At 49.6% G+C, this 230,686-nt stretch carries 213 protein-coding genes, 1 tRNA gene, 2 pseudogenes, 1 CRISPR repeat array, 1 riboswitch and 1 other annotated feature (2 of these 219 cut by a window edge); of the genes and pseudogenes, 45 read left to right on the plus strand and 171 right to left on the minus strand.

Annotated elements, in window-relative coordinates:
- From LAJLEIBI_RS10650 to spoVT, 8 genes are all read right to left on the minus strand, one after another.
- Positions 1-214 carry the start of a RelA/SpoT family protein gene (locus LAJLEIBI_RS10650; RefSeq protein ID WP_040434714.1) on the minus strand. 2,129 nt of this gene lie to the left of the window's left edge, so the window shows 214 of its 2,343 coding nt (coding positions 1-214); its start codon is at positions 212-214; the stop codon falls past the left edge of the window.
- A 35-nt stretch (positions 215-249) separates the two neighbouring features.
- Positions 250-774 carry an adenine phosphoribosyltransferase gene (locus LAJLEIBI_RS10655; protein WP_006442049.1) on the minus strand — a complete coding sequence of 175 codons (525 nt, stop codon included), beginning with the start codon at positions 772-774 and terminating at the stop codon, positions 250-252.
- A gap of 89 nt (positions 775-863) precedes the next feature.
- Positions 864-2,624 carry a single-stranded-DNA-specific exonuclease RecJ gene (recJ, locus tag LAJLEIBI_RS10660; RefSeq protein WP_006442050.1) on the minus strand — a complete coding sequence of 587 codons (1,761 nt, stop codon included), beginning with the start codon at positions 2,622-2,624 and terminating at the stop codon, positions 864-866.
- A 71-nt stretch (positions 2,625-2,695) separates the two neighbouring features.
- Entirely contained in the window at positions 2,696-4,861 is a 2,166-nt protein-coding gene (locus LAJLEIBI_RS10665) for a protein translocase subunit SecDF (protein WP_006442051.1), read from the minus strand.
- Between the two features lie 17 nt (positions 4,862-4,878).
- Positions 4,879-6,285 carry a thioether cross-link-forming SCIFF peptide maturase gene (gene scfB / locus LAJLEIBI_RS10670; RefSeq protein WP_006442052.1) on the minus strand — a complete coding sequence of 469 codons (1,407 nt, stop codon included), beginning with the start codon at positions 6,283-6,285 and terminating at the stop codon, positions 4,879-4,881.
- An 80-nt stretch (positions 6,286-6,365) separates the two neighbouring features.
- On the minus strand, positions 6,366-6,509 hold the full coding sequence (scfA, locus tag LAJLEIBI_RS10675; protein WP_006442053.1) for a six-cysteine ranthipeptide SCIFF: 144 nt from the start codon (positions 6,507-6,509) through the stop codon (positions 6,366-6,368).
- Between the two features lie 83 nt (positions 6,510-6,592).
- Positions 6,593-6,967, minus strand: coding sequence for a TIGR04086 family membrane protein (locus LAJLEIBI_RS10680; protein ID WP_006442054.1), 375 nt, complete (start codon positions 6,965-6,967; stop codon positions 6,593-6,595).
- 53 nt (positions 6,968-7,020) lie between these two features.
- Complete coding sequence (gene spoVT / locus LAJLEIBI_RS10685) at positions 7,021-7,569, minus strand: stage V sporulation protein T (protein ID WP_040434715.1); 549 nt, start codon at positions 7,567-7,569, stop codon at positions 7,021-7,023.
- A 195-nt stretch (positions 7,570-7,764) separates the two neighbouring features.
- On the opposite strand from spoVT, the gene LAJLEIBI_RS10690 reads away from it, so the two are divergent.
- Complete coding sequence (locus LAJLEIBI_RS10690; protein WP_006442056.1) at positions 7,765-8,211, plus strand: GatB/YqeY domain-containing protein; 447 nt, start codon at positions 7,765-7,767, stop codon at positions 8,209-8,211.
- An 80-nt stretch (positions 8,212-8,291) separates the two neighbouring features.
- On the opposite strand, the gene LAJLEIBI_RS10695 is transcribed toward LAJLEIBI_RS10690, so the two are convergent.
- Genes LAJLEIBI_RS10695 through pth form a run of 3 tightly spaced genes read right to left on the minus strand, consistent with a single transcriptional unit; the run spans position 8,292 to position 13,324 of the window.
- Positions 8,292-9,344, minus strand: coding sequence for a peptidylprolyl isomerase (locus LAJLEIBI_RS10695; protein ID WP_006442057.1), 1,053 nt, complete (start codon positions 9,342-9,344; stop codon positions 8,292-8,294).
- A gap of 51 nt (positions 9,345-9,395) precedes the next feature.
- The gene (gene mfd, locus LAJLEIBI_RS10700; protein WP_006442058.1) at positions 9,396-12,737 is read right to left on the minus strand and encodes a transcription-repair coupling factor; all 3,342 of its coding nucleotides are present in this window, start codon (positions 12,735-12,737) and stop codon (positions 9,396-9,398) included.
- A gap of 2 nt (positions 12,738-12,739) precedes the next feature.
- Positions 12,740-13,324 (minus strand): aminoacyl-tRNA hydrolase, encoded by a 585-nt coding sequence (gene pth, locus LAJLEIBI_RS10705; RefSeq protein WP_006442059.1) that lies wholly within the window; start codon positions 13,322-13,324, stop codon positions 12,740-12,742.
- Between the two features lie 138 nt (positions 13,325-13,462).
- Between pth and LAJLEIBI_RS10710 the strand changes: the two genes are divergently transcribed.
- A complete protein-coding gene (locus tag LAJLEIBI_RS10710) occupies positions 13,463-13,897 on the plus strand; it encodes an FMN-binding protein (protein ID WP_006442060.1) in 435 nt (144 codons plus the stop codon).
- Between the two features lie 33 nt (positions 13,898-13,930).
- Here the strand turns inward: LAJLEIBI_RS10710 and LAJLEIBI_RS10715 are convergent, their stop codons facing one another.
- The 20 genes from LAJLEIBI_RS10715 to LAJLEIBI_RS10810 form a co-directional block, all read right to left on the minus strand.
- Entirely contained in the window at positions 13,931-14,194 is a 264-nt protein-coding gene (locus LAJLEIBI_RS10715; protein ID WP_006442061.1) for a hypothetical protein, read from the minus strand.
- 37 nt (positions 14,195-14,231) lie between these two features.
- A complete protein-coding gene (locus LAJLEIBI_RS10720) occupies positions 14,232-14,879 on the minus strand; it encodes an HAD family hydrolase (protein ID WP_006442062.1) in 648 nt (215 codons plus the stop codon).
- 160 nt (positions 14,880-15,039) lie between these two features.
- Entirely contained in the window at positions 15,040-15,819 is a 780-nt protein-coding gene (gene sigG / locus LAJLEIBI_RS10725) for an RNA polymerase sporulation sigma factor SigG (RefSeq protein WP_006442063.1), read from the minus strand.
- 187 nt (positions 15,820-16,006) lie between these two features.
- Positions 16,007-17,617, minus strand: coding sequence for an MBL fold metallo-hydrolase RNA specificity domain-containing protein (locus LAJLEIBI_RS10730; RefSeq protein ID WP_006442064.1), 1,611 nt, complete (start codon positions 17,615-17,617; stop codon positions 16,007-16,009).
- Positions 17,618-17,667: 50 nt separating this feature from the next.
- Positions 17,668-18,408, minus strand: a complete 741-nt coding sequence (sigE, locus tag LAJLEIBI_RS10735; RefSeq protein ID WP_006442065.1) for an RNA polymerase sporulation sigma factor SigE — start codon at positions 18,406-18,408, stop codon at positions 17,668-17,670.
- Positions 18,409-18,420: 12 nt separating this feature from the next.
- A complete protein-coding gene (locus LAJLEIBI_RS10740; protein WP_006442066.1) occupies positions 18,421-19,203 on the minus strand; it encodes a sigma-E processing peptidase SpoIIGA in 783 nt (260 codons plus the stop codon).
- 375 nt (positions 19,204-19,578) lie between these two features.
- Positions 19,579-20,814, minus strand: coding sequence for a cell division protein FtsZ (gene ftsZ / locus LAJLEIBI_RS10745; protein ID WP_040434716.1), 1,236 nt, complete (start codon positions 20,812-20,814; stop codon positions 19,579-19,581).
- Between the two features lie 156 nt (positions 20,815-20,970).
- Entirely contained in the window at positions 20,971-21,747 is a 777-nt protein-coding gene (locus tag LAJLEIBI_RS10750) for a cell division protein FtsQ/DivIB (protein WP_006442068.1), read from the minus strand.
- A 35-nt stretch (positions 21,748-21,782) separates the two neighbouring features.
- Positions 21,783-22,829, minus strand: a complete 1,047-nt coding sequence (locus LAJLEIBI_RS10755; RefSeq protein ID WP_006442069.1) for an FtsW/RodA/SpoVE family cell cycle protein — start codon at positions 22,827-22,829, stop codon at positions 21,783-21,785.
- 50 nt (positions 22,830-22,879) lie between these two features.
- A complete protein-coding gene (murD, locus tag LAJLEIBI_RS10760; RefSeq protein WP_006442070.1) occupies positions 22,880-24,229 on the minus strand; it encodes a UDP-N-acetylmuramoyl-L-alanine--D-glutamate ligase in 1,350 nt (449 codons plus the stop codon).
- A gap of 9 nt (positions 24,230-24,238) precedes the next feature.
- Positions 24,239-25,195 carry a phospho-N-acetylmuramoyl-pentapeptide-transferase gene (gene mraY / locus LAJLEIBI_RS10765; RefSeq protein ID WP_006442071.1) on the minus strand — a complete coding sequence of 319 codons (957 nt, stop codon included), beginning with the start codon at positions 25,193-25,195 and terminating at the stop codon, positions 24,239-24,241.
- Between the two features lie 57 nt (positions 25,196-25,252).
- Complete coding sequence (locus LAJLEIBI_RS10770; protein ID WP_006442072.1) at positions 25,253-26,977, minus strand: peptidoglycan D,D-transpeptidase FtsI family protein; 1,725 nt, start codon at positions 26,975-26,977, stop codon at positions 25,253-25,255.
- Positions 26,978-27,047: 70 nt separating this feature from the next.
- Complete coding sequence (locus LAJLEIBI_RS10775; RefSeq protein WP_006442073.1) at positions 27,048-28,886, minus strand: peptidoglycan D,D-transpeptidase FtsI family protein; 1,839 nt, start codon at positions 28,884-28,886, stop codon at positions 27,048-27,050.
- 15 nt (positions 28,887-28,901) lie between these two features.
- Entirely contained in the window at positions 28,902-29,438 is a 537-nt protein-coding gene (locus LAJLEIBI_RS10780) for a hypothetical protein (RefSeq protein WP_040434718.1), read from the minus strand.
- Positions 29,439-29,457: 19 nt separating this feature from the next.
- A complete protein-coding gene (gene rsmH, locus LAJLEIBI_RS10785; protein WP_006442075.1) occupies positions 29,458-30,393 on the minus strand; it encodes a 16S rRNA (cytosine(1402)-N(4))-methyltransferase RsmH in 936 nt (311 codons plus the stop codon).
- An 11-nt stretch (positions 30,394-30,404) separates the two neighbouring features.
- On the minus strand, positions 30,405-30,845 hold the full coding sequence (gene mraZ / locus LAJLEIBI_RS10790) for a division/cell wall cluster transcriptional repressor MraZ (RefSeq protein ID WP_006442076.1): 441 nt from the start codon (positions 30,843-30,845) through the stop codon (positions 30,405-30,407).
- A 296-nt stretch (positions 30,846-31,141) separates the two neighbouring features.
- On the minus strand, positions 31,142-31,399 hold the full coding sequence (locus tag LAJLEIBI_RS10795; RefSeq protein ID WP_006442077.1) for a hypothetical protein: 258 nt from the start codon (positions 31,397-31,399) through the stop codon (positions 31,142-31,144).
- 59 nt (positions 31,400-31,458) lie between these two features.
- Positions 31,459-32,298, minus strand: a complete 840-nt coding sequence (locus LAJLEIBI_RS10800; protein ID WP_006442078.1) for a DegV family protein — start codon at positions 32,296-32,298, stop codon at positions 31,459-31,461.
- 143 nt (positions 32,299-32,441) lie between these two features.
- On the minus strand, positions 32,442-33,599 hold the full coding sequence (locus LAJLEIBI_RS10805) for an FtsW/RodA/SpoVE family cell cycle protein (RefSeq protein ID WP_149301920.1): 1,158 nt from the start codon (positions 33,597-33,599) through the stop codon (positions 32,442-32,444).
- Positions 33,600-33,725: 126 nt separating this feature from the next.
- Positions 33,726-34,610, minus strand: a complete 885-nt coding sequence (locus tag LAJLEIBI_RS10810) for a DUF2806 domain-containing protein (protein WP_006442081.1) — start codon at positions 34,608-34,610, stop codon at positions 33,726-33,728.
- 133 nt (positions 34,611-34,743) lie between these two features.
- Here LAJLEIBI_RS10810 and LAJLEIBI_RS10815 point away from each other — a divergent pair, with 133 nt between their 5' ends.
- Positions 34,744-34,905 carry a hypothetical protein gene (locus LAJLEIBI_RS10815; protein ID WP_006442082.1) on the plus strand — a complete coding sequence of 54 codons (162 nt, stop codon included), beginning with the start codon at positions 34,744-34,746 and terminating at the stop codon, positions 34,903-34,905.
- Positions 34,906-34,987: 82 nt separating this feature from the next.
- Here LAJLEIBI_RS10815 and pflA read toward each other — a convergent pair whose 3' ends face one another.
- The 14 genes and pseudogenes from pflA to argS all read right to left on the minus strand — a co-directional run bounded on the left by pflA (position 34,988) and on the right by argS (position 50,730).
- Positions 34,988-35,707: a pyruvate formate-lyase-activating protein gene (pflA, locus tag LAJLEIBI_RS10820; protein WP_040434719.1), complete on the minus strand. Its 720-nt coding sequence runs from the start codon at positions 35,705-35,707 to the stop codon at positions 34,988-34,990.
- Positions 35,694-37,925, minus strand: a complete 2,232-nt coding sequence (gene pflB, locus LAJLEIBI_RS10825) for a formate C-acetyltransferase (RefSeq protein ID WP_006442084.1) — start codon at positions 37,923-37,925, stop codon at positions 35,694-35,696. The genes pflA and pflB overlap by 14 nt, the downstream gene beginning before the upstream one ends.
- Positions 37,926-38,045: 120 nt before the next feature.
- A riboswitch (ZMP/ZTP riboswitch) is annotated at positions 38,046-38,128 on the minus strand.
- 113 nt (positions 38,129-38,241) lie between these two features.
- Positions 38,242-38,844, minus strand: coding sequence for a manganese catalase family protein (locus LAJLEIBI_RS10830; RefSeq protein WP_006442085.1), 603 nt, complete (start codon positions 38,842-38,844; stop codon positions 38,242-38,244).
- Positions 38,845-38,847: 3 nt separating this feature from the next.
- Positions 38,848-39,117 (minus strand): spore coat protein CotJB, encoded by a 270-nt coding sequence (locus LAJLEIBI_RS10835; protein ID WP_006442086.1) that lies wholly within the window; start codon positions 39,115-39,117, stop codon positions 38,848-38,850.
- Positions 39,114-39,395 carry a spore coat associated protein CotJA gene (locus LAJLEIBI_RS10840; protein WP_040434720.1) on the minus strand — a complete coding sequence of 94 codons (282 nt, stop codon included), beginning with the start codon at positions 39,393-39,395 and terminating at the stop codon, positions 39,114-39,116. The genes LAJLEIBI_RS10835 and LAJLEIBI_RS10840 overlap by 4 nt, the downstream gene beginning before the upstream one ends.
- Before the next feature lie 242 nt (positions 39,396-39,637).
- A pseudogene (locus tag LAJLEIBI_RS10845) lies at positions 39,638-41,393 on the minus strand (IS1182 family transposase).
- Between the two features lie 158 nt (positions 41,394-41,551).
- Positions 41,552-41,932: a zf-TFIIB domain-containing protein gene (locus LAJLEIBI_RS10850; RefSeq protein ID WP_138262649.1), complete on the minus strand. Its 381-nt coding sequence runs from the start codon at positions 41,930-41,932 to the stop codon at positions 41,552-41,554.
- 138 nt (positions 41,933-42,070) lie between these two features.
- Positions 42,071-42,262, minus strand: a complete 192-nt coding sequence (locus LAJLEIBI_RS10855; protein ID WP_006442089.1) for a heavy-metal-associated domain-containing protein — start codon at positions 42,260-42,262, stop codon at positions 42,071-42,073.
- Positions 42,263-42,275: 13 nt separating this feature from the next.
- A complete protein-coding gene (locus LAJLEIBI_RS10860; protein WP_006442090.1) occupies positions 42,276-42,578 on the minus strand; it encodes a metal-sensing transcriptional repressor in 303 nt (100 codons plus the stop codon).
- A gap of 28 nt (positions 42,579-42,606) precedes the next feature.
- A complete protein-coding gene (locus tag LAJLEIBI_RS10865; RefSeq protein ID WP_006442091.1) occupies positions 42,607-44,880 on the minus strand; it encodes a heavy metal translocating P-type ATPase in 2,274 nt (757 codons plus the stop codon).
- 160 nt (positions 44,881-45,040) lie between these two features.
- A complete protein-coding gene (gene glyA, locus LAJLEIBI_RS10870; RefSeq protein ID WP_006442092.1) occupies positions 45,041-46,279 on the minus strand; it encodes a serine hydroxymethyltransferase in 1,239 nt (412 codons plus the stop codon).
- A gap of 58 nt (positions 46,280-46,337) precedes the next feature.
- The gene (locus tag LAJLEIBI_RS10875) at positions 46,338-47,600 is read right to left on the minus strand and encodes a S1C family serine protease (RefSeq protein ID WP_040434721.1); all 1,263 of its coding nucleotides are present in this window, start codon (positions 47,598-47,600) and stop codon (positions 46,338-46,340) included.
- A 190-nt stretch (positions 47,601-47,790) separates the two neighbouring features.
- Entirely contained in the window at positions 47,791-48,948 is a 1,158-nt protein-coding gene (locus LAJLEIBI_RS10880; RefSeq protein ID WP_006442095.1) for an alanyl-tRNA editing protein, read from the minus strand.
- Positions 48,949-48,963: 15 nt separating this feature from the next.
- Complete coding sequence (argS, locus tag LAJLEIBI_RS10885) at positions 48,964-50,730, minus strand: arginine--tRNA ligase (RefSeq protein WP_040434722.1); 1,767 nt, start codon at positions 50,728-50,730, stop codon at positions 48,964-48,966.
- Between the two features lie 187 nt (positions 50,731-50,917).
- Here argS and LAJLEIBI_RS10890 point away from each other — a divergent pair, with 187 nt between their 5' ends.
- The 5 genes from LAJLEIBI_RS10890 to LAJLEIBI_RS10910 all read left to right on the plus strand — a co-directional run bounded on the left by LAJLEIBI_RS10890 (position 50,918) and on the right by LAJLEIBI_RS10910 (position 54,571).
- Positions 50,918-51,565, plus strand: a complete 648-nt coding sequence (locus LAJLEIBI_RS10890; protein ID WP_006442097.1) for a flavin reductase — start codon at positions 50,918-50,920, stop codon at positions 51,563-51,565.
- A 29-nt stretch (positions 51,566-51,594) separates the two neighbouring features.
- Entirely contained in the window at positions 51,595-52,512 is a 918-nt protein-coding gene (locus LAJLEIBI_RS10895; protein ID WP_040435358.1) for a deoxyribonuclease IV, read from the plus strand.
- 169 nt (positions 52,513-52,681) lie between these two features.
- Positions 52,682-53,050 (plus strand): GntR family transcriptional regulator, encoded by a 369-nt coding sequence (locus LAJLEIBI_RS10900; protein WP_006442100.1) that lies wholly within the window; start codon positions 52,682-52,684, stop codon positions 53,048-53,050.
- Position 53,051: 1 nt separating this feature from the next.
- On the plus strand, positions 53,052-53,753 hold the full coding sequence (locus LAJLEIBI_RS10905) for an ABC transporter ATP-binding protein (RefSeq protein WP_006442101.1): 702 nt from the start codon (positions 53,052-53,054) through the stop codon (positions 53,751-53,753).
- A complete protein-coding gene (locus LAJLEIBI_RS10910; RefSeq protein ID WP_006442102.1) occupies positions 53,747-54,571 on the plus strand; it encodes a hypothetical protein in 825 nt (274 codons plus the stop codon). The genes LAJLEIBI_RS10905 and LAJLEIBI_RS10910 overlap by 7 nt, the downstream gene beginning before the upstream one ends.
- An 89-nt stretch (positions 54,572-54,660) precedes the next feature.
- On the opposite strand, the gene LAJLEIBI_RS10915 is transcribed toward LAJLEIBI_RS10910, so the two are convergent.
- From LAJLEIBI_RS10915 to LAJLEIBI_RS10965, 11 genes are all read right to left on the minus strand, one after another.
- Complete coding sequence (locus tag LAJLEIBI_RS10915; RefSeq protein WP_006442103.1) at positions 54,661-54,993, minus strand: branched-chain amino acid transporter permease; 333 nt, start codon at positions 54,991-54,993, stop codon at positions 54,661-54,663.
- A complete protein-coding gene (locus tag LAJLEIBI_RS10920) occupies positions 54,984-55,691 on the minus strand; it encodes an AzlC family ABC transporter permease (protein WP_006442104.1) in 708 nt (235 codons plus the stop codon). The genes LAJLEIBI_RS10915 and LAJLEIBI_RS10920 overlap by 10 nt, the downstream gene beginning before the upstream one ends.
- 74 nt (positions 55,692-55,765) lie before the next feature.
- A complete protein-coding gene (locus LAJLEIBI_RS10925; protein WP_006442105.1) occupies positions 55,766-56,410 on the minus strand; it encodes a hypothetical protein in 645 nt (214 codons plus the stop codon).
- Between the two features lie 34 nt (positions 56,411-56,444).
- A tRNA-Arg gene (locus tag LAJLEIBI_RS10930) sits at positions 56,445-56,516 on the minus strand.
- Positions 56,517-56,603: 87 nt separating this feature from the next.
- The gene (locus LAJLEIBI_RS10935; protein ID WP_006442106.1) at positions 56,604-57,089 is read right to left on the minus strand and encodes a cytidylate kinase-like family protein; all 486 of its coding nucleotides are present in this window, start codon (positions 57,087-57,089) and stop codon (positions 56,604-56,606) included.
- Between the two features lie 83 nt (positions 57,090-57,172).
- On the minus strand, positions 57,173-57,775 hold the full coding sequence (locus tag LAJLEIBI_RS10940; RefSeq protein WP_006442107.1) for a DUF3841 domain-containing protein: 603 nt from the start codon (positions 57,773-57,775) through the stop codon (positions 57,173-57,175).
- Positions 57,776-57,838: 63 nt separating this feature from the next.
- Positions 57,839-58,714: a DUF5688 family protein gene (locus tag LAJLEIBI_RS10945; protein ID WP_040435359.1), complete on the minus strand. Its 876-nt coding sequence runs from the start codon at positions 58,712-58,714 to the stop codon at positions 57,839-57,841.
- Positions 58,715-58,994: 280 nt separating this feature from the next.
- A complete protein-coding gene (gene efp / locus LAJLEIBI_RS10950; protein ID WP_006442109.1) occupies positions 58,995-59,552 on the minus strand; it encodes an elongation factor P in 558 nt (185 codons plus the stop codon).
- 95 nt (positions 59,553-59,647) lie between these two features.
- Complete coding sequence (locus LAJLEIBI_RS10955) at positions 59,648-60,148, minus strand: YqeG family HAD IIIA-type phosphatase (RefSeq protein ID WP_006442110.1); 501 nt, start codon at positions 60,146-60,148, stop codon at positions 59,648-59,650.
- The gene (locus tag LAJLEIBI_RS10960; RefSeq protein WP_006442111.1) at positions 60,148-60,933 is read right to left on the minus strand and encodes a shikimate kinase; all 786 of its coding nucleotides are present in this window, start codon (positions 60,931-60,933) and stop codon (positions 60,148-60,150) included. The genes LAJLEIBI_RS10955 and LAJLEIBI_RS10960 overlap by 1 nt, the downstream gene beginning before the upstream one ends.
- Positions 60,934-61,020: 87 nt before the next feature.
- Complete coding sequence (locus LAJLEIBI_RS10965) at positions 61,021-61,911, minus strand: LysR family transcriptional regulator (protein ID WP_040434723.1); 891 nt, start codon at positions 61,909-61,911, stop codon at positions 61,021-61,023.
- Positions 61,912-62,071: 160 nt separating this feature from the next.
- Between LAJLEIBI_RS10965 and LAJLEIBI_RS10970 the strand changes: the two genes are divergently transcribed.
- Positions 62,072-64,072, plus strand: a complete 2,001-nt coding sequence (locus tag LAJLEIBI_RS10970) for an NAD(P)/FAD-dependent oxidoreductase (RefSeq protein ID WP_040434724.1) — start codon at positions 62,072-62,074, stop codon at positions 64,070-64,072.
- Positions 64,073-64,177: 105 nt separating this feature from the next.
- Here the strand turns inward: LAJLEIBI_RS10970 and thrS are convergent, their stop codons facing one another.
- The 14 genes from thrS to sigK form a co-directional block, all read right to left on the minus strand.
- The gene (gene thrS / locus LAJLEIBI_RS10975) at positions 64,178-65,929 is read right to left on the minus strand and encodes a threonine--tRNA ligase (RefSeq protein WP_006442114.1); all 1,752 of its coding nucleotides are present in this window, start codon (positions 65,927-65,929) and stop codon (positions 64,178-64,180) included.
- 97 nt (positions 65,930-66,026) lie between these two features.
- Positions 66,027-66,247: a binding site (T-box leader), on the minus strand.
- Positions 66,248-66,318: 71 nt separating this feature from the next.
- Positions 66,319-66,987, minus strand: a complete 669-nt coding sequence (locus tag LAJLEIBI_RS10980) for a peptidoglycan recognition protein family protein (protein ID WP_006442116.1) — start codon at positions 66,985-66,987, stop codon at positions 66,319-66,321.
- Positions 66,988-67,069: 82 nt separating this feature from the next.
- Positions 67,070-68,098, minus strand: a complete 1,029-nt coding sequence (locus LAJLEIBI_RS10985; RefSeq protein WP_006442118.1) for an aldose epimerase family protein — start codon at positions 68,096-68,098, stop codon at positions 67,070-67,072.
- A gap of 39 nt (positions 68,099-68,137) precedes the next feature.
- Positions 68,138-71,182: a beta-galactosidase, LacZ type gene (lacZ, locus tag LAJLEIBI_RS10990; protein WP_040434726.1), complete on the minus strand. Its 3,045-nt coding sequence runs from the start codon at positions 71,180-71,182 to the stop codon at positions 68,138-68,140.
- A gap of 127 nt (positions 71,183-71,309) precedes the next feature.
- The gene (gene guaB, locus LAJLEIBI_RS10995) at positions 71,310-72,764 is read right to left on the minus strand and encodes an IMP dehydrogenase (protein WP_006442120.1); all 1,455 of its coding nucleotides are present in this window, start codon (positions 72,762-72,764) and stop codon (positions 71,310-71,312) included.
- Between the two features lie 109 nt (positions 72,765-72,873).
- A complete protein-coding gene (locus LAJLEIBI_RS11000; protein WP_040434727.1) occupies positions 72,874-73,362 on the minus strand; it encodes a DUF6106 family protein in 489 nt (162 codons plus the stop codon).
- A gap of 113 nt (positions 73,363-73,475) precedes the next feature.
- Positions 73,476-75,101, minus strand: a complete 1,626-nt coding sequence (groL, locus tag LAJLEIBI_RS11005) for a chaperonin GroEL (protein WP_006442122.1) — start codon at positions 75,099-75,101, stop codon at positions 73,476-73,478.
- Positions 75,102-75,149: 48 nt separating this feature from the next.
- Positions 75,150-75,434 carry a co-chaperone GroES gene (locus LAJLEIBI_RS11010; RefSeq protein ID WP_006442123.1) on the minus strand — a complete coding sequence of 95 codons (285 nt, stop codon included), beginning with the start codon at positions 75,432-75,434 and terminating at the stop codon, positions 75,150-75,152.
- A 111-nt stretch (positions 75,435-75,545) separates the two neighbouring features.
- Positions 75,546-75,851: a hypothetical protein gene (locus LAJLEIBI_RS11015; protein WP_006442124.1), complete on the minus strand. Its 306-nt coding sequence runs from the start codon at positions 75,849-75,851 to the stop codon at positions 75,546-75,548.
- Between the two features lie 59 nt (positions 75,852-75,910).
- Positions 75,911-76,693, minus strand: coding sequence for a GTP-sensing pleiotropic transcriptional regulator CodY (gene codY, locus LAJLEIBI_RS11020; RefSeq protein WP_006442125.1), 783 nt, complete (start codon positions 76,691-76,693; stop codon positions 75,911-75,913).
- A 67-nt stretch (positions 76,694-76,760) separates the two neighbouring features.
- On the minus strand, positions 76,761-78,839 hold the full coding sequence (gene topA / locus LAJLEIBI_RS11025) for a type I DNA topoisomerase (RefSeq protein ID WP_006442126.1): 2,079 nt from the start codon (positions 78,837-78,839) through the stop codon (positions 76,761-76,763).
- 42 nt (positions 78,840-78,881) lie between these two features.
- Positions 78,882-79,970, minus strand: a complete 1,089-nt coding sequence (dprA, locus tag LAJLEIBI_RS11030) for a DNA-processing protein DprA (RefSeq protein WP_006442127.1) — start codon at positions 79,968-79,970, stop codon at positions 78,882-78,884.
- 4 nt (positions 79,971-79,974) lie between these two features.
- Entirely contained in the window at positions 79,975-81,513 is a 1,539-nt protein-coding gene (locus LAJLEIBI_RS11035; protein ID WP_006442128.1) for a YifB family Mg chelatase-like AAA ATPase, read from the minus strand.
- A gap of 169 nt (positions 81,514-81,682) precedes the next feature.
- On the minus strand, positions 81,683-82,252 hold the full coding sequence (sigK, locus tag LAJLEIBI_RS11040; RefSeq protein ID WP_006442129.1) for an RNA polymerase sporulation sigma factor SigK: 570 nt from the start codon (positions 82,250-82,252) through the stop codon (positions 81,683-81,685).
- 174 nt (positions 82,253-82,426) lie between these two features.
- Between sigK and LAJLEIBI_RS11045 the strand changes: the two genes are divergently transcribed.
- The 3 genes from LAJLEIBI_RS11045 to LAJLEIBI_RS11055 all read left to right on the plus strand — a co-directional run bounded on the left by LAJLEIBI_RS11045 (position 82,427) and on the right by LAJLEIBI_RS11055 (position 85,798).
- On the plus strand, positions 82,427-83,695 hold the full coding sequence (locus LAJLEIBI_RS11045; protein WP_006442130.1) for an ATP-binding protein: 1,269 nt from the start codon (positions 82,427-82,429) through the stop codon (positions 83,693-83,695).
- The gene (locus tag LAJLEIBI_RS11050) at positions 83,696-84,553 is read left to right on the plus strand and encodes a response regulator (protein WP_006442131.1); all 858 of its coding nucleotides are present in this window, start codon (positions 83,696-83,698) and stop codon (positions 84,551-84,553) included.
- Positions 84,554-84,748: 195 nt separating this feature from the next.
- A complete protein-coding gene (locus LAJLEIBI_RS11055; RefSeq protein WP_006442132.1) occupies positions 84,749-85,798 on the plus strand; it encodes a PTS sugar transporter subunit IIC in 1,050 nt (349 codons plus the stop codon).
- 83 nt (positions 85,799-85,881) lie between these two features.
- Here LAJLEIBI_RS11055 and LAJLEIBI_RS11060 read toward each other — a convergent pair whose 3' ends face one another.
- The 9 genes from LAJLEIBI_RS11060 to mtaB form a co-directional block, all read right to left on the minus strand.
- Positions 85,882-87,033 (minus strand): double-cubane-cluster-containing anaerobic reductase, encoded by a 1,152-nt coding sequence (locus LAJLEIBI_RS11060; RefSeq protein WP_040434728.1) that lies wholly within the window; start codon positions 87,031-87,033, stop codon positions 85,882-85,884.
- Positions 87,034-87,182: 149 nt separating this feature from the next.
- On the minus strand, positions 87,183-88,421 hold the full coding sequence (locus tag LAJLEIBI_RS11065) for a peptidase U32 family protein (RefSeq protein WP_006442134.1): 1,239 nt from the start codon (positions 88,419-88,421) through the stop codon (positions 87,183-87,185).
- Positions 88,405-89,073 (minus strand): O-methyltransferase, encoded by a 669-nt coding sequence (locus tag LAJLEIBI_RS11070; protein ID WP_006442135.1) that lies wholly within the window; start codon positions 89,071-89,073, stop codon positions 88,405-88,407. The genes LAJLEIBI_RS11065 and LAJLEIBI_RS11070 overlap by 17 nt, the downstream gene beginning before the upstream one ends.
- Positions 89,074-89,162: 89 nt before the next feature.
- Positions 89,163-90,830: a ribonuclease J gene (locus LAJLEIBI_RS11075; RefSeq protein WP_006442136.1), complete on the minus strand. Its 1,668-nt coding sequence runs from the start codon at positions 90,828-90,830 to the stop codon at positions 89,163-89,165.
- A 2-nt stretch (positions 90,831-90,832) separates the two neighbouring features.
- Positions 90,833-91,312 carry a Fur family transcriptional regulator gene (locus LAJLEIBI_RS11080; RefSeq protein ID WP_006442137.1) on the minus strand — a complete coding sequence of 160 codons (480 nt, stop codon included), beginning with the start codon at positions 91,310-91,312 and terminating at the stop codon, positions 90,833-90,835.
- Between the two features lie 6 nt (positions 91,313-91,318).
- On the minus strand, positions 91,319-91,579 hold the full coding sequence (locus LAJLEIBI_RS11085; RefSeq protein ID WP_006442138.1) for a DUF1292 domain-containing protein: 261 nt from the start codon (positions 91,577-91,579) through the stop codon (positions 91,319-91,321).
- Positions 91,580-91,597: 18 nt separating this feature from the next.
- A complete protein-coding gene (ruvX, locus tag LAJLEIBI_RS11090; protein ID WP_040435362.1) occupies positions 91,598-92,029 on the minus strand; it encodes a Holliday junction resolvase RuvX in 432 nt (143 codons plus the stop codon).
- Positions 92,030-92,034: 5 nt separating this feature from the next.
- Positions 92,035-92,298: an IreB family regulatory phosphoprotein gene (locus tag LAJLEIBI_RS11095; protein ID WP_006442140.1), complete on the minus strand. Its 264-nt coding sequence runs from the start codon at positions 92,296-92,298 to the stop codon at positions 92,035-92,037.
- A 57-nt stretch (positions 92,299-92,355) separates the two neighbouring features.
- On the minus strand, positions 92,356-93,639 hold the full coding sequence (mtaB, locus tag LAJLEIBI_RS11100) for a tRNA (N(6)-L-threonylcarbamoyladenosine(37)-C(2))-methylthiotransferase MtaB (RefSeq protein WP_006442141.1): 1,284 nt from the start codon (positions 93,637-93,639) through the stop codon (positions 92,356-92,358).
- Between the two features lie 197 nt (positions 93,640-93,836).
- Here mtaB and LAJLEIBI_RS11105 point away from each other — a divergent pair, with 197 nt between their 5' ends.
- On the plus strand, positions 93,837-94,070 hold the full coding sequence (locus tag LAJLEIBI_RS11105; protein ID WP_006442143.1) for an HPr family phosphocarrier protein: 234 nt from the start codon (positions 93,837-93,839) through the stop codon (positions 94,068-94,070).
- A 70-nt stretch (positions 94,071-94,140) separates the two neighbouring features.
- Here the strand turns inward: LAJLEIBI_RS11105 and thiI are convergent, their stop codons facing one another.
- The 13 genes from thiI to LAJLEIBI_RS11170 all read right to left on the minus strand — a co-directional run bounded on the left by thiI (position 94,141) and on the right by LAJLEIBI_RS11170 (position 108,500).
- Complete coding sequence (thiI, locus tag LAJLEIBI_RS11110; RefSeq protein ID WP_006442144.1) at positions 94,141-95,322, minus strand: tRNA uracil 4-sulfurtransferase ThiI; 1,182 nt, start codon at positions 95,320-95,322, stop codon at positions 94,141-94,143.
- 82 nt (positions 95,323-95,404) lie between these two features.
- A complete protein-coding gene (locus tag LAJLEIBI_RS11115; RefSeq protein WP_006442145.1) occupies positions 95,405-96,565 on the minus strand; it encodes a cysteine desulfurase family protein in 1,161 nt (386 codons plus the stop codon).
- A gap of 43 nt (positions 96,566-96,608) precedes the next feature.
- Entirely contained in the window at positions 96,609-97,346 is a 738-nt protein-coding gene (locus LAJLEIBI_RS11120) for a 16S rRNA (uracil(1498)-N(3))-methyltransferase (protein ID WP_006442146.1), read from the minus strand.
- Between the two features lies 1 nt (position 97,347).
- Entirely contained in the window at positions 97,348-98,310 is a 963-nt protein-coding gene (gene prmA / locus LAJLEIBI_RS11125; protein ID WP_040434729.1) for a 50S ribosomal protein L11 methyltransferase, read from the minus strand.
- Positions 98,311-98,320: 10 nt separating this feature from the next.
- On the minus strand, positions 98,321-98,887 hold the full coding sequence (locus LAJLEIBI_RS11130; RefSeq protein WP_040434730.1) for a manganese efflux pump MntP: 567 nt from the start codon (positions 98,885-98,887) through the stop codon (positions 98,321-98,323).
- A gap of 352 nt (positions 98,888-99,239) precedes the next feature.
- A complete protein-coding gene (locus LAJLEIBI_RS11135) occupies positions 99,240-100,145 on the minus strand; it encodes a glycoside hydrolase family 25 protein (RefSeq protein ID WP_006442149.1) in 906 nt (301 codons plus the stop codon).
- Positions 100,146-100,154: 9 nt separating this feature from the next.
- A complete protein-coding gene (locus LAJLEIBI_RS11140; protein ID WP_040434731.1) occupies positions 100,155-102,221 on the minus strand; it encodes a GGDEF/HDGYP domain-containing response regulator in 2,067 nt (688 codons plus the stop codon).
- 71 nt (positions 102,222-102,292) lie between these two features.
- Entirely contained in the window at positions 102,293-103,789 is a 1,497-nt protein-coding gene (locus LAJLEIBI_RS11145) for an AAA family ATPase (protein ID WP_006442151.1), read from the minus strand.
- Entirely contained in the window at positions 103,786-105,126 is a 1,341-nt protein-coding gene (locus LAJLEIBI_RS11150; protein ID WP_006442152.1) for a vWA domain-containing protein, read from the minus strand. The genes LAJLEIBI_RS11145 and LAJLEIBI_RS11150 overlap by 4 nt, the downstream gene beginning before the upstream one ends.
- Positions 105,123-106,109 (minus strand): leucine-rich repeat protein, encoded by a 987-nt coding sequence (locus LAJLEIBI_RS11155; protein ID WP_006442153.1) that lies wholly within the window; start codon positions 106,107-106,109, stop codon positions 105,123-105,125. Before LAJLEIBI_RS11155 ends, LAJLEIBI_RS11150 begins: the two co-directional genes overlap by 4 nt.
- A gap of 85 nt (positions 106,110-106,194) precedes the next feature.
- Positions 106,195-107,010: an alpha/beta fold hydrolase gene (locus LAJLEIBI_RS11160; protein WP_006442154.1), complete on the minus strand. Its 816-nt coding sequence runs from the start codon at positions 107,008-107,010 to the stop codon at positions 106,195-106,197.
- A gap of 70 nt (positions 107,011-107,080) precedes the next feature.
- Positions 107,081-107,686, minus strand: a complete 606-nt coding sequence (locus tag LAJLEIBI_RS11165; RefSeq protein WP_006442155.1) for a YdcF family protein — start codon at positions 107,684-107,686, stop codon at positions 107,081-107,083.
- Entirely contained in the window at positions 107,673-108,500 is an 828-nt protein-coding gene (locus tag LAJLEIBI_RS11170; RefSeq protein ID WP_319637186.1) for an HAD family hydrolase, read from the minus strand. Before LAJLEIBI_RS11170 ends, LAJLEIBI_RS11165 begins: the two co-directional genes overlap by 14 nt.
- A gap of 143 nt (positions 108,501-108,643) precedes the next feature.
- Between LAJLEIBI_RS11170 and LAJLEIBI_RS11175 the strand changes: the two genes are divergently transcribed.
- Positions 108,644-109,276 (plus strand): DedA family protein, encoded by a 633-nt coding sequence (locus LAJLEIBI_RS11175; RefSeq protein ID WP_006442157.1) that lies wholly within the window; start codon positions 108,644-108,646, stop codon positions 109,274-109,276.
- On the opposite strand, the gene LAJLEIBI_RS11180 is transcribed toward LAJLEIBI_RS11175, so the two are convergent.
- A complete protein-coding gene (locus LAJLEIBI_RS11180) occupies positions 109,273-109,890 on the minus strand; it encodes a TetR/AcrR family transcriptional regulator (RefSeq protein ID WP_006442158.1) in 618 nt (205 codons plus the stop codon). The genes LAJLEIBI_RS11175 and LAJLEIBI_RS11180 overlap by 4 nt on opposite strands.
- A gap of 158 nt (positions 109,891-110,048) precedes the next feature.
- Here LAJLEIBI_RS11180 and LAJLEIBI_RS11185 point away from each other — a divergent pair, with 158 nt between their 5' ends.
- On the plus strand, positions 110,049-111,056 hold the full coding sequence (locus LAJLEIBI_RS11185) for an NAD-dependent epimerase/dehydratase family protein (RefSeq protein ID WP_006442160.1): 1,008 nt from the start codon (positions 110,049-110,051) through the stop codon (positions 111,054-111,056).
- Here the strand turns inward: LAJLEIBI_RS11185 and LAJLEIBI_RS11190 are convergent.
- The 7 genes from LAJLEIBI_RS11190 to LAJLEIBI_RS11220 form a co-directional block, all read right to left on the minus strand.
- Positions 110,998-112,368, minus strand: coding sequence for a sensor histidine kinase (locus LAJLEIBI_RS11190; RefSeq protein WP_006442161.1), 1,371 nt, complete (start codon positions 112,366-112,368; stop codon positions 110,998-111,000). The genes LAJLEIBI_RS11185 and LAJLEIBI_RS11190 overlap by 59 nt on opposite strands.
- A 15-nt stretch (positions 112,369-112,383) precedes the next feature.
- Positions 112,384-115,098 (minus strand): sensor domain-containing phosphodiesterase, encoded by a 2,715-nt coding sequence (locus LAJLEIBI_RS11195; protein ID WP_040434732.1) that lies wholly within the window; start codon positions 115,096-115,098, stop codon positions 112,384-112,386.
- Positions 115,099-115,228: 130 nt separating this feature from the next.
- The gene (locus tag LAJLEIBI_RS11200) at positions 115,229-116,362 is read right to left on the minus strand and encodes a glycosyl hydrolase family 18 protein (protein ID WP_040434733.1); all 1,134 of its coding nucleotides are present in this window, start codon (positions 116,360-116,362) and stop codon (positions 115,229-115,231) included.
- 135 nt (positions 116,363-116,497) lie between these two features.
- Positions 116,498-117,805, minus strand: a complete 1,308-nt coding sequence (locus tag LAJLEIBI_RS11205; protein WP_006442164.1) for a glycoside hydrolase family 32 protein — start codon at positions 117,803-117,805, stop codon at positions 116,498-116,500.
- 18 nt (positions 117,806-117,823) lie between these two features.
- The gene (locus LAJLEIBI_RS11210; protein WP_006442165.1) at positions 117,824-118,684 is read right to left on the minus strand and encodes a carbohydrate ABC transporter permease; all 861 of its coding nucleotides are present in this window, start codon (positions 118,682-118,684) and stop codon (positions 117,824-117,826) included.
- The gene (locus LAJLEIBI_RS11215) at positions 118,684-119,556 is read right to left on the minus strand and encodes a carbohydrate ABC transporter permease (protein WP_006442166.1); all 873 of its coding nucleotides are present in this window, start codon (positions 119,554-119,556) and stop codon (positions 118,684-118,686) included. The genes LAJLEIBI_RS11210 and LAJLEIBI_RS11215 overlap by 1 nt, the downstream gene beginning before the upstream one ends.
- Positions 119,557-119,572: 16 nt before the next feature.
- A complete protein-coding gene (locus tag LAJLEIBI_RS11220; protein WP_006442167.1) occupies positions 119,573-120,949 on the minus strand; it encodes an ABC transporter substrate-binding protein in 1,377 nt (458 codons plus the stop codon).
- A gap of 299 nt (positions 120,950-121,248) precedes the next feature.
- On the opposite strand from LAJLEIBI_RS11220, the gene LAJLEIBI_RS11225 reads away from it, so the two are divergent.
- Entirely contained in the window at positions 121,249-122,286 is a 1,038-nt protein-coding gene (locus LAJLEIBI_RS11225; RefSeq protein ID WP_040434735.1) for a LacI family DNA-binding transcriptional regulator, read from the plus strand.
- A gap of 56 nt (positions 122,287-122,342) precedes the next feature.
- On the opposite strand, the gene LAJLEIBI_RS11230 is transcribed toward LAJLEIBI_RS11225, so the two are convergent.
- The 7 genes from LAJLEIBI_RS11230 to LAJLEIBI_RS11260 all read right to left on the minus strand — a co-directional run bounded on the left by LAJLEIBI_RS11230 (position 122,343) and on the right by LAJLEIBI_RS11260 (position 132,666).
- Positions 122,343-122,924 (minus strand): helix-turn-helix domain-containing protein, encoded by a 582-nt coding sequence (locus LAJLEIBI_RS11230; RefSeq protein WP_040434736.1) that lies wholly within the window; start codon positions 122,922-122,924, stop codon positions 122,343-122,345.
- Between the two features lie 114 nt (positions 122,925-123,038).
- Positions 123,039-126,380, minus strand: coding sequence for a PAS domain-containing protein (locus LAJLEIBI_RS11235; RefSeq protein ID WP_006442170.1), 3,342 nt, complete (start codon positions 126,378-126,380; stop codon positions 123,039-123,041).
- Positions 126,381-126,397: 17 nt separating this feature from the next.
- Positions 126,398-128,818: an ATP-binding protein gene (locus LAJLEIBI_RS11240; protein ID WP_006442171.1), complete on the minus strand. Its 2,421-nt coding sequence runs from the start codon at positions 128,816-128,818 to the stop codon at positions 126,398-126,400.
- 90 nt (positions 128,819-128,908) lie between these two features.
- On the minus strand, positions 128,909-129,649 hold the full coding sequence (locus LAJLEIBI_RS11245; RefSeq protein ID WP_006442172.1) for an ATP-binding cassette domain-containing protein: 741 nt from the start codon (positions 129,647-129,649) through the stop codon (positions 128,909-128,911).
- Positions 129,650-129,658: 9 nt separating this feature from the next.
- Entirely contained in the window at positions 129,659-131,194 is a 1,536-nt protein-coding gene (locus tag LAJLEIBI_RS11250) for an ABC transporter permease/substrate-binding protein (RefSeq protein ID WP_006442173.1), read from the minus strand.
- Between the two features lie 3 nt (positions 131,195-131,197).
- The gene (locus LAJLEIBI_RS11255) at positions 131,198-131,809 is read right to left on the minus strand and encodes a pyridoxamine 5'-phosphate oxidase family protein (protein ID WP_006442174.1); all 612 of its coding nucleotides are present in this window, start codon (positions 131,807-131,809) and stop codon (positions 131,198-131,200) included.
- A complete protein-coding gene (locus tag LAJLEIBI_RS11260; protein ID WP_006442175.1) occupies positions 131,806-132,666 on the minus strand; it encodes an SIR2 family NAD-dependent protein deacylase in 861 nt (286 codons plus the stop codon). The genes LAJLEIBI_RS11255 and LAJLEIBI_RS11260 overlap by 4 nt, the downstream gene beginning before the upstream one ends.
- A 205-nt stretch (positions 132,667-132,871) precedes the next feature.
- Between LAJLEIBI_RS11260 and LAJLEIBI_RS11265 the strand changes: the two genes are divergently transcribed.
- Positions 132,872-133,204 carry a winged helix-turn-helix transcriptional regulator gene (locus LAJLEIBI_RS11265; protein WP_006442176.1) on the plus strand — a complete coding sequence of 111 codons (333 nt, stop codon included), beginning with the start codon at positions 132,872-132,874 and terminating at the stop codon, positions 133,202-133,204.
- A 100-nt stretch (positions 133,205-133,304) separates the two neighbouring features.
- On the opposite strand, the gene LAJLEIBI_RS11270 is transcribed toward LAJLEIBI_RS11265, so the two are convergent.
- Complete coding sequence (locus LAJLEIBI_RS11270) at positions 133,305-133,892, minus strand: NAD(P)H-dependent oxidoreductase (RefSeq protein ID WP_050765470.1); 588 nt, start codon at positions 133,890-133,892, stop codon at positions 133,305-133,307.
- A gap of 171 nt (positions 133,893-134,063) precedes the next feature.
- On the opposite strand from LAJLEIBI_RS11270, the gene LAJLEIBI_RS11275 reads away from it, so the two are divergent.
- The 6 genes from LAJLEIBI_RS11275 (at position 134,064) to LAJLEIBI_RS11300 (ending at position 138,532) form a co-directional block, all read left to right on the plus strand.
- Complete coding sequence (locus LAJLEIBI_RS11275) at positions 134,064-134,450, plus strand: BlaI/MecI/CopY family transcriptional regulator (RefSeq protein WP_006442178.1); 387 nt, start codon at positions 134,064-134,066, stop codon at positions 134,448-134,450.
- 1 nt (position 134,451) lies between these two features.
- Positions 134,452-136,236, plus strand: a complete 1,785-nt coding sequence (locus LAJLEIBI_RS11280) for a BlaR1 family beta-lactam sensor/signal transducer (protein WP_006442179.1) — start codon at positions 134,452-134,454, stop codon at positions 136,234-136,236.
- 121 nt (positions 136,237-136,357) lie between these two features.
- Complete coding sequence (locus LAJLEIBI_RS11285) at positions 136,358-136,915, plus strand: TetR/AcrR family transcriptional regulator (RefSeq protein ID WP_006442180.1); 558 nt, start codon at positions 136,358-136,360, stop codon at positions 136,913-136,915.
- 72 nt (positions 136,916-136,987) lie between these two features.
- A complete protein-coding gene (locus LAJLEIBI_RS11290) occupies positions 136,988-137,455 on the plus strand; it encodes a hypothetical protein (RefSeq protein ID WP_006442181.1) in 468 nt (155 codons plus the stop codon).
- Positions 137,427-138,107, plus strand: coding sequence for a hypothetical protein (locus LAJLEIBI_RS11295; protein ID WP_040434738.1), 681 nt, complete (start codon positions 137,427-137,429; stop codon positions 138,105-138,107). The genes LAJLEIBI_RS11290 and LAJLEIBI_RS11295 overlap by 29 nt, the downstream gene beginning before the upstream one ends.
- Positions 138,104-138,532: a DUF2871 domain-containing protein gene (locus LAJLEIBI_RS11300; RefSeq protein ID WP_006442183.1), complete on the plus strand. Its 429-nt coding sequence runs from the start codon at positions 138,104-138,106 to the stop codon at positions 138,530-138,532. The genes LAJLEIBI_RS11295 and LAJLEIBI_RS11300 overlap by 4 nt, the downstream gene beginning before the upstream one ends.
- A 10-nt stretch (positions 138,533-138,542) precedes the next feature.
- Here LAJLEIBI_RS11300 and LAJLEIBI_RS11305 read toward each other — a convergent pair whose 3' ends face one another.
- Together LAJLEIBI_RS11305 and LAJLEIBI_RS11310 are read right to left on the minus strand one after the other, a co-directional pair.
- Positions 138,543-139,775 carry a DUF6070 family protein gene (locus LAJLEIBI_RS11305; RefSeq protein WP_006442184.1) on the minus strand — a complete coding sequence of 411 codons (1,233 nt, stop codon included), beginning with the start codon at positions 139,773-139,775 and terminating at the stop codon, positions 138,543-138,545.
- Between the two features lie 18 nt (positions 139,776-139,793).
- The gene (locus LAJLEIBI_RS11310; RefSeq protein WP_006442185.1) at positions 139,794-141,899 is read right to left on the minus strand and encodes a penicillin-binding transpeptidase domain-containing protein; all 2,106 of its coding nucleotides are present in this window, start codon (positions 141,897-141,899) and stop codon (positions 139,794-139,796) included.
- Between the two features lie 172 nt (positions 141,900-142,071).
- Here LAJLEIBI_RS11310 and LAJLEIBI_RS11315 point away from each other — a divergent pair, with 172 nt between their 5' ends.
- The 5 genes from LAJLEIBI_RS11315 to LAJLEIBI_RS11335 all read left to right on the plus strand — a co-directional run bounded on the left by LAJLEIBI_RS11315 (position 142,072) and on the right by LAJLEIBI_RS11335 (position 147,128).
- A complete protein-coding gene (locus LAJLEIBI_RS11315) occupies positions 142,072-143,163 on the plus strand; it encodes a GGDEF domain-containing protein (protein ID WP_006442186.1) in 1,092 nt (363 codons plus the stop codon).
- Positions 143,164-143,249: 86 nt separating this feature from the next.
- Positions 143,250-144,296 (plus strand): iron-siderophore ABC transporter substrate-binding protein, encoded by a 1,047-nt coding sequence (locus LAJLEIBI_RS11320; protein WP_006442187.1) that lies wholly within the window; start codon positions 143,250-143,252, stop codon positions 144,294-144,296.
- Positions 144,293-145,285 carry a FecCD family ABC transporter permease gene (locus tag LAJLEIBI_RS11325; protein WP_006442188.1) on the plus strand — a complete coding sequence of 331 codons (993 nt, stop codon included), beginning with the start codon at positions 144,293-144,295 and terminating at the stop codon, positions 145,283-145,285. The genes LAJLEIBI_RS11320 and LAJLEIBI_RS11325 overlap by 4 nt, the downstream gene beginning before the upstream one ends.
- The gene (locus tag LAJLEIBI_RS11330) at positions 145,282-146,319 is read left to right on the plus strand and encodes a FecCD family ABC transporter permease (protein WP_006442189.1); all 1,038 of its coding nucleotides are present in this window, start codon (positions 145,282-145,284) and stop codon (positions 146,317-146,319) included. The genes LAJLEIBI_RS11325 and LAJLEIBI_RS11330 overlap by 4 nt, the downstream gene beginning before the upstream one ends.
- Entirely contained in the window at positions 146,316-147,128 is an 813-nt protein-coding gene (locus LAJLEIBI_RS11335) for an ABC transporter ATP-binding protein (RefSeq protein ID WP_006442190.1), read from the plus strand. The genes LAJLEIBI_RS11330 and LAJLEIBI_RS11335 overlap by 4 nt, the downstream gene beginning before the upstream one ends.
- Here the strand turns inward: LAJLEIBI_RS11335 and LAJLEIBI_RS11340 are convergent.
- From LAJLEIBI_RS11340 to LAJLEIBI_RS11375, 8 genes are all read right to left on the minus strand, one after another.
- A complete protein-coding gene (locus tag LAJLEIBI_RS11340; protein WP_006442191.1) occupies positions 147,120-148,136 on the minus strand; it encodes a helix-turn-helix domain-containing protein in 1,017 nt (338 codons plus the stop codon). The genes LAJLEIBI_RS11335 and LAJLEIBI_RS11340 overlap by 9 nt on opposite strands.
- Entirely contained in the window at positions 148,117-149,505 is a 1,389-nt protein-coding gene (locus tag LAJLEIBI_RS11345; protein WP_006442192.1) for an MATE family efflux transporter, read from the minus strand. Before LAJLEIBI_RS11345 ends, LAJLEIBI_RS11340 begins: the two co-directional genes overlap by 20 nt.
- Positions 149,506-149,613: 108 nt before the next feature.
- On the minus strand, positions 149,614-150,174 hold the full coding sequence (locus LAJLEIBI_RS11350; protein ID WP_006442193.1) for a TetR/AcrR family transcriptional regulator: 561 nt from the start codon (positions 150,172-150,174) through the stop codon (positions 149,614-149,616).
- A gap of 90 nt (positions 150,175-150,264) precedes the next feature.
- Positions 150,265-151,266, minus strand: coding sequence for a DnaJ C-terminal domain-containing protein (locus LAJLEIBI_RS11355; protein ID WP_006442194.1), 1,002 nt, complete (start codon positions 151,264-151,266; stop codon positions 150,265-150,267).
- A gap of 171 nt (positions 151,267-151,437) precedes the next feature.
- The gene (locus tag LAJLEIBI_RS11360) at positions 151,438-151,797 is read right to left on the minus strand and encodes a hypothetical protein (RefSeq protein ID WP_006442196.1); all 360 of its coding nucleotides are present in this window, start codon (positions 151,795-151,797) and stop codon (positions 151,438-151,440) included.
- A 174-nt stretch (positions 151,798-151,971) separates the two neighbouring features.
- Positions 151,972-152,571: a DNA-3-methyladenine glycosylase I gene (locus tag LAJLEIBI_RS11365; RefSeq protein WP_040435378.1), complete on the minus strand. Its 600-nt coding sequence runs from the start codon at positions 152,569-152,571 to the stop codon at positions 151,972-151,974.
- Positions 152,572-152,605: 34 nt separating this feature from the next.
- Complete coding sequence (gene rsmH, locus LAJLEIBI_RS11370; RefSeq protein ID WP_006442199.1) at positions 152,606-153,661, minus strand: 16S rRNA (cytosine(1402)-N(4))-methyltransferase RsmH; 1,056 nt, start codon at positions 153,659-153,661, stop codon at positions 152,606-152,608.
- 199 nt (positions 153,662-153,860) lie between these two features.
- Positions 153,861-154,148, minus strand: a complete 288-nt coding sequence (locus LAJLEIBI_RS11375; RefSeq protein ID WP_006442200.1) for a hypothetical protein — start codon at positions 154,146-154,148, stop codon at positions 153,861-153,863.
- Between the two features lie 231 nt (positions 154,149-154,379).
- Here LAJLEIBI_RS11375 and LAJLEIBI_RS18095 point away from each other — a divergent pair, with 231 nt between their 5' ends.
- Positions 154,380-154,550: a hypothetical protein gene (locus LAJLEIBI_RS18095; RefSeq protein WP_006442202.1), complete on the plus strand. Its 171-nt coding sequence runs from the start codon at positions 154,380-154,382 to the stop codon at positions 154,548-154,550.
- 166 nt (positions 154,551-154,716) lie between these two features.
- Complete coding sequence (locus LAJLEIBI_RS11380; protein ID WP_006442204.1) at positions 154,717-155,712, plus strand: SPL family radical SAM protein; 996 nt, start codon at positions 154,717-154,719, stop codon at positions 155,710-155,712.
- A gap of 233 nt (positions 155,713-155,945) precedes the next feature.
- On the opposite strand, the gene LAJLEIBI_RS11385 is transcribed toward LAJLEIBI_RS11380, so the two are convergent.
- The 9 genes from LAJLEIBI_RS11385 to LAJLEIBI_RS11425 all read right to left on the minus strand — a co-directional run bounded on the left by LAJLEIBI_RS11385 (position 155,946) and on the right by LAJLEIBI_RS11425 (position 162,032).
- Positions 155,946-156,368, minus strand: coding sequence for a cupin domain-containing protein (locus LAJLEIBI_RS11385; RefSeq protein ID WP_006442206.1), 423 nt, complete (start codon positions 156,366-156,368; stop codon positions 155,946-155,948).
- A 200-nt stretch (positions 156,369-156,568) separates the two neighbouring features.
- Positions 156,569-157,684, minus strand: a complete 1,116-nt coding sequence (locus LAJLEIBI_RS11390) for a metallophosphoesterase (RefSeq protein WP_147570436.1) — start codon at positions 157,682-157,684, stop codon at positions 156,569-156,571.
- A 66-nt stretch (positions 157,685-157,750) separates the two neighbouring features.
- Positions 157,751-158,152: a GNAT family N-acetyltransferase gene (locus tag LAJLEIBI_RS11395; RefSeq protein WP_167534341.1), complete on the minus strand. Its 402-nt coding sequence runs from the start codon at positions 158,150-158,152 to the stop codon at positions 157,751-157,753.
- A 174-nt stretch (positions 158,153-158,326) separates the two neighbouring features.
- Complete coding sequence (locus LAJLEIBI_RS11400) at positions 158,327-158,881, minus strand: nitroreductase (RefSeq protein ID WP_006442209.1); 555 nt, start codon at positions 158,879-158,881, stop codon at positions 158,327-158,329.
- Positions 158,882-158,948: 67 nt separating this feature from the next.
- Positions 158,949-159,485, minus strand: coding sequence for a TetR/AcrR family transcriptional regulator (locus LAJLEIBI_RS11405; protein ID WP_050765473.1), 537 nt, complete (start codon positions 159,483-159,485; stop codon positions 158,949-158,951).
- Positions 159,486-159,603: 118 nt separating this feature from the next.
- Positions 159,604-159,783, minus strand: a complete 180-nt coding sequence (locus LAJLEIBI_RS11410) for a hypothetical protein (protein WP_147570437.1) — start codon at positions 159,781-159,783, stop codon at positions 159,604-159,606.
- A 32-nt stretch (positions 159,784-159,815) separates the two neighbouring features.
- Positions 159,816-160,595 (minus strand): DUF5677 domain-containing protein, encoded by a 780-nt coding sequence (locus LAJLEIBI_RS11415; RefSeq protein WP_006442211.1) that lies wholly within the window; start codon positions 160,593-160,595, stop codon positions 159,816-159,818.
- A 114-nt stretch (positions 160,596-160,709) separates the two neighbouring features.
- On the minus strand, positions 160,710-161,603 hold the full coding sequence (locus LAJLEIBI_RS11420; RefSeq protein WP_040435384.1) for a Fic family protein: 894 nt from the start codon (positions 161,601-161,603) through the stop codon (positions 160,710-160,712).
- 78 nt (positions 161,604-161,681) lie between these two features.
- Positions 161,682-162,032: a hypothetical protein gene (locus LAJLEIBI_RS11425; protein ID WP_147570438.1), complete on the minus strand. Its 351-nt coding sequence runs from the start codon at positions 162,030-162,032 to the stop codon at positions 161,682-161,684.
- 95 nt (positions 162,033-162,127) lie between these two features.
- Here LAJLEIBI_RS11425 and LAJLEIBI_RS11430 point away from each other — a divergent pair, with 95 nt between their 5' ends.
- On the plus strand, positions 162,128-163,690 hold the full coding sequence (locus tag LAJLEIBI_RS11430) for a hypothetical protein (protein WP_006442214.1): 1,563 nt from the start codon (positions 162,128-162,130) through the stop codon (positions 163,688-163,690).
- 257 nt (positions 163,691-163,947) lie between these two features.
- Here LAJLEIBI_RS11430 and LAJLEIBI_RS11435 read toward each other — a convergent pair whose 3' ends face one another.
- From LAJLEIBI_RS11435 to LAJLEIBI_RS11470, 7 genes and pseudogenes are all read right to left on the minus strand, one after another.
- Positions 163,948-164,496 carry a hypothetical protein gene (locus tag LAJLEIBI_RS11435; RefSeq protein WP_205689554.1) on the minus strand — a complete coding sequence of 183 codons (549 nt, stop codon included), beginning with the start codon at positions 164,494-164,496 and terminating at the stop codon, positions 163,948-163,950.
- Between the two features lie 23 nt (positions 164,497-164,519).
- Positions 164,520-165,374: pseudogene (locus tag LAJLEIBI_RS11440) on the minus strand (KilA-N domain-containing protein).
- Between the two features lie 469 nt (positions 165,375-165,843).
- A complete protein-coding gene (rlmD, locus tag LAJLEIBI_RS11450; RefSeq protein ID WP_006442220.1) occupies positions 165,844-167,226 on the minus strand; it encodes a 23S rRNA (uracil(1939)-C(5))-methyltransferase RlmD in 1,383 nt (460 codons plus the stop codon).
- Positions 167,227-167,251: 25 nt separating this feature from the next.
- Positions 167,252-168,193 carry an NYN domain-containing protein gene (locus LAJLEIBI_RS11455; RefSeq protein ID WP_006442221.1) on the minus strand — a complete coding sequence of 314 codons (942 nt, stop codon included), beginning with the start codon at positions 168,191-168,193 and terminating at the stop codon, positions 167,252-167,254.
- 142 nt (positions 168,194-168,335) lie between these two features.
- Positions 168,336-168,578: a hypothetical protein gene (locus tag LAJLEIBI_RS11460; protein WP_006442223.1), complete on the minus strand. Its 243-nt coding sequence runs from the start codon at positions 168,576-168,578 to the stop codon at positions 168,336-168,338.
- Between the two features lie 114 nt (positions 168,579-168,692).
- Entirely contained in the window at positions 168,693-170,924 is a 2,232-nt protein-coding gene (pcrA, locus tag LAJLEIBI_RS11465; protein WP_006442224.1) for a DNA helicase PcrA, read from the minus strand.
- On the minus strand, positions 170,921-171,313 hold the full coding sequence (locus tag LAJLEIBI_RS11470; protein ID WP_006442225.1) for a DUF3783 domain-containing protein: 393 nt from the start codon (positions 171,311-171,313) through the stop codon (positions 170,921-170,923). Before LAJLEIBI_RS11470 ends, pcrA begins: the two co-directional genes overlap by 4 nt.
- 175 nt (positions 171,314-171,488) lie before the next feature.
- On the opposite strand from LAJLEIBI_RS11470, the gene LAJLEIBI_RS11475 reads away from it, so the two are divergent.
- Positions 171,489-172,775, plus strand: coding sequence for a polysaccharide deacetylase family protein (locus LAJLEIBI_RS11475; protein WP_006442226.1), 1,287 nt, complete (start codon positions 171,489-171,491; stop codon positions 172,773-172,775).
- Here the strand turns inward: LAJLEIBI_RS11475 and LAJLEIBI_RS11480 are convergent.
- The 7 genes from LAJLEIBI_RS11480 to LAJLEIBI_RS11510 form a co-directional block, all read right to left on the minus strand.
- Positions 172,740-174,155 carry an MATE family efflux transporter gene (locus LAJLEIBI_RS11480; protein WP_006442227.1) on the minus strand — a complete coding sequence of 472 codons (1,416 nt, stop codon included), beginning with the start codon at positions 174,153-174,155 and terminating at the stop codon, positions 172,740-172,742. The genes LAJLEIBI_RS11475 and LAJLEIBI_RS11480 overlap by 36 nt on opposite strands.
- A 216-nt stretch (positions 174,156-174,371) precedes the next feature.
- Entirely contained in the window at positions 174,372-175,331 is a 960-nt protein-coding gene (locus LAJLEIBI_RS11485) for an alpha/beta hydrolase (RefSeq protein WP_006442229.1), read from the minus strand.
- A complete protein-coding gene (locus tag LAJLEIBI_RS11490; RefSeq protein WP_006442230.1) occupies positions 175,312-175,956 on the minus strand; it encodes a TetR/AcrR family transcriptional regulator in 645 nt (214 codons plus the stop codon). Before LAJLEIBI_RS11490 ends, LAJLEIBI_RS11485 begins: the two co-directional genes overlap by 20 nt.
- A 10-nt stretch (positions 175,957-175,966) precedes the next feature.
- Positions 175,967-177,049 carry a radical SAM/SPASM domain-containing protein gene (locus LAJLEIBI_RS11495; RefSeq protein WP_006442231.1) on the minus strand — a complete coding sequence of 361 codons (1,083 nt, stop codon included), beginning with the start codon at positions 177,047-177,049 and terminating at the stop codon, positions 175,967-175,969.
- 91 nt (positions 177,050-177,140) lie between these two features.
- Positions 177,141-177,461, minus strand: a complete 321-nt coding sequence (locus LAJLEIBI_RS11500; RefSeq protein ID WP_006442232.1) for a hypothetical protein — start codon at positions 177,459-177,461, stop codon at positions 177,141-177,143.
- Positions 177,462-177,472: 11 nt separating this feature from the next.
- Positions 177,473-178,741: a DNA polymerase Y family protein gene (locus LAJLEIBI_RS11505; protein WP_006442233.1), complete on the minus strand. Its 1,269-nt coding sequence runs from the start codon at positions 178,739-178,741 to the stop codon at positions 177,473-177,475.
- An 87-nt stretch (positions 178,742-178,828) separates the two neighbouring features.
- Positions 178,829-179,407 (minus strand): SOS response-associated peptidase, encoded by a 579-nt coding sequence (locus tag LAJLEIBI_RS11510; RefSeq protein ID WP_006442234.1) that lies wholly within the window; start codon positions 179,405-179,407, stop codon positions 178,829-178,831.
- A gap of 127 nt (positions 179,408-179,534) precedes the next feature.
- On the opposite strand from LAJLEIBI_RS11510, the gene LAJLEIBI_RS11515 reads away from it, so the two are divergent.
- Positions 179,535-180,146 carry a DUF1836 domain-containing protein gene (locus tag LAJLEIBI_RS11515; protein ID WP_006442235.1) on the plus strand — a complete coding sequence of 204 codons (612 nt, stop codon included), beginning with the start codon at positions 179,535-179,537 and terminating at the stop codon, positions 180,144-180,146.
- A gap of 21 nt (positions 180,147-180,167) precedes the next feature.
- On the opposite strand, the gene LAJLEIBI_RS11520 is transcribed toward LAJLEIBI_RS11515, so the two are convergent.
- On the minus strand, positions 180,168-180,461 hold the full coding sequence (locus LAJLEIBI_RS11520; protein ID WP_006442236.1) for a YerC/YecD family TrpR-related protein: 294 nt from the start codon (positions 180,459-180,461) through the stop codon (positions 180,168-180,170).
- 64 nt (positions 180,462-180,525) lie between these two features.
- Positions 180,526-181,251 carry a phosphatase gene (locus LAJLEIBI_RS11525; RefSeq protein WP_040435387.1) on the minus strand — a complete coding sequence of 242 codons (726 nt, stop codon included), beginning with the start codon at positions 181,249-181,251 and terminating at the stop codon, positions 180,526-180,528.
- A 224-nt stretch (positions 181,252-181,475) separates the two neighbouring features.
- Between LAJLEIBI_RS11525 and LAJLEIBI_RS11530 the strand changes: the two genes are divergently transcribed.
- The 7 genes from LAJLEIBI_RS11530 (at position 181,476) to LAJLEIBI_RS11560 (ending at position 187,481) form a co-directional block, all read left to right on the plus strand.
- Positions 181,476-181,691, plus strand: a complete 216-nt coding sequence (locus LAJLEIBI_RS11530) for a hypothetical protein (protein WP_040434740.1) — start codon at positions 181,476-181,478, stop codon at positions 181,689-181,691.
- Positions 181,692-181,727: 36 nt separating this feature from the next.
- Positions 181,728-182,204 carry a hypothetical protein gene (locus tag LAJLEIBI_RS11535; RefSeq protein ID WP_040434741.1) on the plus strand — a complete coding sequence of 159 codons (477 nt, stop codon included), beginning with the start codon at positions 181,728-181,730 and terminating at the stop codon, positions 182,202-182,204.
- Between the two features lie 73 nt (positions 182,205-182,277).
- On the plus strand, positions 182,278-183,273 hold the full coding sequence (locus tag LAJLEIBI_RS11540) for an asparaginase (protein ID WP_006442240.1): 996 nt from the start codon (positions 182,278-182,280) through the stop codon (positions 183,271-183,273).
- Positions 183,274-183,420: 147 nt separating this feature from the next.
- Entirely contained in the window at positions 183,421-184,116 is a 696-nt protein-coding gene (gene vanR / locus LAJLEIBI_RS11545) for a VanR-ABDEGLN family response regulator transcription factor (RefSeq protein ID WP_006442241.1), read from the plus strand.
- Positions 184,094-185,248 carry a sensor histidine kinase gene (locus tag LAJLEIBI_RS11550; protein WP_006442242.1) on the plus strand — a complete coding sequence of 385 codons (1,155 nt, stop codon included), beginning with the start codon at positions 184,094-184,096 and terminating at the stop codon, positions 185,246-185,248. Before vanR ends, LAJLEIBI_RS11550 begins: the two co-directional genes overlap by 23 nt.
- Before the next feature lie 272 nt (positions 185,249-185,520).
- On the plus strand, positions 185,521-186,381 hold the full coding sequence (locus tag LAJLEIBI_RS11555) for a D-alanyl-D-alanine carboxypeptidase family protein (RefSeq protein ID WP_227054964.1): 861 nt from the start codon (positions 185,521-185,523) through the stop codon (positions 186,379-186,381).
- 53 nt (positions 186,382-186,434) lie between these two features.
- On the plus strand, positions 186,435-187,481 hold the full coding sequence (locus tag LAJLEIBI_RS11560) for an ABC transporter substrate-binding protein (RefSeq protein ID WP_006442244.1): 1,047 nt from the start codon (positions 186,435-186,437) through the stop codon (positions 187,479-187,481).
- 246 nt (positions 187,482-187,727) lie between these two features.
- Positions 187,728-188,495: a CRISPR direct-repeat array (repeat unit 33 nt; unit sequence ATTTCAATCCACTCCTTCCATGCGGAAGGAGAC).
- A gap of 232 nt (positions 188,496-188,727) precedes the next feature.
- Here the strand turns inward: LAJLEIBI_RS11560 and LAJLEIBI_RS11565 are convergent.
- Positions 188,728-191,424, minus strand: coding sequence for a translation factor GTPase family protein (locus tag LAJLEIBI_RS11565; protein WP_006442249.1), 2,697 nt, complete (start codon positions 191,422-191,424; stop codon positions 188,728-188,730).
- 150 nt (positions 191,425-191,574) lie between these two features.
- On the opposite strand from LAJLEIBI_RS11565, the gene carB reads away from it, so the two are divergent.
- The gene (carB, locus tag LAJLEIBI_RS11570) at positions 191,575-194,799 is read left to right on the plus strand and encodes a carbamoyl-phosphate synthase large subunit (protein ID WP_006442250.1); all 3,225 of its coding nucleotides are present in this window, start codon (positions 191,575-191,577) and stop codon (positions 194,797-194,799) included.
- Between the two features lie 47 nt (positions 194,800-194,846).
- Here the strand turns inward: carB and LAJLEIBI_RS11575 are convergent, their stop codons facing one another.
- Positions 194,847-196,715 carry an alpha-amylase family protein gene (locus LAJLEIBI_RS11575; RefSeq protein WP_006442251.1) on the minus strand — a complete coding sequence of 623 codons (1,869 nt, stop codon included), beginning with the start codon at positions 196,713-196,715 and terminating at the stop codon, positions 194,847-194,849.
- An 11-nt stretch (positions 196,716-196,726) separates the two neighbouring features.
- Positions 196,727-198,907: an alpha-galactosidase gene (locus tag LAJLEIBI_RS11580; protein ID WP_040434743.1), complete on the minus strand. Its 2,181-nt coding sequence runs from the start codon at positions 198,905-198,907 to the stop codon at positions 196,727-196,729.
- 205 nt (positions 198,908-199,112) lie between these two features.
- Here LAJLEIBI_RS11580 and LAJLEIBI_RS11585 point away from each other — a divergent pair, with 205 nt between their 5' ends.
- A complete protein-coding gene (locus LAJLEIBI_RS11585) occupies positions 199,113-199,964 on the plus strand; it encodes an AraC family transcriptional regulator (RefSeq protein ID WP_040434744.1) in 852 nt (283 codons plus the stop codon).
- Between the two features lie 27 nt (positions 199,965-199,991).
- On the opposite strand, the gene LAJLEIBI_RS11590 is transcribed toward LAJLEIBI_RS11585, so the two are convergent.
- Complete coding sequence (locus LAJLEIBI_RS11590; RefSeq protein WP_006442254.1) at positions 199,992-200,819, minus strand: MerR family transcriptional regulator; 828 nt, start codon at positions 200,817-200,819, stop codon at positions 199,992-199,994.
- A 114-nt stretch (positions 200,820-200,933) separates the two neighbouring features.
- Here LAJLEIBI_RS11590 and LAJLEIBI_RS11595 point away from each other — a divergent pair, with 114 nt between their 5' ends.
- Entirely contained in the window at positions 200,934-202,262 is a 1,329-nt protein-coding gene (locus LAJLEIBI_RS11595) for an MATE family efflux transporter (RefSeq protein ID WP_006442255.1), read from the plus strand.
- A 45-nt stretch (positions 202,263-202,307) separates the two neighbouring features.
- On the opposite strand, the gene ytvI is transcribed toward LAJLEIBI_RS11595, so the two are convergent.
- The 8 genes from ytvI to LAJLEIBI_RS11635 all read right to left on the minus strand — a co-directional run bounded on the left by ytvI (position 202,308) and on the right by LAJLEIBI_RS11635 (position 211,071).
- Complete coding sequence (gene ytvI / locus LAJLEIBI_RS11600; protein ID WP_006442256.1) at positions 202,308-203,453, minus strand: sporulation integral membrane protein YtvI; 1,146 nt, start codon at positions 203,451-203,453, stop codon at positions 202,308-202,310.
- Positions 203,454-203,456: 3 nt separating this feature from the next.
- The gene (gene yihA, locus LAJLEIBI_RS11605) at positions 203,457-204,059 is read right to left on the minus strand and encodes a ribosome biogenesis GTP-binding protein YihA/YsxC (protein WP_006442257.1); all 603 of its coding nucleotides are present in this window, start codon (positions 204,057-204,059) and stop codon (positions 203,457-203,459) included.
- 28 nt (positions 204,060-204,087) lie between these two features.
- Positions 204,088-206,421, minus strand: coding sequence for an endopeptidase La (gene lon / locus LAJLEIBI_RS11610; RefSeq protein WP_006442258.1), 2,334 nt, complete (start codon positions 206,419-206,421; stop codon positions 204,088-204,090).
- Between the two features lie 110 nt (positions 206,422-206,531).
- The gene (clpX, locus tag LAJLEIBI_RS11615; protein ID WP_040434745.1) at positions 206,532-207,791 is read right to left on the minus strand and encodes an ATP-dependent Clp protease ATP-binding subunit ClpX; all 1,260 of its coding nucleotides are present in this window, start codon (positions 207,789-207,791) and stop codon (positions 206,532-206,534) included.
- 32 nt (positions 207,792-207,823) lie between these two features.
- On the minus strand, positions 207,824-208,405 hold the full coding sequence (gene clpP, locus LAJLEIBI_RS11620; RefSeq protein WP_006442260.1) for an ATP-dependent Clp endopeptidase proteolytic subunit ClpP: 582 nt from the start codon (positions 208,403-208,405) through the stop codon (positions 207,824-207,826).
- A 32-nt stretch (positions 208,406-208,437) separates the two neighbouring features.
- Positions 208,438-209,724, minus strand: a complete 1,287-nt coding sequence (gene tig, locus LAJLEIBI_RS11625; RefSeq protein ID WP_006442261.1) for a trigger factor — start codon at positions 209,722-209,724, stop codon at positions 208,438-208,440.
- Positions 209,725-209,828: 104 nt separating this feature from the next.
- A complete protein-coding gene (locus LAJLEIBI_RS11630; protein WP_040435390.1) occupies positions 209,829-210,503 on the minus strand; it encodes a hypothetical protein in 675 nt (224 codons plus the stop codon).
- A 19-nt stretch (positions 210,504-210,522) separates the two neighbouring features.
- Positions 210,523-211,071: a DJ-1 family glyoxalase III gene (locus LAJLEIBI_RS11635; RefSeq protein WP_006442264.1), complete on the minus strand. Its 549-nt coding sequence runs from the start codon at positions 211,069-211,071 to the stop codon at positions 210,523-210,525.
- 164 nt (positions 211,072-211,235) lie between these two features.
- Between LAJLEIBI_RS11635 and LAJLEIBI_RS11640 the strand changes: the two genes are divergently transcribed.
- Both LAJLEIBI_RS11640 and LAJLEIBI_RS11645 read left to right on the plus strand, forming a co-directional pair.
- The gene (locus LAJLEIBI_RS11640) at positions 211,236-211,679 is read left to right on the plus strand and encodes a CYTH domain-containing protein (RefSeq protein WP_040434747.1); all 444 of its coding nucleotides are present in this window, start codon (positions 211,236-211,238) and stop codon (positions 211,677-211,679) included.
- Positions 211,680-211,789: 110 nt separating this feature from the next.
- On the plus strand, positions 211,790-212,206 hold the full coding sequence (locus tag LAJLEIBI_RS11645; protein WP_006442266.1) for a helix-turn-helix domain-containing protein: 417 nt from the start codon (positions 211,790-211,792) through the stop codon (positions 212,204-212,206).
- On the opposite strand, the gene LAJLEIBI_RS11650 is transcribed toward LAJLEIBI_RS11645, so the two are convergent.
- From LAJLEIBI_RS11650 to LAJLEIBI_RS11725, 16 genes are all read right to left on the minus strand, one after another.
- Positions 212,203-213,411, minus strand: coding sequence for an aspartate kinase (locus tag LAJLEIBI_RS11650; protein ID WP_040435392.1), 1,209 nt, complete (start codon positions 213,409-213,411; stop codon positions 212,203-212,205). The two genes, LAJLEIBI_RS11645 and LAJLEIBI_RS11650, sit on opposite strands and share 4 nt — an antisense overlap.
- Positions 213,412-213,433: 22 nt before the next feature.
- Positions 213,434-214,645, minus strand: a complete 1,212-nt coding sequence (locus LAJLEIBI_RS11655) for a cofactor-independent phosphoglycerate mutase (protein ID WP_006442268.1) — start codon at positions 214,643-214,645, stop codon at positions 213,434-213,436.
- Between the two features lie 18 nt (positions 214,646-214,663).
- Positions 214,664-215,884, minus strand: coding sequence for a homoserine dehydrogenase (locus LAJLEIBI_RS11660; protein ID WP_006442269.1), 1,221 nt, complete (start codon positions 215,882-215,884; stop codon positions 214,664-214,666).
- 12 nt (positions 215,885-215,896) lie between these two features.
- A protein-coding gene (prfB, locus tag LAJLEIBI_RS11665) for a peptide chain release factor 2 (protein WP_187120279.1) occupies positions 215,897-217,004 on the minus strand; the annotation gives its coding sequence in 2 pieces (ribosomal slippage) (positions 215,897-216,940 and positions 216,942-217,004; 1,107 coding nt in all).
- 20 nt (positions 217,005-217,024) lie between these two features.
- Positions 217,025-219,589, minus strand: coding sequence for a preprotein translocase subunit SecA (gene secA, locus LAJLEIBI_RS11670; protein WP_006442271.1), 2,565 nt, complete (start codon positions 219,587-219,589; stop codon positions 217,025-217,027).
- Positions 219,590-219,698: 109 nt separating this feature from the next.
- A complete protein-coding gene (gene hisA, locus LAJLEIBI_RS11675; RefSeq protein WP_006442272.1) occupies positions 219,699-220,469 on the minus strand; it encodes a phosphoribosylformimino-5-aminoimidazole carboxamide ribotide isomerase in 771 nt (256 codons plus the stop codon).
- A gap of 9 nt (positions 220,470-220,478) precedes the next feature.
- Positions 220,479-221,711 (minus strand): phenylacetate--CoA ligase family protein, encoded by a 1,233-nt coding sequence (locus LAJLEIBI_RS11680; protein WP_006442273.1) that lies wholly within the window; start codon positions 221,709-221,711, stop codon positions 220,479-220,481.
- Between the two features lie 45 nt (positions 221,712-221,756).
- A complete protein-coding gene (locus tag LAJLEIBI_RS11685; RefSeq protein ID WP_006442274.1) occupies positions 221,757-222,341 on the minus strand; it encodes an indolepyruvate oxidoreductase subunit beta in 585 nt (194 codons plus the stop codon).
- Position 222,342: 1 nt separating this feature from the next.
- Complete coding sequence (gene iorA / locus LAJLEIBI_RS11690; protein ID WP_006442275.1) at positions 222,343-224,148, minus strand: indolepyruvate ferredoxin oxidoreductase subunit alpha; 1,806 nt, start codon at positions 224,146-224,148, stop codon at positions 222,343-222,345.
- A 199-nt stretch (positions 224,149-224,347) separates the two neighbouring features.
- Positions 224,348-224,701, minus strand: a complete 354-nt coding sequence (locus tag LAJLEIBI_RS11695) for a hypothetical protein (protein WP_006442276.1) — start codon at positions 224,699-224,701, stop codon at positions 224,348-224,350.
- Positions 224,702-224,807: 106 nt separating this feature from the next.
- Positions 224,808-226,760: a fructose-bisphosphatase class III gene (locus LAJLEIBI_RS11700; protein WP_040434749.1), complete on the minus strand. Its 1,953-nt coding sequence runs from the start codon at positions 226,758-226,760 to the stop codon at positions 224,808-224,810.
- A 22-nt stretch (positions 226,761-226,782) separates the two neighbouring features.
- Positions 226,783-227,541, minus strand: coding sequence for a 4-hydroxy-tetrahydrodipicolinate reductase (gene dapB, locus LAJLEIBI_RS11705; RefSeq protein ID WP_006442278.1), 759 nt, complete (start codon positions 227,539-227,541; stop codon positions 226,783-226,785).
- 138 nt (positions 227,542-227,679) lie between these two features.
- Positions 227,680-228,573: a 4-hydroxy-tetrahydrodipicolinate synthase gene (dapA, locus tag LAJLEIBI_RS11710; RefSeq protein ID WP_006442280.1), complete on the minus strand. Its 894-nt coding sequence runs from the start codon at positions 228,571-228,573 to the stop codon at positions 227,680-227,682.
- A gap of 106 nt (positions 228,574-228,679) precedes the next feature.
- The gene (locus LAJLEIBI_RS11715; RefSeq protein WP_006442281.1) at positions 228,680-229,309 is read right to left on the minus strand and encodes a single-stranded DNA-binding protein; all 630 of its coding nucleotides are present in this window, start codon (positions 229,307-229,309) and stop codon (positions 228,680-228,682) included.
- 84 nt (positions 229,310-229,393) lie between these two features.
- Positions 229,394-230,131 carry a DUF169 domain-containing protein gene (locus LAJLEIBI_RS11720; RefSeq protein WP_167534342.1) on the minus strand — a complete coding sequence of 246 codons (738 nt, stop codon included), beginning with the start codon at positions 230,129-230,131 and terminating at the stop codon, positions 229,394-229,396.
- Positions 230,132-230,145: 14 nt separating this feature from the next.
- Positions 230,146-230,686: the 3' portion of an energy-coupling factor transporter transmembrane component T family protein gene (locus LAJLEIBI_RS11725; protein ID WP_006442283.1), read on the minus strand. It continues 266 nt past the right edge of the window; the window shows 541 of its 807 coding nt (coding positions 267-807); its start codon lies off the right edge, out of view — the gene reads right to left on this strand; the stop codon is at positions 230,146-230,148.

The raw sequence follows: 230,686 nt of genomic DNA on the forward strand, positions 1-230,686 counted from the left end.
TCTCATACGCCTTCTCTATCATGGATACATCCGTTGAAGGATGGTACTTCCGGATACGGGCAATTAACATGTCATAAAGCTGGTCCGGATCTTCATAATCTCCGGGAGCCTTCACGGCGTGCCCGTCCACAATTTCCAGTCCCTTTGAGATCTCATCCGCAATGGATTCCGGTGCTATGCGGTTTTCTGACTCATATATCATTTTCTCTGACATATTAATGCCTCCTTCCTTTTCAAATTTTAATTCTGTCATTTGCCTGGATAAGCTATCACGGATTCCACATCATATCCCTTCAGCCGCTTTCTTCCTTCCAGACCGGATAATTCCATAAGGAATACTGCCTTCACCACTTTGCCGCCCAGCCCTTCAACGAGCTTAATCATAGCCTCATTCGTCCCGCCTGTGGCGATCAGGTCATCGATGATGACGACCTTCTGCCCTTCCTTGACCGCATCTCTGTGTATCTCAAGCTCCGCGGTCCCGTACTCCAGCTCATATTGGATAGAGACTGTCTCACATGGCAGCTTTCCTTTCTTTCTGATCGGAATAAACGGTTTATGCAGATTATATGCAATAGGGACACCAAAGATAAACCCTCTCGACTCCGGACCCACGACCACGTCAAATTCCACACCGTCAAGCTTTTCCTGCATCAGGTCAACGGCAAGATGCAGGCCGTCCGCATCCTGGAGCACGCTCGTGACATCCCTGAAAATGATACCCTGCTCCGGGAAGTCCGGAATACTCCTTACATACTCTTCTATTGGTTTCATGACACCCTCTCCATTCTCTCATATAAATACAAAAATAGTATAACATTAGTTTATGTAATTTTCAAACAATTCTATACATCTCCGACAGTTTACTGGTAATGCGTGATAACGATCTGCATTGTCCGGCTCCCCATATACTCATTTACTTCCGGATAATACGTCACAGACAGTGTCATTTTGCTTCTTCGCCGGCCCAGGAACTGTTTCAGCGCCTCTTTGCCGTATTGTTCCTCCAGATAGGAGCAGAACCGGCCGGTATCACCGAAATAAACAGCCTCAGTCTCATTTCCCGCCGCATCCTTCACGCGCATCTTCAGCACATTTCTATTCTTTCCAAATATCTGTCCGCCGAGCAGTTCCACCTTTCTCGCGGCAAATACCGGCTTTTTATTTCCATTTCCGAAAGGCTCCAGATACTTGAGCTCTCTGACGATATCCTCTGTGACACAGGAGAACGGCATCTCCATATCGATCACTACTTTTTCCCGCATGTCGCTTTCCTTGAGCGTACAGTTTTCATTCAGCCGCCTGCGAAACTGCTCCACATTCTCTTTCTCCAGCGAAAACCCGGCCGCCATCATATGACCGCCGTACTTTGTCAAAAGCTCCCTGCAGCCTGCCAGTTCTTCGTACATGTGATAAGCTTCGATGGAACGCCCGGAACCTTTCACCCCGTCTTCCGCGTCTGTCATGACGTATGCCGGGCGGCAGTAGCGCTCCCGCAGCCTTCCCGCCACGATGCCCGCCAGGCTTTCATGACAGTCCGGCAGGTATACCGCCAGAACCCGGTCCTTTCCGAGAGACGTCGTCTCGATCATCTGTACTGCCTGCTCTACCGCGGCGGCTGTCATCTCTTTCCGGCTGTCATTCAATGCCTTTAAGTCTCCCGCCAGTATGTCCGCCTCTTTTTTACGTTCCGCACAGAGCAGGTCAAGCGCGCGCTTCGCTGTATCCAGTCTTCCGCCCGCATTCAAACACGGTCCGAGGACGAAACCGATATGGTAAGAGTTCAGCTTTTCCCGGTCTATGCCGGTACACTCAATGAGAGCGCCAAGTCCCGGATTTACCGTTCTTCTCAGACGTTCCAGCCCTTCCCTGACAAGGATCCGGTTCTCATCTACCAGCTCCATCACATCTCCCACTGTGGCGACCGCCACATTTTCCAAAAGGTCGTCCAGATCATCCGCCTCATTTCCCATAGCCTCGTACAACGCCTCTATGAGCTTGTAGGCAACTGCCGCCCCGCACAGTCCCTTGAACGGGTAGCCGCAGCCCGGCTGCTTCGGGTCAATGACCGCGTCGGCGGCGGGAAGTATATAATTCTTTTCCTCCCCCTCCGACTCATATGGCACCTCATGGTGGTCTGTCACAATGACCGTCATGCCGAGCCGTTTGCCGTAGGCGATCTCCTCACTGGCCGCGATTCCGTTATCACAGGTCACGATCGTGTCTATGCCGTCCCTGTATGCCCGTTCGATCAGTTCAATGTTCAGCCCGTAGCCGTCCTTTATCCGGTCCGGTATGTCACTGTCCGCACAAGCCCCTGATTTTCTCAGACCTTTCAGCAGAATATAAGTGGCGTTCACTCCGTCTATGTCGTAGTCTCCAATAATACGGATCTTCCTGTTTTCTTCTATCTTCTCCCGGAGGATCTCCACCGCCTTGTCCATATCCTTCATGAGCATTCCGTCATACAGGTCGGTGATCGTTCCGTTCAGATAACGGTCCACCGCCTCCGGCCCGATCACATCCCGGTTTCTGATCAGGCAGGCCAGCCTTGGACTGATGCCGAACTTTCTCCCCAGTTCCTCGAAATCAGCTCCCTTTCTGAGCAGTATCCACTGTTCCATATCTTTTCCTCCACCAAAACAGCCACAGCCATATAAATATGGCCATGGCTGATATACTGTGTTTCTTTTGTCTATCTCTTTTTCTTTGTTTCCGCCGCTTTCTTTCCGATCTTTGTCCTCATGACATACCAGAGCGCGCCGGTGATGCAGACAGAGGAATACGCGCCGCAGATAATACCTACCATGAGCGGAAGTGCGAACTCCCGGATAGAGCTTACGCCCATCACGAACAGTATGGCCACCATGACAAATGTCGTCAGAGAAGTGTAGATACTTCTCGTCAGTGTCTGTGTGATACTCTTGTTCACCACGTCCACAAGCTCCGTCGTCTTGGATCTCAGGCGCAGTTCCTCCCGGATACGGTCAAAGATGACGATCGTGGCATTGATCGAGTAACCTACGATCGTGAGCATACACGCGATAAATGTATTGCCCACAGAGATTCTGGCAACCGCATAGAAGGTCAGCACGACGAGCACATCGTGCAGCAGCGCGGTAACCGCACTTGCGGCAAAGCGGATATCCTTGAACCTGAACCAGATGTATATGAGCATGAAGATCGTAGCGACGATCACTGCCATGATCGCATCCTGCCTCATCTCGTTACTGATCGTGGAACTGATATTCTCCGCGGTAATGAGCGACTCATCTACTTTAAATTTGTCGGCAAGCGCTTTGTTCAGCGCCTCGCGCACATCCAGTCCAAGCGTTTTCGTCTTAATGATGACCTGATTAGTATCTGCAACCTTCTGTGTCTGGACATTGGCGTCTCCGGTCACTTCCTCGACAACAGGCACGATCTCTTTGTCTATCTCTTCGATCGTATAGTCTTTGTTAAACGTCACATTCGTGGAAGTACCACCCTCAAATTCCAGACTGTAGGCAAACGCTCCCTTTCCTTTTGAGCCGTTCACGCCCATGAATACGAATCCAAGTATGACGACCGCAAGCGACAGGGCAAAAAACCATTTCTTCCTGCCGAGGAAGTCAATGGGCTTTCTCTCTTTTCTCGGACGGTAATACAGCTTCTCTTTCCTGAGTCCTACCGCATAGAACGCATACACGATCATCCGTGTGATCACAAGCGCGGTAAACATGGACACGATAATACCGATCGCCAGCGTCTGCGCAAAGCCCTTTACCGAACCGGAACCTTTGAACCAGAGTACCGCCGCGGCAATGAGTGTTGTCACATTGCCGTCCACGATAGCGGACATGGCTTTCTGAAAGCCCGTCTTAAGAGAATTGCGGACGCTCTTCCCCTTTGACATCTCTTCCCGCACGCGGGCAAATATAATAACATTGGCATCGACCGCCATACCGATACTCAGGATAATACCCGCAATACCCGGCAGCGTCAGCGTTACGTTGAATGCATTTAAGATCACAAGCACCAGCCCGGTGTAGATGATCAGCGCAAGACTGGATGCGAGACCCGGCAGAAGATACACGCATATCATAAAGAGAAATACGATAGCCAGACCAATGGCCCCCGCCTTTAAGCTTGTGCTGATCGCCTGTTCTCCAAGCTGCGCGCCGACCACGTTGGAACGCAGTTCCTCCAGTTCCAGCTTCAGTCCGCCGATACGGATGGTGGAGGCAAGGCTCTCCGCCTCTTCATAGCTGAAGTTGCCTGTAATATAGGCCTGTCCGCCGGTGATGGCTGTCTGTACGGTAGGACTGCTGATCGTCTCCCCGTCATAGATGATGGAGATCGGCTTTCCTACATTTGCTTCCGTCGCCTCCGCGAATTTCTTCGTTCCCTCTTCGTTCAGGTCAAGCTCTACGCTGTATTCCTTATTGCCCATATCGTCTTCACCGGCACGGGCCGAAGCAGTCTTTACATCAGAACCTGTGATCACCGTCTCATTGTCCTGTGTCTGGAATACGAGAGAACCCGGCTTTCCAAGTTCATCCAGGATCGCGTTGGCATCGCTTACACCCGGGATCTCGATATTGATCCTGTCATCGCCCTCCTGATATACGTTCGCTTCTGTGCTGTACTGCTCCACACGCTTCTGAAGCTTGTAGATCGTATCCCGCATCTCTTCTTCCGACGGGTTCTTGTCTTTTACCTGGTAAGTGATGCTCACACCGCCCGCCAGGTCAAGGCCGAGCTTAATGTTTTCCGCAGAACCGGTCTTGCCTTTACCGAATCCTGCCACCGTTGTGAATGCGAGCAGTGCTATGAGAGCCGCCGCCACAACAAGACTAAGTATGCCTTTACTCTTCTTCATGGTCTACTTCCTTTCTCTTATCCTTCCAAGTCTTCCTCTGCCAGCGCCGCCTTCATCATGATCGCGCACTCAACACGCTTGCGCTGCATCTCACAGCCGATCTCATACGCTTCATGGATCGTTCCGTGAAAATTATAAGCATTCGCCATACAGCCGCCGCTGCAGTAAAATTTTGCAAAACAATTCTTACACTTTTCTTTGGAATATACGTTGCAGCTTCTGAATTCATCTGCAATCTCCGGTCTGACGATCCCTTCCTCTACATTCCCCATAAGAAATTCTTCCTGCCCCACAAACTGGTGGCACGGATAAAAATCTCCCCACGGGGTCACCGCCAGATATTCCGTACCGGAACCGCACCCTGACAAACGCTTTGCCACGCACGGTCCACCGTCTAAGTCTATCATAAAATGGAAGAAATTAAAACCTTTTCCTTCCTTTTCCCGGCCGATCATGATCTGCGCGAGCCTGTCGTATTCCTGCATGATCGCCGGAAGGTCCTCCTCCTGGATCGCATACGGGTCTGTCTCCTCCCCCACGACCGGTTCTATGGACATCTGTTTGAATCCCAGATCCGCAAAATGAAGGATATCCTCCGCAAAATCCAGATTATTCCGTGTAAATGTACCTCTTATGTAATACTTTTCCTGATTCCTGCTCTCAGCCAGTTTCTGAAACTTCGGCACAATAAGTTCGTAACTGCCTTTTCCGTTTCTGAACGGCCGCATCCGGTCGTTGATCTCTTTCCGTCCGTCGAGGCTTAAAACGACATTGTCCATTTCTCTGTTCACAAATTCCTGTATTTCGTCATTTAAAAGTACACCGTTCGTCGTCACGGTGAAACGGAAATGCTTGTCGTGGATCTTCTCCTGGCTCCTGCCGTACGCGACAAGGTCCTTCACGACCTGCCAGTTCATGAGCGGTTCCCCTCCGAAAAAATCCACTTCCAGATTATGTCTGCTGCCCGAATTGGCGATGAGAAAATCCAGCGCCTTTTTCCCGACCTCATAGCTCATGAGCGCGCGTCTTCCGTGATACTCTCCTTCTTCCGCAAAGCAGTACCTGCAGGCCAGGTTGCAGTCGTGTGCGATGTGCAGGCAGAGCGCTTTTACGACTGTCTTTCTCTTCTTCACTTCCTCGATCAGGCCTTCATGCGTGTCGGACGTAAACAGCCTGCCTGCTTCTGTCAGTTCCGCGGCATCCGCAAGCGCCTCCCCGATATCTGAACTATCATAAGCTCCGCCGAGGTGTTCCCTCAGCCGCTCAGGCAGCTCCGGTGCCCGGAGGCTTTCCGCCGTCCATGTATCACGTTCCCGCCCAAGCTGCTCTATCACATCATAACACAGTTCATCTACTACGTGGACCGCACCGCTGTTCACATCCAGAACTATATTATATCCATTGTTTTTATACTGGTGAATCAAACTGTATATCCCCCTTTTTCAAACAACAAGAAACAGCGACCCTTAAGACCGCTGTCCCGAGTATTCTGTATGATGTTTCATTATTTCTTCTGTTCGCAGGTCTGGTTTCCTACTGTACAGGAAGTCTTACATGCTGACTGGCAGGATGTCTGGCATTCTCCGCATCCGCCCTTTTTAACTGTATGATTCAAAGTCTGTGTATTTAATGTCTTCACATGTTTCATGTCAATATCCTCCTTACGTTTGCTTAACTTTTGTTATTATAACATAAGCAATATGTTTTTGGAAGTATTTTTCTCGCTGTTTTTCATGAAATCATTCCGCCCACCATACCTCCGCCGGCGCATAAAATAAACGTCGTTATGAGGTTCGCGCCGTTTCCGTTCAGCGTATGGTATACCCCGAGCGTAATCAGAAGCAGAAGTGCAAAATATCCGATCCCCAGGCCCAGTCCCCACACAAACCTGCGCACCCTGGCAAGCTTACCGATAATGATGCCCCCGACTAGAGTGGCCATGACATAGATAGCCACGATACCTGCCGATACCGCTTTTTCATTCAAATCCATCTTATAAAGCAGCACCGTCAGCACAAGCAGCATGATTCCGGTAATAATATAAGAAGCAAGCAGTGACTTTAACACCCACATGACTTTTGAATCTTTCTGAATCCGTCTCTCCATCTAATCCCTCCTCGTCTATCACAAGGTATGAATCAGATTGCGGATTTATGCCATTATTGTTCCATCTGCCTGCCTAAAAATCCCGCCGCGCAGGCTGCCATCTTCTGTTCCAGTTCTGAAAACTTCTTTTTACTCTCTTTTGTAAGGAAGATCACGCCTCCGATGACGTCGCCCTCACATACGATCGGATGAATGACCTGGTAATGATATTCATCATCCTGGTCATTGATCGTCTTCATGAACTTCTTGTCCCCGGCCGCCGCCAGAATCGGATTTCTCTCCTCCAGCGCCTTCTCCAGCTGCTTGCTGATGTATTTATCCTGAAAATCCTTCTTGCCTCCGCCGGCGGAAGCTACGATCTGGTCCATATCACTGACACATACAAGGCAGCCCATCGTCTGGGCCAGGCTTTCTGCATATTGTCTCGCAAAAGCGGACAGTTCGCCTATCGGAGAATACTTTTTCAGAATGATCTCTCCTTCTCTGTCTGTAAATATCTCCAGCGGATCTCCTTCGCGTATTCTTAATGTCCTCCGTATTTCTTTGGGAATCACCACTCTTCCCAGGTCATCGATCCTTCTCACTATTCCAGTTGCTTTCATGTCCTTTATTCCCTCCATTTATCTTGATTGGCAGATAAATGTATTATCTGTTAAAAGAAGGAAAATCATACATGCGCCGCAACAATAATAAATACGGAACCGCCTCCTGATGTACAAGATACAGTCTTGAAAATACAGTCTCAGTATACTATTATATTTTATAGAATCACAAAAAAATCAAACGGAGGAATCATCATGAGTAAAATCGAAGAAGTAAGAAGCGACATGATAGGGGCCATGAAAGCAGGCGATAAGGAGACAAAGGAAACGCTGTCCATGCTGCTGGCGGCTCTTAAGAATAAAGCCATCGACAAGCGTTCCGACCTGACGGAAGAAGAAGAGACACAGGTCATCTTAAAAGAGATCAAACAGACAAAAGAAACACTGGAGATGACCCCCGCAGACCGGACCGAGATCATAGAAGAATGCACAAAACGCCTGTCCGTACTGGAAAGCTACGCCCCGAAAATGATGGATGAAGCAGAGATCCGCGAGATCACCGCCGCCACACTAAAAGAACTCGGGATAGAAACCCCAGCCGCAAAAGACAAAGGCAGAATCATGAAAACACTCATGCCAAAAGTAAAAGGCAAAGCAGACGGCAAACTAGTCAACGACATTGTCGGAAGCTTTTTCAAATAAGAGGACGGGTGCACAGCCTTGTGCACCCGTCCTCTTACCGTTCACCGCCGGTCATAAAATATCCCCTGCAAAATTCCTCTTTACTCCGCCTGGTCGTCTGTCTTAGCCCCGTCGGAATATGGTTCTTCGCTGCTCTGCTTGATCGTAACGCTCAGGTCGTTGAAATCCACTTTTCTCCAGACTCCCTTGTTCACCTTCACGCCTGCTTTCTTGATCCATTTGTCACACGTATCGTTATAAAGCTTTGTCTTTCTCTCCTGAACAATGCTTTCCTTTTTGGAGTCCGTCGCCTCTCTGTCGAGCAGGCTCGTCACCTTCGCCACATAACAGCCGCTGTCTGTCTCAATGACGCCGGTCACTTCTCCCTCTCCGAGCGCGTCCGCCGCTTTCACGACATCCTCAGCCGGACTCGTCGATTCACTGTCAAACGTGGCCGTCTGTGCCTCCACGCCCTGTTCTGTCGCAAGCGCGCTGAAATCATCTGCCGTGCCGGCACCTTCTGCAAAGCTCCCGGCCTTTTTCTTTGCCTCGGCCTTCTCTTCGTCTGAAAGGTCTGAAGACTTTCCGGAATCATCGGTCGTTTTATAAGGGAACAGTACATACTGCATACTCTTCTGTGCCGCCTCGTCGTCAGACACCTCTGTGTCCGCTCCGGCCTCTATCGCTTCAGCCATCTTCTTTTGGACCGCCATCAGCGTAAGGACACGCTTTACCGTCTTTCTGGAACCGGAAATCTTCTCCTTTGATTCCAGAGTATTGGCTTCATCAAAGGCCTTGGCTGACTTTTCGATCACCGCCTTCTCTTCCTCTGTAAGGGACACATCATAATCACCCATATGCTCTTCCAGGACGATCATCTTCTCCAGCTCATTAAGTACAGAATCCTTGACAAATTCTTCGTATGTCTCCCCCTCTGATGCGTCAGTATTCCACATATCATCTCCGAGATAGCCGGAATAGTAAGTTTCATACTGCGCCTGTGTATATCTTGCAAAAAAATTCGCGACATCGGCTGTGATCTCTTTTTCTCCCACAGTCGCCACCACGTCATTTTCGTCGATGGAACCGCATCCTGTGAGGACCCCTGCCGCAAGCAGCCCCGTTATCGCAAACAGTAACACTCTCTTTTTCATGTTTTTAAATACCCTCCTTAGTACTGCTAATTTCACTATTATATCCCGTTTTTAAGCGTCAATCAATCCTTTTATCCCAATTAACACATTTTTCACAACCTGCAGAATATCCTCGTTCTTTTCCTTTTTATTCCTGCTCCTTTTCTCATACATAAAGTACGGCGGCGTATCTGCCTTAAACATGAGCACGCCCTTAAACTCTTCCAGGAGATCCGGGATGCGCTCCGGATGAACCTTTGCCTTCTCATACATCACAAAGGTGCAGGTCTCTCCTTTTTGTTCCACAGCCGTGACATACACACTGTGAGCCAGCGCTTTCAGCCTGGCCACGCTCAGCAGCGTCTCCACCTTCTTTGGTATATCTCCAAACCGGTCGATGAGCTCTTCCACCATATCCTCCATCTCATCTTCCGTCTCGACCGCTGCGATCCGCTTGTATATATCCAGCTTCTGATACTCATTCGGAATATAGGAATCCGGGATAAACGCATCTACATTTAAGTCCATCGTAGTCGTGTACGTCTCTTCTTCCATCTCCCCTTTGAGATGCTTCACAGCCTCATTGAGCATCTTGCAGTACAGGTCGTATCCCACTGCCTCCATATGTCCGTGCTGCTGTGCTCCGAGCAGGTTTCCCGCTCCTCTGATCTCCAGGTCGCGCATGGCGATCTTAAACCCGGAGCCAAGGTCTGTGAACTCCCGGATAGCCGCCAGCCGCTTTTCCGCCACCTCTTTGAGCATCTTATCCCTCCGGTACAGAAGGAACGCGTACGCCATCCTGTTGGAGCGGCCGACACGGCCCCTCAGCTGATAGAGCTGCGACAGCCCAAGCCGGTCCGCATCGTGTATGATCATCGTATTGACATTTGATATATCCAGTCCTGTCTCGATGATCGTGGTAGATACGAGAACGTCTATCTCACCGTTGATAAAATCATACATGATCTTTTCCAGCTGGTGTTCCTTCATCTGCCCGTGCGCAAATGCCACGCTGACTTCCGGGACGAGCTTCTGGATACGGGCTGTGATCTCTGCGATATCCTCCACGCGATTGTACACATAATAGACCTGCCCCTGGCGGGAACACTCCCGCTCTATTGCCTCCCGCACCATCTCATCGTTATATTCCATCACATAAGTCTGTATCGGCATCCGGTCATTCGGCGCCTCTTCCAGCACGCTCATATCCCGTATGCCGATCAGGCTCATGTGGAGCGTCCGCGGGATCGGTGTGGCGGTGAGTGTGAGCACATCCACATTTTCCTTCAGCTTCTTTATCTTCTCTTTATGCTGGACACCAAATCTTTGTTCCTCGTCAATGATGAGAAGGCCGAGATTTTTGAATTCCATGTCATTGCTCAGCACGCGGTGCGTCCCTATTACAATGTCGACGAGGCCTCTCTTCGTATCCTGGGCGGTCTTCTTCTGCTGCGCGGGTGTGCGGAACCGGCACATAAGGTCGATCCTCACCGGAAAGTCGCGCATACGCTGTACAAAGGTATTATAATGCTGCTGCGCAAGGATCGTGGTCGGTACGAGATATACAACCTGCTTATCCTCCTGCACTGCCTTGAAGGCGGCCCTGATCGCGATCTCTGTCTTGCCGTATCCGACATCCCCGCAGATAAGCCGGTCCATTATCCTGCGGCTCTGCATATCCCGCTTTACCGCCTCGATGGCGAGAAGCTGGTCTTCCGTCTCCTCAAAAGGAAACATTTCTTCAAACTCCTGCTGCCATACCGTATCCGCCCCGTACACATAGCCTTCCTGCTCCTGTCTGGCCGCATAAAGCGCTACGAGGTCTCTTGCGATCTCTTTTACCGCGCCGCGGACCTTTTTTTTCGTCTTTGTCCACTCCTGCGTCCCGAGACGGTTCAGCTTCGGCTTCTTCGCGTCCGCGCTCGCGTACTTCTGGATCAGATCGAGCTGAGTGGCCGGAATGTAAAGATTTCCTCCCTTTGCGTAGGATATTTTCATATAATCCTTCGCCACTTTGTCCACTTCTATCTTCTCTATCCCCTGATAGATACCGAGACCGTGGTTTTCATGGACAACGTAATCTCCCGGCTTCAGTTCTGAAAAGCTCTGTATCTTACGGCCCTCGTACGACTTTCTTTTCTTTTTCTTCTTTACTTTACCGAAAATGTCTGTCTCCGCTATCACGGTAAATTTGAGCATCGGGTACTCGTATCCCTCCGCCACATGGCCGTATGCGGTCATTATCTCTCCGGAGGCCACCTCACGGTCCATCTCATCGCTGTAGTAACTGCTCAGGTTATAATCGCGCAGATCTTCAGCCAGACGCCTTGCCCTCGTTCTAGAACCGGAAAGCAATACGACCCGGTAGCCGTTCCGCTTCAGACGTTTTAAATCCTGAGTCAGCATGTCAAAGCTGCTGTTGTACGGATTCACGCTCTTCGTCATGAGGCTTACGGACCCGCGGACGTCCAGTCCCCGGCTGCGCATCTCAAGCGCGAAGAAGCCGATACTGCTGTAGCCGTTCATCCGTCTGACGATCTCATCCGTATGATAGAGCTGCGCCTCCGCATCGGTTATGTCATAGCCGCTCTCCAGGCGGCGCTTCTGCGCTTCCAGGAACTCGTCTTCTACGCCTTTTCCCTTTTCCAGAAGCCGCACCGGCTCGTCTAGGAAAAGAAGGGTGCGCTCCCGCTCAAAATAATCAAGAAAGGAGACCCTCTGTTCTCCTTCCTCCGGAAATTCGCTGGCCGGATATATGACCACTTCCTCCAGGTTCTCGATGGAACGCTGTGTGCCGACATCGAACGTACGGATAGAATCCACCTCGTCCCCCCACAGTTCTATTCTGACCGGCAGCTCCTCCGTCAGCGGATATACGTCCAGGATCCCGCCCCGCACGGCAAACTGTCCCGGTCCTTCTATCTGAACCTCCCGGTCATAACCGAGTCCTGCAAGCTCCTTCTCCATCTTTGAAAGGTCGACCGCGCTGTCGTTTCTCACCGTTATCGTGCGCCTCTGAATCTCTTCTTTTGGAAGCAGCGCGTCCATAAACCCGTCGAAACTCGTCACTACGGTCATAGCCTGCCCGGAGATGACCGCCTGGATCACTTCCATCCTCTGCTTCACCAGTTCCCTGCTGCGCAGGTCTGCCTGATAAAACAACAGGTCTTTTGCCGGATACAGGTATGTATTCGGGTCAAGAAAACGGTATTCTTCGTATATCTGTTTAGCTTTTGACTCACTGGAACAGGCGATGACTTTATAGTGACAGCCATCGCTCAGCGCATACATCATATGAGTTTTCTGTGAATTGACGCAGCCGGATATCTGAATCATCCCGGGCCTGCCCGTCTTTGTCTTCTGAAGCTCTTCAAATTCCGCCAATTCTTCTAACGGCCTTATTAAGGCTTGCATATTTAGCCCTCCTTAGGCTTTACTTTTCTGTTATACTCATTCATGGCAGCGTCTATCTCCCCCGCCACGATCATTTCCACGGCCTCTGCCGCATGTCCGTATCCTTCTTCCATCATCTCCCGCTCTTCTCTGGAAAAATGCCCGAGCACATAATCTGCCAGATCGTACCGTTTCGGTTTCTCGCCGACTCCCACCTTGATGCGCGGAAATATGTCTGTCCCAAGACACGATATAATGCTCTTTATCCCATTGTGCCCGCCGGCGCTGCCCTTTTTGCGTATGCGCAGCTGGCCTGCGCCGAGGCTTACATCGTCGTAGATGACAAGAAGCTGTGACTCTTCATCCACTTTATAATAATCCACAAGTCCCCGAATGCTCTCGCCGCTCAGGTTCATATACGTCTGCGGTTTTGCCAGCAGCACTTTCTGTCCGGCGATGATCCCCTTGCCGATATAGGCCCTGTTCTTCCGGTAATCCACGGAAATATTATATTTGCGGGCGACCGTATCTATGACATCAAATCCAACGTTATGTCTCGTTCCTTCGTACTGTAATGTAGGATTTCCAAGTCCTGCAATAATAAACATTTTCTCTCACCTCATTTTCTTCCTATTACATTCTACAAGAGGGCTTTCATTTTGTCACGCAAAAGCCACGAATAATTTCCGGATAAATCTCATACATTATAGAAAGTGAAAATACGATACACGACACAGGAGGGCTTTATGAGTTCTAAAACGAAAATAGTTGTATTGCATATGAAAGAGATTATATATACGGCGGTATTTGCCGTGTTGGCAATAGTATTGATCCTATTACTGGTATTTATGTTCCTGCCCAAGAGCAAGGGCGCCGGTATAGACGAAGAAAAATATGTCCCCGGGGTATATACATCCACTGTCACGCTGAACAATACGGCGCTGGAAGTGGAAGTATCGGTAGACGAATCCCACATTAACTCCGTGCGCTTCTCCAATCTGGATGAGACGGTCACCACCATGTTCCCGCTCATACAGCCTGCGATCGAAGATATTGCGGAACAAGTCTACGACAAGCAGTCTCTTGATGACATCCAATATTCCGAAGATAATCCATATACCTCTCAACTTATAGTCAATGCCATTGACGAAGCATTGAAAAAAGCCGCAGTTACCAAATAGCTGCGGCTTTTCTAATGTACTGTTCTGCTCCGGTCAACCTTCCACTATGAGATACCTGCCGCCTGGCAGGGCAAAAACCTCCGAAGCCTCTTCCAGCTCTTCTGCTGACATTCCGTCAATGTCAAGCCCCTCTTCTTCAAAGAACTCACGCACTTCATCGATTCCGTTTACAACGACGGCCATGCAGTCCTCAAGAAATGCCTCCGCCTCCTCCGGCGTTATGGCCACCGGTTCATCAAACAGCTGTGACTGTTTCTCCAAAAAAACTCTCAGACAATCTTCATCATACTCATACATTTCTGATATCCTCCCTTACAGTGTCGTTGTTGTCTTCTTAAACATACTGCAGTAATTCTTCCGGCAGATCAATAATATGCTCTGCTCCCGCTTCTGCCAGAACCTCCCTGGAACGGAATCCCCAAGCCACTCCGACACATGCTATCTTGGCATTGAGGGCGGTCTTTACATCCACTTCCGAATCGCCTACGTACAGACATTCGTCTTTCTCCGTATGCAGAATATCAAGTACGTTGTACACGCCTTCCGGATCCGGCTTTCTCTTTATGCCTTCCTTCTGCCCCAGCACGCAGTCAAAGATATCTTCCCCGAATATCTCCCGCACTACTTTTACAGTCTGTTCATGGGGCTTATTGGACAGCACCGCAAGCTGAATACCCTTTTTTCTCAGGCCTGAGATCATCTGAGGGATTCCCTCGTACGGTGTTACATGATATGTACAGTTGGCATCAAATATACGTCCATATATTTCCATGCCTTCATCAATTCTGCCGGCATCTTTATCTCCGGCTGCTGCAAGTGCGCATTCCATAAGGCGTCTGGCGCCATTTCCGACAAACTGTCTGCACTCATCCGCTGTGATCTCGGCAAGCCCCATCTCCCTCAGGGTTGCCCGCACCGAATACGTCAAGGATTCCAGTGTATCTGTCAATGTTCCGTCTAAATCAAATATGCAGGCTTTCATACATTCTTCCTCCTATGTACCTAATAATAGTATGAACGTGTGCAAATTTCAAGCCGGAATTTGATGATTTGACGGACAGTGGGAGCAAAACGCGGCAGATAAAATTTATATCCGCCGCGTCTCATTAACGTACACTTACATATTCCTTTATCACTTAGGGTCAGTTCTCCAGATACTGCTTCATGACGCGCAGTGCATTCTTCTCCAGCCTGCTTACCTGCGCCTGGGAAATGTTGATCTCTTCCGCCACTTCCATCTGCGTCTTGCCTTCAAAAAAACGAAGTTTTATGATATACCGCTCCCGCTCTCCGAGATGTTCCATGGCAGCTTCCAGCGACAGATCTTCCACCCATTTTTCTTCCTTGTTCTTCGTGTCGCTTATCTGGTCCATGACGTACAGAGCGTCGCCGCCGTCGTTGTACACAGGTTCCTGCAGGCTCATGGGCACCTGTATGGCATCGAGCGCAAATACGATATCTTCTTTGGAAATGCCTATTTCCTCTGCGATCTCCTGTACCGTAGGCTCTTTCAGGTTTCTTTTTACATAATTCTCTTTCGCATATATTGCTTTGTAAGCAGTGTCACGAAGCGAACGGCTGACGCGTATTGAATTGTTATCCCTCATATAACGCCTGATCTCACCGATGATCATCGGCACTGCATAGGTCGAAAATTTGACGTCAAGCTCTGTATTAAAATTATTGATCGCCTTGATCAGTCCAATACAGCCTATCTGAAAGAGGTCGTCAGGATTCTCATTGCTGCCGCCGAAACGCTTTATCACACTGAGCACGAGCCTCAGATTCCCTTTGATATACTCTTCCTTCGCTTCCTCGTCTCCTGCTTTTATACGCGCAAACAAAGCTTCCTTCTCCTCTTCTTTCAGGATGGGAAGCTTTGCCGTATTCACACCACATATTTCAACTTTTCCCTGAGCCATAATAAGAATCCTCCTTGCTGAACATCACATTTTTGTCAGATAAATTAAGTACAATAAGATTTTTCTCATTATGGATTTGGATTATACGAACGTTATAAAAATATAAAAATTATTGGGGCTTGACAATGAGTTATATAACTTTTAGCTCTCCTTTCTGTTCAGGTCAAAAGCTTTGTTTATTTTAATTCTAATCTCTGTCCCACTTCTCCGCCAGATTCTGTATCTGCGTCTCGAATTTGGCCAGCTCTTTATTCGCAAGCCCTTCATTTTTATACACGACCTCAAGCAGCCGTTTTGCGGCGGCAACGAGCCTGTTGAACGCAGCTTCCGCCCTGACTCTGGCCGGTTTCTCCGCTGCTTTTTTTGGTTCCCGCACGCCGATGGTAAGCACCTCTCCCGTTGAAAGGTCCACACATCCGCCGGAATACGGCGCAAGCGCAGGGCATCCGAATGTATCGGTGATCGTCCGGGCAAATTCGTCCGTCACCTGGTCATCCCCATGCACGACAAACACCTGTGACGGCACGGTCTCGAAGCCCTTCATCCATGCCAGAAGGCCGTTCATATCCGCGTGTCCGCTGATCCCTTTGAGCACTTCGATCCTCGCGTTGACTTCCACAGGCTCACCGAACAGCTTTACGCTCTCCGCGCCTTCAATCAGTTTTCTGCCGAGCGTACCCACAGCCTGATAGCCGACAAAGCAGACGGTACACTCCTTCCTCCACAGATTGTGCTTCAGATGATGGCGGATCCTTCCGGCCTCACACATGCCGGATGCAGATAATATCACCTTCGGCCGGTCGTCAAAGTTGATCATTCTGGACTCATCACTCGTGATCGTTGTCTTCAGTCCTCTGAACACAAGCGGGTTCACGCCTTTATTTACGAGCGCCAGCGCATCTTCGTCAAAACAGGACCAGACATTCTTATTGAATACATTTGTGGCTTCAATGGCAAGGGGGCTGTCTACATACACTTCAAAATTTGGATATTCCGGCAGCAGATTCCGCTCTTTGATCTCTCTTATAAAATAAAGAAGCTCCTGTGTACGGCCTACGGCGAATGAAGGTACTACGAGATTACCGCCTTTTTCAAAGGTCTCTCTGAGTATCCTCGTAAATTCGCCGACGTAATCCGGTGTCTCCACGCCGTGTGTCCGGTTTCCGTATGTAGATTCTATCACAACATAATCTGCTTCTTTTATTGTCTGAGGGTCCTTGATGATGGGCTGGTTCAGATTGCCGATGTCGCCGGAAAACACGATCTTTTTCTGCGCATCGTTCTCTGTGATCCATATTTCTATGGCCGCAGAGCCGAGCAGATGGCCGACATCCGTAAACCGGACATCGATACCTTCACATAATGTTATCCTCTCGTTATAGTCACAGGGGGAGAGCAGCTTGATTGCCGCTTCCGCGTGCTCCATCTTGTACAGCGGCTCGTACGGCTCCGCTCCGCTGCGCTTTGCTTTCCTGTTGCGCCATTCCGCCTCAAACTCCTGTATATGCGCGGAGTCACGCAGCATGATGTTGCACAGGTCAGCAGTGGCAAACGTCGATATGATATCCCCTTTAAATCCCTGTTTGCAGAGCATTGGTATCTTGCCGGAATGATCGATATGCGCATGCGTGAGCAGAACATAATCTATGTCCGCCGGGGTGACCGGTATCTCCTGGTTGTCATACAGATCCGGTCCCTGCTCCATACCACAGTCAACGAGAATATTCTTTCCGCAGGCTTCAATCAGGTGACAGCTTCCCGTAACTTCATGGTCTGCTCCAATAAAAGTAAGCTTCATATACACAACCCCTTTTTTTCTTTTATTGTATCACCTTTTTGTGGACGTGGCTATGAATACTTTACCATTTCCCGCCGGAGCCTCTGCATGATTTTTTTCTCCAGCCTGGATATGTATGACTGCGATATGCCGAGCATATCCGCAACTTCTTTCTGTGTCTTTTCCTCCCCGTCAGGAGTGCCGAGTCCGAAGCGCATCTGTATGATCGTCCGCTCTCTCCCCGACAGTCTGCTGATAGCCTTAAGCAGCAGCTTCTGTTCTACTTCATTTTCCAGATCTTTATATATGGTATCTTCTTCTGTTCCCAGAATATCTGAGAGAAGAAGTTCATTTCCGTCCCAATCCACATTCAGTGGTTCATCGATAGACACTTCCATTTTCGTCTTATTGTTTCTTCTAAGATACATGAGTATCTCATTTTCTATACACCGTGACGCATAAGTTGCAAGCTTTATATTCTTCTCAGGGTTAAACGTATTAATTGCTTTTATTAATCCAATCGTACCGATAGAAATTAAGTCCTCCACGCCGACGCCTGTATTGTCGAATTTCTTTGCTATGTAGACTACCAGGCGCAGATTGTGCTCGATAAGCACTTTTTTAGCCTTTTCATCGTATTCGGAACCAAGGTCATTGATAACGGCACTTTCTTCTTCGGCCTCAAGCGGCGCGGGAAGTATCTCAGAACCCCCAATATAGTGAATGTCTTTTTTATCCGGAAAAAGCAGTGTCCGAAAGTCTGGAATTACTTTTAGTTTAAATTGATGCGGTACTGCTACTTTGATAACCATAATCTGTTCCTCCTATAATATATCAGGATTTAATATCATCCTGTATGCTCCATCCGATGCCACCTGTCCCTCACAGATACCGATAAGGGGTCTGTCGATCCACTTTTCGCTCTTCTGGCACACGCACATCTTATCCAGCGTAATGACTGGCATAACTCCTGCCTCTTTTCCGACGGAATGGTACGGAATATACCGGATCCCCTCCGGCAGTCCGGCATCGGTCAGTGTCTTAACAACACTTTCATCCACAATGCTGACCGGCTTGCCTGTCACTGCATCTTTCAGGCTGTTGCCCGTGTCGATCACGGCTTCCACTCTCAGGACTTTTTCATCCTTATAGAGAACCGCTTCACACCTGTACTCTCTCAGTCTTGACAGATAAGACAGAAAGTTCCAGATTCCGAGCACTGCAAAATAACTCACGACCGCAAGGGCGAAAAAAAGGCTGCCGACCTTCATATACTGACGCAGATATTCAAATACTCCGCCGACGAGGATTCCGCTGATATAGAGCACGACATAAGCTTTCACAAATGTCCTGTCCCAGCTGATTTTCAGTCCTGCCTTAAGCATTACAATATTGACAAGACCGTGGAACAGTATGAATTTTATAAACGCATACGGTATGGGGATCATCACGACGGCACAGGTCAACAGCGCTCCGGCAGCCGCACCCAGGCAGACTCTTCCATGCGTGGCAGAACATCTCAGTATTCTGCGGGTGATCTGCAGGAGTATGAAGTCCATCATGAAATTCACCAGAAAAAATACGTCTATGTATAACTCATAATACACATTCCACCTCTTTCTCTTTTGATACTAAATCGATTTGGTACTCAAGCAAGATTTATTATACGAGTACGGCTAAAAAGATTTTGTCAGATGATGGAATTGATTCCTTTTTTCTTTCGACAGCTGTTCCAAACCACAAGATATAGATTTTTCAGGACTGTTTTTTTGGGATTTGTGTTTTGACAAAACACTATACATTGTGTCTATTTTTTGCGTAAAAGCGTGAATTTTATGGATGAAAAATGGAGATTGAAAGCGAATATAGATAAGAATTGTGATATATTGTCGAACGAAGGCAAGAACAGAGTTTCTTTTGTAACAAAAAGAGGAACTTCACATGTGAAGTTCCCCATAATTTCATACTATTTGTCTTACTGCCTACCGCTTAAAGAAATCCGGTATCTTGATGGACTGTTCCTTAACCTTACTCGTCGGAGTTCTCGGTGTATCAAGAGAAGGAGTTGTCCCTCCTGCCGGCTTTCTCGGCGCCGTTGTCGTGCCGCCGCCTCTTGTAGGAGCCATGCCAAGATCCAGCTTCTGGGATGACGGCTTCTGCGCGCCTGACGCTGCAGCAGGCCGCTCATATGCCTGCGCCCCCTGCTGAGGTACCGCTCCCGGCCTCTGATTCTCCAGCCTTGCTTTCAGCTTTGAAGCGCTGCCGCCTACGTTATGTAGACCTGTGGCGATCACTGTGATCGTCGCTTCATCTGCCCTGGAATCATCATACATAGCACCAAAGATAATATTTGCATCTTCCCCGGCCAGATCCTGAACATATTCTGCCGCGTCAGAAGCATCCATAAGTGTAATGTCACCGGATACATTAATGATAACGTGAGACGCGCCCGCGATCGTTGTCTCGAGCAGCGGACTCGCAACCGCCTGCTTAACAGCCTCGAGCGCTTTGTCGTCGCCGCGGCCTTGTCCGATACCGATATGCGCGATCCCCTTGTCCGTCATTACTGTCTGTACGTCGGCAAAGTCAAGATTGATAAGTGAAGGTACGTTAATGAGGTCTGTGATACCCTGAATACCCTGCTGCAGAACTTCATCCGCCTTTTTGAGCGCCTCCGGCATGGTTGTGCGTCTGTCCACAACCTCCAGCAGCTTGTCATTTGGAATGACGATCAATGTATCAACACTTTCTTTTAACTTCTCAATACCGGAGAGGGCATTGTTCATACGCGTCTTTGACTCAAAGCGGAACGGCTTTGTGACAACACCGACCGTCAGCGCTCCCTGCTCCTTCGCTATACGCGCTACAACAGGCGTGGCGCCTGTTCCGGTACCGCCTCCCATGCCGCACGTCACAAATACCATGTCAGCACCTTTCAGCGCTGCAGATATCTCTTCCGAACTCTCTTCTGCCGCTTTCTCACCAACTTCCGGTTTTGCCCCCGCGCCGAGACCTTTCGTGATCTTGTCCCCGATCTGCATGAGCGTAGGTGCCTTACATAACTGGAGTGCCTGTTTATCTGTATTAATAGCAATAAATTCAACACCGGCAATCTGTTCGTCAATCATTCGGTTTACCGCGTTATTACCGCCTCCGCCGACTCCAACAACAATAATCTTTGCCGCTGCTTCTGATTCATTCGTCTTAATTTCTAGCAAGGGTTTTTCCTCCTTTATCCTATCCTTATTATATATTATACATCCCACAGAGCAAAACACAAAAACGCACTTTGCTATATATAGTATATAATATAAGCTTTTGTATAAAATATCAATAGAATTTTATCTTAATTTATTGATTTTTACGCATTTTTCTTAATTTTCTTCCTGAATTTCTTCTGCGTTGAACGTAATTGTAGTATTTCCTTCCGAATAGTTTTCCAGATGGAGTGTTCCTTCTTTCCCCTCAAGTTTCTCGAGGATCGGCGGAATCTGGGCTATCTGTTCCGAAGAGACACTGTTTCCGAGTGAAATTCTTATCGTACCTTTGTACAGATATATTCTGTCATCTTTACATACGATCTTATCCGGAGCGATCTTGTATTTTTTCACCTGCTGCGACGTAACGAGCATCTCTTCAAAGATACTTTTATCTTTACTTTCTATCGTTCCGTACAGACTGATGTCACCGGTCTCGATCCCTTCGATGCACGGAAGGCCTTCGATAAAGTCCGCGCCTTTATATACGATCATTCCTTCTTTATCAAAATATGCGTATTCGTTTCCCGCATAAATATAACCTACGATCGGTTTTTCTTTCACTTTGACCTTCACGATCCACGGTGTCTTCATGCTCACTTTCATGCTGTCGAGACACGGAAGCTGCCCGCCGCGGCCAAGTGCATATTTTCCAAGTATGTACAGTGAGTTTATGGAGAACCTGTCATTTTGTACCGTATTTATGATCTCCTTATCCTTACAGTATTCATTCCCCTCCACCTCTATCTTTTGTACATAGAAAAGAATCAGAACGGCAAGCGCTATTATGGCGATACCCATGACGAGAACCATAAACGCGTAGACCTTGTGGCTCTTTTTCTTCTTCTTTTTCGGTCTCGCCGCCTCTTCCTCCTGATACTCATTTCTTCCCATTGTATACTCCTCCTAAGCTTTCTCCTTACCCTCTCTCATTCTATCAGAGAAGATACACTGAGCACAAGCCCCATTTCCAGCAGCAGAAACACAACCGACGTGCCCCCGTAGCTGATAAACGGCAGTGTGATCCCCGTATTCGGGATGGTATTCGTAACAACCGCTATGTTCAGGATGACCTGTATCATCATGTGCCCCATGGCGCCGGCAGCGATCAGCGCTCCGAACAGATCTTTTGCGTGGGTTGCAATGACAAAAAAACGCCAGATCAAGATGAGGAACAAGATCAGGATGAATCCTGCCCCAAACAACCCGAGCTCTTCACACACAATAGAAAATATCATGTCATTTTGAGCCTCCGGCACAAATCCGAGCTTCTGCACACTCTCTCCGAGGCCTCTGCCGAACAGTCCTCCTGAACCGATGGCGTACAGTCCCTGCAGCGTCTGATATCCTTTCTCAAAGGCCTCCGGATTCCGCCAGATCGCAAGCCGCTCAAGACGATAACTCTCAAGCGCCAGAAAAATGGTCATAAAGCCGACTCCCAGCGCGCCCATCAGTATGAACTGGCTGTATTTGGGGCTTGCCACAAATACGAGAATAACGCCGATCCCGAGAATGATGATAGCCGTACTTAAGTTGCTCGCGCCCACGAGGCCGACGATCGGCAGTATGAGGACCATAACTTTTATCATCGTTCTCATCTTGCCCATACTTTTGACATTCTTTGTAATGATGTGCGCAAGGAACAATATGACCGCCACTTTGGCAAATTCCGACGGCTGAAAAGAAAAAGGCCCCAAAGATAACCATCTTTTGGACCCGTTATACTCATCACCGACAAAGATTACCGCGACTGACAAAAGAAGTGCCGTAAAATATCCGAGCACAGCCACATGTTTCCACACATGATAGTCCATATTGGCGACAAAGAACATTCCGGCAACTCCAAGCACTGTGGCGAACGCCTGCTTTTTCAGATAATAAAACGAATCATGAAATTTCACATCTCCGTTATATGCACTGGTACTGTATAATATCACCAGGCCGATAAGAACGAGCAGCAGCAAGGCTGCCAGCATCGTGTAATCATATTTTTTCTTTTTGGACCGTGTCAAGCAATATGCACTCCTTATAAGGAATTTACAATTTCTTTAAACTTATCTCCACGTGTCTCATAGTTCGGGAACATATCCCAGCTTGCGCAGGCCGGCGACAGAAGCACCGCTTCTCCGGGGCCGGCGATCTCTGCCGACATAAGCACCGCCTCCTCAAATGTATCCGCAAACACATAATCATGAAAGCCACAGCTTTCTGCATCTTTTGCTATCTTTTCCTTTGTGGCGCCAAGAAGGATCAGTTTTCTGACCTTTCCGTCAAAGCTTTCTATCCATTCGGTGTAGGAGGAATCCTTGTCATATCCTCCGCCGATAAGCACCGTTTTGCGGTTCATTGCCTGGATCCCCTTGATCGCGGCATCCGGGTTCGTCCCTTTCGAATCATTGTAATAAACGACTCCGTTTTTCTCAGTCACAAATTCGATCCTGTGCTCCACACCTTTGAACGCCTTGACGCTCTCACGGATTTTGTCCACCGGGACGCCGTACACGGCTGCCATGGCAGCTGCCGCCATGATATTTTCATGGTTGTGCGTGCCGGGAAGCTGAAGTTCATCCACATGGCAGATGCATATTTCCTCAGGATTCCTGTAAATGATCCTGCCGTCATCCAGATAGATGCCTCTTTCTAGTTTACGCCGGCTGCTGAAATATAGAACCTGTGCCCTCACATTCTTTCCGAATTCTCTTGTCACTTCATCTTCATAATTTAAAATACACCAGTCTTCTTCTGTCTGATTTCTGGCAATATTTTTCTTCGCCTCAATGTAAGCCTCCATCGTATGGTGACGGTTCAGATGGTCCGGGGTTATGTTGAGCAGGGCGCTGACGGCCGGCCGGAAGCTTACGATGCTCTCCAGCTGAAAGCTGCTCATCTCGGCCACCGCGACGGCATGCTCCGACATCTTCCCTGCGGCAACGGTATACGGATTGCCGATGTTGCCCACGACATACACTTCTTCCTTATAATTCTTCATGATCTCCCCGAGCAGGGATGTGGTCGTCGTCTTGCCGTTTGTTCCGGTGACGGCCAGCACGTCACCTTTTCCGAACGCATACGCAAGCTCGACCTCACCGATGACTTCTATCCCCCGCTCAAACATCTGCCGGACGATGGGCAGATCCGTCGGCACACCCGGGCTCAGTACGACAAGGTCCAGTGTCTGGAGCAGCTCTTCCGGGAACGTGCCGAGTACGATCTGAACAGCGCTGCCGCCGATACGGCCGGCCAGTTCCGCTTTATCGAGATTCTCATTTCCGTCATACAGCACTACGTCCGCACCGTGTTCTGTCAAAAGTCCCACAGCGCCTGTTCCGCTCAATCCGGAACCGAATACGAGCACCTTCTTATTTGTAACTTCCATAATTTCCTCCTACATAGCCATCAGCGCAACGAGACAGAGAAGCGCCGTAATGATAGAAAATACTGCCACAACTTTCGTTTCCGACCATCCGCACAGTTCAAAATGATGATGGATCGGCGCCATCTTAAAGATACGCTTTCCGCCGGTCTTCTTAAAATAAGTAACCTGTATCATAACGGACAGTATCTCCGCCATGTATATAAATGCGACGATGATCAGAAAGATCGGCATCTGGAGCATATAGGCGGTGGACGCCACAAATCCTCCCAGAGCCAGTGAGCCTGTATCCCCCATGAACACGCTGGCCGGATAGACGTTAAAGAGCAGGAAACCGAGCAGCGCGCCCACGACAGCGCATGTGATCGGTTCTATGCCGCTCTTCGTCCCGATAGCCACCACGGTAAAGAATGTGGCGATCAGAACTGTTACACTCGATGCAAGACCGTCCAGACCGTCCGTAAAGTTGGCCCCGTTGACTGTACCGAGCACGGCCACAAACATGAGCGGTATCGCAAGCCAGCCGATGTCAAGGTAATGGCCGCCTGAGAAAGGTATAAGCATCGTCAGGGGTATATTCGTAAAACGCACGAGGTAAAACGCCAGCACAGCTGTCACCAGTATCTGCAGCGCGAATTTCTGCTTCGGGTACAGGCCGTCGGAACGCTTCATTACAACTTTCAGATAATCATCCAGAAAACCGATAAGGCCGAAACCAAGGGTAACGAACAATATCGGTATGATCTTCGGATAGTTCTTCAGATAAAACACTGAAGTGACCACAACGCTCACCAGTATGATGACTCCGCCCATCGTCGGCGTGCCCGCCTTCTTCAGGTGAGACTTCACACCGTCTTCCCTCTCTGTCTGCCCCATCTTAAGTCTTCTTAAAATCGGAATAATCACCGGCCCCATAACTACACTAAGTGCAAATGCAATCAATACCGGAAGAAAAACTCTATAATCCATAATCCACCTCTTCGCTTCTTTTGTTGTTCTCTAACCTTACATAGTATACTTCATTTTCTACTCTTTTTCAATGCCAAGATAGGGCAATATATTCTCAAAAACGTCCCGTATTACCGGCGCTGCGATCGTACCGCCGTAATAAACACCCTGAGGATTGTATATGACGCACATCCCGAGCACCTGCGGATCGTCCGCCGGCGCGAACCCGATAAAAGACGAGATATATTTGTTAGCGCTTCTCGGCAGTGTCTGGGACGTAGCTGTCTTTCCCCCGATGTGATATCCTTCCACATAGGCATTCTTTCCCGACCCTTCGGAGACTACGCTTTCCAGCAGCATCTGCATCGTCTCTGACGTCTCTTTTGATACGATATTCTTTTCCTTTTTGTACTTGAACGTCTCCACTTCTTTTCCTTTTGAGTCCAGCACTTTGACGCCGAAGTGGGGCGTGACTCTCGTTCCTCCGTTGACAAGCGAACTGACCGTAGTCGCCATCTGCATCGGTGTGATCTGGAACGACTGTCCGAACGCCATGGTAGCAAGCTCTACCATTCCTACGTTGCTCTTCTTATGCATGATCGTTCCGGCTTCTCCCGGCAGGTCCACCCCTGTCATTCCCATAAGTCCGAACTGGTTAAAATACTCATAAAACTTATCTACACCGAGTCTCAGTCCGATATCGATAAATACCGGGTTGCAGGAATTCTGTATGCCCTGCACGAAAGTCTCTGAACCGTGGCCTCCCACTTTGTGGCACCGTATTTTTCTGTCTTCCACCACCCGATAGCCGGGACAGCTGAAATTGTCGTTCAGCGATACGACACCTTCCTCCAGGCAGGCGGAGGCTGTGATGATCTTGAAGGTGGATCCCGGCTCATATGTGTCGTTGATACAGCCGTTGCGCCACATCTGATTCAGCGCATCCTGTTTTTCTTCCGCGGACATTGCACCCGTGTCTTCTTTTGTATTGAGCGTAAACGGGTCGTTCAGGTTGAACTCCGGTACATTTACCATGGCGATGATCTCGCCGTTCTGCGGATTCATGAGAAGGATCGACACTTTGTCCGCCTGCTTTTCTTCCATGACTTTTTCTGCCATCTGCTGGGCATACATCTGTATATTATAATCCAGACTCACCTGCAGTGTGTTCCCCGGCACAGGTTCCATCCGATCCTCCGCCACGCCTTCCAGCTCCACGCCTCTGGCATCTGTCGTCGTAAGTATCTTTCCGTTGATTCCTTTCAGATATTCCTCATATTTTACTTCAAGTCCGATGATTCCCTGATTATCCCCTCCTGTAAATCCAAGCACCTTGGACGCCAGCTCATTGTATGGATAGTAACGTTTAAAATCTTCGTCTACTTTCACGCCGTCCAGCTCCAGTTCCCGGATACGGTCTCCTGTCGCCTTCTCTACATTTGTCTTGATACGCTCCATAGATGAGACTTTCTCTACCTTCTTGCGCACCGTATCCTCGTCCATATCGAGCTCTGCACAAAGGGCCGCTATCACTCCTTCCGGATCCTTCAGCTGGCTGTGCACGACCGAGATCGTACATACGGTCTTGTTTGTCGCAAGGACCGTTCCGCCGGCATCGACGATCTCTCCTCTGGCCGCCTTGATATCCCGCTCGCGCTCGTGAAGTGATTCGGCTTTCTCCTGATAGTATTCGGCATCAAACACCATGAGATACACAAGTCTTCCCACAAGTCCCAGTATGATGACCGACGCACAGATGAATACTACAAATATCTTCTTTTTATTATAGGTCTTATTCTTCACAAAAAAACCTCACAGAAGCCGTTTTTATAACTTATTAACACTTCTGTGAGGTTATTCTACATATTTTATTCTATTCTGCTTCTGCCGCCGCCTTTGTGACGCCGAGATACGGGAATATTTCAGCCATTATTTTGGACGCCATCTCCGTCGCGTAGGAGCTGCTTGCCTGCGACGCAACGTTCGGTTCGTCCACAACGACATATACAACGACTTCCGGATTATCCTGAGGCGCGTATCCGATAAAAGATACGAGATATTTTCCGTTGCCTCGGGGCTGCTTCTCCGCCGTTCCTGTCTTACCGCCTATGTCATAGCCCTCAACGGCCGCCGAGCTTCCGGTGCCTTCCTGCACGACTCCGAGCATATAGTCTTTGATCAGCTCGCTCGTCTCTTTTGATACGGTGCGTTTTACGAGTACCGGGTCTTTATTCTCTGTGACATTGCCGTTTTCATCCTGGATCTGTTTTACTACGTGAGGCTTATAGTAGTCTCCGCCGTTGATCAGTGAAGAGAACGCGGATACCATCTGTGTCATGGTCACATTGAAGTTCTGCCCGAACGCATTTGTCGCCAGACTGGCCGGGTCCATATTTTTAGGCTCATACAACAGTCCGGTCTCCTCGCCCGGAAGGTCTATGCCTGTGGGCGTCCCGAAACCAAAGAGTTCCTGGTATTTGCAGAATTCTTCATTTCCCAGCGCGGCGCCTATCTGCATGAGCGCCACGTTACACGAATTCTCAAGTGACTGTTTCAGCGTCTGTGTGCCGTGTCCGTCACGGTTGCTGCAGTGAATGTCATGGTCTCCCACATGGAGCATACCGCCGCACGTATAACTTTCATTTCCCGTAAGGATTCCTGTCTCGAGACCGGCAGATATTGTGAACGGCTTAAAAGTAGAACCGGGTTCATACGTGTCGCTTACGCAGAAGTTATTCCACAGAGCGTTCAGCTTGTCCAGTTTCTCTTCATCTGTCATGGCGTCTATGGACTCTTCCGAGTAATAGTTTGTCAGGTCCCGCGGGCTGTTCAGATCAAAATTCGGATAAGACGCCTCTGCGATGATCTCTCCATTCTGCGGATTCATGACAATGACCGCCGTGTTTTTGCTTCCCTCTCCCTCTGATGCCTCATTTTTATGCTTTTCATTAAACTCAAGGATATGCTTTTCCACTATGCTCTGCACCTGCAGGTCAATGGTCGATACGACCGTGCTTCCGTCTTCCGCCTCTTTTACCGTGCGCTCTACGCTTGCTTCATCGTCAAAATATCCGTATTCCCTGCCGTCAGTGCCATTCAGTATGGAATTGTACGAAGCCTCGATTCCGTTGCTTCCCACATTGCCGTCAACGGTGAATCCGACTACATCGCTTGCAAGTGTTTTGTACGGATATTTTCTGACATAGTCTTCTTCCAGCCATATGCCTTTTACGTCCGGATATTTCTTTTCATCCGTATCTATCTTTTCAAACTCTTTTGCTTTCTCATAATCGATCCCTTTTTTCAGAATGTTGTACCGGCTCCCCGGATTGTCTTTTATCAGTTTTCTGACGTCTTCCTCCTCGATTCCGAAGCAGTCTTTGAGCACTTCAATTGTCGGTTCTACATAGTCATCTTTGCTCGTCACCACTTTTACGTCCAGAATGACATTGTACACACGCTCACTCGTAGCAATCTTTGTCCCGTTCCGGTCTACGATATCTCCCCGCCTGAACGGGATCGTCCGGCTGTCGTACTGCTGCTGGTCCAGCACTACCTTCGTGTACCTGTCGCCGCTGGCCGCATTAATATATGTAATTCTCCCCACTAATACACCAAAAGCTAGTACAATTGCCACGAAGAGCATTACTAGCTTTTTCTGCATCAGTTTGGAAAACTTCCTTTTAAATACATTTCTTGTCTGTTTTCCCATAATTCCACCTGTTTATTATTTTTTGTCTGATTGAGCAAGTATACCGTCTTCCGGTATATTCTCATACTGTTTCACATAATCTGACGCCGGGTTGTCGTATTCCACGATCTGCTCCGAGGATGCGTATACCATCCCAAGCTCATTCTGGGCCTTGTCCCGTATTTCGTCAAGATTGACAGAATCCATTACAGCATTATACTTTGTATTATTTTCTTCTTTCATGTCCGCCAGCTCTTCCTGCATCGCAGTGATCGCCTTGGAGCGGCTCGTAAGTCTGGACTGTATCTGGACGTAATTTACACATACTATGAGTGCAAGTATGGCCGCCACGGCCAGAAAGATAACGTATCCGGGGCTCATGTGCAGCGCCTTCCTGCGGTTTTTGCGCACCTGCCTGCTTGTCTTTCCAGTTCTCTCAGGTTCTTTTGTACGCCGTTCCGGCTCATACGCCGGTTTTGTCACCACATTGCCGTAGACATACATCTGACTGCGTGTTCTGTTTGATGTGCCATATGATTTTCTGCTTCTTGATGATGTATATCCTGCTGCCATGTCTTTCCCCTTTCTTACTTTATCGTCGTTCAAATATGCGGAGCTTTGCGCTCTTCGCACGGCTGTTATATTCCAATTCCTCCTCACCTGGAAGAATCGGTTTTCTAGTTAAAATACTCCCCTTTGATTCTTTTCCGCATACACATACGGGAAAATCGCTCGGACAGGTGCACGGATTTTCATTTTTCTTAAACGCGCTTTTTACTATCCTGTCTTCAAGTGAATGGAAGGTTATAATACACAGCCTCCCACCCGGTTTTAATAGATCGATCATCTCATCCAGTGAATCCCGCAGAACTTCCAGCTCCCTGTTCAGTTCAATGCGGATAGCCTGGAACGTCCTTTTGGAAGGATGCCCAGACTTTTTCTGGTATTTCATCGGTATGGCCTGTCTGATGATCTCCGTCAGCTGGCCGGTCGTTTCAATGGACCTCTCCCTGCGTGCGGCTGCAATATGTTTGGCAATGTTTTTGGCAAACTTATCTTCCCCGTAGTCGCGTATCACACGGTAGAGGTCCATCTCACTGTAGTCATTGACGATGTCCCTGGCTGTCATTTTCTGACGCGTATCCATCCTCATGTCCAGCGGCGCATCTTCGCGATAGGAGAATCCCCGCTCTGCCGTATCAAGCTGATAAGATGATACGCCCAGATCGAGCACGATCCCGTCGACTCTGTCAATGCCTAGCTTGTGGAGCTGCGACTTCATATCACAATAGTTGCTCCTGACTATCGTGACCTTCTCCCCGAAGTCTTTTAAGCGGGCGCCTGCGGCCGTTATCGCCGCCGCGTCCTGGTCTATTCCTACAATACTCCCCTTGTTTCCTAAGTGTCTGCATATCTCGTATGCATGTCCACCTCCACCAAGCGTTCCGTCCACATATGTGCCGTCCGGCCTGATGTTCAAACCATTGATCGTTTCATCAAGTAATACTGACTTGTGTTCGAATCCCATATCTTCTCCCTCTAGATACTGAATCCGCTCTCTTCCATATCAGATGCAATATCCTCAATGTTGAGCTCCACTTCAGCATTCTTTTCATCCCATCTTGCCTTGTCCCAAATCTCGGCACGCTTCCCCATGCCGATAAACACGACCTCTTTCTCAAGATGCGCGTAGGTCCTCAGTACAGAAGGGATCAAAGTTCTGCCTTGCTTGTCAAGGTCGCCGTCGGTTGCACTTCCCTGAAAGAAGTAAGCAAAAGCTCTGGCTTTTTTGTCCGTGGTTGTTGGCAAAGCGTTAAGTTTGTCTTCAAAGGCGTTCCATTCATCTTCAGGATATACATATAAGCAGTTTTCCATACCTTTTGTTATGACGAAATTCTCCCCTAGATCGTCACGAAACTTGGCCGGAATGATCAATCTGCCCTTAGGGTCAATATTATGACTGTATTCTCCTTTCAACATTAGAACTCACCCTCTTTCAAGCGGTCTGCCACTTTCGTACCACTTTATACCACTTTTCACCACTTTCTACCACTTGAGTACATTGTAAACCACTTTATGGGTGATTTCAACCCCTTTTTTAGAAAAATTTGAAAGGGGTCAGACCCCTGTGGCCACAGGGGTCTGACCCCTTCCGAAATTTGGACTGTTGTCAGACTTCTTTTTTTGTTTTTCTATCACGCACAAAAATAAGGCACCACAGCACAGACCGGTATATCGTCTATGCTACAGTGCCTTGTAATTACGGCTTTTACAGACTATTCTTCTGTGGTCCCTGCCGCCTCGGACAGGTTATTGGAAAATTCTGTCAGAGCGGTGTAATCAATCTCCACCGACTCTTTCGGTTTATTTGACTTATATGTCCCGTAGGCAGAATACCCAACCCAGCCTACAAGAAGAAGTGCGGCCAGTCCCACGACACATTTGCGGGCAGCGTTCGCGGCCTTCTCTTTTTTCATGATCTTTTTGCGGTTAGCTTTTTCCTGTTTATATCTGTCTACTTTTTCCTGACTCATACTTTTTCGCTCCTTCTATAGCTCCATAACTAAAAGCTATTTTACCATAGTTTCCGGCATTATACAACTACAATTACGCCGCCGTCGGAAGCATACATACTGCTGATTCCAGCTGTATCTACGATGATGACATCCCGGAAATCTGCTTTTTCAAGGATCATCTCCTTCACCTGACGGGCGCGCTCCGGGCAGTTGCAGTGTGAGATAGCAAGGATTTTCCGACCCGGCTCTTTCAGTCTTCTGGCAATCTCATCTACCATTTTCACCAGCGCCTTCTTTATGCCCCTCGCCTGACCGAGCTGGCAGATCGTACCTTCCGCTGTGGCTCCCATCACAGGCTTGATGTTGAGCGCCGTGGCAACTATTGCCTTCAGCCCTGTAAGACGCCCGTTTTTCCGCAGTGTCTCAAGTGTTTCAAGCACAAAATACGTATCCTGCTCCGCGATATATTCTTCTACTGTATCTATTACATCCTGGAAGGACATCCCTTTTTCTTCGCACTCTGCTATCTTCAGCGCTATCAACGTCTCTCCGACAGATGCGGAACGGGAATTAAACACATAAATATCTTTCTCGCCATATTCTTCACAGTAAAGGTTCTTGCCGAGCAGGGCGCTGTTATATGAACCGCTCAGTTCTGAAGAAAGTGTCACTGCATACACATGATCCGCATCACAGTGGAATCCTTCCATATATCGCTCCGGTGACGGACAGGAAGATTTGGGACACTCCGGCGAAGCAGCCACCAGCTTCAGAAATTCTCCCTGGTCAAATGTCTCATCATCCACAATCTGCTGCCCTGCTACTTCTATTTTAAGAGACGCTGTTTCAAAGCAGCCGGACTTCTTCATCTCTTCTGTAAGTTCTCCGCAGCTGTCTACAATCACTTTATAACTCATATCTTTCCTCCCGGCATACCATATCTGTGTTTAGTCGGCATGTCATTTATTGCTATAATATGTAGTTTTCAATACTACATTAGTAATCATAGCACATTTATAATGGAAATAAAAGTATTTTTATTAAAGTTTTCCCAGTCTGTTCAGTCTTCAAACTTGATTTTTCTCGACACACCGAGAGCAATTCCCATCTCTATAGTCAAAAACAGAATTGATGTTCCCCCATAGCTGATAAACGGCAGCGTGATTCCGGTCGTCGGGATGAGGTTGATCACGACCGCCACGTTCAGGATCACCTGCAGGGCAATATGTGCGAAAATACCTGTCACAATGAGAGAACCATATATATCCGGCGCGTTCTGGGCAATAAACAGAAGCCGGTACAGCAGCATTCCGAACAGCACAAGGACCAGAATCGCCCCGAACACTCCCAGCTCCTCACATATAATAGAAAGAATCATATCATTTTGTACCTCAGGTATTATCATCTTCTGCGCACTGTTTCCCAGACCTTTTCCAAAAAAGCCGCCGGAGCCGATGGCGTACAGCGCCTGCATGATCTGATAACCGCCTTCTGCGGCGTGGTCCTCCGGCGCAAGCCAGACAAGTATTCTCCGCATACGGAAGTTCTCGCTCGTCACAAGCACCCGCCCCATGATCTGAACCGCTATCAGTATGACTCCCATACCGGCCGTAAACAGCGCAATAAACGGAGCCGTCTTAGGATGTACGACAAATACCATAATACATGTTATACCCATAACAATGATAGCCGTGCTCAGATTGTCCGTCAGAAACAGGACACAGGCCGCCGAAAAAGCGCCCCACGCAAGTATTTTCCCTATCCCCCTGAGTGTCTTTATCTCTTTTCCCATCTTACAGATAAGCACGGGGATGAATAAGATGATCGCGATCTTGGCCACCTCCGCCGGCTGGAACTGCTGGTCGAATGGAAGCTGTATCCACCGCTTCGCTCCATTCACCTCTTTTCCGAGAGGTGTCTTAACGAGAAGCATTAAAAATACGGAAACTATGTACAGAGGTTTCGCCCACTTTATATAAATGTGATAATCAAACTTTGCCACCACGAAAATCACAATGAGTCCCATCACACAGAATATCAACTGACGTTTAAAATAATGCATACTGTCCCCGTAAGTCACAAGTGCACTGTAAGAACTCGTACTATACAGCATCACAAGTCCAAAACAAATAAGAAATATGAGAACCGCTAGCATACTGTAATCAAAATACCGCGTTTTAGACATTTTCTTTTTTCTTGTCTTCTGATTTCTCGCCATAATATTTACACTCCAATCTACCGTTCTTATTATAACGATATCAGAACATAAAAACAACTGAATTTTGTCTGAATTGCGAAAGGGGTCAGACCCCTGTGGCCACAGGGGTCTGACCCCTTTCGCAATTCAGGTAATTTTCTGACAATTGGAAGTCTGCGGTATTTCACTTATCTCGCACGTTACTCCCATCTCGTCCCACACCCGCCTGCAATGACCGATAAAGTCCTCTTTCTCTCCTGCTTTTGTGATACGGAACAGTTCTCGCCCGCTCCCGGTAAAGCGTACATTGCCATTGCTCACTCTTTTCCCGGACTGAAGTCTGATCTTGCAAGAAGCATACTGCAGCGCCGGCACCGCCTTCGGCAGCACAAAATCTTCGTGAACGTCATATTCTATCAGTCCGAGGTTATCAAGCTGGGCAAGGCTCTGTCTTTTTATTCCGTTCCTATTATAATAGGAAGGATGGTTTCTCATATAGATAAACGGATATATCTCTCCCGGCTCCTGACCACTGACGAGCGTCATGGCGCACAGTCTGCAGAATACCTCTATGTCATCTGCTCCCATAACAGAAAATGTGTTAATGAGCCTCTTTGTGACATCAGGCGAACCGTTTACCTTCATTGCCAGCAGTCTGCCCCATATTTTCTGCAGTTCTTCATCTGAAGTATTCTTCGCATATTCAAAAAAATAAAACAGCCAGTCCTGGTCCACGTGTTCGGGTTTTGCGTCTTCTTTTATCTCTCGTGCAGCATGCTCTATAATTTTCCCTTGATTTATGTATTTCCTCAGTTCATTCCTGGAAGCCGATATCTTAACCGCTTTTTCCAGGCCGTCTATATCCGGATCTTCGATTATATGTGTTTTGTACAGTTCAAGTCCCTCTTCAAAATCCCGCCTCTTACCTTTGGGAGCAAGCAGCCATCCGGTGCCTTTTTCTATCATGTCCAGCAGTTTGACTATAACAGCCCTCGATTCAGACATATCAAACAATGAAAGCTTCTTATCCATATCATTACTCCTTAAAATGTGACGTTATATTTCAATTATAACATCTGTCTTCCGCCGCATCAAATCAGCCTTTTATGAAATACATATTTTACTGCATCTGTGCGCATGATACATTTGAAAGGAGTGTGTGCATATGAAAGAAAACAAATCTTCATTTACAACAGAACGCCCGATCGACTACACGGAAAGCAAAGACGCTTACGACGGAAAAATCAGTTCCGCGGCCTCCGAAAGAGCCGCCGAGCCGCTTCCGGAATCCGAACGTCCAAGAAAAGACGGACCGGGCGGCGAGTAAATACCGGCCAACTTGAATATCCTTTCCTTCTAAAAAAATACGCGCCGCTTCTTTTATTCCTGAAGCGGCGCGTATTTTTTGCCTACCGGTACTGTCCGGGGATCATATCTCTCAGCTTTTCTGTCTCACACTCTTGCATTTCCGGTACATCCGCCAGAGGAAACGGTATGCCCATCGCATCATATTTCTCCAGACAAAGCTTCCGAAACGGCAGCAGTTCGATCTTCTCCACGTTGGGATACTTTGTCAGAAAATCCACCAGTTTCTTAATGTGTTCTTCCGTGTCGTTAATGCCCGGAACCAAGACCCGCCGTATCCAAAGTGGTATACCCAGCTTTTTTGTCAAGTCGAGAAAGGCGGTAACTTCCCGGAAATCTGCCCGGCAGTAGCGTCTGTACTCTTCCTCCGTGAGAAATTTCACATCTGCCAGAACAAGGTCTGTATACGCAAGCACACGTTCTGCCAACTGCAAATTCCCGATGCCGCTCGTGTCCAGCGCTGTGTGGAATCCTTCTTCCTTTAGTATACGAAACAGTTCCGCCGTAAATTCCGGCTGCATAAGCGGCTCTCCTCCGGTCACCGTGACGCCGCCGTTCGTCAGATACGGCCGGTACCTTCGGATCTTTCCCGCAACCTCCTGCGGACTGAATTCCTCTCCTGCTTCAAACTTCCACGTATCCGGATTATGGCAGTAAGCGCACCGAAGAGGGCATCCCTGCATAAATACCACATACCGAAGTCCCGGGCCGTCCACCGCTCCCATAGACTGGAATGAGTGGATGCGCCCGCTACATCGCTTCATGGAAGGTACGTGAAATAACTTCTTTCTGCTGTTCACGTGTCAGCTTGTTGAAGTTCACGGCATAACCGGACACACGGATCGTCAGATTCGGGTACTTCTCCGGGTTATCATAGGCGTCCAGAAGCGTGTCTCTGTTCAGTACATTTACGTTCAGATGATGCGCCATCTGTCCAAAATACCCGTCCAGTATGGCAGTCAGATTGTCAAGCCTTTCCTCCTCCGTCTTGCCGAGTGCCTGGGGAACGATGGAAAATGTATTGGAGATGCCGTCCTTGCAGTATTTATAAGACAGCTTGGCCACAGAATTGAGTGAGGCTAGCGCGCCGTTTTTCTCTCTGCCGTGCATCGGGTTCGCCCCGGGCGCAAACGGTTCTCCCGCCTTGCGGCCGTCCGGTGTCGATCCGGTCTTCTTTCCGTACACTACATTGGATGTGATCGTAAGTATAGAGAGCGTCGGTTCTGCATCGCGGTACAGTTTCTGCTTTTTCAATTCCTCATAGAACAGCTTCACCTGCTCGCAGGCAATGTCATCCACACGGTCATCATCATTTCCGAAAGCCGGGTACTCACCTTCGATCTCGAAGTCCTTGATGAGTCCTGTATCTTCGTCGCGGATACATTTTACCCGGGCATATTTGATGGCAGAAAGCGAGTCCGCCAGCACACTCATTCCGGCGATCCCAAACGCCATAAAACGATGCACCTCTGTGTCGTGCAGCGCCATCTGCGTCTTTTCATATGCGTATTTGTCATGCATATAGTGAATGACATTCATCGTATTTGCATACATCCTCACAAGCCACGGACGGTATGTATCGAGCAGTTCCGTCACCTTTCCATAATCGAGGTATTCCCCCTCGTACGGTTCATGCGCCGGCCCGACCTGGATGTTCTGCTTCTCATCTTTCCCGCCGTTCAGCGACATGAGCAGGAGCTTTGCCAGATTGGCGCGGGCCCCAAAGAACTGCATCTCCTTGCCGATCCTCATGGCAGACACACAGCAGGCGATCCCGTAGTCGTCGCCGAACTGCGGACGCATCAGATCGTCATTTTCATATTGGATCGCATCTGTATCACAGGATACTTTTGTACAGAACTTCTTGAAATTATCCGGCAGGTCTTTGGACCAGAGCACTGTAAGATTCGGCTCTGCAGACGGCTTCAGGTTGTAAAGCGTATGGAGCATGCGGAAGGAATTCTTTGTCACAAGCGTTCTTCCGTCCTCGCCCATCCCGCCGACAGACTCTGTGATCCACATCGGGTCGCCGGCAAACAGCTCATTATAATCCGGCGTGCGCAGATGACGCGCCATGCGCAGCTTCATTACGAAATCGTCAATGATCTCCTGCGCGCCTTCCTCCGTGAGAATCCCTTTTGCAATATCACGTTCAAAATAGATATCCAGAAATGTGGACGTACGGCCAAGACTCATCGCCGCACCATTCTGCTCTTTGATAGCGCCGAGATATGCAAAGTAGAGCCATTGTACAGCTTCCTTCGCATCCGCGGCAGGCCTTGTTATGTCAAATCCGTACATCGCCGCCATATCACGCAGTTTCCCAAGGAAATTGATCTGCTGGTACAGCTCTTCCTGCTGGCGCACATGGTCCACGTCCATGACCTCCATGCTCAGACTGTCTTTATCCGCCTGTTTCTGCTCAAGCAGATAGTCCAGGCCGTAGAGGGCAACACGCCGGTAATCCCCGATAATACGGCCGCGGCCGTAAGCGTCCGGAAGACCGGTGATGAGACCACAGTGTCTGGCAGCTTTTGTCTCTTTGTTATATGCGCGGAACACACCGTCGTTGTGTGTCGTCCTGTACTGGAACTCATCCTCCACCTTCTGTGACAGCTCATAGCCATAGGCACGGCACGCGTCCCTCGTCATGCGCAGTCCGCCGAACGGATTGACCCCTCTCTTTAAAGGACGATCCGTCTGAAGGCCGACGATGACCTCGTTTTCCTTGTCCAGATAACCGGGCTTATAATTCAAAAGAGAAGTGACCGTCTGGGTATCAATATCAAGCACACCCCCGAACTCACGCTCCAGCGCCAGCAGATTCTCGAACTTATGCAGCAGTTTACCGGTACGCTCTGTCGCCGGCTTCAGGAAATCCCCGTTCCCTGTATACGGCGTATAATTATTCTGGATAAAATCACGTACATTGATCTCCTCCTGCCACTTTCCAGGCTTAAAACCTTCCCACTGTGTAAACATCTTCCATTCCTCCTGTTCTCTTTTTGTATGACATCATTCCGCGCTCTCTTTTCATTGGGGTCAGACCCCTTTCGGAAGGGGTCTGGCCCCTATCGACAAAAAAAGAGCAGCACCAGAAAATGATGCTGCCCAGACGGTCGGCTTATTCCAAGACTTCATTCCCCTGTGGTAACCCACATTATCCGTCAGTAATGAAGTCCTTTTTGTTTACTTTACGGGGTGAGTATAACATTAACCACCCTCCAAAGTCAAGCAAATTTTGAAAGGGGTCAGACCCCCTGCATATGCAGGGGTCTGACCCCTTCGACAATTCACACTATTGTCTGACATCAAATTCTGGATTGATCGCATAAAAGTTCTTGCTGTCCAGATTATCCTGTACGATGCGCAGAGATTCGCCGAATCGCTGATAGTGTACGATCTCCCGTTCTCTCAGGAAACGGATCGGCTCACACACCTCAGGATCCTTTACGAGTCTCAGAATATTATCGTAAGTAGTCCGCGCTTTTTGTTCTGCTGCCATGTCTTCGTGGAGGTCTGTTATCGGATCTCCTTTGGACTGGAAGTATGTTGCTGTCCACGGCGCGCCGCTGGCCGCCTGTGGCCACAATGCCAGTGTATGGTCCACATAGTATTTGTCAAAGCCTGACCGTTCTATTTCTTCCGGTGACAGATTTCTCGTCAGCTGATGGACGATGGCACAGACCATCTCCATATGAGCAAGTTCTTCTGTTCCTATATCGGTCAGTATGCCGGTCACTTCCTTATACGGCATCGTATACCTCTGTGAAAGATATCTCATGGATGCTGCCAGCTCTCCGTCCGGTCCGCCGAACTGGGAAATGATCACCTGGGCGATCTTCGGGTTCGTCTGTGTGATCTTTACCGGATGCTGCAGTCTTTTCTCATAATTCCACATATATTAGCATCCTCCTTCCTGCCACGGCCATGGCTCATCGATCCACTTCCACCTGTCTGCTTCCGTATCGGCAGTATCAAGTGTCAGCGGGCCGTAGTATTTGGCATATTCTTTTAATGCCTGTACGCGCTGCTTCTTAAACTCATCGAAGAATTCGAGCGCTTCCGCATTGCATGGATGTGTATCGAGAAACAGTTTTACATCGTCCACCGCAAAGCTCACCACATTGATCCAATCCAACAGTTCCCGTCTGCAAGGTTTATTGTCTGTCATCTCGAACACCCTCCTATCCCCCGGAATGGTTTGTTCAGTTCTTCAAAAATTGTACCGCAGTGAAATCCTTTTTCAACTTCGTACAAGGCACGCCACTTCTGCCACGGTACGTACGCCATTGCTATGGGCATACCGCTCAGTTCGTCACAGGCCGCTCTGTCTTCACAGCAGGCCGGCTGTACTTTCGTACGGCAGCCTTCTTCTCTCATGACAGGCGCTGTTCTGCTGCAGTTATTACGTCTTCCGCACTCAGACGCATTATAACGATAATTCGGCATGTGTCATACTCCTTCCATAATCATTTGCAATACTATAATATGGAACAAACCGGAAAGTTGTGCAAAAAAAGGGGCAGTCGGGAAATCCCGATTTTTAAACTCTAAATCTTAAAATACGAATCTCTCATAGAAATCAGCATTTTTAGTACCCGATATTCTGTGAGAGATTCGTATTTTTTCTTTTCTGTAGATATTTTAGCGCGCAAAAACCCCTTGACTGCATTTTTGAAAGTACACTTTTTCTAAGCAGCATTTTCTTCCGTTTTTCCTTCAAATTTTTTGATCTTATCATGAAGAAAACGATGATATTTGTTCAGGTTTCGACCAATGGCATACAGCATGAATTCTTTATACACCTTCTCCGATGTTCGGTAGTTGAATCTTCGGAAGCTATCGTTTTCTTTGATATCCCCAAAATGTCCTTCTGTTTGAATGGAACGAATCTGGCGGTTTAGGATCCCTTTCTCACTCTGTATGTTTGCATGGGATTCCTCTTTCAATGTTTCCCATTGTTCATTGATCTTCATGATTTTATTTTTCTCTGTATCTTTTTCAGTGTTATATTTATATAAACATTTGGCTTTGTGTTCACAACCACTGCAGTCTGCACATCCATATACCTCAAAAGTTTGTGTATATCCTGCCTGTTCTTTCGTCTCTGTGCGGATATGATGCAGCTCTCTTCCAGCATGACAAACATAATACAGTTCATTTTCAAACACTTGCATTTTCATTTTGTAATACTTTCCAATATCTTCTGTATAAGCACGTGTTTTCCGCTTTTCATGATCCTGCAGTTTAATGTAACTGGATATTTTATTTTCCTTTAAATACAGCAGATTCTTCTCACTGCAATAACCACTGTCTGCCGTCACATCTTCTAAGATCTCCCCGAATGCACTTTTATGCTTTTCCAAAACGGGGATGAGTGTGTTATAATCTGTCCGGTCATTGCTCACATATGCATGGACAATGAAATAATTCTCTACTGCGATCTGAATATTATATGCTGCTTTTAACTGTCCGTTCAGCATGTGGTCGTCTTTCATTCTCATAAAGGTGGCTTCTAAATCTGTTTTAGAATAACTGTTCCTATCCTTTCCCATGATCTCAAAGCACTCTTTGTATCCCATAAGGCGGTCGCCGCAGATTTCTAATTCGTCATAAAGCTGTTGGATTTCTGCTCTTTTCTTTCCTTTTCCGTAAACAAACTCGATCTGTTCCTTCTCTGCGATCTGTGCCAGGTTTTTCTGGAGTTTCAAGCTCTCTAACGGAGAACAGTTATCGATTTCAATGTTCGTATTGTTAGACAGCTTTTTATGTTTTGTCAGTTTTCGTTTCCGATTCTTTTCAATGACATCTCTTACCTTATCCATCCCTTCGATCACAAACATATGTGCATGAGGAATGTCATATTTCGTACCATACTCATTTTCATCGATCAATACGTTATACTTCTGATACAACGAATCAATCGTATCCAATAGCCCTGCAAGATGATAGTTGATCGTCCCTCTCCACACAAAAGTATAGCGGTTTGCATTGGCTTCTATTTTCGTACCATCAATAAAAAGTTCTTTCAATGTGATGAATCCTTCTTTTTGCAAGCGGCGAAGGAATTGATGATTCAACTCATCCAAAACATCAGCCGTCAGTTTTTTTGTTTTTAAATTCATAAAAAGCATCCCGTTTTGGTCTCTGCCCTTTGGTAAGCCAGATAAACGCAAGGTCTCTTTCACACAATTCTACAATACGGTCAACAGCTCTTACCCCACGCATATTTGCATAAGTAACTACAGCATACATCATAATTGGGTTATATCCGATTCTTCCCTTATCTGAACAATTGGCTAACAAGCCAGAAAAATCTAATTCCTCCATCACTTTTTTCAGGGTATAGACTGGATCGTCGTCGGGTAAACACAATTCGAAGAAACTAAAGTTGATTTTCTGTTGCCCAATTTCAAAAAATTCGTTATAATATTTATTGTTTAGCATAGTTACATTATAACATGTAACGGAGAGAAAGATGGTTGTCGTTAGCCATCTTTTTCTCTTTTTATGAAAAAATTTTAGGGGAAGGTGTGGCTCGTATGAGTCACACCTTCCCCTGTTTGGAACTATCTATTTCCCGATAGCCCCTCTCTATCGCCTGCTTATTTTAAGAACATATAAATGATCAACGCTGCCACGGCTACGATCGCTATCCCGAGAATGATCACCGGTACTTTGGACACCTTATCATCCTCTAAATCATAATAATCATCCTCATCTTCCGGCTCCGGCCTTTTCTTCGGCCGCTTTCTCGGTCTTTCATCATCCACGGAAAGCAGTTCGTCATATGCCCTGCGCATTTCCTTTTCACGCTTATCCCGCACTTTTTTCGGAGGAATATTGGCATATCTTTGTTCTTCTTCCTCTTCTTTCTGCTGCTTCGCTCCGGATACTCTAAACTTCTTCCTGCAGTTGAAGCACAGCATGTAATCCGGATCTTTCTGGCTCGGCTTTAACGGCTGGCCGCATTTTGGACATTTCATGGGAATCTGTCCCTCCTCGTTCGTTTATATCTTTTTCACTCACTGCGTATTATACTATATAACCGGATAAATATCAAAACAATTTACACAGCAAATAAAACTTATTGAACTTCTTACGTTCAACCTGAGTTCGTTTCCCTATACCTCGGCAGAAAATCCAAGGTCATCCAGCGCCTCCAGCGCCGTCTTCACACAGTGCTCACAACCGTCTACCGTCACTGTCTTATCCTCAAGATTCACTTTAAAGTCCAGCCCTTCCTCTGTCAAAAGCCTGGAGATCCTCTCCACGCATTTTTCACAATGCATATCTGCCACTTTGATCACTGTCATCTGTCTGCTCCTCCTATTTCATCAATTTTTGAATTGTGTCGCACAGCTCGTCGACCACTTCTACATTTCCGTCCTGTATATCATCCACCACACATGTGTGGATGTGATTGACAAGCAGCTTTTTGCTGAACGCGTTCAGGGCTGCCTGGACCGCGGAAACCTGCGTCAGTATATCCACACAGTACCGCTCCTCCTCCAGCATCTTCTTGATGCCCCTTACCTGTCCTTCCACACGGTTCAGTCTTGTCACCAGTTCCTTATATTCGCCGGCATCCCGGTGCTTTGTACGGCTCGTACAACAGTTGTTTTCTTCCATAGATCCCTCTCCTCTTAACGTACTTGACTTACAATCTCAATCTTCGAAGCCTGAGTGCATTTCCCACGACGGTCACGGAACTTAAGGACATGGCAAGTCCCGCGAATACAGGATTCAGAAGCGTTCCGTTTATGGCATACAGCGCGCCCGCCGCCAGCGGAATACCGCAGCTGTTATAGAAAAATGCCCAGAACAGATTCTGCTTGATATTTCTTATGGTAGCATTGCTCAGCCGGATCGCCTTATAGACATCGTTCAGATCCGACTTCATAAGGACCATATCTCCTGAGTCAATAGCGATATCACTACCACTTCCAATGGCCACCCCGACGTCCGCCTGTACGAGAGCCGGCGCATCATTGATCCCGTCTCCCACCATCATCACACAGCGTCCTTCCTTCTGAAGCTTCTCCACCACATTTGCCTTATCCTGCGGCAGCACCTCCGCGACTACCTCGTCTACTCCTACTTTACCGCCAATATACTCTGCCGTCAACCGGTTATCTCCTGTCAGCATATAAACTTGAATGCCCAGCTCCTTCATACGGGCAATAGCGTCTCTGCTCGTTTCCTTCACCGGATCTGCCACGCTTATGATGCCCACAGGCACAGCTTCTTCTTTCCCGCCGTCTTCGGGGCTTCCCATCCTGCGGATAACAAACATAGGCGTCTGCCCCTTTGCGGCTATTTCTTCCGCCGCCTCACGGTATGGTCCGGGGCTGATCCCAAGCGACTCGCATAGTTTCCTGTTTCCGATATAATACGTGTCGCTGCCAATGACCGCTTCGATCCCCTGTCCAGTGACACTCTGGAACTCTTCTGCCTTCAGAAGTCCGAGGCCTCTCCCGCGGGCCTCCTCCACGATCGCGCGCCCGAGCGGATGCTCCGATGCCTGCTCGCAGGATGCCGCTATGCGCAGCAGCTGTTCCTCGGTCTCCTCATGGCTTACGATCTGCATGACCGCAGGTTTTCCTTCCGTGATCGTACCTGTCTTGTCGAGGACGACCGCATCTGCCTTGTGGGCAATCTCAAGCGCCTCGCCGCTCTTGATCAGAATACCGTTCCCGGCCCCGAGACCTGTGCCGACCATTATGGCCGTCGGCGTTGCAAGGCCAAGGGCACAAGGACACGCGATGACAAGCACAGATACGAATATCGTAAGCACAAACGCAGCGTCATGGCCAAGCAGCGCCCACACGATGGCAGCGATAAACGCAATACACATGACCGCAGGGACAAAATACCCAGCCACCGTATCCGCAAGCTTTGAGATCGGCGCCTTCCTTCCCTGGGCGTCCTCCATCATCTTCACGATCTTTGCAAGCGTCGTCTCCGAGCCGACACGGGTCACTCTGACCGTGACCGCGCCCTGATAATTGACACTGCCGCCGATGACTTCAGAGCCTGCTTCCTTCTCTGCGGGAATACTTTCACCGGTGAGCATGGATTCATCTACTGTTGTCCGGCCTTCGGTGATGATGCCGTCCAGCGGTACTTTATCTCCCGGCCTGATGAGGATCAGCTCATCCTGTCTTACCTGCTCCACCGGCACCTCCGTCTGCTCCCCATTCCTCAGCACGCACGCCGTATCCGGCGCCAGCTCCATCAGCTTTCGGATCGCATCCTTTGTCTTGTTCTTGCTCCGGCCCTCCATATACTTTCCGACCATGACAAGCGTCACCACGATGGCCGCAGATTCATAGTACAAATGATGGACTGCCGTGCTGTCCGAACGTATGAGAAATGTCATCACAAGACTGTACAGATATGCGCTTCCCGTACCTATGGCCACAAGGGAGTCCATATTCGGATGCCCTTTGAACAGACTTTTAAACCCGACAAGAAAGAATTTTCTTCCGTTGAACAAAATGACTGTCGTGAGTATAAGCTGCGCCAGCGCAAAATTCAGCGGGCTGTGATGCATATCCAGCACTGCCGGAAGCGGCATCGGGAAGGGAACCATATGCCCCATGGAAATATAAAGCAGAGGAACGGCAAGTATGATATTTACGATGAGACGCGTTCTCGTCCTGTGGACTTCATCCTCCATCTCCGCTTCTTCTTCCTTCTTCTCCTCTTTATTCTTGTCAGTATGAAGCTCCGCCTGAAACCCTGCTCTCTCTACTTTTCTGATGATCTCTTCCTCAGACAGCGCCTGTTCGTCAAATGTGATCGTCAGTATGCCGGTCGTCAGATTGACACTGCTTCGCGTGACACCTGAAAGCTTCCCCGTGACCCTCTCGACCGCACTGGAGCAGGCTGCACAGCTCATACCACCTATATTAAACTGCTTTGTGATCATATAAGCACCTCCATCTATACCCCTGTTGGGTATTTTGATTATACCTCCATACGGTATATTTGTCAACGGGGAAATCTACAGGATCACTATATTTGCCATCCACAGAAAAAGAGACCGGAACTACCGCGGTTAAAGCGGCAGTTCCGGTCTCTTCTCTTGCTTATGAGCAGAGCGGATACTTTTCCGTAAGCCCTGCCACAAGCTCTTTTGCTTTTCCTATATTATCTTCGCTTTTTATGACAAGTGCGATCGCTTCCGCAATGACATCCATGTCAGCTTCCTTCATCCCTCTCGTCGTCACCGCCGGTGTTCCCAGTCTTACTCCACTCGTCACAAACGGGGAGCGGGGATCATTTGGAATGGTATTTTTGTTGCACGTGATATGTGCCTCATCAAGACGCCTCTCCAGCTCTTTACCTGTAACTTCTTCTGTGCTTAAGTCCACGAGCATGAGATGGTTGTCCGTACCTCCGGATACGATCTTTACCCCTCTGTCCATAAGCCCTTTGCAGAGAGCCTGGGCATTGTCAATGATCTGCTGCTGATATACTTTGAATTCCGGCTTAAGCGCCTCCTTGAAGCAGACTGCCTTTCCTGCGATCACATGTTCCAGCGGCCCGCCCTGCGTTCCCGGGAATATGGCTTTGTCAAAGTGAAACTTCTCCTCTGCTTCTCTGTTGCTGAGGATCATACCGCCCCTTGGCCCGCGCAGTGTTTTGTGCGTTGTCGTCGTCACCACATCAGCATACGGTATCGGGCTTGGATGAAGTCCCGCCGCCACAAGTCCGGCTATATGGGCCATATCCACCATCAGGTATGCACCCGCTTCATCGGCGATCTCCCGGAACTTTTTAAAATCTATGATCCTCGCATATGCGCTGGCTCCTGCAATGATAAGCTTCGGTCTCTCACGGAGCGCGATCTCCCGTACTTCGTCATAATCGATAACACCGTCATCGTTCACGCCGTAAGATACAATATCAAAATACTTTCCGGAAAAATTCACCGGTGAACCGTGCGTCAGGTGTCCTCCATGGTCGAGATTCATTCCAAGCACCTTATCGCCGGGATCCACCATTGCAAAATATACCGCCAGATTAGCCTGCGCTCCGGAATGAGGCTGTACATTCACATAATCGCAGCCGAACAGCTTTTTCGCCCGCTCCCGCGCCAGATCTTCCACTACATCTACGCACTGGCATCCGCCGTAATAACGCTTTCCCGGATACCCTTCCGCATACTTGTTCGTAAGGGGACTTCCCATGGCTGCCATCACAGCCTTGCTCACCCAGTTCTCAGAAGCGATCAGCTCGATGTGGGAATTCTGCCGCTCCATCTCTGAACGGATGGCTTCTGCTATTTCACTGTCTGCTTTCTTAATTTCGTCAAATGTATACATGTTCGTACCTCCCAGGCAATTGCTGTATATTTACGTTACCTACAGGTACATTATATCATTATTGCGTACTTGTTCCAAGGGTTACTTCTACACTGCTTTCTTTATACTCTCCGCTCTTGTCCGGAGTCTGCACAGTAAGTGTTACCTTCTCTCCCGCTTTATAATACTGAAGTTGTTCTTTCAGCGTATCCATGCTGTTGACCGTCGTGCCGTCAAGCCCGGTGATGATGCTTCCCTTTGCCAGCCCTGCCTTTTCAGCTCCGCCGCCGTTTACAACTTTCGATATATAGACGCCGGTCGGCATATTGTACATCTGAGCGCTCTCGGTGTTGACATCCACACCTTCAATTCCAAGATAGCCCTGCTCACCTTCCGCCACCTTCGTCCGTGTTTCTTTATTCATCAGATTCTGGATAATGCTGCTCGCATCAGATATCGGTATCGCGTAACCCATACCTTCCACCGTGTCGGTGGCTACCTTGATCGAGTTGATACCGATGACTTCACCGTTGGCGTTGAGAAGCGCGCCGCCGCTGTTGCCCGGATTGATGGCAGCGTCCGTCTGGATCAGTTCACCGTCGTAAGTGTCAAGTTCTCTGTTCGTCGCAGAAATAATTCCCGTTGTCACAGACTGGCCGTAACCGAGCGCATTGCCGATCGCGATGGCAGGTTCCCCGACCTTGAGCTTCGTGGAATCTCCGAGCGTTGCCACCGCGATGGCGTCCATCGTAGAACTCTTGATGGAATCAAGGGGCACTGCGATCACCGCAAGATCCTTCGCCGCGTCTGTACCTTTTACATTGGCCTCTACACTCTCTTCATCGATAAAAGATACGGTAAGTGTATTGCTCCCTTCCACCACATGATTATTCGTCACGATGAGAAGTTCGTCGTCATTTTGTCCTACGATGATGCCGGAACCAACGCTCTTGCTTTCCTGCTCCTGCACGCCGCCGAAGAAATTCTGCACCTGCTGCACACTCATGTTTGTGATCGATACTACAGACGGCATTGCCTTGTCGGCTATATCCGCAATATCAGAATTTACAGTGCTGTTCGTTGTTGTGTTAAGCTTTGTGCTGCCGACGGTTGAAGTCTGCTTTGCCGTCTTTTTGCCGCCCGTACCGAAGACCTTATCTCCCACGACATTGCTCGTCTGGAACGCGGCGCTTGCCACAAGACCGAAGACAAGCGCGGAACATACGAGCTTCACCCACTTCGGCGCCGTCTTCTTCACCCGCGTTGGCTTACCGTCAAACCCGCCGGCCGGCCCATTCATATTCTCCTGTTCCGGATTATAATAATTATATTGATTGTCCATATATAAGACTCCTTTCATTTTTAATTGTCATATGAACAGTTCTGTTTAACTGTTTATGTATGTAGTGTACTGTGTAATTGTGTTCAATCTGTGATAAAATCATGAGAAAATCGTTAAATGTCAAAAAAAGAGAGGAAATCCGCTTCCCGGATTTTCTCTCTTTCAAATCTGCAGTCATGTCGGGGACATTTTACGGCTGCGCCTCCTCCAGAAATCTTCTTATCTCACTTGCTTTTCCCACGAGAGACCCCTGCACCATCTCTGGTTTTCCGCCGCCTTTTCCGGAGAACCTGTCGTTCAGCTCTCTGCAGAGCTGCCGCACATCCTCTGTTCTGCTGCCGATGACGTAACGGTACCCTTCTTCGTCCGTCCCCGCCAGCACCGCACATACACGCGCGCCCCTGTCAAGCAGCAGGTTCATAAGCTCTCTCGGCCCGTTTCCGGACAGTTCCGGATCAAACACTGCAGCAACTGCTCCGTCCGTACTGATCTCTGCAGCCTTATATGTGAGCATCTTCTGCTGAAGGGAAGCGATCTTTCCTTTCTGCCGGACCTGTTCCTCTTTCAGATGCCCCACAGCTTCCGCAGTCTCTTCCTCCCGGGCACAGAGAAGCGCTGATATCGCCTTTACATTGCATTCTTTTTGCCGGTAGTCTCTGAGCGCCCGGAAACCGCACAGCATGCTGATGCGCTCTCCGCCTTTATAATTCACCATATCCGTCAGCTTGATAAGGCCGATCTCCCCGGTCTTATCCATATGAGGCGCGCAGCACGCACAGACATCATATCCCGGCACAGTCACGATACGTACCTGCCCCTCGATCTCTATCTTACTTCTGTAATCTATGTGCTCCAGTTCCTCTTTTGACGGATAAGACACCTGGATGTCCAGGTTCCGGAACACAGCTTCATTCGCCATCGTCTCGATCCCGCACAGTTCCTCCCGCGTGATCGGGCCGTTAAAGTCAAGCGTGCAGTAATCACTCCCGAGATGGAACCCTACATTGTCATAGCCGAACTTTTGGTGGATGAGCCCGGAGACGATATGTTCTCCTGAGTGCTGCTGCATCTTCTCAAACCGCTCGTCCCAGTCGATCGTCCCCTTCACTTTTGTTCCCGGTACGAGAGGCCCGCCGGCCGTGTGAAAGATAACGCCCTCTTTTTCGTGTGCATCCGTGACCCTCACACCGCCGATCCATCCGGTATCCGCATACTGGCCGCCGCCTTCCGGGAAAAATGCCGTCTCGTCAAGCACGATCTTATACTGCTCCCCGAATGGTTCGCACGCCAGCACTTCCGCCTCAAATTCTCTCATATGGCTGTCTTCATAAAATAACTTTCGTGTCATCTTATCCACCCTCTCCTACATTCTCTCCGGGGCCTCAAAGCCTAGCAGATCAATGCACGCTTCCAGCACCCGCTTCGTGAGTACGAGCAGAGCGATGCAGCTGCTTTTTCTGTTCTCATCCTCCTGCGCGAGTATCTTAGTCTCGTGGTAAAAACGGTTGAACACATTTGCCAGGTCATAGATGTAGGCACAGATTTTGTGCGGCGCCAGTTCCTCGAACGCGGTCTGGATCACTTCACTGTATCTGGCGGCCTCCAGCATCAGCGCCTTCTCACTCTCCGAGCAGACCCCTTGCATTTTGATCCCGCTGAGCGTACCGCCGTTTTCCTCATATTTGTTCAGGATCGATTTGATCCGCACGATCGTGTATAGGATGTACGGCCCTGTATTTCCCTCAAAGGAAGTAAACCTGTCCACATCGAACACATAGTCCTTTGATGCCTGGTTGGACAGATCTCCGTATTTGATGGCGGACATGCCGACTGTCTTCGCTGTCCGCGCCGCATTTTCCTCCGATACGGTACGGTTATCGGATATCTTCTTATACATTTCTTCCTCGATCTCCGCGATCAGGTTTTCAAGGCGCATGACACCGCCTTCTCTCGTTTTGAACGGCTTTCCGTCCTTCCCGTTCATCGTGCCGAACCCGAGAAACCGAAGCTTCGTTTCTTCCGGGACGATCCCCGCTTTTTTTGCGGCGCGGAATATCTGGACAAAATGCAGTTCCTGCCGCTTGTCCACTACATATATGATCTCATCCGGATGATAATCCTCTTCCCTCTGAACAAGCGTCGCAAGGTCTGTCGTTCCATAGAGGGAAGCTCCGTCCGACTTCTGGATCATACACGGAGGCACCTCCTTCGTGTCGGTCTCCTCCTGCACGTCGATCACAAGCGCGCCGTCGTCCATATGGGCGTACCCTTCTTCTTTCAGCCGTCTCAGCATATCAGGGATATATTTCTGGGCGTCCGCTTCTCCCTTCCACAGATCAAAGCAGACATCGAGGTTTTCATAATTCTTCTTCAAGTCTGCCACGGATACATTCATGATATGATTCCATATGGCTGTATATCCCCTGTGCCCATTCTGCAGAAGATATGTTGCGTTTAATGCCTGCTCACGGTAAGCCTCATCCTCCTTTGCCCTGCCGCTGGCAGTCGGATATATCTCTTCGAGTTCGGAGATGGTAAACGGCGCGTCCTCCGGGTACTCCCCGTCAAAGCTGTCATCAAAGTAAGGAAGTTCCGGCCTGCGGCTCTTAAGCTCTGTGATGATAAGACCCATCTGGTATCCCCAGTCACCGAGATGAATATCCCCGAGCACCTCATGTCCCATCGCTCTTGCGATACGTTTCAGGCTTTCGCCGATGATCGCCGAGCGCAGGTGGCCGACATGGAGCGGCTTAGCCACGTTCGGTCCGCCGTAATCGACGATGATCATCTTCGGTTCTTCGGCCCTGGAAAGTCCGAGTGCATGATCCTCATTCATACCGTTCAGATAATCAGCCACAAACGACTCCTTCAGCCGGATATTGATAAAGCCCGGGTTCACAGCCTCCGCTTCCTTTATACATGCGCTCTTTGCCAGATTTGCAGTCACTTCGCTGGCGATCACTGCGGGCGCTTTCCTGTACGTCTTTGCACCGGCCATAGCCCCGTTACACTGGTATTCACACAGATCGGGACGGTTGGACAGCGTTACTTTAGCATACGCTCTGTCATAACCCGCTTTCTCGAACGCTTCCTCCATCTCCTTCTCTATGAGATCAATAATTTTCTCCATTTTTGCTCCTCCTTGCATATATGGCTTCTATATAAGAAAAACTTGAATATAACGTATTTTACCTAGTTATTCTATCATAAGGAAAGTGCTGCAACAACCTTATTTTAAATCTGCTGTTGCAAAACCTTCCACAACATGGTATTATATCAATAACAATTACTATTATCGAATTCAAGGAGGTCATCATATGAACAAAAATGTATTTCGCAACTTATCCTACGGCGTCTATATCATATCTACACTGGACGGGGAACGCGGCACAGGCTGTGTCGCCAACAGCATCATGCAGATCACGTCAGAACCGGCCACTATCGCGCTCAGCATGAACCATGACAACTTTACCAATTCCTGCATCGCCGCAAGCGGTAAATTCGCAGTATCTATACTGTCAGAGACATCTGCTTCTTCCCTCATCGGCCAGTTTGGTTTCCAGTGCGGCAAAGATGTGGATAAGTTTGACGGCGTCGGCTTTACCGTAAAAGAAGGACTTCCCGTCATCGACGACTCCTGCGGCTATATTGTCTGTAACGTCATTGACACGATGGAAACCTCCACTCACACCGTTTTTCTCGGCGAGGTCATAGACGGGGACATTCTCGGAGACGCTCCGGCCATGACCTATGCATATTATCATAATGTCGTAAAAGGAAAGAGTCCGAAAAACGCACCCACCTATCTTCCGGAAGACAAAGAAGAATCCGGCGATGGCGGAAAATGGGTGTGCAGCGTATGCGGCTATGTCTACGACGGTCCGACGCCCTTTGAAGAGCTTCCGGATTCCTACAAATGTCCGGTCTGCGGCCAGGGAAAAGACAAGTTTTGCAGACAGGAATAAATGAGTAAAAAGAGAGGTATACAACAGTGATAAAAATAGGTTCCCACGTCAGCATGAGCGGAAAAGACATGCTGCTTGGCTCTGCAAAAGAGGCGGCTTCCTACGGCGCCGATACTTTTATGGTCTTTACCGGTGCGCCACAGAACACAAAGCGAAAAGACATAAGCGAACTCAATATCGACCCCGCCTGGGATTATATGGACAGTCATAATATAAGCGATATCATCATCCACGCGCCGTACATCATCAATCTGGGCAATACTGTCAATGAGCGGACATACGAACTGGCCGTAGAATTTCTCCGTATGGATCTTATGCGCAGCGCCGCCTGCAGGAGCAGGACTCTCGTCCTCCATCCGGGCGCCCATGTCGGCGAGGGTGCGGACAAAGGCATCGCGCAGATCGTAAAGGGGCTCAATGAAATACTGACGCCTGAGACGCCTGTCAATATCGCACTTGAGACGATGGCCGGCAAAGGTTCTGAGATCGGCCGCACGTTTGAAGAACTGGCACGCATCTATGACGGCGTTGTCTGCAGCGATAAACTAAGAGTATGTTTTGACACATGCCATACACATGACAGCGGATATGATATCGTTCATGATTTTGACGGCGTCATGGATCACTTCGACAAAGTGATCGGCAAAGACCAGATCGCTGTATTTCACATCAATGACAGCCGTAATCCGCAGGGTGCGGGAAAAGACAGACATACGAATATCGGAAGCGGAGAGATCGGTTTTGATGCGCTCTCCTACATTGTGCACCATCCTGATTTTCTCCATGTGCCGAAGATACTGGAGACACCATATATCCCGTCTCTCGAAAACCCCAAAAAAACTTATCCGCCCTACAGGCATGAACTGGCTATGCTCCGGGCAGGCAGATTCGATCCCCATCTTGAAGAAAATGTGCGGAATGACTACGAACACGAGCGTGTTCAGTGACCGTTTTTTTGTAAAACAACATACGATCCCGGCAGAAATTTTGTATCTGCCGGGATTTTATGTTGTTTTATATACCAATCTTCCACATTCACTTGACATTTCCCTCTTTTTGTATTATTGTATTACATAGATAATACAATAATGTTATCCTTAGAAACGAGGTGATTACATGCCATGGGATTTAGATAACGGACGCCCCATCTACCTGCAGCTTATGGAAAAGATCCAGCAGGATATCATATCGGGCATATATAAACCGGGTGATAAACTCCCGTCGGTGCGGGATCTTGCACTGGATGCCGCCGTTAATCCGAACACAATGCAGAAGGCACTGTCCGAGCTGGAACGCAGCGGGCTGGTTTATTCCCAGAGAACAAGCGGACGCTTTATAACGGAGGATGAGAGAATGCTGAAACAGATGAAAACAGAACTGGCCTCAGAACATATCAGAGATTTTTTTGAAAAAATGAAACAGCTTGGCTTTCAGGAGGATGAAACTCTTCTGTTGATCCAGGATGCACTAAAGGGGGAACACTAATATGAATCCAATTTTGGAATGCCACAGTCTTTCCAAAAGATACGGCAATAACTTCTATGCCCTGAACAATCTGAACCTCTCTGTTGAGCGCGGACAGATCGTGGGACTGCTTGGGCCGAACGGAAGCGGAAAGACCACTTTTATCAAGCTTATAAACGATATTCTCGTGCCTACTTCCGGAAAGATATTGATAGACGGAAAGGAACCGGGCGTAGAGACTAAGAAGATCGTATCCTATCTTCCAGACCGTATCCATCTGGACGACTCCATGAAGATAAAGGACATGATCGCTTATTATACCGACTTTTACAGCGACTTTGTAACAGACAGGGCATACCGTATGCTCACCGACCTTGAGATAGACGTCAACAAGCGGCTGAAAACCTTCTCAAAAGGCACAAAGGAAAAAGTCCAGCTCGTACTCGCCATGAGCCGCGATGCCCAGCTCTATGTTCTCGATGAGCCGATCGGCGGAGTGGATCCGGCGGCAAGAGACTATATACTGCAGACGATACTGAGTAACTACAATGAAAATGCAACAGTTGTCATATCCACGCATTTGATCCACGATATTGAAAATATACTGGACCGTGTCATATTTATCCGTCAGGGCCAGCTCGTACTCAACGCCACAGTGGATGAGATACGTACAGACCACGGCAAATCCGTGGATGCGCTGTTCAGGGAGGTGTTCAGATGTTAGGAAAACTGATCAAATATGACTTGAAAGCACTGAACCGGTTTCTGGTCATCATACATGCTTTTCTCATACTGTCCGCGCTTGCGGGAAGGTTTTTCCTCACGAGCCGGATCCAGTTTACAGAAGTGTCTGACACGACATCGCTCATGATGATGCTTTGCTTTACGCTCTATTTCCTTATCGTGGCCGGAGTTGTGTTTGGAACCGAGATGATAATCGCCGTCAAGTTCTATAAAAACCTGTTCTCAAACGAAGGATACTTAAGCCGTACGCTGCCGGTGACGCCAGGCCAGCATCTGCTCGCCAAGACCATCGCCGGGACTGTCTGGTGCATCATAGACGTTGTGCTTATCTTCCTGTCACTGTGGATCGTGATCATGACACCGTCCGTCACATCGGCATATAACGCAAACAAAGCCGAAGTACTGGATCAGCTTGGGATCACCGGGGATATCACCCCTGCATTCCTTATTGGCTCTCTCGTTCTTATCGTGCTCATCGGAGCCGTCAGCAGTGTGGTCATGATATACGCTTCCATCGCAATGGGGCAGCTCTTTTCAAACCACAGGATACTGGGGGCCGTCGTCTCTTACTTCATCATAACGACTGTCTTATCCATCTTCAGCCTGCTCGTCATGACAGTCACCGGATTCTTCTCCCGGTACATGCCGGCAGCATCGCAGAACGGAACACTTGATTTTAACTTTGCCGAGTATATGATATATCTCTGTAAAGTAACAGTGGGACTTTCCATTGTCACATCCATTCTGCTTTATATTTTTACGTATTACATTCTCAGAAAGAAAACGAACCTGCAGTAAAATGCGGCAAAAAGCCATCTCTGCCCGAAAGTATACGGAAGAGATGGCTTTTTTACGTTCTACAGCAAACTATACGGTATGAAAAGACTCTAAAACACAGCCTGGATAAGAAACATATATAAAATAGTCCCTGCTCCGATGCTGAGCAGATTGTTGCGCTTCCACACGTGAAGTCCCGCCGTCACGATGACAGCCAGAGCCTCCGGTACGCCGTGAGGTTCTGCCAGTACAGGAGTCGTTCTCAGGCAGTACACGACGAGCATTCCGATGACCGCAGGTGTGAGCACCTTGCCGAGATACTGTACGACACGCGGTATCTCCTTCCCCTTCGGAAACAGGAGAAAAGGAACGACACGCGTCGCAAAGGTCGTACCCGCAACGGCAAGAATGATGAGAAATGACATGGTCACACTTATGGGCATTGTACTTCCTCCCTCCTCTCAAGTCTTGTGCGCATCATAAACAGAACAAGAACGATGAGCAGCATGGACGGCAGCACAAACTTATCCGCGCCGAATATCTGAAGGCAGATAAAAGCAGCCGCAATTCCGACGACCGCAGGTGTCCTGTTCCTTCTGTCCATCCACTGTTCCACAAATATCACGACAAACAGCGCCGTCATGGCAAAGTCGATCCCCTCCGAATTAAAAGGCAGAAGGCTGCCGGCCAGGCCGCCTATGGCAGAACCGATGATCCAGTATGACTGGTCCATGAGAGAGATGGCAAACAGGAACTTCTCTTCTTCCACGCCGTCCGGCACCTTTGTCGTACAGAGAAGGGAATACGTTTCATCTGTAAGGCCAAAGATCATGTACCAGCGCTTTTTCCCCATATTGTTGAACTTCTCCAGGAGGGAAATGCCATAAAAAATATGGCGTACATTGACCATCAGCGTCATAAAAATGACCTGGAGAAACGAAATACCCGGCACGAAAAAGTTCACCGCCAGATATTGTCCCGAACCTGCATATACGAGCAGACTCATGAGCACTGCCCACAAAAAAGAATACCCTTTTTCCGCATACATAACTCCAAACGCAATTCCGATAAAGATATATCCTGTCATAACCGGAATCGTATATGGAAATGCCTTTTTAAATGCCTTCCTGTAACCCGACATCTTCCCTCATCCCATCCTTTGTATTTTTTAAAAAATCAGACCTCTGGAGATACAGAGGTCTGGCTTAACTTACACTATTCATTACTGCTTGTCCCGGTAGAATCTTCATATGCATTCTTCAGATCCGCCAATGCTTCCCTGAGCAGTGCGTCAGATTCAACGGCGCTTTGATACTGCGCGGACGTCTCATCCAGCAGCTTTTTCACATCATCCTGGCCGGCCACTTCACGGACAGAGTTCTTCAGCTCCTTGTCCTCCACAGACTGGCTCACGTGATATTTGCCGCTCTCTTTGTTTTTTTCCACATACAGCGTACCTAATCCCGGAACACCCGTGTAGATATCTTTTATCTTCATATCATATTTGACAAATGCCACATATGAATCCTTGTATTTTCCTGATTTTGTATAGACCTGTACATTGTCGTAGGACTCGACAAAATCCGAATTTTCTGCCAGACGCGCGTAGTACGATTTCACCACATCTGTCACTTCCGGGTACTCTTCCAGTCTCAGCGGATTTGTCTCTATGCTGTCATATCCTTTGTTTTCCGCTTTGATATCCTGGGAACTTGTCTTTTGTGCTTTCTGGACTTTCTCTTCCGTAAGATTGAACCCAACCACACCGAGCGCCAGCACGAGCAGCATAACGGCTATGATAATATTAGCCCTCCTGTACTTCTTAAGCCGGCCGGAGCAGTCTTTCCATCTTGCTTTCATAAGACTCCCTCCATTGTAAGCACTTTTTTAAGTACACACCCGGGCGGATTCGAACCGCCGCTCCCGCCTCCGGAGGGCGGTGCTCTATCCCCTGAGCTACGGGTGCATAATTTGTCCTATATGAAATTGCCTTTGTAATATTATCATATTTCCTTCATAAAGTAAAGGAAATATCTTCGACAAAATGAAAAGTTTATATGTATTCCATCTTCTCAAAGTAGCGCATCAGTATATCCGCGCAGTTTTCCACACCCAGATCGGAAGTGTTCAGTATCATATGGTAGTTGTTGACATCTCCCCACGCCTTGCCCGTATGTTCATGATAATACAGGGCGCGCTCCTCATCTGTCCGCTCTACCTTCTCTTTCGCTTCCTCATAGGTGATGCTGTCTTTCTCCATGATCCGCTTTATCCTGTCCTCTTTATCCGCGCACACGTAGATATTGAACACATTCTTTCTGTCTTTCAATATCTCGGATGCACAGCGCCCGAGAATGATACACGGCTTCTCAGCCAGCTCCCTGATCACTTCCACCTCAGATTCATAGATATTCTTATACAGTTCCTGTTCCACGTTGACCTTGTCATATACAGGTATTCCGATCCTCTCGGAGAGTTGTTGTGCAATAATGCTCGCCCCTGTCCCGTATCGACGGCTCATAGTTATTACCAGTTTCATACCGATTCCTCCTTAGCAGTGCAGATTGTGAACAGTTTCATTATAGCACCTTGCCGGCAAAAAGGGTATCCTCTTTTGTAAACTTAATATTTCAGCCCCTCCAGGTCTTCCCCCGGATAAACGATCTTCTGAACATACGCCTCCATGATCTCCCATATATTGCCGCACACATTAAAGATCGTCCAGTTGTCGATCTCAAAGACGCGCTTCCAGCTTTCCACAATACGCCGTTCTTCCTCCGGATACATGCCCTTGTAGCGCCCCTCAAAGAATTCAAACCCGTTGGATATGCCAAGAAGCTTAAGATGCTCTCTGTAAGATGCCGCATCCTGCTCATCTTTCGGCAGATATATCCGATTGAGCACATAATCCCATTTTGCCTCATCAAAATATATGACCTTTTCCTTCGGCACTTCGAGCACATACACGACGGTGCCGTCGATCGGCTTCAGACAGTTTTCCGCACTGATAGAACACCAGATGGGAGCTTTCACATCCCCCGGTTTCGGCACCCTGCGGGCCGCCTCTTTCGTAAACCAGTCATAGCTTTCGAGAAACAGGGGCGCGATATCACCAAAATGCATCTCCACATATATTCTCTGGTTGATAATGCGCCCCTGCCTCTTCAGCGGAAGCAGCGTCTTGTCGTTCTGCCTCGTATATAACCTGACTGTATCCTGTCCCATTCCATCACCCTCCTTTTGTTTTATTCTAACATCCGGAACGGCCGCTGAAAAGGAACATATGTTTTACTCCTGAAGTTTTTTCAATTTCCGGTCATAATAATATGCGTTGTCTGACAGCACATCCTCCTCTTCCACCTGCGTCGCGTTGATCTCCGCCACCATATTTGCCAGTTCGCTCTTGCCCGGCGCTTCGCTCTCCGGTATGATGATCATCTCGTGGATACTGCTTGGAAGTACATAATAGTTTTCTTTCAGATGATCTCCCACACGGCCGAGCACGCCGTCATACATGACCACCGCGGCGCCGAAACTTCTCAGTGTATTGCTCAGCACGTACATAACGTCCCTCCCCGGCATCTCCCGGCTTCCGTCAAGCTCCGCTATCACTTCTTTCATCGTCTTGAATTCGCATGGAAGAAGCCGTTTTGTGTTACGGCATGCCTGCCGGTATATGTCCTCCCGGCTCACATTCCACCCTTTCAAATGTTCCTTTCTGACCATCATTGCCGCGGTACCGTAGGCATTCAATTCAAGCAGCACATAAAACACCGCGGCCATGTCGAGATATGGTTCAAACGGTGCGTCCGTCAGCATTGTTTTATTTTTTTCCTTATTGATAAGACGGTATACGATCTTTTCTTTTACGGATTCGTAGCTGCGCAGCTCATCTTTTTCCCAGGAATGGCTGAAACGCACCTCATTGTAGAGTCTCACTATATCCGCGGCGATCTCTTCCAGTGTCCCGCCGTTCAGGAATTGTTCATAGTATTCTTCCAGATATATGGCGGGCGATATATTGACTCCCTGCCTCGTCAGCATGATTCCTTTTCTCTCTCTTCCGTTATTCTTGACTGCTGTGTGGATACACACCGCCGTACCGGCGCCGCACTCTCCGCTCACTTTTCTTTTGACATCCTGCACAAACTGATCGTAATTCATATGACTCCTTTCTTTGTGCAGCAGTATTGTGTTGGCTGTTTTTTCGGATATCCGGCAGAATATGCCTGGATCAGTCCGGTCTCTGTGCCCGGTCTGTATGAATATATTGAAAACTAAATGGACGGGCCGTATGATACAGCCCTGAAATATTATGGTACATCTATTATAAAAAAGCCCTGCATAAATTGCAAGGCTTTCTTTCATGTTCTTTTATTGCGGACGGGCCGATGACTATATATGATACATAGTACCTGGCCTGGCAGAATTCTACAGCAGAGAACTATACTCTGGACAGATATTCTCCTGTACGTGTGTCGATCTTCAGCTTGTCTCCCTGCTCTACAAACAGAGGTACCATAACCTGGGCGCCTGTCTCGACGATAGCCGGCTTAGTAGCTCCCTGGGCCGTGTCGCCCTTGAATCCGGGCTCCGTCTCGATGATATCAAGCTCAACCGTGATCGGAGGCTCGATCGAAAATACATTGCCCTGATAAGAGATAACTTTTACATTCTCGTTTTCTTTTACAAATTTAAGCGACTCTCCTACTGTGTCCGCGTTAACGGCGATCTGGTCGTATGTCTCTACATCCATAAAATAGAAAAGATCACTGTCTGAATAGAGATACTGCATCTCTTTCCTGTCAATATGTGCCTGTTCAAACTTCTCTGTCGGACGGAATGTCTTCTCGACGACCCCTCCGTTAATGATATTTTTCATCTTCGTACGTACGAAGGCGGCTCCCTTTCCTGGCTTTACATGCTGAAACTCCAGGATCTGGAAAATATTCCCCTCGATCTCTACGGTCAAACCGTTCTTAAAATCACCTGCTGATACCATGAATAATCCTCCTTAAAACGGTGCGCCTAACGCACCTGACGTTCTTTTTCACTTTTCTAATTCTATAATACATTCTGCCTTTTTTCAACCTTTTTTTACCTGTTCAGGCTCTTCTTATAAAAGTGCAGCACTATTTTTTCCAGACGGCGCTTCAGCACGATCTGGATCTCCTCCTTCGGATGGATCGGTTTTACGAGTATGTTGGGGATCCCTGCCCGCTTTGCCCCCCACACGTCGGTAAAAAGCTGGTCTCCGATAAATACTGTATTTTCCGGTCCGGTACCCATGATCTCCATGGCTTTCCTGTAGTTTTTTGCGGACGGTTTGTGGGCATTATAAATATAGTCCACCTGGATATTCCTGTTGAACATCTTAACCCTCGGCTCCTGATTGTTCGAGATGAGACAGCAGCCAAATCCGATCTTCTTAAGTCTTGCGAACAGTTCTTCCGCCCGCTCATCCGCCGGCGCCCCGTGGGGTACGAGCGTATTGTCAATGTCAAAGATAAGGCCCCTGACTCCTTCGCTGTACATTTTTTCAAAATCTATGACATAGGCAGACGTCACATATCTGTCCGGATAAAATTTATCAAACATTATTTGTCTTCCATTTCCGTAACGCGCTGTACAAGTTCTTCGCATATCTGAAGCACGTTTTTATTGTCTGTGTTGATCACGATGTCCGCGGCCGCCTCATACTTCTCGCGGCGCTGCTCCATCAGTTCGGAGATGCCTTCTACGTTCTTTCGTCCGTTGAGCACCGGCCTGTCATCGCTGTCTTTCACACGCTCATAGATAGTCTCAGGGCTGGCAGTGAGAAGCACGACTCTGCCGTTCTTCTTCATCTCAGCGACATTGCGTTCCCTGAGCGCCGCTCCGCCGCCGCAGGAGATCACGGTGTTTTTTCTGGACTGCATCTCTATGAGCAGATTTGTCTCCAGATTTCTGAAATATTCTTCCCCGTATGTGGCAAATATATCCGGGATACTCATTTCTTCCCTGTCTGCGATCACCTGGTCCATCTCTACGATGTCCATGGCAAACATGGTGCTCAGATAATCCGACACCGTCGTTTTGCCTGCTCCCATAAATCCGATGAGCACAATATTGTAATCAAACAGTTTTCTTGCCTGGATCCTCTTGCTGTTCTTCAGGATACACCGGAACACATCGTAGATCTCATCCTTATACTTATTGTCCGTCAGTTTTTCTTCCAGGCGCTGCTTCTGCTTCGCCTCCTGCTGAGGCTGCAGAATCGGCATTCCGTATGTCTCTTTGTACGCCATGATTTTTTCTACAACGGCATTCCGCTCTACCAATGCGTCAATAAGTTTATCATCGCACAGTGCCAGCTGCTCTCTGTACATCTCTAAATCATTCATATTTTTCTTTCTCTCCTGTTTTATACTGATCCGCTTTCACACCGGTATATTATAACAACTTTCCCGGCACAGCGCAACAATTATGGTTTATTTTTTCAGGCTGTAGTAGTCTTTTACGTACTCTGTGAACGCCTTTGCGACAGGCACCTGATACTTGTTTTTCAGCGTCACCATATAGATGAAGCGCCGGTAGTCCAGATCCTCGATCTCCAGGAAAGACGCCTTCATGCTGCGCACTGTGGCGGCGTCCGGAACGATGCCGACGCCGAAGCCTCTGGCCACAAGCCCTACCATGGCGCTGTCCTCATCCACCGTATAGACGATATCCGGCTTGATGCCGTAATCTTTGAATATCTGGCTTATGACGCCGCGCAGTCCGCTCCCTCTGTTAAAGAAAATCTGCGGATACGAAGCTATTTCCTCAAATCTCACACTCTTTTTTTCGGCCAGCGGATGTTCCGGCGGTACGGCGGCGATCAGCTTCTCCTGGGACACCGGGACAAAATCCAGCTCTTTTTCGCCTGTCACCATGGAACAGAAACCGATATCATACTTTTCCTCTTTCACACCTTCCACAATTTCCTTTGTGACTCCGTTGCTGAAACCAAACTCCACTTTTTTATCCCTGTTTGCTTCCAGAAAACCGGAAATGACCTCCGGGATAAACTCGCTTCCCTGCGTATATATGTAACCGATGTCAACCTTCCCGCTTCTTTCGCTCGTCATAGCCCTTGTCTTCTTGATCCCCGCATCGAGGATATCGAGAGCTTCCTCGGCATACTCCATAAACAGCCTCCCGTATTTGGTAAGGGCTACGTTTCTTCCCTGCCGTTCAAACAGGCTCGTGCCAAGTTCCTCCTCCAGTGACGATATGGCATGGCTCAGGCTCGGCTGGGTGATCGACAGTTTCTGGGCTGCATTTGTATAATGCTCCATATGTGCAAGTGTTACAAAGTAGTGCAATTGATTTAAATTCATAATCTGCCTCCTTTGTCTATTTTTTACAATCATACCACAATCCATAGAACAAATCTATCAAACAGTGCAAAAACATGAATTTGTTTTATCTTTAACAATATCTTATAATCCAACTATAGAACAGCTTTGAACGATATTTTATCAAATGGAGGATGTTACGATGAAAAATAACTTTAAGCACTTGTTTTCCCCTCTGACGGTCAGGGGGATGACGATGAAAAACCGCGTTGTCATGATGCCGATGGGGAGTAATTTTGCGGGACACGACGGGGAACTGAGCGATGAGCACATCACATATTATGAACTGCGGGCAAAGGGCGGTACGGGACTTATCATTGTGGAGAATATCTGCGTAAAATACCCGGAGGGTTCCAACGGGACAACGCAGCTGCGCATAGACAAGGACTGTTATATCCCCCGGCTTTACAAACTTACGGAAACCTGTCACAGGCACGGCGCCTGTATGGGAATACAGCTCAACCACGCAGGCGCTTCGGCCATGTCGTCCCGGACGGGGATGCAGCCTGTATCCTCTTCTGTCCTGCCGTCCAAACCGGGCGGAGAGCTTCCCCGGCCGCTGTCAAAGGAAGAACTTGAAGGTATAGCCGCAGATTACGGCGCCGCGGCAAGGCGCGCCGTCAACGCGGGGTTTGACCTCGTGGAGATCCACGCGGGGCACTCCTACCTGATCAGCCAGTTTCTCTCGCCGACGATGAATGACAGAACGGATGAATTCGGAGGCTGTGCAGAAAACAGAGCCCGTTTCTGCAAAATGGTCATCGGGGAAGTGCGTGCCGCGGTCGGACCGCGCGTACCCATCTCTCTGCGCCTGAGCGTGGATGAGCTGGTCGAAGGCGGCAATACGCTGGAAGACTGCCTTGCATACCTTGAGTATCTGAATGATGAGGCAGATATCTTCGACACTTCCGCTGCGCTGAACCCTTCTATCCAGTATCAGATCGACGCCAATTACCTAGCGGACGGCTGGCGCTCCTACATGGCCAGAGCGGTGCGGGAGAAGTTTCACAAGCCATCCATCGCCATCGGCAACATCCGCAGCCCGCAGGCTGCCGAGGATATTCTGGAAAAGGGGGACGCTGACCTTATCGGTATCGGGCGCGGTCTTATCGCCGACCCCGACTGGTGTGCCAAGGCGGCCCGGGGCGACGTGTGCGATATCCGCAAGTGTATTTCCTGCAATATAGGCTGCGTCGGCAACCGCATCGGCGGCAACAGACCGCTGCGCTGTACGATAAACCCGGACATAATTGGAGGAGAGGCCTATAAAAAGCGGAACATATCAAAGCCATGCCGTGTCGTTGTCGTCGGCGCCGGCACCGCGGGGCTCGAAGCGGCATGTACCGCCGCCGAGACCGGCTGTACCGTAACGCTTCTTGAAAAGCAGGACCACATAGGCGGACTATCCGTGGAGATCTCAAAGATTCCGGACAAGAAACGGCTTGCCGATTTTCCGGACTATCTGAAGCACCGCGCGGCCGGACTTGACAATCTGACGATCAGAACAGGCGTGGACGCGACAGCCCATACTGTCAAAAGCCTCCGCCCGGACCTTGTCGTGAACGCGACCGGCTCCGTCCCCCTTCTTCCGCCCATTACCGGCCTGCATGAAAGCCTTGCGGACAAAAAAGCGGATGTGTACTCGATTCTCGACCTGATACAGAATATAGACCGCTATCCAGAAGACATGTCCGGCCGTAAGGTCATCGTGATCGGCGGCGGCGCCGTCGGCCTTGACGTGGTCGAGTTCTTCGCCCCGCGCGGCGCGGACACGACGATCATAGAGATGATGCCTTTCATCGGAAACGGGTTGGACGCCTCCTCCACCTCCTCGATGAAAGAATGCATGGAAAAGCACAGCGTGACACAGCTGGTCAACACTGCGCTCAAAAAAGTAACCCCTCATTCCTTCCTCGTGGAAAAAGACGGACAGGAAGAGGAACTCCCATTTGATTACGGTTTCGTCTGCCTCGGCATGAAGGCACACGCGCCCATCTGGGATGAACTCACAAAAGCCTTTGAAGGAGAAGACACCGCCCTTCTCAATATCGGAGACTCCGTCCGCGCCAGAAGGATCATCGACGGCACCGACGCAGGAAGACATATGGTACTGAACACATTAGAACAGCTCGGATACTTATAAACGAATCGGGGACAGGTTAAATTTAATTGGGGACGGGGTTTTTTTCAAAAAACCCCGTCCCCAATTAAATTTAACCTGTCCCCGAAGGAGCTGGTATTCTATTTTTTATTTATCTTCCAGCACTTTTTCCGTGAATGTCTTGAGTTCCATACTTCCGATATCACCTTCATCGCGTTTTCTTACGGATACGACATTCTCCGCCACTTCTTTTTCCCCTACGATTATCATATAAGGTACTTTCTGCATCTGTGCCTCGCGGATCTTGTAACCGAGTTTCTCGCTTCTGCCATCCAGTTCCACGCGGATCCCGGCTGCCTTGAGTTCGTCTGTCACCTTCTGTGCGTAATCGGCAAACTTGTCTGATACGGGCAATATCTTCACCTGTACCGGCGCGAGCCATGTCGGGAACTTGCCCGCGTAATGTTCGATTAGTATACCGATAAAGCGCTCGATGGAACCGAAGGCAACCCGGTGTATCATGATCGGTCTGTGCTTCTCGCCGTCTGCGCCTGTGTATTCCAGTTCAAATCTCTGCGGCATCTGGAAGTCGAGCTGAATTGTACCACACTGCCATGTCCTTCCGATGGAGTCTTCCAGATGGAAGTCGATCTTCGGGCCGTAGAATGCGCCGTCGCCTTCGTTTACCACATAGTCCATTCCGAGTTCTTCCAGCGCCCCTCTCAGGCCTTCCGTCGCCATCTCCCAGTCTGCATCGCTTCCCATGCTGTTCTCCGGTCTCGTGGACAGTTCCACATGGTATTTGAATCCAAACTTAGAGTACACTTCATCGATCAGCCTTGCCACGCCTTTGATCTCATCTCTTATCTGGTCCTCTGTCATAAAGATATGGGCATCGTCCTGTGTGAAGCAGCGCACGCGCATAAGGCCGTGAAGCTGGCCTGACTTTTCATGGCGGTGTACGAGGCCAAGCTCGCCCACACGCATCGGCAGGTCTTTATAGGAACGCGGCTCCACCTTGTACACAAGCATTCCGCCCGGGCAGTTCATCGGCTTAACTGCATAATCCTCCTCATCGATCACTGTTGTATACATATTGTCTTTATAGTGGTCCCAATGCCCGGAATTCTCCCACAGATGCCTGGACAGAATAATGGGCGTGGAGATCTCCACATATCCTTCTCTCAGATGGAGCTGCCGCCAGTAGTCGATAAGCAGATTCTTTAACACCATTCCTTTTGGGAGGAAAAACGGAAATCCCGGGCCCTCATCCATGATCGCAAACAGTCCCAGTTCCTTACCGAGCTTTCTGTGATCGCGCAGACGTGCTTCCTCCATTCTCTTAAGATATGCATCCAGCTCGTCCGCCTTCGGGAAGGATGTCCCGTAGATCCTCGTCAGCATCTGATTGTTCTCATCTCCGTGCCAGTATGCCCCCGCCACGCTCTGAAGCTTAAACGCTTTGATCACGCTCGTGTTGGACACATGAGGGCCCGCACAGAAATCCACGAACTCACCCTGTCTGTAAAGACTGATCTCTTCCTCCTTTGGCAGAGCCTGAATCATCTCTACTTTGTAGGATTCTCCCCGCTCCTCCATCAGTTTCAGCGCTTCCTCACGGCTCACGACACTTCTCTCAAGCGGCAGAGATTCCTTGACGATCCTGCGCATCTCTTTCTCCACCTCGGCAAGGTGCTCTGTCGTAAACGGAAAACTGAATTCAAAATCATAGTAATATCCATCTTTTACCGCCGGTCCTATAGCCAGCTTTGTATCCGGGTACAGGCGCTTTACTGCCTGGGCCAGAATATGGGATGTCGTATGGCGGAACGCCTCCTGTCCCACCTCATCTGCAAATGTCAGGTCCTGTACAGACCCGTCTTTCATACTTACTTTCATCTTGTTTCGCTCCTTTCAATATACACTTTTTGTTCTTTTCGGAAACGGTATTTCCTGAATCAAAAAAACACCCTAAACAGACAACTTGCGCTGTCCATTTAAGGGTGCATCTAACGCTGCACGGTCCCACCTTAACTTTTCACTTCAGACTCTCTCAAATCCTATCCCTTAACGCAGGAATACGGCAATGCTTACTGTCGTTTCGGCACCGCAGCTCAGGAATGGTTTTCATCTTCTTTCTGTCACAAAAAACTTCCACCAAATGTTTTTCTCTCTGGATGACTCCAAAAGACTACTCTTTTCCGTCTCTGCTTTTGTCATGTTTCCACTGTAATACCAGCTATCTTTCATTATAGCAACACACGGCAAAAAGTCAACGCATTTTCCGATTATTTTTTGATCGCCTCCTGCACATCTGCCCTGAACTGGTTCCATGCGTCCTCATTTTCCACAAAATACTTCGGACAGTTCTTTTCCGTCACATCATAATGCCGGATGACATCCTTGCTGTCCAGGTCAAACTTCTTACACAGCCAGGCGGTGAGCCGGACCATGGACTTATATGTCTCCTCGTTGAACTTTCCCGTCTCATCCGGGTGACAGCACTCAATGGATACGGTGTCATTGTTCCTGCTATTGGACGCATAAGCCACCTCCCACGTCGGAACACACTGCACGATCTCCCCGTCAAGACCTACGATAAAATTACTGCTCGCTTTTGTCTCATGGCTGTCCTTAAGGCCCTCAAAATAATTCCGGTTTTCCATGGCGGTGGCGCCTGGATTGGCCGTGTAGTGCACAACGATCCCTTTGATCTTATCCGTCTTCGTCCCCGGCCGGGAATAGGGGTTTTCTGTGAGCAGTTCCACATCCAGGTCCGGGCGGGAGGCATCTATGTCCTTTCCTTTAAGTTCTATGTAATCATTCGTGAACCATGCTGGCTTGATGATCCTTACGATCCCCACGAGCACAATGAGTACGGCAAGCACGAGCACACCGAGCCGGATATTGCGCTGGATCCTCCTCCTGCGCCTTGCTTCCGCTATTCTTCTGTCCATACTATCTCTCCAATCATTCCATACTATTTTAGCATAGTTAAGAGAAATATTTTATGAAAAAATACTTATGAATTTCTGAATGTTAAAACTCGAATTTATACGAAGTTACTGACTCAAACTGCCCTCCCGCCCGGACGACCGGACTTTCAAAATTATCTTTATTTACCGCATCCGGGAAATACTGCGTCTCAAAGCATATACCCTGATGTTTTCCGTACACTGCTCCGGCCTTTCCCCGCTCCCGGTCAAGAAAATTGCCGCTGTACACCTGCATTCCCGGCAAATCTGTAAATATCTGCATCCTGATACCGCTCTCCCGGCATGAAAATTCACCTGTCCTGCGGAACCCGTCTCCGCCCAGCACCCAGTTGTGGTCATAACCACCCGCAAAATCCAGCGCCTCGTAATCGGCGCCTATGTCTCTGCCGATCGTCTTTCTGACGCGGAAATCCATGGGCGTCCCCTCCACACTTACGATCTCGCCGGTAGGGATGGATTCTTCGTCAGCGCGCGTATATGCCTCTGCGTCCAGCCACAGCTCCTGTTCCAGAATATCGCCCGAGTCATGGCCGTTCAGATTAAAATAGCTGTGATTCGTCAAATTTACGATCGTGTCCGCCTCTGCCGCCGCCTCGTAGCGGATCTCAAGCGCGTTTTCGCCGTTCAGGCTGTACGTTACCGTGACATCCAGCGCGCCCGGATATCCCTGGTCTTTGTCCGGGCTTGACAGATGAAGCGCCACATGTCTTTCATCCGCCTCCCGCACTTCCCACAGCCTGTGGTTGTAAGTGTCAGGCCCGCTGTGCAGATTGTTGCCGTTGTCATTTTCAGCAAGCGTATATGTCTTTCCGTTCAGCGTAAACCGGGCGCCGCCGATACGGTTAGCCACCCTTCCCACCGTCCCGCCGAACGACTGCCCTCCGGCTTCATAATCCCGGGCGCAGTCATAACCGAGCACCACATCCCTCACCTGCCCGTCCCGGCACGGTATGCGCACCGATACGACTGCTGCACCGTAGTCACTGATACAGACGGTCATTCCGTTCTTATTTCTCAGTTCATATACACTTGCCTGCTCTCCTGCCTCTGTTGTTCCAAAATCACGTACCATCCCAATATCCTCCTGTCCGCTCCTATGCGTATTTTCTGCTTATTTTGTAGTTCCATTCTTTTTCTCGATCGTAAAACTGACTTCCAGCGGCCTGTCGGACGGTATGAGATACGGTCCGTGCACCGGCGCCCCCCAGCTATCGTCGCCCCCGACCCCCATCTGGGCCGCCAGCACCCGAAGCCATGTATAGTGCGGGCGCGGCAATTCCTCCCTGTGAGACGCGGCCTCCAGCTCGTAAGCGCTGTACGGCAGCACACTGTGCTCGAAAGGTCTCCTGTCCCCGGATATCCTGAGTCCGGCGCCGCTGTCATCGGTCACTTCGACCCATCTCGTCCCGGCGCGGTTACCGCATTCCTGCGGAATCAGATAACCGGACAAATTCCCGGATGCCGTATAGGTATAAACACCGAGCCTGGCCCCTTCCATGCGGTCTATATAGTTCTCCTCCGGACCAAACCCGTAATATCTTACATTATGACAGCGCTCCTTCAGCTTCATCTCCAGCCCGAATGCCGGCAGGACCGGAAGGCCGGGCGCTCCTTCATAGCGGACACGGACCTGTATCCTCCCGTCCCCCGAGGCCGTATAAGACACATAATTTTCAGATGCAGGTACGGTAGGAATTATAAATGCAAACGTTACCGTTACTTCGCCTTCCGCCTCCTCCACGTTCACATCTTTCACTTTCTGGAACAATCCCGCCGCCATCCACTGACTGCAGTCATATCCATGCTTTGCTCCCCGGTCATTGTCCGTGCAGGCTCTCCAGAATGTAGTCCTTGGCGCCCTCGTTATATACTCGGCGCCGTCATAGCACAGAGACGCCAGTCCGCCCTCCGCTTTGGAGAACATGGCCGAAAATCCTTCTCCCCTGACGCCGATATTCACATCTCCATGGATGATCTCCAGTGGGTATACCTGTTTGCCGGCGCACTTCTTCCCTTCATGGATATACTGCGCAGAACAGAGCTCATATCCTGCTTGGGCCCATTTTGTATCGTTTAACAGATGCATGGAGACTTGTACCACACATTCTTCTCCGCTCTCCTCTGCCCGCCGCATGACCGGTTCCGGCAGCGTAACGGTCTCGGCCGTAAGGGGCGCTGTCTTTATCTCCAGCTCTTTGCACAGAAGTTCCCTGTCTTCCTGAAAGATTTTTAATAAAAATATATATTCCTCTGCGGAACGAAACAGGCTGCGGTTTTTAACAGTCAGGCTGTCTTTCCCAAGCTCCAGCTTTATATCCGAATAGAGCGCCTTTACTTCCTGGGCTTTCGGCGATATGCTCCGGTCTGCATACACGATGCCGTTGGCGCAGAACTCATAGTCCGTGGCTCTGTCGTCATGGTCGCCTCCATAGGCAAATACTTCTTCTCCCTGCTCATTTACCATAAGAAGCGACTGGTCGATGTAATCCCAGATAAACCCGCCCTGGTAAGCCTCATATTTTTCCTCAAGATCTGTGTACAGTTTCAGGCCCCCCAGCGAGTTGCCCATGGCATGCATGTACTCACAGCTTATGTACGGCTTGCCTGTCTTTTTTTCCAGATACTGTTCGATCTCTTCCGGTTTGGCGTACATCCGGCTCTCCATGTCACTTATGTGGTCATACTTCCGGTTCCAGAATACTCCTTCATAGTGGACAAGCCTCGTCTCATCCCGCGACCGGAAGAACGCGGCCATAGCTTCGATGCCTGTCCCGGCATAAGATTCATTGCCGCATGACCAGATAAGTATACTCGGGTGGTTTTTGTCCCGCTCGAACATGGAGCGGGCGCGGTCCACCACCGCCGCGCTCCACTCCGGCCGGTCTCCGGGCACATTCCATGACGGATCGCACGTACCAAGCTTCTGCCATGAACCGTGACTCTCAAGATTTGCTTCGTCTATGAGATATATGCCATATTCGTCACACAATTCATACCAGTAACTGTCGTTCGGATAATGGGATGTCCGCACGGCATTGATGTTATGCCTCTTCATAAAACGGATGTCCCAGAGCATATCCTCCCTCGTGACGGCCCTTCCCCTCTTCGCATTAAACTCATGCCGGTTGATCCCCCTGAATACGATGCGCCGTCCGTTGATACACATAATGCCGTTTTTCATCTCAAACCGCCGGAACCCGGCCTTCTGCGGAACTGCCTCGATCACTTCTCCGGTACGGTCTTTCAGATACACATATACATCATAAAGATACGGCTCCTCCGCACTCCAGCAGCGCACCTTTCCGGGAGATACCGAGAAATGTATGTCACGTGCTCCCGGCTGCACTGCACGCGCGATCTCACGCCCCCTGTCATCCTTAAGCACAAGCTCCGCCTCTATATCCGTATCCCCGACAACCGTCACGTCGGCCTCCAGGCTTCCCGTCTCATAATCGGCCTCAAGTCCCGCGCGCACATACAAGTCCTGTACATGGCTCTTCGGAAGCGCATACAGGTATACGTCACGGAAGATCCCGGAAAAGCGGAAGAAATCCTGGTCTTCCAGCCAGCTGGCGCTGCTCCTTTTATATACCTCAACGGCCAGTCTGTTCTCTCCGGCCTTAAGGTACTCTGTGATCTCAAAATCCGCCGGTGTAAAGCTGTCTTCACTGTAGCCCGCGAATTTCCCGTTCACCCATACGTAGAACGCTGTCTCAACACCCTGGAAGGAGAGGCAGACCGGCTTTTCCCTCAGTCTTTCGTCCAGCTCAAAGCACCGCACATAGCTCCCGACCGGATTATAACGCTCAGACACCTCGGGCGGGCGCAGTTCTTCCTCCCCGTCCCACGGATACATCGTATTGATATACTGGTTCCGGTCATACCCCTGCGTCTGAATATGCCCCGGCACCTGGATAAGATCAAAACCGCTTACATCAAAGTCCTCCCCGTAAAACTCTGCCTGCCGCATGGACGGATTCGGAGCACAGGCAAAGCGCCATGTCCCGTTCAGGCTCTGCCGCAGCGGCATTCTTCCCCGGCATTCGGCCTCTTCTGCGCTTTCATAATATAGATGGTCGGAATGGGCCGGCGCCCGGCCCACCGCAAACACCTCCGGGTCTGCAAGCCAGCTGCAGTCTGCTTTTCGTTCATTCATTTTTCTGTCCCTCCAAAACTGTCCGTATGCCATAAATGTTACTATACTTGTCCCCTCATGGCAAGATGATCTTCACATCAAAAGAAGCAGCATATACACTGCTGCTTCTTTCAAAACGCTTTATATTTTACTCATCCACGCTGTAGTTCGGCGCCTCTTTTGTGATATGGATGTCGTGAGGATGGCTCTCTTTTAATGATGCCGCCGAGATCTTGACAAACTGTGCTTTTGTCTTCAACTCCTCAACAGTGGCCGTTCCGCAGTAGCCCATTCCGGAGCGGAGACCTCCCATAAGCTGGAATACGGTATCTTCCACCGTCCCCTTGTATGCGACACGTCCTTCGACCCCTTCCGGGACAAGCTTCTTGGCATCTGTCTGGAAGTAGCGGTCCTTGCTGCCGTTTTCCATAGCGGCGATCGATCCCATACCGCGGTACACTTTATATTTTCTTCCCTGGAACAGTTCAAATGTCCCCGGGCTTTCATCGCATCCGGCAAATATGCTTCCCATCATGCATACATTGGCTCCCGCGGCGATCGCCTTCGTCATGTCTCCCGAATACTTGATACCGCCGTCCGCAATAATAGGAATACCATATTTGTCCGCAACTTCATAACTATTCATAACTGCCGTGATCTGCGGCACACCGATACCTGCCACAATACGGGTCGTACAGATGGAACCAGGGCCGATACCGACTTTGACGGCATCTACTCCGGCCTTGATAAGCGCTTCCGCTCCCTCGCCGGTAGCCACGTTGCCTGCGATCACCTGGAGCTGCGGGAATTTGGTCTTCACCATATCCACGGTCTTGAGCACATTTGCTGAATGTCCGTGCGCAGAGTCCATGACGATCACGTCTACTTTGGCGTTGACAAGCTCCTGTACACGGTCGATGCAGTTCGCCGTAATACCGACCGCCGCGCCGCAGAGCAGACGTCCCTGCTCATCTTTCGCAGACAGAGGATACTTGATCTGCTTTTCTATATCTTTGATCGTAATAAGTCCTTTCAGGTTAAAATCTTTGTCTACAATAGGAAGCTTCTCTTTTCTCGCTTTCGCCAGAATCTTCTTCGCCTCATCAAGAGTAATGCCCTCAGGCGCGGTGATGAGGCCTTCGGATGTCATGGATTCCTTGATCTTCTTTGAAAAGTCTTCCTCAAATTTCAGATCACGGTTCGTAATAATACCGACTAATTTTTTCCCCTCTGTTATCGGCACGCCGGAAATGCGGAACTTGGACATCAGGTCGTTGGCGTCCGCCAGTGTGTGCTCCGGTGACAGATAGAACGGATCTGTGATCACTCCGTTCTCAGACCGCTTAACCTTGTCCACTTCCTCCGCCTGCTGTTCGATAGGCATATTCTTGTGTACGATACCGATGCCCCCCTGTCTCGCCATGGCGATCGCCATACGGTGCTCCGTTACCGTATCCATGCCGGCGCTCATCATCGGTATGTTCAGCTTAATATTCTTCGTCAGGTATGTTGACAAATCAACTTGGTTTGGAATCACTTCTGAATATCCTGGTACGAGCAGAACGTCATCAAATGTAATACCTTCTCCAATAATTTTTCCCATGAAATTTTATCCTCTCTTTCTTCCATCTGTTGTTATGATTTAACTGCTATAATAACCAATTATACCCTTACTTGTCAACCGCTTTTTCATTTCTTTTTGCCGTACCATGCTACTGGACAACTTTTCTCGGAGCGAGCATCTTAAACCCTTCTATGATCGTATCATTCGGTTCAAATATAACTTTCTTCTTCTGTCCCCTGTCGATGACCACCAGCGCATAGAGCCTTGCCCCCTCGTTTCTGGAACTGAAGTCAAAGGTCTTTGCATCCGCGTGCTGACGCAGTTCCAGTTCCTTTACAGGCGCCAGAAGCTCCAGATCATTGACGTGTGCGGAGAACACTCTCTTTCTCTTCGCCTTATTCATGATCTTATCGATATCCAGATCCCCGTTCACGAACAGATATTCATATTCCACATTCATCCGCCTGAACATGAAGACGTCCAGCACGACCATTCCCACCGGCAGAATGATCCCGAAAGGAAACATAAAGACAATAAGCACCGATACTATCGTGAGCGCCGCGAGCAGCGCCTTAAAAAATACATCTTTCATATCCGTTCTTTTCTTCACCAGTTGTTCCGTATAATAATCGCTCATCTGCAAATCCTCCAAATTAATAGGTGTAATTATTGTAACACATATTATGGCAAAAAGAAAACTCCTCGTAAGAGGAGTTTTCAAAACTTTCATACTTTAGCGGTATGCGCGGATTACATCATTCCCATTCCGCCTGCGCCGCCTGCCGGCATAGCCGGTACGTCTTCTTTGATATTAGCCACTACCGACTCTGTGGTGAGCAGTGTGGATGCAACGCTTGTCGCGTTCTGAAGCGCGCTTCTTGTAACCTTTGCCGGATCCAGGATTCCGTTCTCTACCATGTCTACATATTCTTCTGCCAGCACATCAAACCCTGTTCCTGTCTTGGATTCATTTACTTTATTGATAATTACGGAGCCTTCCAGTCCTGCGTTGGCCGCGATGTGGAAAAGCGGAGCTTCCAGTGCTTTCAATACGACATTTGCGCCTGTCTTCTCGTCTCCGGTAAGCTTCTGTGCCAGCGCCTCAACTTCTTTCGCCGCATGAATGTATGCAGAACCGCCGCCTGCGATGATACCTTCCTCCACAGCCGCTCTTGTTGCCGCGAGAGCATCTTCCATGCGCAGTTTTGCTTCCTTCATCTCTGTCTCTGTAGCTGCTCCTACACGGATGACCGCAACGCCGCCTGCCAGTTTTGCAAGTCTTTCCTGTAATTTTTCTCTGTCAAAATCAGATGTTGTCTCTTCGATCTGTTTTTTGATCTGAGATACTCTGTCCGCGATTTTGTCTTTATCGCCCATGCCGTCAACGATAACTGTATTTTCTTTCTGAACCTTTACAGATTTCGCGCGTCCAAGCTGGTCTAACGTCGTCTCCTTCAGGTCAAGGCCGAGTTCTTCTGAGATCACCTGTCCGCCTGTGAGGATCGCGATATCCTGAAGCATTTCTTTTCTTCTGTCTCCGTATCCCGGTGCTTTTACAGCCGCAACATTGAATGTTCCGCGCAGTTTGTTTACGATCAGAGTTGTGAGCGCCTCTCCTTCGATATCCTCTGCGATGAGCAGAAGTCTTGCGCCGGACTGTACGACCTGTTCAAGCAGCGGAAGGATCTCCTGAATGTTGGAAATCTTCTTGTCTGTAATGAGAATATACGGATCTTCCAGATTTGCTTCCATCTTATCCATATCAGTTGCCATATAAGCGGAGATATATCCGCGGTCAAACTGCATACCTTCTACAAGGTCGAGTTCTGTCTTCATCGTCTTGGATTCTTCGATCGTGATAACGCCGTCATTGGAGACTTTCTCCATTGCGTCTGCAACCATCTCGCCGACCTCCTGGTCTCCAGCGGAGATAGCGGCAACCTTTGCGATCTGCTCTTTGTCCTTGATCTTGCTGGACATGCCCGCGATAGCTTCCACAGCAGTGTCTGTTGCTTTCTTCATGCCCTTGCGCAGAATGATCGGATTGGCGCCTGCGGCCAGGTTCTTGATCCCTTCATGTACCATCGCCTGAGCAAGTACGGTAGCTGTCGTTGTTCCGTCACCAGCCACATCGTTTGTCTTGGATGCAACTTCTTTGATAAGCTGTGCCCCCATGTTTTCAAATGCATCTTCCAGCTCGATCTCTTTCGCGATCGTCACACCGTCGTTTGTGATGAGCGGCGCGCCGAATGATTTGTCAAGAACTACGTTGCGTCCTTTTGGTCCAAGTGTGACTCTGACAGTGTCTGCCAGCTGGTTTACTCCTGATTCTAATGCTGCTCTTGCTTCAGCGCCGTATTTGATTTCCTTTGCCATAATGATCTGCCTCCTAAATTATATTAATGTTCAACATGCTTCAAGCTTCTACTTAAGTATTGCCAGGATATCATCCTGCTTTACGATAATATACTCTTCTTCGTCAACTTCAACGGATGTTCCGGCATATTTGGAATAAATAACCTGCTGCCCTTCTTCTACGTTCATCTGGACTTCTTTGCCGTCCACTACCCCACCAGGCCCTACTGCTACTACTTCAGCCTGCTGCGGCTTTTCTTTTGACTGACCCGGTAATACGATACCTGACTTTGTAGTCTCTTCTGCAACTAATTGTTTCAATACAACTCTGTCTCCCAATGGTACTAATTTCATATTTATTCCTCCTTGTTATTATCTATTTGTCAGCACTCACAAAAAGAGAGTGCTAAAAGACTCTAGATATAAAATAGCACTCTCTTTTTATTTTGTCAACACACTTTATATTTAGTTTAGAACTTTTTTATAAAATCCATTCCTGAGCCGGAATACCATCACCCGTCCGAGCTTGTTCCAATACCGCTCCGTCATACTTCCGCTGCACTCGATCAGGCCTTCCTCCCCCGCTATCGTGCATTTGTATATGCCGTCCAGGGAAAATACCGGAAGCTCCGTCTGCTTTGATAATAAATATATCCGTTCTTCCTCTGGTTTATACGTGATTATTTCGCACTGATAAACAGTCTCATCAAAAAAGCCCTCATCGAGTATCATCCGCTCCATCTGTATGTCCACAGGCCTTCCCTCGTACATAATAACTTGCTCCCTTCAAAATAAGGGTATCAGTTTCCCGATACCCTTTTATTTCTATCCTATTTCATCCGCTCAGCCTTGATCCGCTCAAGTTCTGTGAATACATAGTCGTTCACTACTTTGATGTAAGTGCCCTTCATGCCCGAAGACCGGGATTCTATGACGCCTGCGCTTTCAAACTTGCGCAGCGCGTTGACGATAACAGACCGTGTGATCCCGACTCTGTCCGCGATCTTGCTCGCCACAAGAATGCCCTCCGTGCCGTCCAGCTCTTCAAAAATATGAATGATAGCCTCCAGCTCCGAATAAGAGAGCGTGCTTATGGCAGACTGCACGATATGCTCCTTGCGCGTCTCTTCCGCACTCTCTTCATTGACGGACCTGAGCATCTCAAGCCCTACGACCGTAGTCCCGTATTCACTCAGAATAATATCGTCGATCTCATACATCTCATCATTTTTGTAAATAAACAAGGTGCCAAGTCTCTCACCCGCAATATCGATAGGCGTGATGATCGCCTGATAACCTCTCACCGCATCTTCGGAAAACCCGAGCGTCTGAAGGTTCACGTTCTCTTTTGTAGAAAGTATGCTCAGCAGGCGTTCGTTGAGCATCTCATCGATATGCTTCCCGACTTCCTGTTCGATCAGTTCTTTGATGACAGGCACTCCGTCCGCTCTGCTCCCGCCGAGTATCTTTCCTTTTTTACTCACCACCAGCACGTTAGATTCTAATATCTCTGTGAGCACCTCACATATATCATTAAAGACAACTTTGCTGGAATTATTATTATGAAGTAATTTATTGATTTTTCTGGTTTTATCTAACAATTGTACACTCATTCACATTCCTCCATCCTTTGAATGCTATATTATCATACAATTCATTTTTTTTCAATCAATTCCCTAATTATTTTTTATTATTTTCCTTATTTTCTACATAACCGCATTTTTCACTGCCACAGAGCAGTTTATTTCCTTTTTCTACCATATAACTTCCGCAGCGCGGACACTTCTTTGTGGACGGTTTCTGCCATGACATGAACTCGCAGTCCGGATTGTCTTCGCAGCCGTAATATTTTCTTCCTTTTTTCGTCTTGCGGATGACTACATCCTTACCGCACACCGGACAGGGAACGCCTATTTTTTCAAGGTAAGGCTTTGTATTTCTGCAGTCCGGGAAGCCCGGGCAGGCAAGAAAACGCCCGTGAGGTCCATATTTTATGACCATATTCCGGCCGCACAGGTCGCAGATGACATCCGTCACTTCATCCTCGATCTTGACTTTCTCAAGTTCTTCCTCTGCAAGCTTCACCGCAGCTTCCAGATCCGGATAAAAATTCTCTATTATCGTCTTCCACTTAACTTTGCCCTCTGCCACTCCGTCCAGCAGGCTCTCCATGTTGGCCGTAAAATTGACGTCTACGATACTCGGGAATGACTGCTTCATCATATTGTTTACCACTTCGCCCAGCTCCGTGATATACAGGTTCTTATTTTCTTTTGCCACATAGCGCCTTGCTATGATCGTGGAGATGGTCGGCGCATACGTACTCGGACGGCCGATCCCAAGTTCCTCCAGCGTCTTAACGAGACCGGCTTCTGTGTAATGTGCCGGCGGCTGTGTAAAATGCTGCTTTGTATCAAAGCTTTCTCTCGTGAGCTTTGAGTTCATATCCAGTCCTTTGAGCAGCACATTTCCTGTCTCTTTCTCTTCATCCGCCTCTGTGTAGACTGATCGGAATCCTTCAAACACCACCTTTGATGCAGCCACCGTAAAGCGGTAATCTCCGGCGGCTATCTTCACTGAGGTCGTCTCATACTTCGCCGGCTGCATTCTGCTGGCTACAAACCGTTTCCACACAAGCTGGTAGAGGCGGAACTGGTCTCTTGTGAGAGATTCTTTCATAGCCGCAGGCGTCCTCGTCACATCGGAAGGACGTATCGCCTCATGGGCGTCCTGGATCTTCTTGTCGTCCTTTCCCTTTGTGTCATTCGCCGCTACATATTCTGTTCCGTAATGTTCTCCGATATACGCTCTTGCACTGGCATCGGCTTCCTCCGATATTCTCGTGGAATCAGTACGCAGATATGTGATGAGTCCGACCGTACCGTTGCCTTTGATATCAATTCCCTCATAGAGCTGCTGCGCGATCCTCATTGTCTTCTGAGTCGCAAAATTCAGTGCTTTGGATGCCTCCTGCTGGAGTGTACTCGTTGTAAACGGCACCGGCGCTTTCTTCACACGCCCGCTCTTTTTGATGTCCTCCACAGAATAGTCTGCCTCTTCCACCTCGGAAAGAATTTTGTCCAGTTCTTCTTTGGAGCCGATCGTCATCTTCTTGCTCTTCGTCCCGTAAAACTTGGCGGTCAGAAGCTTCTTTTCCCCGTCCACCTTCAGGTTCGCATCAAGCGACCAGTATTCCTCCGGGATAAAGGCGTTGATCTCCTCTTCTCTGTCGGCAATGATACGAAGCGCCACCGACTGCACACGCCCGGCACTTAACCCTCGTTTTACTTTTGCCCACAGAAGTGGACTTATCTTATACCCTACGACACGGTCCAGCACGCGCCGGGCCTGCTGCGCGTCCACCAGATCCATGTCGATCTCCCTGGCGTTTTTGAGGGAAGCTTTCACTGCACTTTTCGTAATCTCATTAAAACTTATCCGGTATACTTTTTTATTCTCCAGCTTCAGCGCCTGCTTAAGATGCCAGGAGATGGCCTCTCCTTCGCGGTCAGGGTCAGTTGCCAGATAAATCTTATCTGCCTTTTTAACCTCCTTGCGCAAATTGGCCAGAATCTCTCCTTTTCCCCGGATAGTGATGTATTTGGGTTCATAGTCGTTCTCAGGGTCCACGCCGAGCTGACTCTTCGGCAGATCCCGCACATGACCGTTGGATGCGGTCACCGCGTAATTGCTCCCCAAAAATTTTTTAATTGTCTTCACCTTGGCAGGTGACTCCACGATTACAAGATTACGTGCCATATAATTGCTTCCTCCATTAATAACTAGCCGTCAGTTTTATTTTCATCCGTTAATTCTCACATAATAATTTTTAGATATTTCTCTGATATATCCCTGCAGCTCCAATGTCACCAGACGTTCCAGAAGCTCCCCGGCAGGAAGCCCGGTCTCCTTCACAAGCTGGCTCACACTCTTCGGACATAAACCGAGACAACTATACACCATATTTTCGGGACTTTCAAGCATTTTTTCATTTTTGTCAGATTTTTGACCCGGACTGCAGACGTGTATTCCCATATCCGCAAGCAGTTCATCCGGGGTAGACAGAATGCCCGCGCCCTGTCTGATCAGATGGTTGCATCCGCGGCTCAACGGGCTTGTCACCGGTCCCGGGAGCGCGTAGATATCCTTCCCCTGCTCCAGTGCGAAGTCTGCCGTTATGAGGGAGCCGCTCCTCTCCCGCGCCTCCATGACGAGCACGGTGTCCGCCAGAGCGCTGATGATCCTGTTCCGCGCCGGAAAATAAGCGCGAAGCGGCGGAGTTCCCGGGGGATATTCCGACAGAATGCCTCCATGCTTCTGGATATCCATATACAGCCCGATATGTTCCCGCGGATAGCACACGTCCACGCCGCATCCAAGTACCGCGTACGTCATGCCGCCCGCGTTCAGCGCCGCTCTCTGTCCCGCGCCGTCCACCCCAAGAGCCATGCCGCTGATGAGCTCCACGCCCGCCTCTGCCAGCCTTGCGGCAAACGCTCCCGTCTGCGCTTCCCCGTAAGCGCTGCACCTTCTCGCGCCTACAACTGCTGCCGCCGGTCTCCGGCAGTCCGGAAGCCGGCCTTTTACAAAGAGGGCATAGGGCGGATCCGCTGTGACCCTGAGCCGTTCCGGGTATTCTTCCTGGAAGTACGGCACAATTTGAATGTTTTTTTCACATAATTTTTCATAATTCTTTCTCACATCCCACGACCTGCGGGAGCTTATGACAGCTTCCGCCTCGCCGGCATCGAGATATTCTGTAAAATGAAGCCTCGTTTCTTCTATATAATATATCTGACTTGCATCCGTATATTCGGAACGGAGCATAATTTTTTTCCGGGCAGGCACATGTCTGATACATGCAAGCCAGTATTCATACGCCAGTTCCATACGCTCACCTCCCCCAGTATTTCTTATTCATCATCCGGTAACCGATCGCTTCCTTAAGGTGCGCGGTGCCGATCTGCCCCGCTCCCTCAAGGTCCGCGATCGTTCTGGCCACACGGATCGTCTTATGGCAGGTTCTGGCTGTGAGACCGAGCGTTTCAAACGCCTGCTCCATGACCCTCTCCCCTTCGCTGTCCAGGCGGCAGTGACGCTTCAGCTCTTTTACGGGCAATGCGGCGTTCACTGTTGTTTCCAGTCCTTTGTATCTCTCTTTCTGCCGTTCCCTCGCTTTACTTACACGTTCCCGTATCACCTCCGAGCACTCTCCGTCCTTTTCTTCGTTCAGGCTTTCATATTCTACCCTGGGAACCTCCACACAGATGTCCATTCTGTCCAGAAACGGCTGGCTGATCTTCGCGAGATACTGCTGTATCTGTCCCGGCGTGCAGCTGCACCGCTCAAGGTCCGGATAATTGCCGCACGGACACGGGTTCAGGGCGGCTGCCAGTATAAAGTCGGCGGGAAATACATAGCTTCCGTGCTTTCTTGTGATCCGTATCTTTTTTTCTTCCAGCGGCTGTCGGAGCACTTCCAGCACCGGCTTCTGGAATTCCGTCAACTCGTCCAGAAACAGCACGCCTCCGTGAGCCAGGCTGATCTCCCCCGGGGACGGTATGATACCGCCGCCGATGAGGGCGCTTCTCGTAACTGTGTGATGTACGCTCCGAAAGGGACGCCTAGCTGCAAGAGGATGTTCCTTGTCCAAAAGCCCCATAATGCTGTATACTTTTGTGATTTCCAGGCTCTCATCCAATGTGACCGGCGGGAGTATCGTCGGTAGTCTTCTGGCGATCATGGACTTTCCGCTTCCGGGAGGTCCGACGAGCAATATGTTGTGACCGCCTGCCACTGCGACTTCCACCGCCCGCTTCACCGCCTCCTGACCGCGTATATCGCTGTAGTCAGGGGTCTGGGAGTTCACGGCGGGAAGAGGCCCCCGCGATATGTGGTGTCTCTCAGGCTCAATGCTTTGCGTACCGCACAGATAGTCACATACTTCCCGCAGCCATGCTGCGCCTATGATCTTTATGCCTTCCACGAGCGCGCCTTCCGCCGCGTTGGCTTTCGGAAGGATACACGTATGGCAGCCGGCCTTTTTTGCCTCCATCACAATGGGAAGGATCCCGGCCACCTCCCGCAGCCGGCCGTCTAGGCTGAGCTCGCCGATGATGAGCGTATGTGCGAGGCCATTCTCCGGCACAAGGCCAAGAGACGCGAGTATCGCCGCGGCGATGGGCAGGTCAAACGCCGCTCCTTTCTTTTTCACCGATGCGGGCGACAGATTGATCACCGTCTTCTTTGGCGGGAGTTCGATCCCTGAATTGCGCACGGCGGTGCGCACCCGCTCTGACGCTTCCTTTACTTCCGATGAGAGATAACCTACCATGTGGAACATGGGAAGGCCGTTGCTTATGTCTGCTTCCACATGGACAAATTCCACCGTAAGCCCTTCGATGGCCGCAGACAGTACCGTACTGAAACTCATTCGCATTCCTCTTTTCTTTTTGTAAATGTTTTGCTGGGTTGGCGGCCGATGCTGGCCGGATCTGACTTTTCGGGGCAGAACGCCCCGTAAAATGTAGATTTATCATAACGAATATGACAGATGATGTCAATAGAACGGTAAAAAGTGCAATAGAAAAGCCGCGCGGGCATTAAAAATACTCGCGCAGCTTTTCTATTGCACTTTTCTCGATCCTTGACACATAAGAACGAGAGATGCCTAAGCGTCTGGCTATCTCCCGCTGTGTATACTCTTCTTCATTATACAGGCCATATCTCATCTTCAGTACAAGACGCTCCCTCTGTGAGAGCTCTCCTTCCACCTTCTCATAAAGAAGCCGGATATCATCCTTCAGTGCAACTTTTCTGTGGGCATCGTCCTCGTCCGTCTCGATGATATCGAACAGCTGGATCTCATTTCCTTCCCGGTCTGTTCCGATCGGTTCATAGAGGGACACTTCTTTGGATGACTTCTTTTTAGAACGGAGGTACATCAATATCTCATTTTCGATACATCGGGCCGCATAAGTTCCGAGGCGGACACATTTATCGGGGTTGAAGGTCACCACGGCCTTTATAAGTCCGATCGTGCCGATAGAGAGCAGGTCTTCGTTGTCTTCTTCCAGCGACTGGTACTTCTTAACGATATGGGCAACGAGGCGCAGGTTCCGTTCTATGAGAACATGTTTTGCTTCAAGGTCTCCCTCCGTATATTTTTGCATGTAATATCTTTCTTCCGAGGCAGTGAGGGGTTGGGGAAAAGATTTCAAGGAAAGCACCTCTTGGCGTATTTGATATAGTCTATGTGGCGGCAAATGCTTTTGTGCTTTTCCATATAAAATTTTCCTATACAAAGTGAAGGGAAGACGCTATATTAGAAAGAAGAGAGGTATGTCATGAAAAAAACTTTTGGAAATATTATATTTTTCAGCCTGGTCATAACGTTGGCCGCGCAGCTCAATATCAACCTGTTTATCACAGACTTCAAGCTGTCTGTCGCCGTCATATGTTTCCCGGCTTTTTTATTTATCGCTCAGTCTTTTCCGGTCCTGCCGGTGACTGTGCTCGGGGCGGCCGGGGTGTTTGCCTCCCGTCTGCTGCTCGTCTGGTTTCAGAGCGGCCGTCTGGCCGGGGCCGTCCGCTCCTATTTTCCTGAGGTGATCTTCTATCTCTGCTACGGACTGGCCTTTTACCTTTATACCCGCCGGTCTGGCGGACGCCTTCCGGGCAGAAACAAAGCGCTCCTTCCGCTGTTTCTCATCGACTACGGCGCCAATCTTGTGGAGCTGCTGTTCCGCATCCGCCTCGGCGCTTTTACGCCGAAGGCACAGGCGAGCATACTCCTTGCAGCGGCGGTCCGCACAGCCGTTGTATGGTGTGTCCTGACTGTGTTTGCACATTACAAGCTCCTTCTTCTGAAGCAGGAGCATGAAGAGCGTTATAAACGCCTCGTCCTGCTCATCTCGAAGCTGAACGGCGAGGTTGTCTGGATGAAAAAGAATACCGCCCTCATCGAGGATACGATGAGCACTTCCTACCGTCTCTATGAAAAACTAAAGAGCGCGGACGAGAACGGCGCACTCTCAAAAGCCGCCCTGAAGGTGGCAAAAGACATCCACGAAGTAAAGAAAGAATATCTGCTCATCATGCGCGGCATATCTGAGGCGCTCAACGAAGAACTAGAAGGCGGCGGCATGTATGTCGATGAACTTCTGAACCTTCTGAAAGACACATTAACGCTGTCAGCAGAGGAGCAGGAAAAAACACTTATAATAGAGACCGACTGCCGCGACCGCATCTACACAAACCAGCATTACGCCCTTATGTCCATCTTCCGCAACCTGCTGACGAACGCGCTGGAGGCTGCTATAAAAGATGAAGTACATATATATGTCGGAGAAAAAAGTGAAAAGGACACTTTTATATTCACAGTCACGGACGACGGACCCGGTATCCCCGAAGAGGATCAGACAGAAATATTTAAGACCGGATTTTCCACAAAAATAAACTTCTCAACCGGAGAGGTGAACCGGGGCCTTGGGCTCAGCCTTGTCCGGGACCTGGCAGAGGACCAGTTCGGCGGGACGCTGACTCTTTCCTCTGTTCCCGGCAATACAACATTTACCCTTAGAATTCCAGCAGAAAAAATGAAGGTGGTTATATAAATGAAATTTTATCTCATCGACGATGACCGTAACATATTAAATATATTAAAGCTGATCATCACGAACCGGAAGCTCGGAACTGTGTGCGGCACATCCTTAAGCGGTTCGGATGCCCTGGAGGACGTACAGACGCTCGCCCCGGATATTATCATCGTAGACTTGCTTATGACCGACATGGACGGCATCTCCTTTGTCCGCAAAGCAGGCAGTCTGCTGCCGCGGACCGCCTTTATCATGCTGTCACAGGTGTCCTCCAAAGATATGATCGCCTCCGCCTATGAGGCAGGAGTCGAATATTATATACAGAAGCCGGTGAACAGCGTGGAGGTGGAAAATGTCATCTCGAAGGTGAGCCGTCAGCTTTCCATGCAGCGGACGATCCGGAAAATGCAGCATATCTTTATGGACGAGATGCCGGCCGCTTCCCCGGAACCGGAACGCGAAGCCCCTGCCGCCATCGCCTCGAGAACCGTGCTGACAAATATACTCCAGAGGCTTGGCATAAGCGGGGATACCGGCAGCAGGGATATCATCACAGCGGTGGAATACCTGCTGGAACACGACGGTCAGATCAATGACATGACGCTCAGCGAACTGTGCGGCAGGTTCAGCGACTCCCCAAAGTCCATGGAACAGCGTATCCGCCGGACCGCCAACACAGGGATGGTGAACCTTGCGCATCTCGGCATCGAGGATTATGGAAATGAGATCTTCACAGAGTATTCCAACACACTTTATAACTTTGAGCAGGTGCGCAGAGAGATGGACTATATCCGTGGAAAAAGCGACCGGCACGGCAACGTCAAGATCAAAAACTTTCTGAATGCGCTTGTCGTTTACAGCCAGAACCGACAGTAAATTTCTATAGGCAGAATTAACAGTATCATTATAGTCTTTTTGTGAATTATCACAAAATTCATAGTGGTACTGTTTTTTTTATGTCAATTTTGATACCTTCTGTAACTTTTTGAAACCCGGCCTGTATATTGAGTTCATCAATAAAAGAACGGAATTATCAATAAATTCATTCTTAAGGATTGAGAGGTAAAAAGTATGTTTACAATCGTATCGGGAATCGGATTATTACTTGTCACGCTGGCCGGATTTTCACTCTTCAGCCTGAAAATGCCTAAAGGACAGCTTGCCATGTCCGGCATGGCCAACGCGGCCATCGCCACATTTCTCATAGAAGCCGTACACAAATATATCACCGGAGATCTGCTCGGCATAGCGTTTTTCCACAGTCTCGGAGAGACTGCCGGAGGTCTGGGCGGAGTCGCAGCCGCCGCCATGGTGCCGATCTGCATGGGCGCCAATCCGGTGCTGGCGATCGTCGCCGGCGTGGCCGTCGGCGGATACGGAATTCTTCCCGGCTTTATCGCCGGTTACATCGTCGGGCTTCTCGCCCCTGTCATAGAAGAAAAACTGCCCGAAGGGCTGAATATCATCGGCGGAGCGCTGCTCATCGCGCCTCTGGCCCGCATCATCGTCATCACAGTCAACCCTGCCGTCAATGCAACGCTTGCGGCCATCGGCGGCACCATATCCGCCGCCACAGAGCAGTCCCCTGTTGTCATGGGCTTTCTGCTCGGCGGCATCATAAAGATGATCTGCACCTCACCGCTTAGCTCCATGGCGCTGACCGCCATGCTCGGCCTTGACGGGCTGGCGATGGGCATTGCAGCCATCGCATGCGTGGGAGGTTCCTTCACAAACGGACTCATCTTCTCCCGTCTGAAGCTCGGAGACAGGAGCAATGTCATGGCCGTTATGCTCGAGCCGCTCACACAGGCAGATATCATTACATCCAACCCGCTTCCTATCTACTGCTCTAATTTCTTCGGCGGAGGTTTCGCCGGGATCTCAGCAGCAGTGTTCCATATTGTGAATAATGCACCAGGGACAGCATCCCCGATTCCGGGACTTTTAGCGCCGTTCGCATTCAACCCTGCGTCACATGTCATCGGCGCCCTCCTCTTCGCCATATTAGGCGGATGTGTGGCAGGCATCGCCGGCAGCAGGGTATTTCGTCAGAAAATAAAAGTCCCCGCTGTTCCTGCAAATGACGAAAGGGGTCAGACCCCTGTCGCCACAGGGGTCTGACCCCTTTCAAAATTCGGATAATATTCTGACAATTAAGAAGACCGCTGAGTTGCGGTCTTCTTCCATTATACCTATTTGGTTCTCTACAGCATTTCTATAAATGCCGCGATCCTCGTATTGAGCTGCCCGATGTCGGCCTGGGAATAATCTGTCTCCACACTGATATAAGGAATGTTCTTCTTTTCGTTCACGAATCTTCTTATGCCGAGTGTCTCTACGTTGTATGTATGACAGGCCTGCAGCACCATCTCCACCACGCCGTCGACTTTATATTCATCAATGAGCCTTCCAAGCAGCTCCAGGCGGTTCGGGTTGGGCGTCATGACGGAGCAGCCGATATTCAGATATCTTCTGGCCAGCGCGTCGTATATATCGGGGTTGTCCTCGTCCACAAGCTTATCGATAGATTTCGCGCCGGTACAGTTCTCGTATGTCACGACGATCCCTCCGTTGTCTTCTATCGCCCTGATCACTTTTTCGGACGCCCCGCCTATCGGACATCCTGTCACGAGAATGCGCGGTTTTTTCTCTTCCATCCTGCCCTGGGCATATTCTCTTTTGATCTTATCAACCAGCGCGTCTACCTCGTCCGGGATCGCCGCGCGGTCAAATTTGAACGTACTGCCGTAGAGGACTTTGAACAAGTCCTGGCCTTTTATAGGCGCCGGGTCATTTCGCATGACTTCATAGAGCTTTTTCAGTGAGCGTCGCCCCGCATTGTTCACTTTCACCGCTTCCCTGATCATCTCTTCGGTGATTTCCACGTCAAATTTCTGCTCCAGATATTCCCTGAACCGGATGATCTCGCTTTTCCAAAGCTTCAGCGCCTCTTCCCCCTGTGTGTTCGGCAGTTCCATGAGAAATACATCCTTGAACTCTTTCATGTATTCATACATCTTTTTCTTGCCGTCGCACGTCGTCTCCCCGACAACTACGTCGGAAAAGTAAAAGAACGGGCATTTGTCAGTCTTCGCAAATCCATAGCTGGACTTGATGAGCGGACATAAGTTTTTCGGCAGATCTTTTTCTGCCTCCGGTATCGTCTCATCTGATGTGGAGCACAGTCCCACAGTCGCCGCTCCCATGGCCATGGCGATCTCCTGCGGAAAATACGTACAGTAAGCGCCTACGATTGGCACTCCTTTATCCTTCAGCTCCTTCACGCCGAGAAAAGAATTTTTGCGCTGTTCGGCAAATTCCTCAAATACTTCCGGCAGTTCTTTAATCACTTCCATTTTGTTCCTCCTGTGTGTTCTCTGATTTTTCACCAGCATATAAATGCATTCTACAATCATCCTATCACTGCCCGCCCGATGCCGCCAATAAAAAAGACAAATAAAACGGCCGTCTTATAGGCGTTTCCTATAAGACGGCCCCATATCGCTTACTCTTGTACGTCAGGCTCTGCTCTTCGCAAAATGTCATACAGCTCTGCCCTGCATCCCAAGTCTACATACAGCACCTGCTTCGGGTGGGGAGCGCTGTCCTGCTCATTTCCCTCTTCATCTGCCAGTCTTCTGACGACAGCTTCCACATTATCCCCATTCGGTTTCATGATCTCGACCGTCTCTCCCACAGAAAATTTATTCCGCTGTTCGATCCGGTACATTCCGTCCTGCTCACCGCTTATGATGCCGAGATACGTATATTCCTTCACATACGTATTGCTGTCATATATCTGGCTTTCATCGGCCGGCTTGCCGAAATAGAACCCGGTCGTGAACTGCCGGTAAGTGCAGTTGGATATCTGGTCGAGATACCACGGCATATTTTTCCTGTACAGTTCGGGACTCCTGGCATAATCGTCGAGCGCCCTGCGGTACGTCCGCGCCACCGTCGCCACATACAGCGCGGTTTTCATCCGGCCCTCGATCTTGAGACTGTCGATACCGGCGTCGATCAGTTCCGGGATATGTCCGATCATACACAGATCCTTGGAATTGAAAATGTAAGTGCCCCTCTCATTTTCATAGACGGGCATATACTCTCCCGGCCGTGTCTCCTCAACGATAGAATACTTCCATCTGCACGGGTGCGTGCAGGCTCCCCTGTTGGCGTCCCGCCCTGTAAAATAATTGCTCAGAAGACAGCGTCCGGAGTAAGAGATGCACATTGCCCCGTGCACGAAGCTCTCGATCTCCATCCCGTCCGGGATCTTCTCCCTTATCTCCTTTATCTCCGCAAGAGAAAGCTCTCTGGCCGACACGACACGCTTTGCCCCCTGCTTCCACCAGAAGAGATAGGTGCCGTAATTCGTGTTGTTCGCCTGCGTGCTGATATGCCGCTCGATCTCAGGACAAATCTCCCCCGCGATCTCGAACACCGCCGGGTCTGCGATAATTAGCGCATCCGGGCCGATCTCTTTCAATTCCTTAAAATATTCCCGCACACCGGGCAGGTCGTCGTTATGGGCAAGTATGTTCGCCGTCACATACACTTTGACACCGCGCTCATGCGCAAACCGGATCCCTTCTCTCATGTCGTCCATAGAAAAATTCTTTGCCTTGGCTCTGAGCCCAAAAGCCTCTCCTCCGATATACACCGCGTCCGCCCCAAATATTACCGCTGTCTTTAACACTTCCAGGCTGCTTGCCGGGATCAACAATTCAGGATGTCTGGCCATCTTTTTTCTCTCCTCGTTTTATGCTGAGCGCCACACCGTCCCCGAGCGGGAGAATCGATGTGAGCAGATCTTCTCTGTGTTTTAATTCATACAAATATTCTCTCATACGGCTGTGGATCGTACGGTTGCGCCGCTCTACCGCAAACCGTGACTCAATGATATCACCGTCCTGAAGCACATTATCGGACATGAGAACGCCTCCGTCCGCAAGCAGCCGGAGAACCTCGGGCATGTAATGGATATACTGTCCCTTTGCGGCGTCCATAAAGATAAAATCATACGGACCGGGAAGCCCCCTCATCACTTCCAGGGCATCCCCTTCTATGAGCGTGATCCGGCTGTCCCTGCCTGCGCGGCTGAAATTATGCCGCGCGATCGGAATCCTCTTCTTATAATTTTCGATCGTCGTGATATGACAGTCCTCCGGCGTATATTCACTCATGAGCAGCGCCGAAAACCCGACCGCCGTCCCTACCTCAAGAATACTGGACGGCCTGTGCATGGCAAGGACCGTCTTCAGAAAGCTCTGCGTCTCCTTCCGGATCACCGGCACAAACGTGTCGGCCGCCTCCTGTTCGATCTCCTCCAATAGCGGTGTCTCCGGAGTCTCCAGACTGCGTATATAAGTAACCATTCGTTCGTCAACTATCATTTCATCATACCTCCTGCTCCTTACGGGGACACCATAAAGTTCAATTTGGGACGTAGTCTTTTTAAAAAGATCACGTCCCAAAGTACATGCTATACGTCCATTATGATCGGAAGAATCATTGGTCTTCTCTTTGTCTTCTTCCAGATATATTCATTCATTGTGTCCCGGATCACGAGCTTTATCTTACTCCAGTCTGCGTTCTTCTGATGGGTCAGGCAGTCCTCCACAGCGTTTGACACTACGTTTCTCGCCTCATCCATGAGCTTTTCGGACTCGCGTACGTACACGAAGCCGCGTGATACGATGTCCGGTCCGGCCAGCAGCTGATTGCTGCCTTTTTCCAGCGACAGCACTACGATGAGGATACCGTCCTCCGCCAGATGCTGTCTGTCGCGCAGAACGATGTTTCCTACATCTCCTACACCGAGACCGTCCACGAGAATTTCTCCCGTGTGGACTTTATCCGCCACTTTTGCCTCTTTGCTGTTCAATTCCAGCACCTCGCCGGACTGCAGGATAAAGATATTCTCCTTCGGTATGCCGAGTGTCTGGGCGATCCCTGCGTTCGCTTTCAGATGACGGTATTCGCCGTGCACCGGAATCGCGTATTTCGGTTTAACGAGTGAATATATAAGCTTTAACTCTTCTTGGCAGGCATGTCCCGATACGTGGGCATCCTGGAAGATGACGTTGGCGCCTTTCGCCGACAGTTCATTGATAACCTTGGAGACGGACTTTTCATTTCCCGGTATCGGGTTTGAACTGAATATGACCGTATCGCCCGGCATGATCGTTACCTTCTTGTGAACGTCCGCCGCCATCCTGGACAGCGCCGCCATGGACTCTCCCTGGCTTCCTGTCGTGATGAGGACCGTCTTTTCCGGAGGATAATTCCTCAGCTGGTCGATCTCTATGAGCGCATTGTCAGGCACATTGAGATAGCCAAGTTCCCGGGCAACGGCAATGATATTTACCATGCTGCGCCCTTCCACCACAACTTTTCGGTCATACTTGCACGCAGAGTTGATGATCTGCTGCACACGGTCCACATTGGACGCAAATGTGGCAATAATGATCCTCGTATTCTGATGTTCCGCAAATATATGGTCAAACGTATGCCCTACCGTGCGCTCGGACTGGGTAAAGCCCGGACGCTCTGCGTTCGTGCTGTCCGACATGAGCGCCAGCACACCTTTTTTGCCGATTTCCGCAAACCGCTGCAGGTCGATGGCATCGCCGAACACCGGCGTGTAATCCACCTTGAAGTCACCCGTGTGCACAACGATGCCGGCCGGTGAATATATGGCCAGTGCCGCCGCGTCCTGGATACTGTGGTTTGTCTTTATAAACTCTATCCTGAACTGTCCGAGATTAATGGACTGTCCGTGCTTTACTACTTTTCTTCTCGTGCTCCTGAGCAGATTGTGCTCCGTAAACTTCTTCTCTATGATGCCCATCGTGAGCTTTGTCGCATATATCGGCAGATTCATCTCTTTCAATACGTAGGACAGCGCCCCGATATGGTCCTCGTGACCATGCGTGATCACAAATCCTTTTACTTTTTGAATATTGTCTTTCAGATAGGTGACATCCGGGATGACGAGATCGATTCCGAGCATGTCATCCTCCGGGAATGCCAGACCGCAGTCCACGACAATAATACTGTCTTCATACTCAAAGGCAGTAATGTTCATTCCAATTTTCTCCAGTCCTCCGAGTGGAATGATACGCAGTTTTCCATTGTTTTCTTTTTTCAAATTTACACCTCCACGTGCTTTTCCGTACTATTTTGCCTCTCCAGGCATTCTTTGCATTGTCCGTAGAACTTTAATTCGTGGTCTAACACGTGGAACCCCGTTGCCTCCTCGATATGACTCTCCAGTTCTTCCAGGAGGTCGTCCTTAAAAGGCAGTACCTTTCCACAAGTCTTGCATATCAGGTGATGATGGTGATGTTTGGCTTCCCCGAGGAAAAGCTCGCCGATCTCATAACGCGCACATCCATCATCCAGATTGATACGATCCACTAATTGCATTTCCAGCAACAACTGCACTGTCCGGTAAATAGTCGCCAGTCCTATATCAGGATAGTCTTCTTTTACCAGTTCGTAAATGTCTTCCGCAGTCATGTGTTTATCACGATGATCTGCGAGCACTTCTAATACAAGCAACCTTTGATTGGTTACCTTAAGACCCTTTTCTTTCAGTAATTCTTTAAATTTTTCTTGACTGATCGACATAGTATGCTACCTTTCAATAACAACATCTTCCAGCAGTTCTTCAAACACTTTTGATACAGCGCCAATCTCTACATCATCTTCCACGATCTCATAGATGCTGTCTGAGCTTTCATCCGTTGTCGTATCCTTTAAAATGAGACATTCTGCGTCATCTTCTTCAGAATCTGTCACGAGAATGTATGATACCCCATTGACTTTTGTCTGTTCGAGCACGAAAAATTCTGCTTCTTCCTGCATTTCTTCAGACATGAATTTGATTTTCTCCATAAAAACACCTCACACAGATCATTCCTGTCCCACATATATGGAATCCAGATATCCCTGCAATATAAAAACAGCCGCAATCTTATCGATATATTTTTTGCGGTCCTCACGTCTTACCTTATTTTCAATTAAAGTCCGTTCCGCTTCCACTGTAGTCAGACGCTCATCCCACATCACGACCTCAAGGCCGGTCCGTCTTTTAAGCATCTCACCAAACTCCAATGATTGTTCCGCCCGATCACCAATATCATTATTCATATGCTTCGGAAGGCCGAGCACAATACGCTCCACCTCGTACTCACGGATAAGTTCTTCTATCCTGGCACAGGTTTGGCGCAGCTTGTTCTCCTCCTTGCGAAATATCGTCTCGATTCCCTGGGCAGTCAGCCCCAGCGGATCACTGACAGCTACACCGACCGTCTTTTCGCCGTAATCCAGTCCCATAATTCTCATAGACATTATACCCAGCCGTTATGCTCGATATACGTCTTAAGCATCTCTTCTACCAGCTCGTCCCGTTCCATCTTCATAATCAGGCTTCTCGCGCCGTTATGGCTCGTAATATATGTCGGGTCTCCTGACATAATATATCCAACGATCTGATTGACCGGATTATAACCTTTTTCACTCAATGCTTTGTACACAATCTCAAGAATATCTTTTGCTTGAATCTGTGGACCGCTTTCTACCTGAAAAAATTGGGTGTTGCTTAAATCCTTCATATACTCACGTCCTCCAAAATTACTTCTATTTCATTCTAAACCATAGCACCCGAAAATTCAATGTATTATTTGCAAAGGACTCTCAATTTCTACATTTATGACCTTATTTGTGAGATTTTCCGACCCTTTTCGTCCAATTTTGACATATTCCTTCGTGTGGCCTGTCTCATAAAGTTCTCCGCCGCGCATGACCGTCTCCTCCATCAACACTTCCACCGTCGTCCCGATGAGTTTCTCCTCATAGGCCGCCTGCTTCCTGCGGCTGAGCTCCAGCAGCACACTGCTGCGCGCCGTCTTTACTTCGTCCGGCACCTGGTCCTCCATCCCGGCAGCCTTCGTTCCCTCCCGTTTTGAATACTTGAACACATGCGTCTCGTAAAAGTCCACCCGGTCGATAAACGCTCTGGACTCCTCAAACTCTGCGTCTGTCTCCCCCGGAAATCCTACGATCACATCTGTTGTCAGCGCCGGATCGCGGAAGTATCTCCGAAGCAGCTCACATTTTTCAAAATATTCTTCCGCCGTATAACGGCGGTTCATCCGCTTCAGTGTGGCATTGCAGCCGCTCTGCAGCGACAGGTGGAAGTGGGGGCAGATCTTCGGTAATCCGGCAAGCGCCTGCGCAAACTCTTCTGTGACGATCCTCGGTTCCAGAGAGCCAAGCCGGATACGCTCAATGCCGTCTGTCCCGTGGACCGCTTCGATCAGACGGAGCAGGTCATCGCCTGTATCCACTCCATAAGAACTGAGATGGATCCCCGTGAGCACGACCTCTTTATATCCGCCTTCTGCCAGCCTTCTTACCTCTGCCAGCACGCTCTCCCGTTTTCTGCTTCTGACACGGCCTCTTGCGTACGGAATGATACAGTAAGAACAGAACTGGTTACACCCGTCCTGGACTTTGATATATGCCCGCGTGTGTTCTGCGGTGCGGCTTACGTTCAGCTCCTCATACTCATCGGTATGATCGATGTCCAAAAGGCCTTCTCCTGTCTCCCACCTTCCGTCCTCATATTCCTCAAGAATCCGGATCAGATCTTTCTTGCGGTTATTTCCTATCACGATATCGATGCAGTCGTCCGCATCCTCTCCCCGGGCCTGCACGTAGCAGCCTGCGGCGACAATAACAGCAGACGGATTCATCTTTCTCGCCCGGTGGAGCATCTGTCTCGACTTCCGGTCCGCCATATTTGTCACCGTACAAGTATTGATAATATATACATCCGCTCCTTCTTCAAACGGAACGATCTCGTATCCGTGCTGCGCAAGAAGTTCCTGCATCGCCTCTGTCTCATAGGCGTTGACTTTGCATCCAAGATTATGCAGCGCTACTTTCTTCATACTCTTTCTCCTACTTCTGTGCTGTCCCGGGCCGTCATAAGACGCACATGCCGTCCGCACGTCCGGGGTATACAAATTGTTGTAACTTTTAACGAATTTTCTCTGATTTCTTTGGCAGTTTGTTCCTTGACTTTTAAACCTTGTACTCTTAAGATATTTATAGAACATGAAAAGAAAGCCAAGGAGGGTTTAGTCCAATGAAAACAGTTCAGATCTCTTTAAATTCCATCGACAAAGTTAAGTCTTTTGTAAATGAAATCACTAAATTTGATTATGATTTTGATTTAGTATCCGGAAGGTATGTCATCGACGCGAAGTCCATCATGGGAATCTTCAGTCTCGATCTGTCAAAACCGATCGACCTGAACATCCACGCGGACAATGATGTGGATACTGTTTTAGATATCCTGAAACCATATATCGTAGACTAAATGATAAAACATAACATCAATGTGCCTGCACCGCCGGATATGAGCGGGCAGGCTTTTTTCATGCACAAATCTATTTGATCTCTATGATCTCCACGGTCTCAAGCGCCTTGTCTACAAGCTCGTCTATCTTTTCCGACAGCTTTTCTTCCGAGCGGCGGATCACTTCCACATTCGGCTTTGTCACCGGATGCTTCGCCACAAATATGGTGCAGCAGTCTTCAAACGGCTGAATGGATGTCTCGAACGTGCCGATCTTTTCCGCGATGTCCACGATCTCCTGCTTGTCGAATCCAATGACCGGCCGGTAGACCGGAAGCGTACATACATCGTTGGTGGCCGCAAGACTCTGCATCGTCTGGCTCGCCACCTGTCCGATGCTCTCCCCGGTGATCAGGCCGAGACAGCCGTCTTTTTTCGCAAAATGCTCCGCAATGCGCATCATGTACCGTCTCATGATTATCGTCAGTTCGTCGTGGGGGCACTGGTCATAAATATAGAGCTGTATATCCGTAAAGTTCACAACATGAAGCTTCACCGGTCCAGAGTACCTCGATACGAGCCTGGCCAGATCCACTACCTTCTGCTTCGCCCGCTCGCTCGTGTACGGAGGCGCATGAAAATAAGTGGCCTCGATCCCGACTCCGCGCTTTGCGATCATATATCCGGCCACCGGACTGTCAATACCGCCGGACAGAAGCAGCATCGCCTTCCCGTTCGTGCCTACCGGCATCCCTCCCGGCCCCGGTATGATCTTGGAGTACACATAGATACAATCTCTCACTTCAATGTGGAGCATCACATCCGGCTGATGCACATCTACGCGGATATCAGGGAACGCCTCCAAAATGGCCTCCCCGATATCACAGTTGATCTCCATGGACGTCCTCGGATACGTCTTTCTGGCACGTCTAGCCTCCACCTTGAACGTCATCTTTTTGTCAGGATACAGCTCGTCCATGTACGCCACCACATCCTTTTTCAGTTCGTCAAACCCCTTGTCCTCCATACGGACGACCGGGCAGATCCCCACGATCCCAAATACCCGCTTCAGATGCTCCACCGTCTCCTCAAAATCATAGTCCCCTTCGCAGTCCACGTAGATCCTCGCCTGAGACTTATAGACCTGAAATTCACCGTCCACGTCACGCAGGGCAAATCTCACCTGCCGCACAAGGGCATCCTCAAATAAATACCGGTTTTTTCCCTTAATTCCAATTTCTCCGTATTTTAACAAAAATGTATGAAATCTCATCCTATTTTCTGAATCCTCTCTGAATTTCGAAAGGGGTCAGACCCCTGTGGCCACAGGGGTCTGACCCCTTTCATATTTTACGTTATTGTCTGACATATTTCCTTAACATTGGTACTACATTATATAGTGTATCCAGCGTATAGTCAATCTCTTCTTCTGTTGTGAACTCGGACATGCTGAACCTGAGTGTGGCGTCCAGATATTCCTGTTCTGCGCCGATTCCTTTGAGCACCCCGCTGATTCCCGGATGGTTGGAGGAACATGCGGAACCGGAGGAGACGTATATGCCTTTTTCCTCCAACGCGTGCAGCAGCACCTCGCTTCGGACTCCGGAAAAGCCGACGCTGATGATGTGGGGGGCTGAAGTCTCGTCGTACAGGCCGTGGATGGTCGTGTTTTCGATCTTCCGGACGCCTTCGATGAAGTGCGCCTTTAGATACCGCATCGCTGCCACTTTCTCTTCCAGATTTGTGTAGATCGTCTCCGCGGCAAGGCCCAGGCCTGCGATCCCGGGCACGTTCTCTGTCCCGGAGCGGACATTCTTCTGCTGTTCTCCGCCGTACATGACAGGTTTTATCTTCACCTGTTCCCCGATGTAGAGGGCGCCGGTCCCTTTCGGTCCGTGTATCTTGTGCCCGCTGATGGAACACATATCCACTTTCATACGCTTCGGGTAAATGCGGTACTTACCGAAGCCCTGTACTGCGTCCACATGGAAAAGTATGTTGCGGTTATACGCCTTGACGATGCTCGCCGCCTCGTCAATAGGCTGTACGGAGCCGACTTCGTTATTTACATACATGACCGACACGAGAATCGTATCACTGCACAAAGCGGCCTTCAAAGCGTCCAGTCTGATCCTTCCATACTTGTCTACCGGCAGAAATGTCACCCGGAATCCTTCTTCTTCCTCAAGATAACGCATCGTATTGATGATGGCCGGATGTTCGATGGACGAGGTGATCAGATGCTTCCCCGCACGCTTATTTGCCCTGGCGGCGCCTATGAGAGCCAGATTATCGCTCTCTGTCCCGCCGGAGGTGAAAAAGATCTCCTTTTCCTGAACTTTCCACAGCTTTGCCAGCCTTTCTTTGGCCTGCTTTATATACTTTTCTGCCTCCACGCCTTTCGTGTGCATGGAGGAAGGATTGCCGTAATCTTCGCACATAACTTTGCGCACGAGATCCCCCACACTTTCATAGGCTCTTGTAGTTGCAGAATTGTCCAAATATATTTCTTTCATAATTCCACTTCCTGCATTTTATTCTCAATAATAGATTATGTCGCTACCCTTCAAGATGGAACATAAGAACTGACAAAGTTGTAAGACCGGCCGTCTCCGTTCTCAGGATACGCCTTCCAAGCGTTATCGGCACAGCGCCGGCCTCCACGGCCAGTTCCACTTCCTCCCGTTCAAATCCGCCCTCCGGACCGATGAACACTCCGACAGACTGCCCCGGGACGATGGATGATATCACCCGTTTCGTCTCCTGCATTCCTTCCGCCAGTTCATAAGGTATGAGCAGTACATCCATGGCCGAAGCCTGCCGCAGCGCCTCGCCAAAACCGGCCACCGGAGCGACCTTTGGGATATATCCCCGCCCGGCCTGTTTGGACGCGCTCCCGGCGATACTCTGCCACCGCTCCACCTTTCTGGCCGCCTTCTTTTCATCCAGCCTGACGACCGAGCGTCTCGTCATCACAGGCACGACCTCAGAGACGCCAAGTTCCACCGCCTTCTGTACGATCAGCTCCATCTTGTCCTGCTTCGGAAGTCCCTGAAACAGACAGATCCTGGACGCAAGTTCCGTGTCTGACATCTCTTCCCTGCATATCTTCAGGACAGCCTGCCCTTCTTCATAACGATCGACGGCGCAGAGAAACTTCCGGTTGTCGCCGTCACTGACCGTCAGCTCTTCCCCCGGCTTCATGCGCAGGACATTTTTCATGTGATTGACATCCTGGCCCTCTATGAAAATATAACCGTTCCCGACCTGAAACGGCGTCACAAAAAAATGCTGCATATCAATTCTCCTGCTTTTTCTGCGCTGTGACGGAGACCCATTCTCCCTGGTGTGTCACCTCCAGCACCGCAAGGCCCGATGCCTTTACAGCCTCCACCACCACAGCTTCCTTTTCCTCAATGATGCCGCTCGTTATATAGATCCCGCCCGGCTTCAGGTGGGAGCATATGACAGGTGTGAGCGGCACGAGCACATCGGCCAGAATATTTGCCGCCACAATGTCATATCTGTCATAGCCGGCCTTATCCTGAACTTCTCTGTCATCAATGATATTTCCGATCATGACTTCGTACTGCTCCCGGCTGATCCCGTTCGCTTCCATATTCTCATGGGTCGCGTCGATGGCACATGGATCCAGGTCCGTTCCCACCGCATACCTGGCTCCGAACTTAAGCGCCAGCATACCGAGAATGCCGCTTCCACAGCCGACATCCAGGATCTCTGTGTCCGGTCCCACATATTTTCTGAGCTGCCGGATGCAGAGCTGTGTCGTCTCATGCATGCCTGTCCCAAACGCCGTGCCCGGGTCGATATGAATGACCATTCTGCCGCTGTCTTTTTCCTCCACCTCTTCCCAGGACGGAATGACAAGTATATCATCTATCGTAAACTGGTGGAAATACTGCTTCCAGTTGTTCACCCAGTCTACATCCTCTGTCTGTGACTCTTCAATGATACACTCTCCCACGTCCAGATAACTTCTCATGTCTTCCAGCCCGCGCCGCACCTGTCCGAGGATCGTTCCCGCGTCTTCCTCCTCGCCGAGGTAGAAGGTCAGATACGCCGTCCCGTCGTCTTCCGGAATGTCCGGGAGGATATCGACAAACATCTGCTCCTTGTCCTCCTTCGTGAGCGGGACCCTGTCCTCGATCTGCACCCCCTGTATGCCCACGTCCATCAGCATACCGCTTACAATATCTTCCGCCTCTGTCGTCGTCTTTAAACGAAATTGATTCCACTTCATATACATTCTCCTATAATAGTCCCAGATGAGAGAGCAGGATCTTGCATCCCATAAGGATGAGTATCACCCCGCCTGCCAGCTCTGCCCTGGATTTATATTTCGTTCCGAATACATTGCCTATTTTAACACCTGCGACGGATATTGTAAATGTGATCACACCAATAAAACTTACCGCCGGTACAATGGAGACGCGCAGAAACGCAAAGGTGACCCCGACAGCCAGCGCGTCGATGCTCGTAGCCACCGCAAGGCCGAGCATCGTGCGCACATCGAGGGATTCATCTTCCTCCCCGCATGAATCGCAGCCGGTGCGCGCCTCCCTCACCATATTGGCTCCGATTATCCCAAGAAGGACAAACGCGATCCAGTGATCCACCGACGTTATCACATCTTTGAACTGTACGCCGAGTAAATATCCGACAAACGGCATGACCGCCTGAAACACCCCAAAATATAACCCAACGACGCCCGCCTTCGTCCACGTGCACTTTTTCATGGCGAGGCCCTTACAGACAGAAACTGCAAACGCGTCCATCGACAGTCCCACCGCAATAATAAATAACTCGTACAATGCCATCCCGTATCTCTCCTTCTTTTGCCTTTTGTAAGCGAAGTTTTCTATGTTAAAATAAAGAATATGCCTTGGCACATTCTCGCGCCGAGCGCGGTCGCTTGCGACATATTACATCTTCGCGCGAGTGCGCCTCCCCCCCCCGGAGGGTTTTTATAACATAGGGAACGAAGTTTCCTATGTTATAAAAAAAGACCCATCCGTGGTGTGTCCACGGATAAGTCTCATTATTTAAAGTAATGCCAGATGTATCTCATCAGCATGTTGACAATACTACGCCCGCGCGCCAACTACTCCCTTACCGATAGTTGATATTATACTTACCGCGCGGAGGCTTGTCAACAAAAAATAATAACTGTTAATTATTCTCAAAATCTATGTTTAGATCCACACTTCCTTCGACCCCTGGTACTGTGCCGGACTCTGAATACTGCCACATGGAAAACTCATAGGGGCACTGGGGAACACTTTCATAGTCTGCGTACCATTTATCATAATCCGCCAGCCTTTCAAGCTCCAGCGTAAATGCCATCCATTTCATATTGGCATAGATCAGGCTGTCGTAACCGGCCTCTTCTACACTGTCGCAGAAAGCAATACAGTTATCCGTAAACTGTTCCCTTGAAAGACCGTCTGTCCTGGACTCGTCATCCTTGATTTCCTCCGTGTCGAACGCGACCGGATAAGTGATCTCATATTCCCGGATCCTTTCCAGAACGAACCGGGCCTCCTCAAGCGCCTCTTCCTCTGAGACCGCCTGTGAGAAAAAATAGACACCCACTTCCAGACCCGCGCCGAGGGTGCCGTCCATATGCGCCCGGAACAGCTTATCCTCCACAAGCTTTCCGGAGCTTCCATAGCCCCGATAGCCGACTCTTATCATGGCAAACTCTATTCCGGCCTCCCGCACCTGCGCCCAGTCTACAGACTGCTGATATTCGGATACGTCTATTCCGGCCCGTGATACCACTGTGCCGTCCTTACCGGTATAATATTTGTAACCTTCCTTTTCTTTCAGCCTCTCATACTCATAACTGCAGCCGGGAAGTCCTTCCAGATAATCCGCCTCATAGACAGCCCCTTCCACATCGACGAAGGTGTATGTCCGTTTGTCCTCGTCTTTCCCGGATGGATCCGAAGCGGCTCTTCCCCCGTTCATTCTCCCGTCCGCCCCGGAGCAGACGTACAGAAGCAGCGCTGCTGCCAGCACGATGGCGCCTTCCAGGCACCGTCTGCGGTATGCGGCTTTTGAACCGTCCAACATGTGAATCCCCTAATCTTCGATCTCGTTATCCATGGGGGAAATGACCGAGAGACAGCCCTCCATGGATTTTTCATAGAATTTATACTGGTTCCTTCCCTCCTGCTTGGAAGAATATAACGCCTGGTCGGCACATTGGAACAGCTTTTCATATGTAGTCCCGTCTTTTGGATATATGGCAACACCCATACTGATGGATATTTTAAAATTATAATAATAATCTGCGAGCGAATCAAAGATACGGTTCACAACATAGGAAAAATCATCCCTGTATTCAGCGAAAATAAGAAACTCATCTCCACCGACCCTGGCGGCGATATCTTCGCTTCTTATATTCTGCAGTATCTTCTTTGCCACAAACTTCAGCACCCTGTCGCCAAACAGATGGCCGTGCTGGTCGTTGGCATTTTTGAAAAAGTCCAGATCAAACAGTATCAGCCCATATCTCCGGTCCGTATCTTCTTTTAGCATGGAAGAAATGATCTTCTGCGCGTTGGCATGATTATACAGCGAGGTGAGCATATCCTGGGCAGCCGCCTGCTTCAGCATGTTCATCTCCAGCCGCTCCTCGTGGATATCTATCATCTTGCCGATGGATCCGCTGTAGATACACTTCTCCTCATCGCTCCAGAGTGCGCGGGCGATCAGTTTGCACCACCGTTCCCTGCCCTGGATGCGCAGCTGATACGTGCCGCTCACTACAGGATGAGCGGGAGTGGCGCTGCGTAAGTTCTTCCGGATCTCGCAGAGCGCGTCGTGGTCTATGATCTCATCGATAATGGGATTATCCATCGGATGGAGGGCTATCTCGTCCGTGCCGAGATAGTTGGCTCCCCACTCGGACAGCATGATCATGTCTGTCTCCGCATTATATTCAAACTGGATCTCCTGCGACATGGACGCAAAGAACTGATACTTGATCCGTTCCTGCTCCAGAAGGTTCAGCGTGCGGTCCGAAGCGGTTATGCCTCCCGACTCTAGCAGTTCCGACGTGATGTTTCTCATCTCGTTGTTCATCGTGCCGCCGAGTGAACGCACCTTCAATTCTTTGGAAATATGGTCTCCTTCTTCGATAAGGCATTCCAGCAGGACCGGATTAAACGCGCCGCATTCCCCGTGCAGTATCATCTCCATCGCTTTCTCATGTTCATATGCGGGCTTATATACACGCACACTCGTCAGCGCGTCATACACATCCGCCAGCGACACTACCTGAGCAGCTATCGGGATATCTTCCCCCTTCAGTCCGTCGGGATAGCCTCTCCCGTCATAACGCTCGTGATGCCAGCGGCATATCTCATATGCCACCTTCACAAGTCCTTCATTCTGATGGTTCGGCACACTTTTAAGCATCTCGGCTCCGATGGCAGAGTGGGTCTTCATGATCTCAAATTCTTCCTTCGTAAGCTTGCCTGGCTTGTTCAAAATCTCCTCAGCTATGGATATCTTGCCGATATCGTGAAGCGCGGATGCGTTTGTGATAAGGGCGATGGCTGCGCTGTTCAGGTTATATTCCTCCGTCCGGCGCGCAAGCGCCTTGAGCAGGATCTCTGTGATGATCCGGATGTGCATGACATGAAGGCCGCTCTCTCCGTTACGGAATTCGACGATCGTACTCAGGATCTCTACCATGAGATAATTATTCTTTTCTTTTTCCAGTATCTGATCTGTCACCATACCCTGCAGCATCTTCTGCTTTGCGTACAGCATGATCGTATTGCTCACACGCCGCCTGACCGTCTTTACGTCAAACGGCCTGCTTATATAGTCTGTCGCGCCCAGGTCATATGCCTGGTCGATATAAGCCGATGACGTCTCTGCCGATATCATAATGACCGGAATATGCTCGATCCACTTTCCTTTATTCATCATTGCAAGCACTTCAAAACCGTCCATTACCGGCATCACGATATCGAGAAGTATAATTGCAATGTCATTTTCATTCTTCTGCAGATACTGTACTGCCTCCAGACCATTGACCGCCTCCGCGATCTCATACTCGTCGCCGAGCATGTCGGACAGAAGAGACCTGTTCATTTCCGTATCATCTACGATTAATATCTTGTGTCTTTTATCCATACCCCTACCTTGCCACATCATAAAGAATTTTAGTTACAGTTTCCTCTATCATATCACATTCCGGCTTTTTTTCAAAGGTTAATCATATTCTCTTCCACTTCATCCAGACGGCCCATGATATCCTCATGCTGTTCGTCGGTCAAAAGCCGTTTATTATAGCGGTAATATTTGTCGCAGCCGTATTCCTTCAGGTACTGAATGCTGTAGTGATTTGTGTTCAGCTCCGCGATAAACGCCACCATCTCCTGACTGTCCCCGAAAGCGTCCTCCATAAAATCAAATGCGCTATCCAGCGCGCTTCCTGCCTTCTCTGCCGCTTTTTCTCTCGCTTCTGTCTCTTTCCTGAATTCTTCCTTCACCCGCTCAAATACCTCATCCTGGGGCAGATGCTCTCTTTTGACTGTCTGCCCGTATGACTCCAGCGCTCTGAGCATACGTCTGTATATCTCTTCTTCCCGCCTGTCAAGCTGTTCCGCTTTCCGCAGCCTCTCATACTCCTCCTGCGCGGCAGCGGTGACAGCCGCAAGCGTCTCATTGTCTTTCATTCTGAGCAGATATCCGTGCAGAAGGGTAACATACCGGTCTTCCATAACGTAGCCCCGGAATAATTCGCCAAGCTTTCCCGTCAGTATCCCGACCACACTGAGACGTTCATCAAACGGCGCATATCTAAGCTGCTCCAGCACATCCCTGCTGTACTGGCCTTCAAGCACCTTCAAAAGTCCGTAATCCTTCTTATACTTCTCGAACAGCTCCAGATAATTCGCAAAGTCTTTGGCGATCTTCCAGTGCTGTATATACTGATATACGACCTCTCTGTCCGCCCTTTTCCCGATCACTTCGTATGCTTTGATGAGCTGGGACAGATCCTCCCATCCTCTTGCGGTGGCAAACATCTTTCCGTCCACCGTCGTCTCTATTCTGTAGAAGTATTCCTTTTTTAATTCCAGATAGGCAAGGACCGCAGGATGGATCTCAGCCGTATAGGCGTATTCCTTCCAGACTTCAAAGTTCTCCTCCACCTCTATCTTCTTGATCCTGTCCAGCGTGACGACATCAAAATCTCTGACAGACTTGTTATACTCAGGAGGATTCCCCGCCGCCACGATCACCCAGCCTTCCGGCACCTTCTGATTGCCGAATGTCTTGCACTGGAGAAACTGGAGCATTGTCGGCGCCAGCGTCTCCGACACACAGTTTATCTCATCGATGAACAAAATTCCTTCCTGCATTCCCGTCTGCTCTATCTTGTCATAAACTGCAGCGATGATCTCGCTCATCGTGTATTCGGTCACAGAATACTTTTTGCCTCCATACTCCTTTTCCTGTATAAAGGGGAGTCCGATCGCGCTCTGCCTCGTATGATGGGTGATCGTATAGGCTATAAGCCCGATCTTACATTCCCTCGCGATCTGTTCCATTATCTGCGTCTTTCCGATCCCCGGCGGCCCCATGAGCAGAATCGGTCTCTGCCGGACGGCGGGTATCATATACGTGCCGAACTCGTCCTTTTTCAGGTAAGCCTCAATAGAATCTTTGATCTCATTTTTTGCCCGTTTTATATTCATCTGCTGTCTCCTTCTATGTCTTCCCCCGCCAGAACGAGCTTTATCGCCCACGGCGGCACGTCTGTGTCTTCATAATCCTCACTGAAAAATACGAATGCCGTCTCAAAAGGCGGCATCTTTGACGGATACGTCCCCCTGCCGTCGGTAAAATATATCAGTCCCCGCAGACGGGTGAATACCTGTTCCTTTATAAGCTGCTCTACATAAGTGAACGCCGGCCGGAAATCAGTTCCTCCCTCGCCGTACAGTGTCAGGCTGTCCATATACCGCTTAAGCCCTTCTTCGTCCGTGATCTTCTCATCCGTCTGTACTGTGTCATCACACTGTATAATGTGGATGTTCACTTTACGGAAGAAACTGTCGTTCTCACTAAGCACCGCGTAAGTCTCTTCCAGAAACTTCTTTACCAGTTCTCCCGAACACGACATGGACGTGTCAATGACTATCACAAACTCTTCCACCTTCTGCACTTCACGCCATTCCTGCGGTTCAATGAGCGGCATATTGCCGTACAGTTCAAGACCGTACGTATAAAATACATAGTCAAACGAATCCGGATCGACCGCCATCTCCTCCTTCAGCACGGAAAATTTCCGCAGGAACTGGCGGTAGTCGGCACGCTGACGGTTCTCCACCTTCACATGATCGATCAGATGGCCGGACTCGGCAGAAGCCTCTTTGGAAAAAGTCTCCATATCCGTCTCCATCTGCTCGCTTATATCCTGCCACCTGTTCTGGATCTGCTGCTGTTGCTTCTTGTCATTCTCCTGCGGCCAGCGGCTGTGGCTGTCGATCCTGAACTCTTCCTCCAGCCTCTTAAGTTCTCTCTCATCCAGATCCCGGTAAAGCAGTACACCATACACCTTCTCTGCCGTCAGGACCTTCATCTGTCCTTTCAGCCTCCGGTATGTCTCTCTCCTCAAAACAGAGCGTCTCCTCAGAATACAGCGGTAGTTCATCCCGTCCAAAATATACTCTGTAACGATATCACATGCCAGGTCATAATATCTCGGGTCCCGCCCCTTTCTTCCCGTCATATGACGAAAGACGCCGTGCAGCACCATGTGAAGATACAGGCGGCTGACAAGCGTCCTGTCCTCGCGGTACAGACCTCCGAGCCAGCGGGGCTCATAATATATGGCAAACCCGTCCGTTCCCGCCGTCTCTATACCTTCATCCATAATAAAGGAAAAACTGCTAAGGGCCACGTCCAGAAAGCGCATCTTCATGTACAGTTCATTTCTGGCCGCAGCTAAAATCTGTTTTCCCACCGTTTCAAGCTGTTCTGAAATCGTCTGCCCGTCGTTCATATTGTCTGTTCTCTCTTTCCTGCTCATAGTTCAAATGTTTTTTTCTTTCCTGCCGGCAGCTTCTGTCTTTCATTCATCAGCACGCCGACCAGTTCCGTGTGTCCCAGCTCTGACGCTCTCCTGACAGCCTCATCAACTGCCCGCGCGCCAAAGCAGCCTGTCCGGGACAGGAATCTTATCTCGTCAAACGCCTCCCGCTCCGCCACATAGCGGCCCACCGCTTCCATATGGCCGTGCAGATACTCCTTGTATGCAGACCCGGACTTCTCCGACAGTCTGAATGGATACATAAGCCGTCCGAGGACAAGCTCGATCACCGTCTCTTCCTTCTCCTCAGTTACCGCAAACGGCAGCAGTTCGTCGTATTTTTTATAGTCCAGTTCATGGTTGAAAAAGCACTGCCGGTAATAGCCTCCGGAACCGTGATGCTCTGTTACAAGCAGACGGGCGGGCGTATTTTCAACCGCTTCCTCGTAATGCTCCGGAAAGAGTATTCTGGCTGTCTGCACCCCGCCGTGCGCCCCATGATAATAAAGTATTGCGCGTATGGCAAAGCGGATCTCATCCACAATAGACTTAAGCGCAGACTTCTCTCCTCTGTAAAAATGTATCTCCGCTTCTTTGAGGCGGCATCCGGTGAAGGCGCCCCCTCCTATATCGAGCAGACTGTCGGTGAGGGTCAGCTTTCTCAGATTTCTGCAGCGGTAAAATGCATACCGCCCGATCTCACCGACTCGTCCAGGAAGGCGGATCTCTTCCACCTCATCCGTGCATATCCTGTGCCTTTCGCCCACATATGCGGCATCCGGGCTCAGGTATACGCAGTCTGTCTCCTCCCCGCCGTCCGAAAAAGCGTACGGTCCGATACCGTACACTGCATGTCCCTCGATCTCATCAGGAATATACAAGTTTCCGTCAATACCGTAACAGCCTGTGATCGTCACTCTGTCTCTGTCTTTTTTATAGTGTATCTCCGGGCAGATCTGCTCTGCCGTCTGTCTCTCTGTCATATATGATACCCCGGAAAATGCAGACAGAACGCGGCGCTTCCGTATGAGGATCTGATCATCGCCACCGCGCGCTGTCCGTATTTGTTTAAAGCTTTCCTACTTCTTTTATAAATATACAGTTAAACTTTTCCAGCTCGTCATAAACGATCCCATGCCCGCTTTCATCCAACTGATAAAGTCTGGAATCTGCGATACATTTATGCTGTATTTTGACAAGGTCGTTGGATACGACCGTATCCTTCGTCCCATGGATGATAGCAGTCGGCACCCGCACCGCATCCAGGTCTTTTCTGCCGTCTTCATCTCTCAGCGAATATGCCGTCTCAATGGTGGCGATACCGGAGGCAGACAGTGCGATCAGCTCGAACCAGTCCTTCACCGCGCCGCTTTGGCAGCTGGCAAAAAGCTGGTCATGGCTGAAATCGCGCGCAAGTTGCGGCCGGTCCGTCTCAGCCTGGCATATAAGCCCGTCTACATACTCTCTCGTGAGTCCGTACGGAAATCCTGCTCTCCTCGTCCAGCACGGCGCGGCAGCCGCAAGCAGTATCAGCTTCTTCACGCCGTAGGAACGGTAATTCTTCATATAACGCAGCACAATGGCCCCGCCCATGGAAAATCCGGTCAGGACAAAGCGGTACAGTTTGAGCGCCCTGACCACTCTGTACACATCATCCGCAAGCGTATCATAATCATAACCACAGGCAGGAGAATCCGAATTTCCAAAGCCTCTCAGATCCATAAGTACGACTCTGTAATTATTCTTAACGAGCAGCGGGATCTGATACTCATACATCAAATGGGACAAAGGCCAGCCATGCACTAAAAATACGGTCTCCGTGCATTCCGGATTATATACATATACCGCCAGCTTGACCCCGTCTTTTGCTTTCACATAAAACATCTGCAATCCTCAAAACTGTCTTTTAAATCAATATATGTGGATCACACGGCATCGTGCACAGAACAGTCCCTTAATGATATCCTCTGAACAGGTTTCTGTACATATTCCACCACGTCTTTATGTAAAGCATGATTTTTGTGCGCCATGTCTGTCCCGTGGGATCGTCCGCCCTGCACATGACGTGGTCCATACGGAACTTCCCCGCATAATGGTCCGCCTTCCTCAGATGCCAGCCGTTTGTAACGACAACACAGTCTTTTAAGCCATTCTCCGACATGAGTGCCTTGGAATACTTCATATTGTGATAGGTGCTTACTGACCTCGGCTCCGTATAGATCACGTCCGCCGGCACACCGAGCTTAAGAGCATGATCCCTCATAACTTCCGCCTCCACATGAGAATTGGACACGGCGCCTCCGCTCAGCAGAAGGGCCTTTACCTTTCCTTCCCGCAGCAGCCCGGCCCCTTTTTCTACCCTGGTTCTCATGAAGGGGGACGGACTCCCGTCTTCTTCTGCATAATAACCGCAGACGACGGCACAGTCATATGTATGTTTCTTCCATCTTCTTTTCGGCCTTCGGAATACCGCAGTAAATATGCATATATTCAAAAGGAGAAAAACGGCCGTCAGCCTTCCCAGGATCCCCGCCGTCTTCTTTGCCTTATATAAGTCCATAATGCTCCATCGCACGGCTGATCCCGTCTTCCTCCACTTTATCAGTGATATGTTCTGTGTACGGCTCAAGGACCGCATCGTGTCTGCCCATGGCGACCGCATGCTCCGCAAATTGAAACATGGACAGGTCGTTGCTGCTGTCTCCGAACACATATACCTGCTCCTTTTCAAAGCCAATGCAGTCCATGATGCACTGAATGGCTGTCGCCTTGCTGAACTGTCTCTGCACGCACTCGTAAATGCCCTGTCCCCTGTCGATCGCCTCCAGGTCTCCTTTTATAAAATCCAGAAACGTCTCTTTATCGCTGTGGCTGTCCGTATACACAAGCAGCTTGTCATATATAAAATTCTTATCCTCCATCGCACGTTCAAGCCCAAGGCCCGCACCGGCAAAATATCTCCTCATACTCTCTATCTGTTCAAAACGCGAGATCCTGTTGGAAAAGTATACGTCCTCCGTTCCCTCGCACAGGCCTTCTACATTACATTTTTTTATGCAGTCGATGATCTCGGTCCCTCTGTCTTTTGGAATATGGTTTTCCAGCAGCACCCTGTCCTTATATAAGAGATAAGTGCCGCAGCCGCACAGATAGCCGTCCATCTTAAGCCGCACGATCTCAGGCGGCAGACTTCCGTATGTCCTTCCGGTATTAATGAAGGTAAGATGCCCGTTCTCTCTTGCAGCATGGAGCGCATCCATTGTACTTTGAGGTATCTCTCCTGTCACCTCGCTCAGTAAAGTTCCGTCAATATCAAAAAACAACGCGGCCTGTCTCATCTTAGTACCTCTCTCTCCATCACGTTTTACGTTCACATCCTTCTATATATTATCATCCTGCCGCCGGAATGTCACGGTGCTTTTTTCCCGCCCGGCGCGCGCCCGGGAAAGAAAGTGTAATTGTCCTTGCCTGCCCCGTCATATATATTTGGTAGATCAATCAATGGCAGGTCAATTATATGCAGGAATTTGTTATTCAAGTCATGAATCAATTTGGTTATCTCGGCATCTGTTTTCTGATCATAGTCGAAAATATATTTCCACCAATTCCCTCGGAGGTCATACTCTTTTTTGGCGGATTTATGACTACATGCACAGAAATGACCATACCCGGTGTCGTGCTGTTCTCCACCCTCGGCTCCACTTTAGGCGCCATGATACTGTACGAAGCCGGCTGTCTGCTCACGCCGTCCCGGCTGGAAGCTCTTCTGAACACAAAAGCGCTGCGGCGGCTCGGCTTTGAAAAAAAGGACGTGGAGAAGACGACCGGCTGGTTTGAAAAGCACGGGCAAAAGGCGATTCTGTTCGGCCGCTGTGTCCCGATCATCCGCAGTCTCATCTCTGTTCCGGCCGGTATGGCAGGTATCAGACTGCCTCTCTTCCTCTTTTATACCGTGGCCGGAAGCACTGTCTGGAACATATTTCTCGTGTCGCTCGGCGCCTTTATGGGCTCTTCCTGGGATACGATCCAGTCTTACCTGCAGGCTTACGCTTCCCTGACCCGCTTCCTGCTCATCACATTGGCCGTCATACTATGCTGGCGCTGTGTGCGCAAAGTGTCAAGGAGAAAGACAAAGGGGCAGCCGCGCTAAATATGACGGCTGCCTTTATTTTTTAAGAATCCGATCCCCGACATCATGATATCCTCCGTCATCGCCGCAATATCCTGGGCGCTGCCTGCCATCCCCTCCGCCAGCCATTTCTCCAGCACGCCGATGCACCCTGCGCTTACAAATGCGTAAAAATACTCTATCTGTTCCGGTGTGGCTCCCTCAAAGTAACGGGTATATGTCTCCACGCAGTTCTCCTGCCCGATCTGGATCAGACGGGCGGCAAACTCCTTGTCTCCGTACGGGCCAAGCGTCACTGTACATATATCCGCATTATCCTTCAGACACTGGAACACACCTGTCGTAAAGTTAAGCGGAGTCAGCTCCTTTTCCCCGGAGTCCAGAAGAGGTTCCAGCGCCTTTCTGAAATCAGCCGTCATTTCATCTTCCATCTTATCAAGCAGATCATAGATATCCGTATAGTGGGCATAGAATGTGCCTCTGTTGATACCTGCCTTCCCGCACAGCTCCTTCACAGTGATACTCTGAATGGGCCTGCTCTTAAGCAGTGCGGTAAACGCTTCTCTGATGAGCATTTTTGTCACTCTTGTGCGGTAATCATTTTTACTCAATCTCTCACCTTCTCTTTCTTTCATTTAACGGAATCTGTACAGTATCATACACAACGCGCCCTGAATGTACAAAATCCGGCCCCCCGGCTTCAAGCTGTCCATTGTTACCCTGTATATAATATATTATAATACATATATGAAAGATATCCAACACCGTGTCTGTTTTTTTGGAGGTGTCATCTATGAAAAAAATATATATCATAACAGGGGCCAACGGCCATCTCGGCAGGGCAGTCATACGCCTTCTCCTCGGCACAGACGCCGAGGTCAGAGGACTGATCCTGCCCGGCGACACGAAACAGCTCTTTGAAAACGTCTGTTACACAAAAGGGGATGTCAGAGACAGAGAAAGCCTCCGCCCGTTGTTCCTCAATACAGACGGCGCCGAAACGTATGTCATACACGCAGCCGGTATCGTGGACATTTCATGGGAGCTTTCCGCGCATGTGTACGATGTAAATGTCAGCGGAACAAAGAATGTTCTCTCCCTCTGCGCCGAGTACAAAATAAAGCGGCTTATCTATGTAAGCTCTGTACACGCCATCCCCGAGAAAAACAGCCTCTGCGTGCTTCAGGAAGTATCCCGGTTTTCGCCGCGGGAAGTACGCGGAGGATATGCCAGGACAAAGGCAGAAGCGTCGCAGGCTGTTCTCAACTCAGTAAAAAAAGGGATGGACGCAGTTATCGTCCACCCCTCCGGCATGCTTGGCCCGGACGCGGTCTCCGGCAGTTACCTCATGCAGCTCGTAGAAGACTATATGAGCGGGCTGCTTCCTGCCTGCGTCAACGGAGGATATGATTTTGTAGATGTGCGGGACGTTGCCGCAGGCTGCCTTCTCGCGCTGGAAAAAGGAAGAACCGGGGAATGCTACATATTGTCCAACCGGCATTATGAAATACGGGAGATCCTACATATCATACGGGATCTTACCGGCGGACGCCGCCTCCCGGTTCTGCCTGCTTGGGCAGCCAGGGCAGCGTGTCCGGTCATACGGCAGTGGGCCCGCATGAAAAACAGGCGGCCGCTGTACACTAAATATTCTCTCTACACCTTGAAAAGCAACGACCGCTTTTCCCATGACAAGGCGACCTCCTGTCTCGGCTATACGCCCCGGGATATACGTTCTACTCTTAAAGATACTGTTCTCTGGATCCAGGAGCAGAACGTTTCTGTTCCTCCAGGTTCATAAAAAGTGTAAAATTAAAAAACCGCTCATCGTATGCAACATGCACCATACCGCGGTATTTCTCCACGACACGTTTCACCGAGGCGATTCCTCTGCCTTCTCCTTCATGCTTCGTGGATAAGTACCGCCCTTTCCTTTCCACGATCTTGTTCTCGTACGTATTCCTGAGCATGATCACAAGCTGGCTGCCTTTTACAGCTGCTTTTACTTCAATTTCTCTCTCACCTGTCTGCCGGCCTCTGCATGCGTGCAGTGCATTTTCCAACAGATTGCCGAGCACGCTGCCAAGATCCGTCTCCCCGATATGTATACCTTCCGGAATATCTGCCTGTATGCGTATCTTTATTCCGGCGTCATCTGCAAGCGTTCTGTAATGTCTGAGTATGACGTCCGCCACATGATTCTCACAGAGCGTTGTGTCTGTATCCGCCATATACACCGGCGCAAGCTGCTTAAGATACTCCCGCAGCCCCTCAACACTGCCGCTGTCCGCAAACCCGGCGATGACGAGCAGATGATGGCGCCAGTCGTGCCGCAGCCGCGCTGTATCTTCCATATGCTCGATCATGCTTTCATACTTTTCCTCCTGCATCTGGAGCTGGGAAGCGATAAGCTTCGTCTCCTCCATCGCGGCGATACCTTTGTATGCCTGAAGAAGCATTACGAGTGTGACAAAAAAGAAAGCGTATGTGATAAACGACCAGAGCACACTGAACAGCACATCCCCCTTCTCTATATGAACAGGCCGCTTCCAGAAATCTCCCACGATCTTTACATAAAATACTATATAAGTAAGCGCCGGTATCATCCAGATGACCCGCCAGAAGGAACGTGAAATATTCAGTTCAACGATCCGTCTGAAAAAACGGACCAGAAGGATCCAAAGCAGAGGCACATAAAAAAGAGTCACCCCGTATGAGACGAGCATCTGGGCTGCCGCCTCCGGCATCTCTTTCAAGTGCAGAGACACGATCGACTTCGTGATCGCCATAATGTTCACATACAGATTCAAAGTGACAAGCACGATGAACAGAAGCTCAAAGCCGCTGCTCTCTATCGTGATCCTGAACACAGCCACGGCCAGACAGAACCAGAGCGCAATGCCCAGGATATTGTATTCGGTGAACAGATGACCGGGAAGCAGAAATAAAAGCGTCGTAACGACCGTGACCACTATGAGCGCCGACACCCACAGCGCCGTCCTTACATTCCCGTACCGGAACCGGCTCTTCAACGGAATAAATATAAAGCAGGCAAATACGATACAGGTGCCTGCCACTCTTAACGCCGCAAAAATATCATCTGCATTCATCATCTCTGTATCTCTCTCTTACAAATATTCATTCTCATATTCCCTGATCGGAATAGGCACGCTGAACAGATAGCCCTGAACATACTCGACCCCGCAGTCTCCAAGTGCCAGGAGCTGCTCTTCCTCTTCAATTCCCTCTGCCACCAGCTTTATCCCCGTCTTTTTACAGCTTTCCACAATGGTCCTCACGATTTCCTGCGTCTTACTGTTTTCGGCTATGTCTTTCACCATGCTGCGGTCCAGCTTCAGCACGTCGAATTCTGTTGTTGACAGCAGCGCAAGGTCGGCATGGTCGGTCCCGAAATCGTCAAGAGTTACGCCAAATCCTTCGCTCCGAAGTCCGGCGATCAGTCTGCGCATTTCTGTATCGGTGACATCGCCTGCCTTTTCTGTGATCTCCAGCTCTATCAGTGTCGGCGGTATCGCGTATTTCCGGCATATTTCCTTCAGCCGTTCTGTAAAAGACGGCTGCCGAAGTGAATGATGTGAAAAATTGACAGATATCGGGGAGGCTTTTTTCCCTTCCTTTGCCCACGCTTCCATCTGAGAGCAGACAAATTCAAACACATAAAAGTCGATCTGGCTCACCGATCTGGCTTCCTCGAGAAGAGGCAGGAAGTTTCCGGGCAGAACCATCGTTCCGTCATCGGAGCGGTAACGGATCAAAGCCTCTGCGCCTACCGGCGTGCGGTCGGCCGAGGATATCTTTGGCTGCAGATAGACTTCAAATCTCTTCCGGTCTATCTCCTGCTTAAGGATGCGCGGGTCGGCAAGCTGCAGTATCTCATCGCTGTGATGACGGTAACGGTTCCCTTTCCTGCTCTTTCTGTAGAACTCTTTCTTATCTTCGTACATCATGGCATCCGCCTTTGCCACGATCTGATTGATATTCTGGAATTCACCCGCCCACTGGCTGCCGATGGCGGCGTTGCACCGGCTGTCGCCCTCAAAGATCCGTTTTAACTCCGCCGTCTTATCTTCAAATTTCTCTTTCGGAATGTCTGTACAGATTATGACAAACTCATCACCGCCGACACGGTAACAGTCTTCCTTCCTGAATATCACTTTCATCTTATCAGCCGCCCGCACAAGCATGCGGTCACCCTCAGCATGTCCGCGCCTGTCGTTGACTTCTTTCAACCCATTCACGTCAAGATATATAATGCCGACAGAACTTTTACTTTCCTGCAGAGCCTCCAGATCTTTCATGAACCGGTTGCGGTTATAAAACGAAGTGAGTGTATCGTGATAACTCAGCCGGGACAGCTGCTGCTCATTTTCTGCCCTTCTGTAAGTGAGAAGGATAAAATAACAGAGCGTCTGAAGCGGGGCCCCAATATTCAGCAGCCTCTCTCCCGGTGGATTATCCACTCCCAGATATCCTATGACCACTCCGTCCTTCTCCATCGGCGCAGCCACAAGGCTGCTGATCCCCTGAGCGGCCAGTGTCTCATATTCCTTTGGTGAACTTTCCCGGTACTCTTCCAGATTCTCGATCACCACACATTCCTGCTTTTCAAAGGCCGGGCGCCAGCGTTCGATCAAAGAGACCGGAAGTTCCTGAAGATTGTCTATTTCCGGCTCCACTCCCTGTGCACACCATTCAAATTCATTATACATCTTCCCGTCTTTTATACTGAATATATAGGACCGCTCCGCCTGCAGAAAGCTGCCGAGCTGCTTTAGGACCTGGTTCATCGCCTTGACGATATCACGCCCCTGATAAAGCACACGTATACATTCCATCACCATATTTTCCACATCCAGGGCATATTTAAGCTTCTGTCTCTCGTTCTCCATCTGCGTCATGTCAAACGCGATCTCCAGACGGGCCTTTTTCCCATCCCATTCTATCAATCTGTCTTTCAGTATGTAATGGCGGTTTGTAAGCTGATTGGTCGTCTCCCAGCTGTAATTTTCTCCCGGTTTGAGCAGTGCGTTCGTGCAGAAAGAACACGGAGCATCCTGCCCCTGCAGCGCCTTGTAGCACTTGATTCCGCTGATGTCATCCAGTTGAAAGTTCTTTTTCCCTGCTTCATTGACAAACAGAAGGTCATAATTTTCCACATCCGCCACATAGATAAGCTCAGATATCTCATTGATCGGAACTTGTAGTTCCTTTGCCATTTTGTCCAAATGCTCCCTTTTCAGACGGTTTTCATCTTCCGCTTCCTGGATCTCCTTCTGCCTTTTATTCTGGACAGAGCCAAACCATATGAAGAAACCGGCCACAAAAATAAAGATCACGGCAAGCACCATAAACCCTCTCTCCGCTATCCGGGCATTCTTCTCCGAGTACGTCTCTGCCGCCGACACCGTCTGGTCCGCCAGCTCAAAGTATTCCTGGCTCAGGCTGTACAGCCGGCTCTTATCCGCGCCCTGCCGCACGCGGCCGATCTCCTCCTTCAGCACACTAAAGCTTTCCTGCATCTGTGTCATAAGCTCCTGAAATTTTGTGTCATTCAGACGGATGAGTCCGTGTTCCCCCTCTCCTGTAAGAAGTTCCTCTATGATCTTGTCGAGACGTTCCATAAGTTTATCGTCCGGGGAGCCCTGAAGCTCTTCTTTTACAAGCTTCTGCGTGCCTCCCCTGACTACGCCCGCGTAATTAATGACCCGGGCGTTCCCCTGCAGTTTCTGAATCGATATAAAAGAAAATATTCCCAAAAGGGCCAGCGCTACCGACAGTATTATAGTGATGATCTTTCTTTGCTGTTTGTTGTCTCCAGACATGATAAGCCCCTTTCCACCCATAAAATAAACCGTATTTAAAAGGTTTACGTAATAATTCAATCATAACTCATTTTTTCAGTTCTGTACATCCGTATCGGCACTTTATTTTCTCCCATAATATGGAATACAGCTATTTCAGTATATAAAAATTATCCCTCAGAAGCAGCCAGTTGGCTCTGAACCACTGCATGATCTGCCAGTATCCGCATCCCCGGAGTTCATACTCCGTTATGAGGCCGAACTTTTCCTGAAGACTCCGCACATCTTCAAACCAGACCTCATGCTCCGTGCCGTCTTCCACATAGTTATAATAGGGGCTTTGCGACGTCTCGTCGAACCGTATGACTGCGCCTTTCTCTATGGCACGCTGCACCGCCTGGACATTCCCGATCGTTTCGGCCCGCGTAACGCCCCGCTCATACGGAAGGGGCCAGTCATATCCGTAGTTCGGGATTCCGAGACTGATCTTCCAGTCAGGAATGGCTGTGACGGCATACTCTACCACAGCCCGCACCTGGGGCAGCGGCGCCACTGCCATTGGCGGCCCGTAAGTATATCCCCACTCATAAGTCATGAGAAGCACATGATCCGCCGCCTCTCCGAGCGCACGGTAATCCTTGCCTTCATACAGAAGCCCCCTCTGTTCTTCCGACGTCTTCGGCGCCAGGGCAACAGAAAGCCAGCGCCCGTCCGCGCGCACAGCCTCCGCCGCCTTTTGGACAAATCCGGTAAAAGCGTCCCTGTCGTCGGCCAGTATATATTCAAAATCAATATCAAGCCCCCTGTAGCCTTTTTCTCTCATCACCTGCAGCAGGTTCGAGATAAGAAGATCTGAGGCGCTCTCATCGTGTACGACAGCACTGATAAGGCGGTTATTAAACCGGCCGTCCGGTCCGAGCGGCGTCAGTGTCAGGACAGCCTCGGTGCCGAACCGAGCCGCCTCGCGTATCATCCATCTTTCATCGAGAAGCGGCGGTATGAGCGCCCCCTCTGCCGTAAATCCATAGGAAAATATAGAAAGTTCCGACAAAAACGGCAGTGTCTGCTGGAGCACCCATCTGCTCACAAAGGGATAGGCATAACCATTCACATATATATTTCTGCCCGGCCTGCGCGCCCCTGTCTGGATGAGCAGCGCCTGCCCGACCGCCAGTCTGTATGGATATACGAGCTGGTTGTCGTAAATAAGCTGCCACACCTCCACACCATACGCCGCCGCGATGCCGTCAATATTCTCTCCTTCTGTTACTACATGAATCTGCATAGAACTCCCAACCTGAATGTCTGTTGTTCTTAGCATATGCCGGCGGTATGGAAGGCGCAACAAAAAGACCGCGGACAGCGCAGATTTTATCCTGCATTGTCCGCGGCCCGCTATAAGCCTGCCGGCATCCCCGTTTTACATCTCTTTTATCATCGTTCCGTCCAGTCCATACACAATATTGCTTATGACATACTCGCCGTCGTTTACAAACACTTCGATGAGATTCGGTTCCACAAAGACATCCAGCTTACATCCCCCTTTCAGAGGAGGTGTGCAGCATGTGGTACGGTAACCCTCAAGCCCCCGGAATACCCGGCTTCTGTCCGTCCTGATACATCCGTCTTCTGCCCATATCCGGTAGCCGCCGATATCGAGCCCTCTTCCTTCCTCCAGTACGGCCCTCACATAAAACGGCTCTTTAAAGTCAGCCTCATCCCCCGGAGAGACCACGCTCGTAAAGTGCTGCTTCACCTGCGGATGCACCCGGAAATAAATGTGGCCGTCCGACACTTCCACCACTCTGGGGAGGCACATCATTCCAATCCATTCACCCCGTTCGTCCTCCCCGGAGACAACCGGTTCCGGCATTCTCATCCATGCGATCATGACGCGCCGCCCCTCTGCGTCCACATTCGTCTGAGGCGCATAAAGGTCCAGCCCGTAATCTATGAACTGATATGTTTCAGGCAGCTTCAGGCGGCAGTCCTCCTCGCGGAAATCAGCCAGCGCGCATACGGCCTGATCCGTATAGGCAAGGCCGTCATTCATAATACCCATGGGACATCCTGCAAATACCCAGGCTCCGCCTGTCTCAAACAGGTCCGGGCACTCTATCACCGTTCCATATGCATCGTTTTGGTACTGTCCGGCATATTCCCATTTCTGCGCATCTTTGCTCTTATAGAAAAGTACACGTCCGGTCCTGTCATTGAGCGTGCTTCCGAGAATCATATAAAATTGTTCTTTACCCCGCCACACCTTCGGGTCTCGCGTGTTTCTCGCATCTGCTGTTCTGCTGTCGCGGCTCACGGGGATGATCTGTTTTTTCCCCGCAAAATTGTCAAACTGTTCTCCGTCGTCTGAGATGAGCATGGCCTGGCTCGTCACAAACCGCCCGTCTTTTGCCAGATGTATGTTCTCTTCCTCCTCCGCCTCATATCTGACTGCGGAGTAATACAGATACAGCTTTCCGTCCTTCTCAATGCCGCTTCCGGAAAAGACACCGTCACGGTCATAGTCCTTTGTCGGGAACACCGCTGTTTTCCGGTGTTCCCAGTGTATCAGGTCCTCGCTTACGGCATGCCCCCAGTGCATCGTTCCCCACACCGGAGCATATGGAAACTGCTGAAAGAAGACGTGGTATTTTCCTTTATAGTAGATAAATCCATTGGGGTCGTTGAGCCAGTTCCCCGGTGCTTTCAAATGTAATACGTCTCTTATCATAATATACCTGTCCCCTTTTTATTTTACCGCGCCTGCAACGACACCGCCGATGATCTGCTTCTGCAGTAAAACATACAGAATCACGATCGGTATCACACAGAGCAGCAGCCCGGCCATTATCGTCCCGTAGTCTGCGGAATATGTCCCATAAAAGCTGTAGGTCGACAATGGCAGTGTCAGAAGCTTCTTGTCTGAAAGCACAAGCGAAGGCAGCAGGAAGTCATTCCAGAAGGCCAGTGAATTCAATATGATCATAGTGGATATGATCGGCTTCAGCAGCGGAAATACGATCTTAAAAAATGTCTGTGACCGTGTACAGCCGTCTATGTAGGCCGCTTCTTCCAAAGCGATCGGAATGCTGCCTTTTATAAAGCCGTGGAACATGAACACGGACATGGCCATGGAAAACCCTGTATGCATGAATATCAAAGTCAGCCTGTGATTCAGCATGTTCAAAGCGCCGCCATAGATGCTGACGAGCGGGATCATGATGGCCTGGAACGGTATGATCATGGATGCCACCATGAGGGCGAACGTGATCTTTGACACTGCGTTGTTATGACGCACGATATAATACGCCAGCATAGCCGCAAACAGTGTTACAAGAAGTGTTGCCGATACGGTAACGATCAAGGAGTTCTTGAATGCATTGAGGAAATCCATCTGTGTAAATGCCTTCTCAAAGTTGTCAAATGACAGGCCTTTTATCGTAAAGAGCCACGAAAACGGACTCTTGATGATATCTCTCTTTTCTTTCAAAGAATTGATCACAACCATGAGAAACGGAAACATATATGCGATAAATACGATCACGAGGATCGCCATTGCCAGTATGTTGGCCGTTCTCTTTTTCGTTCCGCCTATTGAACTTTTATTCATTATGCCTCAACCTCCTTCTTCTTTGTCAGATATACCTGCAGACCGCTGATGCAGGCAACGATCACAAAGAGGATCAACGCTTCCGCCTGCCCTACGCCAAACTGTCTGGACGTGAACGCCTTCTCATATACGTGCATGGCCGCCATCTCTGTCGTTCCGTACGGCGCGCCGGCAGTCAGTGAAAGATTGACATCATATACCATAAACGCCCGGGACAATGTCAGAAACAGGCAGATGGTTATAGACGACATCATAAGCGGCATCACAATACTCTTCATCTTCTTCCAACCGGTTGCGCCGTCGATACTGGCCGCCTCCATCACATCCTCGCTCAGTCCCATAAAACCGGCCACATATATGAGTATCATATAACCTGAGAGCTGCCACACGGACACTACCACAAGAGCAATAAACGCCTTCGTAGGATCTGACAGCCACGATACCCCGAACAGTTCCCAGTTCGTGGACTCCCCTATATTGACAAACACTCTGGAAAATACAAACTGCCAGATGTACCCAAGCACGATACCTCCGATCAGGTTTGGCGTAAAAAATCCCGCCCGGAAGAAGTTCTGCCCTTTGATCCCTCTCGTCAGCAGGTACGCCAGAAGAAATGCGATCACATTGACGAGCACTACAACGAGTATGACATATTTAAATGTCAGCAGCAGTGACGTCCAGAACTGCTCATCCTTTACAACTCCCTGAAAATTCTTAAACCCTACAAAGTTCTTAATTTCAGCCACACCGTTCCAGTCCGTCAGCGTCAGATATATACCGTAGACAAACGGTATTATGACTACTGCAAAAAAGCAGAACATACCTGGCAGTGCAAACATACAGAAATCTTTTCCTTTTCCTTTCGCTCTCATAATCCACCCTTCTTTCCTATTCCTGGTCTTCCCAGTATTTCTGAACAGCTTCCGTCAGTTCATCCCTGCCGCTTCTGTCTGCCAGATACTTCTGCATGGCCGCCCCGAGCACTGCCCAGTGGTCATTGGGCACAATGGCCGACGCATTGAACGTCTCCTGTGAATGGACTTTCTCATATATGTCCCGGCTCAGAGGATCCGACGGTTCATACGGATTATTCCGGAACGGAGGAATCACATTACATGTCTTTACAAGCATCTGCTGCCCGATCTCACTATACACGATCCAGTTGAGGAACTCTCTGGCCGCCGCCTGCTGTTTCTGCGTGGCCAGCTGTCCATCCAGCATCACCTGCTTTGACGGGGATGCCTGTATCTTTCCGTTTACAAAATCATCACTGTCATTGTTCATAAAGTAGGGAAGGAAACCATAATCGTCCTCATTGCCGGCGCCTGCGTCCGCAAGGTTCGGCCATGCCCAGTTGCCGTTGAACCAGAAGGCCGTCTTGCCGTCCACCAGATCGATCGCCATCTCGTCATAATCCGCCCCCAGCGGGTCTCCCTTTGCCACATTGTACTTTTTCAGCACGTCGAACATATCGAGGAACTGGCCCATACGGTCATAGCTTTCCAGATCGAGCTTTCCATCTTTGATGTCCTCTATCGCTTTTTCTGCGCCTTCCGAAGTCCCGTCATATGTTTCATATATGTACTGCAGCTGATGCGCCCCGAGCGACCAGTCTTCCTTGGCCATGGAGACAGGTCTTTCAACCCCTGCATCCACCAGCCTGTCAAGCAGCTTTGTAAACTCTTTCAGAGATCTGACCGAATCCGGATCAAATGTCTCTCCCAGGGCGTCGTCGATCACTTTCTTATTATAAATGATGCCTCTGCCCTCAATACAGAGCGGAAAACTGTATACCTTTCCATTTACCTCTGTCAGATAATCTGCCGCCTCTTCGGTCCACTTTTCTCCGGACAGATCGGCCGCTTTCTCTTCTGCCAATGCAATGACGTCTGTCGTATCCAGAATGGACAGCGTCGGCGGAGTTCCTGAGTTGTACAGGCTTACGACCTTCGTGTAGGGAGAATCCCCCTCTGTGACAGGCATGACTTCTACATGGACTCCTGACTTTTCCTCGAATGCATCCGCCATCTTCTCCAGCGCAACCTGTATCTCCCCTTTAGAATTTAAAAGGGTGATATTTGTTCCGTTCAGCGATGCATCGTACTGGAAAGAATCCACAGATGTGTCGATCGGCTCTTCCTTTTCCGTCTCGTTCGGGTCGTCCGGGTCACTGGCAAAACCAAACCTGCAGCCCGTCAGCGTAAGCGCCGCCAGTGCGGCTGCCACGCTGAGCGACACTGCTTTTTTAACTAATCTCCTTCTCATAAAACTATTCCTCCAAAATTAATCCCGCAGATGACAAGAATATATTCTGTCCTGTGTTATCTGCCTGCCTCAGTTAAACACTGTAACCGGTAAAGTAACCGGTTACTTTATGATTTAATCATACCACCAGCTTTCCAAAACGTCAATTCAATCCTTTAATTTCGTTATATTTACTTAATTTTCCAGCTCTCCCTTGTGTATATATTACAAAACCGGTTACTTAACTGATTACTTGTTGCCTTACTGTTTAAACTCTGTTATACTGTATGAAGAATAAATACTTAAAATCGAGGGATATTATGGCACAGAGCAAGAACGTAACCTTCGCCGATATCGCGAAGTACACCAACTTTTCCAAAACAACGATCTCCAGATACTTCAATGATCCCAATTCCCTGACCGTGGAAAACCAGGCGATCATTTCAGACGCACTGGAGAAACTCAATTATAAAGAAAATAAAGTAGCCCGCATACTCGCAAGCGGTAAAACGGAATTTATCGGCATCATCGTCCCCAATCTGTTTCTGCATTACTATTCGGAGATACTGAATCAGATATTGTCCACTTACGAAACCTTTGGCTACAAATTCCTGGTCTTTGTGGGAAACGAAAATGAGGAGACAGAACGCCGGTATATCCAGGAACTGCTCGCTTATAAGATAGAGGGCATGATCATCTTAAGCCACACCATTCCTTCCATAGAGCTGGCGTCCCTGCAGATCCCCATCGTTACGATCGAGAGGGAAGACAGGCACGTTAACAGTGTGAACACAGACAACTATATGGGGGCCATACAGGCTACGAGCCTCCTTGCGCGCCATAACTGTGATGTTCTTATACATATCAACACCCCCACATCCGAGGATATTCCCGCCTACGACCGTATCCGCGGATTTAAAGATTTCTGTGAAGACAATCACTTAAACCATCGTATCATCATACATGAAATGGAACGTACCCACGAATCTGCAAGCATGCATCTTCGCAGCATTCTTTCTGAACTGGAACAGGAGTATTCCGGACTTAAAAAGGGGATCTTCATCTCCAATGACACCCACGCCAATATCCTGCTCAACCTTATCGTCCGAAAGTACGGAACACTCCCCGATGACTTTCTTATCATCGGTTATGACGGATCGCCCGTCTCAAAAGAGGCGGTCATACCGATCAGTACAGTCGGACAGCAGATCGACAAGATCGCCTTCGAGGCAGTAAGCCTTCTTGTGACACAGATGGACGAGCGAAAAAAAAGAAGACCTGCCCCTTTAAGGGAACCGGTCCACAAGATGATCACGCCCGTCCTGATACGCAGGGAGACGACCGAAGACAGAGACTGAGATCCAGGCCCGTGACGGAAGAAATTTCCTCTTTCACGGGCTTCTGTTATCCCTGCTCACACGTTCTTTCTGTACAGTCCGTGCCTGTTGCAGCAGGCATAGATGAATCCATGTCCCCGCTTCGTGAATCTGGCCTCCGCGCTCTGCTCCGGATACAGCTTGACAAACTGCACGTGACTCGAGGTGGCATAGACAAGAAATGAAAGATAATGTGTTTTGTCCATCTCGTGTTCCATGCAGACATAGAATTCCCCGTCCATATCCCGCACCTGTATCTCATGCCCCGCACATTCCTCTTCTGGCTCCATCGCCGGCAGGAGAATTCCGCAGCAGCTGTAAGAGCCGTTTCCCATGGCCTGTATCACATTTCCGCAGAGCGGACATACGTAGAATGATATTTTTTTCATGTTTCCCGAACGATTCCTGTTCTCAGCATATTCTCCGTTCAAAAGTTCTGCCAGAGAGACGCCGAGCGCAGAGGCAAGCTCTGTTATGATGCCCACATCCGGGAGCCCCTTTCCCGTCTCCCACTTTGATACGGTCTTATCGCTGACACATACAGATTCTGCCAGCTGTCTCTGCGTATATCCTTTTCTTTCCCTTAATTCCTTTATTATACTTCCTGTGACATAACTCATGATATTACCTCTTTCTTTTTCTGATAGGTTTATCATACGCCGCCGGGCCATATTGTTCAACCTGCGGAACGTAGAGCTGCCGCTGTGATATTTATTATCACAGCGGCAGCATTGTCATATCCAATCCGGCGGATCCGTCAGCTGATGCATGATATCCAGCAGCCGCCCGATCTCCAGCGGCTTCGTCACATGCTCATTCATCCCGGCCTGCTTCGCCCGGTAAGCATCATCCACAAAAGCATTGGCCGTAAGTGCGATGATCGGTATGTCCGCGGCATCCGGTCTTCCCCCCGCAGCGGAGAGGCTTCTTATTGCTCTTGCGGCGCTGTACCCGTCCATGACCGGCATCTGTATGTCCATCAGGATAAGAGCATATGTACCCGGAGGCCTGGCAATGAACGTATCCACCGCCTCTTTTCCGTTGACGGCACAATCCGCCGCAATACCGTTCATAGAAAGCAGATCCACCACGATCTCCCGGTTCAGCATATTGTCTTCCGCAAGAAGAACACGCATCCCCGGCGCAAACTCACGTACCGGACGGCTCCTGTCTTCCTTTTTCCCGCTCTCCGGAACGCCTTTTGCCTGTACGAACTTTAAGTATACGGTGACCGTAAACTTCGTGCCTTCATCGAGCCTGCTGTCCACCTGTATCGTTCCGTTCATCATCTGGACAAGGTTCAGGGTGATCGCCATGCCAAGCCCTGTTCCCTGAATCTGACTGACGCGAGAGTCTTCCGCGCGCTCAAAAGGCAGGAACAGTTTGTCGATAAACTCTTTTGACATACCGATCCCGTCGTCCTCCACGACAAATTCAAAACAGCCCACTCCTCTTTCACCTGACAGTTTCTCCTCCAGACTGACCGATATATGACCGCCCTCCTGCGTATACTTCACTGCATTTGAGAGGAGATTGATCAATATTTGTTTCAGTCTTACTGTATCACCATACACTGCGCTGTGCTTTCCTTCTTTCCTCGTCACCGTGTAATGCTGGCTTTTCTGTTCAACGTCCGGTCTGACTATCTCCGACACTTCCCTGAGAAAGCTGTCCAGCACGATCACATCCTCACTTAGACTCATATTCCCGGACTCTATCTTGGACATGTCGAGCACTTCATTGATCAGTCCGAGAAGATGTCTGCCGGAGAGATCGATCTTGGACAGGCAGTCCGCAATACGTTTTTCATCCCCCGTACTGTTGCGGGCGATCTCCGCCATTCCCATGATCGCATTCATGGGTGTGCGGATATCATGGCTCATCCTTGACAGAAAGTCCGATTTTGCCTGATTCGCCCTGTTCACAGACGCATATGCCTCTTCCAGCGCGCACTTCGCTTTTTTCTCTTCCTCATAATATTCCAGATCTCTTTGCTTCTCCGCGCTGATATTGCGGAACGCGAATATGGCAGTCTTCCCGCTGCCGCCCCCCGCCGCCGTCAGATGGACTTCCATCCGTATCCAGTACGAAGATGTCCTGTTCCTGAATTCTACCTCCAGATGGCCATTTCGCTGTGCAAGTTCCCGGAGAATGCTGTCTCTTTCACATATATCGGCAACTTTACCTCTGTCGGCGTCAACCACATCCTGCAGGATATAGCCGTACAACTCTTCGGAATAACAGCCGGTGCGCGCCATTGTATTCCCCCTGCCGGCCTCCGGAAGACGTACGGCATAGTAGCTGTCCTTCTGCAGATCCACGTAGAATATACTGACATATACATCATTGATCGCCTGCAGTGCGGACTGATTCATGCGGAGACGCTCACTGCTCTCCGACAGCTTCGATTTCATCTTGTGTATATTATTAAGAGCGCCCACCACCCGGTCCGGTCTGCCTTCCTCCGTCATCAGCCTGCTGTTCACCCGGTGCCAGACAAACTCACCCGGACGGCCCCCAGGCGTAGAACAGCGCACCTCAAATACTTCCGAACGTCCGTTGCATATATTGTCGATCACCGTAGCTACATCGTCCGGATGTACGATCTCATGTTTCAGCAGCTCCTTCGAGTAATCTCTGATCTCGTTCCGGATGACCCCCTGTCCGGTCCTCGGCTCATAACTGATGAACCTGTCTTCGTCCATCAGATATTCAAACATCACTGCTGAACTGACCTCCATCGCCACCCGGTACATCTCATGCTCCCGGTCAAGCCTCTGCTGCAGTATTTTCCGCTCTGTGGCATCTACCACTGTCCGCTGCAGGATATCGTCCCCGTCAGGCGTCACCCCTACGATCATACTCGTTCCGTCCATCCAGCGGATGGAGCCGTCCATACGCCGCACGCGGTATTCGCAGTCCCTGCGGTCTCCCACATCCTGGAGCATACTGTATATATCATACAGAACTTTCCGGTCTTCTTTAAGGACCGCGCCCATCACGCCGTCATGCCAGTCTCTGCACCCGGTTTCCATGTCGGCGTACCCCATGATCTCTATCACCGCCCTGTTCAGCGATATGAGACTGAAACTATTGTCCCGGTGCCTGACAAAACGTATGATCCCGCACGGAACGGTCTCGTAAATACTTGTGAGAAGGCCGGTCTGCTCTCTCAGGCGCTGCGCATCCTCCTCGGACCGTGTAATATCCAGATAAAGACTGTTCACCATCCAGTTCCCGTCCGCATCCCTGGCTTTTTTCCCGCTGTCGATGACCCATTTAAGGCTTCCGTCTTTACAGCGTACCCTGTATTTGGTCGAATAAACGAGACCGCCGTCCTTAAACGCCTCGGCACAGTCTGCAAGCGCCTTCGGCAGGTCGGGAGGATAGACGTTTCCCACCGCAGAGCCTCCGGTCGCTTCCATGAACTCTTCTACCGTGTATCCGAAAAGAGCTGCCGCCTCTCTGCTGACAAAGGCAAAGGAATATGTATCGTCGTCATTGCTGATCTTAAGCCCCCCTGCAATGGAGGACATGATCACCTCCAGCTGCCGGTTCCTCTGTTTAACTTCCTCCTCAAGACTTGAAAGCTGCTCCTGAATATATTCATAGGACTGTTTTCCTATTTTATCCGGAAATTTCTCTCCGCCGACCATCTCCTGGTATGGGTTTGAGCAGTGGATATGCGCACATTTCAGTCCGTCCTCTGTCTCCTGAAACACGTATGTCACCCGCTGGTGCACTCTCAGGTACATTCCGGCGCTCGGGTCTGTCTCGATCCACATACGCCCCGTCACTATATAGACCCCGTCTGCCGGACAGACGACGTCATATTCTTCTTCTGATATGTTACATTTGGGGATGGCGCCTTTGTAATTTAAGAACCGCTCCACACATGCCTCCCGCCCTGAAACGTATTCCTCTTCCCCCGCCCCAAGCCAGGAAATCTGAGGAGCGAAACAGGCCGTGACGCCCTCTGTATCATTTTCGCAGTAATGCATATGCATAAGGGCGCTGGCCAGCTTTTTTGCCTCTTCTATATGTCCGCCGAATGTTCTGTCTCCTTCTTGTATCACACTGTTATCCCCCGCATTTATTTCCTTTTTTCCGTTTTCATGCCGATTCCGGACGCTTTGTCATTCCTGAGTCTCCACGCGGTACAGTTGGATAGTATTTTTTTCAGCTGCTCCATCGACACAGGTTTTGACAGATGTCCGTTCATGCCTGCCAGACTCGCCTTTCTGACATCCTCTGCAAATGCATCGGCAGTCAGCGCGATGATCGGCAGCTCTTCGATCCGCTCCATTCCGCAAGCACGTATCTTTTTCGCGGCCTCATACCCGTTCATGACCGGCATCCGCACATCCATCAGGACAACGTCATAATAGAGCGCCGGATGGGAACATACCGCGTTCACTGCCTGTTCTCCGTTTTCCGCGCATTCCACCTGTGCTCCGAGCAGCTTCAGCATCTCCCCGGCGATCTGTCTGTTCAGCTCATTGTCCTCCACGAGCAGCACACGAAGTCCGGCAAACATCTCGCTGTCACAGTGCGTTTCTGCCGGTTTCGTCAGCGCGGACGCATCACACTTCGTAAGATACAGAGTTATAATGAATTTTGAGCCTTTTCCGTACTCGCTCTCCACCTGGATATCTCCGTCCATCATAGAGACCAGATTCCTGACGATCGTCATCCCAAGGCCTGTGCCTGCGATTTTGCTTATCCGGCTGTCATCCGCACGGCTGAAAGGCTCAAATATATGTTCTACATATTCCGGTTTCATACCGATGCCGTTATCTTCGACCGTAAACTGGTACGTGCCGACCTGGTTCTCCTCTTTTTTGAGTTCCCGAAGGGAGAGAGAAAGCATCCCTCCCTCTTCCGTATATTTGGATGCATTGGCCAGTACATTTACAAGTATCTGGTTGATTCTGCCCGCGTCTGCAAGCACCCTTGCATGTATCTCTTTTTCAACATGGACCACAAAGGTCTGATGCATCTTTTCTGTCGTCACTCGGAACATTTCTGCCACTTCATCCACCAGTTCACAGAGGTCAGCCTCTTTTTCCGCCAGCTCAAACGTACCGCTCTCGATCTTGCTCACATCCAGCACCTCGTTGACAAGCGACAGCAGCCGCTCACCGGAACCGGCGATCGTCTTCAGATACTCCTTGATCTTCTCCTCATTGCCTGTATTCATCAGGGCCAGTTCTGTCATTCCGATAATGGCATTCATCGGCGTGCGTATGTCGTGGCTCATCCTGGAGAGGAAATCACTCTTGGCCTGGCCGGTCCGCTCCGCCTTTTCAAGCGCCTCCTCCAATATCTGCTTTGTTCTCCGCTCTTTTTCAATTGTCTCTTCCTGTATCCGCCGTTCCTCATCGATATTTCTGGAAAGCGTGATCTCGATCAGATCATCCGTATGGGGACTTTCCACTCTGACCACCTGTGTGAAGTTCCAGTGATATACTCCGTCCGCCCCGAGATGAGGCACTTCCATGGACACGATGCGCTCACCGCCAAGATACGTATCTATGAGTGCACTGCGCCTGAACTTTCCTATAAATTCACTGCGGTAGTCAGGATGAACCGTGTCCAGTTCAAATTTGATCAGATCGTCAAAACAGCCTGTATCCTCCGGCCTCTTAACCTGAGACCGCTCATATTCAAGCATGTGATAGGTATTCTGCGTCAGATTGACGGCGATGAGCATCTGGTACGCCGCTTTTGCCGCTGTCGCAAGCTGGCTGATCTCCACGTTGAGCTGCTGCTCCATCAGAAATTCTTCATGGACATCGTGAAAGACAAGCACGCACCAGCAGTCCTCCTCACGGCCGATTCTCGCCGCAGCAAATTCCGCCATACGGTAGCTGCCGTCAGGAGACAGACGCCGCAGACGCTTCGTGATCCTCTTCCTTCCATGCTCAAACGCATGAAGCATCGCCTCCCTGGAAAAGTGTGCGTTAAACGTTTCCAGGTCATCCGGGTGCACCGTCTTCTCGGCATAACTGCGGTTTTCCACTCCAAAACAGCCCTGTTCCGGTATGTCTGACCAAAGCATATCTCTCTGGCAGTTAACGTAATGATCCGCCGTCAGATTGGCGATGATGCATTCGTCAAATACAGTCACAAGGCTCTGTGCGTACATATGTTCAATTTCCCTGAATCCCTGTTCTTCCTCCCGGTTCATTCTGTGCGGGGCTGCCGTCACCACAACGGCCCGAATGTTTCCATCCCAGTTGATCCGGGTTGCGGTCACATCAACAGTCGTATGAAGAAGCGGATCCGGGCATACGATATGGTTGGACGTTCTTTCTCCCAGCCCCTGCAGGGGGCAGCAGCCGCACACCTCGGGCCATACATCATGGCATTTGGCGCCGAGCGAAGCCCTTCCCCGCCCGGTCTCTCTGCAGCGCTTATTAAAATACAGCAGCCTGTGTGTCTCTTCTTCAATAACATAAACGCTCATATCAGTCAGCGCATCGAGTAATTCAGCCAGATTGTCGGCAGACATAGGCTCATCTCCTTATCCCGGTCAGTATCCGTCTAATAATATATGTCCATTATACACGGTAAGCCGTGAAATAGAAAGCTCTTTCTAATGTCACCGGCCCGGCCGCTCTTTCTCCACAAGCCTGCCGACAAACTCTGTCTCCGGGCTGTAAAGCAGTTCTTCGGGCGTACCGTACTGCTGTATCTTTCCCTGGTCCATCACAAGAACTTTTGTGCCGAGGTTCAATGCTTCCGATATATCATGTGTCACAAAAAGTATGGTGATCCCGGTCTTCTGATGGATCCGCTTAAGCTCTGTCTGCAGCTGACCCCTCGTTATCTCGTCCACTGCTCCGAACGGCTCATCCATCAGCAGAATATCAGGAGACGCCGCAAGCGCCCTGGCGATGCCGACCCGCTGCTGCTGTCCCCCGGACAGTTCCTGCGGGTACCGCCCCCTAAGTTCTTCCTCCAGGCCGACGATTCCCATCCACTTGCTCACTGCATCCTTTGTCTTCTTTTTGTTCTTTTTATTCAGCAGATTCGGCACATAGGAAATATTCTGCTCCACTGTCATGTGGGGGAACAGGACACTTCCCTGGATCGCGTAACCGATATTTCTGCGCAGTTCGATCATATTCTCGTTCCGGATGTCCCTGCCGTTCACAATGACTGTTCCGCCGCTCGGTTCCACAAGTCCGTTGACCATCTTAAGTATCGTCGTCTTGCCGCACCCCGAAGAACCTATGATCGTGACAAACTCTCCCTGTTCGATCCCAATGCTGAATCCTTCAATGATCGCCCTGTCTCCATATATTTTCTTTATATCCCGGTATTCTATCGCTCTGCTCATAATGACCTCCTACCTGAGTAGCCCCGACTCTTTTAAAAACTGTTTTGCCACATCCGCCGGCTCCATGCCCTCTGCCTCAACCTTATTGTTAAGCTCGGCCATCCGGGCATCTGTGAGTATTCCTGCCACCTTGTCAAACACATCCTGCAGCTGCGGATGCTCTTTCAACACCTCGGAGCGCACGACGTTGCCGCACATATAGGACGGATAGAACTGCAGATCATCCTCAAGCACCGTCACGTCGGAGGTGCTGAGCTGTCCGTCCGTAGTAAAGATGATCACTGCGTCGATCTTCCCCTGGTTGACCGCCTGATATTTAAGCCCTATATCCAGATCCATCGTATTGCCGAACCGGAACCCATACGCGTCACAGAGCGCGTCATATCCGTCCTCCCGCTCAAAGAAATCATACTCTGCTCCAAACGTAAGCTTATCCGCCACCTTCTGCAGATCAGAATATGTCTTCAGACCATACTGCCGCGCTGTCTCTTTTCTCACTGCGAGCCCGTACGTATTGTTGAACCCGTACATTCCTTCCCACTGCATGCCGTATTTATCTTTGTATTCCTTCTCCATATCTTCAAACAGATCTTCCGTATACAGACCGTTCTTTTTCAGCACCATATTCCACCCCGTACCGGTATATTCCGGATAAATGTCAAACTCTCCTTTTTCCATTGCAGGCTGGATGTTCGACGTGCCGCCGCCCACTCCCTGGGTCACCTCCGTCTCAAGCCCGGTATCCTGTTCGATCAGAAGACTGAGCATTTCTCCCAGAATATACTGTTCCGTCATCGGCTTGGTCGCGATCTGGATCGTGTCCTTCTTATGAAAGTTCAGCGCTCCTGCCACGATCAGCGCAAGACAAAGTACGGCCGCCGTCACTTTTACCGTCCTGTTTTTTCTCTTTGCCTTTCCCCGAGTGCGCTGCATACTCTTCTCCGCGATTCCGAGAATGAAGTCGACAACGAGAGCGAGAACCGCGATCAGGAGACTTCCCGCCATGGTCATAGCCGTATTGTTCGTCGTAATGCCGCGGTAGATCGCCACGCCAAGCCCTCCCGCTCCGATAAATGAAGCGATTCCGGCCAGCGCTATCGTCATGGTGACCATATTCCGGATACCCGACATGATGACTGGCATGGCCAGCGGTATCTTGATCTTATAGAGCATCTGGAATCTCGTGCTTCCCATTCCTTTTGCCGCCTCCAGAATACCGGCGTCAACATTCGTGATACCCGTATGGGTGGCCCGCACCATGGGAAGCAGCGCATATACCGTGAGCGCGATGACCGCTGTGACATTCCCGACCCCCGAAAACGGTATGAGAAATCCAAGCATGGAAATGGACGGTATCGTATAGAGAAAACCGATCACTCCAAGCGTCGGCCTTGACGCCCTTTCGTATTCGCTGATCAGGATTCCGGAAAGTCCGCCGAACATAATGGCGATCAAGATCGCGATCAGTGATATCTCCAGGTGTTCCAGCAGCAGTTTTGCAAAGAATTCTCTGCGTCCTGCCAGCATATTCCATATATTCTGCATTCTTTATAACTCCCTTCTCTCTACTGCCCGTACAGGACAGTTCTCATAACAAAGCCCGCAGTGCAGGCAGTGTTCCTGCGCGATCTCACAGGGCGTCCCTTTGCGGATACACTGCTGCGGACAGATATTTTGGCAGACACCGCACCCGGTACACTGATCCGTGATCCGATAACCTTTTGTGATCCGGCCCTGCTTCCCGAGGACAAACGATTCCCGGAAGATCGGCGACCGCCCCAGATCAAAGAACTCCAGCTCTCCGTCTTCTATACAGAATGCTTCAAGTATGTATCTGCTGTCTCCGGGATATACGTCTTTCATAGCCGGATTTTCCTCAAAAATGCGGTCGATCTTCTCCCGCTGCTCTTTTACCCTGCTCACCTTTCCGCTGAGCCTCACCATCTGATAACTTTTGTTCATGCCTGTAACGGCCGTCTCCCCGGATTCCGTCAGTTCCCGGTAAAAATTTTTCCCTCTGGCGGTGCAGAAGAACAGCTTCCCTTCCTCTACAAGCATTATATCTATTATCCTCACCTGCGGCTTCCCTTTTTCGTCAACCGTCGCAAACGCAACGTCCCTGATCTCTCTCAATATATTCAGACAATCCTGTGCTTTCATAACACTGCCTCCCCGTGTGATGATCCGGCCGACTGCAGGCTTTTCACCACATCTGCTATATCTGCGTCTATGCACAGCGCTTTTTCCGTGATCTCCTGCGGCGCCCACGCCTGGCCTTTGTTCAGGCAGATATAAAATGCCTGTTCATAGTCTGCCGTCATCTGCCAGAACGGATACTTGATGATCCCCGGTGTGTTCATCCCGACTCCAAGTTCCAGGAACAGGATCTTATTCCCTCTGTTTTTTCCGATAAACTCCTCATACCTGTTAAGTGCTTCATGCCATGCGCTATCCTCCACGAAATAACCGTCGCATCTCAGATGTACTTCCATATCTCCGCCGCATACCGGACATTTTGGGATCAGGGAGGAGGGGATCCTGCAGTCTCTCTGCCGCTTCACCATTTCTCTTACCTGCTCCTCATTGTCATATAGCTTATCATGGCAGGCCTTTGCGCACTGAAACAGGCCGTAGTCTCCCTGGGTGGCAAAGATCCGTTCTTCATCAAATCCCGCAGCCTGAAACTGATGGTCCACATTCGTTGTGATCACAAAATGATCCCTGCCCTCCACAAGCGCGCGTATACTCATATACAGATCATTCTGCTCCTGGTCATACCGGTTGCAGCAGATATGGCGGCTCCAGTAGGCCCACTTTTCTTCCTTTGTCGGAAATGGATAGAAGCCTGCGCTGTACATATCTTTCAGGCCGTATCTGGCTATAAACTCTGCAAAATTTCTCTGAAAACGCTCTCCCGAATACGTATATCCCGCCGCCGCGGAGAGTCCGCTCCCTCCTCCTATCACTACTGCATCCGCTTCGTTTATCTTTTGCTTTACCTTTTCTCCATGTTCCATCCTGACACCTCCGCCTCATATATTACATTTGCTGATTTCCTTCGCTGTCTATATCGTATTCCTTTTCGGGAGCTTATGAAAGTACGCACTTCAAAGTGGTATAGCCTCCTTTGGGATACCTTGTATCTAAAATATACCTTGCGGCATTACGCCATGTATTTTATAATAGACGTACAGATATGAATACACTGCAAAGGAGAAAACCATGTTGAAGGATATTCCTGAATGCCCTGTAGAAATGACATTAAAATTGATCGGCGATAAATGGAAGGTGCTGATCATCCGTGACCTTCTGAGCGGTACAAAACGCTTTAATGAACTTATGAGATCCGTCACCGGCATCACCCAGAAGGTTCTTACGGGCCACCTGCGCGCAATGGAAGCGGACGGGCTTTTGACACGCAAAGTCTATCCGGAAGTCCCTCCGCGGGTAGAATACACCCTGACCGACACCGGATACAGCCTGAAGCCGATACTGGAGGCAATGACCGAATGGGGCAACAGTTATAAAACGTCAAAAACAGGCACTGCACATTAAAACGTACAGTGCCTGTTTTTCAAAGCACAGCCGGTCCGGCCTCTGTCTTTTATTGCTGCGGTTTAATAAATAGGTGTGTTCCATTCTGTCCCCTGCTCCTCTACCACTGCTGTGCCGCTTTTACGGTTTCTTCCACAGCGGTGCGCCACTGCTGTTCCCTGTCGATCTCCTGTATATCCATGCCCTCCGCGCAAATATACTGAAATTCAGGAATACCGAGCATTTTGCAGACGGCTTTCAAATACATGCTTCCAGGTTCATTTTCTCCGACAAACCCGCCGGCAGTCTGTATATACATAAACTTCTCCGCGATGCATCTGCCAACTGCTCTTGGACCCTCATAGGCAAAAGCGATGCCATTTACAAATATATGCTCTATATATACCTTTAACATGGAAGGAAACGAAAGATCCCAGTACGGCGCGGCTGCGACGATCCTTTCTGCGTCCGCAAACTGCCGGGCATGATCGAACATACAATCTCCGGTCTCCCCTGCCCGGATAAGGGCGTTCCGGCGCACGATATCTGCCTCCTCGAGGGGAACCAGCTTCTTTTCTTTCAAAACGAGTGTCTCCACTTCATATTCCGGATGAAGCCTTTTCACCTCATCTAAAAAAATCCGGCAAAGCTGCCTTGTCTTCGACGCTCCGCCTTCTTTCGTACAGCAGTCTACAAATAATACTCTCACACTGACCTCCAAAAAAATATTCTGTTCCTATATTACCATCTGCGCCCTGTTATTTCAAATGATACTTTTTCATTTCAGCACAGCGGCCGCGTTACAGAGACTGATTGACAATAAATGCGGCAAACGTTATAATTTTTATATTACAACTGTAAGATTTAAGGAGGACTTATTATGACTGCCCTGCCCCAGATATCGGAAGCGGAATACGAAGTGATGAAAATAGTGTGGAAATACGCGCCTGTCAGCACAACAGAAATCACAGAGCGTCTGACTTCCGCCACGGACTGGAGTCCCAAGACTGTACAGACTCTCATCAAACGGCTCGTGAACAAGGGTGCCCTTGCCTACGAAAAGCAGAGCCGTGTTTTCATATATACGCCGCTTGTAAAAGAGAGCGAATATGTGAATCAGGAAAGCAGCTCTTTTCTGAAGCGTTTCTACAACGGCGACATCACTGCCATGCTCTCCGCCTACATTGAGGATGACAGACTGTCGGCATCCGATATAGACGCTCTGCGCTCACTTCTTTCCAAAAATTCCGCAAAAGGAGGCGACTGATATGTTTCCCATCATCCGTTTTCTCATATGTAACTTATTTATCGCCATCCTGACCGGTATCATTTTTGCAGTCAGGTACGGATTCAAAAGCCAGTTGTCTGCCCGCAGGCAGTACCAGCTCTGGTTCCTGCTGCTCGGCCTTCTAGCCGTACCGTTCCTCCCCGTACAGCTGCCCGGATCAGGCCGGGCGGCCGCATGGTTTACAAATCTTGGCAGCCGCTCGCCACACGCTCTCTCTCCAGCAGCCGGCAGCCCCGGGGCGGCCGGCCGGACCGGCGCTGCCGGCTGGATCAGCGATTTTAGCATTTCTGTGAGCAGAAATGCCCCTTCGTTCACTGAGACGCTTTTGTTCTTTATCTGGCTGGCAGGCATGGCGGTCATGCTTTTGCTGCTCATCAGGTCGTATTTCCGTCTGAGACATATAAAACGTTCCTCCCTGCCGCTTCAGAACCGTGACATTCTCGCACTCTACGGCAGATGTCTCCACGAGACGCATATCCGCAGAAACATCCCTGTCCGCAGCACGGCCTTTTTAAGATCGCCTGTCATAACAGGCTTCTTAAAGCCGTGCATCTATCTTCCTCTTCACCTTATCTCCAACTGTGACCCGGCAGACTTGCGCTACATGCTGCTTCATGAACTCCAGCACTACAGACACAAGGACGCGGCCGTGAACTATCTCATGAACATCGCCGCTGTACTATACTGGTTCAACCCGTTTGTCTGGCTTGCCTTAAAGGAGATGCGAGGCGACCGGGAGACTGCCTGTGATTCCGCCGTGCTCGAGATGCTGGAGACAAAAGACTATGAGGATTACGGCCATACGCTTATCAACTTTGCGGAGAAGATATCTCTTATTCCGTTCCCGTTTGCCTCCGGCATGGGCGGCAATATGAAACAGCTGAAAAAAAGAATTCTGAACATCTCTTCCTACCGTCCGGAATCTGCCTGGAGGCGGATGCGCGGCATATGCATCTACTGTCTTACAGCGCTGCTTCTCCTGGCGGTCGTCCCTGCGCTCTCTACAGACGCGGCCGGGGAAGATATTTATAAATTTGACAAAAAAGGAGAAGACATATCACATCCCGATCTTTCTTCGTATTTCAACGGATATGATGGTACTTTCGTGCTCTATGACACAGCGGCAGACGCATGGCAGATATATAATGAAGAACATGCTGCTCTCCGTGTGCCGCCAGACTCAACGTATAAAATCTACAACGCCCTGCTCGGCCTTGAAACCGGCATAATCTCTCCCGGACAGACGCAGATGGGATGGGACGGCAAAAACTACCCCTTTGAAGAATGGAACACAGACCAGGATCTAAACACAGCCATGCGCGATTCCGTAAACTGGTACTTCCAGTCTCTGGACAGACAGGCCGGACCTTCGGCGATAAAAGATTATCTGCGGCAGATCCGCTACGGAAATGAAGATAACAGCCACGGAACAGATACCTACTGGCTGGAATCGTCCCTGAAGATCTCCGCCATAGAGCAGGTACAGCTTTTGAAGCGGCTTTATGATTATGACCTGCCGGCTGACAAAGCGAATATAAACGAAGTGAAGAACGCTCTTTTCCTTCGGCAGAATGGAGAAGAAAAGCTGTACGGAAAGACGGGGACCGGACGTGTAGACGGCCATGATGTGAACGGCTGGTTTGTCGGATGGCTTGAGCGCACTGACCGTACGTATTTCTTCGCCGTGAATCTTAAAGGGAGTTCAGGAGCCACCGGAGCTTTAGCTTCCGACACGGCGCAGGCCATACTGGCGGACATACAATGATCCACCATTTTATACCGGTCAGTTCCGGGATGATCCGCCGTCTATATACACTTGACAAATCGTGCGGACCATCCTATAATGAACATTGTTCATATTGGTGATGTGAAAGGAGGAACTGTCCATGAATAAAGTTGCGACTTCAAAAGAAGCGATCCTTGCAGCGTCCCGCACTATTGTGATGGAAAAGGGAATCTCCGCCGTCAGTATGCGTTCTGTGGCAGACGCCTGCAGCGTCGCGGTCGGCTCCCTGTACAATTACTTTCCGTCCAAAGCAGATCTGCTCAGCGCAGCAGTGGCGGATGTATGGCGCGATATCTTTCATTTGTCCGGCGACTGTACGGCGTGTGATTCTTTCTCATCCTGTCTCGCCCTGCTCTTTGAGAGTATCCGGGAAGGCTGCGCCAAGTATCCGGGATTCTTTACCTTTCACTCGGTAACATTCACCGCGGGAGATAAAGAAAAGGGACGACTCATGATGCAGCAGTATTTCGGACATATAAAGGAAAGCCTGTTGTGTGTCCTGAAGAACGACCGCATGGTACGCCCTGATGCGTTCAACGGCAGCCTGAACGCGGAAAACTTCGTAGATATCATTTTTACGTTATTTACGTCCATGCTCCTGAAAGAGCAGTACGATTATAAACCGGTGCTCGAAATAGTGGCCCGCTGCATATACTGACACATTCCCGCAGTTCAGGCGGGAAATTTTTACAGTCAATACTGAACATCGTTCATATTTGGAGGTGATAAAGTGAAAGTAAAAAAAAGAACGCTTCTCCTGCTGGCCGGACTTGTGTGGAGCGCCGCAGGGTTTAATATCCTGCGTATCGGGATCGTCTCATACAGCGGCAATATAAGTGCGCAAAATCTCTTCGTATCATGTGTTATATTTGCCCTGTTCTGGTTCCTCGTATTCGGCCCGCTGGTGAAAAAACATACGCTCAGGATCCGTCAATATAAGGAAATCATGCAGTTTTTTCTGAAGTTTTTTGACGGAAAATCCTTCTGCATCATGGCTTTTATGATGTCGGTTGGAATCGGTATACGCGTATCCGGCATCTGCCCCGATTTATATATCGCTGTTTTTTATACCGGACTCGGTTTTGCGCTGACACTGGCAGGCCTGTCCTTTACATGGAATTACTTCAGAGGATCAAAAAACGAACAGACAGGAAAGGAGATATGTGAACATGCAGGCAATTATGGAAACATCGTTTGACGCCGTCTATCTTATTACAGTGATCACCCTTGGAATTGTGATGATCCGAAGGAGCAGGGGGATAAAGCAGTATGTGCTCTTCGGCGTCATGGCCGTAACACTCGGCGCCGGCGACGCGTTTCACCTCGTTCCCCGTGCCTTCGCGCTCTGTACGACAGGTCTGGAAGATTATACCGCTGCCCTTGGTATCGGAAAGTTCATCACGTCAGTCACTATGACCATTTTTTATATACTGCTCTATTACGTCTGGCGTCTCCGGTACCGTGTTCAGGGACATATGGCGCTGACAGCTTCCGTGTATGTGCTGGCTTTGGCGCGGATCGTTCTCTGCCTGTTCCCGCAGAACGGCTGGACGTCCGCCGACGCGCCGCTTAGCTGGGGAATCTGGCGCAACGTTCCCCTTGCCCTTATGGGACTTCTCATCATCGTACTCTTCTATAAAGCTGCAAAGACACACGGCGACCGGCCGTTTGGGCTGATGTGGCTGACGATCGTCCTGAGCTTCGCGTTTTACATTCCGGTCGTACTCTTCGCCGACACGGTCCCGGCCGTGGGCATGCTGATGATTCCAAAGACATGCGCGTACGTGTGGACCGTACTTATCGGTTATTGTGACATGAACAGACATTTGAAAGGAGCACATATAAAATGAAAAAATTATGGCGTATCTCATTTATTTATTTTCTTGCCGGCATTGCCTGCGGCGTATTCTACCGTGAATACACAAAATATATGGCGTTCAGCGGAAGGACTGCTCTTTCGTTCACCCATGTACACCTGATCGTACTCGGCACGCTTTTGTTCCTCATCCTCATGCTGTTCTGCAAAGATTCTGCGCTGGCAGACAGCAGGAAGTTCAAGCTCTTCCTCATATCGTACAACATCGGGCTTCCCCTCATGGCAGTCATGCTCTTCGTCCGCGGCATCACACAGGTGAGAGGACTGCCCCTCAGCCGCGGCGCGGACGCGGCCATCTCAGGGATCGCAGGGATCTCACATATCGTGATGACCGCAGCGCTCATCGTATTAATGCTTGCCATAAAAAACTGCTTTGCCGATGCAGAGCAGAAAGACTGACGCCGCACGGCTACTGCGTGCTTTCATAATACTCCTGCCACTGTTCGTCCGTCAGCCTGTCCATATACCATTCCGGCGCTGCATTTTCGTCCGATGGGATCACATGGTTTGATACATACTCATAAGTTCCGTCTTCCAGCGGTCTGACCACTACCTCGTGGCTGAATGCCTTTTCCATACTTTTTTTCGGCCAGACCGCGTTGACGGTGAGCTTGACCGTCCCGTCGGCCTTCTCTTCATACGCTGTCACTTCGGGAAAGGGTACATCCGGTGTCGTACCCTTGTCATAGAGCCCCCTCGGCCTGTATCTGTATGTGCCGTCCGCCTCATTGAAATTTGTCTTCTGCCGGAGCGTCCTGCTGTCTATCCGGAAATACGTCTGGAAAATGTCTTCAAATTGTGCCGCCGGCACCTCATATGTACGGCCCGTAAAGGCAAATTCATAAGGCGCTGCCTCTCCTGTCTTCAGCCTGTACAGCCTTTCATACAGATCGTAGAAATTCAGTTCTTTGTACTCTGTCTCACTCCAGTCCTCAGTAAACATATTATTCTGTGCATATCCTACCGGTATGAGATAGTTCCGGTTCAGTTCCCTGCACGTATCATCCAGCGGCTCCAGACGCACCGCGATGCGTCCTCCGCCCGTTCCCGTCAGACGGTTGCGCTCAAAAAACAGATAACCCTTCTCATTGTATATCCATGTCCCGGTCGTATATTCCTCTCTGTACTCCGACACCGGAGTATTACCGTCCCAGTAAAGAGAACTTTTTTCCACATCCACGCTGCCTTTTGAAGTCTTCATATCATAACGTGTGAAGCCGCCGCGGTCATTGACCGCGAGTATGGTCACACCGGCTGTCTTCTTCTCTTCAACCCGGACAGCAAATGCCCGTACTTTATCCGGATTTTCCATATTGATCTGATTGGCGTAATCAAAAACCGCGTACCCCTCTTTTCCGAGACGCTTTACGATCTGCTTCGTTGTCTCCAGCGTTCCCACTGATTCTTTCTTTTCCGCTGTCTCATAAATATCGCGGTACTTTTCCGCGATCTCCACCGATTCCTCAAACAGTGTCCGGCTGTCTTCTTTCTGCACTCCGGCCGCCTTTTCTTCAGTAGTCCTGCCGCAGGACGCTGTCACGAGCGCCAGCAGAAAACATACGGTTATCATTCTTCTGCGTTTCATGTCTGTCACCTCTGTATTCTTACATTCGTAATATTTAAGGCCGCACTGCTTCCCCATGGGGAAGCAGTGCGGCGGCTATTCTGTCAGATACGTATCCAGCACATTTTTATCTTTGCTGACAACATAACCGCTGCCGCCTGTATCTTTTACATCCTCCGTCATACTTACGAGAAGTAACGGCTTTTTGCTGTCCTTTTCCGGCGTCAGTACGGCAAACCAGCCAAGCTCCGTGCCGGATGTGTCTTCTTTGGACGCTTTTATTTCAGCCGTGCCGGTCTTTCCCGCCAGCACAACATCGTCCCTGTGTGCCGCGTAGCCGGTTCCGTTCGGGTCGCTCACAACTTTTTTCATCCCTTCCAGCACGCGGGCCGCCGCATCTTCGGAAAACGCATTCTGTATCCAGATGTCTTTCTGAGCCTCCTCCTTATAGAGCAGATACGGTCTGATAATATTCCCTTCATTGCAGAAAGAGGTATAAATGCTGGCCAGGTGGAGCGGGTTTACCAGTATCTGTCCCTGACCGTAACCACTGTCGGCAAGCTGGACTTCCGTCTCGATCTTATCCGTATTGGAATACTGCGAAGCAGACATGGTTATCTCAAACGGCATTTCCTCTCCAAATCCAAGCTTTTGCAGGAAATCCTGCAATGTACCGGCCCCGATCTTAAGCGCGGCTTTAGCAAAATAAATATTGTCAGAATATATGAGTGCATTTTCCAGCACTGCCGGGGAATATTCATGAAGCGTCGTCACATAATAAGAGCCCCATGAGGAATCCTTCTGCCAGCTCAGCCCTTCATTTCCAAAGTCTTCTTCCGGGTCCAGCGCGCCGGAGTCCAGACCGACGGCGGCAGTGACAGGCTTAAATGATGATCCGGGACACCACACCTGGCGGAAACGGTTGTAGAGCGGTTTCTTTTCATCTTCGTTGAGCGCAGTCCACTCTTCGTCCGACATCCCGGTGATAAATCCGTTATTGTCATAGGACGGTGTACTGACAAGCGCCAGCACCTCTCCGGTATATGGGTTCATGGCGGCCGAGCAGCTCTTGTCTTCCCTGAACTGTTCATACAATGCAGACTGCAGCTGTGCGTCCACCGTCAGCTTTATGTCCTGGCCGTCCTGCACCATTACGCTTGCCAGAACTTTCTTCAGTTCCCCGTCCCCATTCATTATCTCTATGCTGCAGCCGTCCGTTCCTCTCAGTTCTTTCTCATATAGTCCTTCTATACCGCTTCTGCCGATGACACTGTTGGATGTATATCCCTCGCCGGCATGCTTCTTCAGGTCTTCCGCCGTAACATTCTGCACGTAACCTGTCAGGTGGGCCGCCGCTTCCTTCAGAGGGTATTCCCGCACCTCCACATCTGATATCATGACACCCGGGACTGCAAGCAGCTTTTCCTGCCTTCCTGCCTCCTGTGCTCTTTCATCTTCCGGGTCTACCGCCAGCAGGTCTAATTCACTTACTTTGGGAACCGTCTTAAGGGGAACGAAGGAATCCTCCTTCACCCACTGCGCATTAAGCTTTTTCTCTATCACCTCCGGCTCAAGGCCAAGAAGGCCGGCAAGTTCGCTCACCGCGCCGTCCCTGTCTTTCAGCTTGCCGGGCACGACCCCGACAGAGGAAGCCGTTCCCTTCCCGGCAAGGACACGGCCGTTCCTGTCCAGAATCTGTCCCCGCTCTGCCTCTGTCACAGAGACTTTGACCTTGTCTTCCTCCTCTAGGCCGGGAAAGATCAGACTGTCCTTCCACTCGAGTCTGTATCCGTCCTCTTCCTTCACAAATGAGGCAGCATTGTCAAAACTGACGGGCCCGGCATCTGTGTCAAAGGAAGTGTGATACTTCACCTTCTTCTGCTTCTTGTCATACGCTTTCACATCGACTTTCAGGCTACTGATCTCAATACCTTCATAAATCGCGGAATTACGCCGGACAAATTCTTCCTCACTTATCTTAGCCGCAGTCTTTTTATCCAGCATCGCATACATTTCTTTATATTCTTTTTCCGGAATATGTTTCATATAAGTGACGAGCAGTTCCTGCTGATCTTTCCTTGCGCTGTCTGTGTAAAAATATACTGCTGCGTATATGGCGGCTGCCGTTAAGAATATCCCCGCGGCAACCGATAGTATTAATACAGGTGTACTTTTTTTGTGGTTTTTATTTTTGTACCGCATATCTACCTCCCTGAATACTTGAACTCAGTGTTGTTATATAGTAATGCCTGATCATTTTACCGTTTAATACTCTTTTTTAAATCTTACACTTGTAATATTTATGTGTCAAGTTTTTTCTGTTTCCACTAAATGGAAGCATTATTTATATTTGTATGAATCAAGGAGGATTGACATGAACTTTCTGAAAAAGTTTTTTAACGAATTGCTTGAAGATATCTTTGTAAATATGACGAACAGACTCTGCGTTCAGCTGCGTCTCTTCTGCATTGCCGGGGCCGGCATCTCTGTTATAATGACTCTGTTAAACGCAGTAAAAATGGAATACCGTCTCGGTCTCGAGACAGGCGTCAGCGCCATCGTCTGTATTGTTATATATCTTTACACGGCAAAAACGGGCAGATACCTTGCCGGCTCTCTCTGTATGGCCATTATCCTGCTCGCCATGTTCACACTCTACGTGACAGGCGGCCTTGTGGAAGGATTCGCGGCACTCTGGTTCTGTCTGTACCCGTTCATCTGCTTCTTTATACTTCAGATGAAACCGGCCATTCTGTTCAGCGGTATCGGTCTGTCCGTTCTCATCCTGTTTTTGTGGACACCGCTTAATCAAATCCTTCCGCCTGTCTATACGCAAAACTTTCTGCTGCGGTTTCCGTTTCTCTACATCGGTAATTTTGTATTCTCGCTCGCCCTGAACGGCTTCTACGTCTACACATACGGCAGACTTCAGCAGCTGAATCAGAAGTTTGAATATCTTTCCAATCAGGACGGGCTTACAAAATTGTCAAACCGGACTTATCTGGAGCGGTATAAGCAGAAACTGATGGACAGCAGAAATGCAGAGCTTCACGCGCTCATGCTGGATGTGGACTGTTTCAAACAGTACAATGATAACTATGGGCACATGGCCGGCGACGAAGTGCTCAAATCTGTGGCCGGCGTCATCAACGGACTCACAGCAGACCCAGATTCCATCGCCGTGCGCTATGGCGGAGAAGAGTTCCTGATTCTGCTGCAGGAGGCTGGCCAGAAGGAGGCGGAAACTTTCGCAAGAACGCTGCTTCGCAAGATCCACGATCTGAAAATACCTCATATCACGGGGGACGGCTACGTCAGCGTCAGCATCGGGATCAGCCGCCAGTATGTCAGCAGCGAAGAAAAGTTTCTCGATCTGTTAAAGCAGGCCGACGAAGCCCTCTACTGCGCAAAGCAGAGCGGACGGAACTGCATAATTACTGAATCCGGTGCACGTTTATCTATATAGGATGCCCGGATTGACACGCTGCAGGCCGTGTGATATTTTATTTGTTGGTTAGCTGTAGCTAACTAATTCAATGCCTGGAGGATATTATGAAAACAAAAAAATGGATATCAATACTATTAGGCGCAGCCCTGTCCGCATTTGTCCTGGCCGGATGCGGCGGCAGCGGCGCACAGACTCCCGCCGGTGAGAGCGATGCCAAAGAGACAGCCGGCTCAAAAGGAGACTACCCGCTCGTCATCTCTCACGCCTTCGGTGAGACAGTTATCGAAAGCAGGCCGGAGAACATTGTTACGATCGGCTGGGAGAATCAGGACACACCGCTGGCACTCGGTGTTGTTCCCACAGGTGTATCTGCGGCCAATTACGGCAAAGTGACAGAACATGGCCTGCACCCGTGGACCGACGAAGCATTTGAGACCCTCGGTGAAAAGGCTCCCGTCGTGTTCGACGATATCGACGGACTTGACTATGAAGCGATAAGCGATGCAAAACCGGATGTCATACTTGCTGCATATTCCGGGATCACCGAAGAAGAATACAACCTGCTCAGCGCTATCGCTCCTGTCGTGGCGTATCCCGGGACTCCATGGCAGACGTACTGGCGCGACCAGACGATCCTCAATGCCGAGGGCATGGGCATGAAAAAGGAAGGCGAGGCTAAAGTCGCTGAAGTGGATGCTCTCATTAAAGATAAAACAGAGGAATATCCTGAGCTGGCAGGGACAAAGACTGCGTTTTTCTGGATCAGCCCTGATGACTTCAGTACATTTTACGTATATCTGCCATCTGACCCAAGAGCAGCCTATCTGACAGACCTTGGACTTACGTTTCCCGACAGTGTACTTAAGATGGCCGGGGACACCGAAGACTTCTCTGTGACACTGAGCAGAGAAAACAGCGATGTGCTCAGTGACGTAGAGATGATGGTCGTGTACGGTGACGAGACACTTCTTGAAGCGCTTCAGGAAGATGCACTGATGTCCCGGATACCGGCTGTCAAAAACGGGGCCGTCGCTCTTGTAGACAGTGCTTCTTCACTGGCAGGCGCCTGCACCCCTTCCATTCTGTCCATTCCGGCCGAGATCGATGAATATCTCCGTCTCTTGTCTGAGGCGCACGGTAAGATAAAGTGAGACGGCTGAAAACAATACTCGTAAGCCTGGCCTGCATCTTTTTTCTGCTGCTATGTATACTTGCATCCATAACCTGCGGGGCCAGATCCGTAGGTTTTGAAAATATTGCCGGTGCATTGTCCGGTTCAGATGCCCACGAGGCCCATGTCATCGCCGCGCGGATCCCCCGCACGGTGTTCGGCGTTCTGGCAGGCGCGGCGCTTGCGGTATCCGGCGCGCTCATGCAGGCCGTCACCCGCAATCCGATCGCAGACCCGAGTATCCTCGGTGTCAATACAGGAGCTTCCCTCTTCGTTGTGTGCGGAATCGCATTCTTTCATATCAACACCGGAAGCCAGTATATCTGGCTGGCTTTCACCGGAGCCTCAGCGACTGCCGTCTTCGTCTACGGTCTGGCCTCCTTCGGATACGGAGGGGCCACGCCGCTTAAACTGGCGCTGGCCGGAGCCGCGGCGGGCACCGCGCTGCAGTCGCTCGTGAATACGGTAATGCTGCCGCGCACTCAAGTGATGGATCAGTTTCGGTTCTGGCAGACCGGAAGCATCAGCGGCGCCTCCTGGAGCGATATCCGGCTCATACTTCCTTATCTGGCCGCCGGTTTTATCCTCAGCCTGCTGCTGGCGCCTTCCCTGAACACACTGGCGCTGGGTGATGATACCGCCGCCGGTCTCGGTCTTCACGTCACACGCACCCGTGCACTGGCTGCGCTCGCCGGCGTCCTGCTCTGCGCAGCGTCCACTGCACTGGCAGGGCCGATCGGTTTCATCGGACTTATGATCCCGCATCTGATGCGGCTGCTTCTCGGCCCGGATATGCGGAAGATACTGCCTCTGTCCGCCGTAGGCGGAAGCTGCCTCCTGCTTCTGGCAGATGTGGCCGGCCGCATACTCGGGCGGCCCGGGGAGCTGGAATCCGGCATTGTCACGGCACTGGCAGGCGCGCCCGTATTTATACTCATCATCAGAAAGGTAAAGGTTCGTTCCTTATGAAATCATCTGACTACAACACAGCCGCCTCAGGCTGCAGAAGACGGAGAAAACAGTATATAAGCGCTGCTGCCGCTCTGCTCCTTCTTATGTTTCTGCTGGCAGTCTTTATGATGACTTATGGAAATACAGTCTATACGCCCGGCACGGTCATAAGCGTTCTTATGGGGAATCATATAAAAGGCGCTTCTTTTACGCTCCTTACGCTCAGGCTCCCACGGCTGCTTGCGGCCATACTGTGCGGCGCCGCCTTCGGCATGGCCGGAAACACCTTCCAGAAGCTGCTCGGAAATCCGCTGGCAAGCCCTGATATTATCGGTGTCTCCTCCGGCGCGAGCACGGCTGCCGTATTTGGAAGTCTTGTACTCGGCTTAAGTGGAAATGCAGTTTCCTTTCTGGCTGTGGCCTTCGGACTCCTCGTCTCAATGCTCCTCTATGTTCTCTCCCGGAACGGAGGGTTCTCAGGAGGAAGGCTCATATTGACCGGTATCGGAATGCAGGCATTCCTGAACGCCGCCATATCCTGGATGCTGCTGCGCGCTTCCGAATATGACGTGCCCGGCGCGCTGCGCTGGCTCAGCGGAAGCCTCAACGGCATAGGCATGGATCGGATCCCCGGACTGGCTGCGGCTGTCCTGACAGCCGGCACTGCTGTTCTTCTCCTGAGCCGGTATCTCATGATACTGGAGCTCGGTGAAGCCTATGCCATCACCCTCGGTGTGAGGATCGGCCTTATCCGGCTGCTCCTCATTCTGTTCTCACTGCTGCTCATCGCTTTTGCCACAGCAGTCACCGGCCCCATCGCCTCCGTCGCTTTTCTTTCCGGCCCTGTCGCCGCAAGAATCTCGGGGAGCAGCGGAAGCAACACGGCAGTCTCAGCCTTAACCGGCTCTGTCCTCGTACTGGCCTCCGACCTCGCGGGACAGTTCGCCCTGCCTTCCAGATATCCGGCCGGAGTGATCACCGGTATACTCGGCGCGCCGTATCTGCTGTTTTTACTGCTTCGCATGAATCGGAAAGGAGAAAATGCATTATGAATACCCACCTGCTCTCGGCAGACAAAGTTACGGCCGGTTACGACGGCCGGGCTGTCTTAAGCGATGTTGATCTGACCGTCCCTGAACACAAGATCAGCGTCATTATCGGCGCTAACGGCTGTGGGAAGTCCACGCTTCTTAAAACATTTGCCCGGCTTATCAAACCCCGAGACGGCCATATCCTGCTGGATGAGAAGACGCTTTCGTCCTATCCGCCCCGCAGGGCCGCCCAGATCATGGGGCTTCTTCCCCAGTCTCCCGCCGTTCCGGACGGTATCAAAGTGGCTGACCTTGTCGCACGGGGCCGTTTTCCCTACCGCCGTCTCTTAAAAAGCATGACGGCAGAAGACTTCAGAGCGGTGGAGGAGGCCATGGACATAATGGGCATCACCAGCCTGGCGGACCGAAGCGTCGATGAGTTGTCAGGCGGCCAGCGCCAGCGGGTCTGGATCGCCCTCGCTCTGGCGCAGCAGACAGACATTTTAATGCTGGACGAACCTACCACTTTTCTGGATATTTCCTACCAGGTGGAGATACTTGACCTGCTTACTGATCTTAACCGCAGACGCCGGACTACTATCATCATGGTCCTGCACGATATCAACCTGTCCGCACGTTACGCAGATCATCTCTTTGCCATGAAGGGCGGCACTCTGACCGCCTGCGGAACTCCGCAGGAAATAATCACTCCCGGACTGATGAGGGAACTTTACGGACTGGAATGTATCGTTATGAAGGATCCGGTATCCGGTACACCGTTTATCGTTCCAAAAGGCAGACATCACAGCGGGACGGCCGCGTTATCTTAAATTGTCCGGAGACTGCACCCGGAACTGTCCGGGTGTAAGCCCGCACCATTTTCTGAACATATTGATGAACGCCGCCTGGCTCTGGTATCCGATCCTTTCCGATATCTCACCGACTGAAAGCGCTGTATCCTGCAGCAGCTCCACAGCTTCATTCATCCGTACATTGTTGGCATGATCCCAGATTGTCTGCTGATATAATTCTTTGAACCCGGCCTTCAGCTTCTGCTCACTGATGCCGAGTTTCCGGCTCAGTTCATATATCGTAACAAAGGAGGCCGCATCCTGTTCGATCCGCTTATGTGCAAGCACTACCTTTCTGAAATCCTCACCTGTCATTTTGATCTTCCGCTTCCCAACCTTTATATATTTTGCAAATGACTGTCCCTTACTGCAAAATCTCTCTCTGTTGTCCGGATGCAGAAGAAGAGCTATAAACTCAAGACATATGGACAAGTGGAGAGGCCCTGTCATCTTTCCTTCTCTGAGAAGCTTCTCCATACGCCTGATCAGGCTCTGCATCTCCTGTGTCAGATGGATATAGCGGATATTTTCTTCCAGAAAAGAAAGTGCGTTCTCCCCGGCTCCGATAAAAGGAAACAGCACCGACTTCAGATAAACCATCTCCACAGACACCTCAACTCCTTTAAACCGCTGTCCTTTCTTCCAGCAGTTCACTCCCCCGGAGGACTTTTCTACTGCCAGAAAAACTGAAGGAACGGAACCGGCCTCCAGCCGGTTCTCCACAAGAGAATACGTTATTCCCTCATAGATGATTCCAAAATGCAGATACTCCGTACGATACTGGTATTCAGCAAGAAAATCTGACGGTACGGTATAGCAGCCTGCCGACGACTGTATCTTATCCAACGCCCCATAGCTGTATATAACTCCATTCCCGGGGCTCTCCCACACCGTCCACGCTTCTTTCGGCTCTGTTTTTTGAAGACCGATCTGACGGTAGAAAAGCTCCTGGTATTCCTCCGGCGTCTCAGCGCTGTAATAGTTCATTTTCCCGCTCCCCTTTCCCCGCCTCTTTTTCAAGACCAAGCCTGCTGTCCGTCGTTACCGCAAAACAGACCGTGACGACGGCCGCGATCAAGTCGGCGGCGGGCTGAGCCCATATGAGTCCGTCTATCCCAAACACACGCGGCAGAATCAATATGAGCGGTATGAAGAAAACACCCTGCCTGCCGAGGCTTAATATACTTCCAATCATGCTCCTGCCTGCGGAAAGATACAAAGACGCGTACACCATCTGAAGTCCGAATGTGCAAAAAGTCACGGCATTGACAGTAAGTACCCGGCTGCCAAACGAAATCATATCCGCGTCAGAACCGAAAAGCCGTATGACCTGTTCTGAAAGAATGACACATAAACCGCCTGCCGCGATGCAGAATACGCTGGACCAGGTCAGGCTCAGGCGTATGGCGCTCTTCACACGCCTGTACTGCTTTGCTCCGTAATTATATCCTGTAAAGGGCTGAAATCCTTTCATGAATCCAAATACCACATAGGTTCCTACCATAAGTACCTTGCTGACCGCTCCCACCGCCGCCACCGCATAATCTCCGTACTGCTTTGCCGCCATGTTGGCAAGCCCGAGGGAAACACTGGAAAAAAGCTGGAAGGCAAGTACCGGGATCCCAATCTTCAACACCTCACCGTATAGGTGACGGCTCCACGTGAATTTTTTTACAGAGAGTCTCAGCACTCCCTTTTTCCTTGTAAGATAGACAACATAGAACGCCAGATTAATGCACAGAGAAAGCACCGTAGCCGCCGCAGCACCCTCGATCCCCCAGTTCAGTCCATATATGAAGACCGGATCCAGTATCACATTGACAACGCTTCCGCTTAGCATGGCGGCCATCGTCACCCGCACCGCCCCCTGTGCCGTCAGTATATTATTCATGGATACGGTAAACACATTGAGGATGGAACCTGTGACATATATTCTGGCGTAGGCTCTCGCATAAGGCAGGATCGTCTCTGTCGCCCCGAGCGCTTTGAGCACTCCATCCAGATCACAGAGGATTCCTGCTATAATGACAGCTCCCACCGCCACTCCTGAAATAAGCGCGGTAGATGCCGCTCTATCGGCCTGTTGATATTCTTCACTTCCAAGCAGACGCGAAATGTAGGAAGACGCGCCGGCGCCGAACATCATTCCCAGTCCGATCACAAGCTGCACGATCGGAAATACAACTGATACCGCCCCCATCTGGCTCATACCAAGCCCGCCGACAAAATATGCGTCAATGGCATTGTACAGAGCGGAAATCAACATTCCGGCCATTGTAGGTATGCCAAGCTTCAGCAGCGCCTTTGACACCTTCTCCTGTCCAAGCAGTTTCATTTTAGTTTTGTTTTCATTCATTGTTATAACCTCCTGGTCTTTATTTTATTTATCTGAACAGGTTTTCTTCCTGTGCAAACCTATATTGAACATATATTCAATATTGTTCAATAAAAAAAGGAACCGGCTTTATAAGCCGATTCCATATAAATACATCTGTATCAATTTTTCCATTGTGAGCAGCGCATGCTCTTTCTCATTGCAGTGATACATAACCTGTAACAGTCCTTCCACAAAATTGTCTACGACAATATGAATATAGGTCTCGTCGTATTTTCCGTTGTGCTGCATCAGACACTTTAAATGTTGTTCTATCTCCAGAATAAAGTTTTCTTTTTCATTCGAGAACTTGGTGTTCCCGCTCTTATCCATCAATATGATGAACTCTTTCCTGTGCTCCAGCAGATTTCTGATGCAGTCCATCTCTCTTTTATTCAGCCGTTCAAACGTCCCACTGTGCCGTCCTGCTCCCTCTATGAGAACAGATTTCCAGTTGTAGCGCACCGGCCGGAGCACTTCCTCAAAGAGAACCTCTTTACCCGGATAATAAGAGTAGATAAGTCCTGTCGGGATACGGGCACGTCCGGCGATGCTGCGCATGACTGCTCCCGTGAAGCCTTTTTCATAAAACTCTTCAAGCGCCGACTGTAAAATCTTTTCACGGATATCCTCTTTTAAGACTTGTGCCATATTCCATATCTCCTATATTGAACTACAGTTCAATATTATACCCATTCCCCAATTCTGTCAACTTGAAACTTTACTTTTTATTTATGCTGTTCAGGCCGCACTGTTCTTTTTTCTGCCGCGGCTGCCGCTTTTGCATGCCTCCTCATACTCTTTCAGCTTTTGCTCTGCCTCTCCTGTCAAATGCTTCGGAACTTCGATCTGTACGGTCACATACTGGTCTCCGTGCACATCAGGATCTTTCATAGATACGATCCCCTTTCCTCTTAGGCGTATCTTTGTGCCGGACTGCGTGCCTTCCCGAATCTTGCAGAGTACCTCGCCATAGAGTGTCCGCACGCGCACTTCTCCTCCGAATACAGCGGTCGTAAACGGTATCGATGCCGTCGTGTACACATCCTGTCCCTTCCGCTCAAAACCGTATTTCTCTCCCACCGTCACTTTCAGAAGCAGATCACCGCCTTCTCCGCCATTCACGCCCGGCATTCCCTTTCCTCGAAGCCGGATGCTCTTGCCGCTCTCGATGCCCGCAGGTATGTGTACCTGAAGGGACTGTACGGAACCGTCCGCCCTCTCCATATTCTGAAAGCTGATGATCTTGTCACAGCCAAACACAGCCTCGTCAAAACTCACCGAGACCTCCGCACGCACATCCTGCCCTTTTCTCCGGTACCGGGAACGTCCAAATCCTCCACCAAAACGCTGATACTCAGCGTCATCTGCTTTACCGCCACGGAATAAGTCTCCAAAGATATCTCCGAAGATGTCGTCCATATTGCCGCCCTCAAAATGATACTCCTGATATGTGCCGCCTGTACCGGCAGCACCGCCCGTACGCCCTCCGGCACCTGCTCCTGCGCCGCTGCCGTCAAATGCGGCATGGCCGAATTGGTCATACAGTTTTCGTTTCTCAGGGTCACTTAATATAGTATACGCCTCCGTCACTTCCTTAAATTGCTGTTCTGCCTGTGCATCACCGGCATTTGTGTCCGGATGATACTTTTTCACCAGCTTCCTGTATGCCTTTTTTATCTCAGCTTCCTCTGCATTTTTATGGATTCCGAGAATATCGTAATAATCTCTTTTTACCGCCATTGTTATCACCTCACTGCTCTATACAAAGATTCATTTTATATATTCCAATTGTTCTATATGTAATATAACACTTATTTTCTTTCAAGTCAACTTTTTTTACAGAGACAGGTACGTACAATGTCACAAGAAAAGACAGGGAATACCTCCCTGTCTTTTCTTGTGACATGTGTGTTATTTGAGAAGGAGCTCCTTCTTTTCAAGAATCGCCTCACAGGCGGCGCAGGCCGGACAATCACAGTATTTTGCGCCCTTTGCTTTGATATCTCTGGCGTGCGCAGCCACATTTTTGGCCGTATCCGCTCCGAAGACCGCCGCGCCGGCTTCTGACTCCGCAAAACCGATCAAACCGTCGACAGGCATAATATCTTCTTCCAGTTCTGCGATAAACTTTTCTGTCTCCGCCGCCTCCTGGTCCGTTCCGACTGCATCCAGCCATTTCACGGCTGCTTCTTTTGCCTCGGCGCTGCACGTCGCCGCATCTTTTAATTCATTTGCCTTTTCCACCACATAGTTCAATACTTCTTTTTCCATAATGAATCCCTTCTTTCCTCTGTAATTTACTTCTATTCTACCATATTTATCCTGAAAAGTATAAAATTTATAGTATATCGGGCAAAAGGCCGGAGATAAAGTTTTACTGCTTTACTGCCGCTGCTATGGGATCCCGCACCGGCCCACAGCCTGAATACAGACCAAAAACATCTGTCATTCTTTATTCCTTCTTTTATATACAAACGGATAGTGTTCTGCTATGTACTTATAGCGGAAGCACTCTTTCACATGGTCATTGATGATACCGCACGCCTGGAGATGAGAGTACACGGTGACAGAGCCCAGGTACTTGAAACCACGCCTTCTCAAGTCCCCGCTCACTTTGTCGGACAGCCCGTTTCTTGCGGGCTGCTCCCCTCTTTCGTGTCTGTTATAAAAAATAGTCTTTCCGCCGGCAAATCTCCAGAGATATTCGCTGAAAGATCCGTACTCCTGCTGTATTTTGAGAAAACATCCGGCATTGTGGATAACTGCTTCTATTTTCCGCCTGGATCTTATCATCCCATCCGCCTCGAGAATCCTCCGGATATCCCCCTCACCATAAGACGCAACTTTCTCATAGTCAAACCCGTCAAAGCATTTGCAAAAAATCTCCCGTTTCTGTATCATCATGTTCCAGTTCAGCCCGCACTGCATCACTTCCATCATCAGAAACTCAAACTGCTTTCTGTCATCATAGAGTGGAATTCCCCACTCTTCATCGTGGTATTTTATCATCGCGTCATTGCACAGACACCATTTACAACGCTCCATCTCTTCCCCCCTTCTGACTGCCTTTCCCATCAGACTACTGCTCCGCCCGGACAGCCCAGCGCATTTTCGTTGAGCGGGCGCGCCCGTTCTGCCTGCACTCCTCCTGCGACGGCCGGATGACCTCCTTTGATATCTCACTGTAAACGCCTGACTTTGCAAACTGCTTAAATGACTTTTTCACGAGCCGGTCCTCGCCTGAGTGGAACGTCAATATAGCCACCCGGCCGCCCGGGGCAAGTACATCCGGCAGCTTTTCCAGAAAAGAATATAATGCTTCAAATTCACTGTTCACATCGATCCGAAGCGCCTGGAAGGTCCGCTGGCTCGACTTCTTTACGGCTTCTTTCCGGTCTTTCTCAGGGAGAAAAGCAAGCGCTTCTTCTATTGTCTTATAAAGCTGTGTCGTCGTCTCGATCTCCCCGCCCTTCCGGATCTTTTCTGTGACTGCTTCCGCGATCTCGGCCCCGTATGGCTCATCTGAGTTCTCCCGCAGCATGCCCTCCAGTTCTTCCTTTGTAATGTCACGCAGCCTCTCTGCCGCGCTGATCCCCTTCTGCGGATTCATGCGCAGATCAAGAGGGCCTTCTGCCTTATATGTGAATCCCCTGTCCGGATTATCGATCTGCATGGAGGAGACACCCAGATCTGCCAGCACAAAATCAAATAAACCTGCCTCCCGGGACACTTGATCGATCTTGGCAAAATTCTGCAGCTTTACCGTGAGAATGTCCGGGCCGTATCCGAGCTTTTCCAGCCTCTTGGCCGTCCGGACAGACTCGATCGGGTCCACGTCCAGCGCATATATATGGCCCTGCCCCTTCAGGCATTCCAGCATCTTTGACGTATGCCCGCCATAACCGAGCGTAGCATCAAGCCCTCTCTGCCCGGGCCGGATCTGGAGGAATTCCAGAATCTCTTTTACGCAGATAGAAATATGCATTCCAGCCGGAGTGCTGCCTTTTTGGATGACTCTGGATACCGTCTTGGCATACTTTTCCGGCTGATGCTCTTTATATTTTTCTTCAAATCTCTTTGGATACGCGCCGGAATATCTCACCCGGCGTTTATGCTTCTTCTCTCGATCTTCCATTTTGGTCTTCCTTTGCTATTTACTGATAATAATGTCAGTTTCAGTTTATTTCTTTCTATATGCAATGTCAATGACTTATCGGCGATAATGGACAGGGCAACGCGAAAAAGTACCGGTCAGTATTCTCCTGGCCGGTACTTTACATTGTATCTTCTGCTCCGCAGATATCCGCAGTGCATATGCCTTGTGCCACTGACGCTCACTCCTTTGTCAGATCAAACTGCTTCAGAATCTCATAGGCATCTATCATCCCTGCAATATAAGAATTTACACGGTAGTCATATTCTGTCTCTTCCTTTCTGGAGATCAAGGTGTTGACTGCTGCCCTCTGGTCTGCTGTCAACTCCAACTTTCTGACTGCAATAAATGCCTCTTTTTCTTCTTCAAGCCTTTTCTGAAAATCCGCGTCGTTTTTAAGCAATTCATCTAACGTCCGGTTCTTCATACTGTCGGCGGCCAGTTTCAACAGAGCTTTTATATTACTCATATGACTCTCCTTTGGTCTGTTTATGATTCTATATCTTCATTATATTATGCCGTCATTTAGCCGTCAATATAATTTTAAACGCCGCCGTACACACTGCACACTTTATTTTTTCCCGGCAGAAAAACAGGAAGCCCAAATTACATTTTGCGCCGTCATGTTGACGTCAACCGAGAATATTGCCGTCAGTCAGACGGTATAATAATGGCATATTCTTACTGGAGGTCTCATATTATGCCATCTGATGTTATCAAATTTACGGTTAGAACCGACGCTGATTTAATGAAACGATTTCGTTATATCGCTGAATACAACGCACGTTCTGCCAATCGGGAATTAGAAGTCTTAATGAAAAGATATATAGCTGAGTTTGAAAAGAAGCACGGAAAGATAGACTTGGAATAAAGAGAAGGGATTACTGTAATCTATGGTAATCTCTTTTATTTTACAGCTGCTCTTCCTGATCATATTCCTGTAAATACTGCTGCGTCTCATAAAAATAACGGATCATGTACACACTATAGTTATCAAAAGAAGAAATTGGTCTTCACAACAGAACAGAGAGGGAATTATGAAATTTGACGCAGTTTACTATGAACCGGACAGTCTTTCCTATGAACTTGGAAAACAGCTTAAAACAAAATTTGCGGATTTACCATGGATCCCTGTAGACAGCCATAATTCTATAAAAGAAATGCGGGAAAAAGAGAATTCCGAGTTCGGAAAAATGAAACGTAATCTGATCATCGGCATCAGAAAGACACATAAGTATGTGGAGAATCACAAGGTTTCCGACTACCTCGTCCCCTATACATCTTCAGGCTGTACAGCCATGTGTCTGTACTGCTATCTCGTATGCAACTATAATAAATGTGCCTATCTGCGCCTGTTTGTCAACCGGGAGCAAATGCTGGACCGTCTCATTAAAAAGGGGGCCGCCAGCGATAAACCTCTTACGTTTGAGATCGGCAGCAACAGTGATCTCGTGCTGGAAAATACAATAACCGGTAATCTCCAATACACGATTTCCCGGTTTACAGAGGAAGGCACCGGCAGCCTGACATTTCCCACAAAATTTGATATGGTAGACAGCCTGCTTAACCTGCCCCACAGAGGAAAGGTGATCTTCCGCATGAGCGTCAATCCTCAGCCCATCATTAACCGCGTTGAATTGGGAACTTCCGATCTGAACAGCCGTATAAAGGCGGTCAACAGCATGTGCGAGGCCGGTTACCCGTGCGGGCTTTTGATCGCGCCTGTCATATTGACGGACGGGTGGAAAGCAATGTATACGGAGCTGCTTGAGCAGCTTCGCGCCGGACTGACCAAAAAAATGCAGAAACAGATGTTTCTGGAGATAATCATGATGACTTATTCCTATATACACCGCGCTATCAACAGCGAGGCTTTTCCAAATGCGCCGGATCTGTATGACCGCCAGCTTATGACCGGACGCGGAAGGGGCCGGTATTGTTATAAGCCGGAGGCAAGGGCTGAGGCAGAGGAATATCTGCGCTCAGAAGTAAAAAGGGTGCTTGGGGATGTGAAGATACTGTATATAAGCTGATATATGTAGCTGCAGATGTCCCGGGGATCGCACATCACAGCCGAACAGCATTCAGTTTGTTCTTTCTGTTTCAACGGGCGGTACTCACAACAGGCTGTTCTTTCTTATCACTTGTGATATTTTTCAGCCAGCCATACTATAATACAGAACGTTTTGCCCATTCTGTCCTCCAGATATTCTTTTAATTCAGGCCTTACCTCTGCCTTCACTTCTGCTTTGGCCTCATCAATCCATCATTTTAATTTTCCATACTCTTCGTCCGGGACAGCTTCGCACCATTTTGTGGAACCATTCTCTGCCGGAACTTCTATTGCCAAGTGTGTAAACCAACTGTCCGGTGCCGCGCCATGCCAGTGCTTCACACCTGCCGGAATGTGAACTACATCTCCCGGCTGAAGCTTTCTTGGCTCCTTCCCCCATTCCTGATAATAACCGCTTCCTGCAGTACAAAGAAGCATCTGCCCGCCGTTCTGATCTGCATGGTGGATATGCCAGTTATTACGGCAGCCAGGTTCAAAAGTTACATTCCCTATCACTACCTGCTCTGTAGAAATCATGTTCAGATAGCTCTGTCCTACAAAGTATTTGGAAAACGCATCATTTTTCTCCCCCATAGGGAATACCATCTGTTCTGTTACTTCCTGTTTTGTACTCATATTTTTCTCTCCCTCCTACTGTTCGTAAGTTCCTTTATATACTACAACTTGAAGTTAGGTTCAAGTCAACAACTATTCCACCTCTTCTAAAAGTACGGCGAAAAAAAGTGCCCTGCCCTCTCAGGCATGACACTTTCTCTGCTCCTAACTTTTATGTACATCTATATTATGCTTCTGACATCAACAGTTGGTATTGTCTTTTATTTTTCTGATTTTATGTCTATCACGACATATTCACATTTTTCCTGTGTACGGACAGGAAATCCCCATCCGGTAGCGCCGGAGGATACGATCAAAGTGCATCCCTCCTTCTCATATTTTCCATAGTTCGGTTCAAGAAACCAGTCTGTAAAATAGCCTGCCGGAAATATCTGCCCTGCATGGGTATGTCCGGACAGCTGCAGATCCACACCGAGCTTTGCATTTTCTTTTGTCTCAACAGGCTGATGGTCCGCCGTTATAATAAACCTGTCTCTGTCTGTACCTTTTAATAAGTCTTTTGCGGCGGCCCGCCCTGACATTGCAGACACATCGTTTCTGCCGGCCAGAACTATCTCTTCTCCGACTGGAACCCAGCTGTCACACAAAATAGTGATCCCATTAGATTCTATTGCCTTCTGCAGCTCCTGTACGGTATAGGTGCGTGTTCCTAACGCCGCATCTGCATAATACTGCCGGTCGTGATTTCCGTACACATAGTAAGTGCCGAAGGTACTCTTAAGCCCGCCCAATACATGAAAGACCTCTTCCATAGATTTTTTTGATGTGCCCTCCTCTACAATATCTCCGCCCAGCACGATCAGATCCGGCTCCCACGCATTCATTTCCTCTATTTTGCTCTTCAATACATCCGGATTCTGAACCGTATCATAGTGAGTATCCGTAATCAAAATCACTCGATAGTCCGATTGAATCTTATCTGTGGAAATGGTATATTCCGTTGGAACAATTTGTCCCATATTGTAGGCTCCATAGCCAAGAATCAAACATGTGAGAAAAACAGGAACAAGGCCGCTGCGGTAAATTCTGCGGGCGATCCGGAACCATCTTTCTTCCCTGTGCTTTCTCCCCGCGCGCCGTAACACAAAAGCGCCTACATCCATCAGAAAGAACAGAACCATCAAGTGCAGGGCAATGAGAATCGTCATTCTCCACAACAAACACAATAATGCCACAACCAATACAACTCCAGCCCGCAGCAGCCGGATGTTCCGGTTCTTTACACAGACTCCGAAGAGCGACAGCCATCTGCCTGCCAGCCAATACAGTCCGGATGCCAGTACCAGCAGCATCCCTCCTAAAACTAATATAACCACAGCATTTTTGCCCCCTTTTCCCCAGCTTTGTAATCACCTGTGACACAGCGGACGAAATTACGCTGTCTAAGATTTCCTTCTGAACATCTCTTTGCGAAGATCCCGAAAATCCTCTGCCGTAAATCCTTCCTCTGTGGACATGATTTCATATCTGACACTTCTTATCTTTATATATTGCTTTGTTTCGTAAAATCCATTCCGCTTATAAAATGCTATGCGCCGGCGTCTCTGTTCTGCATTTTCAGCACTGTCATCCGGTTCCTCCACCTCAAGGATCACAGGCCTGTCAGGATATTTCTTTTTCACATATGCTAATATCCGTGAACCATAACCCTTACTTCTCATATTATCATCGACTGCAAGATACATAAGCCAAACACCCTTTTCCCGCACAATGCTATATAAAAAGCCACAAAATTGCTTCCCGTCATAGTACGCCAGCCCGTCAAAAATGTTTAATACAGCCAATATCTGTAAAATTCCGGCAGGGAATCGTTCCTCTTTCGGAAAAGCCCGTTTATACAGAGCCTTGATTTTCTTATAATCCGGCAAATTTCTGTGAATTTTCTTTACAGTCAACTTCATGTTCTACCTCTGTTCTCCATTTACTCACATATAAGCAGTTATCGATATATTCTCGCTTTACAGATAGAATACTCGGTTCGGCTTAATCTCGGTCTTTTCTTTTTCTGCAGCCGCATGGCCCAGAATGCAGAAGCCGATACCTTCAACGTCGTCTGTAATACCGCATTTTTCCAGAATCTTCTTTCCTTCCTCAGTGTCAAAAACCTCTTTTGCGCGGTGAATCCAGCGGCTGTCGATTCCCATGCTCCAGGCGGCATTCATCAGATTGCCCATCGCAAGACTGCCGTCGTAAATATATGTACCGCCTTTTTTGTCTGCGACAACAGCGATCACATCTCTGGCGCCATAGAACGGATCTGCCGGGAAATTTTCAGCCATCGCAGGATTTATCTTTGACATCGCTTCCTTTGCAATAGCCGCATTCAGGCCTGAAAGCCGCTTTACGGTCTCATCATCCTGTACAGCGATCAGGCGGACACACTGGCTGTTCATGCCGGAAGGGGCGTTCAAGCCTGCCTCAATAATCTCGTCAAGCTCCTCACGTGAAATATGTTCCGGCTTAAAATCGGAACAGCTCTTACGGGTAACAATGTTTTTTACAGTTTCATTCATGACAGATCCTCCTTAATATTTAAGAATTATGAATCAAAAGGATTAACCTTATGATCTTATTATCGCCCTACAATGTTACGAACAGCCCCCGGATCATATCAGTAAAAACTTTTTGGATGATTTCCGGACATTCCTGGTCATACTTCAAATTCATATGAAACAGACTGGTCAGCACTGCCTCCAGCCGGATATCATTTTCCCTGCTGACTTCCAACGGACAGGATTCATAAATCTTCTTCCGCAGCAGTCTGATCAGACACGGTTTGGACAGTGACATGTCCCGGTGCTTAAATAGACGGCGGCAGTGGGCAATCTTCTGATGGACGGTATTGCGCAGTTTCTTCAGAAACAGCTCCGGCTGTGAGATAAAAAGCGGGAAATAATCAATGGACGCAATAAATTCATCAAAAAATGCCTGTATCAGCTTATCGTAAAGATCGTCGATGTTCTGAAAATGGAGATAAAAAGTTCCCGTGTTGATCTTGGCTCTGCGCGAAAGTTCCCTGACTGTTATCTTTTCAGCCGGCAGTTCATCCAGCATATCCAGAAAAGACGACTCTACGGCTTCCATTGTTTTTATAACTCTCAGATCATTTTCATTCATTACTTTCTCTCCTGCTCTGCTAAAGATTCGTAAAAGACCTGCTTTGCTCTGTTTAAAATTAATAGATACGTGTTTATTATTTAACTTATGTTTATTATATTGCGGGAATATTTTTCTGTCAATCTCTTCTTTTATGAAGAAAGCGCCATACCCTCTCAGGTACGGCACTTTCTTCACTTATAACTTTTATATCCTTTACTGCCCGTGCTGATGCTTCCGAAGTTAGTTGCTGATAAACCCTCTTTGCATATTCCCCTATATAATAATTTCTTCTATATGCATTATGGAGATTTCTCAACTGTTGCTTCCTAGACTTGTCTCCTTATTACTTTAGTTAAATTCAATTTCCCACTCTATCATTGCATCCCAAAAAATCTGTTTTTGCTTCCAATAAGACTGATCCTCTATATCATCTAATAACTCCTCAAAACTTCTCTGGAGATATAGTACAAAATTCGTTAACAAATTTATATATGAATGCACAAAAGTAAACCTGTAAACTTTATTAATAGCATTTACTCCATGCGAAAAATCACATAGCCACCTATAATCATTATATATACTTTTATCAATATATTCACATAAGTCAAAGAACGTTGGTTTCTTCTTCTTTATTATTTCAGAAGTCCAGCCATAAGCAGAATTCAAATCACATTCAGCAGATATATCACTTTCATGATATAACTCGTCTATATCGATCTGAAACTGTTCATACTTATCAACTCTCCCAGTCAATTTTTTCATCAGATTGCTAGTAGATGTCATAGAGGACAAAAACCATTTCTTCCATAATTTTTCTTCTTTATATCTTTTAATAAAACATGCACATACATAATTTTCTACAATACATCTTTGCATCATCGCAAAAGATATAAAACTTCCTATTTGAGCATTATTATAGGCTTCCTTTGCATAAGTTACGATATTTCGAGCCCATATAATGCAGCACCCCTCATAAGTGTCAAAATTACCACCTGACATCGGAATATTTGCCTCAATAGATACGATTAGCTCATATACTAATTTTAATAACTTTTTTTCTTCGTAAACCAATTCTAAATTTGATTCTTCAAAAAAAATATTTACATCCTCTGGTATATATCTTTTCATTTTCTTCCTTCCTGTGGACAAAGGATTTATACTACATGGCAAAAAACCATCTTCCTATTCGTCGTTTAAACCCAAATACTCTGAAACAAACATTACCACACTCCCATTGTATTTTTATTCTTCCAACATTACGAGGCAACTATCTAAGCGGTCATTCACATATCCTGCAAATAACTTTTCCATTGCTCCTAAATTATGTTTTACATGGTATTCATCAAAAGCATTGTAATACACAATCCTATCTGTGAATTTAATATCAATCGGCGGATATCCGGCTTTCATTAATTCTAAATTTACAAGCAAACGCCCTGTGCGGCCATTACCGTCAATAAAGGGATGAATACCTTCAAATTCAATATGAAACCGTGCAAGCCGGGGAATAATATGCTCTTTACTATTGTTATAGAACTCCAACAACTGCTCCATCTTTGGTTTAATAAGATACGGCTGCGCAGGCTCATGCTTTGCCCCCATAATTCTTACTGGAACCCTTCTATAAACACCGCAGTCATCCTTTTTATCAGCCAGCACCAGATAATGAATTTGCTTTATAACACGCTCCGACAATGGTTCCTGATCTTTCACGAAGTCCCGCACAAGATCAAAAGCTTCTTTATGTCCAATTGCTTCCATGTGATCCTTCAATGGCTTCTGGCCAATAGTCAGACCGCGCAGCACCATATCGGTTTCACGCAACGTCAGCGTATTTCCCTCAATGGCATTGGAATTATAGGTATACTCCACCACAAATTCCTCTGTCAGCCGTTCAACCTCTCCCTCCGTCAAAGGGCGTCTGGAATCCAATTCTGTTTTCTTCCTGTCAATACTTTCAAGCAGATTTTCTACGGACTTATAGCGTCCGTCTTCCGGCTTCCCAGCCTTTGCCGGAATCCTCCAACTGCGCCCCTCACGGATAACGCCTGGAATTTTACCTTCTGAACATAGGATTCGTACTCGTCTATCTGAAATGCCCCATTTCTCTGAGGCCTGTTTTACGGATATATACATCATTCTACACCTCACTTTAAACAATAGTATACCCTGTTTTCGGAATAATAGCAACACCACCGGAATAATACTTTTCCCCTATCGGAATAATGCAAAAAAATCCGGAGGATACAACTTTCTCCTCCGGATAAATATTATGGCCACCTTTGGGACGTTTGATTTATAATAGTTCCGGTCGGTGGTCGTCCACGTACCCCCGTCGGTCTGCCCGGTTATTGTCAGGTTGATAATCGCGCTGTACGGCTGCATGGTCCGGTTATAGACCGCCTCTTCCAAAGAAGCGTAGTTATTCAGGCACACCGTTGCTCTTTGACTGTCCCTTCCGCCGTTCTGCCCCGGCCCGGACCGGCTCACCTCCACCGTGGCGGAAAGCTCTGTGAGCAGACCCAGCGCGTTCTCGTTTTGGGCGCATCGGCAATGGCATGTCAAAGCGCAAACTGGAATAGTGGATTCTACGAGAAAAAAGTTGATGCTTTTCTCCTCCTGTGGTATACTGTTCTCATGAATACAAAGGAGGAAGAATCATGCGGGAGCCAAAGACAAATTTTGCCATGCTGCTGCGTCTGCTGGGTGCGCGCCCGTGCGACGTCTGCGAGGCAGTTGGCGCGGACAAAAGCCTTGTGAGCCGGTGGTGCAATGGCAAGCAAAAGCTGATGCCCGGCCACGGCTGGGTGGACAAGGTGGCCGACTACCTGATCCTGCTGGATGGGCGGCTGCGAGAGCCGGTGCTGAGAGAGGTACTGGCGGCCTACTATCCCGACGAAACGCTGGACACGCCGGAGCTGCAGCGTGTCGTACTTCTGGAATGGCTGGCTGCGATGGGACATCTGCCGGCCCAGCAGCAGACGGACAGGCCGGGGCTGGCCGGCCTTGTGATGGCCAGGGCGGCCGCGCTTTCCACGCCACAGCCTGCCCCCGCACCGGTGGAACCGCCTCAGCCGCTGCCGATGAAAAATGCCGTGGTGTACGGCAGAAAAGGGGTGCAGGGCAGCGCCTTGCAGTACCTTGACCTGGTGCTTGCGCAAACCGAACCGCAGGAAATCCTGTACGTCTGCCCGGAAGGACTGGATATGTACACCCGGGATGAAAAATTCGGTGCGGTACTGATGGACAGGCTGATGGAGGTGTTCGCGGCAGGGCACACCCTGTCGGTAGTGCTGCGCACCGATTATAAAATGACCGACGTTTCTGCCTTTTCCGGGCGGTGGCTGGTAGCACACCTGCTCGGCTACGTGCGCAGCTATTACTTTGATGAGTTTCATAAAACCTACGATGAAAAGATGCTGGTGGTAGTGCGGGACAAGATGGCGATGAAAGTGACGGACAACAGACTGACTGACGACAGCGGCGTCTACACTGCCATTTACTTCGACAAGCCCACGGTGGAGCAGATATGGCAGGAGAGTGCGGGCTACCAAAGCCGGTCAAAGCAGCGGTTCCATTACCATCTGTTCGAGCAGCCGGACGGATATCTGCGGGGCGTGACGCCTCTGCCGGACAGGGCGCACTATCAGTTCGTACGGCTCCCCCATTTCGGGATCAAGGGGGCAGAATGGGGACAGGAGGATTTCAACATTACCGATGCGGAACGCGAAAAACTGCTTCTGGATTTCAGCCCGCTGTGCGTGCCGGCGTCGTATTACGAAGCGCAGACCCCGGTGCGGTATCTGTACTGCGAGGATGATATTGAGGACGCGCTATTAAAGAGCCGGCACGTCTGCCCCGAACTGACCGCCATGCTGGGGCGGCGGGTGGTTATGACGACGCAGACGCTGGTCGACCGTCTGGCGCTGTTGAAAAAAATGCTGGAGCAAAAGAAAGATTTTGAGGTCTGCTTTGTGCGGGACGAGCACTTTAAAAAGCTCACCATGCAGATCGCCTGCTGGGGCGATGTAGCGGCCATAGGCTGGATCGCGGGGGGCAAGAGCACCGCCTGCAAGGACTACACTAACACCAATGCCCTCACCGGCTTTTGTGAATCCATCTGGGCCAAGATTCCCAACATAATGAAAAGCCGCCGCGCGGCCTTGCGAAAGCTGGACACATGGCTGAAAAAGGCAGCGAAGTACGGGTATAGAGTGGAGTAGACCGCTCGTTGGCGCACTGCCCTCCCCATGACCGCTGCTGCAGTGACAGCTGCGCGTCCTGCGGACGCTGAAAAAATGACACGAGCCGGCAGAATGACGGGCACGCAAAAAACTCCATGTGACGATACTTCATCACATGGAGCTTTTCAATCAAGCCTTTTCATACATCTATTTATCAGTACGCAATAACTACTAGCCTGTAAGAAGAGCAGACATCAATACTACGCACTCCACGGTATTACCTCTTCCCAGAAAATTTATAGCTTCAATTCTTTTAATATTACTGCATATTTTCTATAATCAGCTATTGAATTTTGAAAATCTTTTTGAGCTTGTTTCGGTAATGCTTCAATAACTTCTTTCTCAACAAACTCTGCTATTTCTTGCATAGCACTAGCTATGTCTTTTATTATGTGATCAAATGTACCATTTAGCGTATAATGCATTAATCGGTTTCTATATTGATAAATATGTATACTAGCAGTAAATACATATTTCATTTCACATATATTCTTTAACCTCAAAATCCCTGACTTAACATCCACACTTATAAAATCCCCTACTAAATAATCTGAATATTTAGCTTTATTCAAATCAGAAAAAATAAGCGTCCAATGTTCCTGCTCTAACCTATATTTAATAAGTAGCTCTATGCAATTTGCCAAATTCAATATAATATGTTTTACAGTTAATTCATCAAAATCGCCTTGGCTAAATAAATCCAAAAATGGATCTAATTCTACATTTACCATTTCCATTGAATCATGTATATTATTCAAAAAGTAAAGTTCATATTTCATAGCCACCCATTGCTTTCATTTTTTGTTATCTACTTCATATTAGATTCTACATCTAATTTCGGCAAATTATTTAAACTTACCATTTCCAATGTCTGCAGCTGCTGTACTGCTAACTGTCGGAGTAATTCCATCCGCTCTTTCTGATTTTTCCCCTGATTGATCAAAACAGCATTAGAACTCTCCAGATTAGAAAGCACCAGTAATTGATTCAGCGTTGCAGCATCTCTCATGTTACCTTTTAGGGCCGGATTTTCATCCTTCCACTGTTTCGCTATTTTTCCGAACAAAACAACATTCAACACATCCGCCTCATTAGCATAGGTATACGCCACCTGTACAGGTGTTAATTCTGGTGGATTCAGATTTTCTTTTATTGCATCTGTATGTATCCTATAATTCAACTTAGAAATTTCTCTGTTCAAGTTCCAATTCAGGGATAATCGGCTATTCTCATCTGTTTTTAGCCGCCTGTAATCCTTCATAATATACAACTGAAATTCAGGAGAAATCCAAGTTGCAAAAGATATGGCAATATCACTATGGGCATACGTTCCTCCAAAGCGTCCTGCCTTTGAGACAATACCAATAGCATCTGTCGCCTCTATCCATTTTTTAGGCGACATTGTAAAAGCGTTTGCTCCTGCCTGCTTTTTTAACCCCTCGAATTCGAGGGGTTTAAAATCTGGATTGTGTAACCTTTCCCATAATCCCAGAAATTCTATTACATCCCGATTTCTCATCCAGTTTTATATAACTGCTGTCGGGTCATCACTCTTATACCTTGCAATATCTGTCAATGAAATAAATTCATTTTCAAAATCCAATGTATAAATACCGATATCTATTCCATTTGCATGGATTGTATCTTTAATTGCCTTCCCCATTACTCCTCCTGTAATTACATCATAATCTTTTTAAAACGCCTTATCCTTTTTTACTTTAAGGATCTTCTATTGAATAACTGTCTTCATCTTCCCACATTTTCCAATACGCTTCAACATAAAATTGAATACAACTCGGATAACTATATAAATATCTTTTCGTTTATTAAATCACCCCGAAATATTTGAGAGCATCCTTTATCACTTCTAACTTCTCTACAGTCGGATGCTTCTTCGGTTGTTTCAATTTCTCCGCCGCATTAGGCGCATCGTACATTGTCAAACCTAAGACCTCTTTACTTTTGCAATATACGCTGTATGAACTTTAAATCCGTATTTCTTTTCAACATACTCCTGTATCATTTTTTATGTGATTTTCGGTTTCGGCTGATATTTCTTTGCCCGTTCACCGATCTTATCCAAAGGCTCTTTACCTTCGCCTTCTCCGAATTCTAACTTCACATTAATAACACTATCTGGGTGATTTGTGGGACAAAAGTACAACCGTCTCAACGTGCACCGTCCCAGGGAACAGATCCACGCACCCCATCCGTTCCACCTCATACCCTCTCCCCTGCAGCATCTCCAAATCTCTCGCAAGGCTGGTAGGCTTACATGCGATATACACCATCCGCTCCACACCAAAGTTCGTTATCTTCTCCAGCGCCTTCGGGTGCACGCCGTCTCTTGGCGGGTCAATGACGATCAGATCCGGCACTTCCCCGAGTTCATCTATGACCTTCAGCACATCTCCGGACCAGAACGTACAATTGTCAAGCCCATTGAGCTTCGCATTCTCCTTTGCCGCCGCTACAGCCTCCTCCACGATCTCCACACCGACCACCCGCTTGGCCACCGGCGCCAGTATCTGGGCGATAGTGCCGGTGCCGCTGTACAGATCAAAGATCACCTTATCCTTTGTGTCGCCGATATACGTTCTGGCCATTTCGTAAAGCACTTCCGCTCCGAGAGAATTTGTCTGAAAAAAGGAAAACGGCGTGATCTTGAATTTCATCCCGAGCAGCTCTTCGTAAAAGCAGTCCTGTCCGTAAATTATATCTGTCCCCTCGTCCTTCACCACATCCGCCACACTGTCATTTTTCGTGTGGAGGATGCCGGCTATCTTTCCATCAAGCGGAAGGTCAAGCAGCTGTCCTGCCCAATACTCCTGCCCGAATCCACTTTCAAAGTCATATTCTGTTGTCGTCACGATATCTATAAGGATTTCCCCTGTATTCACTGCCTTTCTCACAAGGAGATGACGGAAAAATCCTGTATGTTTCATACGGTGATAATAGGGTAGCCCTGACTTTTTGGCGCAGTCAAGCGTACAGGCCAGTATCTTCCTGTAATCTTCATCAACGATCCTGCAGTCCGCCACATTTACAATGTCGTGGAAGCTGCCTCTTTTATGCATGCCGAGAGCCAGCGGGCCGTCTTTGTATTCGTCCCCGAAGGAGAATTCCATCTTATTGCGGTACTCCTGCCGGGCCGGGCTTGGTTTGATGCCCTCCCACACATAGTCCCCGTCCACTGCCTCATCCATCATGGACTTGACCTGGGATTCTTTCAGCTTCAGCTGCTCCTCATATGGCAGGTTCTGATACGTACAGCCGCCGCACTGGCCAAAATGCGGACAGTCCGGCGTCATCTCCAGCTCGGACGGCCGGAGCACTTCCAGAATTTTCCCCTCTGCCTTTCCCTTTCGTATCTTGCTGACTGAAAACTTTACCTTCTGACCCGGAATCCCATTTTTTACTGTCACTGTCTTATCTTCATCAGGTAGGAATACCTTCCCCTTGTTCGGGAATTCAACTGACGTGATCACTCCTTCGTATACCTGCCCTTTTTTCATCTTTCTTCTTCCTCTCTGTCTTAACTTAATCTGCGTATTTTGCTTTCATTATCGTCTTGTCCTGCTGTACCCGGATACTGCGCAGGCTCTTTATATACTGGCTGAACTGTGAATATCCGTAATCGCTTATCTTGAAGTTCTTATATTTCTCATATACACGGTTTCCGAGGATACTCAGTTCGATCCCGTCTTTTCCCGCTTCTTTCACAAGCTTTAACACAAAGCGGTCGATGTCTTCCTTCATGCCTTTGTCTTCCTTGAGTGTAACGGACATAAAATTGCCTTTTTTTACAAGCTGGATCCTTGTGAAATCCTCCAGGAAGCGGGACAGCATATTGTAGCCGTAGCTTCGCACGTCAAAGTCCGGATACAGACTGACGAGGCGGCTTCCGACTTCACCGAGCCCCGTCTGCTTATTATTGTCCTGATTCTCAATGATCATCTTGATGATCTCATCCTCGATCCGTTCCCCGCGCAGGCCGCCGTGGAGTTCTTCTGTCTCCTCCAGTTCCTCTTCCTCTCCCGGTACCGGCTCGTTCAGCAGGTTTTCCAATATGGTGAACTTGTCGCACGCCTTGCGGAACGGTTCCGGTGTCTTGTTTTCGCCCATGCCGATGACCAGCTTTCCGCTCTCTCTCAACCGGCTGACAAGACGGGTAAAATCACTGTCGCTGGACACGATACAGAAACCGTGCACGTCATTCGTGTACAGAATATCCATGGCATCGATGATCATGGCTGAGTCGGTCGCGTTCTTTCCCTGCGTGTAACTGAACTGCTGGATCGGCGTGATCGAGTTGGTCAGCAGTTCATCCTTCCACTTGGAATGCTGGGTGCTTGTCCAGTCTCCGTATATCCTTTTGTATGTTATGTTCCCGTACTTGGAAAGCTCCGTCAGTATCGGTTTTATATATTTTGCAGATATGTTGTCTGCGTCTATGAGCAGCGCAAAGAATTGTTCATCCATCTTCTATTTCCTTTCTCCGGCAGGTCTGCTTATTTGAATCGCCCGCCTCCAAACATAAGAGTTTCCTCTATCACATAAAAAGCAGGCAGGATAACCTGATGTCTCCAGCCCGCTTCTCTCTTTTCGTATCAATATTGTTCTTCTATACCTGATCTTCGTCATTGAAGAAATTATCATCAAAATCATCCTCAAAATCTTCTTCAAAATCCTCCAGATAATCTGGTGTAAAGAAACAATATACAGCATATGCTATTCCCGCAACGGCAGCTACTGCACCTACAATGGCAAGTACCCAGAGAACTGTCTTACAGTGCTTGTCATCTTCCTTCTTATTAACCAGCTCGCTTAACTTCGTTGCTGCAATAAAATCCTCTACCTTACTCATGCTCCCACATCCTTTCTCCTGCTTGTCAACGCAAGTTCGATTATTGACTTTATTATAACACTATCAATTTGAGATTACTATATATTTATGCCAAAATTGCCAACTTTTATCCATTTATATCTTTTCCAGCCTGGCAAATGTTGCAAACATTTTTTTCGTGCCGGGGCCGTCAAAATCCACCGTCACTTCATAGTCTCTTCCGCCTTCTGTTATGGCCGTAACCGTTCCTGCCCCGAACTTGATATGGCGCACCCGGTCGCCTACCCCGTAGCCCGGTCCGCTCCCGTCGGAGACGGCAAACTGCCTGACCGGCCTGGCCGCGCCTCCAAACGCCTTTGTGCGGAATGTCTGTCTCGCCTGGGCGTACGCGCCCTGCCGCGGCGGTTCTTCTTCCTTTTCAAACACTGCCCCCGTTGCGAGCAGATCCATCGGTATCTCTTTCAGGAACCGGGACATCTTATTGTACTGTGTCTCCCCGCGGATCATCCGTCTTCTGGCGCAGGTGAGCGTCAGCTCTTCCTTCGCCCGCGTGATCCCCACATAACAGAGGCGACGTTCTTCCTCCACTTCCTCCGGGTCGTCCGCCGTTATTGTCATGTAACTCGGGAAAATGCCGTCCTCAAGACCCGCCAGATACACCCGCGGAAATTCCAGTCCCTTGGCGCTGTGCAGCGTCATGAGCACCACATAGTCACTGCTCTCATCGAGACTGTCAATATCTGCCACAAGCGCAACTTCCTCCAGGAATCCGCTCAAAGTCACCGGTTCGTTTGACTCCTCGCACGCTTCCTCATAAGCGGCGATCTTGCTCATGAGCTCGTCGATATTTTCGATACGTGTCTCTGCCTCTATGCTGTCCTCTGCCTGCAGGCTCTCAATGTACCCAGTCTCATCTATGATCTCCTGCATCAGGTCGGAGATGGACATCTCCCGGGCATCTGTCTTGAAATGTTCGATGAGCGCCACAAAGGACTCCAGCCTTGACGCTCCTCTTCCGATATTCGGTATCAGGTCCACCGCGCAAAGCGCCTCATAGAAACCGATACCTCGGCTGGAAGCATATTCCTGCACCCGGTTGATGCTCGTAAGCCCGATGCCGCGCTTCGGGACATTGACGATCCTGCGCACCGCCAGATCATCCTGTCCGTTATCTACTGTCTTCAGATAAGAAAGCAAGTCCTTGATCTCTCTTCTGGCATAAAAGTTGACGCCGCCCACGACTTTATAGGGGATATTGGCCGTCACAAACTTTTCTTCAAACATACGCGACTGGGCATTTGTCCGGTACAGGATGGCATTGTCGTTATATGTACAGCCTCCGCTATCTACCTGTTCCCGGATATCTCCGACGATATACTCTGCCTCATCGTAAGCGGAGTCGAACTGTCGGAAGTGGATCTTGTCTCCCTCTCCGTTGTCCGTCCAGAGTGTCTTGTCCTTCCTGCCGTAATTGTTGCGGATGACCGCGTTCGCCGCATTGAGGATATTGCTCGTTGAGCGGTAGTTCTGCTCCAGCTTGATCACTTTCGCATCTTCATACACCTGCTCAAAGTTCAGTATATTCTTGATATTCGCGCCGCGGAACTTATAGATAGACTGGTCGTCATCTCCCACGACACACAGGTTCCTGTATTTGGAAGCCAGGATCCGTATGAGCTCGAACTGCACCGTGTTCGTATCCTGATACTCATCCACCATGATGTACCGGAACCGTTCCTGGTAGTAGTCCAGAATATCCGCCTGTGTCTGGAACAACTGTACCGTCTTCACGAGCAGATCGTCAAAGTCCAGCGCGTTGTTGGCGCGCAGCTGCTTCTCATACTCTTCATAGACCTGCGCGATCTTCTGCTTGTTGTAATCTCCCTCCGCGCGTATGCGGTATTCCTCCGGAGTGATAAGCTCATCCTTTGCAGAGGAGACCGCGCCCAGCAGCGTGCGCTCTTTATATATCTTCGTGTCGATTTGGAGCAGCCTGCACACATCCTTCATCAGCGTCTTCTGATCGTCACTGTCATAGATGGTAAAGTTCGTGTCATAGCCCAGCTTGTCGATATGGCGGCGCAGGATCCTCACACATGTGCTGTGGAATGTGCTGACCCATATACTCTCTGAACCGAAGCCGACGATATTGTCCACACGTTCCCGCATCTCTCCCGCGGCCTTGTTCGTAAATGTGATCGCCAGAATGTTCCATGGATTGACTCCTTTTTCTTCTATCAGATAAGCAATTCTGTGGGTCAGGACCCGTGTCTTACCGGAACCGGCCCCTGCCAGTATAAGAAGCGGCCCTTCTGTATGATATACCGCTTCCTGCTGCTGTTCATTTAATGTCTCGTAGATGCTCAATCTTTCTTATTCCTTTCCATTTCTTTCATATATTCATGTTCTTTCTGGATCTCATCATGCAGCGCAATAGACGTCCACTCCCGGTTAGAGGGAGTGAGCATCGCCTTCAGTCCTATTTTGATCCCTTCCTTGCGCATGAGAAACAAAGCCTTGTCCATCATATCTTCCGAGGCGGCGTTGATGACAAGCATCTCGTCAGAAAACCCGTCCTCTGCACAGACCGAAGCGGCATCCTCCGCTTTGTCCGTCCCCGCCAGCGCTCCGACCGGCAGCATATATTCTTCTTTTTCCACATGCCGGACCTTATAGCCAAGAAAGCCAAATATCATGGCGATCTGTTTTCCCTTTTTTGTACCTTTCAGATTATAGCATAATACACTTGATCTCATCGTATAGATTCCCTTCACAAAAGTCTGTTTCCATTATAAGTTCTTTGCCCGCGAAGTGCAAGGAAGACATTCAGAAAATATTAATAGTTTCTTACTGTTTTCATTCGTCATATTGCGACAAATTATGCTATAGTAGGATTACAGGATATTATAATAACTTAATGAGGGGATATAGATGGAACAACAGACAAACAACACACATTCTCACACGCACAGCGGACATATTTCCAGACGCCGCAGGAAGCTGAAACTGTACCGGAATCTCAAGATAGCAGCCGGCTGCGCCGCCGCTGTCCTGCTCGTGTCAGCAGCATTTTTAACCGTCCGCGCATACACCCAGCCTATAGACATCACGTTAAAACTGAATAAAGCCGAGATCACACAGGGAGAGGAACTGCCCACGCTTAAGGCAACTGCGGTATACAATGGCAAAAATCCGGATAAGATGCTGGATAAAAAAAGAAAGCTCACTGTAAAAGATTTTATCAATGAGCTTAATTCCGGCAAATACTATACCTTCTCCTGCAATGCGGACCCGGCCGTCGACAATACATATCCGGTCAAGATCGTCCTGAATGAAGATTTTAAAAAACAGCTGAAAGAAAAATGGGCCTCCCGGCTTAAGCTTGACATACAGGACGGAGATCTTATCGTAAAAAATAAACTCGGAGCATGGGACGGCAGGAAGTTCAAGCTGAACAGCGGAGCATATATGGCAGGTGATTTTCTCACCTCCAGGGGAAATACATATTACTTTGATGAGAACGGCGACATGGTGACCGGACAGCGCCAGATCGGACTGAAGCTCTGTACTTTTGACAAGGACGGAAAACTCACGGCCAAAAGCGATGCCGCCGTGCAGCCGGACAGGCCCATGATCGCCCTCACCTTCGACGACGGCCCCGGAGAGCGTACGCAGGAACTGCTCGGAGTGCTGGAACGTTATAACGCACACGCCACATTTTTTATGCAGGGAATGAATGTGCCGAAATACCCTGACGCCATAAAGAAAATGCTGGAGACAGGCTGTGAGCTCGGCAATCACTCGTACAACCACCCGGACCTCACAAAGCTGAAACCGGAAAAGATTAAGAAACAGATCGGGGATACGAACGCGGCCATTCAGAACATATGCGGCCAGCCCGCTGATGTCCTCCGGCCTCCTTACGGCGCCATCAACGACAAGGTGAGAGCCAGCGCCGGAATGCCCATGATCCTCTGGTCCGTAGACACCCTCGACTGGAAGACAAAAGATACACAGGCAACGGTCGAGTCTATCCGCGCTTCCGCAGGTGACGGCGCCGTCATTCTCCTGCACGACATCCATTCCTTCAGCGTGGACGCCGCCCTGGCCGTCATACCAGAGCTTACGAGACAGGGCTACCAGCTCGTGACGATAAGCGAGATGGCGGCCGCAAAAGGCGTATCACTCGAGAATGGAAAGACATACGGAAGTTTTTAGAGATTTTTCTTTTTTCCTTTCTTCTGTCTTCATCTCCCGGAACACGTGATATATACAGAAGACCGCCGCTGCAAAGGACACGATATCAGCCGCCGGGGCAGAATACAGCGCCCCGGTCACTCCAAATATTCCCGGCAGTATAAGGGCAAGCGGCACGCTCAGCACAAAATCTCTCAGCAGCGACAATGACATGGACAACACCGGTTTGCCGAGCGACTGCAGGAAAATACTGGCTGACTTCTGCAGGCAGCACAGAATGATCATCCCGAGAAACACCCGGAAGGACAGCACTGCAAATTCATTATATAACCCGTTCTCACTCCCGAATAATCCAATGATCTTAAGCGGAAAGCACTCGAAACCGATACAGGACACGATACCCACCGCCAGTTCTGCCAGCATCATCTTTTTGAATATCTCCTTTACTCTCCCGTAAAGCCCTGCCCCGTAGTTATATCCTACGATCGGCTGGGCCCCTGCGGCGATTCCTACCACAACAGAGATGACGATCTGGAACACTTTCATCACGATCCCCACAACCGTCAGCGGAATATCCGCGCCATATTTAGACCTTGCCCCATAGAAGACAAGCACATTATTCATCACGATCATGATTGCCACGATGGACACCTGCGTCAGGAAGCTGCTGATACCAAGAGGCAGTGTTTTTTTCAGTAGTCCGGCAGACAGACGGAAGCTGGACTTTTGAAGCCGGAAAGACTTTGTATGAAATAAATAGTATACTGCCAGCAGGGCCGACACTGCCTGCCCTGCAACGGTCGCCACAGCAGCTCCCATCATTCCCCAGTGCAGGACGAATATTGCCACCGGATCCAGCACCACATTGATCATACACCCTGCAAGTGTTGACAGCATGGCAAACTGGGGACTTCCGTCCGCGCGTATGATCGAATTCATCGCATTGGCAAACATAAAGAAAGGGATGCCTATTATAATATACTGAAAATATTCCTCCGCGTACGCGATATTGTTCTCTGTTGCCCCGAATCCGGCCAGCATTGGTTCCTTCACAAGAAGGAAGATCATTGTCAGCAGCAGTCCGCCCGCCGTGATCATCACGACCGCGCTGCCTACGCTTTTGTGGGCGCCTTCTGCATTCTTCATTCCCTGGCAGATGCTCAGGCAGGCGGCGCAGCCATCTCCCACGAGCAGCGCCAGTGCCAGCGCGATCACAGTGATCGGGAATACGACATTTGTCGCCCCGTTCCCGAGATACCCGACACCCCTTCCTATAAATATCTGGTCCACAATATTATAAAGCGCTGACACAAGCAGCGACATAATGCACGGAACTGAAAACTTCAGCATTAATCTGCCTACCGGTTCCTGTACAAGATACTCGTTTACATTCTGACTCATTTATTCTGTTCTCCTCTCTTTTCTCATCTTCCGGCAGAAAAAAAGCAGCGAAGACATGATTCATAACTTTCGTTACAATTACGATCACATAATCTTCACTACCATTTCTATCTCATGCAATATTCTTTTTTCCGCCCGAACAAGTATATTTTACCAGATGTAGGAACACCCATGTAAGGAGAAATTTTATTTTTGTCACATTTCCCGAAAGAGGCTTTATTTCTCTGCCGAATTCCCGTCATTTTGCTCCCAGAGCCAGTGCACCGCCTCCATGTATGCCCCGCGGTCTTTCAGATAGCTTTCGCAGTGCTCTGCGCCGTCCACGAGCAGGAGGCGCTTCCTGCTCCTGCACGCCTCATAATTGTGCAGCGTCATCTCACATGGCACAAAGGTGTCCGCCTTTCCGTGTATGAACAGCACCGGCACAGTACAGTTCTCCATCGCCTCCGGCGCGGAATAGTCGTCGAATCCGAAACCTGCTTTTCTTCTGCACCGCCGTGTCAGCCGCTTCACTGTACGTGTGCCTACGAGGCGGAAATGTTTCTGGCCAAAGTTCAGCACCATATCGCCGGGACGGGAAAAGCCGCAGTCCGCTATAATGCCCTTTACACATTCCGGTAGCCTTTCCCCTGCCGCCATGAGCACCGTGGCGGCTCCCATAGATACGCCGTAGAGGTACACGGGCACATTCTCTTTGTTGTGCTCCTCTACCCAGTCAAGCCACGTGTGGCAGTCGTGCCGCTCCAGTATGCCGAAGCCCATATAAGTACCCTCGCTTTCTCCCTGGGCACGCTGCTCCGGCAGAAGAAGACTGCTGCCTTCTTCGTACAGTTCCCTTGCGCACGCCCCAAAGTCATGCTTCCACGTACCGCGCCACCCGTGGAACATGACTACGATCCGCCCGGCATCCCGGGCTTCTATATAATGCCCTTTCAGCTTCAGCCCGTCAAAGCTTTTTACTGTGACCGTCTCGCTCCTCTGCTTATCAAGCCAGTCCATCCCCCGGCGGATCTCCTCCCGGCACGGCTTCTTCCTGTCATCCTGGCTTTTGAAGAAGCGGCATCTGCGCTCCACCGCCATATTCAGAAAGATCCGCAGCGCGGCAAAGTCCGCAGCCGCGGCCGCGGCTATGGCTGCCGCCGCCTTCACAGATGTCTTAAGTCTCTTCTGCATCATTTCCCTCCTCTGAGCGTGCATATATCCTGGCAAACTCCCGCACATGCCGTTCCAGCTCCAGAAACGCTTCCGCCTCCCGCTCCGGCTCCTGGTCGTATTTGTTCAGCAGGAAAAACACCGGGGCATAAAAATTCATGGCCATGGCAGCCGGATCTGCCTCCTTCAGCACGCCCCAGCGTGTCATTTCCCGGAACAGGGCCGTCTGGTACGCGATACTGTCTTCCATGAACAATTTTCGGTACACGCCGTATATCTCCTTCGTCCGGTACTGCTCTATCGTCAGCATACGCCGGAAACGGGCCGCAAACTCATCTTTCAGGTAGAACAGAAATATCTGTCTGCTCAGCTGAATGAGGCCCTCCGTCGTCAGATCTCCGTATATCCTTGCCGCCCGCTCCATATCCGCCTCATCGGGAAGGCCGAGTGTCTGTGACATGCGCTCCATTCTGGAAGACATCTCCTGCACGATCGTGTCAAAGATTTCCTTTTTACTCTTATAGTGTTTGTACAATGAACTGTCTTTTATTCCTACAGCTTCCGCAATATTCTTTACGCTCGTCCCCTCATATCCCTTTGTGGAAAATAAGGTAAGCGCCTCTTCTATGATCCGCTCTTTTGTCCTCATAGCTTCCTCCTCACAGGCACTCTTTTACGGCCTGCTCCTGTTCAAACAATACGCACCCTCCGGTGTGCTCCGCGGTCAGCAGTCCCTCTGTCCTCAGCCGCACAAAAAACGGGGAACGCAGCGCCTCACGCAGACTTGTATGTAAAAGGTCCGTGTCCGAGAACGGGGAAAAAGGACACGGTTCCGCCCCGCCTTCTGCGTTGATGTGGAAAAATCCTCTTCCCGCTGCCAGACAGCCGCCGGAACTCTTCTCATCCCCGGGAAAGGACAGAAACAGCTGCTCCCGGCAGCTTTCCCGCAATATACCGATCCTCTGCTCCATATACGCCCGCTCCGCTTCCCCCGGCGCCAGATATCCCGTCCCCTTGTCCGCCGGCACGTATTCGACATAGATGACCGCCCTGCACCCCTGCCGGACCAAATGCGCCGTGAAGTCCTCAGACAGCACTTCCCGCATATTTTCCTTCGTGACAGTCACAGAAGCGCCGAACAGAATCCCGCTCTCCGCCATCCGTTCCATAGCGGCCCGGACGGCGGCATAGACACCGTCTCCTCTCCTTTGATCCGTCAGCTTTTCCGCCCCCTCTATACTGAGTATCGGTATGAGATTGCGGTTTTCATCGAACAGCTTTATATACGCGTTCTCAAGCATCGTCCCGTTCGTGAATACGGGAAACAGTATCCTGCGGTGTCTCCCCGCCTCGGCCAGTACATCCCGGCGCAGAAGGGGCTCGCCCCCCGCAAGCAGAATAAACGCAACGCCCAGCTCCCCGGCCTGACAGAAGATCTCTCCCCACTGCGCAGCTGTCAGCTGCGCCTGGCCGCCTCCGTCCGTGCAGCTTGCATTTGCCCGGGCATAGCATCCCTGGCAGTGCAGGTTGCAGGCGCTCGTAATGCTGGCAATAAGAAAGGGTGGAATGTGCTCTCCTTCCCTCTCAAGCTTTGTGCGTCTCCTCCCTGCCTCACGCACCGAGACCGCATACCGGGACATAAACAGACTTTCCTTCGGATTCTCCGCAGACGCCCTTAGAATCCCACGCACGATCCGCTCCACACCTTTACTCAAATACGCTTCCAACTCATTTTCCCGCATATACCGTCCTCCTTCGTCCAAACAGGCTAATAAACACTAGCTTTTCCTGTCTCCATTGTAGCTAGTATTCATTAGCCTGTCAATACTTTTCTCATTCATCCCCCTTCCAGACGATCTTCCATTTACAGTCTGTCTGGTGGAACAGCAGCGTGAAAAAATACTCCTTCCCTTCCGATACGGTCCTGCAGGCGTACGATACCATCGGGATACCGCAGAAGTTCTCCTTTTCCGAATACAGCACTTCTATGTTGGATATGGAATGGATCACTCCGTCCCTGTCCTGGTATTTGATAAACTTCGGAAACATATTTCCTCTGCTCGTAAACCAGCACCCGCAGGCGACGTCTTCCTGCCTCCCCCGCACAGGCCCCCGGTCCGGGGATTCCGTATTTATACCGATTCCAAAAGCCATTGTTGTCCCTCCTACTCTATCTTAAGCTTCTCATAATCCACCGTCCGTTTTTCTCTTGACACCCCTCCGGACAGATGGTCTATCTCCGGCACAGCCAGAAACGCCGCGCGCTTTACCGCATCGATCCCGAATCTTCCCCGCACCCGGTCAATAGTCCTGTCCCATGTCTCCAGCTTCCTGTAATCCGTATGGTCAAATAAAGACAGCTGCCTCAGTTCGCCCTCCTCCTTCACTCTGGCAGTGTGTATGCCGAGATGCCGGATGGGCGCATGGTCCCACAGTTCTTCAAAAAGACGGCAGGAAACCTCATATATCTCCTTTGTGATATTCGTCGGATCCGGCAGTACGGTCTGATGAGACATCTGCCGGAACTCCCGGTCTTTTATCCCGATGCTTATGACCTGGATCTTTACACTGTCTTTCCTGAGCCGCATCCCGATCGTCTCCGCCAGCGCAAGAAGCACAAGCTTGGCCGCCGCTGCGTCTGTCACATCAAAGGGCGTCGTCGTACTGTTCCCGTAACCTTTATTCGGTACGGGCGCCGCCTCCACAATAGAAAAGTCCCTTCCGTTGGCAAAGTTCCATATCACTTCCCCGTGAGATTTCAGATGCATTCTGAGCAGTTCCGGATCCGCCCCTGCCAGCTGTCCGATCGTATATACACCGAGCTTATGCAGCTTCTTTGCGGTGGCGCGCCCGACGAAAAACAGGTCATTCACCGGCAGCCTCCACATCTTCGTTTTTATTTCTTCCGGAAACAGTGTGTGGACCCGGTCAGGCTTCTTAAAGTCAGAGGCCATCTTGGCCAGAAGCTTGTTGGATGAGACGCCGATATTTACAGTAAATCCCAGTTCCCTGCGGATACGCTCCTTAATATCAAAAGCTGTCTTTACCGGGTCTCCAAACAGCCTCTGCATACCGGACATATCCATGAATACCTCGTCGATGCTGTACTGCTCCACCACAGGCGTATACTCTTTTAAAATGTTGGTAAATGCCCGGGAACAGTTCTCATACAGCCCGTAATTGGGCGGGGCAATATACAGGCCGGGGCATTTCTGCCTCGCCTCCGGTATAGATTCTCCTGTTTTAATTCCATATGCCTTCGCGGGAATAGATTTAGCCAGGATGATCCCGTGCCTCTGCTTTACGTCTCCGCCGATGGCGGACGGTATGTCTCTCAAGTCTACGGACGCCCCGAGAAATCCAAGACGAAAAACCGCCTCCCACGAAAGGAAGGCGGAGTTTACATCTATATGATAAATAATCTGTTCTGACATAACTCACACCTCTTTCTTTTTACTGTAAGTATATCAGAACTTACGTTCGGTTTCTCTGGGAATTTTTTCCTCTGCATCCTCTGGCGCCTAGAGCGGAAGGCTCTCCTGCATAAAACCTTCTTTTTCCAGCCGGATATCCGGCTTAAGACCGAGCAGCTGCCCGTACATCTTTTCATCTTCCAGCCAGGCCCTGCTCCTCTCTTCATCCAGAATGAGCGGCATCCGGTCGTGCACGGAGCGGACAGATGCATTGGCGTTTGTCGTGAGGATGATAAAGCGGTTTCCCTCTGAAAAATATTTCCAGAAACCGGCCAGAAACATGCCCTGTCTTCCTTCCGGCTTAAAGGTGATCTTGTTCTTATCCCTGTCCCATTCATAGAACCATCCCGCGGGAATGAGACACCTGCGGTTCATGACACTCTCGGAAAACATCCTTTTCTGCAGGGCGCTTTCACTTCTGGCGTTGATGACAAGCCCCTTGTTCTGCGGGGCCGGATATCCCCACTCCATCTGGCGCAGCACGGCCTCCCCCTTCTTTCGGGCAATGACCGAAGCCTTCTGCCCCGGGTATATCTCTCCTTTAATGAGCAGCTTCCTATCCAGCTGCCTGACGATCTTTTCTATCTCTCTGGCTGTCTCGTCGTCTACATAATAACGTCCGCACATACCTCCACAGCTCCTTTATGTTTATTGTTAATTAAATCATAGCACAGACTGTCAAGGGGAGAGAGGAGAAAATACTTGCCATATAGTTTTTAATACTATATAATAGCTATATTGGGGTGATAATAATATGACGATTGATACAAAAGATATGCTGAACAGTATATTATCGAGCATCTCACGGATCGATTACGTGCGGCCCGACAGCATTCCGAATATAGAATTATATATGGACCAGGTAACTACATTCATGGAAAAGGAACTGAGCACCACGAAGCGTTTTCCAGAAGACAAGATCCTGACAAAGACCATGATCAACAACTATGCAAAGAACAATCTTCTCCCGCCTCCGGTGAAAAAGAAGTATTCAAGGGAGCATATTCTTGTTCTTATCTTTATCTACTACTTTAAAAATATCCTGTCCATCAAAGATATAGAGACGCTCCTGGCGCCGATCACGGAAAAGTATTTTGACAATGACAGCAGTTTCGACCTCACTTCTATCTATGAAGAGATATGCCAGACTGAAAAGGAGCGCATTGATTCCCTTCAGAAAGAGGTGGCCAGAGCGCACCGGACTGCAGCGGAGAGCTTTTCCCAGGCACCGGAGGACGAAAGAGATTACCTGCAGCTTTTCTCGTTCATATGCAGCCTGAGCTTTGATGTCTATGTGAAAAAGCTGCTTATAGAAAAACTGATAGATGAACTGCCGGCGCCGGACACGGAGAATAAAAAGAAATAGAGCAGACCGCTCTATTTCTTTTTATTTATCTTCTTTAATTCTCTCAAACACCATATCGTAACCGTCATTTCCGTAGTTCAGGGAACGGTTCACACGGCTGATCGTAGCGGTAGACGCCCCCGTCTTCTCGGCGATCTCCAGATATGTCTTATGTTCCCTCAGCATCTTTGCCACCTCAAAGCGCTGCGACAGTGACAACAGCTCATTGATGGTACAGATATCCTCGAAAAAAGTATAGCACTCTTCTTTATCATCCAGACTTAAAATAGCACTAAACAGATAATCCACTGCTTCAGTCCTGATTTTTTTACTCATACTATTATCTCCTTCGTAACAGAATTCATTACTGTTACATTTTAGCACACTAAATTCGTAAAGTCTACAGTTTTTTATTTCGTTTTAGACATGCCTTCAATTTTTCCAGCGATGTGTTGGCCACAAGTTCCTCCGGAAATCCGATCTCATCCACCACTTCCATCGAATATCTGCAGTTGGCGATATCAACGTCCATATGGGCATCCGAGCCAAGTACCACCATCGTTTCATATTTCTTACACAATCTGAGCATGCAGGCGGCATTATGGCGCGTATCCTGGCGGAATCCTCCCGGCCTCAGGGAAGAGTTGTTCACCTCCAGCAGCGTGCCGGTCCGCTTTGCCTCCTTTACAAGGACTTCATAGTCCACAGGGACCCTTCCGTCGTCAGGATGCCCTATGATGTCAATATGATCCTTCTCCATCACGTTGATATACGTCTGTGTGATCTCCGCCCTGCCAAGCACATCTTTATAACATGGCACGTGGATACTTGCTATGGCTATGTCCAATTCACGGATAAGAGATTCCGGCAGGTCAACGCTGCCATTTTCATCCATGACGTTCAGCTCCACTCCCATGAGAAGCTCTATCCCGTACATATTTCTCGGAATGACTCTCATATTCTGAAAATAAAAGCTGTGGCACGTTCCCGGCATCTCCGGCGCGTGCTCTGTCACCGCCAGTCCGGAAAGTCCCTTGTCAGCCGCCATCCGGGCCATCTCGCGCAGCGTGTTGTAGGCATGTCCGCTCGCAAGTGTATGTGTATGTGTGTCAACCGCGATATTTATATTCTGTTCTGCCATCTGAAAAACTCCTGTTCGTTTAAGATACCTCCATACTACCATAATTTTCATATTGTTTCTACCGCAAATAAAGGAGCCGGAAGAATGTTCCCGGCATCTCTGTTTAAATTGACGCCATGGAAATAATATACAGTATGTGCATTTCTCTTTTTACATATTCTAAGCATAACAATTCCATAAATATTGTAAAACAGGAGGTATCCTTAAGCATGAAAGATAAAAAAGATTTAGAAAACGAACGTCTGATCGACTCCTATGACTACCTGTCCAACGCCGCATCATCCTGGGACTGTACGGGACTCATCCCGTCCGAGCCCATTTCTACAGGCGAACTCGAGTCGTATGAAGACCTGTACCACTTCCTTCCTCCGAACGGGAAGGCATCCAACCTGAAGCCGGAGGAGAAAGACGAACAAACAAAATAACTCAGCATATATTAATCAAAAATGGAGTGTTTGATTATGGCTGATATGAACCTTGTCCCTGTAACGGGGATTGTACAGAATATCACATCTATGCGCGACAACTGCTGTGAACTGCTTGTTTCCATCCGCAATTCTGACGGCATCACCAACTTTGTAGTAGGTCCTGACTCCTATGTCATCAATGAAGTGCGCCTGCGGCCGGGAATGAGCGTGATTGCATTTTATGATGCAAATCTGGCTATACCGCTCATTTTCCCGCCCCAGTACCGGGCTGTCATCATCGGACGAAAAAATCCAAACGAAAATATGTACGCGGGCTACTTCGACGAAAACCTGACTTCCGAGGACGGCTCCCTTCAGCTGAACATGACGGGGACGACCGATGTCGTCACCTCCAACGGACAGCGTTTTAACTGTGACCTGGGGGGCCGGCTTCTGGTCGTATACTACAGCGCCTCAACGAGAAGCATCCCTGCCCAGACGACGCCGCGGCGCGTTATCGTGCTCTGCTGAGCTTTTGTTCTTGACACATTTTCCAAACGAATGTAAGGTAGAATTGGATTATGTATTGAGAGGTTGAATAATAATGAAAAAGATACTTATGATAGCAACTGGAGGCACCATCGCTTCCAAAGAAGGAGCTGACGGCCTTACCCCGGCTATGACCGGGGAAGAGCTGGCTTCTTTTGTTCCCGGGATCGAGGATAAATGTGAGCTTGATATCCTTCAGCTCATGAACATTGACAGCACGAATATGCGCCCCCGCCAGTGGGTGGAGATCCGCGATGCCATCATGGAACGCTACGGCAGCTATGACGGCTTTGTGATCCTGCACGGAACCGACACAATGGCGTATACTGCCGCCGCCCTTTCCTATCTCATCCAGAACACACCGAAGCCTGTCGTCATCACCGGCTCACAGAAACCTATGGGCAATCCGTATACCGACGCCAAGCTGAACGTCTATCAGAGTGTTCTCTATGCGCTGGATGACAGTTCCTGCAACGTCTCTATCGTATTTAACGGCAAAGCCGTGGCGGGGACAAGAGGACGCAAGCAGAGAACAAGGAGCTTTGATGCCTTTGAGAGTATGAATTTTCCGCTTCTGGCGGTCATACACGACGACCGGATCGTCCGGCAGTATAGCGGCCCTCTTCCGTCAGAGGAGGAGCTCGTTACGTACACACATCTGAATGACCGTGTATTCGTTCTGAAGCTGACTCCGGAAGCGAAGGCAGACATCTTTGAACTGCTGAACAGCCGGTACGACGCCATTATCCTGGAGACCTTCGGCATCGGCGGCATCCCTGAATATGACGATTCCTTTGAAAAGGCGATCTTCGGATGGGTCGATTCCGGAAAGACGCTGGCCGTCACGACTCAGGTGCCGGAAGAAGGCTGCGACCTGGATGTATACAAGGTGGGCAAGAAATACAGCGAACACCCCGGCATTCTCCAGGCAGGTGATATGACGACGGAGGCCATCGTGGCAAAGATGATGTGGATCCTCGGACAGACCGGTGACCGGGATGAAATACGCGCATTGTTCTTCAAAGAGATCAATCATGACCGGACCGTATAAATACACATTTTGTTCCAGAGACATCCCCCGGCTGCAGAGCAGCCGGGGGATGTCTTTTTTATATGAATCTTAATAATATCTTGCGTGAATCTCCATAAAGTCTCAATTTTCGCCTGATAAAATAAAGATGAAAGGAGTTCAAATGTTATGGCCGAAAAAATACTGATCGTAGATGATGAACAGGAGATCGCAGACCTCGTAGCGCTTTACCTTCAAAATGAGAACTTTACGGTATTCAAGCACTATAATGCTCTGGACGCTCTGGACTGTATCCGCAGTGAAACACCGGATCTTGCAATATTGGATGTTATGATGCCAGATATGGATGGACTGGAACTGTGCCGGAACATCCGTGAACAGTACCGCTATCCTGTTATCATGCTGACCGCAAAGGACGGGGAAATCGATAAGATCACAGGGCTGACGCTGGGCGCGGACGACTATATCACAAAGCCGTTCCTGCCGCTGGAGCTGGTGGCGAGAGTCAAAGCCCAGCTGCGCAGATATAAACGGTACAACACGGGCGCCGGGCCGGATGAGGATGTCATCGTTCATTCCGGACTTGTCATCAATGTCAGGACACATGAATGTACCCTGAATGAGAAGCCTCTCTCCCTGACTCCCACTGAATTTTCTATTCTGCATATCCTGTGCCGGAAAAAAGGAGAAGTTGTCAGCTCAGAAGAGTTATTTCACGAAATATGGAATGACGAATATTTCACCAAGAGCAACAACACCATTACCGTCCATATACGGCACCTGCGGGAAAAGATGGGAGATTCCTTTGAGGACCCAAAGTATATAAAGACAGTCTGGGGGTGTGGATATAAAATTGAAAACTGACACATCCAAATCCGTTAAGATCCTCGCTGCAGTTCTCCTGATACCAGTTCTGTGCATCGCGCTCTACTATCTCGTAGACAGCGTATGGAACGGCGCTTTCGTGGACTGGTTTGAAAAGAACTACATGTCCACCCGCGACGAATATCTTCCGGATGCCGGGCACTATGCAGTCGTCCGCAGTCCGGCGTGGTCTGAGTTAAAACCCCTTCTGCTTATCCTGCTCATCTGTGCCGCATTCCTCTGGCTTGTCAGTATCCTCGCATCCGCCCATTTTTATGCGAGGACAAAGGTCAGAAGATCCATAACGAAAACGGGCCGTATGCTGCGCGCCTATATGCTTCAGGATAAGGACACAACAGAAATATTTCCGAAAGATTACGCGGAACTCTCTGTGCAGATGGCAGAAATCAAAGCCACCATGCACCGTCACGAACAGCTGCTCAAGGAAGAAGCCGCCCGCAAAAATGATCTGATCACGTATCTGGCCCATGATCTGAAAACACCCCTCACTTCCGTCATCGGATACTTGAGCCTGCTTGACGAAGCCCCGGATATGCCGGATGGACAGAAAGAAAAATATGTGAGGATCACATTGGACAAGGCCCGGCGCCTGGAGAAGCTCACCAACGAATTCTTTGAGATAACCCGCTATAACCTGCAGCAGATCTCACTGGAAAAAGAAACGATAGACCTCTCCTACATGCTCGTCCAGATGACGGATGAGTTCTATCCTCTTCTCACTTCCCGCGGCAACACAGCTCAGCTCACAGTCCGCGAAAACATGACTGTTTACGGGGACGCCGTAAAGCTGGCACGGGTATTCAATAACATACTGAAAAATGCCATCGCCTACAGTTATCCGAACACACCTGTGGAAATATGGGCCGAGAACAGAGAGGACGACATATGGATATATTTCCGCAATAAAGGAAAGACGATACCGGCCCAGAAGCTGGCGTCTATCTTTGAAAAGTTTTTCCGGCTGGATGAAGCCCGCACAACAAACGCAGGCGGCGCAGGATTGGGGCTTGCCATCGCAAAGGAGATCGTCACCTTGCACGGCGGAAATATCACCGTAAAAAGTGAAAATGAACTGACGACCTTCTGTCTCGTCCTCCCCTCCTGCCATTAGCGGGGCCTCACCCCTTCTTAACCATTTCTTAGGAAATAAACAGCGGAATCTTAAAGTACCGGCATTCTCTGTCCGGTAAAATAAATATGAAACAAAGATCATACAGGAAAAGGCAGGTATATGCGATGAATAACAGACGATATAAAAAACCGCTCCCAGGCAGAAAATACAAAAGACGGCGCAGAAAAAGAATACGCCTCTTTCTTTCCGCGACAGCTGTCACGCTCATCCTTTTATGCGTATTTCTGTCTGCAAAAATATTATCCCCCCTGATGCTGGAAAAAGGGAATGCCGCAGAAAGTCCGTACGGCTCCTCCGCCTCCCCGCTGACTGTTGATCTGAAGAATCTGTACAGCCCCTCTGCTGTGCTCGTCGATCTGGACACCGGGAAAACCATTGCCGGAAACAACAGTGATGACACGATATACCCGGCTTCACTCACCAAGATCATGACTGCCATATTGGCAGTAGAAAAGACAGAAAATCTGGACGAGATCATTACACTTCCTTATGATTTTTTTCAGAACCTGTATGCAGAAGAGGCTTCCATGGCCGGTTTTGAGCCCGGCGAAGCTGTCTGTCTCAGAGACCTTCTGTACGGTATACTGCTTCCCTCCGGAGCGGAATGCTGCCTTGCGTTTGCCGATAAAATCGCCGGTTCCGAGGAAGACTTTGTAAAATTGATGAACAAGAAGGCGGAAGCGTTGGGCATGGAGCACACACAGTTTTGCAATTCAACAGGCCTGCACGACGACGAACATTATTCAACTGTGGAAGACCTGGCCCTTCTCCTAAAATATGCCCTTGGAAATGATGATTTCCGGGAAGCATTTACAGCCAGCCGGCACAGCACACGCCCGTCCGCCCAGCATCCCGGCGGCTTTACCTTTTACAGTACGATGTTTGAAAATATGTCTTCCGCGAAAGTCACCGGCGGGGAGATTCTCGGAGGAAAAACAGGATATACGAAGGAAGCCGGTCTGTGTCTGGCAAGTCTGGCAGACGTCAACGGAAAAGAGTACATCCTCGTGACCGCCAAAGCCGACGGAAACCACGACACAGAGCAGTTTCACATCCTGGATGCTGTAAACGTATATAACCAGATTGGAGCCTCCGCGCAAAATTCCCAGTAACGAATCCGCGTTTTCAGAATATATTATACCATTAGCAATCAAGGAGGTATTTTATGAAAAAGCGATTACTTGCAGTTCTGCTTGTGGCCGTCATGGGTATGACCATGCTGGCCGCATGCTCCTCTTCCAAAGAGGAGAAGGATACGAAAGACGCGGCTGAGACTGCCGGGGAGACGAAAGAACAGAAAACAGTGGATGTAACACTTAACGAAGTGGCACATTCCATTTTTTATGCTCCAATGTATATTGCCATTGAAGAAGGATATTTCAAAGACGAGGGAATCAACCTGGATCTCGTGACCGGATTTGGCGCGGACAAAACGATGACTGCCGTACTTTCCGGTGAAGCCGATATCGGCTTCATGGGCTCTGAGGCTTCCATCTATACGTACAACGAAGGGGCCAACGACTATGTCGTAAACTTCGCCCAGCTCACCCAGCGTGCCGGCAACTTCCTTGTCGCACGGGAAGAGATGCCTGACTTTAAGTGGGAGGACTTAAAAGGCAAGCTCGTTCTCGGCGGACGTAAAGGCGGAATGCCGGAGATGGTATTTGAGTATATCCTGCGTCAGAACAACCTCGACCCGGCCAAGGATGTGGAGATCGACCAGAGCATTGACTTTGGTTCCACCGCGGCAGCATTCTCGGGCGGCCAGGGCGACTTCACCGTTGAATTTGAACCAGGAGCGACAAGTCTTGAGAAAGAGAACGAAGGGTATGTCGTAGCTTCCCTCGGAACCGACAGCGGCTATGTTCCGTACACCGCTTTCTCCGCAAAGAAGAGCTATATCGACAAAAACCCGGAAATCATCCAGGGCTTCACGAATGCACTGCAGAAAGGTATGGACTATGTACAGTCCCACACCCCTGAGGAAATTGCTTCCATCATCGCGCCTCAGTTTAAAGAGACAGACCTGGACACTATCACTACTATCGTGACAAGATACTATGACCAGGACACATGGAAAGACAATCTCGTATTTGAAAAGAAAAGCTTTGAGCTTCTTCAGGATATACTGGAAGACGCCAATGAGCTTGATAAGCGGGCGCCATATGACGACCTCGTAACGACCGACTTTGCCGACAAGGCTGCAAAATAAGATAATATGTAAAGGCTGCCGAAGGAATAAGACTTTTGTTCTCAGACTTATTCCCCGGCAGCCTTCTATTCTTAACCACCTGAGCATTAAAATAAACATCTGCCGCCTGACGGCTGTTTCGATCCAGTTCTTCCGTACGGAAGAAGGCTGCTGGAGCTCAGAGACAAAGGCTGTCGGCAGATGGTTTCAATTCCTTCCATGTGGAGGGAAACTCATCGGTCTTGGAGCAAGACTGCAGGTGTTCCAATTTCAATCCGCTCCTTCCATGCGGAAGGAGACCAGTTTTTCCTTTTAAACCTGTAAAATATTTAACATTTCAATCCACTCCTTCCATGCGGAAGGAGACAGTAAAATCTAGGTCTTTCCTATGCCCGATGATATTTCAATCCACTCCTTCCATGCGGAAGGAGACTCCGCTTCCACATGTAGCAAGTTATATACGGTTGCATTTCAATCCACTCCTTCCATGCGGAAGGAGACCTTGCTCTTCCCACGCCCTTTTTTAAAATTGTATATTTCAATCCACTCCTTCCATGCGGAAGGAGACGGGAGATCCTCAGAAGTTTACGGAAATTTGTGGGATTTCAATCCACTCCTTCCATGCGGAAGGAGACAAGGCGGAACGTGAAGAAATAGCGGTTGAGGTGCCATTTCAATCCACTCCTTCCATGCGGAAGGAGACGAAACTCAGATCGCACGCTATAACGTAATCAAAATTTCAATCCACTCCTTCCATGCGGAAGGAGACGTAAATACAATGATTATCAGAGCGCGCTAAAAGATTTCAATCCACTCCTTCCATGCGGAAGGAGACGAAATTCACATTGTTGGACGATACAGGGGAATATATTTCAATCCACTCCTTCCATGCGGAAGGAGACTTTCGGGCAATTGGAAGAAGGCCTGGGGTGGTATATTTCAATCCACTCCTTCCATGCGGAAGGAGACGTTCCAGAACTTGGTCCATTTCCTCCCGGGTCAATTTCAATCCACTCCTTCCATGCGGAAGGAGACAGCAATTCTATACATATTATAACTTAAAACCCCAATTACATCTATACAGACTGCACAATTTCACAAATTAATAACAGCACAATTCACATCTTTCAGGCCTCGCTGCTGACAAAACAGCCTGTTCTCTGGTGCGAATCCCCCGGCAATTATATGTTCACTTCACATTCGCACTAAAGTAAAAGAGGCTTACACAACACTTAACCCTTCCCCCTGTTCAGCAGACCCATACCCTTTAATCAGAAGAGTCTTCCCCCATCCGCAGCTCTTCCACATAGTCCGCCAGTTCATCCGGCAGATTATCAAAAAGGTAGCTTCGGGTACTTCTGCTCTCTTTAAGATGCTCGCTTCTCATCTCCTGCATCGCCAGTTCTACCTCTTCCCGAAGTCCTTCCGCAGACAGCCTTCTTCCGCCCTGCCCAAGGATAATCACCTGCTCCAGCGCATCTGACGTGGCAACGGTCACATTATGTTTCCGCCCGATCTCGTGGACAGTCTTCTCTATATACTGGTCCGCTGTCTCCGCTTCTTTCGTATACACGACGTAGATATTATGATACGTAGAGACAGACCCCGGATTTCCCTCCACCTTGTATGCATCGAATACGAGTATGAGCGTCATTCTGCGAAATCCCTGGTAATTACTCATAATATCCATAAGCTTGTCTCTGGCGCTCATGATATTCACCTTTGCCAGCTCTTTCAGTTCATCCCAGGCAAAGATAATATTATAGCCGTCCACGAGCAGATATTCCTCCGCCTGTTCCCGTTTTTTCTTCGGCGGCCTGTACTCCGCGGCGGAAATGTTACTGCTTTCTGTCCTGCGTCTTTCTGACGGTCTTTTTCTTTTGACGGGGCCATAGGTGCGGACAAATATTTCTTCCAGTTCTTTTTCACTGCAGGCAGGCGCGCCCGAAAGTTCCGCAGGACGCTTTTCCGGGCTGTCCCCGGGCCTGGCTGTCTCGTCTTCCAAAGAACCTCCCTGCCATCCGCTGTCCACATGCATATATTCTTCCACCTTGTCCCAGCTGACGACGAATCCTGCACCGTGCGCACAGAACACTGACCCGGTAGGATTTTCTATGTCTTTTTCAGAGTCATAACCGATCGCTGTTATGATTTCCTCCGCGTTTTGACATGGACGGTATCCTCCCTGCATGCAGGATAGTCTGCCCCGGCCTCTCGTGTAGGCGTTCACTTCTGTCTGATAATCCCGCATGGACGCCACCGGCGCACTTCCTTCAAGGACAGACATATCCCCTGACATCTTTGGAGGTTCAAAGCTTCCGTTCATCCGCTGAAGATCAGACATAGCTCGTCCCACTGACTCAGCGGGCACTTCCAGGCGGAATGTATAATAAGGCTCCAGCAGAATACTCTCCGCCTTTTTCAGCCCCTGGCGGACCGCCCGGTATGTTGCCTGCCGGAAGTCTCCCCCCTCGGTATGCTTCAAGTGTCCCCTCCCGGCAATGAGAGTTATCTTCATATCTGTGATGGCAGAACCGGTCAGCACCCCGGGATGTTCCCTTTCCTCCAGATGGGTCAGTATGAGCCGCTGCCAGTTCCCGTCCAGTTCATCCTCGCTTACCGCACTGTCAAAGACAAGGCCGCTGCCGGATTCCAGCGGCTCCATCAGTAAATGTACTTCCGCATAATGACGCAGCGGTTCAAAGTGTCCCACACCTTCCGCTGCTCTGCGGATCGTCTCTTTATATACAATGCTTCCCGCATCAAACTGTACGGCCACACCGAACCGTTCCTCAATGATCCGCCTGATAATTCCAATCTGAACCTCTCCCATGAGATTCACATGGATCTCACCGAGACGTTCCTTCCATACCGTGTGAAGCTCCGGCACCTCTTCCTCCAGCAGTCTCAGATCCGCAAGCATCGTATGTGCATCTGTACCGTCCGGCAGTACGAGCCGGTAAGTAAGCACCGGTTCCAGTACCGGCATGTCGGACGCGGACTCTGCCCCGAGCCCTTGTCCCGGATATGTTCCGGTAAGACCGGTGACCGCGCACACCATCCCGGCCTCCGCCTTCTGTACGGTCTCATATTTCGCCCCGGAATAGATGCGTATCTGATCCGCCTTCTCTCTGAACGGCTCCCGGCCGCTCTCCCTGTGTCCCGCCTCAACGACCTCCTTGACTCTGAGGCTGCCCCCGGTGATCTTCATATAAGTGAGGCGGCTCCCCTGGCTGTCCCGGGCGATCTTATACACCTTTGCCCCGAATACTTCCGAATAGACCGGCTGCCGCGTATACTGCACAATTCCCCGCAGTAATTCCTCTACCCCCGCCATTTTCAGTGCAGAGCCGAAAAAGCACGGAAAGACCTTCCGCTCACGGATAAGCCGGGCAATGTCTTCCTCCCCGGCCCGTTCCTCCGCCAGATACTGTTCCAGCAGCGCTTCATCGCACATGGCGATCTGCTCATAGAATATTTCCATGTCTCTTTCCGGACTGAAATCCACACATTCCCCGCCGAGTCTGTCTTGGAGTTCCTTCAGAAGCCTCTCTTTCTCCGTCCCGTCCTGGTCCATCTTATTGATAAACACAAAGGTCGGGATATGGTAACGGGCAAGAAGCCGCCAGAGTGTCTCCGTATGTCCCTGCACCCCGTCGGCGCCACTCACGACGAGGACCGCATAATCCAGCACCTGAAGCGTCCGCTCCATCTCCGCAGAAAAGTCCACATGCCCCGGCGTGTCCATCAGTGTCACTTCCATACCGTCCAAAGGGAACACCGCCTGTTTGGAAAAGATAGTGATCCCTCTTTCCTTCTCCATCTCATAAGTATCTAGAAACGCGTCTTTGTGGTCCACACGCCCCATCCTTCGGACCGCGCCGCTTAAATAAAGCATGCTCTCCGACAGTGTCGTCTTACCGGCATCCACATGTGCCAGTATTCCTAATACAATTCTTTTCATCTATATTCACTCTTTCATGATGCCAAATTTAATGTCTCTAATTATTTTAACGTCTGAACATAGATATTACAACTTTTCTTTTTTCCCGTTCTCCTATATAATAACAACTAGAGAATTTATTCCATCGACTTACTGACAGGAGGAAAATATATGTCAAAGAGAACAGATATCCACAAAGTATTGATAATAGGCTCCGGCCCCATCATCATAGGCCAGGCCTGCGAATTTGATTATTCGGGCACCCAGGCCTGCAAGGCACTCCGCGGGCTTGGATATGAGATCGTGCTTGTCAATTCCAATCCCGCCACCATCATGACAGACCCTGAAACGGCTGATGTCACTTACATAGAGCCGCTCAATGTAGAAAGGCTGGAACAGATCATCGCCAAAGAGCGGCCGGATGCACTTCTTCCCAATCTCGGCGGACAGTCCGGCCTCAACTTATGTTCTGAACTTGCCAAGGCCGGTGTTCTGGAAAAATACAACGTACAGGTCATCGGTGTACAGGTAGACGCTATCGAGCGCGGGGAAGACAGGATCGAATTCAAAAAAGCCATGGACAGCCTCGGGATCGAAATGGCAAAGAGCGAAGTTGCCTACAGTGTAGAAGAAGCGCTGGCCATTGCAGATGAACTCGGCTATCCGGTCGTGCTCCGTCCTGCGTACACAATGGGAGGGGCAGGCGGCGGACTCGTCTATAATAAGGACGAGCTGAAAACAGTCTGTGCCCGAGGACTTCAGGCAAGTCTTGTCGGACAGGTACTTGTGGAGGAATCCATCCTCGGCTGGGAAGAGTTAGAGCTTGAGATCGTCCGCGACTCTGAAAATAACATGATCACCGTATGTTTTATAGAAAATATCGACCCTCTCGGCGTACATACCGGTGATTCATTCTGCTCTGCGCCGATGCTCACCATCTCCGAAGAATGTCAGAAACGTCTCCAGGAACAGGCGTACAAAATCGTGGAATCTGTTCAGGTCATCGGCGGAACAAACGTACAGTTTGCACACGACCCTGTCAGCGACCGTATCATCGTGATCGAGATCAATCCGAGAACCTCCCGTTCTTCCGCCCTTGCGTCCAAGGCCACCGGCTTTCCGATCGCACTTGTATCTGCCATGCTCGCGGCGGGACTTACGTTAAAAGATATCCCCTGTGGAAAATACGGCACATTGGACAAATATGTTCCCGACGGTGATTACATTGTGATCAAGTTCGCGCGCTGGGCTTTTGAGAAATTCAAGGGTGTGGAAAACAAGCTCGGCACACAGATGCGCGCCGTAGGTGAAGTCATGAGCATCGGTAAGACATACAAAGAGGCGTTCCAGAAAGCGATCCGCAGTCTGGAGACCGGGCGCTACGGCCTTGGATATGCCGCAGATTTTAATACGAAAAGTAAAGAACAGCTCCTGCAGATGCTCATCACCCCGTCCAGCGAACGGCATTTCATAATGTATGAGGCGCTCCGCAAAGGGGCTTCTGTCGAGGAGATCCATGAAATCACGAAGGTGAAAACTTATTTTATTGAACAGATGAAAGAGCTTGTAGAAGAGGAAGAAACACTGGCCGCGTCAAAAGGCTCTCTTCCTTCTGATGAACTGCTCGTATCCGCCAAAAAGAACGGCTTCTCCGACAAATATCTGAGCCAGGTCCTCGAAGTGCCGGAAGACTCTGTGCGCAGCCGCAGGGAAGAACTCGGTGTACAGGAAGCCTGGGAGGGCGTGCATGTGAGCGGAACACCTGACAGCGCATACTACTACTCTACTTACAATGCCGAAGATAAGAATCCGGTGCGCAGCGACAGGCCGAAGATCATGATCCTCGGCGGCGGCCCGAACCGGATCGGCCAGGGGATTGAATTTGACTACTGCTGTGTACATGCTTCCCTCGCACTGAAGAAGCTCGGTTTTGAGACGATCATCGTAAACTGTAATCCTGAGACTGTATCTACAGACTATGACACCTCAGACAAATTATATTTTGAACCGCTCACACTGGAAGATGTGCTGAGCATTTACAAAAAAGAAAAACCGCTCGGCGTTATCGCGCAGTTCGGCGGACAGACGCCGCTCAATCTCGCCTCGGAGCTTGAGAAAAACGGAGTACGGATCCTCGGCACCTCCCCGTCGGTCATCGACCTGGCGGAAGACCGTGACCTTTTCCGTGAAATGATGGAAAAGCTGGACATTCCGATGCCGGAGTCCGGCATGGCGACCACTGTGGACGAAGCGCTTGCGATCGCGGAAAGAATCGGCTATCCGGTCATGGTCCGTCCATCTTATGTACTCGGCGGACGCGGCATGGAGGTCGTGTACGATGATGAGAGCATGGTGAGCTATATGAACGCTGCTGTCGGCGTGACCCCCGACCGTCCGATACTCATCGACCGGTTCCTGAACCACGCCACGGAATGTGAGGCTGACGCCATCAGCGACGGAACACACGCGTTTGTTCCCGCGGTCATGGAGCACATTGAACTGGCCGGCGTACATTCCGGCGACTCTGCGTGTATCATTCCTTCGGTACACATTTCAGATGATAATGTACAGACGATCAAAGAATACACGAGAAAAATTGCTGAAGAAATGCACGTAAAAGGCCTGATGAACATGCAGTACGCCATCGAAAACGGCAAGGTGTACGTACTGGAAGCCAATCCGCGCGCATCCCGCACCGTACCGCTCGTATCCAAGGTGTGCAACATCCGGATGGTACCTCTGGCCACAGACATCATCACCTCTGAGATCACAGGACGTCCGTCACCGGTGCCGGGACTGAAAGAACAGGTGATTCCATACTATGGCGTAAAAGAAGCAGTATTTCCGTTCAACATGTTCCAGGAAGTAGACCCTATCCTCGGACCGGAGATGCGCTCTACCGGAGAAGTGCTCGGTCTGTCGGATCATTACGGCGAAGCATTCTACAAAGCCCAGGAAGCTGCTCAGTCAAAGCTCCCTCTCTCCGGCACAGTGCTCATCTCTGTCAACCGCAAAGATAAGGCTGAAGTTGTGGAGATCGCCGAAAGCTTTGCGGCCGACGGCTTCCACATCGTGGCGACAGGCACAACGTGCGACCTCATCCGCGAAGCCGGCATAGAGGCTGAAAAAGTGAAGAAGCTGTACGAAGGACGCCCGAATATCCTCGATATGATCACAAACGGCAAGATACAGCTTATTGTAAACTCACCGGTAGGCAAGGGCAGCGTACACGATGACAGCTATCTGAGGAAGGCTGCCATCAAGGCAAAGATCCCATATATGACCACGATCGCCGCCGCGAGAGCCACAGCCAAGGGCATCCGTTACGTGAAGGAAAACGGAAACGGTGATGTCCGTTCACTCCAGCAGCTGCACAGTGAAATAACAGAAAAGTAAACGTTCAGGGCGCATCCCCTTTGAAAAGGGATACGCCCTGAATTTTATCAATCCTTATGCAAGAACAGCCCGTCTCCGATGCATTTTGCCCAGATAAAGCTGTGTCCGGGAAGCGGCACATCTCTGAGCTCCAGCACGGCTCCGGTCATTAGATCGCGGTATGTTCCTTCCTCCTGCATCCACGCGGTACGCTCTTCATCGTGGAAATTAAAGAGGCCGAAAAAGCGGCTGCTTTTTGTCTGCCTCAAAATGCAGAGCACGGCGTCGTCTTTTACATCATAAGTGTACACATCCGCGTCCGGGCCGAACGCCTCTTCCTGTCTGCGGACTGCCTCCAGCCGGTCCAGCGTCTGAAATATTTTCCCCTGCACGGTGCTACTGTCCCCGCGATTTTCCACAAGGCTCCAGCAGAATTTACCGCGGTGCACATATCTGGAATCCGACCACTTCTCCGCATCCTCTTTGTAGGAGTAATCGTTCACCTGTCCGATCTCATCTCCGCTGTACAGCATCGGTATTCCTGACTGGGTGAGCATGTAGGCGTGGAGCATGATATCCAGGCGGATGGCAGCCTCCATCTTCTCCGCTGCATGTTCAAAACCTGCGCTCTCGATCCCGCACATAGATGCGGTCGTTCCGCAGAACCTGGCATCCTTCGTCACCGGATCATCATTGTACAATTCTCCGCGGCTTCGGCTCCCCTCGATCCGGCCGGTAAAATAATCATTCAGAAACTTCTTGTGGCTCACCTCTTCCATTCCCCACTGCTTTAATGCGGCGTAGTCAAGCCCCCAGCCAACGTCGTCATGGCACCGCAGATAATTGAGAAAGGTATATTCTTTCGGCAGACTGTTTACGATGTCCATCTGCTGCTTCAGAAGGCGTACGTCCCGGGCAGCTACACTGTGCCACGTCGTCGCCATCGTCGTTACATTGTAGAGCATGTGGCATTCCGGTTTTTCTACCGTACCGAAATAAGGCGCCACTTTCGCCGGCTCCATCACTACCTCGCCCAGCAGTACAACGCTCGGACATACGATCTCACTGATAATACGCATCATTCTGACGATCGTGTGCACCTGAGGAAGATTGCGGCACTGCGTGCCAAGCTGCTTCCATATGTACGGTACCGCATCGATACGTATGATATCCATTCCCTGATTGGCAAGGTATAGAAAATTGTACATCATCTCGTTGAACACACGCGGATTTCCATAGTTCAGATCCCACTGGTACGGATAAAAAGAGGTCAGGACAAAATGTCCCATATCATCAAGCCATGTAAAGTTTCCCGGCGCCGTCGTCGGAAAGACCTGAGGTACTGTCGCTTCGTACATACGAGGAATATCGTAATTATCATAAAAGAAATAACGGCTCATATATTCACCGTCTCCTGCCCTGGCTTTTTTCGCCCACTCGTGCTCCTCCGACGTATGGTTCATGACAAAATCCATACACACGCTGATCCCTTTCCGGTGGCACTCATCTGCCAGGTCCGCAAGGTCTTCCATCGTACCCAGGTCCGGCTTTACTTTCCTGAAATCGGATACCGCATAGCCGCCATCCGAACGCCCCCGGGGAGAATCCAGAAATGGCATGAGATGAAGATAGTTTACATTGCACGACTTCAAATAAGAAAGCTTCTCTTTCACGCCCTTGAGATTCCCGGCAAAATTGTCGATATACATCATCATCCCGAGCATATCATTTTTCTTAAACCATGCCGGGTCTTCCTCCCGCTTCAGATCACGGTTTCTGAGCTTTATTCTGCGCTGGCGGTAATACGCGTACATCTGAGAAGTCAGCTCGGCAAACATGGCATCGTTGCCGTACAATTCCATATAGAGCCAGCGCAGTTCATCATGGGATTTTTCCATCCTTCTCTGGAAAATATCATCCGCTTTTGACATGTTCATCTTTCCTTCCTTTATACTTCCTCCAGGTATATCTGGTATGCCTCATATTCACACGCAGCCGCCGGAAGCGGAATGCCTGCCTCCATAAGAGCGGCACCGCAGTACCGCTGCCCGGAGCTCATATCCTCATACACGGCGTCTTCCTTCAGCCCCTTCGGTTTTATATAATTCACTGTCATATTTCCATGGACATCCAGAGTCACTGCATTGAGCAGCACTTTTCTTCTGTCCTCCGACACAAAAGCCCAGGCGCCGATCTCATCCTCATACGGATTGCTGAGGCGGTAATACGTACCATTCTGAATGAGCGGCGCATACTTGCGGTAAAGATCTGTCTGCTGCCGGATCTCCTTCTTCTCCTCCCCGGAGAGAGCGCCAAGGTTCAGCTCATACCCAAAGGTTCCGGCCATGGCAGTCACCGTCCTCGTGTACATCGGTGTTCTTCTCCCCGTCTGATGGTTCGGAGAGGCAGACACGTGCGCCCCGACAGCAGACACCGGGTATCCGAAAGAACTTCCATACTGAATCTTCACCCTGTCTACGGCGTCCGTATTGTCACTGCACCATATCTGAGGCGTATAGTACATCATTCCCGCATCAAACCGTCCGCCTCCTCCTGAGCATCCCTCGATAAGAAGATCCGGATAACGCGCCGTCAGCCGTTCCAGAAAATCATAGACACCGAGCACATAGTCATACAGCACCCGTCCCTGCTCCTCTGTCCCGGCAGAGTACACATCACTTAAGCTTCTGTTCATATCCCATTTTACATACTCTATGTTGCCCTGGTCAAGTATTTTGCAGATTTGTTCAAACAGAGCGTCCACCACTTCTTTTCTTGAGAAGTCCAACACAAGCTGATATCTGGCGCGGACCGGCTTTCTCCCCGGCACGGAAAGCACCCAGTCCGGATGGGCACGGTACAGATCACTGTCCTCATTTACCATCTCCGGTTCGATCCAGATACCGAATTTTATTCCCATGTCATTGATCTGCCGGATAAGATCCCTTAGAGTTCCTCCAAGCTTCTCCTCATTTACATGCCAGTCACCGAGGCCGCTGAAGTCGCCGTCTCTGCTGCCAAACCAGCCGTCGTCCATCACGACCATATCGATGCCGCATTCTTTCGCGTCTTCCGCCAGCTTCCGAATCGTCTCCCCCGTAAAATCAAAGTAAGCTGCCTCCCAGCTGTTGACGAGCACCGGCCGCACCGCATCCCTGTATTTCCCCCGGCAGACATGTGTGCGGATACACCGGTGCATATGCTGTGACAGCCGGTTCAGTCCTTTATCCGTATAGGATAGAATGACCTCCGGTGCCTGGAATGTCTCCCCCGGCGCTGCCGGATAGGAGAACAGTTCATCCTGCAGCCCCATCATCATACGTGTCTGGTTGAACTGGTCTTTTTCCGCCTCGCCGGAAAATCCGCCGCTGTATACAAAATTCATGGCATAACAGCTTCCCGCATCCTCTGTGGCATTCTTATCCGCCAGGATCATAAACGGGCTGTACTGATGACTTGACGTTCCCCTGCGGCTCCCAATACGGAAGCTCCCGTGCGGCACAGGAATACGCTGGAAGTTCCGCTCCATCGCATGGCGTCCGTAAAAACTGATCACATCATAATTTCCGCTTAACAGGTCAAGACAGGCAGACTGGATGTTCTCAATATACACTTTTTTCTCTCCTGCATTGACAATACGCACGCTCCTCGTTATGATGTCCAGCTCGGGCAGTACGCCGTAGAGAAGCACGGCCTGAAGCCCTGAAGCGCTGTCCTCCATTGTTATCTCCAACGTCTGCGCCTCCTGCTCTGTGCCATACACCGCGGGCAGCCCCGGCAGATCATATTTCCCTTTGACGATCACATGACTCCTGTAACGCATATCACAGCAGTATGTGCCGTCCGCATTCCTCACAGTGAGCGCTGCTGCCCGGAAATCTCCGTTTCCCCGGCACGGGAATTCCTGCGGAAGGGCATCCAGGGAATACGTCCTGTCCTTCCCGGCCTCATATGGATTGCCGGAGAAACCTCTGTCATAATAAGTCAGCACATAGTCCATACAGCCTTCTGCCAGTTTTCCGTAATAAAGATGAAGCAAAAATCCGTACCGGTCCACCTGCATCTGATACGTTGTGCTCTCTGTATTGAGTGTAAATGTCTTTTTTCTGTCATCATAGATAATAGCCATGTGTCCCTCTCCTTTTATCATTCTTATTTCAGTCATCTGCGGATACGTTTACTGTCTTCATTATAACATCCTGAGGTCCACTGCTAAATATCAGCGTATTTTCAGTTTTATACCAAAATGATGTTTTTTTCCATATAATTAAAAGTTATCTAGCATTTTGGTATATATGGATATATACTATAAGAAAAGAAAGGAGCATGATCTCATGAGTAATCTTCTGTTTTCTGTATTTCCAAATGAAAACTTTATCGATCTGGGGCTTTACCAGTACGGCTGGGAACAATGCAGTCCTTCCCATTCCTTCGGCCCTGCGGCCAGAAATCATTTTGTGTTCCACTATGTGATATCAGGGACCGGCCGCCTGATGGCAGACAGTTCCGACGGAAATACCAGGACATTTCAGATAAAAAGCGGGCAGGGATTTATGCTCTTTCCCGGACAGGTCAACACATATGTGGCAGATAAAGAGCTTCCATGGGAATACACATGGATAGAATTTGACGGGCTGCGGGCAAAAGAGATGGTATCGCTGGCCGGGCTGACAAAGGATATGCCCGTATATCACGCTGCTTCCAAAGAAATGTGCCGGAATATGATGGATGAGATGCTCTATATCGCCAGGCATTCCAATGAAACTCCTTTCCACCTTATCGGACATCTGTACCTGTTCCTTGACTGCCTCACACGTTCTGCCGCGTCGCTGAAGCTGAGACAGGGGGAGCGCATCCGTGACTTCTATATAAAAGAAGCCCTGTCCTTTATCGAACAGAACTTCCAAAATGATATTTCCGTAGAGGATATCGCTGCGTTCTGCGGCCTGAACCGAAGCTATTTCGGTAAAATATTCCGTGATACTCTTGGAAAACCTCCTCAGGAATTTCTCATGAGCTACCGCATGGCAAAGGCCGCTGAACTTCTGAAACTCACAAAGCTTTCCGTCAGGGACATTGGAAATGCGGTCGGTTATCCGAACCAGCTGCATTTTTCCAGAGCCTTTAAAAATATATACGGCATATCGCCGCGGGACTGGCGCAGTCAGAACGGGATGTCTTATTGAACTGCTCCTTTCCATAAGTAACTCTTCTCAGTCAGGGCTTACCATACAGATGATCTTTGTCAGAAAATCTTCCTCCTGCTGTACTGCCAGTCCGTCCAGCAGATAATCTTCATAAAAATGTTCCGACAGTTTTAGTCCGTTTTCCGTAGCGTAATCGACGAGACGCCGGTATGCCGTTCCTATATCCTGCCATTTTCCCTTGTGGTAAGCTGTCACATACTCTCCTTCCGGCCGTACTTCACATGCAACCTTCTTCGGTTTTACACGAAGCAGCTGATACAGCGTCCGGTAATTGTCATAACTGCCGGCCATAATATCCGAAAGATTCTGCCTGAACCCTATGCCGTGCGAGCTCCTGACTCCATGCTCCTCACAGTAATCAAGAAAATTTCCGACCTCTATACTCCATCCCATCTCATCACTGCTCTCTATCCCAGACAGTACCATATACATTTTTTCCTCATGGCGCACACTTATCTCTTCCGGCGAAGCAGCGATTCCGGCGCAGATACAATTCGTCTTCTCCTCCATCCATCTCTGCATCTGTCTCAGCTTCCGCATCCGCTCCTCAATGATACGGCTCTCTTTCTTAAATAATCTCAAAAGACTCTCCGGTGTTCTTCCGTCCACATACTCCTTGATCTCCTGCAGAGGCATATTCAGTTCTTTTAGTGTATATATGATCTCAAATATATCAAGCTGGGAGAATGTATAATACCTGTATCCATTGTCAAGCTTCACTTCCGGACACAGCAGCCCGATGGCGTCGTAATGAAACAGTGTATGCTTCGTCACGCCGGTCAGCCTTGCAAATTCCCCTGTGGTCAGATAACTTTCTTTCTTTTTTATTGCCATATTTGTAATCTCCTCTTGACTATCGGGTTACCCTATACCTTATCATAGCAATTATCGGACAAAAACACAACCCGGACAAATGCGTCCGGCCTTAAAATAGAAAGGAGGATTCCAATGTCGAATTCCATAGCAAAAGATTTCAAATTTTTCTCTCTTCTCCGCTTCGCGGCGCCTACCATCATTATGATGGTGTTCATGTCGTTATATACGATCGTGGACGGTATTTTTATCTCCAGGCTTCTGGGCACAAACGCTCTGTCCTCCGCCAACATTGTCTATCCTGTACTGAACCTTGTCATAGCAGTCGGCGTCATGCTTGCCTCCGGAGGCAGTGCCATAATCGCGAGGAAATTTGGCGAAAACAAAGGGCAGGAGGCCCGCGAGGACTTTTCACTGCTCATTATCGTTGGAATTGCAGCAGGATTTGTTATTATGACCGCCGGCAATCTGTTTATAGAACCGATCGTCCGAATGCTCGGAGCAACGGACTTGCTGCTCAATGATGCCGTCAGCTATCTTGGTGTCTCTTTGTTTCTCGCTCCTGCCTGTATCATGCAGCTGCTCTTTCAGACGTTCTTTGTGACCGCGGGCAGGCCGAATCTGGGTCTTCTGCTCACTATCGGCGGAGGACTGACGAATATGGTCCTTGACTATGTCTTTATGGGGCCTCTTCAGATGGGAATCAGCGGCGCCGCGCTGGCCACCGGGATCGGACAGCTTGTACCTGCGGTTTTCGGAGTCTTTTACTTCTTTTTCTCAAAAGGCTCTCTGCATCTTACAAAGCCGAAGTTCCGGGGAACGGTCATCCTGGAAAGCTGTCTGAACGGCTCTTCTGAGATGGTGACAAATATATCCGCTGCAGTTGTCACCTACCTGTTCAATATCATGATGCTCCGCTTCCTCGGTGAACCAGGTGTTGCGGCCATCACGATCGTACTGTACGGACAGTTTCTGTTCAACGCCATGTATATGGGCTTCTCCATGGGGGTAGCCCCTGTCATCAGCTACAATTACGGAAGCGGCAATCAGAAACTGCTACGGCGGATATACAGAATATGTATCTCCTTCATCTGTGTATCCGCCGTCATTATAACACTGTTTGCTCTGCTGTCGTCTCCATATATCGTGGAGATCTTCACACCGGCAGGCACAGAGACATACGAGATAGCAAGAGGCGGGTTTTTCCTTTTCTCCTTCAACTATCTCTTTGCCGGGATAAATATATTTGCCTCGGCGATGTTCACCGCATTCTCCAACGGGAAGATATCTGCCATTGTCTCATTTGTCCGTACCTTTGTGCTCATCGTGGCAAATATACTGCTGCTTCCGTACCTGATCGGGGTGAACGGTATCTGGCTCTCCGTACCTGCGGCCGAGTGCATGACCGTTCTTCTGTCCGTCTATTTCTTTTACAAAAAGAGGAAAGACTATCACTACATCTGACCGGCAAAAAAATAACTGGTAATTATCGGCAATTACCAGTTATTTCTATTCATTTCTAAGACTCATAATACCTTCCAGCAATATCTTTACATCGTCCAGTATATAGTCAAACGCCCCAGCCTGGAACAGATTGATGACGATCATTCCTACCGGAACTGCAAATATCATCCCGAGCACACTTCCCACTTTGTATCCGACATAGAGCAGCACGAGCGTCACGAGCGGATTCAGGCCCATGCTGTCACCTACAAGCTTTGGCTGGATGAGCTGGCGCACGAGCTGTGTCACGGCGTACAGCGCCATCAGCGCGATGGCGAGCCTGTAGTTGCCGACCATGAACTTGTAAAGCGCCCACGGTATGAGTGCCGTACCTGTCCCGAAAAAGGGCAGAAAATCAAGAAACGCGATGAGCAGCGCCAGCAATATCTGGAAATGCACCCCCATCAGCAGGAATCCCACAAGCAGCAGCGCAAACACAACGACCATGATCTTCATCTGGGCTTTAAAATATCCCCCCACCGCATATTTCATATTGTCGATCACCATACTCATACGGCGCACGACCGGATCAGGAGCTATTTTCTTGGACCATGCGATGACTGCTTCCCTGTCCGCGATAAAAAAGTAGGCTGATATAACGGTTACAATGGTGGCGATCAGTACCGAAGGTATCTTCTTGGCAAAGTTTCCTGCCGCCGTTACGGTCGGTTCACTGATCCTGCCCATCAGATCGCCTACCGTGCTGTCCAGATTACTTACGATGGCGTGCCAGCCGTTCTGGATGCCTTTCGGCAGTATGGTAAACACTCCGTCCAGCGTCTTTCCGATGTCACTCAGGCCGCTCTCCAGCTGCTTATACAGATCCGGCATGTTCTGAACCAGTGACACGATCTCCCGCCACAGCCTGCTCCCCGCAAAATACAGCAGAAAGACGAGCCCCGCAAGTACACCTATGATTATAATGGCGGAACCAAGCTTCTTTACAATTTTAAGTCTCCGCTCCAGCCAATTGACGACCGGACTTGCAATGAAGGCAATGAACCAGCCTATGACAAAAGGCATAAAGAATGCCAGCAGCCTGACTCCGAGAAATATGAACAGGACAGTTCCAAGCAGGCTGAACGCAAGGCTTACGATCACCTTCCAGTACGGTCTGTCGTCATGAAGCTTTTCTTTAATGTCTGTCCGCATCCACTACTCCACCTCTTGTCTGTCCAGATATTCTGTCTCCACCAGCTCCCATATCTCATCTCTTCCCTGCTTTGTCATGGAAGAGAACGGAATGACCTTTGTCCCCGGAATGAGATCCAGTCCTGTCCTCAGCATTTTAATGTGCTTATCTACCTGGCTGCGCTTTATTTTATCCAGCTTCGTTGCAATGATGATCGGCTCATACCCCTGGTCCACGATCCAGTCGTACATCATTCTGTCATTGGCCGACGGCTCATGGCGTATGTCTATGAGCAGAAACACTGCTTTCAGCTGCCCGGAGCCGTGAAGGTAGCGTTCTATGAGCTGTCCCCATTTCATCTTTTCCTTCTCAGACACCTTCGCGTAGCCGTAACCGGGAAGGTCTACAAGATACATTTCATTATTGATATTGTAGAAGTTGATCGTCTGTGTCTTTCCGGGAGTCGCTGAAATTCTCGCATAGGATTTCCGGTTCATCAGCGCATTGATGAGCGATGATTTACCTACATTGGACTTTCCTGCAAACGCTATCTCAGGGTGATCGTTGTCCGGCAGTATACTTGTGATGCCGCACACTGTCTCTAAATTAATATTTCTGATAATCATATCTTTTCCTCTTTGCTGTCATCGGCAGCTATACCAACGCTATTTTTAATACTTCGTCCATGTGGGATACAGGGAGTATCTCCATGCCTTTCTTTATCTCCGAAGAGATGTCTTCCAGATCCACTTTATTTTCCTGCGGTATGATCACGGTACGGATGCCGGCATTCTTAGCCGCGAGCAGCTTTTCTTTCAGCCCGCCGATAGGAAGCACGCGGCCGCGGAGTGTGATCTCGCCTGTCATGGCCACATCTGCCCTCACCCTGCGCTCCGTCACGGCCGATATCATCGCCGTAGCCATCGTGATGCCCGCAGACGGACCGTCCTTTGGCACCGCCCCTTCAGGAATGTGGATATGTATGTCGTGTTCCTTAAAGAACATCTCTTCTATCTTGTGTGCCGCGCTGACAGACCGGATATAGCTGATACCTGTCCTGGCGGATTCTTTCATCACGTCGCCCAGCTGGCCGGTAAGCAGTATCTCTCCCTCGCCAGGCATGATATTTACTTCTATCTGGAGCGTATCGCCGCCCACACTTGTCCATGCAAGTCCGCGCACGATCCCGACTTCATCCGACGCATTGGCCATCTGGTATGTATACAGCTCTTTGCCGAGATACAGGTGAAGATTGCGCTCTGTGACATGTATGGCAGGCTTCTTTGTCTCAAGGATCTCCCTGGCGGCTTTTCTGCATATTTCGCCGAGCTTTCGCTCCAGCTGGCGTACACCCGCCTCTTTCGTATAATTTCTCGCCATCTTCCAGACAGCTCTCCGGCTCACGGTGAGCTGTTCCGGCTTCAGCCCGTGGCGCCGAAGCTGCTTGGGAAGCAGATGCTCCATGGCAATGTGCATTTTTTCATTCTCAGTGTAACTGCTCACCTCGATGACTTCCATTCGGTCGAGCAGAGGTCTTGGGATCGTCTGCAGTGTATTCGCAGTCGTAACGAACAATACTTCCGACAGGTCCACCGGCACTTCTATATAGTGGTCGCGGAACTTGGAGTTCTGCTCACTGTCCAGCACCTCCAGCAGCGCAGAAAAAGTGTCCCCCTTGTAGTCATTGCTCACTTTGTCTATCTCGTCGAGCAGCATGAGCGGGTTCTTGACGCCCGCGGACTTAAGTCCCGTGGCGATCCTTCCCGGCATGGCGCCTACGTATGTTCTCCTGTGTCCGCGTATCTCGGCCTCATCACGCACTCCGCCGAGGGAAATTCTCACATAAGGCTTTTTCAGCGCCCTTGCCAGTGATTTTGCTATGGATGTCTTGCCGGTGCCCGGAGGTCCGACGAGGCAGAGTATAGGTGTGTCCCCCTTCTTTGTGAGGGCGCGCACTGCCAGGAATTCCAGCACTCTCTCCTTCACTTTTTCCAGGCCGTAGTGATCTTCATCCAGCACTCTCTTGGCATAGGCGATGTCTTTGTGGTCTCTGCCTGCGTTGTCCCACGGCATCTCAAGAAGTGTCTCAATATACGTGCGTACGACGCCGGTCTCCGCCGGATTGCCCATCGTGTTCTTAAACCGCTTGATCTCCTTGTTCAGCTTTTCCTTTACTTCCGCAGGGGCTTTCAGTTTATCCGCCGCCTCCTGGAACTCATCGGCGTCCGACATCGTATTGTCGTCGCCGAGCTCCTCGCGGATGATCTTCATCTCCTCCCGGAGAATATACTCTCTCTGATTTTTATCCACCCGCTCTTTCACTTTCGCCTGGATCTCTTCTTTTATATTGATGATCTGAATCTCACTTACGAGCCTTCCGACCACCTTATCGTACCGCTTCAGCACGTCCGGCTCTTCCAGCAGTTCCTGGGCATTCTCCCAGGAGAGCGGTATATTGGCCGCTATCTCGTCCACAAGGCGGCGCAGGTCTTTGATCTCCTCCATCTGAAGCGCCAGATCCTTGGACAGCTTCGGATTGCGGGGAAGATACTCCCGGAACAGATCCTTAAGTCCCCGCAGCATCGCCTCCATGTTGAGCGGGTTTTCCTTCGCGCCGACCGCTTCCTCTGCGTTGTCGATATCCGCCACCTCAACGACATTGGCGCGCAAATACGGCTCGTCATATTCCATACAGTCCATTCTGGCACGCGTCTCACCTGTCACCAAAATTCTGCTTATTTTCTTCGGTAATTTCACGATCTGCTTGATGGATGCAATACAGCCCACCGCGCAGATGTCATTCATGCCCGGATTCTCTTTCTCAATATCCTTTTGAGCTGTCAGAAAAATCTTCTGATTTTCCTGCATCGCCTGCTCAATTGCCTCAATTGATTTCTCCCTGCTGACGTCAAAATGAGTAACCATTCCGGGCAATACGACCATGCCGCGCAGGGCAACCATCGGTAAACTATTCACTTCATTTGTCATACAATTTCTCCTATTTTGAAAGGGGTCAGACCCCTATGGTACATAGGGGTCTGACCCCTTTGACAATTTAAAACAAGCGGGCACAAAACTGATTCTGCACCCGCCTTTTATTAAGCACTTTCTGATCTGACGGCAGTGTGTTCACACTCCGGCTCTCCGATTCCTTTTACTACCTCTTTTGTGATACGGCATGTCTTCAATGTCTCATCTGACGGAGCGCGGTACATGATATCCATCATGACATTCTCCATGATCGCGCGCAGTCCTCTGGCGCCCGTCTTACGCTTCAGGGATGTCTCTGCTATCTCTTCCAGCGCATCTTCGTCAAAGATAAGATCCACGCCGTCCAGCTCGAGCAGTTTCTGATACTGCTTGGCTAACGCGCTTCTCGGTTCTGTGAGGATACGCATGAGCGCTTCTTTGTCGAGCATCTGGAGTGCTACCGTCACCGGTACACGTCCCACAAGCTCAGGGATGATTCCATACTTCACGAGATCCTGCGGCAATACCTGATTCAGCAGACGGTCCACGTCGTTCTCGTGCTTCTCAGTGATATCTGCGTTGAATCCGATCGCCTTCTTGTCTATCCGGTTCTCGACTATCTTTTCGATCCCCTCAAATGCGCCTCCGCATATGAAAAGGATATTTGTCGTGTCGATCTGTATCAGCTCCTGATGCGGATGCTTTCTTCCCCCCTGAGGCGGCACATTGGCAACCGTGCCTTCGACGATCTTTAGCAGCGCCTGCTGTACACCCTCACCGGATACATCTCTTGTGATAGAAGGATTCTCGGACTTTCTCGTGATCTTATCGATCTCATCGATATAGATGATGCCGTATTCCGCTCTCTCCACATCGCCGTCGGCGGCCTGGATGATCTTCAGAAGAATGTTCTCCACATCCTCCCCCACATACCCTGCCTCTGTGAGCGCAGTCGCGTCCGCGATGGCAAACGGTACGTTCAGTATCTTGGCCAGTGTCTGGGCGAGCAGCGTCTTGCCACATCCCGTCGGCCCGAGCATGAGGATATTGCTCTTGTTGAGCTCCACCCCCAGGTCTTTCTGCGCCATTATCCGTTTGTAATGATTGTAAACAGCTACAGAGAGCACTTTCTTCGCCTCATCCTGCCCGATGACATACTCATCGAGAAAATCTTTGATCTCTTCCGGTTTCAGAAGATTGATATCGGCAAACGGATTCCAGTGCCTTCTGTCGTCATATTCAAATTCTTCTTCAATGATCTCTGCACATACATCGATACACTCGTCGCAGATATAGGCTCCGTTCGGACCCGCGATCAGCTTGCGCACCTGCGACTGTGTCTTATTGCAAAACGAACATCTTACCTGGTCGTCGTTCTTTCCTGCCATGCTTTCACCTCTCTGGGACATTCCGCCGGCTTTTAGCGGTTCTTGATGACTTCATCAATGAGACCGTAAGCCTTTGCTTCCTCCGCAGACATAAAATTATCACGTTCTGTGTCAATACGGATAACATCCAGCGGCTGTCCTGTATTCTCCGCCAGGATCTGGTTCAGTCTCTGGCGGGTTTTTAAAATATGTTCAGCAGCGATCTGAATCTCGGTTGCCTGTCCCTGCGCACCGCCTGACGGCTGGTGGATCATGATCTCTGCGTTGGGCAGCGCAAGACGCTTTCCTTTTGTTCCTCCTGCGAGAAGGAAGGAGCCCATGCTCGCAGCCATACCGATACAGATCGTTTCTATATCAGATTTGATATACTGCATCGTGTCATAGATGGCAAGGCCTGCCGACACTGAACCTCCCGGACTGTTGATATACAGATGGATATCCTTCTCCGGGTCCTCTGCCTCAAGGAATAATAACTGAGCCACGATCACACTCGCGGACACGTCAGTTACCTCTTCCCCCAAAAATATGATTCTGTCTTTTAATAATCTTGAATAGATGTCGTAGGAGCGTTCTCCGCGGCTGGTCTGTTCAATGACATAAGGTACTAAACTCATGTATTCGTCTCCTCCTGACTGTGCGATACGGCTTATTTCTCTACAGCGTTCTCCACAAGGAACGTCACTGCTTCCTGAACAGCCATATCTTCCTTCATCTGATTCTTTTCATTCTCGCCCATAAACTCTTTCAGTTTATCGACTTCCATCTTATATGACTCGGCCATCTTAGCCAGTTCTTCGTCAACTTTCTCATCACTGATCTCGATGTTCTCAGCTTTTGCGATCGCTTCCAGCACAAGACGTGTCTCAATGCGCTTGATCGCCTGCGGTCTCATCTCCTCGAGCATCTTCTCTGCCGTCATGCCTGTAAACTGGAAATACTGTTCCAGAGAGATACCCTGAGACTGGATCCTCTGCGCAAAATCATCAGCCATCTGTCTTACCTGTGTCTCGATCATGGCCTTCGGGATTTCCATCTCTGCATTCTTAACAGCCTGCTCTACGACCTGATCTTCCTTCTTCGTCTTGCCTTCCGCAGCTTTCTCATCTTTGATCTTTACCTTAACATCAGCTTTATATTCTTCTAATGTATCAAATTCTGAAACTTCCGCCGCAAATTCATCATCTATCTCCGGAAGCTCCTTCGCCTTGATCTCATGTACCGTACACTTAAATACCGCTTCTTTTCCCTTCAGTTCCTCTGCGTGATAATCTTCCGGGAATGTGACATTGACTTCCACCTCTTTGCCCGCCTCTGCTCCTACAAGCTGCTCCTCAAATCCGGGGATAAAAGAGTTGGAACCGATCGTCAGCGGGTAATTTTCACCCTTGCCGCCCTCAAACGCTGCGCCGTCAACAAATCCTTCAAAGTCGAGGATGACCTCGTCTCCATTCTGTACCGGACGGTCTTCGACTGCAACCGTTCTCGCGTTCTTCTCTGCCTCTTCCTGAATTCTGGCATCAACTTCCTTCTGTGTCACGCGTGTGGAGACCTTGTCTACTTCCAGTCCCTTATACTCACCGAGCGTCACTTCCGGTTTTGTAGCTACTTCTGCCGTAAAGACAAATGGTTTGCCCTTTTCGATCTGAACAACATTGATATCCGGCTGGGACACGATGTTCAGCTCACACTCCTCATATGCATCAGAATAAGCCTTTGGAATCAGCTCATTTGCCGCATCATCATAAAAGATCTCCGCACCGTACATTTTTTCGATCATCTGGCGCGGCACTTTTCCCTTGCGGAATCCCGGCATATTGATTTTTTTCCTCTGCTTCATATATGCACTCTGAAGCGCTTTCTCTAAATCATCGGCAGGAACTTCGATGGTAAGTTTTGCCATGTTTTTTTCTAACTTTTCTACCTGTAAACTCATTTTTGCTATTTCCTCCTGTTTCTGTCCCGCCTTTCAACCGCCGGAAAGATGGGCATGCTACATTACATTCACTAAAGAAGTATAACACAAACCTCTCTAAATATCTAGCCTTGAATTTCATCTAGCCTAAGTATTTTTATAACAAGGTTGTCCATATCATCTTCGTCAATGGAATACTCATTTCTCTTATCCGCATTTACCTTCACTATGACCGTCTTCGCGTCCTGGAATTCCATCTCAGAAGACGCCACATCGAGCAGTTCATAGGCGTGGTTAACAATATCGTTCAGGATCTGCTGCCTCACCTCATCATCCGTTCCCTTGTAGACTCCGTCCTTCACATCCTGAGCGATCTTAATGGAATCCTCGGTCAAAAGCTGCTGAAAACGTATGAACACGTCCGACGGCTGGATCTCCACCGGCACCTCGAACTCCTTCTTCCCAGTCTTGTCCGCCTCTCCCACGCTGTAGCGCATCACGGAAAATATCTTTGATACGAGTTCCGCAAACTGGCTCGTCTTTAAGTCCCCCATGTCGATCTCATTCGTAATGTTGTTGGCGACAAATGTATCGATAAATTCCTTGTACTGTGCTTTCAGGGCTTCCGTCGTGGAGCCTTCTATCATCTCCTGCGCCTTCTGCGTCTGTCCCTGAAAGTTCAGGTCCAGCACCCCTTTCACATATCCCGACGCGTCAAAGTCACGGCCGCACCCGGCGCTGCCGGCCGCCAGCATGATGCAGAGAATAACGAGCAGCGCCGGTCTCAAATGTTTCTTCATATTACGATCCTTTTTCTTCTTATTCATAGACGATGGACTCTGCGATCTCTTTAGCCTTATCCTTGCCCATAAGCTGCTCGATGATCTTCAGTGAAAAGTCAATGGCTGTTCCCGCCCCGCGGCCTGTGATGATATTTCCATCCACCGTGACCGGCGCGCCGGTAAGAACTGCCCCCTGGATCTTTGTCTCCATCGTCGGATAACATGTCACTCTCCTGCCCTTTAGAAGCCCGAGATTGCCGAGTATAGTCGGCGCGGCGCAGATGGCAGCCACAGTCTTGCCTTCTTCTATAAAGTCTTTGACTACCCTGCGCACTCCGTTGTGTTCCTCCAGATTGCGCGTGCCCGGCATTCCCCCCGGAAGTACGATCATATCAAACTCGACAAAGTTCACCTCGTCAAAAAGGTCTTCCGTCTGGACATTGATCCCGTGCGCCCCGTGCACGACATACTCCTCTGCGGCGGATACTGTGTCCACATATATCTTTGCCCGCCGCAGCAGATCTACGACTGTAAGTGCCTCGATCTCCTCAAATCCGTCCGCCAAAATAACGCTTACTCTCTTCATCTGAATCCTCCTTACTGATTACAAAACTTTCTAAAAACTCCCTGTACGGCCAAAAAAAGCCATCATGGATAAATAGTATCAAACTACCTGCAAAAAAGCAAATACGTTTACATTTTCCTGAATCTATATTATCATAACTATAAAAAATGAAGGTGGTGCAATTTATGGAAATAGAGCGCAAATATCTCGTATCCCGGCTCCCGGGTGATCTGGACGGATATCCGTGCCGTATGATCGAACAGGGATACCTCAATACAGCCCCTGTCGTGCGCATCCGGCGCGACAATGAAAAATACGAGCTGACGTACAAGTCAGAAGGCCATATGGTCCGGGAGGAATATAACCTTCCCCTCACAGAGGAAGCCTATGAGCACCTGCTCACAAAGATCGACGGGCGCATTATAACGAAAAAGCGTTATATGATCCCGTATGACGACTCCCTCACGATCGAACTGGATATTTTTGAGGGCAGTCTCGCACCTCTTAGGCTCGCTGAAGTGGAATTCCCGGATGAAGCAAGCGCTTCTGCTTTCACCCCGCCGGACTGGTTCGGGGAAGACGTCACCTTCTCCGGCTCATATCACAACAGCGCATTGAGCAGATTATAGGCAACTTATCGTTGCTTTATTCAAAAAGACAACGTTTCGGCGCATAGATATCTATTTATTGGACAAATTGCTATACTAACAAGTAAAGTTACTTGCGGAGGTTAGCAGCCATGCCAAACATTCAACTGGCCAATAATTTACGATATCTGAGAAAACAGAATAAATTGACTCAGAAAGATTTGAGCGAGATGCTGAACATATCCCGTCAGGCGTACTCAAACTATGAGACGAGCAAGCGTACACCTGACCTGGATTCCCTTCTGTATCTGGCCGGCTTTTATAATGTCAATCTGGATTCCCTCGTCCTCGGCAGCCTTCCGTCTCCTGACCAGGCCGACGCCGCTGCTTCCGAATCGATCGCTGAACAGAAGATTCCTTATACGCTTTCTGTAGATAAAAATACCGGTAATTCTATTTATCTCACTGAGGAAGAATTGGAGATCATCACAAAGATCCGCACACTTTCCAGAGAAAACAAACAGATAATTACCGGTTTTATTAATGATAACGCCGCGCCTGACGTTTAATCGTTCACCGCAAATCCGTCGTGCACTGCGATCATAGCCTGTTCAATATCCTTCTCATCCACAAGAACCGTGATCCTTATCTCTGATGTAGAGATCATATTGATATTGATTCTGGAGTTGTAAAGTGATTCAAACATCTTTGCCGCAACTCCCGGATTGCTCATCATCCCCGCGCCTACGATGGACAGCTTCGCAACTTCTTCTTCCCATGTGATCTGCTGTATCGTGAGCCTGTCTTTATTTGCCTCCAGCACCTTGATCGCGTTTTCCAGATCATTGTCCGCCACTGTGAAAGAAATATCCTTCGTACCTTCACGCCCTACGGACTGCAGTATGATATCTACATTGATATTGTTCTTAGCCAGCGTATCAAAGATATTGAATGCGATCCCCGGCTTATCCTGCACTCCGATCACGGAGATCCTCGCTGTATTTTTATCGGCTGCTACGCCTGTCACTAACATTTTTTCCATATGTGAAGCCTCCTTGACTACAGTTCCCTCTGAACGGTTCAGACTGGACCTTACTACTAATTCTACATTATATTTTTTTGCCATTTCCACTGATCTGTTGTGAAGCACTTTTGCTCCGAGGCTGGCCAGTTCCAGCATCTCGTCATAAGTCACCACTTCAAGCTTCCTGGCATTTTTTACTATTCTCGGGTCAGCTGTGTACACGCCGTCCACATCTGTATATATCTCACACTTATCCGCGTGAAGCACAGCAGCCAGAGCCACTGCAGTCGTATCTGAGCCCCCTCTTCCGAGCGTCGTGATATCGTCATATTTGTTCACCCCCTGAAATCCCGTCACAATGACTATCTTGCGGGAATCCAGTTCATGGAGAATACGCTCTGTATCCACACGTTTGAAACGGGCATTGCCGTATCTCGATGTAGAGTGCATCATGACCTGGAATGCATTGAGTGATACTGCCGGGACATCCAGCGCCTGCATCGCCATCGCCATCAGTGATACCGACACCTGCTCCCCTGTCGTGAGCAGCATATCCAGCTCTCTTTTCTTTGCATTCGGATTGATGCTTTCTGCCATCCCGATCAGATCATCTGTCGTATCGCCCATGGCTGACAATACTACGACAACGTCATTTCCTGCTTTGTAATCTTCAATACAGCGCTGTGCCACATTAAATATTCTATCCTTGTTGGCAACAGAACTGCCGCCGAATTTCTTAACAACTAACATAAATTCCTCCCGCATTCCTCTTTTATGACCGTGCTCTGCCGAGCAGATGCCCAATCAATTTGTACCCGTCCGGCCAGTATATTCCGGTTTCAGAAGCCGTCTTCTCATCATATGCATCCGTACCTTCATACGGCGCCGTACTGTCATACAGAAGATACGGGACAGGATCTCCTGTGTGAGTGCGTACTTCGATGGGCGTAGGATGATCCGGAAGAACAAGGATCCGGTAATCTGCGCCGGCGCGCTCCATTCCTTCTGTGATCTTCCCCGCGACGAGTTCGTCCACCCGCTCTATCGCCGTGATCTTATCTTTCAAACTGCCCTGATGCCCCATCTCATCCGGAGCTTCCACATGAATATAGGCAAAATCATAACCGTCTTTCGTCAGCGCGTTCACCGCTGCCATGGCCTTTCCTGTATAGTTCGTATTCAGTCCGCCGTTGGCTCCTTCCACTTCGATACAGTCCATGCCGGCCCCGACAGCGATTCCCTTCAGCAGGTCCACAGCAGAGATCATTACCCCCCTGAGTCCGGTCATCTCTTCAAATGACTTAAGCGCCGGGCGCCTGCCGGCTCCCCAGAACCAGGCAGAGTTGGCCGGATGCAGCCCTTTCCTTCTCCGTTCTGCGTTGACCGGGTGGTTTTCCAGTATGTCATAACTCTTTTTCATCATCTCCCGGAGGACAGCATCCTCCGGCAGATACGCTCCGATCCTCTTCGTCAGGATATCGTGGGGCGGCGTCAGCTCTGTCTCTTTTCCCTGCTTCATAATAAGCAGATGGCGGTAGCTTGTGCCTGTGTAGAACCGGTATCCCTCTCTCTCAAGCCCTTCTCTGAGCGCATCCAGAAGCACCGCCGCATCTTCCGTACTGATCTCATCAGAACTGTGATCGATGATCGTTCTTTCCTCATATGCACAGTCCTCCTCGGACAGTGTGACGATATTACACCGGAAAGACACATCCGTATCTTCCATATCGACGCCGATACTGAGCGCTTCCAGCGGAGAGCGTCCTGTATAGTATATGTCCGGGTCGTACCCCATCACAGCGAGATTGGCCGTGTCGCTTCCCGGCGCCATTCCTTCCGGCACCATGGAAACCATGCCCACTTCCGCCTTCTGTGCAAGCCGGTCCATGACCGGGGTGCGTGCGGCTTCAAGTGTTGTCCTGCCTCCCAGCTCTTTAAGAGGACGGCCTGCCATGCCGTCACTCAACACGATTATGTATTTCATGCTTCCTCCCTGCCTCTGCTATTCCTGAATACGTATCATATGCAGTATCTCATCTTTATATATTCCCGCCCGCGTATCATAATCGCCTTCCATCATGACCGGGGTGATAAATCCAAATTCACCGTCAAGCCCGTCTGCATGTACGATCTCAATATCTCCGAAGGAATCCCTGAGATCCGCAAGCATCTCCTGCGCATCCCCTTTCATGCGGATGAAGAAACGCCGTTTGGCGTCTGCCTTATCCTCAAGCTTAAGCTTATCCTGCTTCCACATCGTCATGATATTGCGGTTCAGATGCTTTGCCGCATCCACGACATCGGCCACCACCGCGCTGGCAGTCGGGAGCTTTCCTGCGCCGCTGCCATAAAACATCGCGTCTCCCAGGACATTGCCGTGCACGAAAATGGCGTTGAACACTCCGTTTACATTGTAGAGCGGATGTCCCGGATAGAGCATGCACGGCGCCACGATCGCGTGCAGGCGGTTCCCGCGGCGTTTGCTGGATGCCAGCAGCTTGATGGTCGTCCCCATTGCCTTCGCATATTTCATATCTTCCGCCGTGATCTTTGTAATGCCCTCACAGTAGATATCCTCAAAATCAACCTGCTGTCCGGAGATGAGTGAAGACAGGATCGCGATCTTCCTGCAGGCATCATAGCCTTCCACATCTGCCTCCGGATTGCGCTCCGCGAAACCGTTCGCCTGCGCTTCCTTCAGCACTTCATCGTAGTCTGCCCCCTCATAGAACATCTTTGTCATCATATAGTTCGTCGTACCGTTGAGTATACCAGTGATCTCTTCGATCTCATCTGCCGTCAGCGAAGAGTTCAGCGGGCGGATGATCGGAATGCCGCCCCCTACGCTCGCCTCAAAAAGGAAGTTGATGCCCTGGTCCTTTGCGATGGACAAAAGTTCCGCGCCATGCTTGGCCACAAGCGCCTTGTTCGACGTGGCAACACTCTTTCCGGCCTGCAGACACCGCTTCACAAAAGTGTAAGCAGGTTCGATGCCTCCCATGACCTCCACGACGATCTTGATATCATCGTCATCTATGATCGTTTCAAAATCATGGACGATCTTATCCTGGACCGGGTCGCCGGGAAACTCTTTCAGATCCAGTACATACTTTATATTCAGTTCATCGCCGATCCTCTGATTGATGCGGGCGCCGTTCGTACGGACGACTTCCACAACACCGGAACCGACTGTCCCGTATCCCATAACCGCTATATTTACCATAAATTCCTCCCTTTAGCTGCCGGCCGAGTATTTCAGATATGCATTGATGAACATATCGATGCCCCCGTCCAGCACAGCCGTAACATTACTGCATTCCTCGTTGGTACGATGGTCCTTCACCATAGTGTATGGCTGCATGACATAAGATCTTATCTGATTGCCGAAGCCGATCTCTTTCACCTCGCCCCTGATGTCAGACACCTTTTCCGCCTGTTCCTGCTCTTTGAGAAGCTGCAGCTTGACTTTCAGCATCTGCATTGCTTTCTCCTTGTTAAAGTGCTGGGAACGTTCATTCTGGCACTGGACTACAATGCCCGTTGGAAGATGGGTGATACGGATAGCGGACGACGTCTTGTTGACGTGCTGTCCTCCTGCTCCGCTGGCCCGGTACGTGTCAATCTTGAGTTCCTCGTCCGCGATCTCAATGTCGATCTCATCCTCAATATCCGGGACGACATCACATGAGGCAAAAGAAGTCTGCCGTTTTCCCGCCGCATTGAACGGGGAGATACGCACGAGACGGTGCACACCCTTCTCCGACTTCAGATATCCGTAGGCATTCTCGCCTTTCACCTCAAACGTGACCGTCTTGATACCTGTGATATCGCCGTCCAGATAGTCAAGCACTTCCATCGAATAGCCTTTTCGCTCTGCAAAACGGCTGTACATGCGGTAGAGCATGCCCGCCCAGTCGCACGACTCCGTCCCGCCGGCGCCGGCATGTATCGTCACGATGGCGTTGCACGCATCGTACTCTCCTGACAGGAGCGTCCTGATGCGCAGCGCCTCGAACTGTTCCTCAAAGCTTTGAATCTCTGCTTCCATCTCTTTCACCGCCGAAGCGTCATTTTCTTCGTAAGACATCTCGATGAGCAGATTGATATCCTCATATCCGTCATACAGGGAATGAATCGTCTTAACAAGCTCCTGCAGGTCTTTCAGTTCCTTCATTATCTGCTGGGATTCTTCCGGTCTGTCCCAGAATCCCGGCTCCTCTATCTTTCGTTCCAGCTCTTCGATCCGTTTCTCTTTGCCAGAGACGTCAAAGTGAATCCCTCATCTCGGCAAGAGGTTCTTCGTAAGCATTCATAATACTTTTAAATGCATCTAATTCAACCATATTGTCACCTCTTTCTTTTTTTATTTGCGCCCGCAGCACTGTTTGTATTTCTTTCCGCTTCCGCACGGGCACGGGTCATTCGGATATACTTTCTTCTCGGCGCGCCTCTTCGGCTCATGCGCCGCGCTCTCGTCTTTGTTTGTACCGGTCACTTTCGCCACCTGCTCCCGCTCTACTTTCTGTTCGATCCGTACATGGAACAGGGTGCGTATCGTGTCTTCTGTGATACTCTTTGTCATGGCCCCGAACATATCATAGCCAAGCATCTTGTACTCTACCTTCGGATCTCTCTGGCCGTAAGCCTGCAGTCCGATCCCCTGGCGCAGCTGATCCATATCGTCGATGTGGTCCATCCACTTGGCGTCGATCACCTTAAGAAGCACGACCCGCTCTATTTCACGCAGATGCTCCGGTTCCGGGAACTCTGTCTCCTTAAGCTCATAAGACTTCACCGCCCGCTCCTTGAGCAGATGCTTTAATTCCTTCTGGCTTATATCTTTGACATCCTCCTCCGTGACGGCCTCCATCGGAACGACATTGTGGATCGTCATATTCAGTTCCTGGAGATTCCAGTCTTCCGGCTCATCGTCAGGCGACACGATCATATCAACTACATTCTCCACATAATCATTTATCATATGGAAGATAGAATCACGCATATTCTCGCCGTCCAGTACGCGGCGTCTCTCTTCATATATGATCTCTCTCTGCTCATTCATGACCTGGTCATATTCGAGCAGGTTCTTACGGATACCGAAGTTGTTGCTCTCGATCTTCTGCTGTGCCTTCTCAATGGCATTGGAGAGCATCTTGTGTTCAATCTGTTCCCCGTCTTCTACGCCAAGCGTCGTAAATACGTTCATAAGCCTCTCGGAACCAAACAGGCGCATCAGATCATCCTCGAGAGAGATGTAGAACCTCGATTCGCCCGGGTCACCCTGACGTCCGGAACGGCCGCGCAGCTGATTGTCAATACGCCTTGCCTCATGCCGCTCCGTACCGATGATCTTCAGGCCTCCTGCGGCTCTCGCCTCGTCGTCCAGTTTGATATCAGTACCACGCCCCGCCATGTTGGTGGCGATCGTCACTGCGTCATGGATACCGGCCTGGGCCACGATCTCAGCCTCCTGCTCATGATACTTGGCATTCAGAACATTGTGGGGAATGCCCCTCTTTTTCAGCATACTGCTCAGAAGTTCGGAAGTCTCAATGGTGATCGTACCGACGAGCACCGGCTGGTGTTTTGCGTGCGCCTCTTCTATCTCGTCGCACACTGCCCGGAACTTTTCCTTCTGTGTCTTATATACGGCATCTTCCAGATCGATCCTCTGCACTGCCACATTTGTAGGTATCTCCACCACGTCCATGCCGTAAATGTCACGGAACTCTTTTTCTTCTGTGAGCGCGGTACCGGTCATACCGGATTTCTTGTCAAATTTATTGAACAGGTTCTGGAACGTGATCGTCGCCAGCGTCTTGCTCTCTCTTTTCACCTTGACGTGCTCCTTCGCCTCGATCGCCTGGTGGAGCCCGTCGGAGTAACGCCGTCCCGGCATGATACGGCCGGTAAATTCATCCACGATCAATACCTGGTCGTCCTTCACGACATAGTCCTGGTCACGGAACATGAGGTTATGCGCCCGCAGCGCCAGTATAATATTGTGCTGGATCTCGAGGTTATCCGGATCGGCAAGGTTCTCTATATGGAAGAATTTCTCTACTTTCTTTACGCCGTCCTCGGTCAGATTGATATTTTTCTCTTTTTCGTTGACGATAAAGTCGCCGGTCTCTTCAATGTCCTCCCCCATGATGGCGTTCATCTTGGAAAATTCACCGCTCGCCTCTCCTCGTTCCAGCTGGCGGGCAAGAATGTCGCACGCCTCATACAGTTTTGTGGATTTGCCGCTCTGTCCGGAAATGATGAGCGGAGTCCTCGCCTCGTCGATCAATACAGAGTCGACCTCGTCGATGATGGCAAATTTAAGCCCTCTTTGGACGAGCTGCTCTTTGTAGATGACCATATTGTCTCTCAGATAATCAAATCCGAGTTCATTGTTCGTCACATAGGTAATATCACAGTTATAAGCTTCCCGGCGCTCATCGTTATCCATGCTGTTGAGAACAACGCCCACTTTCAGGCCGAGAAATTCGTGAACCTGCCCCATCCATTCGGCGTCACGCTTTGCCAGGTAATCATTGACCGTGACGATGTGGACGCCCTCGCCTGTCAGGGCGTTCAGATATGCAGGCAGCGTAGACACAAGCGTCTTTCCTTCACCGGTCTTCATCTCTGCGATACGTCCCTGGTGCAGGATGATACCGCCGATGATCTGCACTCTGTAATGTTTCATCCCAAGTGTTCTCACCGCCGCTTCCCTGACAACAGCAAAAGCCTCCGGAAGAATGTCGTCTAACGTCTTTCCCTCCTTCAGCCTTTCTTTGAATTCCCGTGTTTTATCTCTCAGCTCGCCGTCTGAGAGCTTTTGTATCTCAGGCTCCAGAGCCTCGACAGCGTCCGCTATCGGATAGATCCTCTTCAGCTCGTTCTCGCTGTGTGTTCCAAATATTTTCTGTATTAAACCCATACTGCGTGTTTACTCCTTGTCCGTAAATTTACTCTATCCCTCATTCTAGCACTATACAAACTCCAATTCAACCCGTTTATAAAGAGTTCACAAACTGTTAATTTACTCGTCATTTGTATCGTTTCACCGTATCATACGGCACTTTCCCGCCGAACAGATCCAGGGCGCTTCCTATTGTAAAGTCCACGCTGCCGCCGGACACCTCCCGGAAATGTTCCAGATCCTCAAGGCTTCCGATGCCTCCCGCATAAGTCACAGGAATCCCGCCCCAGCCGCCGAGCATCCTGACAAGCCCTTCCTCCATACCGGAAGCGCGCCCTTCCACATCCACCCCGTGCACGAGAAACTCGCCGCAGTATGCTGCGATCTCATCGAGAATATGCGGATTCAGCTCCACATCGGTAAACTTCTGCCACCGGTCCGTCACAATATAGTATGCCCCGTCTTTTCTGCGGCAGCTTAAGTCGATCACCACATGTTCTTTTCCGACTGCCCGCTTAAGTTCCCCGAGCCTATCCCAGCGGATCCTTCCGTCCTTAAATACATAGGATGTCACGATCACATGGCTCGCGCCAAGTCCGATGTATTCCTCTGCGTTCGCGGCGCTGATGCCGCCGCCGATCTGCAGCCCGCCCGGATATGCCCCGAGCGCGGACACCGCCTGCTGCCTTGTCGCTTCAAAGTAGTCTGAGGACGCAGGGTTCAGCAGAATCACATGTCCTCCTGCAAGCCCGTCCTTTTTATACAGTCCGGCATAATAGTCCGCATGCCGCGCGGCGGAGAAATTCTCCACCGCACGGTCTTCTTTATCTGTCAGGCTTCCGCCCACGATCTGTTTTACTCTTCCGTTATGTATGTCTATACATGGTCGAAAACGCATCTTTTCCTCCTAATACCGGTTGTCGAATATTCTTGTGGATTTCTTCTCACTGCGCGGAAGGTCTCCGATGGCAACCGGCTTCACATTCGTAGTGATTCCGATCTTTTCTTTGAATTCCTTCTGGATCACCTTTGCCGCCTCTTTGAGTTCCACGCCTTTGTTCACTTCCACGAACAGCGTGCACACGTCTTTGCCGTTCATATGATCCAGCATGAACTGATACTCGCTGGAGGCCTCCTTGACCCCTTTGAGCATATCTTCGATCTGGCTCGGGAAGATATTCACTCCCTTTACCTTCACCATATCGTCTGTACGCCCGATAAGCGTATCGATCCTCGGGTATTTGGAACCGCACGGGCAGCTGCCCGGGATGAATCTCGTCAGATCATGGGTACGGTAGCGGATGAGCGGCGCCCCCTGCTTGCGAAGCGTCGTCACGACGAGTTCTCCTATCTCTCCGTCCGGCACATTCTCTCCCGTCTTCGGGTCCACGATCTCAAAATATACATAGTCGTCCCAGTAATGCATGCCGCATTCACAGTCGCAGCTCATAGCGATACCCGGACCGTACACTTCCGTGAGCCCGTATATGTCATAGAGCTTAACGCCAAGTTCGTCGGCGATGCGCTTTCTCATCTTCGCCCCCCACCGCTCGGAGCCGATAACACCTTTCTTCAGGTATATCTTGTCTGTCATGTCTCTCTTTGCGATCTCCTCCGCCAGAAGGAGCGCATAGGAGGACGTAGCGCACAGAACAGTGGACTGCAGGTCGCGCATCATGCGGAGCTGCTTATCCGTATTGCCGGGACCCATCGGGACCGCCATCGCGCCGAGCAGTTCTGCCCCGAGCTGAAATCCGATCCCCGCCGTCCACAGCCCGTAACCCGGCGTGATATGTATGCGGTCCAGCGCCGTGATGCCGGCCATTTCGTAACATCTGGCAAACATTTTCGCCCAGTCATCTACATCCTTCTGTGTATAGGGAATGATAATAGGCGTCCCTGTCGTCCCCGAGGAAGAATGGATCCTGACGATCTCCTCATCGGGCACAGCCTGAAGGCCGAGCGGATACGCTTCCCTCAGATCTCCCTTCCATGTAAACGGAAGTTTTTCAAAGTCCTCCTGTGACTGTATGGACTCGATATCGATCCCGGTAAGCTTCTCTTTGTAAAAGCACGGCTTGGAGGTCAGAAGCCTCAAGTTCTCCTTTATGAGCTTGAACTGTAATTCAGTCATCTGCATTATTTTTTACATCCTTTCTCCGGTCTTCCGGCTGTCCATATATTTTTAACATGCCGCCTCTGCGCCGAGGGACAATGCTTTCATATTTATATCAACAAACTGCGGCCGGATGTGTTTCCTGAGCTCCGACTCTATGTCCGGCAGTGTGATGTCCAGCGCCCCGCTCTTTGCGGCCACCCCGAGAAGCGCTACGTTGAGCGCCTTTGCCGAACCGGCCTCCTCACACAGTTTTTCCCCGTCCACGATGCAAAGCTGCCCGGCATGTTCTTTCAGATATTGAAGCATCCCGCCTCCATCATAGTCATTCCCGCTCAATGTGGCAGTTACCGGCTTCACCGCCTTTTTATTGACGATCACCAGTCCGCCATTCCTCAGATAAGGCAGATTTCTCACTGCTTCCGCAGGCTCAAATGCCAGGATCACATCCGCACTTCCGTGCGGAATGAGCGGAGAGTGGATCTTTTTCCCCATGCGCACATGGCTCACCACTGAGCCGCCTCTCTGCGCCATTCCTATCGTCTCGGTCGTCCGTACATCCAGCCCTTTATTCATGGCCGCGTACGCGATCAGTTTGGAGGCGAGGACAACGCCCTGTCCGCCTACGCCGCAAAGCAAACAATTCTTATTCATCTTACTCCACCTCCTGAATTGCCCCGAACTTACACACCTGGGCACAAATACCGCAGCCGAAACAAAGCGACGGTTCTATGGCCGCCTTCCCGTCTGCGTTTACAATGGCCGGACAGCCAAGCTCCCTGATACACTGTCTGCACGACGTACAGGCATCTTCTGCCACCCGGTAAAGAGACGTGGGTTTTGTGACGGCAATACACGGAGACTTGAAGATAACCGCACGCACGCCCTTTTCGTCTATCACTTCCTCCACAGCAGCGACGGCTTCACCGAGCTTCAGCGGATCCGCCTTCACAATTTTGCGCACGCCGACCGCCTCCAGGATCTTCCCGATATCTGCTTTTGCAACGGTCTCTCCCATCATCGTCGTTCCGGTGCCCGGGTGGGGCTGATGGCCTGTCATGGCCGTGGTGGAATTGTCCAGGACGACAAGAACGATGTCTGTCTGGTTATATACTGCGTTTACCACTCCGGTCATACCTGAGGCAAAGAAAGTTGAGTCGCCGATAAAGGCAAAGTTCACCGCATCCGGCTCTATGATATGTAATCCCTGGGCAATCGTCACATCTGCTCCCATGCAGAGACACGTGTCCACCATGTCAAGCGGCTTTGAATTACCGAGTGTGTAACAGCCGATATCACCGGAAAACACCGCCTTTCTCCCGTGTGCCGCCTTCTTGACCGCATAGAACGACGCGCGGTGCGGGCAGCCTGCGCACAGAACCGGCGGCCGGACAGGCAGCGGCGGCATTTCTGCGGCGGCGTCTGCGTTTCCGGCCCGCAGTTCTTCATGGTCAGGCAGGAACCGGCGCAGATCATCCCGCACACTCTCCACGCTGTTTTCTCCGGCATTTTTTGTGTCATGGGTAAGTTTCCCTTTTATAGTCACCGGAAGATGATATTTGCCGGCAATTCTCAAAAGTTCCTTCTCGATCACCGGGTCCAGCTCCTCAATGACAAGCACTTCCTCAAGCCCTCTCAGGAACTCCTCCGCCAGCGCCTCGGGAAACGGATGTGGTGTTCCGATCTTCAGAAGCTTCACATCCTCCGGCAGGGATTCCTTGACATAGGCATAACTGACACCGCCTGCTGCCACTGCCTTTTTTAAAGTCCCCTTCCCCTCAGCCGCATTATATTTGCAGGAAGAGAAAAGCCGGGACAGTTCTTCATTCCGCTTCTCTATCTTCCTGTGGTTCTCATAGGACAGACGGGGAAATATGACCCAGCGCCCCGTATCCTTTACAAATCCTTCCGGTACATTTTCGTCCGCAGCTTCAGCCAGCTCTACCGCTGCACAGCCATGACAGACGCGTGTCGTCGGCCGCAGCAGTACCGGCGTGCCGTACTGCTGCGAATACGCAAACGCGTCTCCCACCATCTCATACGCTTCCTCGGGAGATACCGGGTCGAATACAGGTATCTTGGCAAAGGCCGCAAAGCACCTCGTATCCTGTTCCGTCTGGGACGATATCGGTCCCGGATCATCCGCGGCCACGATGACCATACCGCCCTTCACCCCCACATAAGCAAGGCTCATAAGAGGGTCGGACGCCACATTAAGTCCTACCTGCTTCATCGTGACCAGCGTGCGCGCGCCTGCATAGGCCGCGCCGGCCGCCACCTCAAGGGCAGCCTTTTCATTGACCGACCATTCCACATGTATCCTGCCTCCGCTGTTATGTTTCGCAACGGTCTCCAGAATCTCCGTAGACGGCGTTCCCGGATAACCGGATACAAGATTTACGCCGGCGCGGATGGCCCCGAGGCCTATCGCTTCATTACCCATCAGTAATTCTTTCGCCATATTTATGTATCTCCTTTGCCGCCCTCAAACAGAAGGGCATATCATTATTTATAGTTTTAGATTATATCACAATTTCCAATGGAAACAAAGGCTTTTACCATCATGTAAGATCCGGCGGCCGTTTCTCCACAGACGCCAGAGAGGCAGACCTGCCGTCTCCGGCGGTCCGCCTCCCTGCGTTATCATCATGATACAGACATTACTTATTGCTGTTCTTTGTCGTATTGTCGGTTGTACCACCTTTTACATCTTTGTCGTTTGCATTCTTGTCTGTAGCGTTCTTGTCACGGTTATTGTCGCCGTCAAGGTCGTCTGCGATATCGTCCATACCGTCTTTTACGTCGTCGCCGATCTCATCTGCAACACCTTCGTCGCGTGTGCCGTCTGTGGCATCATTCGTGTTGGTATCGTTGGCTTCACCTGTGTTGTTTCCTGTTGTCGTGTTATTTGTCGCTCCGTTATCCGCAGCGTCCTTGTCACTTCCGCATGCTGTCACTCCCATGATCACGCCTGTGCACATAAGCAAAACTAATAATTTTTTGAACTGTTTCATGTTATAATCTCCCTTTCATGTATATTCATATTAAATCAAGTATTACTTGTTGCTAGTAATATTTGCAGATAATAGAAATATATGCACGAGGGGCGATGGCATATTTTTACATTCGTTCCGCAATGCGTCCGCTTCTGTATGCCGCGAGCAGCACTTCCAGGTCCGCGATCTGTTCTTTCAGTTCTTTTCCCACATCCGTGTCGCCTACGAGCTTGCGCTGCACCACTCGTTTTACGATCGTGCTGTCGGAGTGTATATCGCTTTCTTTCTCAATAGCCGCGTCTGTGGACTCAAACGGCTCATGCGCCGCAAGGATAAGGCCGTAAGAGTTATAGATCAGCGTGTACCCGGCGATCCCTGTCTCTTTTTGATATGCCCTGGAGAATCCTCCGTCTATGACGAGCACTTTGCCCTGGCATTTCACCGGGTTCTCTCCGTCCTTTGACTTCACGGGCACGTGTCCGTTTATGATGTGCGTGCCCTCAGGAGGCAGACCAAACTCCGCCAGGATCCGGTTTACCACCTTCTCATCCTGAAGCATGGAATAATAAGGATTCTTTTTCTCCCTGTGCGTCTCTTTGTCCGCAAGAAAATAACGTTCAAAAGTTGCCATTTTATCTTTGCCAAACAGCGGAGAATTTTCATGGAGCCAGATGTACCACATGATATCCTTACCCCGCTCCTTTTCCTTTTCGTCCAGTGCATAGAAACCTTTTCTGACATAGCTCTCCAGCACTTCATAGAGACTTCTTCCCTTGTAGGAACGCCCGAAGAGACGGACCGGCTTCAGCGCGCCGTCCTCTTTCAGCGGAACACAGCCGTGGTACAGCAGGTTATTGTTGTACACCTTGTACAGGCTCCCCTTATTCAATAGAAAACGCATATGTCTCTGAAGCTTTTCACAGTGCAGAAACGCCTGTTCCAGCCGCTCCATGATGTCTTCTTCTTCCTTCGTCAGAACATATGGATGCTTCGGGTCGACGGTCGGGAAATTCCGGTCCAGAAGTTCATACTCTTTACCGTCTATCTCTATTGTTCCCCGCTCATAGTCAATATGATGCAGAAGATTCCGGTCTTCCATCTTAAAGCCCGGGTTCTTTTTTATGATCTGGCCTTCTACTTTAAACTGGATAATGGAAATTGCCTTGTGCATCTTGATATCCATGAGCATTTCATTCGGATTGTAATTCGGCTCGCCTTTCAGCTTAAAGCAGCCGCACGCGTCGTCCTCATACGTGTTCAGGGCAAAAGTAGCCAGAGGCAGAAGATTGATCCCATATCCGTCCTCCAGAATATCCAGGTTGCCGTATCTTGCGCAGATACGGATCACGTTGGCAATACAGCCTCTCTGGCCCGCCGCGGCGCCCATCCAGAGCACATCGTGGTTCCCCCACTGGATATCGACTGAATGGTGCTCCATCAGTTTTTCCATGATGACATGCGGTCCCGGCCCCCGGTCATAGATATCCCCGACGATATGCAGATGATCCACAGTAAGGCGCTGGATCAGCTCACTCATGGCGACAATAAACTTCTCCGCCCTGCCTGTCCTGATGATCGTGTTTACGATCGCGTTATAGTAAGATTCCTTGTCCGTCACTTCCGCTTTCTCTGTAATGAGCTCCTCGATGACATAGGCGAAATCCCGCGGCAGCGCTTTTCTAACCTTTGAGCGCGTGTACTTGCTGGCGGCCCGCTTACACACCTCGATGAGACGGTACAGCGTGATCCGGTACCAGTCCTCCATATTGCTCTCCTCTTTCTTCACCCGTTCCATCTTCTCCGCCGGATAATAAATAAGAGTAGCAAAAGACTGTTTGTCTCTGCTGCTCATTGTATTTCCGAAAACATCATCAATTTTACGGCGCACGGAACCAGAGCCGTTTTTGAGCACATGGGAAAACGCCTCGTACTCCCCGTGAATATCAGTGAGAAAGTGCTCCGTCCCCTTCGGCAGGTTCAGGATCGCCTGCAGATTGATAATCTCCGTAGACGCCTTTGCAATAGTCGGATACAATTCTGAAAGTCTCTCCAGATATCTCTCCTCTAACTCTTTCATAACTCCTCCCATCTCATCCTGTTTAAAACACGATCACATCCGACATGTCGTACCGCCCTGCCGGCTTCCCTGCCAGATATTTTGCGGCCTCCACCGCCCCTTTACCGAATATGGCTTTGGAGTATGCTGTATGCTTGAACTCTACTACCTCGTCGGCGCCTGCAAAAATGATCTCGTGCTCGCCCACGATCGTTCCGCCCCTCACCGCTGAGATGCCAAGTTCCTTCTTGTCCCTCTTTTCGCGCACCTGGCTTCTGTCGTATACATATGTATATGCATCGTCCATGGCTTCATTGATGGAATCCGCCAGCGCGACCGCCGTCCCGCTCGGAGCGTCCACCTTCTGATTGTGATGACGCTCCACCAGTTCCACGTCAAAGCCCGCGCCCGCAAGCACCCTGGCCGCGTCCTTTACTAGTTTCAGAAGCAGATTGATCCCAAGAGACATGTTGGCAGACCGGAGTACGGCTGTCTTCTCAGACGCTTTCTCCACCCTCTCCAGCTGTTCTTCGGACAGCCCTGTCGTACAGAGCACTACCGGAAGCTTCTGTTTAGCACAGTAACCAAGAAGCGCGTCCACAGCTGCGGCATTGGAAAAGTCTATGACCACATCCGCCTCCACATCACATTTATCTATACATTCAAATACAGGATATGCATTTTCCCTTCCGGTGTATGCATCAATTCCCGCAACAATTTCAATCCCTTCGTCTTCATTGATAAGTCCTGTTATGACCTGCCCCATCCTGCCGTTGCAGCCGTGCATTATCGCTCTGACCATTTTTCAAATCTCCTTTCACCCGTCTGTACAACCAAAAGTTTCTTATTTATAATATGTATAACATTATAAAAAAGGATATCATATCTGCAAGACAAACTCAACATATGATATCCTTTTCACAAAACGTAACTATCTATATTATACTACTTTGATTCCGTAATCCTTCATCGCCTGTGCCAGCGTCTTCTCATGTTCCGGCGTAAGCTCTGTGAGCGGCATACGGACCGGACCGCAGTCCATTCCCATGAGCTTCATAGCCCTCTTGACCGGAATCGGATTTACCTCACAGAAAAGCTCGTTCACAAGCGGGATCGCCTTGAGCTGCAGCTTCGCGCTTTCCTGTATATCACCGCTGAAAAACTTCCCGCAGATATCATGCGTCTGCTGCGGCGCAATATTGGAAAGCACTGAAATAACACCTATTCCGCCCAGCGACATGAGCGGTACGATCTGGTCGTCATTGCCGGAATACAGATCGATCCTGCCGTCTGTCATAGACATGATCTTTGCGATCTGCGAAATATTTCCGGACGCCTCTTTAATTCCCACAATATTCTCTGTCTCTTTTACCAATGCTGCCACTGTAGCCGGCTCGATATTACATCCCGTCCTGCTGGCAACGCTGTACATAATGATCGGTGTTCCCGACACAGCCTCCGCAACTGCCTTGTAATGCGCTATAAGCCCTGCCTGTGTAGCCTTGTTGTAATAAGGCGTCACAAGAAGCAGGCCGTCCGCCCCATAACAGGCTGCGTCTTTTGACATATCTACCGCTGTCCTGGTACAATTTGAACCTGTCCCCGCAATGACCGGAATCCTGCCCTTTGTGCGCTCGATCGCAAACTTCACGCATTCCAGATGCTCTTCCTCTGTCATTGTGGCAGATTCCCCGGTAGTACCACATATAATAATACTATCTGTACCATTGTTACAGTGATAGTCGATCAACTCATCCAGTCTATCATAATTGATGCTTCCGTCCTCATTAAACGGTGTGACGATCGCCACTCCGGCACCTTTAAATATAGCCATATTAAACCTCCTGACCTTCACCAATATGTATTATTTAGATTCATAAAAATTTTATCATTAATACAATTATATGTCAATGAAAGTCTCTTGTCAGGTTCGTGCACCTCTATTCATCCACACATTCTAATTTGCTGACCGACACCTCGTACGCAATGCGCTTCTGAGTCTCTGTCTCAGTAAGCTTTTTGACATATTCCCTGCTCTGGATCCTTCCGTTGATCTGCACGTGCTCTCCCACCTCAAAAGTAGACGCGAATCTGGCATTTCTGCCCCAGCAGATGCACGGTATGTAATCTGATTTGCCGTATGGCCTGTTCACGGCCAGCAGAAGGTCCGCTATCTCTCTTCCAAGCGGCGTCTTTCTGTACACCGGCAGCTTGCATATGTAACCATCCAGGAAGATGCTGTTTGTCTTCGCTCCGTCCAGTTCTTCCTCTATAAAAGACACTTCTCTTACGAATACGGATAACACGAGCCTGTTCTTTTGTTCATCGTGTCTGTTATAAGAGCGGAACTGGCCGCTTGCCATGATAAATTCCCCCGTATAGTCCTGGGTCACGTCGATGAGACGCTCGGAAATCATGAGCGGGATCCTGTCCTCGGAGTTGCTGAGGCGTTTTACGAGTACATCCACCATGTAGAATCCTTCGCCGAACACTTCATGGCTGAATGAAAAGTCTCCTGCCACCTCTCCCATAATAGTTACCTGGTTGTTTTCAATAATCTTATCTGACATAATTTTACAATCTCCCTTCCTCTGAATCGTATTTCACGGTCACTATTTAGTCTATGAAGGGAGATTCTGATTTAGAACTACTTTTTAATATTTTGTTGCCATAATTCCTTTTACGATACTCTCAAACTGATGGAACGGGATTCCAACTGCCATGTCCGAGTCCTCCCATCTGCAGAGCATTCTTGTGCTCGGGCAGAGCACGCTGACGTTCATTTCACCTGTAATATACGGGACTGCCGTCACCTCTGAACACATCCCCTGCATTGCTCCCATGTCGATCTTGGGCTTGATTCCCGAATCATATTCATATCCCTGGATCATACGCATCGCCTGGTACGCATTGACGATCGCGATAATGACGTCCGGCTGCATTGTACAGCTTACAAACGGGCGTACAACGATGCCATACGTCAGCGGCTGGTACGCGTGCAGACTTTTGATACTGTTCCTGAGCCTTCTCGCCGCCGCAGGTGAATCGTACAGATTATAAGAGAAATATTCTGTACCGCTCTCGATCCTGTCCGTACTTTTTTCCAGTGCAAGGGCAGTTGTTCCCCCGTCACATTTATGATTGGCGAGGCGGGACTTAAATTCCATTCCTCTTGAAGCCTTCTGGACCATGACGCAGTACGGCGCTCCTCCTTTGATCTCCGGGACCTCACAGGCATCGTAATCTTCCTTCTCAAAGAAAAACTGTACTCCCACGAGTTGTTTTTTTAACCCCGCCGCCTCTTTTAGATCGTCGGCCAGCGCTTTCATCTTGTCCCGCTCATACGCATCCTGCGGAAGTCCATATGTTAATTTTTCACTTTTAAACGGCATAATCTTTTCTCCTGTCATTTTAAATTAAATCCAAAACTGAACCGGAACATTCCGATGTAGATAAGAACAGCGGTCAGTACGATATATACGAGACACGTACCGGCTGCAAAGAGCCAGTCCGCCCGTTCTACCTTTGTCTGCCTGTAATAGCTTCTTGCGCGGCCCGCGCCGAGTCCTCTGCTCTCCATGGCGGCGGCCACACGTTCTCCTCTTCTGGCCGCGCTGCACAGCAGCGGAAGCATGATGCGAAACGGCGTGCTCAGCCGGTTTATCAGGCCCCTGTCCCACTCGATCCCCCGTATCTCCTGCGCCAGCCTGATACTTTCGATCTCGCTTTGAAGCGTCGGAAGGAAACGGTAGGCAGCCAGCGCCGCGTAACCATGTACCGGGGACAGGCCCATCTGCAGAATGAGACTCAGCACGAGATCGTTCGGGTCTGTTGTAAGGACGAACAGAAGCGACATAAGCGAGATAGATATGATCCTCATCCCAAGCGACAATATACTGATAAGATCACTGCTGCTCCAGTGAAATATCCATATATGCCAGGCATCT

This window comes from [Clostridium] hylemonae DSM 15053, from assembly GCF_008281175.1.
Classification (GTDB): domain Bacteria; phylum Bacillota; class Clostridia; order Lachnospirales; family Lachnospiraceae; genus Extibacter; species Extibacter hylemonae.

Coding starts and splice junctions, on each gene's coding strand:
- LAJLEIBI_RS10655 (WP_006442049.1), bottom strand. CDS start 774: ATGAAACCAATAGAAGAGTATGTAAGGAGTATTCCGGACTTCCCGGAG.
- recJ (WP_006442050.1), bottom strand. CDS start 2,624: ATGGAACAGTGGATACTGCTCAGAAAGGGAGCTGATTTCGAGGAACTG.
- LAJLEIBI_RS10665 (WP_006442051.1), bottom strand. CDS start 4,861: ATGAAGAAGAGTAAAGGCATACTTAGTCTTGTTGTGGCGGCGGCTCTC.
- scfA (WP_006442053.1), bottom strand. CDS start 6,509: ATGAAACATGTGAAGACATTAAATACACAGACTTTGAATCATACAGTT.
- LAJLEIBI_RS10680 (WP_006442054.1), bottom strand. CDS start 6,967: ATGGAGAGACGGATTCAGAAAGATTCAAAAGTCATGTGGGTGTTAAAG.
- spoVT (WP_040434715.1), bottom strand. CDS start 7,569: ATGAAAGCAACTGGAATAGTGAGAAGGATCGATGACCTGGGAAGAGTG.
- LAJLEIBI_RS10690 (WP_006442056.1), top strand. CDS start 7,765: ATGAGTAAAATCGAAGAAGTAAGAAGCGACATGATAGGGGCCATGAAA.
- LAJLEIBI_RS10695 (WP_006442057.1), bottom strand. CDS start 9,344: ATGAAAAAGAGAGTGTTACTGTTTGCGATAACGGGGCTGCTTGCGGCA.
- mfd (WP_006442058.1), bottom strand. CDS start 12,737: ATGCAAGCCTTAATAAGGCCGTTAGAAGAATTGGCGGAATTTGAAGAG.
- pth (WP_006442059.1), bottom strand. CDS start 13,324: ATGTTTATTATTGCAGGACTTGGAAATCCTACATTACAGTACGAAGGA.
- LAJLEIBI_RS10710 (WP_006442060.1), top strand. CDS start 13,463: ATGAGTTCTAAAACGAAAATAGTTGTATTGCATATGAAAGAGATTATA.
- LAJLEIBI_RS10715 (WP_006442061.1), bottom strand. CDS start 14,194: ATGTATGAGTATGATGAAGATTGTCTGAGAGTTTTTTTGGAGAAACAG.
- LAJLEIBI_RS10720 (WP_006442062.1), bottom strand. CDS start 14,879: ATGAAAGCCTGCATATTTGATTTAGACGGAACATTGACAGATACACTG.
- sigG (WP_006442063.1), bottom strand. CDS start 15,819: ATGGCTCAGGGAAAAGTTGAAATATGTGGTGTGAATACGGCAAAGCTT.
- LAJLEIBI_RS10730 (WP_006442064.1), bottom strand. CDS start 17,617: ATGAAGCTTACTTTTATTGGAGCAGACCATGAAGTTACGGGAAGCTGT.
- sigE (WP_006442065.1), bottom strand. CDS start 18,408: ATGGTTATCAAAGTAGCAGTACCGCATCAATTTAAACTAAAAGTAATT.
- LAJLEIBI_RS10750 (WP_006442068.1), bottom strand. CDS start 21,747: ATGGGAAGAAATGAGTATCAGGAGGAAGAGGCGGCGAGACCGAAAAAG.
- LAJLEIBI_RS10755 (WP_006442069.1), bottom strand. CDS start 22,829: ATGCTGGCAGCCTTGCTGCTGCTCGTTCTTATCGGCCTGGTGATATTA.
- murD (WP_006442070.1), bottom strand. CDS start 24,229: ATGGAAGTTACAAATAAGAAGGTGCTCGTATTCGGTTCCGGATTGAGC.
- mraY (WP_006442071.1), bottom strand. CDS start 25,195: ATGGATTATAGAGTTTTTCTTCCGGTATTGATTGCATTTGCACTTAGT.
- LAJLEIBI_RS10775 (WP_006442073.1), bottom strand. CDS start 28,886: ATGGGAAAACAGACAAGAAATGTATTTAAAAGGAAGTTTTCCAAACTG.
- LAJLEIBI_RS10780 (WP_040434718.1), bottom strand. CDS start 29,438: ATGGCAGCAGGATATACATCATCAAGAAGCAGAAAATCATATGGCACA.
- rsmH (WP_006442075.1), bottom strand. CDS start 30,393: ATGGGATTCGAACACAAGTCAGTATTACTTGATGAAACGATCAATGGT.
- mraZ (WP_006442076.1), bottom strand. CDS start 30,845: ATGTTGAAAGGAGAATACAGTCATAATATTGACCCTAAGGGCAGATTG.
- LAJLEIBI_RS10795 (WP_006442077.1), bottom strand. CDS start 31,399: ATGAGTCAGGAAAAAGTAGACAGATATAAACAGGAAAAAGCTAACCGC.
- LAJLEIBI_RS10800 (WP_006442078.1), bottom strand. CDS start 32,298: ATGAGTTATAAAGTGATTGTAGACAGCTGCGGAGAACTTACAGAAGAG.
- LAJLEIBI_RS10805 (WP_149301920.1), bottom strand. CDS start 33,599: ATGGCGAGAAATCAGAAGACAAGAAAAAAGAAAATGTCTAAAACGCGG.
- LAJLEIBI_RS10810 (WP_006442081.1), bottom strand. CDS start 34,610: ATGGATAAGAAGCTTTCATTGTTTGATATGTCTGAATCGAGGGCTGTT.
- LAJLEIBI_RS10815 (WP_006442082.1), top strand. CDS start 34,744: ATGAAAGAAAACAAATCTTCATTTACAACAGAACGCCCGATCGACTAC.
- pflA (WP_040434719.1), bottom strand. CDS start 35,707: ATGAAGCGATGTAGCGGGCGCATCCACTCATTCCAGTCTATGGGAGCG.
- pflB (WP_006442084.1), bottom strand. CDS start 37,925: ATGTTTACACAGTGGGAAGGTTTTAAGCCTGGAAAGTGGCAGGAGGAG.
- LAJLEIBI_RS10830 (WP_006442085.1), bottom strand. CDS start 38,844: ATGTGGAATTATGAGAAAAGACTGCAGCATCCGGTAAAGATCACACAG.
- LAJLEIBI_RS10835 (WP_006442086.1), bottom strand. CDS start 39,117: ATGACAGACAATAAACCTTGCAGACGGGAACTGTTGGATTGGATCAAT.
- LAJLEIBI_RS10840 (WP_040434720.1), bottom strand. CDS start 39,395: ATGCCGAATTATCGTTATAATGCGTCTGAGTGCGGAAGACGTAATAAC.
- LAJLEIBI_RS10850 (WP_138262649.1), bottom strand. CDS start 41,932: ATGAAATGTCCAAAATGCGGCCAGCCGTTAAAGCCGAGCCAGAAAGAT.
- LAJLEIBI_RS10855 (WP_006442089.1), bottom strand. CDS start 42,262: ATGACAGTGATCAAAGTGGCAGATATGCATTGTGAAAAATGCGTGGAG.
- LAJLEIBI_RS10860 (WP_006442090.1), bottom strand. CDS start 42,578: ATGGAAGAAAACAACTGTTGTACGAGCCGTACAAAGCACCGGGATGCC.
- LAJLEIBI_RS10865 (WP_006442091.1), bottom strand. CDS start 44,880: ATGATCACAAAGCAGTTTAATATAGGTGGTATGAGCTGTGCAGCCTGC.
- glyA (WP_006442092.1), bottom strand. CDS start 46,279: ATGTATACATTTGACGAAATTAAGAAAGCAGACAGTGAAATAGCAGAA.
- LAJLEIBI_RS10875 (WP_040434721.1), bottom strand. CDS start 47,600: ATGGACAATCAATATAATTATTATAATCCGGAACAGGAGAATATGAAT.
- LAJLEIBI_RS10880 (WP_006442095.1), bottom strand. CDS start 48,948: ATGACACGAAAGTTATTTTATGAAGACAGCCATATGAGAGAATTTGAG.
- argS (WP_040434722.1), bottom strand. CDS start 50,730: ATGGAGAAAATTATTGATCTCATAGAGAAGGAGATGGAGGAAGCGTTC.
- LAJLEIBI_RS10890 (WP_006442097.1), top strand. CDS start 50,918: ATGAACAAAAATGTATTTCGCAACTTATCCTACGGCGTCTATATCATA.
- LAJLEIBI_RS10900 (WP_006442100.1), top strand. CDS start 52,682: ATGCCATGGGATTTAGATAACGGACGCCCCATCTACCTGCAGCTTATG.
- LAJLEIBI_RS10905 (WP_006442101.1), top strand. CDS start 53,052: ATGAATCCAATTTTGGAATGCCACAGTCTTTCCAAAAGATACGGCAAT.
- LAJLEIBI_RS10910 (WP_006442102.1), top strand. CDS start 53,747: ATGTTAGGAAAACTGATCAAATATGACTTGAAAGCACTGAACCGGTTT.
- LAJLEIBI_RS10915 (WP_006442103.1), bottom strand. CDS start 54,993: ATGCCCATAAGTGTGACCATGTCATTTCTCATCATTCTTGCCGTTGCG.
- LAJLEIBI_RS10920 (WP_006442104.1), bottom strand. CDS start 55,691: ATGTCGGGTTACAGGAAGGCATTTAAAAAGGCATTTCCATATACGATT.
- LAJLEIBI_RS10925 (WP_006442105.1), bottom strand. CDS start 56,410: ATGAAAGCAAGATGGAAAGACTGCTCCGGCCGGCTTAAGAAGTACAGG.
- LAJLEIBI_RS10935 (WP_006442106.1), bottom strand. CDS start 57,089: ATGAAACTGGTAATAACTATGAGCCGTCGATACGGGACAGGGGCGAGC.
- LAJLEIBI_RS10940 (WP_006442107.1), bottom strand. CDS start 57,775: ATGGGACAGGATACAGTCAGGTTATATACGAGGCAGAACGACAAGACG.
- LAJLEIBI_RS10945 (WP_040435359.1), bottom strand. CDS start 58,714: ATGAATTACGATCAGTTTGTGCAGGATGTCAAAAGAAAAGTGAGCGGA.
- efp (WP_006442109.1), bottom strand. CDS start 59,552: ATGGTATCAGCAGGTGATTTTAAGAACGGTTTGACCGTAGAGATCGAG.
- LAJLEIBI_RS10955 (WP_006442110.1), bottom strand. CDS start 60,148: ATGTTTGATAAATTTTATCCGGACAGATATGTGACGTCTGCCTATGTC.
- LAJLEIBI_RS10960 (WP_006442111.1), bottom strand. CDS start 60,933: ATGAATGATTTAGAGATGTACAGAGAGCAGCTGGCACTGTGCGATGAT.
- LAJLEIBI_RS10965 (WP_040434723.1), bottom strand. CDS start 61,911: ATGAATTTAAATCAATTGCACTACTTTGTAACACTTGCACATATGGAG.
- LAJLEIBI_RS10970 (WP_040434724.1), top strand. CDS start 62,072: ATGAAAAATAACTTTAAGCACTTGTTTTCCCCTCTGACGGTCAGGGGG.
- thrS (WP_006442114.1), bottom strand. CDS start 65,929: ATGAAAGTAAGTATGAAAGACGGGTCTGTACAGGACCTGACATTTGCA.
- LAJLEIBI_RS10980 (WP_006442116.1), bottom strand. CDS start 66,987: ATGGACAGAAGAATAGCGGAAGCAAGGCGCAGGAGGAGGATCCAGCGC.
- LAJLEIBI_RS10985 (WP_006442118.1), bottom strand. CDS start 68,098: ATGGTACGTGATTTTGGAACAACAGAGGCAGGAGAGCAGGCAAGTGTA.
- lacZ (WP_040434726.1), bottom strand. CDS start 71,182: ATGAATGAACGAAAAGCAGACTGCAGCTGGCTTGCAGACCCGGAGGTG.
- guaB (WP_006442120.1), bottom strand. CDS start 72,764: ATGGGAAAAATTATTGGAGAAGGTATTACATTTGATGACGTTCTGCTC.
- LAJLEIBI_RS11000 (WP_040434727.1), bottom strand. CDS start 73,362: ATGAGCGATTATTATACGGAACAACTGGTGAAGAAAAGAACGGATATG.
- groL (WP_006442122.1), bottom strand. CDS start 75,101: ATGGCAAAGGAAATCAAATACGGCGCTGAAGCAAGAGCAGCATTAGAA.
- LAJLEIBI_RS11010 (WP_006442123.1), bottom strand. CDS start 75,434: ATGAAATTAGTACCATTGGGAGACAGAGTTGTATTGAAACAATTAGTT.
- LAJLEIBI_RS11015 (WP_006442124.1), bottom strand. CDS start 75,851: ATGTACGAGGGAAGGCCTGTGGACATACAGATGGAGCGGATGATACTC.
- codY (WP_006442125.1), bottom strand. CDS start 76,693: ATGAGTGTACAATTGTTAGATAAAACCAGAAAAATCAATAAATTACTT.
- topA (WP_006442126.1), bottom strand. CDS start 78,839: ATGGCACGTAATCTTGTAATCGTGGAGTCACCTGCCAAGGTGAAGACA.
- dprA (WP_006442127.1), bottom strand. CDS start 79,970: ATGGAACTGGCGTATGAATACTGGCTTGCATGTATCAGACATGTGCCT.
- LAJLEIBI_RS11035 (WP_006442128.1), bottom strand. CDS start 81,513: ATGAGTTTCAGTACGGTACTGTCTGCGGCCATCGAAGGGCTTACGGTG.
- sigK (WP_006442129.1), bottom strand. CDS start 82,252: ATGCAAAAATATACGGAGGGAGACCTTGAAGCAAAACATGTTCTCATA.
- LAJLEIBI_RS11045 (WP_006442130.1), top strand. CDS start 82,427: ATGAAAAAAACTTTTGGAAATATTATATTTTTCAGCCTGGTCATAACG.
- LAJLEIBI_RS11050 (WP_006442131.1), top strand. CDS start 83,696: ATGAAATTTTATCTCATCGACGATGACCGTAACATATTAAATATATTA.
- LAJLEIBI_RS11055 (WP_006442132.1), top strand. CDS start 84,749: ATGTTTACAATCGTATCGGGAATCGGATTATTACTTGTCACGCTGGCC.
- LAJLEIBI_RS11060 (WP_040434728.1), bottom strand. CDS start 87,033: ATGGAAGTGATTAAAGAACTGCCGGAAGTATTTGAGGAATTTGCCGAA.
- LAJLEIBI_RS11065 (WP_006442134.1), bottom strand. CDS start 88,421: ATGGCCAGACATCCTGAATTGTTGATCCCGGCAAGCAGCCTGGAAGTG.
- LAJLEIBI_RS11070 (WP_006442135.1), bottom strand. CDS start 89,073: ATGATAGTTGACGAACGAATGGTTACTTATATACGCAGTCTGGAGACT.
- LAJLEIBI_RS11080 (WP_006442137.1), bottom strand. CDS start 91,312: ATGTCGATCAGTCAAGAAAAATTTAAAGAATTACTGAAAGAAAAGGGT.
- LAJLEIBI_RS11085 (WP_006442138.1), bottom strand. CDS start 91,579: ATGGAGAAAATCAAATTCATGTCTGAAGAAATGCAGGAAGAAGCAGAA.
- ruvX (WP_040435362.1), bottom strand. CDS start 92,029: ATGAGAATTATGGGACTGGATTACGGCGAAAAGACGGTCGGTGTAGCT.
- LAJLEIBI_RS11095 (WP_006442140.1), bottom strand. CDS start 92,298: ATGAAGGATTTAAGCAACACCCAATTTTTTCAGGTAGAAAGCGGTCCA.
- mtaB (WP_006442141.1), bottom strand. CDS start 93,639: ATGAAGAAAGTAGCGCTGCATAATCTTGGATGCAAAGTCAACGCCTAT.
- LAJLEIBI_RS11105 (WP_006442143.1), top strand. CDS start 93,837: ATGAAAACAGTTCAGATCTCTTTAAATTCCATCGACAAAGTTAAGTCT.
- thiI (WP_006442144.1), bottom strand. CDS start 95,322: ATGAGATTTCATACATTTTTGTTAAAATACGGAGAAATTGGAATTAAG.
- LAJLEIBI_RS11115 (WP_006442145.1), bottom strand. CDS start 96,565: ATGAAAGAAATATATTTGGACAATTCTGCAACTACAAGAGCCTATGAA.
- LAJLEIBI_RS11120 (WP_006442146.1), bottom strand. CDS start 97,346: ATGCAGCATTTTTTTGTGACGCCGTTTCAGGTCGGGAACGGTTATATT.
- prmA (WP_040434729.1), bottom strand. CDS start 98,310: ATGAAGTGGAATCAATTTCGTTTAAAGACGACGACAGAGGCGGAAGAT.
- LAJLEIBI_RS11130 (WP_040434730.1), bottom strand. CDS start 98,887: ATGGCATTGTACGAGTTATTTATTATTGCGGTGGGACTGTCGATGGAC.
- LAJLEIBI_RS11135 (WP_006442149.1), bottom strand. CDS start 100,145: ATGTTGGACGGTTCAAAAGCCGCATACCGCAGACGGTGCCTGGAAGGC.
- LAJLEIBI_RS11140 (WP_040434731.1), bottom strand. CDS start 102,221: ATGGATAAAAGACACAAGATATTAATCGTAGATGATACGGAAATGAAC.
- LAJLEIBI_RS11145 (WP_006442151.1), bottom strand. CDS start 103,789: ATGAATATAAAACGGGCAAAAAATGAGATCAAAGATTCTATTGAGGCT.
- LAJLEIBI_RS11150 (WP_006442152.1), bottom strand. CDS start 105,126: ATGAGCAGGAAAGAGAGAACAGACAATATGAACGACGGGCAGACGATT.
- LAJLEIBI_RS11155 (WP_006442153.1), bottom strand. CDS start 106,109: ATGACAGAGAGACAGACGGCAGAGCAGATCTGCCCGGAGATACACTAT.
- LAJLEIBI_RS11160 (WP_006442154.1), bottom strand. CDS start 107,010: ATGTTTTATGTGAAAGCAAAAGACGGGGTCAAGCTGGCGGTATATGTA.
- LAJLEIBI_RS11165 (WP_006442155.1), bottom strand. CDS start 107,686: ATGGACTTATATAAGGCAAAGAAGACGGCGGGGATCCTGGGAAGGCTG.
- LAJLEIBI_RS11175 (WP_006442157.1), top strand. CDS start 108,644: ATGCAGGAATTTGTTATTCAAGTCATGAATCAATTTGGTTATCTCGGC.
- LAJLEIBI_RS11180 (WP_006442158.1), bottom strand. CDS start 109,890: ATGAAAGAAAGAGAAGGTGAGAGATTGAGTAAAAATGATTACCGCACA.
- LAJLEIBI_RS11185 (WP_006442160.1), top strand. CDS start 110,049: ATGAAAAAAATATATATCATAACAGGGGCCAACGGCCATCTCGGCAGG.
- LAJLEIBI_RS11190 (WP_006442161.1), bottom strand. CDS start 112,368: ATGATGAATGCAGATGATATTTTTGCGGCGTTAAGAGTGGCAGGCACC.
- LAJLEIBI_RS11195 (WP_040434732.1), bottom strand. CDS start 115,098: ATGTCTGGAGACAACAAACAGCAAAGAAAGATCATCACTATAATACTG.
- LAJLEIBI_RS11200 (WP_040434733.1), bottom strand. CDS start 116,362: ATGCAGATTCATGTAGTAACAGAAGGAGAGAATATTGACGGCATCGCG.
- LAJLEIBI_RS11205 (WP_006442164.1), bottom strand. CDS start 117,805: ATGATAAGAGACGTATTACATTTGAAAGCACCGGGGAACTGGCTCAAC.
- LAJLEIBI_RS11210 (WP_006442165.1), bottom strand. CDS start 118,684: ATGAATAAAAGTTCAATAGGCGGAACGAAAAAGAGAACGGCCAACATA.
- LAJLEIBI_RS11215 (WP_006442166.1), bottom strand. CDS start 119,556: ATGAGAGCGAAAGGAAAAGGAAAAGATTTCTGTATGTTTGCACTGCCA.
- LAJLEIBI_RS11220 (WP_006442167.1), bottom strand. CDS start 120,949: ATGAGAAGGAGATTAGTTAAAAAAGCAGTGTCGCTCAGCGTGGCAGCC.
- LAJLEIBI_RS11225 (WP_040434735.1), top strand. CDS start 121,249: ATGGCACAGAGCAAGAACGTAACCTTCGCCGATATCGCGAAGTACACC.
- LAJLEIBI_RS11230 (WP_040434736.1), bottom strand. CDS start 122,924: ATGAGTTATGTCACAGGAAGTATAATAAAGGAATTAAGGGAAAGAAAA.
- LAJLEIBI_RS11240 (WP_006442171.1), bottom strand. CDS start 128,818: ATGTCTGCCGACAATCTGGCTGAATTACTCGATGCGCTGACTGATATG.
- LAJLEIBI_RS11245 (WP_006442172.1), bottom strand. CDS start 129,649: ATGAGCAGAGCGATAGAATACCGGGATATAAAGAAAATATATGGAGAC.
- LAJLEIBI_RS11250 (WP_006442173.1), bottom strand. CDS start 131,194: ATGCAGAATATATGGAATATGCTGGCAGGACGCAGAGAATTCTTTGCA.
- LAJLEIBI_RS11255 (WP_006442174.1), bottom strand. CDS start 131,809: ATGAAAGCACAGGATTGTCTGAATATATTGAGAGAGATCAGGGACGTT.
- LAJLEIBI_RS11260 (WP_006442175.1), bottom strand. CDS start 132,666: ATGGAACATGGAGAAAAGGTAAAGCAAAAGATAAACGAAGCGGATGCA.
- LAJLEIBI_RS11265 (WP_006442176.1), top strand. CDS start 132,872: ATGTTGAAGGATATTCCTGAATGCCCTGTAGAAATGACATTAAAATTG.
- LAJLEIBI_RS11275 (WP_006442178.1), top strand. CDS start 134,064: ATGACTGCCCTGCCCCAGATATCGGAAGCGGAATACGAAGTGATGAAA.
- LAJLEIBI_RS11280 (WP_006442179.1), top strand. CDS start 134,452: ATGTTTCCCATCATCCGTTTTCTCATATGTAACTTATTTATCGCCATC.
- LAJLEIBI_RS11285 (WP_006442180.1), top strand. CDS start 136,358: ATGAATAAAGTTGCGACTTCAAAAGAAGCGATCCTTGCAGCGTCCCGC.
- LAJLEIBI_RS11295 (WP_040434738.1), top strand. CDS start 137,427: ATGCAGGCAATTATGGAAACATCGTTTGACGCCGTCTATCTTATTACA.
- LAJLEIBI_RS11300 (WP_006442183.1), top strand. CDS start 138,104: ATGAAAAAATTATGGCGTATCTCATTTATTTATTTTCTTGCCGGCATT.
- LAJLEIBI_RS11305 (WP_006442184.1), bottom strand. CDS start 139,775: ATGGGGAAGCAGTGCGGCCTTAAATATTACGAATGTAAGAATACAGAG.
- LAJLEIBI_RS11310 (WP_006442185.1), bottom strand. CDS start 141,899: ATGCGGTACAAAAATAAAAACCACAAAAAAAGTACACCTGTATTAATA.
- LAJLEIBI_RS11315 (WP_006442186.1), top strand. CDS start 142,072: ATGAACTTTCTGAAAAAGTTTTTTAACGAATTGCTTGAAGATATCTTT.
- LAJLEIBI_RS11320 (WP_006442187.1), top strand. CDS start 143,250: ATGAAAACAAAAAAATGGATATCAATACTATTAGGCGCAGCCCTGTCC.
- LAJLEIBI_RS11330 (WP_006442189.1), top strand. CDS start 145,282: ATGAAATCATCTGACTACAACACAGCCGCCTCAGGCTGCAGAAGACGG.
- LAJLEIBI_RS11335 (WP_006442190.1), top strand. CDS start 146,316: ATGAATACCCACCTGCTCTCGGCAGACAAAGTTACGGCCGGTTACGAC.
- LAJLEIBI_RS11340 (WP_006442191.1), bottom strand. CDS start 148,136: ATGAACTATTACAGCGCTGAGACGCCGGAGGAATACCAGGAGCTTTTC.
- LAJLEIBI_RS11345 (WP_006442192.1), bottom strand. CDS start 149,505: ATGAATGAAAACAAAACTAAAATGAAACTGCTTGGACAGGAGAAGGTG.
- LAJLEIBI_RS11350 (WP_006442193.1), bottom strand. CDS start 150,174: ATGGCACAAGTCTTAAAAGAGGATATCCGTGAAAAGATTTTACAGTCG.
- LAJLEIBI_RS11355 (WP_006442194.1), bottom strand. CDS start 151,266: ATGGCGGTAAAAAGAGATTATTACGATATTCTCGGAATCCATAAAAAT.
- LAJLEIBI_RS11360 (WP_006442196.1), bottom strand. CDS start 151,797: ATGGAAAAAGAAGTATTGAACTATGTGGTGGAAAAGGCAAATGAATTA.
- LAJLEIBI_RS11365 (WP_040435378.1), bottom strand. CDS start 152,571: ATGGAGCGTTGTAAATGGTGTCTGTGCAATGACGCGATGATAAAATAC.
- rsmH (WP_006442199.1), bottom strand. CDS start 153,661: ATGGAAGATCGAGAGAAGAAGCATAAACGCCGGGTGAGATATTCCGGC.
- LAJLEIBI_RS11375 (WP_006442200.1), bottom strand. CDS start 154,148: ATGAGTAATATAAAAGCTCTGTTGAAACTGGCCGCCGACAGTATGAAG.
- LAJLEIBI_RS18095 (WP_006442202.1), top strand. CDS start 154,380: ATGCCATCTGATGTTATCAAATTTACGGTTAGAACCGACGCTGATTTA.
- LAJLEIBI_RS11380 (WP_006442204.1), top strand. CDS start 154,717: ATGAAATTTGACGCAGTTTACTATGAACCGGACAGTCTTTCCTATGAA.
- LAJLEIBI_RS11385 (WP_006442206.1), bottom strand. CDS start 156,368: ATGAGTACAAAACAGGAAGTAACAGAACAGATGGTATTCCCTATGGGG.
- LAJLEIBI_RS11400 (WP_006442209.1), bottom strand. CDS start 158,881: ATGAATGAAACTGTAAAAAACATTGTTACCCGTAAGAGCTGTTCCGAT.
- LAJLEIBI_RS11405 (WP_050765473.1), bottom strand. CDS start 159,485: ATGAATGAAAATGATCTGAGAGTTATAAAAACAATGGAAGCCGTAGAG.
- LAJLEIBI_RS11415 (WP_006442211.1), bottom strand. CDS start 160,595: ATGAAAAGATATATACCAGAGGATGTAAATATTTTTTTTGAAGAATCA.
- LAJLEIBI_RS11420 (WP_040435384.1), bottom strand. CDS start 161,603: ATGTATATATCCGTAAAACAGGCCTCAGAGAAATGGGGCATTTCAGAT.
- LAJLEIBI_RS11430 (WP_006442214.1), top strand. CDS start 162,128: ATGCGGGAGCCAAAGACAAATTTTGCCATGCTGCTGCGTCTGCTGGGT.
- rlmD (WP_006442220.1), bottom strand. CDS start 167,226: ATGAAAAAAGGGCAGGTATACGAAGGAGTGATCACGTCAGTTGAATTC.
- LAJLEIBI_RS11455 (WP_006442221.1), bottom strand. CDS start 168,193: ATGGATGAACAATTCTTTGCGCTGCTCATAGACGCAGACAACATATCT.
- LAJLEIBI_RS11460 (WP_006442223.1), bottom strand. CDS start 168,578: ATGAGTAAGGTAGAGGATTTTATTGCAGCAACGAAGTTAAGCGAGCTG.
- LAJLEIBI_RS11470 (WP_006442225.1), bottom strand. CDS start 171,313: ATGAGATCAAGTGTATTATGCTATAATCTGAAAGGTACAAAAAAGGGA.
- LAJLEIBI_RS11475 (WP_006442226.1), top strand. CDS start 171,489: ATGGAACAACAGACAAACAACACACATTCTCACACGCACAGCGGACAT.
- LAJLEIBI_RS11480 (WP_006442227.1), bottom strand. CDS start 174,155: ATGAGTCAGAATGTAAACGAGTATCTTGTACAGGAACCGGTAGGCAGA.
- LAJLEIBI_RS11485 (WP_006442229.1), bottom strand. CDS start 175,331: ATGATGCAGAAGAGACTTAAGACATCTGTGAAGGCGGCGGCAGCCATA.
- LAJLEIBI_RS11490 (WP_006442230.1), bottom strand. CDS start 175,956: ATGAGGACAAAAGAGCGGATCATAGAAGAGGCGCTTACCTTATTTTCC.
- LAJLEIBI_RS11495 (WP_006442231.1), bottom strand. CDS start 177,049: ATGCGGGAAAATGAGTTGGAAGCGTATTTGAGTAAAGGTGTGGAGCGG.
- LAJLEIBI_RS11500 (WP_006442232.1), bottom strand. CDS start 177,461: ATGGCTTTTGGAATCGGTATAAATACGGAATCCCCGGACCGGGGGCCT.
- LAJLEIBI_RS11505 (WP_006442233.1), bottom strand. CDS start 178,741: ATGTCAGAACAGATTATTTATCATATAGATGTAAACTCCGCCTTCCTT.
- LAJLEIBI_RS11510 (WP_006442234.1), bottom strand. CDS start 179,407: ATGTGCGGACGTTATTATGTAGACGACGAGACAGCCAGAGAGATAGAA.
- LAJLEIBI_RS11515 (WP_006442235.1), top strand. CDS start 179,535: ATGACGATTGATACAAAAGATATGCTGAACAGTATATTATCGAGCATC.
- LAJLEIBI_RS11520 (WP_006442236.1), bottom strand. CDS start 180,461: ATGAGTAAAAAAATCAGGACTGAAGCAGTGGATTATCTGTTTAGTGCT.
- LAJLEIBI_RS11530 (WP_040434740.1), top strand. CDS start 181,476: ATGAAAGATAAAAAAGATTTAGAAAACGAACGTCTGATCGACTCCTAT.
- LAJLEIBI_RS11535 (WP_040434741.1), top strand. CDS start 181,728: ATGGCTGATATGAACCTTGTCCCTGTAACGGGGATTGTACAGAATATC.
- LAJLEIBI_RS11540 (WP_006442240.1), top strand. CDS start 182,278: ATGAAAAAGATACTTATGATAGCAACTGGAGGCACCATCGCTTCCAAA.
- vanR (WP_006442241.1), top strand. CDS start 183,421: ATGGCCGAAAAAATACTGATCGTAGATGATGAACAGGAGATCGCAGAC.
- LAJLEIBI_RS11555 (WP_227054964.1), top strand. CDS start 185,521: ATGCTGGAAAAAGGGAATGCCGCAGAAAGTCCGTACGGCTCCTCCGCC.
- LAJLEIBI_RS11560 (WP_006442244.1), top strand. CDS start 186,435: ATGAAAAAGCGATTACTTGCAGTTCTGCTTGTGGCCGTCATGGGTATG.
- LAJLEIBI_RS11565 (WP_006442249.1), bottom strand. CDS start 191,424: ATGAAAAGAATTGTATTAGGAATACTGGCACATGTGGATGCCGGTAAG.
- carB (WP_006442250.1), top strand. CDS start 191,575: ATGTCAAAGAGAACAGATATCCACAAAGTATTGATAATAGGCTCCGGC.
- LAJLEIBI_RS11575 (WP_006442251.1), bottom strand. CDS start 196,715: ATGAACATGTCAAAAGCGGATGATATTTTCCAGAGAAGGATGGAAAAA.
- LAJLEIBI_RS11580 (WP_040434743.1), bottom strand. CDS start 198,907: ATGGCTATTATCTATGATGACAGAAAAAAGACATTTACACTCAATACA.
- LAJLEIBI_RS11585 (WP_040434744.1), top strand. CDS start 199,113: ATGAGTAATCTTCTGTTTTCTGTATTTCCAAATGAAAACTTTATCGAT.
- LAJLEIBI_RS11590 (WP_006442254.1), bottom strand. CDS start 200,819: ATGGCAATAAAAAAGAAAGAAAGTTATCTGACCACAGGGGAATTTGCA.
- LAJLEIBI_RS11595 (WP_006442255.1), top strand. CDS start 200,934: ATGTCGAATTCCATAGCAAAAGATTTCAAATTTTTCTCTCTTCTCCGC.
- ytvI (WP_006442256.1), bottom strand. CDS start 203,453: ATGCGGACAGACATTAAAGAAAAGCTTCATGACGACAGACCGTACTGG.
- yihA (WP_006442257.1), bottom strand. CDS start 204,059: ATGATTATCAGAAATATTAATTTAGAGACAGTGTGCGGCATCACAAGT.
- lon (WP_006442258.1), bottom strand. CDS start 206,421: ATGACAAATGAAGTGAATAGTTTACCGATGGTTGCCCTGCGCGGCATG.
- clpX (WP_040434745.1), bottom strand. CDS start 207,791: ATGGCAGGAAAGAACGACGACCAGGTAAGATGTTCGTTTTGCAATAAG.
- clpP (WP_006442260.1), bottom strand. CDS start 208,405: ATGAGTTTAGTACCTTATGTCATTGAACAGACCAGCCGCGGAGAACGC.
- tig (WP_006442261.1), bottom strand. CDS start 209,724: ATGAGTTTACAGGTAGAAAAGTTAGAAAAAAACATGGCAAAACTTACC.
- LAJLEIBI_RS11630 (WP_040435390.1), bottom strand. CDS start 210,503: ATGAAGAAACATTTGAGACCGGCGCTGCTCGTTATTCTCTGCATCATG.
- LAJLEIBI_RS11635 (WP_006442264.1), bottom strand. CDS start 211,071: ATGAAGAGAGTAAGCGTTATTTTGGCGGACGGATTTGAGGAGATCGAG.
- LAJLEIBI_RS11640 (WP_040434747.1), top strand. CDS start 211,236: ATGGAAATAGAGCGCAAATATCTCGTATCCCGGCTCCCGGGTGATCTG.
- LAJLEIBI_RS11645 (WP_006442266.1), top strand. CDS start 211,790: ATGCCAAACATTCAACTGGCCAATAATTTACGATATCTGAGAAAACAG.
- LAJLEIBI_RS11650 (WP_040435392.1), bottom strand. CDS start 213,411: ATGTTAGTTGTTAAGAAATTCGGCGGCAGTTCTGTTGCCAACAAGGAT.
- LAJLEIBI_RS11655 (WP_006442268.1), bottom strand. CDS start 214,645: ATGAAATACATAATCGTGTTGAGTGACGGCATGGCAGGCCGTCCTCTT.
- LAJLEIBI_RS11660 (WP_006442269.1), bottom strand. CDS start 215,884: ATGGTAAATATAGCGGTTATGGGATACGGGACAGTCGGTTCCGGTGTT.
- secA (WP_006442271.1), bottom strand. CDS start 219,589: ATGGGTTTAATACAGAAAATATTTGGAACACACAGCGAGAACGAGCTG.
- hisA (WP_006442272.1), bottom strand. CDS start 220,469: ATGCGTTTTCGACCATGTATAGACATACATAACGGAAGAGTAAAACAG.
- LAJLEIBI_RS11680 (WP_006442273.1), bottom strand. CDS start 221,711: ATGCAGATGACTGAATTACAGTTCAAGCTCATAAAGGAGAACTTGAGG.
- LAJLEIBI_RS11685 (WP_006442274.1), bottom strand. CDS start 222,341: ATGAATAAGAATTGTTTGCTTTGCGGCGTAGGCGGACAGGGCGTTGTC.
- iorA (WP_006442275.1), bottom strand. CDS start 224,148: ATGGCGAAAGAATTACTGATGGGTAATGAAGCGATAGGCCTCGGGGCC.
- LAJLEIBI_RS11695 (WP_006442276.1), bottom strand. CDS start 224,701: ATGAAACAGTTCAAAAAATTATTAGTTTTGCTTATGTGCACAGGCGTG.
- LAJLEIBI_RS11700 (WP_040434749.1), bottom strand. CDS start 226,760: ATGAAAGAGTTAGAGGAGAGATATCTGGAGAGACTTTCAGAATTGTAT.
- dapB (WP_006442278.1), bottom strand. CDS start 227,541: ATGGTCAGAGCGATAATGCACGGCTGCAACGGCAGGATGGGGCAGGTC.
- dapA (WP_006442280.1), bottom strand. CDS start 228,573: ATGGCTATATTTAAAGGTGCCGGAGTGGCGATCGTCACACCGTTTAAT.
- LAJLEIBI_RS11715 (WP_006442281.1), bottom strand. CDS start 229,309: ATGTCAGATAAGATTATTGAAAACAACCAGGTAACTATTATGGGAGAG.
- LAJLEIBI_RS11720 (WP_167534342.1), bottom strand. CDS start 230,131: ATGCCGTTTAAAAGTGAAAAATTAACATATGGACTTCCGCAGGATGCG.